The sequence below is a fragment of the Pseudarthrobacter sp. NamB4 genome (genome assembly GCF_005796185.1).
In the GTDB taxonomy this organism is placed as follows: Bacteria; Actinomycetota; Actinomycetes; order Actinomycetales; family Micrococcaceae; genus Arthrobacter.
The window spans coordinates 1-230,686 of sequence record NZ_VAHM01000006.1 but is presented as its reverse complement, the minus strand read 5'-3'; the positions used below and the strand labels follow the sequence as shown (position 1 = coordinate 230,686).

At 64.6% G+C, this 230,686-nt stretch carries 205 protein-coding genes, 3 tRNA genes and 4 pseudogenes (1 of these 212 cut by a window edge); 96 read left to right on the top strand and 116 right to left on the bottom strand.

Features of this window, described 5'->3' with window-relative positions:
* The 4 genes in view from FDW81_RS08165 to FDW81_RS08150 are tightly spaced (at most 23 nt apart) and all read right to left on the bottom strand, a layout consistent with a single transcriptional unit that may run on beyond the window.
* Positions 1-558: the 5' portion of an ABC transporter ATP-binding protein gene (locus tag FDW81_RS08165; protein ID WP_240720061.1), read on the bottom strand. It extends 258 nt beyond the left edge of the window; only the first 558 of its 816 coding nucleotides appear in the window; the start codon lies at positions 556-558; its stop codon lies off the left edge, out of view.
* Position 559: 1 nt separating this feature from the next.
* On the bottom strand, positions 560-1,633 hold the full coding sequence (locus FDW81_RS08160; protein ID WP_138133708.1) for an iron chelate uptake ABC transporter family permease subunit: 1,074 nt from the start codon (positions 1,631-1,633) through the stop codon (positions 560-562).
* 23 nt (positions 1,634-1,656) lie between these two features.
* Positions 1,657-2,745 (bottom strand): iron ABC transporter permease, encoded by a 1,089-nt coding sequence (locus FDW81_RS08155; protein WP_138133684.1) that lies wholly within the window; start codon positions 2,743-2,745, stop codon positions 1,657-1,659.
* A 10-nt stretch (positions 2,746-2,755) separates the two neighbouring features.
* The gene (locus tag FDW81_RS08150) at positions 2,756-3,847 is read right to left on the bottom strand and encodes an iron-siderophore ABC transporter substrate-binding protein (protein ID WP_138133683.1); all 1,092 of its coding nucleotides are present in this window, start codon (positions 3,845-3,847) and stop codon (positions 2,756-2,758) included.
* Between the two features lie 355 nt (positions 3,848-4,202).
* On the opposite strand from FDW81_RS08150, the pseudogene FDW81_RS08145 reads away from it, so the two are divergent.
* Positions 4,203-4,310, top strand: a pseudogene (locus FDW81_RS08145) (FBP domain-containing protein); the annotation flags it as partial.
* An 86-nt stretch (positions 4,311-4,396) separates the two neighbouring features.
* Here the strand turns inward: FDW81_RS08145 and FDW81_RS08140 are convergent.
* The 4 genes from FDW81_RS08140 to FDW81_RS08125 form a co-directional block, all read right to left on the bottom strand.
* Positions 4,397-4,783 carry a hypothetical protein gene (locus FDW81_RS08140; RefSeq protein WP_138133682.1) on the bottom strand — a complete coding sequence of 129 codons (387 nt, stop codon included), beginning with the start codon at positions 4,781-4,783 and terminating at the stop codon, positions 4,397-4,399.
* Between the two features lie 274 nt (positions 4,784-5,057).
* Entirely contained in the window at positions 5,058-8,507 is a 3,450-nt protein-coding gene (locus FDW81_RS08135) for an ATP-binding protein (RefSeq protein ID WP_138133681.1), read from the bottom strand.
* On the bottom strand, positions 8,504-9,358 hold the full coding sequence (locus FDW81_RS08130) for a DUF4194 domain-containing protein (RefSeq protein WP_138133680.1): 855 nt from the start codon (positions 9,356-9,358) through the stop codon (positions 8,504-8,506). Before FDW81_RS08130 ends, FDW81_RS08135 begins: the two co-directional genes overlap by 4 nt.
* Positions 9,359-9,360: 2 nt before the next feature.
* Positions 9,361-10,809 carry a DUF3375 family protein gene (locus tag FDW81_RS08125; RefSeq protein WP_138133679.1) on the bottom strand — a complete coding sequence of 483 codons (1,449 nt, stop codon included), beginning with the start codon at positions 10,807-10,809 and terminating at the stop codon, positions 9,361-9,363.
* A 230-nt stretch (positions 10,810-11,039) separates the two neighbouring features.
* Here FDW81_RS08125 and FDW81_RS08120 point away from each other — a divergent pair, with 230 nt between their 5' ends.
* The 3 genes from FDW81_RS08120 to FDW81_RS08110 all read left to right on the top strand — a co-directional run bounded on the left by FDW81_RS08120 (position 11,040) and on the right by FDW81_RS08110 (position 14,366).
* Positions 11,040-11,342, top strand: a complete 303-nt coding sequence (locus tag FDW81_RS08120; RefSeq protein ID WP_138133707.1) for a hypothetical protein — start codon at positions 11,040-11,042, stop codon at positions 11,340-11,342.
* Between the two features lie 59 nt (positions 11,343-11,401).
* On the top strand, positions 11,402-13,447 hold the full coding sequence (locus FDW81_RS08115) for an acyl-CoA dehydrogenase family protein (RefSeq protein ID WP_240720059.1): 2,046 nt from the start codon (positions 11,402-11,404) through the stop codon (positions 13,445-13,447).
* Positions 13,448-13,511: 64 nt separating this feature from the next.
* Entirely contained in the window at positions 13,512-14,366 is an 855-nt protein-coding gene (locus tag FDW81_RS08110; RefSeq protein WP_138133678.1) for a YrzE family protein, read from the top strand.
* A 67-nt stretch (positions 14,367-14,433) separates the two neighbouring features.
* On the opposite strand, the gene FDW81_RS08105 is transcribed toward FDW81_RS08110, so the two are convergent.
* The gene (locus tag FDW81_RS08105; protein ID WP_240720057.1) at positions 14,434-14,832 is read right to left on the bottom strand and encodes a YchJ family protein; all 399 of its coding nucleotides are present in this window, start codon (positions 14,830-14,832) and stop codon (positions 14,434-14,436) included.
* A gap of 163 nt (positions 14,833-14,995) precedes the next feature.
* Here FDW81_RS08105 and FDW81_RS08100 point away from each other — a divergent pair, with 163 nt between their 5' ends.
* The 4 genes from FDW81_RS08100 (at position 14,996) to FDW81_RS08085 (ending at position 18,522) form a co-directional block, all read left to right on the top strand.
* On the top strand, positions 14,996-15,706 hold the full coding sequence (locus tag FDW81_RS08100) for a hypothetical protein (RefSeq protein ID WP_138133677.1): 711 nt from the start codon (positions 14,996-14,998) through the stop codon (positions 15,704-15,706).
* A gap of 54 nt (positions 15,707-15,760) precedes the next feature.
* Positions 15,761-16,765 carry an aldo/keto reductase family protein gene (locus tag FDW81_RS08095; RefSeq protein WP_138133676.1) on the top strand — a complete coding sequence of 335 codons (1,005 nt, stop codon included), beginning with the start codon at positions 15,761-15,763 and terminating at the stop codon, positions 16,763-16,765.
* Between the two features lie 198 nt (positions 16,766-16,963).
* A complete protein-coding gene (locus FDW81_RS08090) occupies positions 16,964-18,091 on the top strand; it encodes a sulfite oxidase (protein ID WP_138133675.1) in 1,128 nt (375 codons plus the stop codon).
* Positions 18,092-18,138: 47 nt separating this feature from the next.
* Complete coding sequence (locus FDW81_RS08085; RefSeq protein ID WP_138133674.1) at positions 18,139-18,522, top strand: RNA-binding S4 domain-containing protein; 384 nt, start codon at positions 18,139-18,141, stop codon at positions 18,520-18,522.
* A gap of 34 nt (positions 18,523-18,556) precedes the next feature.
* Here the strand turns inward: FDW81_RS08085 and FDW81_RS08080 are convergent, their stop codons facing one another.
* Positions 18,557-19,075, bottom strand: coding sequence for a hypothetical protein (locus FDW81_RS08080; protein WP_138133704.1), 519 nt, complete (start codon positions 19,073-19,075; stop codon positions 18,557-18,559).
* Positions 19,076-19,169: 94 nt separating this feature from the next.
* Here FDW81_RS08080 and FDW81_RS08075 point away from each other — a divergent pair, with 94 nt between their 5' ends.
* The 3 genes from FDW81_RS08075 (at position 19,170) to FDW81_RS08065 (ending at position 22,399) form a co-directional block, all read left to right on the top strand.
* The gene (locus FDW81_RS08075; protein WP_138133673.1) at positions 19,170-20,744 is read left to right on the top strand and encodes a DUF222 domain-containing protein; all 1,575 of its coding nucleotides are present in this window, start codon (positions 19,170-19,172) and stop codon (positions 20,742-20,744) included.
* Positions 20,745-20,808: 64 nt separating this feature from the next.
* On the top strand, positions 20,809-21,426 hold the full coding sequence (locus FDW81_RS08070) for a uracil-DNA glycosylase (RefSeq protein ID WP_138133672.1): 618 nt from the start codon (positions 20,809-20,811) through the stop codon (positions 21,424-21,426).
* A 22-nt stretch (positions 21,427-21,448) separates the two neighbouring features.
* Positions 21,449-22,399: a hypothetical protein gene (locus FDW81_RS08065; protein ID WP_138133671.1), complete on the top strand. Its 951-nt coding sequence runs from the start codon at positions 21,449-21,451 to the stop codon at positions 22,397-22,399.
* Between the two features lie 171 nt (positions 22,400-22,570).
* Here FDW81_RS08065 and FDW81_RS18085 read toward each other — a convergent pair whose 3' ends face one another.
* The gene (locus FDW81_RS18085) at positions 22,571-22,717 is read right to left on the bottom strand and encodes a hypothetical protein (protein WP_171027139.1); all 147 of its coding nucleotides are present in this window, start codon (positions 22,715-22,717) and stop codon (positions 22,571-22,573) included.
* A gap of 109 nt (positions 22,718-22,826) precedes the next feature.
* Here FDW81_RS18085 and FDW81_RS08060 point away from each other — a divergent pair, with 109 nt between their 5' ends.
* The 4 genes from FDW81_RS08060 to FDW81_RS08045 are packed head-to-tail and all read left to right on the top strand — an operon-like array spanning position 22,827 to position 27,619.
* On the top strand, positions 22,827-23,528 hold the full coding sequence (locus FDW81_RS08060) for a FadR/GntR family transcriptional regulator (protein WP_138133670.1): 702 nt from the start codon (positions 22,827-22,829) through the stop codon (positions 23,526-23,528).
* A gap of 34 nt (positions 23,529-23,562) precedes the next feature.
* Positions 23,563-24,645, top strand: coding sequence for an asparaginase (locus FDW81_RS08055; RefSeq protein ID WP_138133669.1), 1,083 nt, complete (start codon positions 23,563-23,565; stop codon positions 24,643-24,645).
* A 6-nt stretch (positions 24,646-24,651) separates the two neighbouring features.
* The gene (aspA, locus tag FDW81_RS08050) at positions 24,652-26,073 is read left to right on the top strand and encodes an aspartate ammonia-lyase (protein ID WP_138133668.1); all 1,422 of its coding nucleotides are present in this window, start codon (positions 24,652-24,654) and stop codon (positions 26,071-26,073) included.
* A gap of 31 nt (positions 26,074-26,104) precedes the next feature.
* The gene (locus FDW81_RS08045) at positions 26,105-27,619 is read left to right on the top strand and encodes an amino acid permease (protein ID WP_138133667.1); all 1,515 of its coding nucleotides are present in this window, start codon (positions 26,105-26,107) and stop codon (positions 27,617-27,619) included.
* Between the two features lie 86 nt (positions 27,620-27,705).
* On the opposite strand, the gene ggt is transcribed toward FDW81_RS08045, so the two are convergent.
* On the bottom strand, positions 27,706-29,544 hold the full coding sequence (gene ggt, locus FDW81_RS08040) for a gamma-glutamyltransferase (RefSeq protein ID WP_138133666.1): 1,839 nt from the start codon (positions 29,542-29,544) through the stop codon (positions 27,706-27,708).
* 195 nt (positions 29,545-29,739) lie between these two features.
* Between ggt and FDW81_RS08035 the strand changes: the two genes are divergently transcribed.
* Positions 29,740-31,056, top strand: a complete 1,317-nt coding sequence (locus FDW81_RS08035) for an ATP-binding protein (RefSeq protein WP_138133665.1) — start codon at positions 29,740-29,742, stop codon at positions 31,054-31,056.
* Between the two features lie 13 nt (positions 31,057-31,069).
* Here FDW81_RS08035 and FDW81_RS08030 read toward each other — a convergent pair whose 3' ends face one another.
* Positions 31,070-31,633: a phosphohydrolase gene (locus FDW81_RS08030; protein ID WP_138133664.1), complete on the bottom strand. Its 564-nt coding sequence runs from the start codon at positions 31,631-31,633 to the stop codon at positions 31,070-31,072.
* Positions 31,626-32,525, bottom strand: coding sequence for a tRNA glutamyl-Q(34) synthetase GluQRS (gluQRS, locus tag FDW81_RS08025; protein WP_138133663.1), 900 nt, complete (start codon positions 32,523-32,525; stop codon positions 31,626-31,628). The genes FDW81_RS08030 and gluQRS overlap by 8 nt, the downstream gene beginning before the upstream one ends.
* 373 nt (positions 32,526-32,898) lie before the next feature.
* On the opposite strand from gluQRS, the gene FDW81_RS08020 reads away from it, so the two are divergent.
* Positions 32,899-33,357 (top strand): Lrp/AsnC family transcriptional regulator, encoded by a 459-nt coding sequence (locus tag FDW81_RS08020; RefSeq protein ID WP_171027140.1) that lies wholly within the window; start codon positions 32,899-32,901, stop codon positions 33,355-33,357.
* On the opposite strand, the gene FDW81_RS08015 is transcribed toward FDW81_RS08020, so the two are convergent.
* Complete coding sequence (locus tag FDW81_RS08015) at positions 33,354-33,809, bottom strand: Lrp/AsnC family transcriptional regulator (RefSeq protein WP_138133661.1); 456 nt, start codon at positions 33,807-33,809, stop codon at positions 33,354-33,356. The two genes, FDW81_RS08020 and FDW81_RS08015, sit on opposite strands and share 4 nt — an antisense overlap.
* 106 nt (positions 33,810-33,915) lie before the next feature.
* On the opposite strand from FDW81_RS08015, the gene FDW81_RS08010 reads away from it, so the two are divergent.
* Entirely contained in the window at positions 33,916-34,554 is a 639-nt protein-coding gene (locus FDW81_RS08010) for a LysE family translocator (RefSeq protein WP_138133660.1), read from the top strand.
* Positions 34,555-34,584: 30 nt separating this feature from the next.
* Here FDW81_RS08010 and FDW81_RS08005 read toward each other — a convergent pair whose 3' ends face one another.
* The 6 genes from FDW81_RS08005 to FDW81_RS07975 all read right to left on the bottom strand — a co-directional run bounded on the left by FDW81_RS08005 (position 34,585) and on the right by FDW81_RS07975 (position 40,243).
* Positions 34,585-35,562, bottom strand: coding sequence for a hypothetical protein (locus FDW81_RS08005; protein WP_138133659.1), 978 nt, complete (start codon positions 35,560-35,562; stop codon positions 34,585-34,587).
* Between the two features lie 158 nt (positions 35,563-35,720).
* Positions 35,721-36,095, bottom strand: a complete 375-nt coding sequence (locus FDW81_RS07995; protein WP_138133657.1) for a nuclear transport factor 2 family protein — start codon at positions 36,093-36,095, stop codon at positions 35,721-35,723.
* A 39-nt stretch (positions 36,096-36,134) separates the two neighbouring features.
* Positions 36,135-36,638 (bottom strand): DUF456 domain-containing protein, encoded by a 504-nt coding sequence (locus FDW81_RS07990; RefSeq protein ID WP_138133656.1) that lies wholly within the window; start codon positions 36,636-36,638, stop codon positions 36,135-36,137.
* A gap of 98 nt (positions 36,639-36,736) precedes the next feature.
* Positions 36,737-37,936, bottom strand: coding sequence for an NADP-dependent malic enzyme (locus tag FDW81_RS07985; RefSeq protein WP_138133655.1), 1,200 nt, complete (start codon positions 37,934-37,936; stop codon positions 36,737-36,739).
* Between the two features lie 277 nt (positions 37,937-38,213).
* Positions 38,214-38,819, bottom strand: a complete 606-nt coding sequence (locus FDW81_RS07980) for a TetR/AcrR family transcriptional regulator (RefSeq protein WP_138133654.1) — start codon at positions 38,817-38,819, stop codon at positions 38,214-38,216.
* Between the two features lie 137 nt (positions 38,820-38,956).
* Positions 38,957-40,243: an MFS transporter gene (locus FDW81_RS07975; protein WP_138133653.1), complete on the bottom strand. Its 1,287-nt coding sequence runs from the start codon at positions 40,241-40,243 to the stop codon at positions 38,957-38,959.
* A gap of 122 nt (positions 40,244-40,365) precedes the next feature.
* Here FDW81_RS07975 and rraA point away from each other — a divergent pair, with 122 nt between their 5' ends.
* Both rraA and FDW81_RS07965 read left to right on the top strand, forming a co-directional pair.
* The gene (rraA, locus tag FDW81_RS07970) at positions 40,366-40,863 is read left to right on the top strand and encodes a ribonuclease E activity regulator RraA (protein ID WP_138133652.1); all 498 of its coding nucleotides are present in this window, start codon (positions 40,366-40,368) and stop codon (positions 40,861-40,863) included.
* Positions 40,864-41,086: 223 nt separating this feature from the next.
* Positions 41,087-42,526, top strand: a complete 1,440-nt coding sequence (locus FDW81_RS07965) for a sugar porter family MFS transporter (RefSeq protein ID WP_138133651.1) — start codon at positions 41,087-41,089, stop codon at positions 42,524-42,526.
* A 139-nt stretch (positions 42,527-42,665) separates the two neighbouring features.
* On the opposite strand, the gene FDW81_RS07960 is transcribed toward FDW81_RS07965, so the two are convergent.
* The 7 genes from FDW81_RS07960 to FDW81_RS07930 form a co-directional block, all read right to left on the bottom strand.
* Complete coding sequence (locus tag FDW81_RS07960; RefSeq protein ID WP_138133650.1) at positions 42,666-43,427, bottom strand: ABC transporter ATP-binding protein; 762 nt, start codon at positions 43,425-43,427, stop codon at positions 42,666-42,668.
* Complete coding sequence (locus tag FDW81_RS07955; protein ID WP_240720055.1) at positions 43,424-44,452, bottom strand: iron chelate uptake ABC transporter family permease subunit; 1,029 nt, start codon at positions 44,450-44,452, stop codon at positions 43,424-43,426. The genes FDW81_RS07960 and FDW81_RS07955 overlap by 4 nt, the downstream gene beginning before the upstream one ends.
* Positions 44,445-45,452 carry an ABC transporter permease gene (locus FDW81_RS07950; RefSeq protein WP_138133649.1) on the bottom strand — a complete coding sequence of 336 codons (1,008 nt, stop codon included), beginning with the start codon at positions 45,450-45,452 and terminating at the stop codon, positions 44,445-44,447. Before FDW81_RS07950 ends, FDW81_RS07955 begins: the two co-directional genes overlap by 8 nt.
* A gap of 22 nt (positions 45,453-45,474) precedes the next feature.
* Positions 45,475-46,425 (bottom strand): siderophore ABC transporter substrate-binding protein, encoded by a 951-nt coding sequence (locus FDW81_RS07945; RefSeq protein ID WP_138133648.1) that lies wholly within the window; start codon positions 46,423-46,425, stop codon positions 45,475-45,477.
* A 254-nt stretch (positions 46,426-46,679) separates the two neighbouring features.
* Complete coding sequence (locus FDW81_RS07940; protein ID WP_138133647.1) at positions 46,680-47,843, bottom strand: mannitol-1-phosphate 5-dehydrogenase; 1,164 nt, start codon at positions 47,841-47,843, stop codon at positions 46,680-46,682.
* Positions 47,843-49,945 (bottom strand): PTS mannitol transporter subunit IICBA, encoded by a 2,103-nt coding sequence (locus FDW81_RS07935; protein WP_138133646.1) that lies wholly within the window; start codon positions 49,943-49,945, stop codon positions 47,843-47,845. The genes FDW81_RS07940 and FDW81_RS07935 overlap by 1 nt, the downstream gene beginning before the upstream one ends.
* A gap of 80 nt (positions 49,946-50,025) precedes the next feature.
* The gene (locus tag FDW81_RS07930; RefSeq protein WP_138133645.1) at positions 50,026-50,754 is read right to left on the bottom strand and encodes a TetR/AcrR family transcriptional regulator; all 729 of its coding nucleotides are present in this window, start codon (positions 50,752-50,754) and stop codon (positions 50,026-50,028) included.
* A gap of 159 nt (positions 50,755-50,913) precedes the next feature.
* On the opposite strand from FDW81_RS07930, the gene ptsP reads away from it, so the two are divergent.
* Positions 50,914-52,599, top strand: coding sequence for a phosphoenolpyruvate--protein phosphotransferase (gene ptsP / locus FDW81_RS07925; protein ID WP_138133644.1), 1,686 nt, complete (start codon positions 50,914-50,916; stop codon positions 52,597-52,599).
* A gap of 6 nt (positions 52,600-52,605) precedes the next feature.
* Here the strand turns inward: ptsP and FDW81_RS07920 are convergent, their stop codons facing one another.
* Positions 52,606-53,406 (bottom strand): alpha/beta fold hydrolase, encoded by an 801-nt coding sequence (locus FDW81_RS07920; RefSeq protein ID WP_138133643.1) that lies wholly within the window; start codon positions 53,404-53,406, stop codon positions 52,606-52,608.
* Positions 53,407-53,456: 50 nt separating this feature from the next.
* On the opposite strand from FDW81_RS07920, the gene FDW81_RS07915 reads away from it, so the two are divergent.
* Positions 53,457-53,864 carry a helix-turn-helix domain-containing protein gene (locus FDW81_RS07915; RefSeq protein WP_138133642.1) on the top strand — a complete coding sequence of 136 codons (408 nt, stop codon included), beginning with the start codon at positions 53,457-53,459 and terminating at the stop codon, positions 53,862-53,864.
* Between the two features lie 28 nt (positions 53,865-53,892).
* Here FDW81_RS07915 and FDW81_RS07910 read toward each other — a convergent pair whose 3' ends face one another.
* Positions 53,893-55,113 carry a CdaR family transcriptional regulator gene (locus tag FDW81_RS07910; RefSeq protein WP_138133641.1) on the bottom strand — a complete coding sequence of 407 codons (1,221 nt, stop codon included), beginning with the start codon at positions 55,111-55,113 and terminating at the stop codon, positions 53,893-53,895.
* A gap of 235 nt (positions 55,114-55,348) precedes the next feature.
* On the opposite strand from FDW81_RS07910, the gene ald reads away from it, so the two are divergent.
* Complete coding sequence (gene ald / locus FDW81_RS07905; protein WP_138133640.1) at positions 55,349-56,467, top strand: alanine dehydrogenase; 1,119 nt, start codon at positions 55,349-55,351, stop codon at positions 56,465-56,467.
* Between the two features lie 19 nt (positions 56,468-56,486).
* Here the strand turns inward: ald and FDW81_RS07900 are convergent, their stop codons facing one another.
* From FDW81_RS07900 to FDW81_RS07875, 6 genes are all read right to left on the bottom strand, one after another.
* Complete coding sequence (locus tag FDW81_RS07900) at positions 56,487-57,551, bottom strand: Gfo/Idh/MocA family oxidoreductase (RefSeq protein ID WP_138133639.1); 1,065 nt, start codon at positions 57,549-57,551, stop codon at positions 56,487-56,489.
* Between the two features lie 209 nt (positions 57,552-57,760).
* Positions 57,761-59,479 carry an ABC transporter family substrate-binding protein gene (locus FDW81_RS07895; protein ID WP_138133702.1) on the bottom strand — a complete coding sequence of 573 codons (1,719 nt, stop codon included), beginning with the start codon at positions 59,477-59,479 and terminating at the stop codon, positions 57,761-57,763.
* Between the two features lie 52 nt (positions 59,480-59,531).
* Entirely contained in the window at positions 59,532-61,766 is a 2,235-nt protein-coding gene (locus tag FDW81_RS07890) for an ABC transporter ATP-binding protein (RefSeq protein WP_138133638.1), read from the bottom strand.
* The gene (locus FDW81_RS07885) at positions 61,763-62,752 is read right to left on the bottom strand and encodes an ABC transporter permease (RefSeq protein WP_171027138.1); all 990 of its coding nucleotides are present in this window, start codon (positions 62,750-62,752) and stop codon (positions 61,763-61,765) included. The genes FDW81_RS07890 and FDW81_RS07885 overlap by 4 nt, the downstream gene beginning before the upstream one ends.
* Positions 62,753-62,754: 2 nt before the next feature.
* A complete protein-coding gene (locus tag FDW81_RS07880; RefSeq protein ID WP_138133637.1) occupies positions 62,755-63,738 on the bottom strand; it encodes an ABC transporter permease in 984 nt (327 codons plus the stop codon).
* Between the two features lie 355 nt (positions 63,739-64,093).
* A complete protein-coding gene (locus FDW81_RS07875; RefSeq protein WP_138133636.1) occupies positions 64,094-64,702 on the bottom strand; it encodes a TetR/AcrR family transcriptional regulator in 609 nt (202 codons plus the stop codon).
* A gap of 125 nt (positions 64,703-64,827) precedes the next feature.
* Between FDW81_RS07875 and FDW81_RS07870 the strand changes: the two genes are divergently transcribed.
* From FDW81_RS07870 to FDW81_RS07845, 6 genes are all read left to right on the top strand, one after another.
* Entirely contained in the window at positions 64,828-65,385 is a 558-nt protein-coding gene (locus FDW81_RS07870; protein ID WP_138133635.1) for an NAD(P)H-dependent oxidoreductase, read from the top strand.
* A 117-nt stretch (positions 65,386-65,502) separates the two neighbouring features.
* A complete protein-coding gene (gene ligD, locus FDW81_RS07865) occupies positions 65,503-66,747 on the top strand; it encodes a non-homologous end-joining DNA ligase (RefSeq protein WP_138133634.1) in 1,245 nt (414 codons plus the stop codon).
* A gap of 571 nt (positions 66,748-67,318) precedes the next feature.
* A complete protein-coding gene (locus FDW81_RS07860; protein ID WP_240720053.1) occupies positions 67,319-67,708 on the top strand; it encodes a hypothetical protein in 390 nt (129 codons plus the stop codon).
* A 90-nt stretch (positions 67,709-67,798) separates the two neighbouring features.
* On the top strand, positions 67,799-69,091 hold the full coding sequence (locus FDW81_RS07855; protein WP_138133633.1) for a PLP-dependent aminotransferase family protein: 1,293 nt from the start codon (positions 67,799-67,801) through the stop codon (positions 69,089-69,091).
* 43 nt (positions 69,092-69,134) lie between these two features.
* Positions 69,135-69,563, top strand: coding sequence for a universal stress protein (locus FDW81_RS07850; RefSeq protein WP_138133632.1), 429 nt, complete (start codon positions 69,135-69,137; stop codon positions 69,561-69,563).
* 156 nt (positions 69,564-69,719) lie between these two features.
* Positions 69,720-70,061 carry a hypothetical protein gene (locus FDW81_RS07845; RefSeq protein ID WP_138133631.1) on the top strand — a complete coding sequence of 114 codons (342 nt, stop codon included), beginning with the start codon at positions 69,720-69,722 and terminating at the stop codon, positions 70,059-70,061.
* A 42-nt stretch (positions 70,062-70,103) separates the two neighbouring features.
* Here the strand turns inward: FDW81_RS07845 and FDW81_RS07840 are convergent, their stop codons facing one another.
* From FDW81_RS07840 to FDW81_RS07810, 7 genes are all read right to left on the bottom strand, one after another.
* Positions 70,104-70,721, bottom strand: coding sequence for a phosphatase PAP2 family protein (locus FDW81_RS07840; protein ID WP_138133630.1), 618 nt, complete (start codon positions 70,719-70,721; stop codon positions 70,104-70,106).
* A gap of 25 nt (positions 70,722-70,746) precedes the next feature.
* Positions 70,747-72,276 (bottom strand): dihydrolipoamide acetyltransferase family protein, encoded by a 1,530-nt coding sequence (locus tag FDW81_RS07835; protein ID WP_138133629.1) that lies wholly within the window; start codon positions 72,274-72,276, stop codon positions 70,747-70,749.
* 22 nt (positions 72,277-72,298) lie between these two features.
* Entirely contained in the window at positions 72,299-73,279 is a 981-nt protein-coding gene (locus tag FDW81_RS07830) for an alpha-ketoacid dehydrogenase subunit beta (protein ID WP_138133628.1), read from the bottom strand.
* Complete coding sequence (gene pdhA / locus FDW81_RS07825; protein ID WP_138133627.1) at positions 73,279-74,523, bottom strand: pyruvate dehydrogenase (acetyl-transferring) E1 component subunit alpha; 1,245 nt, start codon at positions 74,521-74,523, stop codon at positions 73,279-73,281. The genes FDW81_RS07830 and pdhA overlap by 1 nt, the downstream gene beginning before the upstream one ends.
* A gap of 150 nt (positions 74,524-74,673) precedes the next feature.
* Positions 74,674-75,792, bottom strand: a complete 1,119-nt coding sequence (locus FDW81_RS07820) for a histidinol-phosphate transaminase (RefSeq protein ID WP_138133626.1) — start codon at positions 75,790-75,792, stop codon at positions 74,674-74,676.
* A gap of 145 nt (positions 75,793-75,937) precedes the next feature.
* Complete coding sequence (locus tag FDW81_RS07815; protein WP_138133625.1) at positions 75,938-77,851, bottom strand: pectinesterase family protein; 1,914 nt, start codon at positions 77,849-77,851, stop codon at positions 75,938-75,940.
* A complete protein-coding gene (locus tag FDW81_RS07810) occupies positions 77,851-79,218 on the bottom strand; it encodes a polysaccharide lyase family 1 protein (protein WP_138133624.1) in 1,368 nt (455 codons plus the stop codon). The genes FDW81_RS07815 and FDW81_RS07810 overlap by 1 nt, the downstream gene beginning before the upstream one ends.
* Positions 79,219-79,475: 257 nt before the next feature.
* Between FDW81_RS07810 and FDW81_RS07805 the strand changes: the two genes are divergently transcribed.
* Positions 79,476-79,901, top strand: coding sequence for a phage holin family protein (locus FDW81_RS07805; RefSeq protein WP_138133623.1), 426 nt, complete (start codon positions 79,476-79,478; stop codon positions 79,899-79,901).
* Between the two features lie 100 nt (positions 79,902-80,001).
* On the opposite strand, the gene FDW81_RS07800 is transcribed toward FDW81_RS07805, so the two are convergent.
* Entirely contained in the window at positions 80,002-81,378 is a 1,377-nt protein-coding gene (locus FDW81_RS07800) for a hypothetical protein (protein ID WP_138133622.1), read from the bottom strand.
* Complete coding sequence (locus tag FDW81_RS07795) at positions 81,378-81,680, bottom strand: hypothetical protein (RefSeq protein WP_138133621.1); 303 nt, start codon at positions 81,678-81,680, stop codon at positions 81,378-81,380. The genes FDW81_RS07800 and FDW81_RS07795 overlap by 1 nt, the downstream gene beginning before the upstream one ends.
* Positions 81,681-81,864: 184 nt before the next feature.
* Here FDW81_RS07795 and purB point away from each other — a divergent pair, with 184 nt between their 5' ends.
* Together purB and FDW81_RS07785 are read left to right on the top strand one after the other, a co-directional pair.
* Positions 81,865-83,307 carry an adenylosuccinate lyase gene (gene purB / locus FDW81_RS07790; protein WP_138133620.1) on the top strand — a complete coding sequence of 481 codons (1,443 nt, stop codon included), beginning with the start codon at positions 81,865-81,867 and terminating at the stop codon, positions 83,305-83,307.
* Between the two features lie 108 nt (positions 83,308-83,415).
* Complete coding sequence (locus FDW81_RS07785) at positions 83,416-84,093, top strand: histidine phosphatase family protein (protein ID WP_138133619.1); 678 nt, start codon at positions 83,416-83,418, stop codon at positions 84,091-84,093.
* Here FDW81_RS07785 and FDW81_RS07780 read toward each other — a convergent pair.
* The 3 genes from FDW81_RS07780 to FDW81_RS07770 form a co-directional block, all read right to left on the bottom strand.
* Entirely contained in the window at positions 84,090-85,016 is a 927-nt protein-coding gene (locus FDW81_RS07780; protein ID WP_138133618.1) for a serine/threonine-protein kinase, read from the bottom strand. The two genes, FDW81_RS07785 and FDW81_RS07780, sit on opposite strands and share 4 nt — an antisense overlap.
* Positions 85,013-85,339 (bottom strand): hypothetical protein, encoded by a 327-nt coding sequence (locus FDW81_RS18410; RefSeq protein ID WP_240720051.1) that lies wholly within the window; start codon positions 85,337-85,339, stop codon positions 85,013-85,015. The genes FDW81_RS07780 and FDW81_RS18410 overlap by 4 nt, the downstream gene beginning before the upstream one ends.
* A 71-nt stretch (positions 85,340-85,410) precedes the next feature.
* Positions 85,411-85,920, bottom strand: a complete 510-nt coding sequence (locus FDW81_RS07770) for a MarR family winged helix-turn-helix transcriptional regulator (protein WP_138133617.1) — start codon at positions 85,918-85,920, stop codon at positions 85,411-85,413.
* A gap of 150 nt (positions 85,921-86,070) precedes the next feature.
* Between FDW81_RS07770 and FDW81_RS07765 the strand changes: the two genes are divergently transcribed.
* From FDW81_RS07765 to FDW81_RS07745, 5 genes and pseudogenes are all read left to right on the top strand, one after another.
* Positions 86,071-86,574 (top strand): GNAT family N-acetyltransferase, encoded by a 504-nt coding sequence (locus tag FDW81_RS07765; protein WP_138133616.1) that lies wholly within the window; start codon positions 86,071-86,073, stop codon positions 86,572-86,574.
* 38 nt (positions 86,575-86,612) lie between these two features.
* Positions 86,613-86,750, top strand: a pseudogene (locus tag FDW81_RS07760) (acyl-CoA thioesterase); the annotation flags it as partial.
* Between the two features lie 230 nt (positions 86,751-86,980).
* Positions 86,981-88,054: an extracellular solute-binding protein gene (locus tag FDW81_RS07755; protein WP_138133615.1), complete on the top strand. Its 1,074-nt coding sequence runs from the start codon at positions 86,981-86,983 to the stop codon at positions 88,052-88,054.
* Between the two features lie 49 nt (positions 88,055-88,103).
* Entirely contained in the window at positions 88,104-89,171 is a 1,068-nt protein-coding gene (locus FDW81_RS07750; protein ID WP_138133614.1) for an ABC transporter ATP-binding protein, read from the top strand.
* The gene (locus tag FDW81_RS07745) at positions 89,168-90,985 is read left to right on the top strand and encodes an iron ABC transporter permease (RefSeq protein ID WP_138133613.1); all 1,818 of its coding nucleotides are present in this window, start codon (positions 89,168-89,170) and stop codon (positions 90,983-90,985) included. Before FDW81_RS07750 ends, FDW81_RS07745 begins: the two co-directional genes overlap by 4 nt.
* A gap of 12 nt (positions 90,986-90,997) precedes the next feature.
* On the opposite strand, the gene FDW81_RS07740 is transcribed toward FDW81_RS07745, so the two are convergent.
* Positions 90,998-92,062 carry an FUSC family protein gene (locus FDW81_RS07740; RefSeq protein ID WP_138133612.1) on the bottom strand — a complete coding sequence of 355 codons (1,065 nt, stop codon included), beginning with the start codon at positions 92,060-92,062 and terminating at the stop codon, positions 90,998-91,000.
* Between the two features lie 159 nt (positions 92,063-92,221).
* On the opposite strand from FDW81_RS07740, the gene FDW81_RS07735 reads away from it, so the two are divergent.
* A complete protein-coding gene (locus tag FDW81_RS07735) occupies positions 92,222-93,058 on the top strand; it encodes an ACT domain-containing protein (protein WP_138133611.1) in 837 nt (278 codons plus the stop codon).
* Between the two features lie 69 nt (positions 93,059-93,127).
* Here FDW81_RS07735 and FDW81_RS07730 read toward each other — a convergent pair whose 3' ends face one another.
* The 5 genes from FDW81_RS07730 to FDW81_RS07710 form a co-directional block, all read right to left on the bottom strand.
* Positions 93,128-94,048, bottom strand: a complete 921-nt coding sequence (locus FDW81_RS07730; protein ID WP_138133610.1) for a diacylglycerol kinase family protein — start codon at positions 94,046-94,048, stop codon at positions 93,128-93,130.
* Positions 94,049-94,142: 94 nt separating this feature from the next.
* Positions 94,143-95,516, bottom strand: coding sequence for an NAD(P)(+) transhydrogenase (Re/Si-specific) subunit beta (locus FDW81_RS07725; protein WP_138133609.1), 1,374 nt, complete (start codon positions 95,514-95,516; stop codon positions 94,143-94,145).
* Positions 95,513-95,833, bottom strand: coding sequence for an NAD(P) transhydrogenase subunit alpha (locus tag FDW81_RS07720; RefSeq protein ID WP_138133608.1), 321 nt, complete (start codon positions 95,831-95,833; stop codon positions 95,513-95,515). Before FDW81_RS07720 ends, FDW81_RS07725 begins: the two co-directional genes overlap by 4 nt.
* Positions 95,833-97,002, bottom strand: a complete 1,170-nt coding sequence (locus FDW81_RS07715) for a Re/Si-specific NAD(P)(+) transhydrogenase subunit alpha (protein ID WP_138133607.1) — start codon at positions 97,000-97,002, stop codon at positions 95,833-95,835. The genes FDW81_RS07720 and FDW81_RS07715 overlap by 1 nt, the downstream gene beginning before the upstream one ends.
* Before the next feature lie 207 nt (positions 97,003-97,209).
* Positions 97,210-97,524: an MmcQ/YjbR family DNA-binding protein gene (locus FDW81_RS07710; RefSeq protein WP_138133606.1), complete on the bottom strand. Its 315-nt coding sequence runs from the start codon at positions 97,522-97,524 to the stop codon at positions 97,210-97,212.
* Positions 97,525-97,784: 260 nt separating this feature from the next.
* Between FDW81_RS07710 and FDW81_RS07705 the strand changes: the two genes are divergently transcribed.
* The 4 genes from FDW81_RS07705 to nikE are packed head-to-tail and all read left to right on the top strand — an operon-like array spanning position 97,785 to position 102,746.
* Positions 97,785-99,341: an ABC transporter substrate-binding protein gene (locus FDW81_RS07705; protein ID WP_138133605.1), complete on the top strand. Its 1,557-nt coding sequence runs from the start codon at positions 97,785-97,787 to the stop codon at positions 99,339-99,341.
* Between the two features lie 24 nt (positions 99,342-99,365).
* Positions 99,366-100,307, top strand: a complete 942-nt coding sequence (locus FDW81_RS07700; protein WP_138133604.1) for an ABC transporter permease — start codon at positions 99,366-99,368, stop codon at positions 100,305-100,307.
* Positions 100,300-101,130: an ABC transporter permease gene (locus FDW81_RS07695; RefSeq protein ID WP_240720049.1), complete on the top strand. Its 831-nt coding sequence runs from the start codon at positions 100,300-100,302 to the stop codon at positions 101,128-101,130. The genes FDW81_RS07700 and FDW81_RS07695 overlap by 8 nt, the downstream gene beginning before the upstream one ends.
* On the top strand, positions 101,127-102,746 hold the full coding sequence (nikE, locus tag FDW81_RS07690) for a nickel ABC transporter ATP-binding protein NikE (RefSeq protein ID WP_370278845.1): 1,620 nt from the start codon (positions 101,127-101,129) through the stop codon (positions 102,744-102,746). The genes FDW81_RS07695 and nikE overlap by 4 nt, the downstream gene beginning before the upstream one ends.
* Before the next feature lie 23 nt (positions 102,747-102,769).
* Here nikE and FDW81_RS07685 read toward each other — a convergent pair whose 3' ends face one another.
* Positions 102,770-103,846 carry an ATP-dependent DNA ligase gene (locus FDW81_RS07685; protein ID WP_138133603.1) on the bottom strand — a complete coding sequence of 359 codons (1,077 nt, stop codon included), beginning with the start codon at positions 103,844-103,846 and terminating at the stop codon, positions 102,770-102,772.
* Positions 103,847-103,911: 65 nt separating this feature from the next.
* Positions 103,912-104,835 carry an AEC family transporter gene (locus tag FDW81_RS07680; RefSeq protein WP_138133602.1) on the bottom strand — a complete coding sequence of 308 codons (924 nt, stop codon included), beginning with the start codon at positions 104,833-104,835 and terminating at the stop codon, positions 103,912-103,914.
* Between the two features lie 175 nt (positions 104,836-105,010).
* Between FDW81_RS07680 and FDW81_RS07675 the strand changes: the two genes are divergently transcribed.
* The 5 genes and pseudogenes from FDW81_RS07675 to FDW81_RS07655 all read left to right on the top strand — a co-directional run bounded on the left by FDW81_RS07675 (position 105,011) and on the right by FDW81_RS07655 (position 109,813).
* Entirely contained in the window at positions 105,011-106,051 is a 1,041-nt protein-coding gene (locus tag FDW81_RS07675) for a TIGR03885 family FMN-dependent LLM class oxidoreductase (protein WP_138133601.1), read from the top strand.
* Entirely contained in the window at positions 106,048-107,742 is a 1,695-nt protein-coding gene (locus FDW81_RS07670; protein ID WP_138133600.1) for an alpha-amylase family protein, read from the top strand. Before FDW81_RS07675 ends, FDW81_RS07670 begins: the two co-directional genes overlap by 4 nt.
* Before the next feature lie 110 nt (positions 107,743-107,852).
* Positions 107,853-108,103 (top strand): annotated as a pseudogene (locus tag FDW81_RS07665) (helix-turn-helix domain-containing protein).
* 119 nt (positions 108,104-108,222) lie between these two features.
* Positions 108,223-109,452 (top strand): pyridoxal phosphate-dependent aminotransferase, encoded by a 1,230-nt coding sequence (locus FDW81_RS07660; RefSeq protein WP_138133599.1) that lies wholly within the window; start codon positions 108,223-108,225, stop codon positions 109,450-109,452.
* A gap of 124 nt (positions 109,453-109,576) precedes the next feature.
* Positions 109,577-109,813, top strand: a complete 237-nt coding sequence (locus tag FDW81_RS07655; RefSeq protein WP_138133598.1) for a hypothetical protein — start codon at positions 109,577-109,579, stop codon at positions 109,811-109,813.
* Positions 109,814-109,906: 93 nt separating this feature from the next.
* On the opposite strand, the gene FDW81_RS07650 is transcribed toward FDW81_RS07655, so the two are convergent.
* The 3 genes from FDW81_RS07650 to FDW81_RS07640 form a co-directional block, all read right to left on the bottom strand.
* Complete coding sequence (locus tag FDW81_RS07650; protein WP_138133597.1) at positions 109,907-110,194, bottom strand: MoaD/ThiS family protein; 288 nt, start codon at positions 110,192-110,194, stop codon at positions 109,907-109,909.
* Complete coding sequence (locus tag FDW81_RS07645; protein ID WP_138133596.1) at positions 110,187-111,293, bottom strand: exo-alpha-sialidase; 1,107 nt, start codon at positions 111,291-111,293, stop codon at positions 110,187-110,189. Before FDW81_RS07645 ends, FDW81_RS07650 begins: the two co-directional genes overlap by 8 nt.
* 85 nt (positions 111,294-111,378) lie before the next feature.
* The gene (locus FDW81_RS07640) at positions 111,379-111,579 is read right to left on the bottom strand and encodes a hypothetical protein (RefSeq protein ID WP_138133595.1); all 201 of its coding nucleotides are present in this window, start codon (positions 111,577-111,579) and stop codon (positions 111,379-111,381) included.
* A gap of 172 nt (positions 111,580-111,751) precedes the next feature.
* Here FDW81_RS07640 and FDW81_RS07635 point away from each other — a divergent pair, with 172 nt between their 5' ends.
* The 6 genes from FDW81_RS07635 to FDW81_RS07610 all read left to right on the top strand — a co-directional run bounded on the left by FDW81_RS07635 (position 111,752) and on the right by FDW81_RS07610 (position 116,501).
* On the top strand, positions 111,752-111,997 hold the full coding sequence (locus tag FDW81_RS07635) for a hypothetical protein (RefSeq protein WP_138133594.1): 246 nt from the start codon (positions 111,752-111,754) through the stop codon (positions 111,995-111,997).
* Between the two features lie 509 nt (positions 111,998-112,506).
* Positions 112,507-112,689: a hypothetical protein gene (locus tag FDW81_RS18700; RefSeq protein WP_370278840.1), complete on the top strand. Its 183-nt coding sequence runs from the start codon at positions 112,507-112,509 to the stop codon at positions 112,687-112,689.
* A 47-nt stretch (positions 112,690-112,736) separates the two neighbouring features.
* On the top strand, positions 112,737-113,252 hold the full coding sequence (locus FDW81_RS07625) for a universal stress protein (protein ID WP_138133593.1): 516 nt from the start codon (positions 112,737-112,739) through the stop codon (positions 113,250-113,252).
* Positions 113,253-113,537: 285 nt separating this feature from the next.
* Complete coding sequence (locus FDW81_RS07620) at positions 113,538-113,897, top strand: metal-sensitive transcriptional regulator (protein WP_138133592.1); 360 nt, start codon at positions 113,538-113,540, stop codon at positions 113,895-113,897.
* 54 nt (positions 113,898-113,951) lie between these two features.
* A complete protein-coding gene (locus FDW81_RS07615) occupies positions 113,952-114,191 on the top strand; it encodes a heavy-metal-associated domain-containing protein (protein WP_138133591.1) in 240 nt (79 codons plus the stop codon).
* A 27-nt stretch (positions 114,192-114,218) separates the two neighbouring features.
* Positions 114,219-116,501 (top strand): cation-translocating P-type ATPase, encoded by a 2,283-nt coding sequence (locus tag FDW81_RS07610; RefSeq protein ID WP_138133590.1) that lies wholly within the window; start codon positions 114,219-114,221, stop codon positions 116,499-116,501.
* A 9-nt stretch (positions 116,502-116,510) separates the two neighbouring features.
* On the opposite strand, the gene FDW81_RS07605 is transcribed toward FDW81_RS07610, so the two are convergent.
* Together FDW81_RS07605 and FDW81_RS07600 are read right to left on the bottom strand one after the other, a co-directional pair.
* Complete coding sequence (locus FDW81_RS07605) at positions 116,511-116,783, bottom strand: DUF2277 domain-containing protein (protein ID WP_138133589.1); 273 nt, start codon at positions 116,781-116,783, stop codon at positions 116,511-116,513.
* Positions 116,784-116,938: 155 nt separating this feature from the next.
* Positions 116,939-118,015, bottom strand: coding sequence for a DMT family transporter (locus tag FDW81_RS07600; protein WP_138133588.1), 1,077 nt, complete (start codon positions 118,013-118,015; stop codon positions 116,939-116,941).
* A gap of 72 nt (positions 118,016-118,087) precedes the next feature.
* Here FDW81_RS07600 and FDW81_RS07595 point away from each other — a divergent pair, with 72 nt between their 5' ends.
* Entirely contained in the window at positions 118,088-118,633 is a 546-nt protein-coding gene (locus tag FDW81_RS07595; protein ID WP_138133587.1) for an ABATE domain-containing protein, read from the top strand.
* Between the two features lie 32 nt (positions 118,634-118,665).
* On the opposite strand, the gene FDW81_RS07590 is transcribed toward FDW81_RS07595, so the two are convergent.
* The 3 genes from FDW81_RS07590 to FDW81_RS07580 all read right to left on the bottom strand — a co-directional run bounded on the left by FDW81_RS07590 (position 118,666) and on the right by FDW81_RS07580 (position 121,188).
* A complete protein-coding gene (locus FDW81_RS07590; RefSeq protein WP_138133586.1) occupies positions 118,666-119,025 on the bottom strand; it encodes a hypothetical protein in 360 nt (119 codons plus the stop codon).
* A gap of 102 nt (positions 119,026-119,127) precedes the next feature.
* The gene (locus tag FDW81_RS07585) at positions 119,128-119,718 is read right to left on the bottom strand and encodes a hypothetical protein (RefSeq protein WP_138133585.1); all 591 of its coding nucleotides are present in this window, start codon (positions 119,716-119,718) and stop codon (positions 119,128-119,130) included.
* Positions 119,719-119,835: 117 nt separating this feature from the next.
* Positions 119,836-121,188 carry an MATE family efflux transporter gene (locus FDW81_RS07580; RefSeq protein ID WP_370278838.1) on the bottom strand — a complete coding sequence of 451 codons (1,353 nt, stop codon included), beginning with the start codon at positions 121,186-121,188 and terminating at the stop codon, positions 119,836-119,838.
* 108 nt (positions 121,189-121,296) lie between these two features.
* On the opposite strand from FDW81_RS07580, the gene FDW81_RS07575 reads away from it, so the two are divergent.
* The 3 genes and pseudogenes from FDW81_RS07575 to FDW81_RS07565 all read left to right on the top strand — a co-directional run bounded on the left by FDW81_RS07575 (position 121,297) and on the right by FDW81_RS07565 (position 123,664).
* Positions 121,297-121,731: a DoxX family protein gene (locus FDW81_RS07575; protein ID WP_138133583.1), complete on the top strand. Its 435-nt coding sequence runs from the start codon at positions 121,297-121,299 to the stop codon at positions 121,729-121,731.
* A 115-nt stretch (positions 121,732-121,846) separates the two neighbouring features.
* Positions 121,847-122,542: pseudogene (locus tag FDW81_RS07570) on the top strand (hypothetical protein); the annotation flags it as partial.
* A gap of 117 nt (positions 122,543-122,659) precedes the next feature.
* The gene (locus FDW81_RS07565) at positions 122,660-123,664 is read left to right on the top strand and encodes an acyl-CoA thioesterase (RefSeq protein WP_138133582.1); all 1,005 of its coding nucleotides are present in this window, start codon (positions 122,660-122,662) and stop codon (positions 123,662-123,664) included.
* Positions 123,665-123,677: 13 nt separating this feature from the next.
* Here the strand turns inward: FDW81_RS07565 and dnaB are convergent, their stop codons facing one another.
* Positions 123,678-125,060 carry a replicative DNA helicase gene (gene dnaB, locus FDW81_RS07560; protein ID WP_138133581.1) on the bottom strand — a complete coding sequence of 461 codons (1,383 nt, stop codon included), beginning with the start codon at positions 125,058-125,060 and terminating at the stop codon, positions 123,678-123,680.
* Between the two features lie 655 nt (positions 125,061-125,715).
* Between dnaB and FDW81_RS07555 the strand changes: the two genes are divergently transcribed.
* Together FDW81_RS07555 and FDW81_RS07550 are read left to right on the top strand one after the other, a co-directional pair.
* Positions 125,716-125,991 (top strand): hypothetical protein, encoded by a 276-nt coding sequence (locus tag FDW81_RS07555; protein WP_138133580.1) that lies wholly within the window; start codon positions 125,716-125,718, stop codon positions 125,989-125,991.
* Between the two features lie 2 nt (positions 125,992-125,993).
* Positions 125,994-126,563, top strand: coding sequence for a hypothetical protein (locus tag FDW81_RS07550; protein ID WP_138133579.1), 570 nt, complete (start codon positions 125,994-125,996; stop codon positions 126,561-126,563).
* An 11-nt stretch (positions 126,564-126,574) separates the two neighbouring features.
* On the opposite strand, the gene FDW81_RS07545 is transcribed toward FDW81_RS07550, so the two are convergent.
* The 6 genes from FDW81_RS07545 to rpsF all read right to left on the bottom strand — a co-directional run bounded on the left by FDW81_RS07545 (position 126,575) and on the right by rpsF (position 130,041).
* Positions 126,575-127,201, bottom strand: a complete 627-nt coding sequence (locus FDW81_RS07545) for an FMN reductase (protein WP_138133578.1) — start codon at positions 127,199-127,201, stop codon at positions 126,575-126,577.
* Between the two features lie 89 nt (positions 127,202-127,290).
* Positions 127,291-128,142, bottom strand: a complete 852-nt coding sequence (locus FDW81_RS07540) for a PhzF family phenazine biosynthesis protein (RefSeq protein WP_138133577.1) — start codon at positions 128,140-128,142, stop codon at positions 127,291-127,293.
* A gap of 112 nt (positions 128,143-128,254) precedes the next feature.
* The gene (gene rplI / locus FDW81_RS07535) at positions 128,255-128,707 is read right to left on the bottom strand and encodes a 50S ribosomal protein L9 (protein WP_138133576.1); all 453 of its coding nucleotides are present in this window, start codon (positions 128,705-128,707) and stop codon (positions 128,255-128,257) included.
* A 17-nt stretch (positions 128,708-128,724) separates the two neighbouring features.
* The gene (rpsR, locus tag FDW81_RS07530; protein WP_003800144.1) at positions 128,725-128,964 is read right to left on the bottom strand and encodes a 30S ribosomal protein S18; all 240 of its coding nucleotides are present in this window, start codon (positions 128,962-128,964) and stop codon (positions 128,725-128,727) included.
* 125 nt (positions 128,965-129,089) lie between these two features.
* Positions 129,090-129,662, bottom strand: a complete 573-nt coding sequence (locus FDW81_RS07525; protein WP_138133575.1) for a single-stranded DNA-binding protein — start codon at positions 129,660-129,662, stop codon at positions 129,090-129,092.
* A 73-nt stretch (positions 129,663-129,735) separates the two neighbouring features.
* Positions 129,736-130,041, bottom strand: coding sequence for a 30S ribosomal protein S6 (gene rpsF / locus FDW81_RS07520; RefSeq protein ID WP_138133574.1), 306 nt, complete (start codon positions 130,039-130,041; stop codon positions 129,736-129,738).
* Between the two features lie 490 nt (positions 130,042-130,531).
* Here rpsF and FDW81_RS18405 point away from each other — a divergent pair, with 490 nt between their 5' ends.
* The 4 genes from FDW81_RS18405 to FDW81_RS07495 all read left to right on the top strand — a co-directional run bounded on the left by FDW81_RS18405 (position 130,532) and on the right by FDW81_RS07495 (position 137,807).
* On the top strand, positions 130,532-133,534 hold the full coding sequence (locus FDW81_RS18405) for an Ig-like domain-containing protein (protein ID WP_240720047.1): 3,003 nt from the start codon (positions 130,532-130,534) through the stop codon (positions 133,532-133,534).
* A gap of 343 nt (positions 133,535-133,877) precedes the next feature.
* On the top strand, positions 133,878-135,503 hold the full coding sequence (locus FDW81_RS07505; protein WP_171027137.1) for a polysaccharide biosynthesis tyrosine autokinase: 1,626 nt from the start codon (positions 133,878-133,880) through the stop codon (positions 135,501-135,503).
* 94 nt (positions 135,504-135,597) lie between these two features.
* Positions 135,598-136,734, top strand: a complete 1,137-nt coding sequence (locus FDW81_RS07500) for a glycosyltransferase (RefSeq protein WP_138133571.1) — start codon at positions 135,598-135,600, stop codon at positions 136,732-136,734.
* Between the two features lie 23 nt (positions 136,735-136,757).
* Positions 136,758-137,807 carry a glycosyltransferase family 4 protein gene (locus FDW81_RS07495; protein ID WP_138133570.1) on the top strand — a complete coding sequence of 350 codons (1,050 nt, stop codon included), beginning with the start codon at positions 136,758-136,760 and terminating at the stop codon, positions 137,805-137,807.
* A 21-nt stretch (positions 137,808-137,828) separates the two neighbouring features.
* On the opposite strand, the gene FDW81_RS07490 is transcribed toward FDW81_RS07495, so the two are convergent.
* Positions 137,829-139,208, bottom strand: coding sequence for a hypothetical protein (locus FDW81_RS07490; RefSeq protein ID WP_138133569.1), 1,380 nt, complete (start codon positions 139,206-139,208; stop codon positions 137,829-137,831).
* A gap of 263 nt (positions 139,209-139,471) precedes the next feature.
* Complete coding sequence (locus tag FDW81_RS07485) at positions 139,472-140,263, bottom strand: glycosyltransferase family 4 protein (RefSeq protein WP_138133568.1); 792 nt, start codon at positions 140,261-140,263, stop codon at positions 139,472-139,474.
* Between the two features lie 582 nt (positions 140,264-140,845).
* Here FDW81_RS07485 and FDW81_RS07480 point away from each other — a divergent pair.
* Entirely contained in the window at positions 140,846-142,297 is a 1,452-nt protein-coding gene (locus FDW81_RS07480; protein WP_138133567.1) for a lipopolysaccharide biosynthesis protein, read from the top strand.
* 361 nt (positions 142,298-142,658) lie between these two features.
* Here the strand turns inward: FDW81_RS07480 and FDW81_RS07475 are convergent, their stop codons facing one another.
* From FDW81_RS07475 to FDW81_RS07465, 3 genes are read right to left on the bottom strand one after another with little or no spacing between them, the layout of a single operon-like run.
* Positions 142,659-144,179 carry a hypothetical protein gene (locus tag FDW81_RS07475; RefSeq protein WP_138133566.1) on the bottom strand — a complete coding sequence of 507 codons (1,521 nt, stop codon included), beginning with the start codon at positions 144,177-144,179 and terminating at the stop codon, positions 142,659-142,661.
* 46 nt (positions 144,180-144,225) lie between these two features.
* Positions 144,226-145,254 (bottom strand): aminoglycoside phosphotransferase family protein, encoded by a 1,029-nt coding sequence (locus tag FDW81_RS07470; RefSeq protein WP_138133565.1) that lies wholly within the window; start codon positions 145,252-145,254, stop codon positions 144,226-144,228.
* The gene (locus tag FDW81_RS07465) at positions 145,251-146,972 is read right to left on the bottom strand and encodes a hypothetical protein (RefSeq protein WP_138133564.1); all 1,722 of its coding nucleotides are present in this window, start codon (positions 146,970-146,972) and stop codon (positions 145,251-145,253) included. Before FDW81_RS07465 ends, FDW81_RS07470 begins: the two co-directional genes overlap by 4 nt.
* Before the next feature lie 755 nt (positions 146,973-147,727).
* Here FDW81_RS07465 and FDW81_RS07460 point away from each other — a divergent pair.
* The 5 genes from FDW81_RS07460 to FDW81_RS07440 all read left to right on the top strand — a co-directional run bounded on the left by FDW81_RS07460 (position 147,728) and on the right by FDW81_RS07440 (position 155,190).
* Positions 147,728-150,421: a LuxR family transcriptional regulator gene (locus FDW81_RS07460; protein ID WP_138133563.1), complete on the top strand. Its 2,694-nt coding sequence runs from the start codon at positions 147,728-147,730 to the stop codon at positions 150,419-150,421.
* 154 nt (positions 150,422-150,575) lie between these two features.
* Positions 150,576-152,150 (top strand): sugar transferase, encoded by a 1,575-nt coding sequence (locus FDW81_RS07455; RefSeq protein WP_138133562.1) that lies wholly within the window; start codon positions 150,576-150,578, stop codon positions 152,148-152,150.
* 14 nt (positions 152,151-152,164) lie between these two features.
* Complete coding sequence (locus FDW81_RS07450) at positions 152,165-153,313, top strand: Gfo/Idh/MocA family protein (RefSeq protein ID WP_138133561.1); 1,149 nt, start codon at positions 152,165-152,167, stop codon at positions 153,311-153,313.
* An 84-nt stretch (positions 153,314-153,397) separates the two neighbouring features.
* Positions 153,398-154,528 carry a DegT/DnrJ/EryC1/StrS aminotransferase family protein gene (locus FDW81_RS07445; protein WP_138133695.1) on the top strand — a complete coding sequence of 377 codons (1,131 nt, stop codon included), beginning with the start codon at positions 153,398-153,400 and terminating at the stop codon, positions 154,526-154,528.
* Entirely contained in the window at positions 154,525-155,190 is a 666-nt protein-coding gene (locus FDW81_RS07440) for a NeuD/PglB/VioB family sugar acetyltransferase (protein WP_138133560.1), read from the top strand. The genes FDW81_RS07445 and FDW81_RS07440 overlap by 4 nt, the downstream gene beginning before the upstream one ends.
* Here FDW81_RS07440 and FDW81_RS07435 read toward each other — a convergent pair.
* The 12 genes from FDW81_RS07435 to FDW81_RS07375 all read right to left on the bottom strand — a co-directional run bounded on the left by FDW81_RS07435 (position 155,187) and on the right by FDW81_RS07375 (position 171,208).
* Positions 155,187-156,512 carry a M18 family aminopeptidase gene (locus tag FDW81_RS07435; RefSeq protein ID WP_138133559.1) on the bottom strand — a complete coding sequence of 442 codons (1,326 nt, stop codon included), beginning with the start codon at positions 156,510-156,512 and terminating at the stop codon, positions 155,187-155,189. The two genes, FDW81_RS07440 and FDW81_RS07435, sit on opposite strands and share 4 nt — an antisense overlap.
* A gap of 175 nt (positions 156,513-156,687) precedes the next feature.
* Positions 156,688-157,539, bottom strand: a complete 852-nt coding sequence (locus FDW81_RS07425; protein ID WP_138133558.1) for an ABC transporter permease — start codon at positions 157,537-157,539, stop codon at positions 156,688-156,690.
* Complete coding sequence (locus FDW81_RS07420; protein WP_138133557.1) at positions 157,536-158,483, bottom strand: ABC transporter ATP-binding protein; 948 nt, start codon at positions 158,481-158,483, stop codon at positions 157,536-157,538. The genes FDW81_RS07425 and FDW81_RS07420 overlap by 4 nt, the downstream gene beginning before the upstream one ends.
* A gap of 176 nt (positions 158,484-158,659) precedes the next feature.
* The gene (locus FDW81_RS07415) at positions 158,660-160,156 is read right to left on the bottom strand and encodes a bifunctional phosphatase PAP2/diacylglycerol kinase family protein (protein ID WP_138133556.1); all 1,497 of its coding nucleotides are present in this window, start codon (positions 160,154-160,156) and stop codon (positions 158,660-158,662) included.
* A gap of 67 nt (positions 160,157-160,223) precedes the next feature.
* A complete protein-coding gene (locus FDW81_RS07410; RefSeq protein WP_138133555.1) occupies positions 160,224-161,420 on the bottom strand; it encodes an MFS transporter in 1,197 nt (398 codons plus the stop codon).
* Positions 161,417-162,187: a DeoR/GlpR family DNA-binding transcription regulator gene (locus tag FDW81_RS07405; protein ID WP_138133554.1), complete on the bottom strand. Its 771-nt coding sequence runs from the start codon at positions 162,185-162,187 to the stop codon at positions 161,417-161,419. The genes FDW81_RS07410 and FDW81_RS07405 overlap by 4 nt, the downstream gene beginning before the upstream one ends.
* A 140-nt stretch (positions 162,188-162,327) precedes the next feature.
* A complete protein-coding gene (locus FDW81_RS07400; protein WP_138133553.1) occupies positions 162,328-164,010 on the bottom strand; it encodes an ABC-F family ATP-binding cassette domain-containing protein in 1,683 nt (560 codons plus the stop codon).
* 92 nt (positions 164,011-164,102) lie between these two features.
* Positions 164,103-166,091: a penicillin-binding transpeptidase domain-containing protein gene (locus FDW81_RS07395; RefSeq protein WP_138133552.1), complete on the bottom strand. Its 1,989-nt coding sequence runs from the start codon at positions 166,089-166,091 to the stop codon at positions 164,103-164,105.
* A 64-nt stretch (positions 166,092-166,155) separates the two neighbouring features.
* Positions 166,156-167,607 (bottom strand): NAD(P)/FAD-dependent oxidoreductase, encoded by a 1,452-nt coding sequence (locus tag FDW81_RS07390; RefSeq protein WP_138133551.1) that lies wholly within the window; start codon positions 167,605-167,607, stop codon positions 166,156-166,158.
* The gene (locus FDW81_RS07385) at positions 167,600-169,066 is read right to left on the bottom strand and encodes a glycosyltransferase family 87 protein (RefSeq protein ID WP_138133550.1); all 1,467 of its coding nucleotides are present in this window, start codon (positions 169,064-169,066) and stop codon (positions 167,600-167,602) included. Before FDW81_RS07385 ends, FDW81_RS07390 begins: the two co-directional genes overlap by 8 nt.
* A gap of 52 nt (positions 169,067-169,118) precedes the next feature.
* Entirely contained in the window at positions 169,119-169,703 is a 585-nt protein-coding gene (locus tag FDW81_RS07380) for a histidine phosphatase family protein (protein WP_138133549.1), read from the bottom strand.
* Positions 169,700-171,208, bottom strand: a complete 1,509-nt coding sequence (locus FDW81_RS07375; protein ID WP_138133548.1) for a CCA tRNA nucleotidyltransferase — start codon at positions 171,206-171,208, stop codon at positions 169,700-169,702. The genes FDW81_RS07380 and FDW81_RS07375 overlap by 4 nt, the downstream gene beginning before the upstream one ends.
* A gap of 207 nt (positions 171,209-171,415) precedes the next feature.
* Here FDW81_RS07375 and FDW81_RS07370 point away from each other — a divergent pair, with 207 nt between their 5' ends.
* The 5 genes from FDW81_RS07370 (at position 171,416) to trxA (ending at position 177,569) form a co-directional block, all read left to right on the top strand.
* On the top strand, positions 171,416-171,916 hold the full coding sequence (locus tag FDW81_RS07370) for an NUDIX hydrolase (protein WP_050057127.1): 501 nt from the start codon (positions 171,416-171,418) through the stop codon (positions 171,914-171,916).
* A 59-nt stretch (positions 171,917-171,975) separates the two neighbouring features.
* A complete protein-coding gene (gene murJ / locus FDW81_RS07365; RefSeq protein ID WP_138133547.1) occupies positions 171,976-174,201 on the top strand; it encodes a murein biosynthesis integral membrane protein MurJ in 2,226 nt (741 codons plus the stop codon).
* 165 nt (positions 174,202-174,366) lie between these two features.
* Entirely contained in the window at positions 174,367-175,953 is a 1,587-nt protein-coding gene (locus FDW81_RS07360; RefSeq protein WP_138133546.1) for an ABC transporter substrate-binding protein, read from the top strand.
* Between the two features lie 297 nt (positions 175,954-176,250).
* Positions 176,251-177,207 (top strand): thioredoxin-disulfide reductase, encoded by a 957-nt coding sequence (trxB, locus tag FDW81_RS07355; protein WP_138133545.1) that lies wholly within the window; start codon positions 176,251-176,253, stop codon positions 177,205-177,207.
* Between the two features lie 35 nt (positions 177,208-177,242).
* Positions 177,243-177,569, top strand: a complete 327-nt coding sequence (gene trxA, locus FDW81_RS07350; RefSeq protein ID WP_138133544.1) for a thioredoxin — start codon at positions 177,243-177,245, stop codon at positions 177,567-177,569.
* Positions 177,570-182,090: 4,521 nt separating this feature from the next.
* Here the strand turns inward: trxA and FDW81_RS07345 are convergent.
* The 8 genes from FDW81_RS07345 to rpmH all read right to left on the bottom strand — a co-directional run bounded on the left by FDW81_RS07345 (position 182,091) and on the right by rpmH (position 187,796).
* On the bottom strand, positions 182,091-183,374 hold the full coding sequence (locus FDW81_RS07345) for a ParB/RepB/Spo0J family partition protein (RefSeq protein WP_138133543.1): 1,284 nt from the start codon (positions 183,372-183,374) through the stop codon (positions 182,091-182,093).
* Positions 183,375-183,437: 63 nt separating this feature from the next.
* Complete coding sequence (locus tag FDW81_RS07340; RefSeq protein ID WP_240720045.1) at positions 183,438-184,505, bottom strand: ParA family protein; 1,068 nt, start codon at positions 184,503-184,505, stop codon at positions 183,438-183,440.
* Positions 184,506-184,599: 94 nt separating this feature from the next.
* Complete coding sequence (gene rsmG / locus FDW81_RS07335; protein WP_138133542.1) at positions 184,600-185,244, bottom strand: 16S rRNA (guanine(527)-N(7))-methyltransferase RsmG; 645 nt, start codon at positions 185,242-185,244, stop codon at positions 184,600-184,602.
* Between the two features lie 21 nt (positions 185,245-185,265).
* Positions 185,266-185,832 (bottom strand): R3H domain-containing nucleic acid-binding protein, encoded by a 567-nt coding sequence (locus tag FDW81_RS07330; protein ID WP_138133541.1) that lies wholly within the window; start codon positions 185,830-185,832, stop codon positions 185,266-185,268.
* A complete protein-coding gene (gene yidC, locus FDW81_RS07325; RefSeq protein ID WP_138133540.1) occupies positions 185,832-186,803 on the bottom strand; it encodes a membrane protein insertase YidC in 972 nt (323 codons plus the stop codon). Before yidC ends, FDW81_RS07330 begins: the two co-directional genes overlap by 1 nt.
* Positions 186,804-186,819: 16 nt before the next feature.
* Positions 186,820-187,215, bottom strand: coding sequence for a membrane protein insertion efficiency factor YidD (gene yidD / locus FDW81_RS07320; protein ID WP_171027134.1), 396 nt, complete (start codon positions 187,213-187,215; stop codon positions 186,820-186,822).
* Positions 187,208-187,618 carry a ribonuclease P protein component gene (gene rnpA / locus FDW81_RS07315; RefSeq protein ID WP_138133538.1) on the bottom strand — a complete coding sequence of 137 codons (411 nt, stop codon included), beginning with the start codon at positions 187,616-187,618 and terminating at the stop codon, positions 187,208-187,210. Before rnpA ends, yidD begins: the two co-directional genes overlap by 8 nt.
* A gap of 40 nt (positions 187,619-187,658) precedes the next feature.
* Entirely contained in the window at positions 187,659-187,796 is a 138-nt protein-coding gene (rpmH, locus tag FDW81_RS07310) for a 50S ribosomal protein L34 (RefSeq protein WP_003800212.1), read from the bottom strand.
* Positions 187,797-188,264: 468 nt separating this feature from the next.
* Between rpmH and dnaA the strand changes: the two genes are divergently transcribed.
* The 5 genes from dnaA (at position 188,265) to FDW81_RS07285 (ending at position 194,155) form a co-directional block, all read left to right on the top strand.
* On the top strand, positions 188,265-189,689 hold the full coding sequence (dnaA, locus tag FDW81_RS07305; RefSeq protein WP_138133537.1) for a chromosomal replication initiator protein DnaA: 1,425 nt from the start codon (positions 188,265-188,267) through the stop codon (positions 189,687-189,689).
* A gap of 539 nt (positions 189,690-190,228) precedes the next feature.
* A complete protein-coding gene (dnaN, locus tag FDW81_RS07300) occupies positions 190,229-191,353 on the top strand; it encodes a DNA polymerase III subunit beta (protein ID WP_138133536.1) in 1,125 nt (374 codons plus the stop codon).
* A gap of 104 nt (positions 191,354-191,457) precedes the next feature.
* Entirely contained in the window at positions 191,458-192,342 is an 885-nt protein-coding gene (gene gnd / locus FDW81_RS07295) for a phosphogluconate dehydrogenase (NAD(+)-dependent, decarboxylating) (RefSeq protein ID WP_138133535.1), read from the top strand.
* A gap of 57 nt (positions 192,343-192,399) precedes the next feature.
* The gene (recF, locus tag FDW81_RS07290; protein ID WP_138133534.1) at positions 192,400-193,611 is read left to right on the top strand and encodes a DNA replication/repair protein RecF; all 1,212 of its coding nucleotides are present in this window, start codon (positions 192,400-192,402) and stop codon (positions 193,609-193,611) included.
* Positions 193,595-194,155, top strand: coding sequence for a DUF721 domain-containing protein (locus tag FDW81_RS07285; protein WP_138133533.1), 561 nt, complete (start codon positions 193,595-193,597; stop codon positions 194,153-194,155). The genes recF and FDW81_RS07285 overlap by 17 nt, the downstream gene beginning before the upstream one ends.
* Positions 194,156-194,232: 77 nt before the next feature.
* Here FDW81_RS07285 and FDW81_RS07280 read toward each other — a convergent pair whose 3' ends face one another.
* Both FDW81_RS07280 and FDW81_RS07275 read right to left on the bottom strand, forming a co-directional pair.
* A complete protein-coding gene (locus FDW81_RS07280; RefSeq protein WP_138133532.1) occupies positions 194,233-194,907 on the bottom strand; it encodes a hypothetical protein in 675 nt (224 codons plus the stop codon).
* A 146-nt stretch (positions 194,908-195,053) separates the two neighbouring features.
* Positions 195,054-196,196, bottom strand: a complete 1,143-nt coding sequence (locus FDW81_RS07275) for a ThuA domain-containing protein (RefSeq protein ID WP_171027132.1) — start codon at positions 196,194-196,196, stop codon at positions 195,054-195,056.
* 705 nt (positions 196,197-196,901) lie between these two features.
* Here FDW81_RS07275 and gyrB point away from each other — a divergent pair.
* The 7 genes from gyrB to FDW81_RS07245 all read left to right on the top strand — a co-directional run bounded on the left by gyrB (position 196,902) and on the right by FDW81_RS07245 (position 203,987).
* The gene (gene gyrB / locus FDW81_RS07270; RefSeq protein WP_138133530.1) at positions 196,902-198,989 is read left to right on the top strand and encodes a DNA topoisomerase (ATP-hydrolyzing) subunit B; all 2,088 of its coding nucleotides are present in this window, start codon (positions 196,902-196,904) and stop codon (positions 198,987-198,989) included.
* A 56-nt stretch (positions 198,990-199,045) separates the two neighbouring features.
* Positions 199,046-201,724: a DNA gyrase subunit A gene (gyrA, locus tag FDW81_RS07265; RefSeq protein ID WP_138133529.1), complete on the top strand. Its 2,679-nt coding sequence runs from the start codon at positions 199,046-199,048 to the stop codon at positions 201,722-201,724.
* Complete coding sequence (locus tag FDW81_RS07260) at positions 201,717-202,421, top strand: DUF3566 domain-containing protein (RefSeq protein WP_138133528.1); 705 nt, start codon at positions 201,717-201,719, stop codon at positions 202,419-202,421. The genes gyrA and FDW81_RS07260 overlap by 8 nt, the downstream gene beginning before the upstream one ends.
* A 97-nt stretch (positions 202,422-202,518) precedes the next feature.
* Positions 202,519-202,592 (top strand) — tRNA-Ile (locus tag FDW81_RS07255).
* Between the two features lie 69 nt (positions 202,593-202,661).
* Complete coding sequence (locus tag FDW81_RS18400) at positions 202,662-202,778, top strand: DLW-39 family protein (protein WP_240720043.1); 117 nt, start codon at positions 202,662-202,664, stop codon at positions 202,776-202,778.
* A 72-nt stretch (positions 202,779-202,850) separates the two neighbouring features.
* Positions 202,851-202,926, top strand: a tRNA-Ala gene (locus tag FDW81_RS07250).
* A 119-nt stretch (positions 202,927-203,045) separates the two neighbouring features.
* Positions 203,046-203,987, top strand: coding sequence for a DMT family transporter (locus FDW81_RS07245; RefSeq protein WP_138133527.1), 942 nt, complete (start codon positions 203,046-203,048; stop codon positions 203,985-203,987).
* Between the two features lie 3 nt (positions 203,988-203,990).
* Here the strand turns inward: FDW81_RS07245 and FDW81_RS07240 are convergent, their stop codons facing one another.
* Together FDW81_RS07240 and FDW81_RS07235 are read right to left on the bottom strand one after the other, a co-directional pair.
* On the bottom strand, positions 203,991-204,866 hold the full coding sequence (locus tag FDW81_RS07240) for a glycosyltransferase family 2 protein (protein WP_138133526.1): 876 nt from the start codon (positions 204,864-204,866) through the stop codon (positions 203,991-203,993).
* A gap of 170 nt (positions 204,867-205,036) precedes the next feature.
* Positions 205,037-205,975, bottom strand: a complete 939-nt coding sequence (locus FDW81_RS07235; RefSeq protein WP_138133525.1) for a hypothetical protein — start codon at positions 205,973-205,975, stop codon at positions 205,037-205,039.
* Between the two features lie 154 nt (positions 205,976-206,129).
* Between FDW81_RS07235 and FDW81_RS07230 the strand changes: the two genes are divergently transcribed.
* The 3 genes from FDW81_RS07230 (at position 206,130) to FDW81_RS07220 (ending at position 208,558) form a co-directional block, all read left to right on the top strand.
* Positions 206,130-206,675: a peptidylprolyl isomerase gene (locus FDW81_RS07230; protein ID WP_138133524.1), complete on the top strand. Its 546-nt coding sequence runs from the start codon at positions 206,130-206,132 to the stop codon at positions 206,673-206,675.
* A 9-nt stretch (positions 206,676-206,684) separates the two neighbouring features.
* On the top strand, positions 206,685-207,563 hold the full coding sequence (locus FDW81_RS07225) for a rhomboid family intramembrane serine protease (RefSeq protein ID WP_138133523.1): 879 nt from the start codon (positions 206,685-206,687) through the stop codon (positions 207,561-207,563).
* Between the two features lie 527 nt (positions 207,564-208,090).
* Positions 208,091-208,558, top strand: coding sequence for a carboxymuconolactone decarboxylase family protein (locus FDW81_RS07220; protein WP_138133522.1), 468 nt, complete (start codon positions 208,091-208,093; stop codon positions 208,556-208,558).
* A gap of 181 nt (positions 208,559-208,739) precedes the next feature.
* Here FDW81_RS07220 and FDW81_RS07215 read toward each other — a convergent pair whose 3' ends face one another.
* Positions 208,740-209,393, bottom strand: a complete 654-nt coding sequence (locus FDW81_RS07215; protein ID WP_138133521.1) for a DNA-3-methyladenine glycosylase I — start codon at positions 209,391-209,393, stop codon at positions 208,740-208,742.
* Positions 209,394-209,440: 47 nt separating this feature from the next.
* Positions 209,441-209,695 carry a cell division protein CrgA gene (locus tag FDW81_RS07210; RefSeq protein WP_138133520.1) on the bottom strand — a complete coding sequence of 85 codons (255 nt, stop codon included), beginning with the start codon at positions 209,693-209,695 and terminating at the stop codon, positions 209,441-209,443.
* A 174-nt stretch (positions 209,696-209,869) separates the two neighbouring features.
* Between FDW81_RS07210 and FDW81_RS07205 the strand changes: the two genes are divergently transcribed.
* Both FDW81_RS07205 and FDW81_RS07200 read left to right on the top strand, forming a co-directional pair.
* On the top strand, positions 209,870-210,658 hold the full coding sequence (locus tag FDW81_RS07205) for a class E sortase (protein ID WP_138133519.1): 789 nt from the start codon (positions 209,870-209,872) through the stop codon (positions 210,656-210,658).
* Between the two features lie 169 nt (positions 210,659-210,827).
* A complete protein-coding gene (locus tag FDW81_RS07200) occupies positions 210,828-211,469 on the top strand; it encodes an aminodeoxychorismate/anthranilate synthase component II (protein WP_138133518.1) in 642 nt (213 codons plus the stop codon).
* 20 nt (positions 211,470-211,489) lie between these two features.
* On the opposite strand, the gene pknB is transcribed toward FDW81_RS07200, so the two are convergent.
* Genes pknB through FDW81_RS07165 form a run of 7 tightly spaced genes read right to left on the bottom strand, consistent with a single transcriptional unit; the run spans position 211,490 to position 220,994 of the window.
* Positions 211,490-213,439 carry a Stk1 family PASTA domain-containing Ser/Thr kinase gene (pknB, locus tag FDW81_RS07195; RefSeq protein WP_171027131.1) on the bottom strand — a complete coding sequence of 650 codons (1,950 nt, stop codon included), beginning with the start codon at positions 213,437-213,439 and terminating at the stop codon, positions 211,490-211,492.
* A gap of 15 nt (positions 213,440-213,454) precedes the next feature.
* Positions 213,455-215,185: a serine/threonine-protein kinase gene (locus FDW81_RS07190; RefSeq protein WP_138133517.1), complete on the bottom strand. Its 1,731-nt coding sequence runs from the start codon at positions 215,183-215,185 to the stop codon at positions 213,455-213,457.
* Positions 215,182-216,642 carry a penicillin-binding protein 2 gene (locus FDW81_RS07185; RefSeq protein ID WP_138133516.1) on the bottom strand — a complete coding sequence of 487 codons (1,461 nt, stop codon included), beginning with the start codon at positions 216,640-216,642 and terminating at the stop codon, positions 215,182-215,184. Before FDW81_RS07185 ends, FDW81_RS07190 begins: the two co-directional genes overlap by 4 nt.
* Positions 216,639-218,036 carry an FtsW/RodA/SpoVE family cell cycle protein gene (locus tag FDW81_RS07180; protein ID WP_138133515.1) on the bottom strand — a complete coding sequence of 466 codons (1,398 nt, stop codon included), beginning with the start codon at positions 218,034-218,036 and terminating at the stop codon, positions 216,639-216,641. The genes FDW81_RS07185 and FDW81_RS07180 overlap by 4 nt, the downstream gene beginning before the upstream one ends.
* Positions 218,033-219,712: a PP2C family serine/threonine-protein phosphatase gene (locus FDW81_RS07175; RefSeq protein WP_138133692.1), complete on the bottom strand. Its 1,680-nt coding sequence runs from the start codon at positions 219,710-219,712 to the stop codon at positions 218,033-218,035. Before FDW81_RS07175 ends, FDW81_RS07180 begins: the two co-directional genes overlap by 4 nt.
* A gap of 59 nt (positions 219,713-219,771) precedes the next feature.
* On the bottom strand, positions 219,772-220,254 hold the full coding sequence (locus tag FDW81_RS07170) for an FHA domain-containing protein (RefSeq protein WP_138133514.1): 483 nt from the start codon (positions 220,252-220,254) through the stop codon (positions 219,772-219,774).
* Entirely contained in the window at positions 220,251-220,994 is a 744-nt protein-coding gene (locus tag FDW81_RS07165) for a DUF3662 and FHA domain-containing protein (RefSeq protein ID WP_138133513.1), read from the bottom strand. Before FDW81_RS07165 ends, FDW81_RS07170 begins: the two co-directional genes overlap by 4 nt.
* Before the next feature lie 371 nt (positions 220,995-221,365).
* Here FDW81_RS07165 and FDW81_RS07160 point away from each other — a divergent pair.
* Positions 221,366-221,448: transfer RNA gene (locus FDW81_RS07160), tRNA-Leu, on the top strand.
* Between the two features lie 149 nt (positions 221,449-221,597).
* On the opposite strand, the gene FDW81_RS07155 is transcribed toward FDW81_RS07160, so the two are convergent.
* The 3 genes from FDW81_RS07155 to FDW81_RS07145 all read right to left on the bottom strand — a co-directional run bounded on the left by FDW81_RS07155 (position 221,598) and on the right by FDW81_RS07145 (position 224,270).
* A complete protein-coding gene (locus FDW81_RS07155; protein ID WP_138133512.1) occupies positions 221,598-222,296 on the bottom strand; it encodes a FadR/GntR family transcriptional regulator in 699 nt (232 codons plus the stop codon).
* A 10-nt stretch (positions 222,297-222,306) separates the two neighbouring features.
* A complete protein-coding gene (locus FDW81_RS07150; protein WP_138133511.1) occupies positions 222,307-223,434 on the bottom strand; it encodes a mandelate racemase/muconate lactonizing enzyme family protein in 1,128 nt (375 codons plus the stop codon).
* A gap of 122 nt (positions 223,435-223,556) precedes the next feature.
* Positions 223,557-224,270: a TetR/AcrR family transcriptional regulator gene (locus FDW81_RS07145; protein WP_138133510.1), complete on the bottom strand. Its 714-nt coding sequence runs from the start codon at positions 224,268-224,270 to the stop codon at positions 223,557-223,559.
* Positions 224,271-224,409: 139 nt separating this feature from the next.
* Between FDW81_RS07145 and FDW81_RS07140 the strand changes: the two genes are divergently transcribed.
* Positions 224,410-225,801 (top strand): NAD(P)/FAD-dependent oxidoreductase, encoded by a 1,392-nt coding sequence (locus FDW81_RS07140; protein ID WP_138133509.1) that lies wholly within the window; start codon positions 224,410-224,412, stop codon positions 225,799-225,801.
* A 110-nt stretch (positions 225,802-225,911) separates the two neighbouring features.
* Positions 225,912-226,394, top strand: coding sequence for a pyridoxamine 5'-phosphate oxidase family protein (locus FDW81_RS07135; RefSeq protein ID WP_138133508.1), 483 nt, complete (start codon positions 225,912-225,914; stop codon positions 226,392-226,394).
* Positions 226,395-226,462: 68 nt separating this feature from the next.
* On the opposite strand, the gene FDW81_RS07130 is transcribed toward FDW81_RS07135, so the two are convergent.
* The 3 genes from FDW81_RS07130 to FDW81_RS07120 form a co-directional block, all read right to left on the bottom strand.
* Complete coding sequence (locus tag FDW81_RS07130) at positions 226,463-227,077, bottom strand: hypothetical protein (RefSeq protein ID WP_138133506.1); 615 nt, start codon at positions 227,075-227,077, stop codon at positions 226,463-226,465.
* 76 nt (positions 227,078-227,153) lie between these two features.
* Positions 227,154-227,756, bottom strand: a complete 603-nt coding sequence (locus FDW81_RS07125) for a hypothetical protein (RefSeq protein ID WP_138133504.1) — start codon at positions 227,754-227,756, stop codon at positions 227,154-227,156.
* 100 nt (positions 227,757-227,856) lie between these two features.
* A complete protein-coding gene (locus FDW81_RS07120) occupies positions 227,857-228,762 on the bottom strand; it encodes a glycerophosphodiester phosphodiesterase (RefSeq protein WP_205754601.1) in 906 nt (301 codons plus the stop codon).
* Positions 228,763-228,917: 155 nt separating this feature from the next.
* On the opposite strand from FDW81_RS07120, the gene FDW81_RS07115 reads away from it, so the two are divergent.
* Positions 228,918-229,298 carry a VOC family protein gene (locus FDW81_RS07115; protein ID WP_138133502.1) on the top strand — a complete coding sequence of 127 codons (381 nt, stop codon included), beginning with the start codon at positions 228,918-228,920 and terminating at the stop codon, positions 229,296-229,298.
* Between the two features lie 95 nt (positions 229,299-229,393).
* Here the strand turns inward: FDW81_RS07115 and FDW81_RS07110 are convergent, their stop codons facing one another.
* Positions 229,394-229,795, bottom strand: coding sequence for a DUF5997 family protein (locus FDW81_RS07110; protein ID WP_138133500.1), 402 nt, complete (start codon positions 229,793-229,795; stop codon positions 229,394-229,396).
* Here FDW81_RS07110 and FDW81_RS07105 point away from each other — a divergent pair.
* Positions 229,794-230,594, top strand: a complete 801-nt coding sequence (locus FDW81_RS07105; protein WP_138133498.1) for a LysR family substrate-binding domain-containing protein — start codon at positions 229,794-229,796, stop codon at positions 230,592-230,594. The genes FDW81_RS07110 and FDW81_RS07105 overlap by 2 nt on opposite strands.
* Positions 230,595-230,686: the final 92 nt, after the last annotated feature.

The following is a 230,686-nucleotide window of genomic DNA, read 5'->3' as shown; positions in this document are numbered from 1 at the left end:
GTTCAGATCCGTGATGAGGTCCAGGACCTCCACCTGGTGCGCCAAATCCAGGTAGGTGGTGGGCTCATCGAGCAGCAGCACGTCGGTTTCCTGGGCGAGTGCCATGGCAATCCATACCCGCTGCCGCTGCCCGCCGGACAGTTCGTCGACGTTCCGCCCAGCGAGGGCCAGCGTCCCGGTGGCTTCCAGCGCGCGCTGCACGGCGGGGACGTCCTTTTCGCTCACGCCCCGGAAGAAGCCCTGGTGCGGGTAGCGGCCGCGCCCCACGAGGTCACGCACGGTGATGCCGTCCGGGGCGGTGGGATGCTGTGGCAGGAGGCCAAGGGTGCGGGCCAGTTCCCGTGCGGGGCGGGAGTGGATGTCCCTGCCGTCCAGGGTCACGGCACCGGCCGCGGGTTTGAGGAGCCTGGACAGGCCGCGCAGGAGGGTGGACTTTCCGCAGGCATTGGCGCCCACGATCATGGTCACCTTGCCCTCGGGGATCTCGGCGGTGAGCCCGTCCACCACGCAGCGCTGGTCGTATTTCAGCGTCAGGTCCTTGGCGTTCAGAACTGCCACGTCAGGCATCCTTTCGGTTGGCCGTGACCAGGAGCCACAGCAGGAACGGGGCACCGAGCGCGCCGGTGATGACACCAACGGGCAGTACGGTGCCGTCCAGCAGCAGGGGGGCAAGGTTGGTGGCCACATAGTCGGCCGCGAGGACGATGAGGGCACCCACCAGGGCCGACGCCGGGAGGCCGGCTTTGCCGGTGAAGCGGCGGGCGATGGGACCGGCCAGGAAGGCGACGAACGAGACGGGGCCGGCTGCCGCCGTCGCCACCGCTGCAAGCGAGACGGCGACTATCACCAGCGCCAGGCGCGTGGCGTTCACCCGCACGCCCAGCCCGGCCGCGGCGTCGGGGCCGAGCTCGAGGATCCGGAGCGGGCCGGCGATGGCCGCCGCAGCAGGGAGCAGGACCAACAAGGCGAGGGCAAGGACCCCCGCACGGTCCCAGCTGGCGGAGTTCAGGGAGCCGTTCAGCCAGACGAGAGCATCTGCTGCGGTGCGGATATCTGCCCGGGTCATGAGGAAGTTGACCACTGCATGCAGCGCGGCGGCGATACCCACGCCGACCAGGATCAACCGGTTGCCGGCGGCAGCACCCCGGCTGCTTCCGCGCGGGGTGCCGCTGCTGGAGATGGCGTAGATGATGGCCGCCGCCCCGAGTGCGCCGCCCAGGGCTGCACCGGATACGGCCGCGCCCGACGCTCCGAACACCACGATGGCCAGGACTGCCGCGGCGCTGGCACCATAGCTGATGCCGATGACGTCCGGGCTGGCCAGCGGGTTACGGAGCATCGTCTGGAACAACGCGCCGGCCAGGCCGAACGCGAGGCCGATCATGGTGCCGATCACGGCCCGCGGCAGCTTGTTCTCCATCACGATGAAGCTGGCGCCGGGGATCTTCTCACCGCCGGTCAGGTGCGCCACCAGGATTTTGAAGAAGTCCGGGATGGTGACGGTGTAGCTGCCGAGCAGGACAGACACGGCGAACAGGATCACGACGGCGGCCGCCAGGAGTGCGGTCCGGTTCAGGCCGCGGGATGGCGCATAACCCCAAAGTTTCCGTGCGTCATTGCCGTCAAGTGCCATCTCGCGGGGAGGCCGGGCGAGGGTCACAGTCCTGCCCCCTTGCCACGGCGGATCAGCCAGACGAAGACGGGAGCACCCACGAGCGCTGTCATGATGCCGGCCGGAACTTCGCCCGGCAGGAGCACAACGCGGCCGATGATGTCCGCGCCAAGGAGCAGGACCGGCGCCAGGATGAGGGAGAACGGCAGGATCCAGCGGTAGTCGGGGCCGGTGAGGAAGCGGACTGCGTGCGGGATGACCAGGCCAACGAAAGCGATGGGCCCGGCAAGCGCGGTGGCGGAACCGCACAGCAGCACAATGCCGAGGGCTGTGACGCCGCGGGCCAGTCCAACCCGCTGGCCGAGGCCGCGGGCGATGTCGTCACCGAGAGCCAGGCTGTTATGGATGCGGCCGGTCAGGAGCACGATGAGGGCGCCGGCTGCCAGGAACGGAAGTCCGGACAGCACCACCGACCAGTCGCGCCCGGCGATGCCGCCCACCTGCCAGAAGCGGAACCGGTCCAAGGTGTCCTGGCTGGACACCAGGATGACGTTCATGAGGGAGTACAGGCCTGCGTTCAGCGCCGCGCCTGCCAGGGCAAGCTTCACGGGGGTGGCCCCGTCCCTGCCGAGGGAAGCGATGAGGTAGACCACGACGGCGGCTGCTGCGGCGCCAACGAAAGCAAACCAGATGTAGCCGGAGAGTGAGTCAACACCGAAGACATAGATGCCAGTGACCACGGCGAGGGCAGCGCCGGCGTTGACGCCCATGATCCCCGGGTCCGCGAGCGGGTTCCGGGCCACGCCCTGCATGGCTGCGCCCGCCAGGCCCAGCGCACCGCCGCCCAGCAGGCCCAGGACGGTGCGGGGAATGCGGGCGTGGACCACGGCGTGGTCACCGTCGGCGGGATCAAAGGCAGTCAGTGCCTGCCACACCGTGGCCAGCGCAAGTTCCCTCGCCCCAATGGACAGGGAGGCCCCGGCCAGCAAGGCAAGTACGACGACGGCGGCCAGCAGCCAGGCGGCGCGCTTCCCCCCGAAAGCGCGGGCGCGGGCAGGGACATCTCCCTGTCCCGGCACCAACGGGCCGGATCCCGGCTCCTGGCGCGCCGCCGTCGTCGTACTGTGCGTCATGGAATGGTGCTTACTTCACAGCGTCCGCTGCAGTGGCCAGCTGCGGCAGGAACGTGTCCAGCGACCACGGCAGGCTCAGCGGGGAGGAAGCGGAGATGGACAGCGTGAGGGTGTTGTCCGAGTCGGCGACCAGGGCGCCCTTCTTAATGGCGGGGATTTGGCCCAGGAGGGGATTGGATTTGATCGAATCCTTGGTGGCGGCATCCGGCACCCAGGTAATAAAGATGTCCGATTCAAGCTCATTGGCCTTTTCCGCTGACCAAGGGATGAAGAATTTCTGGGAGCCCTTGGAGTTGTCCTCAACCACCGGGGCAAGCGTCATGCCGATCCCGGAGAGGAAGCGGGGTCGGTTGTCGTTGGCCGTGTAGACGTTGACGCCGTCGGCCGAGGCAGGCTCGAGGTTGCCGTAGATGAAGCTCTTGCCGGCGATCTGCGGGTACTCGGCCACCTTTTCCTTGATGGTGGCCTCCGTGTCGGAGATCAGCTTGGCTGCTTCGGTGTCCTTGCCGAGGGCTTTGCCGATGATGGAGGTGGAGTCCTGCCAGGAGGTTCCGTATGCCAGTTCAGGGTGCGCCACCACGGGGGCGATCTCGTTGAGCTTCTTGTAGTCCTCTTCCGTGAGGCCGGAGTAGGCGGCGAGGATGACGTCCGGGGTGAGCTTGGCGATCTCGGTGAAGTTGATGCCGTCGGCCTCTGAGTACTGGACCGGAGCCTTGTCGGAACCGAAGCCGGCACCCAGGTCCTCCAGGGCCGCGTCCTTCCAGGGCGTGGAGCCCTGTTCGTTGCCGCCCCATTCGTTCTTGGGCAGGCCTACCGGCACCACACCCAGGGCTATGGCGACGTCGTCATTGACCCAGGAAACCGTGGCCACGCGGGTGGGCTGCTTCTCAATGGTCGTTTCGCCGTAGACGTGGTCAATGGTGACGGGGAACTGTGAGCTGCTGGAGCTGGAAGCACCGGCCCCGGTGGTGGAGGATGCGGGGCCCGTGGAGCAGGCGGAAAGGGTAAGCGCTGCTGCGGCCAGGACGGCCGTAGCCTTGCCGGCGGATTTAAACGGCGTGCGCCGGGAGGTGTTGCGCCCGGGGAAAAGGGGGGATGTCACGGAACTCCTTAGGTGAATGAAGCAAACCTAAGTAAGGCTAGCCTACCCTCCGTCCCATTACGCAAGGGTTTCATACCTTATTTCCCGTGGTGACGGAGCGGACAGTCGGGATGGCGTGTTGTTGCCTTGGGCAGACATCGCCCCTTTTGGCAGGATGGCACTGCCGGTCCGGTTCGCTGACACCGGAGATCAGAAGAAGAGATGGGGAAACCGGGAACGATGTGCACGCGCAAGGCCTTCCGCGCCGACGCTGGCATGGGGAGCGGGGCGGCCGCTTTGGCCTGCTCCGCGGGAACCTGGTGATTCCGTTCCATGACCGGGGCTCCGGCCCTCCATCTCTTCAGAAAGCTTTGCCATGCAATCACTTACGCCCCAACAGATCCGATCATCCTTCGTCAACGCGAGCCGTTCCGAGGCCGCCAAGCTCAACCTGCCCAAGGATTTCGACTCTCTCGACTGGGATGCGGCGGCTGCAGGAGAAAAACTGACAAGCGTCGCGCCGAACGCATGAAAGTACCTTTCGCGAAAATTTCCTGGGTCATGTGTGGGTCAGCGGTAGGACAAGCTCATCAGCACAGCCTTCAGAGCTTGGCCTTCCGCTCCCCAATACCAGGCTTTCGCCTCCTCATCATTGGCGAACGGCGGATCCGGGAACACCACGTCCGCAGTCAAAACGCGGTCGCCCAGCATTATGGGCCCGTTCTGCACCTCCCCGTCTGGCGAGACGGGCAAACCCGCAGTGAGTCCCATTCGGTAATGGGCGGCTTCATCGCTGCGATCAACAAAAAAGGACGAATGGGGCGTAGGAACAGAATGCCCGCGCAGTCCCGGTACCGGGTCTGTCTCAAGTACGGTCCGGTCGACGGGGCTGGCTACTACATCTGCAAGCTCGCCGGTGTAGATGGTGATTTTCGCCTGGCTTGTGGGATCGGACACCGTTGCTGTGCCTACGAACGGCTATGGGATGCCTGGAAGATCTCCACGTGCCATGCCTTCGGGTGCTGAAACGAAAGCCTGCCATCCGGAAAGGTGACGGTCACCAGGCTGCCGTGGGTGGAACGCAGGCGGAGCCGGCTGGAAAGTGCCGGTTCCCAGGCCCCCGGGGCAACAGCTCCGGTGTCGGCAAGCCCCGCTCCCACGGCCGGATCGCCAGGCCCGACAGCAGCAGGAAAGCAGCCGATTTGTTATACAGCCCGTCCGCGGATAACAGCTAGCGCAGGACGATGTCTACCGGGTTCGCCTCCGACCTCCAGTTCCCTTCCTCCCCGGTCCGCGGCTTGATCACGGGCGCGGTGAGCACGCCGGAGCGGTTGGTGCGCTTGTCACGGAGGATTTCGGTTACCGAGCCAAGGTGCCGGGACAAATCGATGACGTTTTCGGGGGCGGCCAGCAACAGCTGGAACCCGAACTCGTGCAGCGCCTTGATGCCGGCTCCGGCGAACTCCTCGGACGCCAGAACGAAGGCCTCGTCCATCATTACGGTGCCGTACGTAGTGAAGCCCTGCTCGGCAATGCCCAGCTGGTAGCTGAGGGCCGCAGCCATGATGAAGGCTGTGAAGCGCTGCCGCTCACCGCCCGACATGGAGCCGGTATCCGCGTGCATGAACACCTCGGACTTCTTGCCACCGCGGAGCCCGGTCACCTCGCGGTGCTCCTTGCACTGGATGAACAGGTGCCCACGGACGTCCAGTACCTCGGCCCGCCAGCGCCGGTCCTCCGGCGCCTGTGAGCCCAGCCGCCTTACCAGCGTTTCCAGGGACTTGTAGCGGGCGGTGAGCTCGGCGTCGTCGTCCCGTTCCTTCCCGGGCGCCTCTGCTTTGGGCGGGCGGGCATGGCGGGCCTTCAGTGCGTTCTGGATGGCGTCCTTGAACTGCTTGGCCGTGGCCGGCAGGGTCTGCTTGATGTCCAGCTCGAGGTAGCTGCCCTCGTGGAAGTTCACCTGGGACAGGATGCCGTTCAGCGGAAGGATGCGGCTGGTGATGGAGCGGCGTTCCTCGTCGAGCAAGTGCAGCAGCGTGCTGAACGATTCGTGTGTGCGCTGGTTGAAGAACTGCCGGAACTCCGCTTCCTGCGCCGGCAGGCCGTCGCTTACGATGGCGTGGTACCGGGTTTCAAACTCCCCGGCGGCCCCAATGGTGGTGCCGTGGTCCGCGGAGATGGCGCTGCCCCACTCGCGGACAAACCCTTCAAAGATGCGGGTGAGGCGCTCGGCGGTGGCCTGTCCCCGGGATTCCGCAGTGTGCAGCTCCCCCAGCAGTTCGGTCCGCACCCGGTTGGCGAGGTTGTCCAGCTCATGCATTTCGCTGACGTCGCCAAAATCGGCGAAGTAGGGTTCCAGCGCGGTGACGGTAGCGTCCGACGCCGGCGCCTGGGCCAGGCGGTTGCGCGCAGCTTCCAGCAGGGAATCGGCAGCGGTGAGCTGCCGGTCCAGGGACTTGTATTCGCTCTGCAGGACAGCTGCGGCCTCGGTGCTGGACTGGTGCTTCTGCCTGACGTTTTCGATGCTGGCACGCAGCGGCTCCAGGTCAGCCTGGGCAGCCAGGGCGTCTTTGAGCCGCTGCTCAATCCGGGCCAGCTCATCCGCCGCGACTGCTGCCGACACCTGCTCCCACGGCCGGTGGTCCTCCGCGATCCGGCGAAGGGCGTCGATCTGGCGGCTCATGCCTTGGTGCGAATCCTCGCGGCTCTGGGCAAGTTCAGCCGCCTTGGCGACTTCCTGGCGCAGGTCCTCCACCTGGCCGGCTACCAACTCGAGCTTGGCTGCATTGTCATAGCCCAGGACGTAGTCCTGCCGGCTGGTGAAGCGGTCATCCTTCTCCACCGTGTGGCGGTTGCGCTTGACCACACCGCCCAGGCTCAGGCCCTTGTCCAACCTGGCCAGCTCGTCGGGGTGCTCCACGCAGGGATAGGCGAAGTCCAGGGCGATCCGTTCGCGGATCCACTGTCCCGCTTCGGCAGCGCCGCCTGAGGTGAGGATGTCCAGCTTGGTGAGCAGGTCGCCGTCGCGCACGTCCTCCAAGGCCAGCGCGCCGCCGGAGAGCGGCTTGGAAACGTCCACCGCCCGCAGCGCACCGCGGACGTTGTGGTCGTTCAGGTAGCGGGTCACCGCCGCGAAGTGCTCACCGGGGACCAGTAGGGTGGTGGCGAGGTTGCGGAGCGCCCGCTCGGCCGCCGGCCGCCAGCGTTCCTCGCCTTCCACCAGGTCCATCAGCTCGCCGGCGAACGGCATCCGGTCCTCGGAGACCCCGGTGGCAGCGGCGATGGCTGCCCGGTTTTCAATGCTCGACGGAGGCAGCAGCGACTTGCGCGTCTTCAGCGACACGAGCTCCTGCTCAGCCGCGGCCAGTTCGCGCTTCCTGGTGGCGTGGGCATCGAAGGCTTCGAAACGGAGTTCCTGCAGGGCCTCGGAATCGTCCTTTAGCTCGGCGGACCTGGCTGCTGCCTGCTCGTGGGCCTGCTCCCAGCCCTCGGCACTCCACTCAAGCTGCAGACCTGCCTCGGCCAGGGCCTGGCGGGCAGCTTCCTCCACCTGCTGGCGGAGCTTCAGGCCCACCTTCGCATTCTCCAGCGATTGCTCAATGGCGGAGATCGCATTGCCGCCCTGGTTGTTGTAGTCGGCCTCCAGCTCGCGCAGTTCCTTGGCCAGGCTGTCGCGGACCGCACGTTCAGCCCCCAGCTCCTTCGCCTTCGCCTGCGCCAGCTCCTTGAAGCGGACCAGCGTTTTCTGGTGGACCGTCACGGCCAGCTGCTGCTTGTAGGCCTCGAACTCCTCACCGGCAAGGTCACGGAGCCGGTTCGCGTCCAACAGCGCCTGCGCGTATTCCTTATTGAGTCCAGGCACCGGAGCCAGCTGGTCGCGCTGCTGCCGGACATCCTCCAGCCGCTGCCGGATGGACATCAGGTTGCTGAACTCCTCGACCACGTCGTCGGCCGCGGCCAGCGTTGCCGGGGCGTCCAGGACCTGGTCCCGGAAGAAGGTGTTGACGCTGCCGCCCAGCCCCTTGCCGGCCTGGATTACGCGCAGCAGCGGCAGGGCCTGGTCAGAATTGATGCCCAGCAGCCTGCGGAAGCGCTCGGCGAACGCCTTGTGGACGTCGAAGACCTGGGCGTCCGGGAAGATCGTTTCCAGGGCGGCCTTGGTGAAGCGCTTGTCTGCTATCCCTTCCAGCGCCTCGAGGTCCAGCGGCTCATGGTCGATCAGGTAGAACCGGCCCACGCTCGACTCCGTGCCGTTCTTGGGCAGGTCGAACAGCGCCGACACCGTCACCCGGGTGCCTGCCGCGTTGTCGAACGTCAGCGCGACGGCGGACCAGGTGGCACCAGGGCGCTGGAAGGCGCTGGCCGAGCCCTCCCCCACGGCCTTGTCGCCCACCTTGCCGCGCATGTACGTGAAAGTGGTCCGCTTGTCCTCCACGGCACCACCCGAACGCTGGGCGGCTGCTTCGTTTGACCGGGGCCGGGCGTCGAAAACCCGCAGCATCGCATCAAACAAGGTGGATTTGCCCACGCCGGAGTTACCCGTCAGCAGCGTCCCGTCCCGGTCCACGTGCATCGTATGCGCCCCGTGGAATGTTCCCCAGTTAACCACCTGCACCAGCGCCAGCCGCATCTGGCCAGGATTCGTGACGTCGCCCATCGGCAGCATGCTCGCGATACTCACTTGGCTGCCTCCGCTTCTTCTTCCTCGGTTCCGACAGGCTCAGACACCGGATCTGCCTCCAGGTCCAGGAGGGCCTCGGTGCCGGCGGGGTCTGTCGTGGCGGCCACCAGGGCCTCAATGTGGGCGGGAATGTCGCCGATGTTCTCAAACGGGAGGGCCAGGGGCAGGGCGTTGGAGATGGTGTAGGTGTCGTCCAGCCCGGTGGGGAGAAGGAGCTGGCGGGCCAGGAGCTTTGTGATTGCCCGGCTGACCACGTCCGAGTCCCGGAGCGCGTCCTGCTGGCCTGCCGGCTGGTAGTGCGCCACCAGTTCGACGATCTCCTCGCGGGTAATGGTGGGGTCCGTCTGGGCGGCAACGTGCCGGTCCAGCAGCAGGCGCAGGCGGAGCAGCACGATGGTCTCAACCCGGCTGAGCGCACGCTGCTGGCGGAGGATGCTGGAGCGGGCGCTGCCACCGATCGCGTCCGGATCCACCGGACGCAGGACGGCGATCTTCCGCTCGTGGTCCAGCTCCATGGTGAGGAACAGCTCGGACAGCCGGCTGCGGAGGATCACCTGGTGGTCCAATAGGACCGTCCAAAGCTTCTCGTCGCGGCCGCCGTCCACATACGGGCCCTTGAGGAGCTTCACCAGCGCCTGCCGCACCCTCATGGGGAGCACGCCGGTATCGCCCGGGAAGAGAGCGGCGCCGTCAACGAAGGTGTCACGGGGGGAAATTCCGCCTGCGAATCGCCGATCAGCCCCCTCCGGGGTTGCTGCCGGTTCAGCGGCCACGTCGTCTGCCGGCTCAGCCACCGCCGGGTCAACTGTGTCCGCGGCCGGAACCGCCGCCGTCGTCATCTCTTCAGTCATGGTCAGTCCTTTGGAAGCGCAACCAGCGGCAGGTAGGCCCTGCGCTTGGTGCCGTCTATCTGTTCGAAGTCCAGGGTCTCCACAGCCTGCGTGTTGAAGGCCGCGCCGGAGTGCAGGGCGTGCGAGAGGAGCGCGCGGATGGTGTTGATGTGCTGCTCCTCGGGAGGCAGCTGTTGCCACGCCTCGGAAAGGGTGGCAGCGCCTGCCATGGCCTGCCGCACCACTTCAGGCCTGGCTTTGGCGGTCCTCGGCGAGCGCACGCGGTCGGAGTCGCTGAAGGCGATGGGGTCCGCGAGTTTGGGCGGGGCGGCGAACTCGTCGGGATCGAAGAGTCTCACCATGGACAGTGACTCAAAACCAGCATTGAAGAGGACCGGCCCGGGAACCAGGCCCGGGCGTTCCCGCTCGTAGGGAAGGGACCGGATTGCCTGCTCGGCTTCGCGCAGCACCTGGCGGAGCCGGACCGACTGCCGGAAGTCATCGCTCTGGACGTAGGTGTTCAGGCTCTCGCTGAGCTTGCCGTAGATGCGCTGGATCTGGCTGTGCTGCTGGCGCAGCTCCGCCACCAGGTTCTTCAGGGTTTCCCGGTCCTCCGGCGAAAGGTCATCAGCGAACTGCCGGCTGAGCACCTCTCCAATGGCCGACCGAAACCTCAGTTGCTGCTGTGGATCCTCCAAAAACGCGGTGAAGGAACGGAAGGTGCGCCCCTCCGGGCTCTGCCGGAGCCGCTTGTCCGCCTCCAGCACCTGGGCCATGGTGGCGCCCTTGGTCAGGGACTCCTCGATGATCTGGTTGCGCAGCTCGCCCACCAGCTCCTCGATCCGGTCGCGCATCTTCTTGTAGTCGGCGGGAAGGCTGGCGGCGAGGTCCAGAATATTTCCGGCTGCCTCCACTGCCTCCTCGTCGTCCAGCAGGCCGTCAAATTCGCCGCTGCTGATGTCCTGGATCAGCTGCTGGCGTTCCTCGATCTCCTCTTCCAGGGACTCAAGGCGGGCGCTCTGGTCCGGGTTGGTTTCGTTGGCGAGTTTCTCCACGTCACCAAGGAGCGTGCCCAGCCGGGAACCGTTGAGGGTGGACCGCTCACTGGAAAGGCTGTCCAGGAAGGCGAGCACGCGGGCCGCCGGTTCGGTGACCTCATAGACGATCTGGCCGGACTGGTTCCGCCGCGTCAGGAACTGGCGGCGCGTCCATTCATCCCCGAAGGATTTGCCGTTTGCACCGCCGCCAAGCCCGGGATCCAGCCGCCGCAGCTCCTCGAGGAAGGAGTCGACGTCGGCATGGAATTCCTCCAGCGGAAGCTGCGGCCGGGTGCGGGTAAAGGATGCCTGCAACACCGCGATCACCCAGGGAGCCGAGCGCGTCAGGGCCCAGGCAGGTCCCTTGGTGAGGAGTTCGAGGTCCCGGAGCCGGGCGCTGATGGCGTCAGCGGATGACCTGGCGGAGCGGGGCACACACTCTCCTTGGGCTGTTTGCGGGGGCGGGGGCGGCAGCGCTGCACGGAAACTGCCAACTACAAGGTTAACGCAGCCGCCGCGACCGCTCCGTGACCTACCCGGACGTAGTGTTTCGATCCCATATCAACAGCAGCTTCCGGGCCCCGCCGCTCTGGCTGGCACAACAGGTCTCCCCCTACGCTTCTGCTACTGATCTCAGCCACAGCAACGTCGCAGCAGGGGGACCCATGCAGTTCGATCTCAGTTCACTGGAAACAGCCACGCTCGTGTTCATCGGCACACTGGTGTTTGGCGTCATCCTGGCCGCGTTCGTCCTGGCGGCAGGGCTGGTAGCCCTGGTGCTGCTGGGAGCGGGAAAGCTGAGCTGGACCCTGGTTTCCACCACGCTCCTGGCATTGGTCCACGGCATCAATGCCAGCTGGGACAAGCTGGTGCATCGCTCCTCGTCAGCGGACGTTGCCGGCGAGTTCCAGGGACAGGTTTCCCCTAGCACCGGAACTTACCCGCGGGTAATCTTGAGGGACAGCTGAAGGGTCTCCAACCCCGGCGGATCCATGGCTGCACCGGCCATACGGCCTAGGAGATGACCATGAGCTCCGCCACTGACAGCCCCTCCGCCACAAGCCCTGCCACCGGCATCCCGTCGCCAACCGGCCCGGCAACTGACGCCCCGGCCGGGGAAACCCCGGTACCCGCAGGCAAAATCGGTGCCGGCGTCACGGCGGACGAGGCGCGCGCCGTAGCAGAGGCAGCACGCGAATCAGGCTGGGAACGTCCAAGCTTCGCCAAGGGCCTGTACCTGGGCAGCTTCGACCTCAGCCTGGTTCATCCCTGGCCGGCCCCGGACCCCGCCTCCGTGGAGCGCGGCGAAGCCTTCATGGCCCGCCTCAGCGAGTACGCCCGCACCATGGACGGGCGGGTCATTGAGCGCGACGCCAAAATTCCGGATGAGTACATTCGGGGCCTGGCGGACCTGGGCGTTTTCGGGATGAAGATCCCGGAGGAGTACGGCGGGCTGGGCCTTTCCCTGGTGTATTACGGCCGTGCCCTTGCCCTGCTGGGCAGCGTGCACCCGAGCTTGGGCGCGCTCCTGTCGGCGCACCAGTCCATCGGCGTGCCGGAACCGGTCAAGGTTTTCGGGACCCCGGAACAAAAAGGCGAATACCTGCCCCGCTGCGCAGCCGGCGCCGTCACCGCTTTTCTCCTTACGGAACCGGACGTGGGCAGCGATCCTGCCCGGATGGGCAGCACCGCAACGCCCACGGACGACGGCGAGGCGTACCTTCTGGACGGCGTGAAGCTTTGGACAACGAACGGGGTGATTGCTGAACTCGTGGTGGTGATGGCAGTGGTGCCGGCGCACACGGACGCAGACGGCACCCGGCACAAAGGCGGCATCAGCGCTTTCGTCGTGGAGATGGATTCACCCGGCATCACGGTGGAGAACCGGAATGCCTTCATGGGCCTGCGGGGCATTGAGAACGGCGTCACCCGGTTCCACCAGGTCCGGGTGCCGGCAGCCAACCGGCTGGGACGCGAAGGCCAGGGCCTGAAAATCGCCCTGACCACACTGAACACCGGACGCCTTTCCATCCCGGCGCTGTGTGTCGCGTCCGGCCGCTGGAGCCTGAAAATCGCCCGCGAGTGGTCCAACGCCCGCACCCAGTGGGGCCGGCCCGTGGGTGAACACGAGGCCGTGGGGAAGAAGATCGCCTTCATCGCGGCGTCCGCCTTCGCCCTTGACGCCGTGTTCGAACTCTCCGCCGAACTCGCGGACAGCGGCCAAAAGGATGTCCGGATTGAGGCTGCCCTGGCCAAGCTCTGGGCCACCGAGATCAGCTGCCGGATCGCGGACGAACTGGTCCAGATCCGTGGCGGCCGCGGCTTCGAGACGGCCGAGTCCCTGGCGGCACGCGGCGAGCGCGCCGTTCCTGCCGAGCAGCAGCTTAGGGACCTGCGGATCAACCGGATCTTCGAGGGCTCCTCGGAGATTATGCGGCTGCTGATCGCCCGGGAAGCCGTGGACGCCCACCTGGCAGCCGCCGGCGACCTGGCCTCGCTGGACGCAAGCCTGTCAGACAAGGCGAGGGCCGCCGTCGGGGCTTCAGGCTTTTACGCAAAGTGGCTGCCCAAACTGGTGGCAGGCGCCGGCATGGACCCGCGCTCGTACACTGAGTTCGGCCGCCTGGCCAAGCAGCTGCGGTTCGTGGAGCGCTCGTCACGGCGCCTGGCCCGGCAGACGTTCTACGGCATGGGCCGCTGGCAGGCAAAGCTGGAACGGAAGCAAGCATTCCTGGGCAGGGTGGTGGACATTGGCGCAGAACTGTTCGCCATGACGGCCTGCTGCACCCGGGCAGAGATGCTGCTCCGCACCGAGCCGCAGAAAGCTGCCAGCGCCTACGAGCTTGCCGAGGCGTACTGCGAGCAGGCCCGGGTGCGCGTGGATGAGTACTTTGACCAGCTGTGGCGCAACACTGACGACGGCGACCACATCCTGACCCGGAAGGTCCTCGCCGGGGACTACAAGTGGCTGGAGGAAGGCGTGCTGGACCAGTCTGAAGGGACAGGTCCCTGGATTGCCGACGCCTCCCCGGGGCCTTCCCGGAAGGACAACATGCACCGCAAATACCGCTAGAACCGCTGGTCACGAAATAGTAAGCATCCTTGCTATCTCTGCTGGCCGATGGTTGAGTGGATGCATGAGCAGCTCAACAGACCCAGAGAACCTGCCCCCAAGGCGAGCCCGGGAGGACGTTGACCGGAGCGGAAGCCACCGCGACGCGACGGATGCTGATGCCACACGTTCGTACGACCAAGTGCCCGCAGGCGATACCACCCCTACGTCCACGTACGACCGGGCGCCCGCAGACCGCACGCCTGCAGACCGTTCAGGGCCATCCGGTGCGTATGCGGAGCGGGACTACACCCCCACTGCAGCAACACCTGCCGTGGACCCGGGGCTGACTGACCGGCAGACCGCCGTCGCCCGCGAGAAGGAACAGTTCGGCGGAATCAAGGTTGGCTCGGCCTTCTTTGGCTGGCTCACGGCCACGGGCATGGCCGTCCTGCTGACTGCTTTGGTGGCTGCTGCCGGAACGGCGGTGGGATTGGCCACCAACACGGACGTCAATGAGGCTGTCAACCAGGCAGCGTCGAACACCGGAACTGTGGGCCTGGTAGGCATCATTGTCCTGCTGGTGATCCTGTTCCTCTCCTATTACTGCGGCGGCTACGTCGCAGGGCGCATGGCGCGCTTCAACGGCATAAAGCAGGGCGTCATGGTGTGGATCTGGGCGCTGATCGTCGCCGTCCTGGTATCGATCCTGGGGCTCGTGTTCGGGCAGCAATTCAACGTGCTGGCCAACCTGAACAGCTTCCCGCGCATCCCTGTTAATGAGGGGCAGCTGACCACCACCAGCATCGTCGCCGCGATTGTGGTTGCACTGGTCGCCCTGGCGGGCGCGGTCTTGGGCGGTCTTGCCGGCATGCGGTTCCACCGCAAGGTTGACCGGGCCGGATTCACCCCGGACAGCGACTACGACGACGGCCTCTGACGTCCTCCCCACGCCCGATAAGTTGGCGGCTCCGGGCGGGTTGCCGCTGTCAGGTGAGTTGGCGTTGTCAGGCGAAAACTTTGCCGTCCAGGTAGAACCACCGGCGGCCTTCCCGCACGAACCGGCTCACCTCATGCTGGACGCCGCGGTCGGCGCCGTGCCGGAAGTAGGCCTTGAATTCCACCGTGCCCTCGCTGTCCAGGGGGCCACCCCGGGCAGTGGAGACGATCTCCAGGCGGCGCCACTGCAGGTCCGGGTCAAGGCCGAGGTCCGCCGGGACCGTGTCCGGGTGCCAGGTCCGCAGCAGGTAGGGCCCATCCAAAATGACGAACGCGCTGTAGCGGGAGCGCATCAGCTGCTCTGCGGTGGCGGCCTCCGCCTCCCCGGAATGGAACCGCCCGCAGCACAGCAGGTACTGCTCCCCGGACAGGCACATGCAGTTTTCCTGGCCTGCATCTTTTGTCATAGGTGGATGCTGTCATATCCGGTAACGGCTTTGCTACAACCGGGGCATTGCCGCCGACGTACAAGGCACAGGCAGGCAAAAATCCGTATGGTGGAGAAGGAGCCGGCGCTCAGGCAGAGGGGCGTCGGGGCAGCCCACGCTGCCGACAGAGAGGAGAGATGACGTGGAAAATCCGGATACGCTCATCCTCAACCTGACCTTCCTCGGCACGGTGGGAGTCGCCTTCCTGATGTTCCTGGTGCTCTTCCTGCTGGGGGTCATCACCTTGGTCCTGGCCGGAGTGGGCCGGTTGGCAGCGGTAGTGCTGATGGCGCTGTTTGGCAGGGGCTCCGGAAAGGAGTCCCTCCGGCTGGTGCAGCTGTACGGGACGCGGCTCCAGGGCCGGAGAGACACTTCCGACGGTGGTGCTGCCTGGCCGGCGGCACCGGGGAAGAAGCGCCGGGACTGGCGCGCCGCGCTTAAGCCCGGACATATGAAGTCCACGCTGCGTACCGCCGTCGAACACCACCCGGTGCTGACCGCCGCCCGCCACGAGCCGCCGGTACTGACGGAGGACTGGGCCGCTGCCGTCGCGGATGCTGACGCCCGCGCAATGGCCCGGGCCCGCGCTGCCCGGCCGGAGATCAAGCTCTCGGTACGGGACCTTCCCGACCCCCGCGTGCCCGCCGAGAAGGTCGCCGAAGTGGCGCCCCTGGTGGAGTCGGCGCTGGACAACAGCCGCCCTCCCCAGGAGAAGCCGCGGTCCTTCAAGAAACCGCAGGTTCCCCACCCCCTGGCGCCGCTGGACACAGGCTCTCTTGTATCCCTGACAGGGCCCCAGCAACTCAGCCAGGCGGTAGAGGCAGCCAAAGACGCGGAGCACAAGCGCTCCTGACCGCAGGACCAACTGCTCTTACCCTGAGCAACCATCTGGGCTAGCGTGAAGCCCATGGAATTCAGATACCTCGGAAACAGCGGATTTAAAGTCTCGGAAATCACGTTCGGCAACTGGCTGACGCATGGCTCGCAGGTGGAGAACGACGTCGCCGCAGAATGCGTCCGGGCGGCCCTGGATGCCGGCATCAGCACCTTCGATACGGCCGACGTTTACGCCAACACGGCGGCGGAAACGGTTCTGGGCGCTGCGCTGAAGAAAGAGCGCCGCGAATCGCTGGAAATTTTCACCAAGGTCTACGGCCCCACGGGCCCCAAGGGTAAAAACGATCTTGGCCTGTCACGCAAGCACATCATGGAGTCCATCAACGGATCTTTGCGCAGACTGCAGACGGACTACGTTGACCTCTACCAGGCCCACCGCTACGACTTCGACACGCCGCTCGAGGAGACCATGCAGGCGTTCGCGGACATCGTCCGCCAGGGCAAGGCCCTGTACATCGGCGTGAGCGAATGGACGGCGGCACAGCTCCGCGAAGGCCAAGCGTTGTCCAAGGAACTCGGTTTCCAGCTCATCTCCAACCAGCCGCAGTACTCCATGCTGTGGCGGGTCATCGAGGCTGAAGTGGTGCCAACGTCGGAGGAGCTGGGCGTCTCGCAGATCGTCTGGTCCCCCATGGCCCAGGGCGTCCTCAGCGGCAAATACCTTCCCGGCCAACCCGCGCCCGAGGGCAGCCGCGCCACTGACCAGAAGGGCGGTGCCAAGATGATCGAGCGCTGGATGCGCGACGACGTCCTGGCAGGGGTGCAGGAACTGAAGCCAATCGCGGAGGAGGCCGGCCTGTCCATGCCGCAGCTTGCGGTGGCCTGGGTGCTGCAGAATCCCAACGTTGCCTCTGCCATCGTGGGCGCGTCCCGGCCTGAGCAAATCGCGGACAGCGTTGAGGCTGCCGGCGTGAAGCTGGAGGCGGAGGTCCTCAAGAGAATCGACGATGCCATCGGACCCCTCGCCGAGCGGGACCCTGCGCAGACCAAGTCACCGCCCAAGCGGGAAGCATAGGCGGCCCGTGACGTCCGCTGCGGAGCTGCCGGACCTCGCGGTCACGGCAGCTGCCAGCCTGCGACGGCGGAGGAAGCATATGCATCCCCCGTTTAGTTGGTTCCCCGAGAGCGTTGACGGGCCGGCGGCGGGGGCGTAGACCTGAAGCAAAGGCACCACCAGCTCCCGTCGAATCCCGCCGCACAGGATCACGCCGCCATGAAGCAGACCCACGAAAACCGGCAGTCCACCGCTCCTTCCGCAGTCCCGCACCAACAGGCCGCGCTTCCGGCAGCGCCCACCACCGGCCCGCTGACCCGGGAGGAACTCCAGCTAGGCGCCCGGAACCACTCCATGCCGCTGGAAGCGCTCCGCCGGGATGTCACTCCCCCCGGGCTGCACTACGTCCTCACGCACTTCGACATCCCCGAGATCGACGCCTCCTCCTGGCACCTGAGGATCAGCGGTGCGGTGGAGATGGCCTTGGAACTGAGCATGGCCGCCCTGCGCAGGGACCCGGCCATCACGGTCCCGGTCACTTTGGAGTGCGCGGGCAACGGGCGTTCGCTTCTGAACCCGAGGCCGCTAAGCCAGCCTTGGATTATGGAAGGCGTGGGCACCGCGTTCTGGACGGGCGTCCCGCTCGCTTACCTGCTGGGCAAGGCGGGGGTGCTGCAGAAAGCTGTGGAGGTTGTCTTCACCGGCGCCGATGCCGGGGTGCAGGGCGGCGTCCCCCACCATTACGCGCGGAGCCTGCCGATCCGTGAAGCGCTGCGTGCCGACGTCGTACTCGCCTACAAAATGAACGGCACTGAACTGCCGCCCCAGCACGGCTACCCGCTTCGGCTGGTGGTGCCCGGCTGGTACGGCATGACGAGCGTCAAGTGGCTGGAATCGATTGAGGTGGTCACGGCGCCCTTTTCCGGTTACCAGCAGCGGGTGGCCTACCGCTATCAAGATTCGGCGGACGACGACGGCACGCCGGTTTCGCGGATAAGGGTGCGTTCGTTGATGGTTCCCCCGGGCGTTCCGGACTTCTTCACCCGCAGGCGGATCCTGAAGCACGGGCCAGTGCTGCTGCAGGGCAGGGCCTGGTCCGGCGCGGGCGCCGTGACCGGCGTCGAGGTGGGCATCGACGGCACGTGGCTGCAGGCGCAGCTCGAGAAGCCTTTCGGTGGATATGCCTGGCGGAAGTGGACGCTGCCCTGGGTCGCCGAACCGGGTAAGCACGAGCTGTCCTGCCGGGCAACGGACGCCACCGGCGCCACCCAGCCGCTGGAGCAGAACTGGAACTACCAGGGAATGGGCAACAACATGGTGCAGCGGATCGACGTCACCGTGGAGTGAGCCTGCACTGACTCCCGCCTGGCGTGGGACTATACTCGGTGCCAGCCATGACCAGCCTTCCTTCCTCCCCCGCCAGCGTCCGCATTGACGCTTGGCTGTGGGCCATCCGCGCCTACAAGACCCGCTCCGCCGCCACCGCTGCCTGCCGTGCTGGCCATGTCCGCCTGAACGGCAGCCCGGCCAAGGCATCGGCAACACTGGTGTCCGGGGACACTGTGACCGTCCGGATGCCGGGCTATGAGCGCACCCTCGAGGTGCGGCGGCTGATTGCCAAGCGCGTGGGTGCCGAGGCTGCCTCGCACTGCTTCACCGACCACACACCGCCCCGGCCGCTTGCCCCGGCTCTTGGCCTGCCGCAGCGCGACCGGGGCGCGGGCCGGCCCACCAAGAAGGACCGCCGCGAGATGGAACGGCTTCGCGGTCCGGCGTGACTGAACTTGTCCTGGCGAACGTGCGGATTCCGGCTTAGGTCGGCTGGCTCCCTTGCGCCTGTGCCCTCACAAGGTTGGCGAAAGGAAGTTTTCCATACTCCTCAATGAAGGCTGAGTGGTAATTTGCGGCGGTTTGGTTGAGGTACTCCACGGGCAGTTCCTTCCAGGCGATAACCAGGTCTCCCGCCTCCGCGAGCTGCCAGATCAGTCGGCCGTCCCAGTGCCCCGGCGGCTTGCCCTGCCCGAAGTCCAGGAACTCCTGGATCTGCCGCCGGAGGCCGCGGTTGCCCTTACTCCCCGGTCCGGCCTTCCCGATGTAAAGCACGGCGGCTCCGTCCACCCATGCGGCCGCCAGTACCGGTTCCGGCAAAGACGGGTCCTTTTTCTTGAAGACACCGGCGGAACTTTTCCGGAGGAAGCGGGGCTGGAGTCCTTCGGGGGCCAGGACGGCGAAAATTCCTGTACCCTGCGGAATCCGCCCTGACTCGAGGGCATTTATGGAGCGGAATCCTGCAAAACCTGCGAGCTTGAGGCCACTCTTGTCGAACTGCATCCCTTCATTGAACAGTACCGCCGGCTGCCTCGGGTTATCCACATAAGGCGTCTGGGTTCGTGCCTGCGCTGCCCCATGATGAAAGGCTTTCGGTATGAAAGCGGTGGCGACGGGAACGACGGCGGGAGCAGTGGCAGGACGCCTGCCGGGTCCCGGTGTTGCCGGTGTTCGTCGCGCCTTGCTCGCGGTCCCTCCCGCTGCTGATGCGCCGGGGATGATTGACCAGATCCGGGAGCTGGAGGATGCGAAGTCGGCTTTGGCTGCGAAACAGGCCCTGATTGAGGTTGCCTTTGACCTGGCGAGGAGGCGGGAGCAGGCGGAGGCGGGTGTTCCAGCCGATGAGTGCGGCGCCGGGGTTGCGGCAGAGATAGCTCTTGCCCGGCGGGAGTCCCCTGCCCGGGGCGGCAGGCTCCTGGGATTGGCGAAGGCCTTGGTGACCGAGATGCCCCGCACCCTGGCAGCTTTGGAGTCCGGTCAGCTGAGCGAGTGGCGGGCAACGCTGGTGGTGAAGGAAACAGCCTGCCTGCCCGCTGAGGACCGGTGCGCCGTGGACGAAGAACTCGCCGCCGATACCGGCACCTTCGACGGCGCCGGGGACCGGGCCATCATCAGTGCCGTCAGGGCCGCGGCGTACCGGCGGGACCCGCGGTCGGTGGCGAAACGGGCAGCCCATGCCGTGACCGAACGGACTGTATCGCTGCGCCCGGCGCCGGACACCATGACCTACCTGACCGCCCTGCTCCCGGTGGCCCAGGGCGTCGCCGTGTACGCGGCGCTGGCACGGGGCGCCGAGAGTTTGAGGTCCTCGGGTGATGAGCGGTCCAAGGGCCAGGTCATGGCCGACACCCTGGTCGAACGGGTCACCGGCACCCCCGGCGGGATCAACGGGATCGAGGTCCAACTCGTCATGACGGACTGGACCCTCTTCCAGGGCGACAGCGAACCTGCCCGGCTCACCGGGTACGGGATCGTGCCCGCCGGATGGGCCAGGACAGCAGTGCTGGAAGGACGAAGCGCCGCGACCAAGACCAAAGCGTCTGCAACTGCCCCAGGAGCCACAAGCACCGGATCGGCTGACGCCGGCCCGTGCGCCCCCGACATCGCGAACAGCCGGGAGTCTGCCACGTACTTGCGCCGGCTCTACACCGCCCCCGGCACGGGGGAACTCGTCGCGATGGACTCCAAGGCCCGGCTCTTCCCGCCAGGGCTTCGCCGGTTCCTCCAGGTCCGTGACGACACCTGCCGCACCCCCTACTGCGACGCGCCCATCCGGCACCACGACCACATCATCCCCCGGCACAATGACGGCCCAACCACCGCAAGGAACGGCCAAGGCCTCTGCGAAGCGTGCAACCACACCAAAGAAACACCGGGCTGGAATGCACGTCGGGTGCCAGGAACCAGGCATGCGGTCCAGCTCCAGACCCCCACAGGCCACACCTACCGTTCCACCGCCCCACCATTGCCGGGCACGCCCCCGTCGGGTCTCGACTCTGATGCGCCTGCACCTCCCAGTGGAGCGGCTGCCCTTGCAGCAAAGCCGGCAACGCGCCGTCGTCGAAAACACCGCCATCAGACATACGTTGAATACGCACGACGGGCCCCTGATCCGGCTGTGTTCAGTACTAATCAACACAATGGAGAGGAAACTTCGGCTGCCCACCCTTAGTGCCGGAAGCGTAGAGTGGCATGAGACGCCTGATTCTGGACGCCTTGATGCTGAGGGAGAAATCGTGACGATTGATTGGGACGAGAAAAAGGCCCTGCTGCAGGAACCGAACATCGCAAAGGTGACGCAGCTTTGCGATGAATTGATGGAAAAAAAGCCGGGGTCTGTCGTCCCTTACATCGACCCTGTGCACGACGAGGACGAGTGCCGGATTGTCAGCCTTCAGGTAAGCCCCGGCAAGGGCACTGAGTCCGGTTTTGTTTCCCACTACAACGACGACGAGGCCGCCCGTCGCGCCACGCAGATTTACGAGCTTGCTGAGCTTGATCCCCGCTACGTCATGCCATGGAACGCCTACCCTTGGGTCCGCGACCCGGGCTCGCCCTCCGCCCTCAGCGTGCAGGAGAAGACGGACGGGCTCCGGCCGTTCAGGCAATTCCTGAAAATCAACTCGCGCGTCTCGGCCATCATCGCCCACGGCACCGATGCTTCCACCTTCCTCACCCTCTATGAGAAGACCTACCACCAGTCCCTGAAGAACAGTGGCATCAAGATCTACAAGGCCTCAGCCCTTGGTGGCCGTGCCTTCGCCGTGTCCGAAGCCAAACAGGAGGAACTCCTGACCAAGACGGTGGACATTTACAAGGACGCCATGCAGCGGGCAGGCATCCAGCACCTCTAACCCCCATGCCAACCTGATAATCGTGACGAGGGATGTGCTCGGCTGGCTGCTTGACTCCGATCCCGCCGTTCGCTGGCAAGTACTGCGTGATCTCACCGGCGCCGGCGCTGACGAGGTTTCGGCCGAGCGGAACCGCGTTGCCAGCCACGGTTGGGGTGCCCGGCTCCTGGCGCTGCAGGAACCGGGCGGGCAGTGGGACGGCGGCACCTACTGGCCTGCGCAGGACGACGATCCCACCGGCCAACCTTGGACCGCCACCACCTACAGCCTGCTGCTCCTGCGGGACTTTGGTTTCACTCCGCAGAGCCCCCAAGCCCGCCAGGCAATCGCCCTGGTCCGGGAGAACAGCCGCTGGGAGGAAGGCAACCAGCCGTTCTTTGACGGTGAAGTGGAGCCGTGCATCAACGGCATGACCGTGGCACTCGGAGCCTACTATGGCGAGAACGTGGACAGCGTGGTGGAGCGGCTGGTTGGTGAACAGCTTCCGGACGGAGGCTGGAACTGTGAAGCCGAGCGGGGTTCCGCACTTTCCTCCTTCCACACCACCATCTGCGTCCTTGAGGGGCTGCTCGAGTACGAACAGGCAGGCAACGGAACCACGGAGTCAGGGACCGCGCGGAAACGCGGGGAGGAGTACCTGCTGGAGCGCCGCCTGTTGAGGCGGAAATCGACGGGTGAGCTGATCAGTGAAGACTGGCTGCGTTTTTCCTACCCCACCCGCTGGTTCTATGACGTCCTCCGAGGCCTCGACTACTTCCGGGCCGCGGGCGCTCCTCCAGACGGGCGCCTTGTGGAGGCAGTGGAGCTGCTTCGGTCAAAGCAGCAGCCGGACGGTACGTGGTTGCTGGAGAACACCCACCCGGGAAAGGTCCACTTCGACCTTGAGCCGGGCGATGGAAAGCCAAGCCGCTGGAACACCCTCCGCGCCCTCCGGGTGCTGAAGTGGTACGAATCGGACGCAGGCCGGTATTAACTTTGTCGCACTTGATCAGCCTGCGACGAAGCGAGGACCGGCATGGGTCGGATGAGGTAGATGCCGCTAAAACAGCGGGGCCGTGCTTTCCTCAACGAGGGTTCCAAGCGACGGCAACGCGATTAGGCAGCGGTTCCTGTAACCGATTGTCGGGCGGCCGCAACACCTGCCTCAAGCTGACCGCTGCAGGTTCCGTTGGCCCGTCTGCTCACGGATAACAAAGGGCGCCAGATCGGTACCCGACGAGACCACCGAATCAATCGCGTGATCCAAGGCCATGACCGCAAGATTGACCAGTTCCTCCGAGTGTTCATCCATAGCAGGAGGCTAACTGGCTGGGAAGAGGAACAGATACTTCACAGGGCCACGAGTCCTTTTACTGGCCCGCCACATTGACACCACCTGTGACGCCTGCCATATTTAAAGCGTGAACCTGTCAGACAGCCGGACAGCAGGACAGCCTGCTCCCCTCGCGCGGCTCAGTGCTGCCGAGGCGGTATTCAACACTATTCGGCAGGACATCGAGGCCGGTCGTGTGGCAGTGGGCAGCAAACTCAGCTCCGAGGCCACGCTCTCCCAGCAGTACGGCGTGAGCCGGTCGGTGATCCGCGAGGCCCTCCGCTCCTGCACCGCCCTCGGCCTGACCGTCACAAAGACAGGCAAAGGCACCTTCGTGATAGCCGACAAGGTGGCCAATGATCTCACCCTCGGCCAGTACTCCGCCCGCGACCTGACCGAGGCCCGTCCCCACATCGAGGTTCCCGCCGCTGGGCTGGCCGCCGAAAGGCGGAGCGAGGAGGAACTGGGAACCCTTCGCCACCTGGTGGCGGCCATGGCTACCGAAACCGATCCCGAGTCCTGGGTTTCCCTGGACTCCAGCTTCCACGCTGCCATCGCCCGGGCCAGCGGCAACAGAGTGTTCGCCAGCGTGGTGGCGGACATCCGCGGTGCCCTGGCCCACCAGTCCGAAACCCTGAATATGGTGGCCGACCGGCAGCACGCGTCCGACATCGAACACCAGCAGATCCTCGCCGCCATCGATGCCGGCGCCGCGGAGGACGCCCGCGCCGCCATGGCCCACCACCTCCACGCCGTGGGCCTGGCCCTCGAATCCATCCTCAACAACTAGTTCAACGCCCCTTACCGCACACCCCAAGGAATCCATGCCCTCCCCTGCGCTTTCTGCTGCCCACGCCCCTGCCCCGGCAGTGCCGGCCCTTCCGCAGCACACGCCCCTGGTGGCCGCCATCCGCGACGGGCTGGTGGAAAGCGTCCACTACGGCTCAGCCCTTGCCCTGGCAGCAGACGGAACAGCAGTGGCGGCCGCCGGCGATCCCCTGGCACCCTTCTACCCCCGGTCCTCACTCAAGCCGCTCCAGACCGTGGCCATGGTCCGCGCCGGACTTGAACTGCCGGCCGGGCTCCTCGCCCTGGCAGCGGCAAGCCACTCAGGAGCAGCGGAGCACCGCCAGCGAGCACTGCGCATCCTTGAACTGCACGGCCTCAGCGTCAGTGACTTCGAAAACAGCAGCGACCTTCCCTACGGCACGGCTGAGCGGGAGGAGTGGCTGCGCAACGGTGGCGGAGCCACCCAGCTCACACAGAACTGCTCCGGAAAGCACGCCGCCATGGCTGCCACCTGCGTCATTAACGGCTGGCCTGTGAAGGGCTACCTGGACCCGTCCCACCCGCTGCAGAAAATCGTGAAAACGACAGTCACCGAACTGACCGGCGAGGAACCGCTCGCCCTGAGCACCGACGGCTGCGGCACCCCCCTGTTCGCCCTCACCCTGCGCGGCATGGCCCGCGCTTTCGGGCTTATCGCCCAGGCCGCGGGCAGTGCCGGCAAGCACGACGGCGGCGGGCTGGGCGCACCTACTGCGGAAGCCGCCGTCGGGCTCGCCATGCAGCGCCACCCGGAGATGGTGGCCGGGGAGGGAAGGGATGTCACCGAGCTGATGCGCCTGCTTCCCGGCTCCGTCGCAAAGGACGGGTTTGAAGGCGTCCAGCTGGTGGGCCTGGGCGATGGCAGCGCCGTGGCCGTGAAGATTTCCGACGGCGGCGACCGCGCCCGGATGCCCGCCACCATCAGGCTGCTGGAGGCGCTGGCCACTGCCTCCGGAAACGGCATCGATACCGCGCCGCTTGCCGGCATCGGAACAGCCCCCGTCCTGGGTGGCGGCCACCCAGTGGGACTGCTGCAACCCCTTGAATTCCTGTCCACACCCGTCAACGAAGCCCTGTAAGGACACATGACTACCATCGAAACCGCCGCGCCCGCAGGCATCCGGTCCGAGCACGACCTGCTCGGCGACCGCGACGTTCCAGCCGACGCCTACTGGGGGGTGCACACGCTCCGGGCAGTGGAAAACTTCCCCATCACCGGGCAAAAACTGTCCTCCAACGTGCACCTGGTCCGCGGCCTGGCAGCAGTCAAGCTTGCCGCCGCCCGCACCAACAGCGAACTCGGGCTCCTGGACACCGAACGCTCCAACGCCATCGAGCAGGCATGCCAGGACATCCTGGACGGCAAACTCATCGACCAGTTCGTGGTGGACGTCATCCAGGGCGGCGCCGGGACGTCGTCGAACATGAACGCCAATGAGGTCATCGCCAACAGGGCACTGGAAATCCTCGGCCACCCCAAGGGCGACTACGCGCGGTTGCACCCGAACGACCACGTCAACCTTTCCCAGTCCACCAACGACGTGTACCCCACGGCAGTTAAGCTGGGCACCATCTTCGCGGCCCGGGAACTGCTGGACGCCCTGGCCGAACTCGAGGAAGCCTGCGCATCAAAGGCGCTGGAATTCCGCACGGTGGTCAAGATGGGCCGCACCCAGCTGCAGGACGCGGTACCCATGACCCTGGGCCAGGAGTTCGGCACCTACGCCATCACCATCGGCGAAGACCGGCTCCGCCTGGCGGAGGCCGAGCTGCTGATCCACGAAATCAACCTCGGCGCCACCGCCATCGGCACCGGTCTGAACGCCCCCGCCGGTTACGCCGAAACAGCCTGCCGGCACCTGGCCGAGATCACCGGCCTGCCGCTGGTCACCGCCGTCGACCTGATCGAAGCCACCCAGGACGTTGGCGCCTTCGTGCATCTCTCCGGCGTACTGAAGCGCGTGGCCGTGAAGCTCTCCAAGATCTGCAACGACCTCCGCCTGCTCTCCTCCGGTCCGCGGGCCGGCTTCGGCGAGATCAACCTGCCGGCGGTCCAGTCCGGCTCCTCCATCATGCCCGGCAAGATCAACCCGGTGATCCCGGAAGTGGTCTCCCAGGTGGCCTACGAGGTCATCGGCAACGACGTGACCATCACCATGGCCGCCGAAGCCGGGCAGCTCCAGCTCAATGCGTTTGAGCCCGTCATTGTGCACAGCCTCCACAAGAGCATTTCCCACCTGGAGGCAGCATGCCGTACGCTGACAGCGCGCTGCATCCGGGGCATCACCGCCAACACGGAACACCTCCGCCGCACGGTGGAGCAGTCCATCGGCCTGGTCACGGCCCTTAATCCCCACCTGGGCTACGCCACCGCCACCGCCATCGCGAAGGAAGCACTTGCCACCGGCAAGGGCGTGGCGGAACTCGTGCTTGAGCACGGACTCCTCACCAACACCCAACTCCAGGAACTCCTCAGCCCCGAACGCCTGGCGAACCTGAGCGAGTAATCCCCCACCGCTGATCCCCCAAGGACATTCCATGACGAATACACCCCTTCCTGACCACGTGATAGACGGCGGTCATGCCCATGCTTCTGAGTCAGCGCTGCACGCCGAGGACAAGGGCTACCACAAGAACCTCAAACCCCGGCAGATCCAGATGATTGCCATCGGCGGCGCGATCGGCACCGGCCTGTTCCTGGGCGCCGGCGGACGGCTGAACGCAGCCGGCCCGTCCCTGGTGATCGCGTACGCGGTGTGCGGGTTCTTCGCGTTCCTGATCCTGCGCGCCCTGGGCGAACTGGTCCTGCACCGGCCCTCCTCGGGATCGTTCGTCTCCTACGCCCGCGAATTCTTCGGCGAGAAGGCGGCGTTCGTTTCGGGCTGGTTCTACTGGATCAACTGGGCCACCACCACCATCGTGGACATCACCGCCGCGGCCCTGTACATGAACTTCTTCGGCAACTACATCCCCTGGATGGCAGCGGTCCCGCAATGGGCCTGGGCCCTGATCGCCCTGGTGGTGGTCCTGGCCCTGAACCTGGTCTCGGTCAAGGTCTTCGGCGAAATGGAGTTCTGGTTCGCCCTGATCAAGGTCGCCGCCCTGGTCATCTTCCTCATCGTGGGCACCTACTTCGTCATCTTCGGCACCCCCGTGGACGGCCAGCAGGTCGGCATCAGCCTTATCACCGACAACGGCGGAATCTTCCCCAACGGCCTGCTGCCCATGATCATCCTCATGCAGGGCGTCCTGTTCGCCTACGCCTCCATCGAACTGGTCGGCACCGCCGCCGGCGAAACCGAAAACCCCGAAAAAATCATGCCCAAGGCCATCAACTCCGTGGTCTTCCGCATCGCGGTGTTCTACGTCGGCTCCGTGATCCTGCTGGCCCTGCTCCTGCCCTACACCTCCTACGAAAAAGGCGTCAGCCCCTTCGTGACGTTCTTCGGCTCCATCGGCATCCAGGGCGTGGACGTCATCATGAACCTCGTGGTCCTCACCGCCGCCCTGTCCTCCCTGAACGCCGGGCTCTACTCCACCGGCCGGATCCTGCGCTCGATGTCCGTCAACGGCTCCGCCCCGAAGTTCGCCTCCCGCATGAACAAGGCAGGCGTCCCCTACGGCGGCATCGCCATCACCGCCGGCGTGTCCCTCCTGGGTGTCCCGCTGAACTACCTCGTCCCGGCCCAGGCCTTCGAAATCGTCCTCAACGTCGCCTCCGTCGGCATCATCATGACCTGGGCCACAATCGTCCTGTGCCAGATCCAGCTCAAGCGCTGGGCCGACAAAGGCTGGCTGGAGCGCCCCTCCTTCCGCATGTTCGGTGCCCCCTACACCGGCTACCTCTCCCTGCTCTTCCTCATCGGCGTCCTGGTCATGGTCTTCATCGACTCCCCCCTGACCATGCTCGTCACCGCCATCGCCTCGGTCCTGATGGTCTTCGGCTGGTACGCCTGCCGCAAACGCATCCACGAAATCGCCGAAACCCGCGAAGGCCACACCGGCCTCTCCCCCGTGGTGGCGAACCCGCCGGCGACGACCTTCAAGAAATAGCCCCTCCGAGGGCGTACGACGGCGGCACCCAGGTCCTGTAACACAGGACCTGGGTGCCGCCGTCGTTATTTGATCTGAGGTGGGATCTATGGCGAGGGCTTCACCACCATCGCCGAACCTCCGCCCCGGCGCGACGGTTCAGCCACCGCGGTGACAGTCTTGCCGTCCTCGCTGAACTCGATGGCCGTGGCAGCGCCGATTTCGGCTGCCGAGGTGAAGGCATCTCCGGATGGCGTCAGTTTGTGGCCGAACCGTGAGGTGAGGGCGGGTCCATACGCATCAATGAAACCAGGCTCTGCAGTGACGTTGGCGGTGTTCCGCTGCGATGCGCGTGGAGCTGCGAGTGCGTCCTCAATGCTCATGCCAAGATCGATCCGGTTGATCAGAGTCTGCAGCACCGTGGTGATGATGGTGGAGCCGCCGGGCGAGCCCAGCGCCAGGAACGGTTCGTCGTCCTTCAGCACGATGGCGGGCGACATGGACGAGCGCGGCCGCTTGCCCGGCTCGATCCGGTTGGGGTCGGTCTCGCTGTACACGGGCGAGAAGTCCGTGAGCTCGTTGTTCAGGAGGAACCCGCGTCCGGGAACCACAATGCCGGAACCGCCGGTCTGCTCGATGGTGAGCGTGTACTCCACAACGTTGCCCCACTTGTCGGAGACGGTGAGGTTTGTGGTGGAGATGTTCTCGGTGTCCGTCTCATCGGCGAGCGCCGCCGGCGCAACCGGGCAGACGCCGTCGTACGATTCCACGTTCCCCGGGAGAACGGGCTTCGCAGCCGCCTTGAGGGGGTCAAGCTCGCAGGCACGTTCCTTACCGAACACCGGGTCCAGGAGTTCCTCCGTGGGAACTTCCACGAAGGCGGGGTCCCCCACGTATTTGCCCCGGTCCGCGAACGCCAGTGCGCTGGCCTCAAGGTAGTGGTGCAGGACGGCGGGCTCGTCCTTCTTTAGACCGGGAAGGTCGAACACCTCCAGGATGTTCAGCGCTTCCCCCACGGTGGTTCCGCCGCTGCTGGAGGGAGCCATGCCGTAGACGTCATAGCCACGGTAATTCACATGGGTGGGGTCCTGGTTCAGGGCCTCGTAGTCATCCAGGTCTTCGGCGGTCATGACCCCGGCCGGTCCCGGCAGCGTGGATCCGGGAACCATTGGCGGTTCCTGGACGGTGCTGGCGATTTCCTCCGCCAGCGGGCCCTCATAGAAGGCATCCGTGCCCTTGCTGGCCAGGAGCCTGTAGGTGTCCGCCAGTCCGTGGTTCTGGAAGACGGTTCCGACGGCGGGCGCGTCACCGCCGGGGAGGAAGAGTTCCCTCGTGGAGGTGAAGGGCTCGAAGCGGTCCTTGTTGTCCAGGGTTTGCTGGCGGAAGGTCTCGTCCACGACGAAGCCGCGCTTGGCCACCTTGATGGCCGGCTTCAGTGCTTCCGCCAGGCTGACGCTGCCCCAGCGTTGCAGCGCACGTTCCCACGTGGCCGGAGTGCCGGGGACGCCCACTGAAATCCCACTCGTTGCCTGCTTGCGGAACTGGTATGGCTTACCTGTGTCCGGATCGATGAAGGCATCCCTGGGCATTGCCGCAGGGGCAGTTTCACGGCCGTCAATGGTGCCCACCTCCTCGGTCTCGGCGTCGTAGAACACGAAGTAACCACCGCCGCCGATGCCCGCACTGTACGGCTCTGTGACGCCCAAGGTGGCTGCCGCCGCAACCGCGGCATCCGCTGCGTTGCCGCCTTTGCGGAGGACTTCGATGGCAGCCGCGGACGCTTCCGGATCCACGGTACTCACGGCGCCGCCATACCCGGTGGCTGTGGGGGTCTTGTCCGTTTGCCGGGGATCAGCGGAAGCGGCGGGGCTGATGATGGCGCCGGTGGTCACGCTCATCGCCAGCGCGGCAGTGACGGCAGCGAGCCTGCGTCCCCGATGTGGCATGGTTGCTCCTGACAGCGGTGGAAGTGGGATGGAACACACGCTACCCCTCGCACGGGGACCACTCAAGGAGCTGGCGGCGCTGCAGCATTCCGCTGACACACTCCGGAACACGCTGCACACCCTGGGCGTCTGAGCGCTTATGCTCGGCAGAGCAGTCCACGCTGGCTCAACGACGAACCACCAGGAGCAGAATCCATGACCAACTGGCGCATCCGGGATTTCCATTCGGCGGACCTGGACGGGATCCTGCATCTTTGGGAGACACTCAAGGCGAACAACGTGGAACCCGTGTACGCACTCTCGGAGGTGCTTGCGTCGTGTGAAAAGGACCACGCGGTGGTGGCGGTGCAGGGCGAGCAGGTGGTGGGGGCTGCCGTCGGACGCGCCGCGCACGACCAGGGCTGGATCGTATTCCTGGCCACCCTGCCCGAATTCCGCGGCAGGGGCATCGGCACCTCGCTGCTTGCCGCCGTCGAGAACCGCATGTCACCCCACGGACTGAACAAGCTCTCAGCCCTCATGCCCGAATCAGAAACACGGGTGGAGGCTTTCCTGAGCCGCGGTTTCGCCCTAAAGAAGAACCTCCGCTACTTTGAACGCACCATCCCCGTCCAGCGCCAGGAACTCGGCGCACTCGGACAGCTCGGCGGCCGGGTGCTGGCCCGCGACCTCTGGGAAAACGTCGCCGGCATGCGCAGGGAGAAGGAACTGCTCGAGCGCCGGCTGGTCCTTCCCCTGGCCGAGGCGGACCTCGCTGACGAATTCGGCGTTGTCCCGCCGCGCGCCGTCGTCCTCTTCGGTCCGCCCGGCACCGGCAAGACGACCTTCGCCAAAGCAATCGCATCCCGGCTCGAATGGCCCTTCGTGGAGGTTTTCCCTTCCCGCCTCGCCGCCGATCCGCAGGGCCTGGCCGGGGCACTGCGCGAAACGTTCCTGGAAATCGCGGAGCTGGAGCATGCCGTGGTGTTCATCGACGAGGTGGAGGAGATCGCCTCGCAGCGCTCCGGCGAGCCGCCCTCGCCCCTGCAGGGCGTCACCAACGAGCTCCTCAAGATCATCCCTGCGTTTCGGGAACAGCCCGGCCGGCTTTTGGTCTGCGCCACCAACTTCATCCGGGCCCTGGATTCAGCCTTCCTCCGACACGGGCGCTTTGACTACGTCATCCCCATCGGCCTCCCGGACCGGCAGGCCCGCGAAGCCATGTGGCAGCGCTTCATCCCGGCACCCGTGGTGGACGCCGTGGATGTGGAACTGCTGGTGGACCGCACCGAGGGCTTCTCCCCCGCGGATATAGAGTACGCCGCGCGCAGCGCCTCCCAGCGGGCGCTGGAGAAGGCGGTGTACGACGACGGCGGGCTGGCTTCGGGCGGCACGCTTTCCGTCCGCGAGGCGGTGCGGAAGGGGCCCTCCACCCAGGACTACCTGGACGCCATCGGCGACACCCGCACCACGGTGAGCTCAGAGGTGCACCAGGAGTTCCTGGAGGACATCGACGCCCTGGGGCGGGTCTAGGTTCCGGCATCCGCTAGGAGTCGTAGGACAGATTTTCGTAGTCAGTCGTGTCTTCCTCGTCGAGCTGGTCGTCCAGTTCTTCCAGCAACCACGGATTGATGCGGGCCAGGATTTTCCGGATCTCCTCCACCTCGACGGCGGCATAAAGCACCGGGCGGGCGTCACGGTATTTGGTGACCGGCGGCTTGTCCGGCCACTTTTCCGCCAGCGCCTGGATGCGCTCCGGCAGCGAGTTGTGCGCGTTGTCCGCGATCTTGACCAGGGCGGCATCGTGGTCCAGGGCGATCTCGCGGATCACAGCCTGGTAGTCGTCCGGGTTGCTGTGCAGCCGGTTGGTCAGGAGTTCAATGATCTGCACGGCCCGTTCGGAGACGCCCATGTCCAGGAGGGCGTGCAGGTAGCCGGCGATGCGTATGTCGTCGTCAAAGTCCGCCAGTGCATCGCCTACCGCCAGGACGTGGTCCTTGTAGGGGCGCTTCAGTTTGTCCTTCTGGCGGTTGTGCGCCACCTCAGCGAGCACCTTGGCCGTCTCGGGTGTGAAGCTGCTGGCGGGCGGTACGTGAGCGGATTCAACCATGCCTCCAGCCTACGGGCCCGGACCAGACCCACGGCTTCCTCGGCAGCACCGCCGGGTCAAAAACAGCGAGCGCCTGCTCCAGGGGGCCGGGTGGCAGCCCAAGAGATTCCAGCAGGCGGTCCCGCACGGCGTCGGCACTCCTTCCCGCTGCTTCAAGATCCGCAAGCGTGACGGCACCGTCGCGCTTGGCCAGCCGGCGCCCGTCGGCGTTGACGACCAGCGGAACGTGCGCATATTCCGGAAGTGGAATATGCAACAGGGACGCAAGGTATGCCTGGCGCGGGGTGGACGGGAGGAGGTCGTCACCGCGGACCACCTGGTCCACACCTTGCTCGGCGTCGTCCACCACCACGGCGAGGTTGTAGGCTGTCACTCCGTCATTCCGGCGCAGCACGAAGTCGTCTACAATGCCCGTGAACCCCCCATGCACCAGATCATGCACGCTGTATTCGCTGGCCTCAGCGCGAAGCCGGATGGCGGCAGGCCTGGTGGAACGCTTGAACTCAAGCTCAGCGGGGTCGAGGTCCCGGCACGTTCCGGGGTAAGCGCCCTGCGGTGCGTGCGGAGCGGACGGCGCCTCCTGGATTTCCCTCCTGGTGCAGAAGCATTCATAGGTCAGGCCCGCCTCCTGCAGCCGGTTGATCGCTTCGGCATAGAGCGGCCCCCGGGCCGTCTGGCGGACCACGTCACCGTCCCATGTCACACCTACAGCAACAAGGTCGCGCAACTGTCCGGCCTCGGCGCCGGCCCGCGTGCGGTCCAGGTCCTCCACGCGAAGCAGGAACTTCCGGCCGGTTGACCGGGCAAAGAGCCAGGCGAGGATCGCGGTGCGCAGATTCCCTGCATGCAGCTCACCGGAGGGGCTGGGGGCGAAACGGCCGGCGGAAGTCATGGAACCAACCCTATGCCGGTGGGAACACACGCGGGCGCGCCGCCTGCCGTGCCCGTCTGCCTGGGTGAAACAACACAAGAGCCCCTCAGCTACCGCTGACTTCGGTAATCCGAGGCGCCGGTAGTTCAGGGGCTCTTGCCGTGATTGCAGAAAGACCATGGTGTGAACAAGAGTCAATCAAGGCAGCTTCCTTGCGGGAATCAGTGCGCGCCCTCCGGGTGGTGTGCCGGGGAACGGTGGCCTGCAGGAGTCCGCGGTGGCGTTCTCCGTTGCCAACATTTCAGCAGCGGACCTACAGTTGGTGCAACAGGCGGGAACGCCGTTGAGCACTTTGACCAATCCGTACCGCGTACGACGACAGGAAGTGAGCAGATTGCAGGAACTGGATCCCACCGACAAGCGCATCCTCAGGGCCCTGGATGAAGATCCTCGGGTTCCCATCATGGTGCTGGCCCAGCGGCTGGGCCTGGCCCGCGGCACCGTGCAGTCCCGGTTGGAGCGGATGACATTGTCCGGAGCACTCCGGCCGAACAGCAGCAGGGTGCTTCCCGGCGCCCTCGGCCGCGGGGTGGCAGCATCCGTGAGCGCCGAACTGGACCAGAGCCGGTTGAATGAGGCGATTGCAGCGCTTCGGGAGATTCCGGAAGTCCTGGAGTGCCACGCACCGGCCGGAGATACAGACCTCCTCATCCGCGTAGTGGCCACCAGCCCGGACGACCTCTACCGTGTTTCCGAGGAGATCCGGCTCTGCCCGGGGATTGTCCGCACCTCCACCAGCATGTTCCTCCGGGAGGTCATCCCTTACCGCACCACTGGGCTGCTCAGCAGCTAAACCGGCGGCCCGGCGTTGGACTTCAGGTTTTTCATCACCAGCGTGGACGTCAGGCGCTCAACCCCGGGCAAGGACGTGAGTTCGGCGTCATAAAACCGCTGGTATGCGGGCAAGTCCTCGGCGATGACCTTCAGCAGGTAGTCCGGCGAGCCGAACAGCCGTTGCGCCTCCACGATGTTCGGGTTACCCGCCACCCGGCTCTCGAAGACCTCCATCGAAGCCTGGTCCACCTGGCGGAGCGTCACGAAGACAATCGCCTCGAAACCCAGCCCAACGGCGGACGGGTCTATGTCGGCTTTGTAGCCGCGGATGACACCCGACTGCTCCAGGTCACGGAGCCGGCGGTGGCAGGGGGCCACCGTCAGGCCCACCTTGGCTGCGAGCGCGGTAGCCGTCATCCGTCCATCCTCTTTGAGGTGGCGCAAAATGTTCCTGTCGATATGATCAATCACGCAATAATAGTACTGCTTTCATGCGTTGCAGCGCGAAAAAGGGCAAGCACTTCCGGCGTCGAAGTTCCTAGAGTTTCCTCAGAAGAATTGGCAGACGGGAGACCCCTTGAATCCGGAGCTGTTCCTGGCCTTCGTAGTGGTGGCCGCCGCCCTGGCCTGTACCCCCGGCGTGGACTGGGCCTACTCCATTGCTGCAGGGCTCAGGCAGCGCAGCTTCGTGCCGGCGGTGGCGGGTCTGTGCGGCGGCTACATCCTTCATACGGTCCTGCTGGTGGCGGGGCTGGCCGCAGTCCTCACAGGAATGCCCGGCGTCCTGGGGTGGATCACCCTCGTCGGCGCGGCATACCTGATGTGGCTGGGCGCGAGCACACTGCGTTCCTGGCGCGCGGCAAGCTTCACGGCCGGGGCAGGAAGCGAGGGCGCCAGCGGGCTGCGCGCGTTCCTGCAGGGCATGGGCACCAGCGGCATCAATCCCAAGGGCCTGCTCTTCTATGTGGCACTGGTTCCACAGTTCGTCAGCCCCGAAGCGCCCCTGCCCGTCCCGGTGCAGTCGGGCCTGCTGGGCATGACGTTCGTGCTGTTCGCAGGGCTCGTTTACACCGCCGTCGCCCTCTTGTCCCGCACGCTGCTGCAGAGCCGGCCGGGCGCCGCCCGCGCTGTAACCCTTGCCAGCGGACTCATCATGGTGGGACTGGGGGCGGTATTGCTCGGGGATCAGCTCATGCCGCTGCTCAGCGCCGCTTAGGCGCCGTGCAGCGGGACTGGCCGCCTGCGCCTAGTCGTCACTGAGCTTCTTCCAGTCCTGTTCCCAGATCCGGCGCATTTCCTCGTCCTTGCGGATGGGGACCGGCGCAGCGATCTCCTTCTGCGGCTCGGGGTCTACACGGCGCCGACCCCAGTCCCTGGGGTTCAGCGAGCGCCGGCTTGAGTCGAGAAGCAGCAGCGCGCGGTCGGTCAGGGCGTCATTGCGCAGCGTCATATGTGTTTTGCGCCGGCGCAGGACCTCAGCCAGGGCCTGATTGGCCGCTTCGAGGCGCCCCTCCCGGCGCAGTGCCCGTGCCCGGACCAGAAGCAGGGCAGCGGAGAGGTCGTCGGCGTTGAGCAGGCCGTCCGTCCAGTCGATTACAGTCCTGCTCCTGCCCAGGGTCAGCGCGAGGGAACACCTCGCGAGCGCCATGGGGAGCGACGGCGGCAGGCCGGAAAGTGCGTCCAGTGCCGCCTCGGTGCGGCCTGTTTCCCGCAGTGAGTGCGCCAGGGCCAGGAACACCGACTCCTCACTGAAGAGGACCGGGATCTCCACCCTCTCGGCAAGTTCGATCCTGGTGACAATGCGCGTCAGGTAGGTGGACGAGTAGCGGTTCGCTTCCTCGTCGTTTCTGGTGGCCAGCCCGCGCTGCAGGAGTTCGGAAGCCCGGAGGTAGCCGCCATGCTTGTAGGCGAGCAGCCCGGACATCAGGTAGCAGAGCCCCGCCCAGCCGGGGTAGGCCCGGGCCAGGGTGATCAGCCGTTCCGGCTCACGGCTGGTGAACACCGCTTCGTGGACCACCTTCGCCGGCCTGGGCAGCATCCGTTTTAGCCGGGGGATCTCCCCGTCGATGGACAACAGGGCAGGGTGCCGGCCTCCAAGCACACCCGTCAACAGCCCACCGACTCCCCCGGCCACGTCGTGGACCGGCGTGCGCAGTTGCGGCTGGCCGAAGGGGGTGAGGTCCCGGCTGTCCCAATAGATCGGTGCAGTATCCCCGGCGGTCATCTTTCCATGTTAACCGGGATACCGAACAGCATGCCGGGCTCCTGTCCAAACTGGGCATCAACCCCGCAAACCTGCTCGGCAAGCTTCCCGGCGGCCTCGGTGGCAAGCTGGGAGGGCTGGGCCTCTACCGCAACGGAAGGTCCGTGCCTTGCCAAGGGTTATGTCCGCTCCATGAACCATTCGGTGAAGGAGGAGGCGCGGCCGTCCCCGTTTAACCGGATGACCCACAGGTTGTCATAGGTAGGGCGGTCCCCCAAGTAGGTGGTGACGCCCTGCACGAACGCCGTGTCCGCGTCCGTTCCCAGCAGCTCCCAGGTGAAGGTCCAGTTGGCGGGTTCATCCCGGGCCTCCAACCAGCCCTCGACGATGCCGTCATGACCCAGCCAGGGGTTGGGATCATTGGGCCGCGTTTCGTAGCGCGCTTCCGGGGTGAAAAGGGCCCGGATATCCTCGGGCCGGTTGCTGGTCCAGGCAGCCTGGTATTTTTCCATCCACGCCCCGACGTTTTCCCTTGCCTCGCTGTGCTCCGTCATGCTGCCGTTTTACGCCTCCGGCATCAGGGCTGCAAGTGCTCAACCGCCGGCAGCGGCGATCCAGACCCCGACCACCCAGGTGCTGGCTGCCAGGCAGGCCAGGCCGAATTCAGCGAGCATCCCCAGTCCGGTGGCCTTAAGTGCCGCCCAGCTGGAGGTCGCCGCGCTTCCGATGTTCCGGGTACGGAGGAACTCGCTTAGCAGCAGGCCGGCGGCGAACCCGACGAACAGGCCCACGACGGGGATGATGAACATACCCACCACACCGGCCACCAGTGCGGCAGCGATGCTCCGGCTGGGAATGGCATGCTGCTTGAGCTTCCTCCCCGTGAGCACGGCGCTGGCAGCCATTCCCGCCACCACGAACACCATGGCAATGGCGAAGACCACCCATCCTGCCGTGCCGGCTCCACCCCAAATGGCCCAGGCGAGGAGGCCTGATCCGATGAGGATGCTGCCCGGAAGTACCGGGATGACCGTACCCGCCACGCCCACTAAAATTGCCAGGCCGCACAGGATGGTCACCACTGTTTCCGAGTTCATGACCCCCAGTCTATGGTTGGGGACCGCTTAACCCCCGACGGCGGCGCCTCCAGAGCAGGGGAGGCGCCGCCGTCGTACCTAGTGGCGCTGGGGAGGCCCTACTCCGCTTCCACCGCAGCGGCGACGGCGGCGGTAACCGCCGGGGCAACGCGGGGATCCAGGGGGCTGGGCACGATGTAGTCCGCCGAAAGGTCCTCCGCGGCCAGTTCCGCGATGGCATAGGCGGCGGCAAGCTTCATCGCGGGGGTGATGCGGCGGGCGCCGGCGTCCAGGGCGCCGCGGAAGATGCCCGGGAAGGCCAGGACGTTGTTGATCTGGTTGGGGAAGTCGCTGCGGCCGGTGGCCACCACGGCGGCGTACTTGACGGCGACTTCTGGCAGCACCTCCGGGTCTGGGTTGGAGAGGGCGAACACGATGGCGTCCTGGTTCATCAGCTTCAGGTGCTCCTCGTCCAGCTTGGAGGAGGAGACACCGATGAAGACATCGGCACCGGCAAGGGCCTCGGCAGGGCCGCCCTCGACACCGCGGGGGTTGCTGCGGCCGGCGATGTCAGCCTTCTTGCTGGCGGCGTCCGCGGCCAGGTCGGCGCGGCTGCTGTTGATGACGCCGCGGGAGTCCAGCAGGACGACGTCGCTGATGCCGGCAGCCAGAAGGATTTCGGCGACGGCGATGCCCGCCGCACCCGCACCGGAAACCACGACGCGCAGCCCCTGCAGGGCACGGCCGGTCACCTTGGCCGCGTTGGTGAGTGCCGCAAGGGCCACGACGGCGGTGCCGTGCTGGTCATCGTGCATCACCGGGCAGTCCAGGGCTTCTATGAGTTTTTCCTCGAGCTCGAAGCAGCGCGGGGCAGAGATGTCCTCAAGGTTGACCGCACCGAAGCTGGGGCGCAGGCGGACCAGGGTTTCCACGATCTCGTCCACGTCGATGGTGTTGAGCACCAGCGGAATGGAGTCCAGGTCGCCGAAAGTCTTGAACAGGGCCGACTTGCCTTCCATGACGGGGAGGGAAGCACTGGGTCCGATGTTGCCCAGGCCGAGCACTGCAGTGCCGTCGCTGACCACCACCACGAGGCGCTCGGCCCAGGTCAGGGTTCGCGCAAGCTCGGGCCTGGCATGGATGGCCCGGCTGACATCAGCCACTCCCGGGGTGTACGCGATGGAGAGGTCACGCTTGTTGGCGAGCGGGACGGTAGTGCCGACGGAGAGCTTCCCGCCCTGGTGGGCTCCGAAAATCTCTTCTTCCGTCAGGGCAGTCGCTGCAGAATTGTCGATGGCTGAGATTGCGTCAATGGACACGTCGTTGTCTCCTGTGCTCGCCGTGGACACACGGCTTATGGTGCTCAGCCGGCAGGCTGAGGCGGGGGGCAATGGTGCGGCAGGAAACCCAGGGGTGGCGGGCCCGGCGGAGCATGGAGGATTGTTCCTGCTGCTCGCTGAACAATGCTAGGTGGCCGAAACCGGCTGACGTGGCAATTTGACAGGCGCAAATGCGTGCCACAACGTTTTAGCACCGGTCTTTGTGAGCTACGCCACCGCTATATGCCTGATTTAACCGGGTATTGGACTAGACCGGTTACGCACTTTGATGCAGTGTGTAACCGGAACCTGAAGCGGGAGAGAGGCGGGCGCAGGCTTTTTTGAGGTCCTCTTCGGCTTCGAAGAGGGACAACCTGCGGTTCCGTACGGACTGGACCAGACCAGTGACTGCCAGCAGGAGAACCCGGGCCGCTGGGGCGTCACCGCACGCCGCAGCCACGGCCTTTTCACTCAGCGCGTCGATCTCGCGCAGGAGCGCAGTGATGTCCCTGTCCGGGAGGTAGACCACGCGGCTGAGGCACTGCTCCACTGCCGGCTGCATGACGCGCATGTGGAAGATCTCCATCACCAGGCCGGCCAACGCCCTGCCCCGGAACCGGGATGCGGCCCGTCCGGCCCCCTGCAGCTCCTCCAGCTGGTGCCGGTACAACGCCAGCATCAGGTGGGTGGGTGAGGGGAAGTAGCGGTAGAGGGTGCCCAGCGGCACGTCAGCCTTGGCCGCCACTTCGGAAAGTTCCACCGAGTCCAGGCCTTTGCGCGCAAACGTTCCTGCCGCTTCCAGGATCTTTGTATAGCGGTGCCGCTGGCGTGGTGCCGAAGGCCTGGGGGCCATGGGCGGATGGTCTGAAATGGTGTCGGGCATCAGCATTCCGGGGTTGTGTTCCTATGGTGAAGCAGCCACGATCGCCCCCATAGCGGACCGCCGGCAGTCCGCTTCAACTATACGGCACAGCATCGTGACGTAATTGGTCAGAGGCTTACTTCCTGGCCGCAAATGCGTCAGCGGACCCCCTTGATCTTCACCACGAAGACAGCCCCGAGCAGGCCTATGACCGCTGCAGTAAGGAACAACGACCGGTAGCCGCCCCAATGGGTGACCGCCATGAAAGCCAGGAAAGGCGCCACCACCTGGGGCAGGGAGTTGGCCACGTTGATAACCCCCATGTCCTTTCCCCGGTCAACAGCCTGGGGCAGGACCTGCGTCAGCAGCGCGAAGTCCACTGCCAGATAGGCGCCGAAACCGATACCGAGGACGGCGGCACCGGCCAGGGCTCCCGGCCAGACGGGGAAGAACGCCATGATCATCCCTGCCATGGCAATGATGGCGGACGAGCCGATGACGAACGGCTTGCGCTTGCCAGCCCTGTCGCTCCAGGGCCCCGCTACCACCGCGGTAATCATGACCATCACGGCGTAAATGCCTGTCAGGACGAGCACACCCGCCGCCGGGTCCTCATGTTTCAGGATGTCGCGGAGGAAAAACAGGAGGTAGACGATGGTCAGCTGGTTGCCCACGTTGACCAGGAAGCGCGTCAGCCATGCCCAGGCAAAGTCCGGGTACAGCCGCGGGCTGATCCAGAATCCACGCAGGAAGGCCAGCAGCTTGAAACGGTTTAGGGCCCCTTTAGGAAGCACCGGGTCGTTGCGGTGGAACAGGTACGGGAGCACGGACAGCATCAGGGCTGCGGCACAGAGCCAGTAGCCCACCACGAAGTTTCCGGACACCACTGCGCCGAAGACAGCCCCGGTGAGGATTCCAAGCGTCTGGCCCATGGCAGCCAGTCCGCCCACTTTCCCACGCTGCGGCACCGGGACCCGGTCCGGAACGGCAGCTGTGATGGCGGCGTAGGCGGCATTGGCGCCGAGCTGGACCAAGGACCAGAACAGCACCATCAGGGCCACGGTGGTGGCTCCGGACATGGCCAGGAGGGCTGCCGTCGCTAAAACGGCCCCGGCCAGCACCCATGGCGACCGGCGGCCCAAGCGGGAGGTGGTGCGGTCCGAAAGGGCGCCAAAGAGTGGGTTGGCCACCAGCGAAACTGCCGCTCCGCAGGCCGTGGCCAGGGAAAGGATTGCTTCCTTGCTGGGCTCGTCGATGCTGATCGCCTGCTGGCCGATAAAAACGTTGATAGGGCCGAAAAACGCGGCGTTGATGCCCACATTGACCAGGACCAGTCCGGTGACCCAGCGTGCCGTGACCTTCCGCGTCGGCTCAGCGAGCGCTGCCGTCGGATCATCCGGTCCGGCCCCGCGCTCCAAGGGTGCGGGAGTTTCGGACAGGCTCATGAGTTACTCCCCCTGATACAGGCTGACGGCGATGAAAATCAGACTATCGTGGGCGTAACCGTGCCGCCCTGCCATGCCGGCAGGCCAGTTAGCCAAACCGCCCAAGAATCAAGGAGAACCACATGAGCGCAGCGTCCACGCCAACGGAGGGCACCGCCGTCAGCACTGCCGACCTTTACGACGAGCGGGGCGACGAACTGGCCTCCGTGTCCCTGCAGTTCCAATCCCTCGGCGGGCGCTCGCACTTCAGCGGGAAGGCCAGGACCATCCGCTGCTTCCAGGACAACGCCCTGGTGAAGTCCACGCTGGCGACGCCTGGAAACGGCGACGTGCTGGTGGTGGATGGCGGCGGTTCCCTGGGAACTGCCCTCATGGGGGACATGATCGCCGAAAGCGCGGTGGCGAACGGCTGGTCCGGCGTCGTGATTAATGGCGCCATCCGCGACCGTGAAGCCATTGCCGGGCTGGATCTGGGCGTCAAGGCACTGGGCAGCAATCCGCGCAAAAGTGCCAAGGCAGGCGCGGGCGAGGTGGACGTGGATGTGGAGATCGACGGCGTGACCATCAGGAACGGAGCCATGATCTGGTGCGACCCGGACGGGATCCTCGTGGAGCGTTGATCCGGAAGTCTCCTGGGCGAGGACGACGGCGGCACGTCCCGCCGTCGTCGGCTCTTCCGCATCCTCTCTCTCCCCGGCAATGGCGGGCTGGCCGCGCGTCTCAACTGGAACACGGCGCGGTGGCGTGGAACACTGTTAGGCGCGTGTGCGCCGGCCTGGGGGCCGGTTCCGCAGCCGACGACGTCCGCACCGCATCCACCCAAACCCAGACCAAGGGAGAACCATGCCCACTGCCCAGGAGCAGACAACCACCCAGGTGCCGCGGCGGGTGATCTGGCTGGCGCTCGCAGGGGCGGTGGGCGGATTCCTCTTCGGCTTCGATTCGTCCGTGGTCAACGGAGCCGTGGATGCGATGAAGGACGAGTTCGCGCTGTCCGAAGCCGTGACCGGCTTTGCCGTGGCCGTCGCCCTGCTGGGTTGCGCAGCCGGCGCCTACCTGGCCGGGAAGGTGGCAGACCACTACGGGCGCATCCCTGCCATGAAGCTGGGCGCCGTGCTGTTCCTGGTCAGCGCCCTGGGCACCGGCTTCGCCTTAAGCGTGTGGGACCTGATCTTCTGGCGCGTGGTGGGAGGACTGGGCATCGGCCTCGCCTCGGTCATCGCCCCTGCCTACATCTCGGAAATCTCCCCGCGCCAGGTCCGTGGCCGGCTGGCGTCGCTGCAGCAGCTGGCCATCACTACCGGCATCTTCGCCGCATTGCTGTCCGATGCGCTGCTGGCCACCAGCGCCGGCGGCGCCGATCAGGCGTACTGGCTCGGGATCGAGGCCTGGCGCTGGATGTTCCTGGCCGCAGCCCTGCCCGCCGTGGTTTACGGCTGGATCGCCTTCACCCTTCCCGAGTCCCCGCGCTTCCTGGTGTTCCTTGGCAAGGAAGACGAAGCCCGGAAGGTCTTCGATTCGATCGTCCCCGCGGAGGAAACCGAGCGGCACATCCGCGAAATCCGGGACGCCATCGAGGAAGACAAACTGGCCGGCCAGAAGGGGTCCCTGCGCGGCAAGACCTTCGGCCTGCAGGCAGTGGTCTGGGTGGGCATCATCCTCTCCGTCCTGCAGCAGTTCGTGGGCATCAACGTGATCTTCTACTACTCCACCACCCTGTGGAAGGCCGTTGGCTTCCAGGAGAAGGACTCACTCACCATCTCCGTTGCCACCTCCGTCACCAACATCCTGGTGACCCTGGTGGCCATCGCCCTGGTGGACCGCATCGGGCGCCGCCCCATCCTGCTGGCCGGTTCCGTGGGCATGGCGGTGTCCCTGGGTGCCATGGCCCTGGCGTTTTCCTCCGCTGTGGGGACCGGCTCCGAGATTTCCCTGCCGGGCATCTGGGGCCCGGTGGCACTGGTGGCGGCCAACGTGTTCGTGGTCAGCTTCGGTGCTTCCTGGGGGCCGCTGGTGTGGGTTCTGCTGGGTGAGATCTTCCCATCCCGGATCCGTGCCCGGGCGTTGGGCCTTGCGGCGGCCGCCCAGTGGGTGGCGAACTTCGTGATCACGCTCAGCTTCCCGGTGATGGCGGCCGGCTCGCTGCCGCTGACCTACGCCATGTATGCGCTCTTCGCGGCGGCGTCCTTCATCTTCGTCATGTTCAGGGTGCCGGAGACCAACGGAATGTCCCTGGAGCAGGCGGAGACGCTGTTCGTGGCAAAGGGCTCAGCCAAGGCCTAGGACGCTCCCTCACTTAACGCCGCTTCAGGGCAAACCCTCCCTCAGATGTTCCCGTGAGGGAGGGTTTACCTGTCAACCAGCCGTCGACTTGACCCGCCGTCGACGCCGGAGTCACCAAAGGTGACAGAGCGTCCGCGGGTCAGGCGAAGTAGACGCCGATCCGGTTGCCATCAATGTCCTCGATCCGGATGTCGATGTCGTAGACATCCCGCAGCATGGCCTGCCGCATGATCTGCCGCGGGCTGCCCTGGTGGACCAGCCGGCCGTCCTTCATGGCGAGTATGGTGTCCGAGTAGCAGGACGCAAAGTTGATGTCGTGGACCACCAGGACGATGGTCTTGCCCAGCTCGTCGGCCAGCCGGCGCAGGAGCCGCATCATTTCCACCGAGTGCTTCATGTCCAGGTTGTTCAGCGGCTCGTCGAGGAGCAGGTACTGCGTGTCCTGAGCCAGCACCATGGCGATGAAGGCCCGCTGGCGCTGCCCGCCGGAGAGCTCATCAACGAACTTGTCCGCCAGGGGCGTCAGGTCCAGGTGGGCGATGGCTTCCTCCACCTTGGCGAGATCCTCCACCGTGGGCCACCCGCCGGAGTGGGGAAAACGGCCGAAGGCCACCAGGTCCCGCACACTCAGCCGCATGGTCAGGTGGTTTTCCTGCCGCAGGATGGCCATGGTCCTGGCCAGTTCGCGGCTGTCCGTGGAGGCGACATCCAGCCCGGCCACCGACACCTCCCCCGACTCCAGGGGCTGCAGCCTGCTGATCAGCGAAAGCAGCGTGGACTTCCCTGCCCCGTTGGGCCCGATGATCGAGGTGATGCCGCCCTGCGGGATGACGCAACTGACGTCGTCGAGGACGGCCTGGCCGCCGTAGCTCTTGGAGACGTTGCGGACCGCGATGGTCATTTCAGGGAGCCTTTCAGCAGGAGGTAGAGGAAGAGGATGCCCCCGGTGAATTCGATGACCACGCTGAGGGCCGTGCCGAAGCCGAAGACCTGCTCAAGCACCAACTGGCCGCCCACCAGGGCGATGGCACCGATCAGCACAACCATGGGCAGCAGCCAGGCATGGCTGAATCCTCGGCACAGCTGGTAGCCCAGGCTCACCACCAGCAGCCCGAAAAACGTCACCGGTCCCACCAGCGCGGTGGACACGGCCACCAGCAGTGAACACGCCAGCAGCACGCGCATCACCACTTTCCGGTGGTCCACACCCACGTTAATGGCCACCTCGCGTCCCAGCGCCAGGACATCAAGGGTGTGCCGCGCCCGCCACACCGCTGCACAGACAACGGCGATGATGACGGCGGCCACCCCCAGCAGCGCCGGGTCCACATTGTTGAAGCTGGCAAAGAACAGGTCCTGAAGAATGATGAATTCACTGGGTTCCATGAGGCGCTGCAGCAGGGATGACAGCCCGCGGAACAGGCTGCCCAGGACGACGCCCACCAGCAGCAACAGATGCAGGGAACGGGCCGCCCCGGTGAACATCCAGCGGTAGAGCAGCGCGCTGAACGCCACCATCAGTACCACTTCGACGGCGAACTGCAGCGTGGGCGGGGCGGCCACCACCGAGGTGGCCCCCAGGGTAAACGCCAGGACCGTCTGCACCAGGATGTAGAGCGAGTCGAAGCCCATGATGGACGGCGTGAGGATGCGGTTGGCCGTGACCGTCTGGAACAGCAGTGTGGACACCCCCACGGCCACGGCTACCAGCAGCATCGCCGCCACTTTGGTGGCGCGGCGCGGCAGGATGTACCCCACGTTGCCCTTGAGTTCGTAGAACAGGAAGAGGCAGACGACGGCGGCAGCCACCGAAAGCAGGATGCCAAGCACAAGGCGCGGCGAGGCTTTGCTGACGCGGGTGCACAGGGGTATACCGCTGGGGCGGGCTTTAGGCGGGCGCGGTTTCGCGGCGAGCACTTCAGGCATTGCGCTTCCTCAGGATCAGGACGAGGAAGAGGATGGCGCCCAGCACGGACATCACCATTCCCACGGGGACTTCATAGGGGTAGCGGATGGTGCGGCCGATGATGTCGCAGACCAGCACGAACGCGGCTCCGAAAACGGCGGTCCAGGGCACGGCGCGGCGGAGGTTGTCGCCGAAGATGAGGGACACGATGTTGGGCACCACCAGCCCCAGGAACGGCACGGCGCCCACGGTGGTGACCACCACGGCAGAGATCAGGGAGACGATGACCAGTCCCAGGCGCATTGTCCGGGCGTAGTTCAGTCCCAGGTTGGTGGTGAAGTCCTGGCCCATGCCCGCCACCGTGAACCGGTCAGCGGCCAGCAGGCCCACCAGCATCAGGGCTGCAACAATCCACAGAAGCTCGTACCGGCCCCGGAGGACGCCGGAAAAGTCGCCGATCATCCAGTTGCTGAGGGTCTGCAGCAGGTCGAACCGGTAGGCGAAAAACGTGGTGACGGCGGCGATGATGCCGCCCAGCATGATGCCCACCAGCGGGATGAGCAGGGTGTTGCGGGCGGGCAACCGGCGCAGGATGGCCAGGAAGAGCGCCGTTCCCAGCAGGGCGAAGACACTCGCTGTCAGCATCTTGACCAGCACCGGTGCCTGCGGGGCGAAGACGGTGACCGCCAGGATGCCGAGGGTGGCGGATTCGACAGTTCCCACCGTGGATGGCTCCACGAAGCGGTTCCGGGCCATCAGCTGCATGATCAGGCCGGCAACAGCCACCGCCATCCCGGCCAGGAGCACCGCGAGCGTCCTGGGTACCCGGGAGATCCAGAAGACCTCCACGGTGGCTTGGTCCCGTGCCAGCAGCGCGGGCAGCGACACGTCGCTGACACCGACGAACATGCTGCCGGCGGCAAGGACAAGAACGGCCACTGCGGCCGCAGTCAGGCCTGCACTGTGGCGGGCCTGGCTGAGGGTTGCCGGCGCAAGCGGGCGCACGGCGGTGGCGGTCATGGTGGTGGGACCGTGGGTGCGGTTAGGCCACGGAGGCGGCGACGGCGTCCAGCATTGCCTGGACGTTGTTGAGTCCGTAGCCCACGATGTACCAGCCGGCGGGGTCAAGGTTGATCACCTTGTTGTTCTTAGCGGCGCTGGTGGACTGGACCAGCTCGTTGTCCAGGATGGGGTTTGCAGCGGAGCCTTCGGTGCCGACTGCGGTGTCACGGTTGATCACGTAGAGGATGTCCGGGTTGGCCTGCTTGATGTATTCGAAGGAGATCGCTTCACCGTGGCTGCCCTCCACCTCGACGTCTGCCGCAGTGGGGACGCCCAGGACGTCGTGGATGATTCCGAACCGTGAGCCGGCGCCGTATGCGGTCAGTTCGCCGCCCGAGGTCAGGACGATCAGGCCCTTGCCGGCGCCGGCCGCCTTGGCCTTGGTCTCGTTGACTGTGGCGTCAACAGCAGCGAGCTTTTCTTCCACCTCCGCCGACTTGTCGAAGATGGTGCCAAGCTTTTCAGTCTGGGACTTGAAGCTTTCCATCGGGCTGGCCGCGTCGATGGACAGGTCGATGGTGGGGGCGATCTTGCTCAGCTCCTCGTAGGCTCCGGCGGTGCGGCCCGAAATGATGATGAGGTCGGGGTCGCCGGCGCTGACGGCTTCGAAGTCCGGCTCCTTCAGGGACCCGATCTTGGCGTACTTGTCGTTGCCGTACTTGCTGAGGGCCTCCGGGTATGCGGCTTCCGGAACGCCGGCAGGCTCAACGCCCAAAGCGTCCAGGGTGTCCAAAACGCCAAGGTCAAAGGTGTAAACCTTTTCCGGATTGACCGGGATGTTCCCGGTGGTGCCTTGCGCGTGCTCCACGGCGATGGTTCTGGCTTCGTCGGCGGCAGTCGTTGCCGTCGCGCCTCCTCCGCACGCCGTCACGGTTAAAAGCGCTGCTCCCGCAGCCAGTGCCCCCAGGTAGCTCGAAAGCTTTCTCTTCACGTTATTACTCCAGTCGGCTAATACATCACAACTTCGTTGCCTAATAGCCCAGAGCCTATAAGTAAGGGAAGGCTAACTTCAAAACGGGAAGGCTCCATCTGTGCCCTAAGTGGCGGACATTACAAAAGGACGACGCCGGCACTCGGGTCAGTGCCGGCGTCGTGATTGCAGGAGCGTTGGCGTAAAGGCCGCGTGAACTGCGAGAGAGTTGCCGTGAAAGCCGCAGGAAGTGAGAGAGCGTCGCTCCCGGCCGATCAGACGGGGGTGCGTGCCACCTCCGCCTGACGCTCCTCCACAAGTGTGGCCACGGCGTTGAACAGCGGATGGCCCTCCTCCAGTCCAGTGATCCGGGCCGTGGCCTCTGCCGGGCTGCTGGCAGCCAGGATGGAGGCCAGCTCCGTTGCTTCGGCATCTGCCGGATCGTCGAAACGCAGGGCCGCGGCGATTGCGCCCAGGAGGGCCTCCGGCACCACGCCGCGCTCGGCGAGCTCCGCCGCGGGGCCGATGAAACGCTCGTGCCGGCTCAGCTTCCGCAGCGGAGCCCGCCCCACGCGGTTGACGGTATCCGGCAGGTGCGGGTTGGAAAACCGGGCAAGGATCTTCTGGACGTAAGCTTCCTGCTCGTCGTTGCTGAATCCGTGCTTGGCCACCAGGAGCTGCTTGGTCTCCTCCAATACCGCCCGGACGTCCTCGGCAACGTCCTGGTCAGCCATGGCATCCGGAATCTTTTCCAGGCCGGCCTCGTACCCGAAGTAGGCGGCGGAGGCATGGCCGGTGTTCACCGTGAACAGCTTCCGCTCAATGTACGGCGAAAGGTCGTCCACGAAGGTGGCACCGGGGATGGCGGGGGCCGCACCGGCAAAGGCGGTCCGGTCGATGACCCACTCATAAAACGTCTCCACCGTAACGTCCAGCCCCTGCCCCGGTTCCTGGTTAGGGACAATCCGGTCCACCGCCGTGTTGGCGAACACCACTTTGCCGTCCAGCTCACCGGCGGCGGCCCCCGGCTGGGCTGCCACCTCCTTGGCCAGGATGTCGGTGGCATTGATCGCATTTTCGCAGGCCATGACCTGCAGGGGTGCCAGCCCCGGTTCCCGCGCAATGATGCCCTTGGCGATCACCGGAGCCACGAACTTGAGGATGTGCGGGCCCACGGCGGTGGTGACGATGTCCGCCGTCGCGATTTCCGCAATGAGTTCGGCTTCCTGGGTGTTGGAGTTCAAGGCCCGAAAGTTGCCCACCAGCCGTTCCGTTGCCTCCTCACCTACCTCGTGGACGCGGTAGCTGTCCGCTGCGGCCAACTGTGCGATCAGCTCCTCGGCGACGTCGGCGAACACCACCTCATATCCGGCATCGTGCAGGAGCAGGCCCACGAAACCCCGGCCGATGTTGCCGGCCCCAAAATGTACAGCCTTCACTATGCATTGACCTTTCCGAAGAGTTCCAGGACTTCGTCCACCGAGGTGGCAGCCTCCAGCCGCGCAACCTGCTGCTTGTCCGTAAAGACCTTCGCGATGGAGGACAGGATGTGCAGGTGCTCATTGTTGACGCCGGCGACGCCCACCACGAACTTGACCTGCTTTCCGTTCCAGTCGATGCCCTCCGGGTAGCGGATCACCGAAACCGCTGACTTGCGGATGTGGTCCTTGGCCGCATTGGTGCCGTGCGGGATGGCCAGGTAGCTGCCCATATACGTGGACACGGACTGCTCGCGCTCGTGCATGGCAGCGATGTAGCCCTCGTCCACCGCGCCGCGGGCAAGCAGCAGCCGGCCGGCTTCGTCGATGGCGGCGTCGCGGGTGGTGGCTGCGCCGTTCAGCACCACGCTCTCGCGGGCGAGCACCTCGGAAGTGCCGGTGCCTGCTGCCGCCGTGGCCGTTCCGCCGCCGGGCGCAGTGTCCACGGGAGCGTCAGCAGCGTGAGCGCCCCGGGTCCCGGCGCCGGCTGATGCCGCTGCCGCAGTTCCTGCCCCGGATGCCCCGCCCGGGGTTCCCTCTCCGGGCTCTGTGCCCGGCACGGTGCCGCCTTCGGTATTGCTTTCGCGGACCAGCTCAACGATTTCGTCGTAGCGCGGGCTGCTCATGAAGTTGTCCACGGAGTAGTGGACGGCACTGGACGTGGCCGGCTTGGCGCGTTCGGTCAGGTCCTGGTGCGTGATCACCACGTCGTAGTCGTCGCGGAGGTTGGCGATGGACGCGTTCGTGACCTTCACGTCCGGGAAGCCGGCCGCCTTGATCTTGTTGCGCAGCACGGAGGCGCCCATGGCGCTGGAGCCCATGCCGGCGTCGCACGCAAACACGATGTTGCGCACCGGCCCGGCGAGGACACCCACCCCGCCGCCCGTGGCGGCACCGGCACCTGTCAGGGTGGAGGCCACAGAGCTCTTCTTGCCCTTCATCTGCTCCATCCGGGCCGTGGCGTTGCCGAGGTCCGTCTCGTCACTGTGCTTCGTGGTCTTCATGATGACCGAGGCCACCAGGAAGGAGACCGTGGTGGCCAGGAGAACGGCCAGGATCACTCCTACATAGCTGTCCCGGGAGGTCTGGGCCAGTACGGCAAAGATGGAACCAGGGGCGGCCGGGGCCACCAGGCCCGAACCGGTCACTGCCAGCGTGGCTACACCCGTCATCCCGCCGGCGATGGCAGCCAGGATGAGCAGCGGGCGCATCAGTACGTACGGGAAGTAGATCTCGTGGATGCCGCCGAGGAAGTGGATGATGGCGGCACCCGGAGCGGAGGCCTTGGCAGCTCCGCGGCCGAAGAACATGTACGCGAGCAGGATGCCCAGGCCGGGGCCGGGGTTGGCCTCGAGCAGGAAGAGGATGGACTTGCCCTGCTCCAGGGACTGCTGCACGCCCAGCGGGGTGAGCACGCCGTGGTTGATGGCGTTGTTCAGGAAGAGCACCTTGGCCGGCTCGATGAAGATGCTGGTCAGCGGCAGCAGCCCGTTGTCAACGAGGAACTGCACCACATTGCCGGCCCCTGTGCTGAAGGCCTGCACCACCGGAGCGATGGCGTAAAAGCCAAGCATGGCAAGCAGCGCGCCCCAGATGCCGGCGGAGAAGTTGTTGACCAGCATCTCGAAGCCGGGGCGGATCTTGCCGTCCCAGATCGAGTCGATCTTCTTCATGGTCCAACCGCCCAGCGGGCCCATGATCATGGCGCCGATGAACATGGGGATGCCGGCACCCACGATCACGCCCATGGTGCCGATGGCGCCAACCACGCCGCCGCGGACGTCGTAGACCATCTTGCCGCCGGTGTAGCCGATGAGCAGCGGCAGCAGGTAGGTGATCATCGGCCCCACGAGGCCGGTGTTCGTTTCACCCTCGGCGTTGGTGCCGAAGCCACCCAGTTCCGGCACCGGCAGCCAGCCCTTTTCGATGAAGAGGGCTGTGATGATGCCCCAGGCGATGAACGCGCCGATGTTGGGCATGATCATTCCGGACAGGAAGGTCCCGAACTTTTGGACGTGCACGCGCGCGCTGGTGCGGGGTTTTGCAACTGTCTCTGTTGCCATGAGATTTCCTAACCGTCTGTCCTGCTGCTTTGCAGGATGGTCCGATGATTACGACGACGTACTGCTGGGTGGCCTGGGGTTCAGCCGGCCGGGCTGGCGGAGATCCGGTGGAGCCATTCGAGGAAGAGCTTGAGTTCCGAGCTTGAGAGCTGGTCAGAGTGCGAGGCCTGAAGTGCGGCGTTCAGGGCGATCGCTGCCACCACTACCGAGGATTTTCCGGCACCACCCGGGGCCGGCCCGCTGGCGGGCTCGGCGGACACCGCAAAGATCATGGCGTCCCGGGTCATGGTGGACAGTTCGAGGTTCCGTTCGGAGGCGGGTTCCGCAATCAGCATCAGCGTCACGCCCACGTTGGCCGCCAGAATGGACCTGGCCGCTTCCCGGGGCTGGACGTTCAGCTGGCCCGCCGCCGCTGCCTTGTTCAGCATCTCCTCCATCAGCGCCTCGGCATCTGCGACGATGGCCGGCCGACTTTCCGGGCGGATATTGCCGAACATCACCAGGTACAGTTCCGGCTGGTTGAGCCCGAACTGGACATGGTTGTCCCACATTCTCCGGATGTCCTCGAGCGGGTGTCCGGAGGGGGCGAAATCCCTTTCGCCCGCTACATACTCTTCGAACCCTGCGGCGACGACGGCGTCGAACAGACCTTCCTTGTCACCGAAGTGGTGGTACAGGGTGGGCGCCGAAACCCCTGCCAGCTGCGTGATCTGGCGGGTGGAAACGGGTGCTCCCCCGGATTTTGCCAACAGCTCCGCGGCAGCACGGAGCAGCCGCATTTTGGGGGGAAGCTGGCCATCCAAACTCATAACCGCTACCCTAGCACCTATAGCAATGCTATATGAACTGAATCACATACAATTTTTTCAGGCACGTTTCCGCCTCCGGACTCCGCGGTCCTTCGGCGGACCGGCATGGCGCCGGACAGATCGGCGGGCCTGGCAACCGGCAGAGAATGAGGACCTTCAGTGCAGAACTTCCCAGGAGTAGGCGTCAGTCCAGGCCGCGTCATCGGCACCGTCAAGCAGATGCCCAAACCGATCAGCGAACCTCCGGCCGGCGAGCAGTTGGCAGCAGGCACCACCGCAGAGGAAGCAACAGCAGCACTGAAGGCAGCAAGTCAGGCAGTCCACGACGACCTGAAGGCGCGGGCCGCGCATGCAACGGGTGACGGCAAGGCCGTCCTGGAGGCCACGGCGCTGATGGCCAAGGACACCATGCTGATCAAGGGGGCGGCGAAGCTGGTGGCGCGCGGCACGTCAGCAGAGCGTGCCATCTGGGAGTCCGGATCTTCGGTTTCGGAGATGCTTCACAACCTGGGCGGCTACATGGCCGAACGCGCCACCGATGTGCTGGATGTGCGGGCCCGGATCGTCGCCGAGCTCCGGGGCGTGCCCGCGCCCGGGATCCCCGCGTCCAACACGCCCTTCGTCCTGGTGGCCGAGGACCTGGCCCCCGCGGACACCGCCACCCTTGATCCCAACAAGGTGCTGGCCCTGGTCACAGCAGGGGGCGGCCCGCAGTCCCACACAGCGATCATCGCCCGCTCCCTTGGCCTTCCCGCCGTCGTTGCGGCCGTCGGCGTGGACGAACTCCCGGACGGCACCGAGGTGTACGTGGACGGGGCCGCCGGCAACATCACCTCCGACCCTGATGAATCGCTCCGCGCCGCAGCAGAGGCGTGGGCCGCCACCGCCTCCCTGCTGGCCGACTTCAGCGGCACGGGCGCGACGGCGGACGGCCACCTGGTGCCGCTGCTTGCCAATGTGGGCGGCGGCAAGGACGCCGAGGCTGCCGCAGCCCTGGGCGCCCAGGGCGTAGGCCTGTTCCGCACCGAATTCTGCTTCCTCGAACGGGACACCGAACCCAGCGTTGAAGAGCAGGCCGCCGCGTACAAGAGCGTCTTTGACGCCTTCCCGGGCAAGAAGGTGGTCCTGCGCACGCTCGACGCCGGAGCGGACAAGCCACTGCCGTTCCTGACCGATTCCACCGAGCCCAATCCTGCCCTGGGTGTCCGCGGCTACCGCACCGACTTCACCACCCCGGGCGTCCTGGACCGCCAGCTGGAAGCCATCGCGCTGGCTGAAAAGCAGTCCGAGGCTGATGTATGGGTAATGGCCCCTATGATCTCGACGGCGGAAGAGGCCGCCCGCTTCGCCTCCATGTGCGCCGATGCCGGCATCAAGACTCCCGGTGTGATGGTGGAGGTTCCCTCCGCAGCCCTAACCGCCGAAGCAATCCTCCGCGAAGTCAGCTTTGCGAGCCTGGGCACCAACGACCTCACCCAGTACGCCATGGCCGCCGACCGCCAGCTGGGCCCGCTCGCCAACCTGAACACCCCGTGGCAGCCGGCAGTCCTGCGCCTGGTGGGCCTGACCGTTGAAGGATCCCGCGCCGAAGGAAACAACAAGCCGGTGGGCGTCTGCGGCGAGGCCGCTGCGGACCCTGCGCTCGCCGTCGTACTGACCGGACTTGGGGTGAGCACGCTGTCCATGACGGCGCGTTCCCTCGCTGCCGTGGCAGCTGTCCTGAAGACGGTGACGCTGGAGGAGGCCCAGCAGCTGGCCAAGCTCGCCCTTTCCGCACCCAGCGCCACCGAAGCGCGAGCATGGGTGCGGGAGAAGCTGCCGGTCCTGGAAGAACTGGGGCTCTGATTCAGCCTAGGCGGTGACGCCGAAACCGGTCACTGCACGGACCCAGCTGGTGATGGTTTCGGCAGCCATGCCGGGGGCGGTGTACTGGAAGACATGGCCCTGGCCCGGAATCTCGGCCACGGTGCCCTGTGGCGCGACGGCGGCAAGGTGTTCGCACCAAGGCCTGCGTGCGATGGGATCCTTCGTGCCGCGGAGCACCAGGGCAGGCTGGGTAACTGCTGACAGCCGTTCCGCCATGGGATATTCCATCATCACGGACAGCTCCGTGAGGTACCAGCGGGGTCCGGCGCGGAAGTAATCGCTGAACACCACCACATTGCAGGACAGCGACTCACTGAACATGGCGTCGCGGGTCAAAGCCATGGCCTGCCGGGGAACAGACTTTTTACCGGCATCCACTACGGGGCCCATCAGTACGATTCCGGCCACCTGTTCCGGCTGCTGCAGCGCCAGTTCCGCGGCGAACTGGGTGCCCATTGAGTGCCCCACCGCAATGTAGCCACTCACGCCTGCATCCGATAGGACAGCTGCGATAAACGCCGCGTAGTCCTCCACCTGAAGCTGGCGGGAAGGGCGGGAAGTAGGGCCAAAGCCGGGCAGGTCGAAGCTGTAGACATCCGCCCCCTCGGCCAGTTCAAGGTGCAGCCGGGCCAGGTACCGGTGGGAAACCCCGATGCCGTGGAGCAGGACGTAGGCGGGACGGGCAGGGTGTTCGGGCCCGCCAGGGGCGCCTTCCGGGCGGACTGAGGCGTAGAGCTTGCCCCGTAATCCGCCTGCTTCCACATCTATTCCGCCGCTAAGTGCCATCTGCCGAGCATACCGCCCGGGAGCGCTGGGCCGCCGGTAGGCTGGGGGGCATGGCACTGATAGCTCCCCGGATCACCGGCGCCCTTCCTGCCGAGGATGCGGAAAAACTGCACCGGGCACTGGCCGGCAGCGATGACATCACCGTCTTCGTGGACGGCACCGTCCACCGCCTGCCCCCCGTGGCGAGGGACGCCGTCGTTGACCTCCTGCACCGCTTTAGCCGCGGCGAGGCCGTGACCGTCAGCAGCGTGGAGGACATGCTAACCACCTCGAAGGCAGCGGAGCTGGCGGGCATCTCGCACACCTATCTGCGCAACATGACGGACCGCGGCGAAATCCCCGTGGAGTACCGCGGGAGCCACCGGCGGATTCCGCGGGCGGCTATCATGGCATGGCTGGAGGGGCAGAAGAAGGCCGCACAGCGGGACCCGGAGAATACCGGGGAAAAGGACGGCTGACCCTTCCCCCTGCAGGCTTCCCGTGGCGCTAGATCCTGGGCCGGCCCGCCCAGCGCCGCATCTTCAGGGCTGCGTGGAGTTCCAGCCGGGCCATCCCCTTCAGGGGATCCACGCCCAGCAGCTGGCGGATCCGGCCAAGCCTGTTGTAGATGCTGCTGCGGTGCAGGTGGAGCTTGGTGGCCACATCCTGGACTGAGCCGTCGTTGTCATACAGGAGTTCCAGGACCGGGATGAGCTCGCCGTTGCGGTCATGGTCCTCCAGCAGACGGAAGTACACCGAACCCGAGTCAGCCCAGGCGCTGGCCCCTCCGCCCGCCGAAGCCAGGAGCTGGTAGACGCCGGTATTCCTGCAATCCACGAGTTCGCCAAGCTGCGGGTCTACGGCCGCGGCCTGGGCCGCCAGCTTGGATTGCCGGTAGGCCGCCGCGAGCCCCCGCGGCCGGCTGAAGCCCTCGCTGATACCCAGAATGATCCGTTGCACCGGGCGCCCCGAACGCTTCGCGAGCTCCAGCTGGTAGTGGACCAGCACCTGGGCGTGGTTCGCCCTGCCCGATAATTCACGGAACAGGACTACCGAATGCGTGTCCGTTCCGGCGCTGAACAAGGCGGCGTCGACGCCGATGGTTGCCTGGAGCGCGGCAGAGCGGTGGATGAGGGTGGAAGCGATGGGGTCCGGCCCGCCTGCCCAGCCCTCGGCGTCGAGCACCGTCACCACCTGCCAGGGGCCCCGGCCCTGGATCTCCTTCCAGCCTGCGATGGCAGCAACGGCGTTGGGTTCCCCGGCGCATGCCGACAGGAACTCCCGCTCCCGCACGCGCCGGAATTCGGACTCCGCCGTATTCGAATCCAGCAGGAGGCCGGACAGCATCTCAAGTTCGTGGCTCACGGCGGGCAGTTGGGTGAGGATCGCTGTCGGGCTTTCGTCTTCCGAGTCCTGCTGGACCCAGAGATAGCCAACGCGGAAGCCCCGGACCATCAGCGGAACGCACACGCGTCCCAGCATGCCCAGGCCCGGGTTCGCCGGAACCACCACGGGGCGGACAGCGGTGGCGATGCCGTGCGAAAGCTGCCACGCGCTCACATCCGCCGGGACTTTCTTGCTCAGCAGGAAGTTCACACGCACACGGTCCGCATGCGACTGGTTGGAGCTGTACGCGAGCAGCACTCCGTCCAGGTCCTCCAGGGACAGGCCGCGGCCCAGCTTCTGTGCCACCTGCTCCACCAGCTGTTCAACACCCTGCTGCTGCATGCGCCAACAGTACTGCTTGGATGGGCTCCCGGACGAACGGACAGGAGGCGACACTTGCCGCTTCGAGACTCGACAAATGTTTAGGCCGCGACGAGGAAAACCGCGGAATGATGCGGTTGCTTCAGTAAGGCCAGCTGCCTTTCCTGTCAGCTGGCTCACAAACCGGATCTATCGTTGAAACACGAAATCCGTCCGCACTTTCCGGCTTCACCAAGCCGAGAACCTGGAGCCCACGATGATCATCGGTGTCCCCAAAGAAATCAAGAACAACGAATTCCGGGTGGCCATCACCGCCGCCGGCGTCCACGAGTTCCGCACCCACGGACACACTGTGCTGGTGGAGCGAGGCGCAGGACTGGGTTCCGGCATCACCGATGAGGAATACTCAATTGCCGGTGCCGAGATCGTCAACGAGGCGGACGACGTCTGGGCCCGCGCCGACATGGTGATGAAGGTCAAGGAACCCATCAAGGCCGAATACCACCGCTTCCGCAAGGGCCTGATCCTCTTCACCTACCTGCACCTAGCGGCCGAACCCGAACTCACCCGGGAGCTCATCAACTCCGGCGTCACCGCGATCGCCTACGAGACCGTCCAGGAGGGCCGGTCCCTGCCGCTGCTCGCCCCGATGTCCGAGGTGGCCGGCCGGCTTTCCGTCCAGGTGGGCGCGTCCTCCCTCATGGCGCCCGCCGGCGGCAAGGGAATCCTGCTCGGCGGCGTGCCCGGCGTGCGCCCGGCCAAGGTCGTGGTGCTGGGTGGCGGTGTGGCGGGCACCAACGCCGCAGCCATGGCGCTGGGCCTCGGCGCAGACGTCACAATCATGGACATCAACATCAACCGCCTGCGTGAACTGGACGCCCAGTACCAGGGCCGGCTGAAGACCGTGGCCTCCAACAAGTACGAAATCGAGAAGTCCGTGGTGGACGCCGACCTGGTGATCGGCTCGGTCCTGATCCCCGGTGCCAAGGCCCCCAAGCTGGTCACCAACGACCTCGTGGCCCGGATGAAACCCGGCTCGGTCCTGGTGGACATCGCCGTGGACCAGGGCGGCTGCTTCGAGGACACCCACCCCACCACGCACCAGGAACCCACATACAAGGTGCACAACACCATCTTCTACTGCGTAGCCAACATGCCCGGCGCTGTGCCCAACACGTCCACCTACGCACTGACCAACGTGACCCTGCGCTACGCCGTGGCGCTGGCCAACCTTGGCGTCAAGGCCGCCTTCGACCGCGACCCCGCCCTGGCAGCCGGCCTCAACATCGCCGCGGGCCATGTGGCGCATCACTCCGTGTCCGAGGCGCACAACCTGCCACTCGTGGCGGACTGGCACGAACTGGTTACTGCTTAGCGCAAACGCCCGGTCCAGATTAGTGCGCCCACTTCCGGGCCGCTTCGATGAGCTTCAGGGTTTCGACGGCGTCTTCCGGGTCAACCGGAAGCGGCGCTGCTGAGGTGGCGCCGCCGTCGAGGATCTTCGCCGCGAGAATGCGGTAGAACTCGGGATACGCGCCACGTTCGGTGGGCAGGGCGTCCAGGTGGCCGTCGCGGCCCAGGAGACCTGCCCACTCCGGAGCCTCTTCGCCGTAGTCAGCGTCGAGGGGGCTCCCGCCCGCGGCCATGTACGGCTCCTGCGGATCCACGCCCTTCTTAGTGAATCCTCCCACGGAGCCCAGCACGCGGAACCGGGGGCCCTGCTGGGCGCACAGCATATTCATGGTGAGGTGGCTGAAAACGCCCGACTCATGCCGCAGGACCACGAAAACGTCATCGTCCGCCCGCTCGTCAGACCGGCGCGCCTTCAGCTCGGCATGGACCACGGCGGCGGGGCCAAAAAGCTGGAGCGCCTGGTCGATCAGGTGGCTGCCGAGATCGAATAGGGTGCCGCCGCCGTCGGCCGCCGTGGCGCGTGCCTTCCAGGCCTTTGCGATCGCCGGCGACCACCGCTCGAAACGGGACTCAAACCGGGTGACCTTCCCCAGGGCTTCGGCCGCGATGAGCTTCCTCAGTGTCAGGAAGTCGCCGTCCCACCGCCGGTTCTGGAAAACCGTCAGCACCCGGCCCAGTTCCCCGGCCAGCGCAATGAGTTCCTGGCCCTCCCCGCTGGTCACGGTGAAAGGCTTGTCCACCACCACGTCCAGCCCGGCCTCCAACGCTGCCTTGGCCAAGGGGTAGTGGGTTGCCGGCGGTGTTCCCAGCACCACCAGGTCCAACTCGTGGGCATGGGCAAGGACCGCCTGGCCGTCCGGCACCGTCTTTACGCCCTCGTACCGTTCGGTGGCAGCGGACTCCCTTCCGGCGTCGGAGGTAGCTATGACGTTCAGCGAGTAGCTCGGATCCGCTGCTATCAGGGGAGCATGGAACACGCTCCCGGACAGTCCGAAGCCCACAACTGCGGTTCGGATGGTGCGCTGCGAAGCTTCAGTTCCGGTCATGTTCCTACGCTACTCCGGCCCGGTGAACCCGGCAGTGGGCCGGAGTGTGCGGCACGTGCGGGAGGGTTGGCCGAAAGGGCGCATTGGCTGAGAGAGCGTCGGGCGAAAAGCCGCGTTAAGTGCGACAGCGTCGGCGGGGTTGGGCAGACGGCGAAGGCCGGCATCCCCTCCCCAGGGGATACCGGCCTTCACCAACAGAGCAGCGAGTGCTACTTCTTTTCCCAGCCGATGGTGGTCCAGTCCGGAACCTGGGACAGGCTCTGGAACAGGGACGGGCCGTAGTTGGCCAGGCCGGTGCGGACGAAGGAGATCTGCGGGCCGTTCATGACCACGCCCATGGAGAAGTACTTTGCCATGTGCTCCTTCTCGACCTCCATGGCCGCCTTGTTGCGCTCGGCGTTGTCCTCGATGGAGGCGAGGTCAGCGATCTTCTTGTCCAGCTCGGCGTCGCCCAGCTGGTTCTCGTTGGTCTTGGAGTCGTAGTACTGCTTCACGGCCGAGGTGGCGTCCGGACCCACTGTGTAGCCCGAAACGCTCATGTCGAATTCACGCGAGCCCAGGACCTTGCCGAAGTCTGCCGAAGCGCGCTGGTCGATGCCAACATCCATGCCGCCGGCCTGCAGCTGCTTCTGCAGGGTCTGGGTGAAGGCAAGGGTGGTGGGGTCGTCACCGAAGTTGCTGATCTTGAAGGCTGCGGGCTTGCCGTCCTTCTCCATGATGCCGTTGGCGTTCTCGGTGTAACCCGCGTCCGTCAGCACCTTCTTGGCGGCTTCCGGACCGGTTTCCTTCACGGGGTAGTTGTCTTGGTAGTACTCGGAGAAGGGCATGAGCATCATGGAGCCGGAGCTGGGCTCCTCCCAGTTCAGGCCGTTGAAGCGGACCTTGCGGAGGGCTTCGCGGTCCACGGCTGCGAAGATGGCCTTGCGGACCGCCACGTCGGTGATGCGCTGGGCGTTGAGGTTCATGCCGCCCGCGAAGAGCCGCTGGCCGCGGCGGACCTCGGAGTCCTTGGTGCCCTCGAGCTGCTTGTAGAGGGAGATGGTGTTGGCAGACATCGCGTCGATCTCGCCGTTCTTGAAGGCGGCGATCTGGGCGCTGGTTTCAAGCTGGCGGAACACCACGTTCTCCAGCACCGGCTTGTTGCCCCACCACTTCTCGTTGGGCACCAGGGTTACGGTCTTGGCCGCCTGGTCATACTGGTCCAGCTTGAAGGGGCCGGCCATCCATTCCGGGTGCAGTTCACCGTTGAAGCCCTCGTTGAAAATCTGGGGGCTGTTCACGGCCGGGTGGATGAGGCCGAAGAAGAGATCCTCCAGCGGATACACCGGCTGGGAGGTCTTGACGATGACTTCCTTGTCGCTGCTGCCGGCCTCCACGGACTCCACGAACTCGTAAGCGCCGGAGGTGACAATGTCGTAGCCGGCGTCCGGGCTCTTCAGGATGTTCCAGGTGTTCTGGAAAGCCTTAACGTCAATGGGGGTGCCGTCGTTGTAGGTGGCCTTTTCGTTGACCTTGATGGTAATGGTCTGCTTGCCGTCTTCTACTTTGTTCTCCACAGACTCGCAGAAGTCCTGGTTGGGGGACGCCTTGCCCAGGAAGTCGAGCTTCCAGCAGCCGCCGATGCCGCCGCTGTTGACCGCCACAGGGTTCATGGGGATCTGCAGGGCGGAGTTGTCTGCGCTGTTGCCGTTGTTCGAGAATCCATTGAAGTCCGGGCCGATGTTGCCCAGCGGAAGGGTGACCTTGCCGCCCTGCTCAAGATCGGCGGCGGGCTTCTCGTTGATGCTGATGAGCTTCGACAGGTCGCTGCCTGCCTCCTGCCCCTTGGCCGTTTCCGGGCCGGTGGAACCGCCACCGCCGCCGCAGGCCGTCAGCGCCAGAGCTGCGGCAACCGCCGCTGCTCCGCCGATCCTGTTCAGATTCCTCATGGTGTTCCCTTCGTTGGTGCGGGTGGTGGTGCTGGTGATGGGTCGGAAAAGCCTAGGGTGCATGGTGGTCTGCCTGTTCGTGCACCACCAGCATGTCCTCGTCCATCTCTCCGTCGGGGAAAAAACAGGCGAAGCGCTGGTCGGGGGCGGGCAGCGGATGCGCCGCCAGTGCCTGGGCGGGCGCGGAGGGCGCCACAGGCTCCAGCGGCGGTTCGAGGGTCAGGCACTTCTCCTGCTTCACCGGCGGGAGTGCCGCGAAAACCGGGCAGCGGGTGGCAAAGTTGCAGCCCTTGGGTGCATCCAGGGGAGAGGGCAGGTCCCCTTGAAGGATAATGCGTTCGCGGGTCCGTTCCAGTTGCGGGTCCGGAACGGGGATGGCGGAGAGCAGGGCGCGGGTGTACGGGTGGCGGGGGTTGTCGAACACCCGGTCAACCTCGCCGATCTCCACGATCTTGCCCAGGTACATGACGGCCACCCGGTTGGAAATGTGCCGGACCACTGAGAGATCGTGGGCCACCAGGAGATAGCTGAGGCCCAGTTCGGCCCGGAGCCTGTCCAGTAGGTTGATGACCCCTGCCTGGACTGAAACATCCAGTGCGGACACGGGTTCGTCGAGGACCACCAGCTTGGGGTTCACGGCCAGGGCGCGGGCTATGCCGATCCGCTGGCGCTGTCCCCCCGAGAACTGGTTGGGGAAGCGGTTGACATGGTCCGGCTGCAGTCCCACCAGCTTCATCAGTTCCAGGATGCGCTTCTTGATGGCCTGCCGGTCCATGCCAGCGTTCTGAAGTGGCTCGGCGAGGACTTCGTAAACAGTGAAGCGGGGGTCCAGGGCGCCGGTGGGGTCCTGGAAGACCATCTGCAGTTCCCGGCGCATGGCGCTCTTCGTCCGCGAATCAGTGGCCTGCTTGTTGCTGATCCCGCCAATCAGCACTTCGCCGTCCTGGTCCTTGTGGAACTCCATAATTTCCAGGAGCGTGGTGGTCTTGCCGGAGCCCGATTCCCCCACGATGGAGAAGCACTCCCCCTCGCGGATGTCGAAGCTCAGGCCGTCCACGGCCTTGACGGTGCCGATGCGGCGCTTGAGCAAAGCACCCCTGGTGAGCGGGAAGTGCTTGCGGACGTCCTTGAGCTGCAGGACAGTGGAACGCTTCTCCCGCGGAACGGCATCAAAGCGGGATACCGGTACGGGCGGAGCGGCGAAAACGTCGTGGACATCCACGTCGCCGCCGAGGGAGCCGGACTTGATGCACGCGGCCCGGTGGAGGGCGCTCCCCGGCACCGGAGCCAGCGCCGGCTCGCCCGCCAGGCACGCGTCGGACACCAGCGGGCAGCGGGGCGCGAACGAGCAGCCCGTGGGAGTGCGGATCAGGTTGGGCGGCATGCCCTCAATGGGGACCAGCGAGGATTTCTCTGCAACGTCAACCCGGGGAACGGCGCCGAGGAGGCCCATGGTGTAGGGCATTCGGGGGTTGTAGTAGATATCGTCCACCGCGCCCGTCTCCACAGGCTTGCCGGCGTACATGACCATGATGTCGTCCGCCACGCCCGCAACCACGCCGAGGTCGTGCGTGATCATCACGACGGCGGCACCCGTCTCCTCCTGCGCGGTATGCAGCACCTCCAGCACCTGGGCCTGGATGGTGACGTCCAGCGCCGTCGTCGGCTCATCCGCGATCAGGACCCGCGGATTGTTGGCGATGGCGATGGCGATCATCACGCGCTGGCGCATGCCGCCGGAGAATTCGTGCGGAAAGGCCTTGAGGCGTTCCCTGGGGCTGGGGATCCCCACCATGGCCAGGAGTTCGACGGCGCGGGCTTCTTTGGCCTGCCTGCTCATGGTGGGGTTGTGGATGGTGAGCGCCTCCACGATCTGCGCTCCCACCGTGTACACCGGCGTCAGGGAGGACAGCGGGTCCTGGAAGACCATGGCCAGTTCATTGCCGCGGTATTCACACATGGCTTTATCGCTGAGGCCCAGCAGTTCCCTGCCCTTGAGCATCACAGAACCGGATACCTCGGCCGTGGACGGCAAAAGGCCCATGATGGCCAGCGAGGTGACGGATTTCCCTGACCCGGACTCACCCACAATGCCCAGCGTCTTTCCCGGCAGCAGGTCAAAGTCGACTCCGCGCACGGCGTGGACCACGCCGTTCTCGGTGCTGAAGCGGACGCTCAGGTCCCGGACGGACAGGACAGCATCCGATGGGGCGTGCAGGCCTGCCACGTGCAACCGCTCCACGTCCGGCTGGGTGTGGCCGGGCCCCGTGGTTATTTCGCTGCTCATGACGCGTTCCTCTTCACACGGGTTTTGAGGGCTTTGCGTTTTGTGGCGCTGCCGCTTGAGCTCGAGCTGGGGTCGAAGGCGTCGCGCAGTCCGTCATTCATCATGGCCAGGGAGCCGGTGAGGAGCAACATGACGGCCAACGGTACCCAGAACATCCACGGGAAGGTCTGCACCTGGGACGTGGCGCCGCCGATGAGAACCCCGAGACTGACATCCGGCACCTTGATGCCGATGCCGATGAAGGAAAAGGCCACCTCTGCGAGGATGGCGCCGGTGACGCCGCGGGTGATGTCCAGGACCAGGAGGGATCCGATATTGGGGACCAGGTGCCTCCAGACGATCCTGCGGGCCGGGATGCCCATGTACTGGGCTGCCTTGACGAAGTCCCGCTGCATCAGGGACATGGACAGTGAACGGATCAGCCTGGCCGTGCCCATCCAGCTGAAGACCAGCAGCACGATGATCAGCAGCAGCCAGGAGGGCAGGTCCCGCTTGAGCCCTTCCCCTCCGCCGCTGGTGGCCACAGCAACCACCAGGAGGGCCGGCATCATGATGAGCGCTTCAAGGATAAAGAGCATCACCTTGTCCACTTTGCCGCCGAAGTAGGCCATGGTGCACCCGTAGACAGCGGCCACGAGGACCGAAACCAGCCCCACGATCAGTCCGATCAGGATGGAGATCCTGGTGCCCTCCACCGTCATTGCGTAGAGGTCAATGCCCGCCTGGGACGTGCCGAGGTAATGCTCGGCCGACGGCGGCATGCCGATGTTGAAGGGGTCGATGGTTTCCTTGTCCCACGGCGTGAGATACCCGCCGATGAAGGAGAAAACGGTCAAGGCAAGGAAGATGGCCAGGCCCGCTACGGCCGTCCTGTTCCGCATGAAGCGGCGGAAAATGATGGTGTTCTTGCCGATGACGACGTCAGCACCCTCCAGGTGTGCGTCCTGGGCGACGGCGGCAGGGTCGACGGCGTTGAGGTTGGTCACGGTTACTGCACCCGCACTCTCGGGTCAACAAGGGTTGTGGCGAAGTCCGCCAGGATGGCGCCGAGGGCAAAAATGACCGAACCGTAGGCCAGCGTGGCGGTGGCGGCGTTGACGTCCTGCAGCGAGATGGCGTCGATGCTCCACGACCCCACGCCGGGCCACGCGAAGATCTTCTCCGCGAAGAAACCGCCGGCGAAGATGGCCGGGATAGTGAAGGCGATGCTCTGGGCCACCGGAATGAACGAGACACGCAGTGCATGCCGGGAAATTGCCTGGTTCCGGGTAAGCCCTTTTGCCCTGGCCGTCCGGACAAAATCGGCATTGACGTTGTCGAGGAGGTACTGGCGCTGGGCGATTTGGTATGAGCCCCAACCCACGAGGGTGATCGCGACGGTGGGAACCGCGTAATGCGCCAGCATGTCCACGAACTGGGCCCAGCCCGGTTGGATACCCGGTGTGGAGATGCCGGTGACGAAGAAGATCCGCTCCCCCACGGTCTCGTTGATGCTGATGGCGCCCAACTGCACCAGGAAGTAGGCGATCGGCGCCGGCACGATGTAGGCGAGGTAGCTGTACGAAGTGATGGCCCGGTCCTGGAACTTGTACTGGCGTGCGGCGGAGTAGACGCCCAGTGCAACCCCGATGACGAGGGTCAGGATGATCGAGGCAAGGAAGAGCCTGGTGGAAATCCAGACGCGGTCGCCGAATTCAGCGTTGATGTAGGCACCGTTGGGGCTGCGGCCCCAGTCCCAGCGCGTGACGATCGCGGTAAGCCATTCGACATACCGTTCCCAGGGGCTGAGGTCCGGGTCGAGGCCCTTCAGGCGCATGGAGTTGGCCACCTGCTCCGGAGTGGGGCGGGGAATCCGCTCCTGTTCCAGCAGAGCCGGCTTCAGGGAGCTGACAGCCAGAAAGTATCCGGCCGAGGTGGTCAGGAAAATCATGAAAATATATGTAATGCCGCGCTTGGCGAGATACCTGAGCATGGAGGGTTATTTCCGTTTCGCCGCCACATGCCGGGGGGAGGGAAACTGCGCGCTGCATTGGTGCGTCGGGGTGTTGCGCATATCAACGATCAACGTGCTGGATCCTTCCGTTATCCCCGGATCAGCGGGGGTTGGGCCGCTTCACCGGGTCCTCTGCCAGCGGATGGCTGGCTTCCCACGGCCTTGGCAGGCGATCCGGGTGAACTATGTCGGGGGTCACACTCCCGAGGAAACTATCACAAGGAGCACCTGAATCTGCGGGTGAATGCCCGGAAAACCCGGCGGCCGTATCAGATCGTTATGAATAGTTCTGTGAAGTTGATTTGACTGGACGTACGGTAGCGGCTGCCGTAACCTACGCGCCGCGGACAACCCGCGTGACAAGATCCGTCCAGGACGCAACCAGCCGGTCAACCGTCACGCCGTAAACCCGGACCAGCCTCAACAGCCGCGCCGGGTCCAGGGTGGATGCCAGGGAGCCGGCCATGAGCCAGGGCTCCGGCTCGAAACCCTCCTCCCGCAGCAGGACCTCAATGTGCCGTTGCCAGAGAGCAGCAGCGGGAACTTCGGCCAGCCCACGGGAAGCACTGTCAGCGGCAAGGGCGAGGTCCCCATACTCCATCACATAGCCGATGCGACCGGCGCCGAAGGCAATGAGGCGCTCCAGGCCCGGTGCGCCTGGCCCGAGAGGCGGCGGTCCGAACATGAAGCGGGCCTGGAACTCAGCTTCCGATTCGCTAAGGAGCGTCTGCATCAGCCCTGCGCGGCTGCCAAAACGGCGGAAGACGGTGCCCTTGCCCACTCCCGCCTGCTCGGCCAACCGATCCATCGTCAGGCCTTCTGCCCCACATTCACTGATCAGTTCACGGGCGGCGGACAGCAGGCGCTCACGGTTCCGCAGGGCGTCACGGCGTTCCGCCCCAAGCCGCTGCGCCGATCCCGGCCCCGGTGGGATTAAGCTCACATCCCCCAGTCTAGCCCTCGGGAATAAGAAGCGGACCACAGTCCGTTTACACTGGTGAAGGCAGCAGTTGCCTCAGCTTTCGAACCCGCCGCGGCTCCTGCCCCGGACCAACACAAGGAGTTCCCATGACCAAGAGCACTGTCCTCACCCTCGTCGGCAGCCTCCGGGCAGAATCCACCAACCAAAAGCTGGCCGAAGCAATCCAGCTCAATGCACCCGATCAGGTGGACGTGGTCATCCACGAAAGCCTCGGCAGCATTCCCTTCTACAACGAGGACATCGACGTCGAAGGCCAGGTTCCGCCCGCCGCCGCCGCCCTGCGCGCCGCGGCAAGTGAGGCTGATACCGTCCTGCTGGTCACCCCGGAGCACAACGGCACCGTCCCCGCAGCACTGAAGAATGCCATCGACTGGCTGTCCCGCCCCTTCGGCGCCGGAGCCCTCGCCGGAAAGCCGACGGCCGTCGTCGGAACCGCTTTTGGCCAGTACGGCGGCGTCTGGGCGCAGGACGAGGCCCGCAAGGCCGCAGGTATCGCCGGCGCCCAGGTCCTGGAGGACGTCAAGCTGGCCGTTCCGGGCTCCATGGTGCGCTTTGCCGAAATCCACCCCAAGGACGACGCTGAGGTCGTGGAGCAGATCAAGGACGTGTTCGACGCCCTCGCCGCCTCCCAGCCGGCGGCATAGCCACCGCAGTCCCTGGCGTCAGTGCCCCGGCGCCCAAGGTGCGTCGGGGCACTGCCGTCTGTCCGGCCGCCCCCCTTGGTTCTGGCTGCGCGGTCCGATCGTTGCTAGCGTGACGGAATGAACCCCTCGAAGGCGCCGGCAGAGATCCTGGACATATCGGGAGCAGAGGTACGCATCTCCAGTCCGGACAAGGTGCTGTTCCCGGGGCCGGGGATTACGAAGCTGGACCTGGTGCGCTACTACCTGTCGGTGGCGGACGGCGCGCTGCGCGGCGCGGGCGGCCGGCCTATGGTGCTCAAGCGTTTTCCGAAAGGCATCGACGCCGAACCGTTCTTCCAGAAACGGGTCCCGGAGAACCATCCGGAGTTCATCGATACGGCCACTCTCCACTATGCGTCCGGGACTTCTGCTGAAGAGGCGGTGATCCGGAATGCCGCAGGACTTGCATGGGTTGTGAACCTCGGCTGCCTGGACCTCAACCCCCACCCAGTACGTGCGGAGGACCTTGAGCACCCGGACGAGCTTCGGGTTGACCTTGATCCGATGCCGGGGGTGGACTGGTCCCAGATCGTGGACGTCGCCTATGTTGCACGGGAAGTCCTGGATGAGGTGGGGCTGATGGGCTGGGCGAAGACCAGCGGCTCACGGGGACTCCACATCCTGGTGCGCATCGCACCCCGGTGGTCCTTCCGTGATGTGCGGCTCGCGGCCGAAACCCTTGCCCGGGAGGTGGAAAACCGCGCTCCGGGTCTGGCCACAGCACGGTGGTGGAAGGAGGAACGCGGCGAAAGCGTGTTTGTCGACTTCAACCAGAACGCCAAGGACCGCACAGTGGCGTCCGCGTACTCGGTCCGCCCCCTTCCCGATGCCCGCGTGTCCACACCGCTCACGTGGGACGAGGTGCGTTCTGCCCGCCCGGAGGAGTTCACCGTGCGCACTGTGCCCGGGCGGTTCGCTGACATGGGCGACCCCCACGAGGGGATTGACGACGCGGCCGGCACCTTGGAAGGGCTGCTGGCGCTGGCAGCCGAACTCGGCCCCGCCGAGAAAGCTCCCCGCGGGGGCGATGGGTCGGGCCGCCGCCAGTCCGTGATGCCGCTAATCGAGGTGGCCCGCACCAAGACCAAACCCGAGGCGCTGGCCGCCCTGGATGAATGGAAGTCCCGGCACGCGGACCTCGTCCCGGCCCTGCACCCCGCCGACGTCCTGGTGGACGGAATGCGCGGATCAAGCTCGCTCTGGTACCGGGTCCGCGTGAACCTGCAGCACGTCCCGGAGCCGGACCGCCCGCCGCAGGAGGAACTGATCGCCGACTATGACCCGTGGGCTGGCAGGGAGTGGCCGGGGCAACCGGCGTCCTGACGTCCCCCGCGCACGGGTCCCCGCCGTGACCAACTCTTGTCCCAACCGGTATTGTCCCGGCATTCCCGCCCAGTGGCGTCGGCCGTAACGTTAATCCACCGGACCGGAACAGAATTGCGGTGCAGGCATGCGCGCAGGGTTGAGTTCAGAAAGAGGCAGTGCAGCGCTGCGGACGGCGGTGGCAGCCAGCCTGGTGCTTCCGTTGTGCCTGGGCGGGTGTTCGATCCAGGACCTCCGCGGATCAGCACCGGCTTCTTCCGCTCCCATGGCCATCACGGGAAGTACGCCGGCCGCCGTGCCGCCGTCCCCGACCCCGATACCGCAGCCTCAGGACGCAGCCCCGCCTGGAACCTCTGCTCCACCGCCCCCGCCCACGGGAGCGGGAAATCGCGGTAACCCCGACGATGCGGACGCTCACGGCACAAGCACTCCCGCCCCAAGCGGGGAAGGGGGCTCCCTCCCGGCTACCGGGCCGTCCCCCTCCGGCCCGGCGCCACAGCCGCCAGCAGCTGGCAGCCCCGGCACCGGAACCGGCGACAGGATCGCGGCGGCCTCGGTAACGGCCTACTACGTGTTGGTGGACGACGGCGGCATGCACGGTGTGCGGTTTGGCTGCAATGACAGCCTGGTGGGATTCGCCCAGGAGAGCAGGGCGGGTGAAGAGCCACTTGCGGCAGCCATGGCGGCACTGCTCGACGCACCACAGGAAGCGGTTCTCTCATCAGGCGGTGCCGCTGCCTACAACGCCTTGTCCGGTTCACGGCTGAAGTTCCTCTCCGGGAGCTTCGACGGCACCACGGTGACGGTATACCTGGCTGGCGTCATGAGGCCCGGAGGCACGTGCGATATTCCCCGGATGGAAGCCCAGCTGACCCAGACAGCCCTGGCTGCAGTCGGCGCCATCCGCGCAGAAATCTACGTCAACGGGCGCACCCTGACAGAAGCGATGACGCTGGGGTAGTTAGAGGCAAAAGGCACTTCCGCCGGCCTTTGTACCTCGAAGATAAACAGCTGTTGCTTTAAAGACAACTCTTCGCTGTATCCTGATGATGTGAGCCACGAGACACTCGACGCCGCAGCAGGGACGCTGCCGGCCGAAGCCATTGACGCCATCGAGCGGGCGGCTACTTCCGCCCACCGCCACGACGAGCTGTTCTCGGAACGCGCCGCGAACATCCGCCAATCAGCGGTGCGGGATGTCTTTGACATCTCCATGCGCCCGGGGCTCGTCTCGCTGGCGGGCGGAAGCCCCTACCTGCAGTCCCTCCCGCTGGACCGGCTTGCCGCCACCGCGGCCAGGATCATCACCGAGGACGGGCTCACTGCGCTGCAGTACAGCAGCGGCCAAGGCTCGGAAGAGCTGCGGAAGCAGATCTGTGAAGTGATGGCCGCGGAAGGCATCCAGGATGCCCTGCCCCAGAACGTGGTGATCACCGCCGGTTCGCAGTCCGCCCAGGACGTGGCCACCAAGGTCTTCTGCAACCCGGGCGATGTGGTGCTGGTCGAAGATCCAACCTACGTAGGGGCGCTGAACACGTTCGAGGCCTACCAGGTGCAGGTTGAAACTGTTGAGATGGACCAGTCGGGTCTGGTTCCCGAGCTCCTGGAGGCAAAGATCGCAGCCCTCCAGCTGGCCGGCAAAAGCATCAAGTTTCTGTACACGATTCCCAACTTCAACAACCCCTCCGGAATAACCCTCGCCAAGGACCGGCGCCAGCAGGTGGTGGAGATATGCCGCAAGGCGAATATCCTGGTGGTCGAGGACAACCCTTATGGACTGCTCCGGTACAGCGGGGAGCCCCTTCAGCCGCTTCGGGCCGACAACCCCGGCGACGTGATCTACATGGGATCCTTTTCCAAGATCTTTGCGCCAGGGCTGCGCATCGGCTGGGCCCTGGTCCCGGAACACCTGCAGCGCCGCTACTACCTGGCAGCGGAATCCGTTACCCTGTGTCCGCCGGCGTTCAACCAGATGCTCATCTCTGCATATCTGCGTGAGTACGACTGGAAAGGCCAGATCGAGACGTACCGCGGCCTGTACGCCGAGCGGTGTAAGGCCATGCTGACAGCCCTGGCGGAACATATGCCGGCTGGGACCACGTGGACCAGCCCGGAAGGCGGCTTTTTCGTCTGGGTGACGCTCCCGGAAGGTGTGGACACGTATCCCCTTCTGCACAAGGCGATTGAGGCCGGTGTGGTGTTTATTCCGGGAGCCGCCTTCACGCCGTCGGACGAGCCGTCCAACAAGCTGCGCCTTGCCTTCAGCGCGGTGCCGCCCGAGGCCATCGCCGAAGGGGTCCGCCGCCTGGCGCCGGTGCTTCAGGAAGCCATCGCCGCACTGTAGCCTAAGCCTGACCAGCGCCATAAAACCAAGCAAAGGAGTACGCATGAGCGGAACGGTACTTGTCGGCGTGGACGGCAGCGCAACGGCGAAGAAGGCAGCCGAGGCGGCGCGGGACCTCGCGGCCGCCCTGGGCGCTTCCCTCCACGTGGTGTCGGCCTTCGACAGCGACCGCACGGAAGTCTTCGGCAGCGGCAGCGATCAGTGGATCGTGTCCGACGCCGATGCCGCCGAGCATGTCGCCAAGACGGTTGCGGAATCGCTGGGCAGGGACATCAAAATCACCTATTCCGCCGCCCGCGGCAGGCCGGCGGACGCGCTGATCAAGGAAGCGCTGCGGACGGAAGCCCGGATCATCGTGGTGGGAAACCGCAGGATGCACGGCATCGGCAAGGTGCTTGGCAGCGTCGCCAACAGTGTTGCCCACAATGCTCCTTGCGACGTTTACATCGCGAACACCTACGACGCCGACTAGCAGTTACCGCGGACAGTCCGCCTGGTGGCGCACGTCGCTGCGGGGGGTGTCTCTTCTCACGGCCTTACCAGGGTTCCCGCCGTGCGCACGAAGATAAAATCGAATACGGCCCCAACGGCGCGGACACTCAGCATCCACCACCATCAAGGGGCCCCGTTGATTACTCTCCAGCGCCGCCAGCTCGCAGGCCACGACATCCTCCTGGCCCGCCACGGCAACCATATCTGCTCCATGCGGGTTGATCGCGACAATAACCGGGTAGTGGCCCTGCTGGACGATGGGAGCGTCGACAGCGCGCCCAACCTCATCGCACCCGGCATCAAGCTTCCCGAGACCGTGGGAAGCGTACTGCGGGAGGACTGGAAGCTCCTGACGGCCTGGGCCGGCATGGCAACGGCGATGGGCGTGCTTATGGCGGGGGCCGCAGTGGTTTTGGGCACTACCGCTGACCCGGCCATCCTGGAGATGCTGACAGCCAACCCGTACGCAGCGTTCTAGAGCGGGAAGACGCAGCTTTACAGCGGCCCGGGCGCCTCCGGCCTAAACCACCATCCAGCCCTGCAGCACCCACCAGATCCCCGCCATGACGGTGCCGCCAAAGAGCGAGCCCGCGACCACCTGGGCTACCGAATGCGCACGCAGCACCACGCGTGACCAGCCAACAGCGGGTATCAGCAGCAGTAACGGAAACCAGGCCGGCCCGAGCATGAGGACAGTGATTGCCGTTGATGAGGACATCGCGGCAGCATGCCCGCTGATCTTCCAGAACGGGCTCACCCCCGCTACGACCACCACTCCCGCCACCACGGCAAGCACCATGGCCACCACACTCTCCGGCGCTCCCGCCGCCCCTAGCACCACGAGGCCGGCCAGGATGGAGGCAAGCGCCATCAGCAGCACGGGAGCGCGTTGTCCCTTGTTGCTGACATGGTGGTCAGTCACTCTTCCGAGCCGCACCAGCACGAGCAGCAGGAACAGCGGAAGCACGCACACGAACAGGGCCGCCAGCGCACCGTAGCCCATGGTTCCCGGGAAGCCCGGCTGCGTCAGGGGGCTGATCAGCAGCTGGATGCTTACCACCACAGGAGGCTGGAACACTTCAGTCAGCCACCTGGCGGTCCTGTTCTTCACCCTGATGCTGCTGCTGTTGGTCGTCACATCCAGTCCACCCCGAGCCCCCGTCCTAGTCGAGGAGGAGCGCAGGCTCCTCTAGGATGGCCGCGACGTCGGCCATGAAGCGGGCGGACAGGTCACCGTCCACCACGCGGTGGTCGAAGGAGCCGCCGAGGGTGGTGATCCACCGCGGGATTACTTCCCCGTCCAGGACCCACGGCTTCTGCTTGATGGTGCCGAATGCAACGATGGCAACCTCACCGGGATTGATGATGGGGGTGCCGGTATCAATGCCCAAGGCACCGATATTGGTGATGGTCAGCGTGCCGCCCTGCATTTCAGCCGGCTGGGTCTTGCCGGCGCGGGCGGTTACGGCCAGGTTGTTGAGGGCCTGGGCCAGCTCCTTCAGCGACAGGTCCTGGGCGTTCTTGATGTTGGGCACCATCAGGCCACGCGGCGTAGCTGCGGCGATACCAAGGTTCATGTAGTGCTTGACATGGATCTCCGCGCCGTCGGTTCCGTCCGCATTGTCCACCCACGTGGCATTGACGCTGGGGTTCCGGGCAGCGGCCCAAATCACGGCCTTGGCCAGGATGAGCAGCGGTGACACCTTGATGCCTTCAAAGTCACGCGACGCCTTAAGCCGCTTGACAAACTCCATGGTGCGGCTGGCATCCACATCCACGAAGATGCTCACGTGCGGCGCTGAAAACGCGGACTCCACCATCGCCTTCGCCGTGGCCCTGCGGACACCCTTGACGGGAATCCGCTCAATCCGCTGGTCCTGCGGCTTGCCCGCCTTGCCCCAGAAGCCGTCCGCCTTGTCCAGTTCCGCGTCCCGCTGCGCCTGGTAGCTGACCAGGTCCTCCCGCGTTACCTCACCGCGGAGTCCGGTGGCCACCACGTCCGCTAGGTCGATGCCCAGGTCCCGGGCAATCTTGCGGACCGGAGGCTTGGCCAGGACGCGGTTTACCAGCCCTGTGATGGTGCCGCCAAAGGTGGGGCGGTTGTCCAGCGGGGCCGCGCTTGCGGTTTGCGCGGGGGTCTCGTCGCCCGCCGGCATCCCCGGTGCTGCAGACACTTCCGCCGGCGTCCGGGGCTGGACAGGCTCCACCTCGGGGGCGTTGACGGACAGGTTGCCCGCAGCGCCGCCGGTGGTTGATTCCCTCGAAATCCGCGGCCGCCGCTTAACGGCGTCTGCCTTGGGACCCGAGCCCACCAGCGGGCCGCCGGGTAGGGAACTTTCCGTAGCCGAGGCACCGTCTGTTGTGTCGCCGTCGGCCGCCGGAAGCCTTCCGTACAGCGGCTGCACGGGAGTCTCAGGAGCGCGGGCGTCCGGCGGCGTGGTGTCGCCGGCTACGTCATCGCTCACGCTGATGATGGCGGTCCCGACGTCGATGGTCACCCCTTCCGGCACCAGAAGTTCCACGACGGTCCCCGCGAACGGGGAAGGCAGTTCCACGAGGGATTTGGCCGTTTCGATCTCGCACAGGACATCATTGACGGCGACGGCGTCGCCGGGCTTGACCTTCCAGGAGATAATTTCCGCCTCGGTCAGGCCCTCGCCCACATCGGGCAGGTTGAACTTGTTCAGAGTCATGGTGTCCTCGGTTGGGAAAGCCTCAGTAGGAAAGGGAGCGGTCCAGGGCCTCAAGGATGCGGTCAATGTCCGGAAGGTAGTCTTCCTCCACCTTGGCCACCGGGTAAGGCATATGGAATCCGCCCACGCGGATCACCGGCGCTTCGAGGGAATGGAAGGCCCGCTCGCTGATCCGGGCCGCAATCTCGCCGCCGATCCCGCCAAACGTCGGGGCCTCGTGGGCCACGATTAAACGTCCTGTCTTCTGTACAGAGGCGGTGACGGTGTCGAAGTCCAGGGGCGAGATGGACCGCAGGTCGATGACTTCCACGCTGCGGCCGTCCTCTTCCGCGGCGTTGGCGGCCGCCAGGGCAACGGGGACCAGGGGGCCGTAGGCCACAACGGTTGCGTCGGTTCCGCTGCGAAGGATATGGGCCTTAAAGGGATCATCTGCGACGCCCGGGGCAGTGACATCCACTTCACCCTTGAGCCAGTAGCGGCGCTTGGGTTCGAAGATGATCACCGGGTCCTGGCAGTCCACGGCCTGCTGCACCATCCAGTAGGCGTCGTGGGCGTTGGACGGGGTGATGATGCGGAGTCCCGCAGTGTGGGCGAAGAGTGCCTCAGGTGATTCCGAGTGGTGCTCCACGGAACCGATGCCGCCACCGTAGGGGATGCGGATGACCACCGGGACCGTCAGGTTGCCGTTGCTGCGGGCGTGCATTTTTGCCAACTGCGTCGTGATCTGGTTGAAGCCGGGGAAGACAAACCCGTCGAACTGGATTTCGCAGACCGGGCGGTATCCGCGCAGCGCCAGGCCAATGGCGGTGCCGATGATCCCCGATTCCGCCAGCGGCGTGTCCACCACCCTGTCCGGGCCGAACTCCCCGATCAGCCCGTCCGTCACCCGGTAGACGCCCCCCAGCGGACCGATGTCCTCACCCATCAGGAGGGATTTTGGGTTGCGGCCAAGCGTGGCCCGGAGGCCTTCGTTGATGGCCTTGGCAATGGTCATGGTAGTCATCAGTGGCCCGCCTTTCCTGCCTGGCCAGCCGGCTCTTCGCCGCCGGCGAATCCTGCGCTGTACTCCTCGAACCACGCCAGCTCCTCGGCAACCAGCGGGTGCGCTTCCGCGTAGGTGTTGGCGAAGGCTGAGCGGATGTCCGGGGTCTCGAGGTCATGCGTGGTGCGCCGGACGTAGGCGGCGAGTTCATCGCCGTCGGACTTCACCTTCGCGAAGAACCCGTCGTCTGCCAGGCCTTCGGAGCGCAGGTACTTCTCGAGGCGCAGCAGCGGGTCTTTGGCCCGCCAGGCGTCCTCTTCCGCTGACTGGCGGTACTTGGTGGGATCGTCCGCGGTGGTGTGGGCACCAACGCGGTAGGTGAAGGCCTCGATCAGGACCGGGCCCTTGCCCTGGCGGGCGTGTTCCAGCGCCCATTCGGTAACGGCATGCACGGCAATGACATCATTGCCGTCAACGCGGATACCGGGGAAGCCGTACCCCTTGGCCCGGTTGGACAGCGGTACGCGGGTCTGGACGTTGGTGGGCACCGAAATGGCCCAGTGGTTGTTCTGGCAGAAGAACACCACCGGGGCGTTGTAGGAGGAGGCGAACACCATGGACTCGTGGACGTCGCCCTCGGAGCTGGCGCCGTCACCAAAGTATGCGATGACGGCGGCTTCCTTGCCTGCGCTTTCCTTGCCTTGCCCGGGCGCTTCCGCGGCTGCCAGCTTCTGGTCACGCTGGATGCCCATGGCGTAGCCGACAGCGTGGAGCGTCTGGGCAGCGAGGACCAGGGTGTAAAGGTGGAAGTTGGTGTCCTGGGGGTTCCAGCCCCCGTTCGACACTCCGCGGAACTGGCGGAGGAGTTCGGCAAGGTCCACGTTGCGGGTCAATGCGACGCCGTGCTCGCGGTAGGTGGGGAAGATGTAGTCCTGCGGCTGGCTTGCCCGGCCGGAGCCGATCTGCGCGGCTTCCTGGCCGGTCAGCGGCACCCAGAGCGCGAGCTGGCCCTGGCGCTGCAGTGCCGTGGCTTCGATATCAAACCGGCGGATTGCGGCCATATCCGCGTACAGGCCGCGGAGCGCTTCCGCTGTAAGTTTCTCCGCATACTCGGTAAAAACGGGATCAAAACCGAGCTTCCCGTCCGGGCCCAGGAGTTGGACCATCTGCGCCGGGGGCTGGCCCATGACCGCCTCGGCATCAGCCTCGCGCTGGTCGTCTACCGCTGTTCCGTCGAACTCGGTGGAAGGCAGATGTGTACCCATACCGTCTCCTTGCTTGCCGCATGCGGATGCAGTGCAAATGTCGCTGGGATATATGCCCTAAAAGGAATGGATTCCCGGCGCGGCATATATATTGCTGTACTGATCCTAACTTTATCTTCAGTAGGTAGCGGGCGAGCTACTTGTTAAGCGCTAGGAACGGCGTGGCGCCTTTGTATAGTCCGCACAGAGCTGCAGAAATCTGGTGTTCGCCTGCTCCTCGCCGATGCTCACCCTGACGCCTTCCCCGGTGAACGCCCTGACAGACAGGCCCCTAGCCCCTGCCAGCGCTGCAAAATCGGAGCTCTCCGCTTCCAGGTCCAGCCACACGAAGTTCCCCTGGGCGTCGGGAACGGCCCATCCAAGGCTGCGTAGCCCCGCCGTAACCCGATCGCGCTCGTCCACCAGTCTTTGTACTCTTTCTACAACCTGGGGGTAGTTCTGCAGCGAAACGATTGCGGCCTTTTCGGCAATCTGGGACACGGCAAACGGTGTTGCCGCGACCCGGAGATGCTGCGTGAGCCCAGGATTGGACACGCTGTAGCCCACCCGGAGACCGGCAAGGCCGTGTGCCTTGGAGAAGGTCCGAAGCACCACCACATTGGGATACTTCCGGTACATGGCGATGCCGTCCACTGCGCCTTCCGCCCGCACGAACTCCTGGTAGGCCTCGTCGATCACCACCACCACATCCGGCGGGACGAGCCGGATGAACTCCTCGGTTTCGGCCGTTCCAAGGACCGGGCCGGTGGGATTGTTGGGTGTGCAGAGGAGGATCATCCTGGTACGTGGAGTTACGGCGGCGGCCATCGCCGGAAGGTCATGCCGCCCATCCGCGGTGACGGGTATCCTGACGCTTTCGGCACCGGCGAGGCCAACACTGATGGGGTAGGCCTCAAAGGAGCGCCAGGCGTAGATCACCTCGTCGGCCGTGCCGTCGTCGTTTCGCCCGGCAAACGTTGCCAGGAGTTGGTTCAGCGCACCCAGACTGCCTGCCCCGGTGACAATGTCGTCCGCGGGAACGCCCAGGAACCCTGACAGCTCGGCGCGGAGCCCGCTGCTGAGCGGGTCCGGGTAGCGGTTGAAATCGGTTTGCTGGGCAATGGCCTCGACGACTGCAGGAAGCGGAGGTAACGGATTCTCGTTGGAAGAAAGCTTGTAACTGGTCAGGCCATCAACGGCGGCGGGCGGCTTCCCGGCGGCATAGCGCGGTAAACGGGCCACCACAGGGCGGGGCTCGATACCCCCCGTTACGGTCTCGGATGAGGTCATGCAGACCAGCCTACTTCCCCCGCTGTGGGAGGGAAGATCGGGCCTTCCCGGGGGTGCTCCGCGGGATTGGGGCGGCCGGCACGTCCTGCCCGGCACAGATCCGGCCAGGACGCGTCCGGCAGGCCGCCCCAACTTCAAGCAGGGGTCAGCGGGTGACTGTTCCTGCCGCCGCGGCCGTCCCCGCCATCTCCTGCGTGCTGTCCGCCCTGGTACCCGCCAACTGCGGAGCCCAGCCGTCCGCGCCACGCAGGTATTCCTCCAGCGTGAACTCCCTGGCCAGCGCGGGATCCAGCTGCGGCCGGGTAGCGGTGATGCGGGATCCCGGACCGTTGTTGTTCAACTCGTGGAAGCGCGCTTCCTGCCAGGAGAAGCCGCTCATGTCAGTCCAGGGAGCGCTGGAAATGTGGGCACCCAGCCATGAGTCCCGGACCAGCACCTGGGCAATGGCATCAACATCGCCGCTGGGGTGCCATGGGCGGCCCAGGTGCACGGAGCCGGACGCGGCATCCGAAACGAACCGGCATCCCGTAAACAGGTAGCCGTGTTTGAGCTGGGTGTTCAGGCTGCCCGCGGAAACGTAGCCGTTGTTCGTGTCCGAGCCGCGGTCCAGGGACCTGATCTCGCAGCCGGAAAAGACTGCCGTTCCCCGGCCGAAGATGAAGTCCACGTCCCCCTCCACATAGCAGTCACTGAAGAAGAAGCGTGACTGCACCCCGCGGGTCGGGGAGTCGACCAGCAGGGTGTCCTGATTGCCGAGGCAGCGGATGTTGCGCAGGACGGCGCGGTCCCCGGTGAGGAAGAGAGCCACTGCCTGCCGGTTCCTCATGTCCTGGTTCGCACCCTCGTCGAAGTCATTGCTGAAGGTGAGGTTGGAGGCCGTGAAGTCCGGCCCGTCAATCCTTACGCTGGCACTTCCGCCCGTGCCGAAGGTTCCGGTGCCGTCCGGCTTGGCTGTACCCGAGGCGTTGTTGTAGACCAGCACGACGTCCTGGGGCTTTTCCCCCAGCCCAATAAAGGAGATCCTCGGCTTGTTTGCCGGCACCCTGACGGTTCCCCGGTAAGTTCCGGGGGCTATGCGTATCTGCGTGCGGCGGGTGCTCCCGGCCGGCACGGCATCCACTGCCGCCTGCACCGTAGCGAACGCCGAGCCTGCCCCGACTTCCAGGACCAGGGGCTTGTCCACTGGCCGTTCGCTGGGCCAGTGAATCCCGTTGAGCGCATCCAGCCCGGCATCGAGGTACTGGAAGTATCCCGGCGGCACTGTCTGGTGGGCCTGCAGTTCGCGGGCCACCAGCCGCGCGACTGCCAGGGCACCTTCGGCCTGGAAATGGGTGTTGTCGGCAACCCCTTCCGGGTACTGCGGGTACTGCCCCGGCGCTGCGTAGAGGAAGTGGGATTTGGTTCCTTCCGCACCAAGCTGTTGCCAGAGGTCCTTGGAGGACGCGGTGAGATCCACCAGCGGCGTTCCCGTGGCTGCTGCCAGTGCACGGACGGCTTCCGGGTAGGGGCCGTGGGAATCCTGGGCAACACCCAGGGCGCTGAACCGGCGGCGCTCCACGGGCGTCACCAGCACGGGCTGCGCACCGCGCTCTGCAGCGCCGCCGATGTACTTTTGCAGATACTCCTTGAAGGTGGTCTGCGGATCGGTGCCCCTTGCCGGATCCTGGACTTTCTCATCATTGTGCCCAAAGGAGATGAGCAGGTAATCGCCGGGCCGCAGCATTTCCAGCACCTCATGCAGCAGGCCGGCGTCGGCAAAGCTCTTGGAAGAGGCGCCGGACCAGGCGTAGTCGAACACAGCGGCCTGCGGCCCCAGCAGCAGGGGCAGTGCCTGCCCCCAGCCGGTGCGGGGACGTTCCGAGTGCTGGTAGGCGGAGGACGTGGAATCGCCCACGACGAATATCACCGGCTTGGGACGGCCCGGGGGTGGGGCAACAACGGGACGGGCCGCCGCGTGCGAAGCAGCTGCTCCCGGGCCCGCGAGTCCAGCGGCGGCTGTGACTGCTCCAGCGGCCACCGCCGTGAGGAGGGAACGGCGGCTGGGTTTGAAACGGCGCATCAGCGGGCCTCCCCAGACGTAAAGACGGGTCCGACGGCGTCCGCCAGGAGGGCCGGAACGGCCTGGGCGGCGTTCACATGGGTCCGCAGCGCGGGCGTCCAGGTGTTGTCCGGCGCCAATTGCCGGTCAGCGGGAGCCGCTGCGTTGTACTCCGCCCTGAGATCCGTAATCTTGCCGTTGACCGCGTTCCCGGTGGTGGTGATGACCTTGCCCTTGAAATAGGCGATCAGCGATGACACGGGGACTTCGGCGGGGATCGTGAAGGCGTTGGCCTCCGCGTGCAGGTGCGATTCCACGCCTGCGCCAAAGGTGTAGCCGTAAGGCACCTTTGAGTCGGCAGCGGCCTTGAAGTGGTTGTTGTAGACGTCCACCTGGCCGTAGCGGACCCGGGGTGCCCGCTGCCCCACGTTCTCGAACACATTGTGGTGGATGGTCACCCGCAGATTCCCCACGTCACCCCGGCTGGTGGAATCGGTGGATCCGATCAGGAGCAGCTTGTCGTGCTCGGAGAAGCGGTTGTAGGACATGGTGACCAGGTCCGAGCCGTTCGTGACGTCGACGGCGCCGTCATGGACCTGGTAGGGCCGGCCGAAGTAGCTGGGCTGTGCGCTGTCCAGGTTGGGGGCATCTGTGAATTGGGAGTGGGCCACCCAGACGTTGGTGGAGCCGTTGATAATCTGCAGCAGATCGTACTCGCTGTTCCAGTTGCCGGTGGCGCCGTCGGTGGGGTCCCAGGACGGGAAGCAGTCGGCAGCGTCGCGCACGGTCAGGTTCCGGAGTATCACGTTCTGCGCCCGGTTGATCCGCAGAGCTGCTCCCGTGATGCTGCTGTCCGGGCCAGCCCCCACGATGGTGGTGTTGCTGGGAATGTCCCAGCGGATGGTGGAAGCCTGTTTCGCGGCCGCAAGCCGCCGCGCACTTTCCTGGGGACCCTCGGGCTCCCTGGTTGTCCCAAAACGGGCGGGATCGAAATCGTGCAGGTAGTGTGCCAGGGAATATCCGGTACCGCTGGCGTAGTCCTCACAGCTCAGGGGAGCGCCAGCTGCGCCGACGTTGGCCTGGATGTCGCCGTGGACCCGGATGATTTTCGGCTCTGAGCCTCCGCTTGCAAACGCTGCCAGCAGTTCTCCGCGGTTTGAAACGTCGTAAACGCGGTCAGGAGTTGCGCCTGCTCCACCCGTGGTTCCCGTCCCGGCGGCTGCCCAGCCGTCGTTGGCGGGGAGCACCTGGCGTTCGAGCGGCTGGCGGACCGTTTGGGCTGTGGGATCGGCCTGCCGTGCCGGCGAGGCGAACGACGGGGCAGGTGCCGCGAGCAGCAGTGCAACACCCGCTGCGACCGATACCGTTAGTGGCGTTGTGTTACGCATGATCTCTCTTCCTCCATTGGAATGAACCACGCTCGGTGCCGCTGGCACGGCACGTAAGAAAGCGATTTCTCTACTATTCAGAAAAAGCTTTCCCGTCGTCAAGACTTTCGTGTATCTTGACAAGTGCGTTGTGCCGCCTGTCACGCTGCCGTGACCGCGCCGTCATCAGCTGTTTGGGCCGGCGCAGGCCCTGAAGAATCCTGCTGACTGACGGTTCTGCCACGCGGCCCAAACGTGGGGTGTGCAAACATAGGCGCATGCGCTCATTCATTGGCCGGGTCCTCATCAGTGGACTGGCCCTGTGGATTGCCAGCTGGATACTGCCAGGCCTGGAGATCTCCACTGCGGCAGCGACAGATGCGGTTGCACAGACCGGCCTCTCGCAGGGAACAGATGTAGCAGGGAGCATTTTGGCCTATCTGTTCGTCGGCCTGATCTTCGGGTTGGTCAATGCCTTTATCCGCCCCTTGGTCAGCCTCCTCTCACTGCCGATCACCATCCTCACACTGGGCCTCTTCACTATCGTCATCAGCGCCGCCATGCTGTACCTGACATCGTGGATCAGCACGTTCACTCCGGTGCACTTCACCATCGATTCCTTCTTCTGGACGGCGGTGCTCGGGGCCATCATCATCACCCTGATCTCATTGGTGGCCGGCCGGCTCACCGGAGTCCGGCGGTAGCTGCGCTTCAATGCCCGGCCGGTGCCGTCCTATCGGCGCTTCCCAGCGGTGCCTCCCTATCGGCGCCCCAACGAAACTGCCCTCCCCTGACGCCGTACTCCTACCGCCCCGCATGTCCCCGCTCGAGCCTGCGTGGACCAGATGGCGCGGGGGCCGGGGCGGGAGGCTGTGTCCGGGCCAGGGAAAACCTCGTAGCCGTCGCGGTGCCTCCTGCCCCCAGCACGGCGGCCAGCGTCCCGGTGGATGCCACCAGGGATGGATCGCCGCTGGCTGACACCAGCCGTGCGGCGTCCTGGTAGTTGCTGAGCCCGTGGCCCATTCCAAGCCCTCCCTCCCCCTCCACCCTCTTCAGGGCGTTGGTGGTGGAGACTGTTATCCGGTCCCTGGTCTCCGGATTGGGGGCACCGTCACCGCCGGGCACCCAGTCTGCCTGATGCTCCAGGTGCAGCAGCTGGACTCCCGGGGCTGGGTCGATCCCGGCCACCGGCGAACCGGCTGTGAGGACGTACCGCAGGTCGTACTCGGACAGCAGGCGCTGGTCTGCAGCCAGGTTCGCGGCATGGATGCCGCCTTGGCTGTAACCCACGGCCACCACCGGGTCTCCCTGCTCCGCGCCGGCTTCCCGGAGCGCCTGCAGGACAGCCGGAGTCAGTTCCCTTGACCCGTTGAACATCGCTTCCGCTATCCCCACCTCATCAAATGGGTTTTCCCCGCCGGCACCGAGGAGGGCAGGCTGGGTACCCGGAATGACGACAACAAACGCGTTGTCCTCCGCCCCGTTGCGCACCTCGATGACCTCAATGAAACCGGCACCGCGTGCATCTATCCGGCGGATGCGCTCCAACAGTCCGGCAGGGGACGCATCAAGGTCCACCCGTATTGTCTCCTCGCGGCGCAGTGTCAGGGGACGTGGCCCGGACGCTCCTGCCTCGTCCGGCCCTTCCGCACCCCAGCCTTTCCGCTGTGTCAGCCGCCTGATATCCGACGCTTCCATGCCCAACCGGGCAATCAGCGTTTCCGCCATCTTTTCGTCGGGACTGCGGGTAGTGCTGAAGTTGGACCAGGAGTTGCGGATATCTTCAGGACTGACCAGCCCCATGGACCTTGCGGCCCCGGCCAGAAACTCGGCCCTCTCATACTCCTGCCTGCAGGCCCGGACCCGGCTGCTGATCCCCTCCAGCTCGGTCCGCACCGCCTTGAGGCTCCGCTCCGACTCGCCCACCGCGCTCAGTGCAAGGGACCCCGTCCACCTGGGCAGATCATGGAAAGGAATGAGGTCCTCCCAGATTCGACGGACCTCAACCTCAACAGTTGCGAGTTTTCCTGCCAGCTGGTCCAGCTTCTCGCCGCCGCCCGTCAGCTCCTCCAGCTGGAAGCTGATGCCGCCCACGCCGCCCCGGACCATGAGCGGCCCATCCTGTGCCGGGCCGGAGAGCCTCAGCGGACCTCCGCTGCCGGACGGCGTAACCTCGGCCATCAGGACATGCCGTTGTGGGAGCAGCCCGCCACCAGGGTCTCCTGGCTGTGCCGTTCCACGGCAGCCCTTGCTGCGCCCAGCGATTCAAGGCAGCGCCCAAGGGCGGCAGCCTGCAGTGACACAGCATCCCGATAAGCCCTCCCAGCCGGCGATTCCCACCGAAGCAGCTGTATGTCTGTGAAGCCTGCCAGGACCTCCTCGGCACTGGCCAGGCATCCGACGACCCGGGCGGCCAACTGGTCCACTCGGGCAGCGCGCAGCATGTCGCTGCGCAGATCCGGGCCTGCAAGCTCGACGCTCATAGCCGCTTCCACCCTGCCTTTACCGTTCCCACTGCACCCTTTCCCTTCGCCTGCTGCCGCATACCCTTCCCACGACGGTACGGAGGGGCACCCCCGGGCTGCAGGACCGCCGTCGGCTATGTGGACAAGTAACCTGCCCGGCCGCCGCTTAAGGGCGTGGTGGAGTTCGTGAAAGAATCAGCACATGCCTGAAACCGCCGCCACAGCTGACACCCGTACGCCCTCAGGACGCCTGGCCCTTGCCGCGTCCCCGGATAAAATCGCGCTGGGACCGCTGGACGGCCGTTACCAGTCGGCCGTGGCACCCCTGGTGGACTACCTGTCCGAAGCGGCGCTCAACCGGGACCGGGTGGCGGTGGAAGTTGAATGGCTCATCCACCTGACCAGCAACAACGTGCTTCCGGGCGCCCGTACGCTGACGCAGGAGCAGCAGGACCAGCTCCGCGCAATCGTCACCGAATTTGACGCCGGTTCAGTGGCCGAGCTGGCCGACATCGAAGCCGTCACGGTCCACGACGTCAAAGCCGTTGAGTACTACATCGGCCGCCGCCTTCCTGCCATCGGCATCGAAAACCTCACCGCCATGGTCCACTTCGGCTGCACCTCCGAAGACATCAACAACCTGTCCTACGCGCTGGGCATCAAGGGTGCTGTGGAGGACGTGTGGCTGCCCGCAGCCCGCAGCCTGGTGGCCCAGATCAGCACGATGGCCAACGAAAACCGGGCAGTCCCCATGCTGTCCCGAACGCACGGCCAGCCCGCCACGCCCACCACGCTCGGCAAAGAGCTTGCGGTGATCGCGCACCGCCTGACCCGCCAACTGGACCGGATCGAAAAGACCGAGTACCTGGGGAAGATCAACGGAGCCACCGGCACCTATGCCGCACACGTTGCTTCCGTTCCCGGCGTCGACTGGCAGCAGGTCTCCAAGTCCTTCGTGGAAGGGCTGGGACTGACCTGGAACCCCCTGACCACGCAGATCGAGAGCCACGACTGGCAGGGGGAGCTGTACGCCGACGTCGCCCGGTTCAACCGCATCCTGCACAACGTCTGCACGGACATCTGGAGCTACATTTCCATCGGCTACTTCGCGCAGATCCCTGTTGCCGGTGCCACCGGCTCCTCCACCATGCCGCACAAGGTCAACCCGATCCGCTTCGAGAACGCGGAGGCAAACCTGGAGATCTCCAACGGCCTGCTGGACACCCTGGGCGCCACCCTTGTCACCTCACGCTGGCAGCGGGACCTCACGGACTCCTCCAGCCAGCGCAACATCGGCGTGGCGTTCGGCCACTCACTGCTGGCGATTTCCAATGTTTCCAAGGGCCTGGAGCGCCTTGACGTCGCGGTGGACGTCCTGGCCGGAGACCTGGACACCAACTGGGAGGTCCTGGGCGAAGCGATCCAGATGGTCATGCGCGCCGAGGCGATCGCCGGCGTCGAAGGCATGGAAAATCCCTACGAACGCCTCAAGGACCTCACCCGCGGCCAGCGCGTGGATGCGGCCCGCATGCAGGAGTTCGTGCAGAGCCTCGGCCTTTCGCGGGAGGCCGAGGCACGGCTGCTCGCGCTGACACCCGGCAAGTACACGGGCATCGCGGACCAGCTGGTGGACCACCTCAAGTAGTCCCCGCGGTACAGGGAAATTACGACGGCGGCGCCGGGCCCGGGCGGGTCGGGCGCCTTCGTCTTTCCCCGGCGTCACCCTTGGTTGATGGGGTGGGAAACTGGAAGCATGAAGTTGCTGCTCATCCGCCACGGACAGACCCCCGGTAACGTGCTCGGCCAGCTGGATACGGCGCACCCGGGGCCGGGACTCACGGAGCTGGGTGAACGGCAGGCAGAGGCGATGGCCAGGTCGCTTGCCAACGAGCCCATCGGCGCCCTGTACGCGTCAACGCTGATCAGGACCCAAATCACGGCGGCGCCGCTGGCCCGGGTGCACGGGCTGGAAGTGGAGGTGCTTGATGGCCTGCACGAGATCGAAGCCGGGTCGCTGGAAAAACTGACCGACCACGAAGCCCACAAGCGGTACATGGGCACGGTTTTCTCCTGGGCCGCAGGGGACCTGGACCAGAGAATGCCGGCAGGTCCGGACGGGCATACCTTCTTTGAACGCTTTGACGCTGCGATCCGCCGGATCGTGGACCGTGCGCCCGGCGGGCAGCACGAGACGGCCGCGGTGGTCAGCCATGGTGCGGCCATCCGTACCTGGGCCGGACGCCGCGCTGAGGACGCTGACCATGAATTCGCCGCGCGCCATGTGCTGGCGAATACCGGAATCGTGGCCTTGGAAGGCGATCCGGACAACGGGTGGAAACTAATTCACTGGGACGGCAGCCCTGTGGGCGGGCTCGCTCTTGCCGATCCAACAGCGGAAGACCCCACCGGCCGGGACGTCAAAGGGGCCTAGGTAAGCTGCCGGATCCGGCGGGCCGGAAAAAACGCCATCCTCCGGCAGGGACTGAACGCCTCTTCTGCCGGTGCGGGGACAAGCTGCGCGGCCATGCCCGCGGCCTCCGCCGCAGTCGGGCGCGCTGCACTGTCCATCGCCGTTAATGAGTGGAGGAAGGAACACCAGCCGGACCCCAGGGAGTCCGGAACCTGCGGGCTTCGAAGGGTCCGGGCCACGAGTGACTCTATTGCGGTCCCGGGGAAGGCCTTCGTTCCTGTGAGGAGTTCCAGGAGGACCAAACCCATGGCATACACGTCCCACGACGGACGGGCCGGTCCCCCAGATGCCTGTTCCGGACTCATGTAGTGCACCGTCCCGGACGACATGCCGGGCTCTGGAGCTGCACCGGCAGGGGCCACAATGCCGAAATCGATAATGCGCACAGGGCTCCGGCGCAGGCCGCTCAGCATCAGGTTGGCCGGCTTGATGTCGCGGTGGACAAGCCCCTGCCGGTGAAGGTGGGCCAGTGCGTCAAAGAGCCCCTGGGCCCAGCCGGCCACGACGCCAGGCTGGTATGCGGTGGTGCGGACGGCCTCGGAGAGGGTTCCCCCAAGGGCCATCTCCTCAACCAGGAAGGGACGCCCTGAGAGCGGGGTACCGCCCGGCACAACGCCCTCGCCGATGAACCTGACGATGGAAGGGTGCCGCAGGGCCGCCAGGACAGCGGCCTCGCTGCTTATGCGCCTGAAGTGCTTCGCGGAGCCGCCCACAGCCACTTTTACGGCCACATCGGGTCCCCCATTGAGGTCCACGGCGCGGAAAACCTCGGCAAATGAGCCGCGGCCCAGGCGGTCCCTAAGCTGGTACCGGCCAGCCACGACGGTCTTGGGCTGAGTGAGGTCGGCAGGCCTTTGCAGGGTCGCCGCGTTGGAGGAGGTCATGCGGAGAGCGCCATTAGATGTCGGGCGCCCTGCTCAGCCGCTCCACCCTGCGGCCCGAGAGCGTAGGGGGACTGGATCCAGGCGTCGAGCTGGAAGCCGCATCCGCAGCGCCATACATGCGGAAGCTGGACGGTGGTTTCCTCGGGCCCGAAGGTGTAGCGGACGGCGGCAGGGCCAACAGCGGGAGTGACCAGTTCCATGGCGGTTCCGCAGTGGACAGCCGGGCCGCTAACGGTGCCGGTGGCGCGCCGGGGGCTGTTGATAGTGGCACCCTCCGGCGAACCGGAAGGAGCAAGCTCAGTAAAGGTCATCAACGTGCTCACGACTCCGAAGGTCAGGAAATTACGGGATTAGTCGTAAGCATACATATTGCTAGTGCGTCTAGCTAGTCGGGCTAGTTACTTTTTTCGGGATGGCCGCGCTGAAGCGCTTCCGTCATCCGTTCAAGGAATTCGATGACAACCCGGGCCTCATCCGCGGTAAGGGACTCGGCCACTGCCATCATCTGGCGGTGCATTGCCCCCAGCGTTACGCGGACCTCCCGGTCCGACTCAACAGTGGGCACCACCACCACTGAGCGCCGGTCAGTGGGATGGGCCTCCCGGCGGACGTGGCCGCTTGCCACCAAGCGGTCAATGAGTGAGGTGGTGGAAGCGCTGGTAATACCCAGGAAATGACTGATGTCCTTGGGTACCACGGTCTTGCCGGACGCCTGGACCCGCAGAAGATAGCGCAGGGCGAGGATGTCCGTCTCACCCATTCCCATGGAGTCACGGGTGGACCGCCGCACCGCCGTCTCTGCAGCCCGGTAGTCGCGCAGTGATTTCAGCACCGCAGCGCTGTAATCCAGTTGACCGTCCGGCCCGTACCAATAGCCGGAGCCTTCATTACCCGTAGAACCCATACGATCATCCTAGACCAGCTGATAACTAGCCAGACAAGTGAGTTGCAAAGCCACTCCTTGACGTCTCGAGGCCCTAACCGGCCGGAAACACCGGCGTAATCGCTTCCCCTTAGCCTAAGTCTGCATAACCCTTCGGCGAATCGAGGCAATATGCAGACCAACCCGCGGCTGAACATCCGGCAAGTGCCCTGGTCCCACCCTGTTGGCGCGGATTTGCGCCGCGCCCAACAGGCCGAGCTCGACGCCCGCTTCGGAACGCCGGACCACGAACCCGGCCCGCCGCCGTCGGGCGCTGACTGCGCGGTGTTCCTGGTGGCCTATGACAAGGGATCGGGCCAGCCCGTGGGATGCGGCGGCCTGCGGATGCTCGACGCCACCACCGCAGAAATCAAGCGGCTGTACGTCCTTCCATACACCCGCGGTTCAGGGGTGGCGAGTTCGATCCTGGCCGCCCTGGAGGCCGAAGCCTTCAAGCAGGGCATCACGCGGATCAAGGCGGAGGCAGGATCAGCCCAGCCGGACGGACGGAACTTTTACCAGAACTCCGGCTTTGAGGCGGTGCCGAATTTCGGGCCCTACATCGGGGTTGAGCACTCCCACTGCTACGCCAAGAGCATCAATGCCCGAAGCGCCGCCCACACCGCAATGGCGTAGGTGCCCTGTCACACTGGGAAGCCCGGCCCCCGGTTCGGATCCTCACCATCGCGGAGATCGTCTTCGTGAACCTGAACGCTTCCGGCAAGCCCGGGCCGCACGGCTACACAAAGATCACCTACGACAGGGACAGGATCCCAACGCACCACCTCACGGAGACGGTCAGCCAGGATTGACGACGGCGGCGCCCGGGCTTCCAGAAGCACGTGCCGCCCATGCCGCCAGCAACGCCTGCAAACTTTAACTGGACGTTCACTTGGACGCCCCACGCTGTTCCTGCAACTGGACCAGAGTAAACTGCCGGGCTGTTTATCGAATCGATAGAAATAACAGCCCGCCATTCCGCATGTCCCGCTATAGGCTGTGCGGACATGCTCCGGTTCCAGTCCAGAAATGAGTCCTGATCGTGCGTAAATTGCAGACTTTGGTTGCCGCCGCCGTCGCCGTCACCCTTCTTGCCGGCTGCGGCGGTGGTACTTCCGTGCCCGCAGCGTCGGGAGAAGCTTCCTCGGCTCCGGCGACCAGTGGCGACACCCTTGTTGTCTACACCAATTCCAACGGCGAAGGCCGCGGCGAATGGGTCACCGCCAAGGCCGCCGAAGCCGGCTTCAAGATTGAGATCGTCGGTGCCGGTGGTGCTGATGCCACCAACAAACTGATCGCCGAGAAGAACAACCCGATTGCCGACGTCGCCTTCGGCCTGAACAACATGTACTTCTCGCAGATCAAGGCCGAGGATGCGCTCGAGCCGTATGAGCCATCCTGGGCAGGTGAGGTGGAGGAGGATCTTGGCGACGGTGAAACCTACTGGCCGCTGGTGAAGCAGGCCATCCTCCTGGGCTACAACTCGGACAAAATCTCCGAGGACAAGGCGCCGCAGGACTGGACCGATCTGTGGACGAAGGACGAGTTTAAGGCCCGTTACGAGCGGGTCACCGGCCTGGGCACCGCCACTGCACAGCTCGTGTTCGCGGGCATCCTAAGCCGGTATCGGGACGACTCCGGCGATCTTGGCATCTCGGATGAAGGCTGGAAGCAGGTGGAGCAGTACTTCCAGAACGGTAGCCCGGCAGTGGCAAAAACGGACCTCTTCGCCCGGATCGCATCCGGTGAGGTGGACATGGGCCAGATGCCGTCCTCGATCATTGCCGAACGTGAGAAGTCCTTCAACGTGAACGTCGAAACTGTGATCCCGTCTGTGGGTGTCCCGCTGGCCGTAGAACAGATTGCCTTGGTGAAGGGAACGGAGAAGAAGGAGCAGGCCCAGAAGTTCATCGACTGGTTCGGCAGTGCAGAGACCCAGGGTGAGTTTGCGAAGCAGTTCAACTCGATGCCGGTCAACAAGGAGGCCGGAACCCAGGCCAACCCCGAGGTGGTGGACTTCTTCGCCGACCTTAAGCAGCAGGACATCGACTGGGATTTCGTTCAGGAAAACATGGGCGCCTGGGTGGAGAAGATCGAACTTGAGTACATGACATAGTCCGCTCCCCCCGCCCGCTTCCGCTCCCGTTCCACCAGACAGGATTGCCATGATCCGCTTGGACAACATCGAAGTTACCTTTGGCGATTTCACTGCCATTCCTCAGCTGGACCTGCATGTCCGGCCAGGTGAATTCTTCACCCTGCTGGGGCCTTCCGGCTGCGGAAAGACGACGGCGTTGCGCACCTTGGCCGGCTTCATCCAGCCGGCCAAGGGCACCGTTTGGGTGGACGGGCAGGACGTCACCCGACTTCCCAGCGACAGGAGGAAGGTGGGCATGGTGTTCCAAAACTATGCCCTGTTCCCCAGCATGAGCGTGTGGGAGAACATCGCCTTCGGGCTGCGGGTGCGGAAAGAGAAGCCGGCAGAAAGCGACCGCCTGGTGCGGGACATTGCCCGCCGGGTGGAACTCAGCGATGAACAGCTGCCCAAAAACGTGGCGGAGCTGTCCGGCGGGCAGCAGCAGCGGGTGGCGGTGGCCCGGGCCCTGGTACTGAAGCCCAAGATCCTCCTGCTGGATGAACCGCTGTCCAACCTTGACGCCAAGCTCCGCCATCAGCTCCGGCAGCAGCTCAAGGACCTGCAAAGCGAATTTGGGATCACCACGGTGTACGTCACCCATGACCAGGACGAGGCCCTGGCAATGAGCGACCGCGTTGCCGTGTTCAACAAGGGCGTGGTGGAGCAGGTGGGGACGCCGCAGGACATCTATGACCACTCTGCCACCGAATTCGTGTGCAATTTCATCGGGGACAGCTCGGCGTTGACGCCGGAATTCGTGGCTGAAGTTAACAGGGTTTCCGGGGCCGGGCTCAGCACAGGCGCCAACTCCTACCTGCGGGTGGAAAAGGCGTCCGTTGACGCCCCCGCCCACGGAGGCGTCGCCGTCGGACTTTCCGGCAGGGTCCTGTCCCGCACATACCATGGCCTGCACAGCCGGTATGTGGTGCGCAGCCACGGCGCGGATATCCGCCTGCTGGTGAAGGAGGACGGGGGCAGCCACCCCGAACCCGGGACGGAAACCACCGTCTACCTTCAGCCGGACCACATTCTGCAGTATCACCAGGACACCGGCGCCGCCCTGCGGCAGCAGGACCCAGCGGCAGCCCTCCCATGAGCAGCACCCCGGTCCGCAGGATGGCCCGCTCCCCGTTCGTGCTGGTGGTGGGGGTGGTGCTCACCTGGTTCATCGCGGCATTCCTGGTGTGGCCCAACATCAACGTCCTGATGGCCACATTCTTTCCGGACGGCAGTTTTTCCGGGCGGGCTGCCGAGAAGCTCTTCTCCTCGCAGCGCGCTATGAAGGCCCTGGGCAACAGCTTCCTCCTGGCGGTGGCTCTGTCCATCACCGTCAACGTGGTGGGCATCTTCATTGTGCTGGTGACATACTACTTCCGGATCCGCGGCTCCAGAATCCTTTTCCTGGGCTACGCCTCCACCTTCATTTACGGCGGCATCGTACTGGCTGCCGGATACAAGTTCATTTACGGGGACAAGGGAATTGTCACCTCGCTGCTGGTGCTGGTGTTTCCCGGCATGGATCCGGCCTGGTTCTCCGGATTCTTCGCGGTCCTGGTGGTCATGACGTTCGCCACCACCACCAACCACATGCTGTTCGTGGCGAACGCTCTGAAGGGCATTGATTACCAGACCGTTGAGGCGGCGAAGAACCTGGGCGCCTCCACCTGGACCATCCTGCGGCGCGTCGTGCTTCCCATGCTCAAGCCCACGCTGTTCGCAGTGACCATCCTGTCCTTCCTCACGGGGCTTGGCGCCCTGAGCGCCCCGCAGGTGCTGGGCGGCCGTGATTTCCAGACCATCACCCCGATGATCCTGACGTTCACCAACAGCCCCACCTCGCGCGACCTGGCTGCCCTGCTGGCCGTGATCCTGGGCCTCGCCACCGTGTTGATGCTCGCCGTAATGACCCGGTTGGAGAAAGGCGGGACGTATTTCTCGGTGTCCAAGGTGTCCTCTGAGCTGCAGAAGCAGGACATAACCAACCCCGTGGCCAACATCGCCGTTCATGCCGCGGCGTACCTGCTGTTTGCGGTGTATACGCTGCCGGTGGTGCTCATCGTGCTGTATTCGTTCGCGGACGGCGCGGCCATTCAGACCGGACAGCTTTCGCTGAGCAGCCTGACCCTGGATAACTATGTGCGGGTACTGACCCAGCAGTCCGGGCTGCGACCGTTCCTGGTCAGCGTGGTCTACAGCGCCCTTGCCGCGCTCATCGCTGTGGGCGGCCTATTGTTCGTGGCCCGTCTGCTGCAGAAATACAGGAATTGGGTGGCGTCCCTCTTCGAATACCTGCTGCACATCCCCTGGATTCTGCCCTCCGCGCTGCTGGCCCTTGGCCTCATCATCAGCTACGACCGTCCCAACCCCATCGTGGGCGGAGCCGTGCTCACCGGAACCACGGTGATCCTGCTGATCGCGTTCGTCACGGTAAAGATTCCGTTCACGCTCCGGATGCTCAAGGCATCCTTTGCCTCTGTGAATGCGTCGCTGGAGGAAGCCGCCGCCATCATGGGTGCCAGGACCCTGTATGTATTCCGGCGGATCCTGCTCCCGCTGGTGCTGCCCGCGGCCGCCGCCATCACCGCACTGAACTTCAACAGCCTGCTGGATGACTACGACACCGCCATCTTCCTGGCCCACCCGCTGGTCCAGCCGCTGGGCCTGGTGATCAAGGCCAACACCGACGGGGCGGAAGGCGTGGACGGCGTGGCCAACACCTTCGTCTACACGGTGCTCCTGATGGTGATCACCGGGATAACCATGTACCTCGTCTACGGGCGGGCTGGCCGGCGCGGTTCCCGGAAGCGCCGTGCGGCTGTTCCACCCGTGGCCGCTGCCGCGGCTCCCCCGCCCGCCGGCGCTTCCATATCCGGCGAGGACAGCAAGTTGCCTGCTGCCCCGGTGCGCTGACTCCGGCACTGATCAGGCCGGCGTCGTACGTGCACGGAAACGGCGCCATGCCTCCGGTGCCAGCACTACGGCAATGCCGACGGCGGCCCCGATCACCGTCTCGATGATGCGGTCCCGAAGCAGGATTCCGGGAGAAGAGGGGACCACTAGGAGCGTGGAGATCAACGCCAGGGGCGTGACGAAGACCTGAGCCAACAGGTACTGCCTGATGATGAACAGCTCGGCGCCGAACTGGCACAGCGCCATGACCAGCACGGTCTGCCAGGGCTGCAGGTCCAGCAGCAGGATCCCCGCCATGACCACCAGGCCAAGGATGGTGCCAATGATCCTCTGCATGCCGCGGTGGACGCGGTGCCGGGTGGTGCGGCCTACCAGGGGCACAACGGCCGCCACCATGGCCCAGTAGTTGTGGCCGAATCCCAGCAGCTCCCCCGCCCACGTAGCCAGGGCCCCTGCCAGCCCGGCGGCCACCAAGTAACCGGCGCCCTCAAGCCACGCGGCCCGCTTTTCCGCCAGGGTGCGCCTGATGTGGCGGGGCAGGACCCACGGTGTCCGGCGGCCGGGAAGAGCCCGCGAGGAGAACCCGACCAGGAGACTGAAAGCCGTGGTGAGGACGGCCACCAGCATGGCCTCCCACAACGGCGGCTGGTTGGGAATGGAGGCGATGGCCGCGAAGGCGAAGATATGGAACAGGGATCCCGCCGGCCGCAGGCGGAACCATGAAATGGCCACCGAACAGCCGCCCGCCACGAGCGTGGTGGCCAGGACCAGGAGCCAGGTGCTGCCGGGTGAGTCCAGCCCCCAAGCGAAGCCGGCGCGGGCTGCGAGCGCGGCGACGAACATGACCAGCAGCATCAGCAGGCCGGCCCGCAACTGCAGGGCGAAGCGGACGCCGTGCGTTTCGCCGCGACCATAGATCCCGGTGAATGCGCCGAAGGACGCAAAGATGGCAAGGTCCAGCCGGCCCAGCAGCACCAGGGTGAAGAGCGGCACGAACACACCCACCGCGCATCTCAAGGCCGGATGGTGGTCCTTGTTGGCCGGGGCCATGCTGAACATCTCAGCGAGCATCTTCACGGGGCGCCTTCCTGGGGCGGGTGGACTTCTGGGGGGGGGCGGCCGCGCTGACGTTCCTGCTAAATCCTATGTTGCAGGCTTCCGAAGCCTGCCGGGACGTTCCCATGAATGGAACCGGCAGGCAATACTGCCGAAACAGCTGCGCCTGATGCTTGAGCCATGAAGCACACCGCAGCGAACACGCCCGGGGCTGATCTGAGCTGCGAAGTCTGCGGCCTGATGCCCGAACCTCCGAAGACCCGGCTGACCTTGGCCAACGTGGCCGTGATGCTTCCGATCGAACTCCTGGTGCACGCCCTGGTGGTGGAGACTGCCCTGCCCTATGCAGCCAAGGTCCTGGTGCTCACCCTTGCTGCCACGGTCCTGGTGATCTGGGTTGCCGAGCCGTCGGCTGCCCGGCTCCTGCGCACCTGGCTCCACGCACCGGCCCTGCACCAGCGGAGCCGCCTCGCCGCAGCCCCAACGCTGTGGCGGGCCCGCACAGTGCTGCGCGACGAGCCGGGTTCCCTGCAGAAGCTCACCCGGGCCCTGGCCCGCACGGAGATCAACATCCTGAGCATCCACGTCCATCCGGTAGCGGGCGGGGTGCTGGACGAGTTCGTCCTTTCGGCCCCGGGCGACATTGGCGAGCGCGGGCTTCTGGATGCCCTGCACGACGGCGGCGGCACCAGTCCGCACGTCTGGCCCACCACAGCACTGGCCATGGCCGACGGCCAGACGAAGGCCCTCAGCCTGGCCGCGCGCGTCGCCGAAGCGCCGGGCGAGCTTCCGCTGGCGGTGGCTGAGCTTCTGCGGGCGGGGATCCTTACTCCCGACGAGGCTCTGCTTGAGGCGGACGACGACGGCGCCCGCCTCAAGATTCCCACCGCGTGGCACGGCCCCATCACCTTTGCCCGCCCCGGCGAGCCGTTCACCCCCGCGGAATCAGCGCGCGCCCACCGGTTGGCTGAGCTCGCCGAGATCCTGGCGCATAGGCCTACGGCTTCTTGTCATTAGGCGCCCGCCTGAAGCTGGCCGGCGCACCGCTGCTGGACGGGCAGTGGGGCCGGCTGCTGGCGCAGTGAGCTACATCCGCAGCGTGAGCGCCGACGGGTCCAGGGTCATCAGCACGTGCTTGCCCTGGCCCTCGTGATCCCCGTCCAGCTGGTAGTCGTCCTTGTGCTCCAGGATGATCTCCACGGTCTTGCCCTGGAAGAACTCGACGGCGGTGTCCTTGCCCCGGCCCTTGCCGATCATCCCGGCAAGCACGGAGAGCCAGCCAAGCCTGCCGTGATGGGGGGCAAGGACGGCCACATCCAGCAGCCCGTCGTCCATCTTGGCCTCGGGGAAGATCTCCAGGCCACCCTGCACCTTGCCGCAGTTCCCCACCATCACGCTGCGGACCCCGCGCTGCACGGCCGTCCTGCCGTCGATCACCACGGTGGCCTTGACCGGTTTGCCCGGCAGGTTGCGGATGCCGGCGTCCACGTACGCCAGCCAGCCCACCTTGTGCTTCAGCTCCTCGTCCGTGTCGGCCATGATCGTGGCGTCATACCCGACGCCGGCCATGACCAGGAACAGCTGCTCCAGGTCCGGATCACTCCGGCGTGCACGGACCACGTCGATCTTCCGCTCGGTCCCTGCCAGGGCTCCGGCCATGGCACCGTCGTAGTCCGTGATGTCCATTCCCAGGTTGCGTGCCAGCAGGTTGCCCGTACCCAGGGGCAGCAAGCCCATGGGCACGTCCCCGCCGCACAGCACTTCCGCCACGCACCGCACCGTTCCGTCACCGCCGGCGGCGATCACGATATCGGCTCCCTGGGCAAGGGCTTCCTTGGCCTGGCCGACGCCGGGGTCCTCCTTGGTGGTCTCAAACCAGAGCGTCTCGCCCCAGCCGTTCTCCTCCGCGTGCCGGGCTGCAAGCTCCCGCACGTCAATCTCCACCGTCTTTGCCGGATTGATGATGATGGCTGCGCGCTGGGGGGCAGTAAAGCTGTTGGCAGTCATGGCGTCCTTCAGTGGCGGATAGAAAGGCTACTTCTGAAAAAGACTAGCCTGCCGCCGGCATTGTTCGAAGCAGGGCGGGGGGCGTGCACGGGGATCACAGCGCCTTGACCGCCCCCAGCACCTGGGCCAGGGAGTCCTTGGCGTCACCGAACAGCAGGGACGTCTGCGGCTCGTACAGCAGGTCGTTCTCGATCCCGGCGAACCCCGGACGCATCGAACGCTTCAGGAAGACCACCTGCCGCGCCTCCGCCACCTCCAGGATGGGCATCCCATAGATGGGGGACCCGGAGGATGTCTTGGCCGCCGGGTTCACGACGTCGTTCGCGCCTACCACCAGCGCTACATCGGCTGTCTTAAACTCCGGGTTGATCTCCCCCATTTCCTTAAGCGACTCATAGGGCACGTTGGCCTCGGCCAGGAGCACGTTCATGTGCCCGGGCATCCGGCCGGCGACGGGATGGATGGCGAAGTCCACCTCGATGCCGCGGCTTTCCAGGGCCTGCGCGAGTTCCGCGGCAGTGTGCTGGCCCTGCGCCACGGCCAGGCCGTAGCCGGGGACAATGATCACGCGCTGGGCGTAACCAAGGAGCACGGCAACGTCCTCGGGGCTGGAGGAACGCACCGGACGCTCGCTCACCGCGGTGGATCCCGCCGTCGAACCTCCCCTGAAGGCGCCGAAAAGGATGCCGGTGACGCTGCGGCCCATGGCGGCCGCCATGGCACGGGTGAGGATGGTGCCGGAGGCGCCCACCAGGGTGCCGGCCACCACCAGCAGCACGTTGCCGAGCACCACGCCGGAGGCTGCCACGGCCAGGCCGGTGAAGGCGTTCAGCAGCGAGATCACGATGGGAACATCGGCCCCTCCCACCGGCAGCACCAACAGGATGCCTGCGGCCAGGCCGAGGAGGAGCAGCACCACCGCCAGCGGCGGGGACCCGGTGGCAATGACGACGCCGGCAGCCGCCACCGCGGCCAGCAGCACCGCCGCCATCACCGCGGGAAGGCCGGGGAACAGCACCGGGCGCGTGGTCATCAGTTCCTGGAGTTTGGCGAACGTGACCCCGGAACCGGCGAACGAGACGGCACCCACCAGGAGCGTGAACACGATGGCCAGCCGCACCCAGGGATTGTCCGCATGGCTGAGTTCCAGGAGCGCCACCAGCGCAGCGGCGCCGCCGCCCACGCCATTGAAGAGGGCCACCAGCTGCGGCATCTGGGTCATTCTGACCCGCCGCGCCACGGGGGCAGCCACGGCTGACCCCAGGGCAATGGCACCAAGGATCCACGGGATATTTTCGAGCCGGGCGGACAGGAAGACCGTGACGACGGCGATCAGCGCGCCGAGTGCGCCGATGAGGTTGCCCCTTCGGGCGGTCCGCGGGGAGCTGAGGCCGCGCAGCGCAAGGATGAAGCAGACGGCGGCAACGAGATACAGGAGCGCGGTCCAGACGGGGTCCAGGAGGGTCATGGTCCTTCCACCTTCCCTGCAGACGGATTGCGCCCTACCTCTTTCCGGGCGTGGAACATGTGCAGCATCCGGTCCGTCACCACGAAGCCACCCACCAGGTTTGCGGTGGCGAGGACGACGGCGAGGAGGGCCACCGCGAGCACCCACGGGTCGGCTGCCTGGCCGGCCACAATGATGGCCCCCACCAGGATGATCCCGTGGATGGCGTTCGCGCCGGACATCAGCGGCGTGTGCAGGGTGCTGGAGACCTTGGACACCACCTCGAAGCCGACAAACACCGCCAGGACCGTGATGGTCAGCAGGCTCATCCCGTCCATCAGAGCACTCCTTCCCGCCGGCTGCCGGCCCGCTCGGCCAGCAGCTCCGCCGTCGGTTGGTGCCGTACCGTGCCGTCGTGTGTCAGGCACGCGCCCGCGAGAACTTCGTCGTCGAAATCAGGTGCCAGGGTGCCGTCCCGGATCACCAGGGCCAACAGGTTGGCGACGTTCTTGGCGTACAGGCGGGAAGCGTCGGACGCCATGGTGGAGGGGGCGTCCTTCAGGCCCACAAGGGTGACGAAACCGGAGCCATCCGCTGTCGGAACGGGAATGTCCTGGCCGGGAACCACTGCCTCCACGTTGCCGCCGGACTCTGCGGCGAGGTCCACCACGACAGACCCTGGCCGCATGCCCTGCACCATCTCCGTGGTTACCAGGAGCGGGGCACGCCTGCCGGGGACGGCCGCCGTCGTAATCAAAACGTCCGCCTGGGCCACGTGCGGTGCGAGCAGTTGGCGCTGGCGGGTGCCGGCGTCGGAACTTAGCTGGCGGGCATAGCCGCCGACCGCTTCCGCTGTTTCGAGGTCCAGCCGGATGAAGGTGCCGCCCATGGACGCCACCTCGTCAGCGGAGGCGGGACGGATGTCGTTGGCGAAGACGCGCGCACCCAGGCGCTTGGCGGTGCCGATGGCCTGCAGGCCCGCCACGCCCGCGCCCAGCACCAGGACCCGCGCGGGCGGCACCGTCCCCGCGGCGGTCATGTACAGCGGGAAGAACCGGGGCAGGCGGATGGCCGCCTCAAGGACGCAGCGGTAACCGGCCACGAGCGCCTGGGAACTGAGCGCGTCCATGGACTGGGCACGGGAGATGCGGGGCACCAGTTCGAGGGCGAAGGCAGTGACGCCGGCGTCGGCCAGCGCCTGCACGGTTGGCAGTTCGGACGACGGCGACGCCAGGCCTGCCGAGACGGCGCCCCTTTTCAGGGACGTGGCGGTGTCCGGGTTGAGGGGCCGGACGTGGGCGAGGACGTCAAGCTGCGCCAGGTCCAGTTCCTCAACGATGTGCGCTCCGGCCTGGCGGTAGGCGGAGTCCGGGTGGCCCGTGGCCGCACCAGCGCCTGCCTCGAGGAGCACCTCCAGACCAAGCGCCGCCAGTTGCTTCACCGTTTCCGGGGTTGCGGCAACCCGCCGTTCACCCTCCCGGCGTTCCCGCGGAATGCCCAGTTTCACCCGCCGACTCCCCTCGCAGCACGGGTGCGGCAGCGCCGCCCCCGGCAGGGCCTGGATCTGTTGGATCAGGGAGCGCGGAGCGTCACTGCTGCACGTAATTGGCTAGAGTCTATGGCCCACACCGTTGCTGCGGGAGTAGGGCGGCCTGCTTGGATGCAGAACGGTGATGTTGGGGTTATGCCGACGAAGGCTTCCAGCACCCTGGCACTATGACCTGCCCGATCGGCCGCCGGCGATCACATAAGAATCCTGCAGCAGTTCCGCCAGCAGCCTTTCGTCGATCCGGTCCAGCCGGACCAGCACCAATTGGGGTGAACGTTCGTGGTGCGGGGTCCAGAAGTAGACATCCGGTTCGGTTCCGGCCAGTGCCTCCCGCTCCTGAGTTTTGACGGTGAGGACTCCGGGTTCCCAGATCCGGGCCATCAATGTCCTGGCGAACCAGGCGGGCTGGCCCCAGCTGGGCCGTTCGGTGACGCCGGGCAGCGCGAATGCGATCCTGCGGACGTCCTCGACTGTGGCCATGGGCCACAGTCTGCGCGCCTTGTACCGGGGTGCGCAATGACCTTCCGGCTATTCCGCAGAAGCTGTCCCTGCGCAGGGACAGTCCTGGGGCGTGCACTCCGGCCGCAGGCGTCCCGGTCCGGCCGGGGTGCCACGGACCGGGCTCCGGGGCCTGAGCAGGCGCTTCATCAATTCACTGTTTGCAGCAAGGGAAGGCTATCCTAAGTCGTTCCCTTCTTTTGTTCCTGCCTTCCCCGAGGCAGCCCTGCAAGGTGGTTTTTGTGCGCTCGTTCCTCCGGCCCCGCGTCCTTGTGGCAGCACTGGCCACCCTTACCCTGACCGGCTGCGGCTTCAGCGGCACCCAGACCCAGGCCGTGCAGCCCACTGCCACGGCCGACACCAGCCAGCGGATCGTGGTGGATAACTTCCGGGCGCCGGTGGCAAACTGGGCCGTCGAGTCCGATGCCGCCTACATCCTTTCCCTGTCCGGGTGCCTGGAGACGCTGACCACCTTCAACCAGGCCGAGGGCAAGGTCCTGCCCTCACTCGCCACCGAGTGGAAGCAGACCTCGCCCCTGGACTGGGATTTCAGCATCCGCCAAGGCGTCAAATTCCAGGACGGCACTGACCTCACCGCGGAGTCAGTCGTGTCAGCCCTGAACCACGTCCTGGACGCCAAGGTCCCCGCCCGGGCCTTCAACCGCACCATGGTCAGCAGCGTCACCGCCGTGGACGCCCAGACCGTCCGCGTCAGCACTCCGGCTGAAAACCCGTTGGTTCCGTACCGCCTGGCCAGCGTCAACACCGGCATCCTGGCGCCGGCCGCCTACAAGCCCGAAGGCCTGGACCCGTTCGGGCACTGCACCGGGCCCTTCACTCCCGTCTCGGAGAAGGCAAAGCAGTCCCTGACCCTGGACCGCAACGAGAACTACTGGGGCGGAGACGTCCAGCTCGCAGGCGCAGAAATCCGCTTCATCACCAACGGCGCCACCCGGGCCGCCCAGGTGCAGACCGGCGAAGCCGACATCTCGCTGTCCATCCCGGTTGCCAGCCTCGCGGCACTTAAAGCGGACGACGGCGTCAGCGTCCTGGGTGCCGATTCCCCCCGCACTGCCACCATGTACATGAACAACGGCCGCGCCCCGCTGGACAACATTGACGTCCGCAAGGCGGTCCGGGAGGCCCTCGACCTCGACGCCCTGGCTGCCAGTGTCTATGAAGGCGCAGCGCTGCCGGCAACCGGGCCGTTCGCGCCGTCCGAGCCCTGGGCCGGGGACAAGCAGGACCAGCAGGTGCAGGACCTCGAGGAAGCCCGCAAGCTGCTCGCCGGCGCCGGCTACACCGCGGACCGCCCGTTGGAGATCATCGCCATCGTGGAGCGCGCGGAGTTCGCGGACGTCGCCGCCGTTGTGCAGGAAAACCTGAAGAACATCGGAATTCCCGTCACCATCACGTCCAAGGAATACGCCTCCGCGGAACCCGACGTCCTGGCCGGAAACTACGACATGCTGCTCAGCCAGCGCAACCGGCTGATCGACATCGCCGACCCCATCGGATTCCTCACCGCCGACTACACCTGCAAGGGCACCTACAACCTGAGCCACTTCTGCGACCCGGAATACGACGGGATCATCGCCGAAGCGGCCAAGACCGTGGACACCGGCGAGCGCTACAAGCTGTACGGCGCCGCAGGCCAGATCCTGCAGGACCAAGCGGTCAACGCCTGGCTGGTGAACGAACAGGCCACGGATGCCATCCGCACGAATGTCCTCGGCTACGTCCAGGACCCGCTGTCCCGCTACGTCCTGACAGCAAAGACGGCCAAGGCCGCCTCCTAGCCGGCGCCGCAAAACCAGCCGCGTATGCTGCAGTTCATCACCAAACGTACGGTCACCCTGGTGGCCGCCGTTGTGGTGTCCTCCTTTGCGGTCTTCCTGATCCCATACTTCACGCCGGGCGACCCCGTCCGGAAGATCATCCGCTCCCGGGTGGCTGGTGACGCCATCGACGATTCAGCAGTGCAGGGCCTCAGCGAAAGCCTGGGCCTGCACGATCCCCTGGCGGTGCAGTACTTCCGGTGGCTCGCGGACTTTTTCAGCGGCGACATGGGTCTGTCCTTCGTCAGCCGCACCCCGGTGGCGGAGCAGGTGCTGCCTGCCCTTTCGGTCACGCTCAGCCTGGTCCTCATGTCCCTGGGGCTGGCTGCGGCACTATCGCTCCCCCTCGGAATCCTCTCGGGGCTGCGGCCCGGAACCGCAGCCGACAGAGCCATCACAGCCGTAACCCAGGCCCTGATTGCCATGCCGGAATACTGGGTGGCACCCTTGCTGGTGCTGGTTTTCGCACTGAAGCTCTCCATCCTGCCAACAGCGGGCTGGAATGACCTCTCCTCCGCTGTGCTGCCGGCCCTGACCCTGGCCCTGCGGCCCATCAGCTTCTTCACGTCGGCTGTGCGGGCGGGGATCATTGACGCGGCAGCCGCCGACCACGTCCCGGCCGCCCGGGCCAGGGGGCTCAGACAGGGCCAGGCCGTCCTCCGGCACGTGGTGCCGAACGGCCTGGTGCCGCTGTCCACCCTGTTTGCCGTGTGGTTCGCGGGGCTGCTGGGCGGATCGGTCATCGTGGAAGTCATCTTCGCCGTTCCCGGCATGGGCAGGCTCATGTTCGACGCCGTCGTCAACAGCGATATTCCGCTGGCGCAGGGCGGGGTGGTGGTTGTGGTGGCACTCGCCGTCGGCGTGACCACGCTGGCTGACTTCGTCCACCAGTTCCTCAGCAGGACAGTAGGAGGAACCCTTGCCTAAGCGCTTCACAATGACCACCCTGGCCGCCGCTGTCCTTGCCCTGATGGTGCTGGGTGTGCTGCTGGCCCCATGGATCTCGCCTTATCCGCCGGCCGAGCAGAATCTGGCCGATCGGTTGGCCCCGCCCTCGGCAGAGCACTGGCTGGGCACGGACAACCTGGGCCGGGACACCCTGAGCCGGATCCTCGAAGGCGGCCGGTTCTCCATGTCCGTAGCCGCGCTGGCCACCCTCCTGACCTGTCTTTTGGGTGTGGCCATCGGCATCCTCAGCGCCAGGCGGCGCGGGTGGGTGGATGAATTCCTGACCCGCAGCAACGACGTCCTGCTGGCGCTGCCGGAAATGGTGGTGGCCCTGTTCATTGTCGCGGCGCTGGGCACCGGCTTCGGCCCGCTGCTGCTCGCCCTCGTGGTCACCGGCTGGACACCTTTCGCCCGGCTGGCCCGGACCCTCGCCTATGACGTCTCCGCCCGGGGCTTCGTGGACGCGGCGCGGGTGGTGGGCTGCCCGCCGTCATTCATTGTGTTCCGGCACGTCCTGCCGCACCTTGCCGCGCCCATCCTGGGCCAGGCAACGCTGCGCTTCGGGCACCTGCTCATCAGTGTGGGCGCCCTCTCGTACCTGGGCCTGGGTGTCCAGCCGCCGCAGTCCGACTGGGGCTCCATGCTGGCGGCGGCGCAGCCCTATGCGGACCGCGCACCGATGGGAATCCTCGCCCCCGGCCTGGTGATTTTCACCGTGGCCCTCTGCGTCACCCTGATCGGCCAGCGCGCAGCCCACATGGCTGCGGCGCCGCTTCTGATGCCCCAGGCGACGGACAAGTGAGCCCAGTGGGCACGCGGCTGGTTTTGGAAGGGCTGGAGGTGCGGCAGGCAAGTGCAGGTACTGGAGCCCCCGGGAAGCGCCTGCTCTCCGGCGTCTCCCTGTCCGTCGAACCGGGTGAGTTTCTTGCGCTGGTGGGCAGTTCCGGCTCCGGCAAGACGCTGACCGCAATGTCCTGCCTTCGCCTGCTGCCGCCCGGCCTGCACATTACTGGAGGCTCCATAACCTTGGACGGCCAGGACCTGGCCCAGGCCCCCGAGCACCAGCTAAACTCCATCCGCGGTGGCAGGCTGGGGATGCTGTTCCAGCAGCCCAAGCGGATGTTCAATCCGAACCGGACCATCGAACAGCACCTGAAGGAGCCCCTGCGCCTCCACGCCGGCCTGCGGGGCGCCAAGGCGCGCACCAAGGCCCTGGAGCTCCTTGAGGAGGTGGGCTTCGCCGATCCGGGCAAGGGAATCCGCGCCTACCCGCACCAGCTGTCCGGCGGTATGGCCCAGCGCGCCATGACGGCCGTGGCACTGGCCGGGCAGCCCGGGATGCTGCTGGCTGATGAACCGACGTCGGCCCTGGACAAGGTGCTGGAACGCCAGATCCTGCAACTGCTGGACAGGGAACGCCGGGAACGCGGGCTGGGCATCCTCTACATCACCCACAACATTGCCTCCGTCGCGGCCTACGCGGACCGGGTGCTGGTGATGAACTCGGGTTCCATCGTGGAGGCCGCCCCGGCGGGTGAGCTGCTCACCCGGCCAAAGACGGACTACACCCGCCAGCTGCTGGCTGCCGCGCGCCTGGCACCGGAGTCCCGCCGCCGTCCCCCTTCCAGGGAACGCGACATCCTGGTGCTGGACCGCGTGGGCAAGCACTTCGGCCCGCGGCGGAAACTGGGGCATGCTGCACTGCACGACGTTTCACTGGCCCTGCGGCGGGGTGAAATCCTGGGGGTGCTGGGCCAGTCCGGCTCCGGCAAGAGCACCCTCGCCAAGGCCATTGTCGGTTTGGAAACTGCAAGCACCGGTTCCATTGCCCGGCAGCTCGATGCCGCTGCGCCGCGTGAAGCCACCGCCGTGCAGCTGGTATTCCAGGAACCGCACAGCGCCTTCGACCCGAGGATGACACTCCGCACCAGCCTGCAGGCGCCGCTGCGCCCGCACCGGGAACTTTCGCCTGAGGAGCGCGACGCAAGGATCGCGGCAGCCATGCAGGAGGTGGAGCTGGACCCGTCGCTGCTGGATAAAAGGCCCGGCCAATGCTCCGGGGGCCAGCTGCAGCGGGCGACGATTGCCCGCGCCCTGCTGCTGGAACCCCAGGTCCTGATCTGCGACGAAGCAACCTCGGCACTGGATGCCCTCACGCAGCGCACCATCCTGAACCTGCTGCTGCGGCTGCAGCGCGAACGCAACCTGTCCCTGATCGTCATCTCCCATGACATGGACGTGGTCAGGTACATGTGCGACAGGGTGGCCGTCCTGCTCGAAGGGCAGGTGGTCGAGGTGGCGGAGACCAAAGACTTCTTCGCGGCACCGCAGCACGAGCACAGTCGGGCGCTGGTGTCGGCTTCGATCCCCTGCCGCGCGGACGGGCAGTGGACGGTGCTGGAAGCGGTGAAAACCTAAGCTCCACAGGCAGCACCTCCCGGCTACGGCCGGCCGGTCTCCAGCACTGACGCCAAGTCGAAGTTGACCGGTTCCTCAAGCTGGGCGTAGGTGCATGACTCGGGATCCCGGTCCGGCCGCCAGCGGTTGAATTGGGCGGTATGCCGGAACCTGTCCCCCTCCATATGGTCGTAGCGGACCTCCACCACGAGTTCCGGTCGCAGCGGCACAAAGGACAGGTCCTTGCCGGCGCTCCAGCGGCTGCCCTCGGCATTGCGGGGTGTCCGTTCGCCTTCCTCCTGCTTGGCCCACGCCCACGGGTGGTCGTCGAAATCGGTGACCAAGGGCTGGAGCTGTTCGAACAGTTCCAGCCGCCGCTTCATGGGAAAGGCACCGATGACGCCCACGCTGGCCAGGCCGCCGTCGTCCTTGTACAGGCCCAGCAGCAGCGAACCGATGGCGTCCGGCCCGCTCTTGTGCAGCCGATAGCCGGCCACCACGCAGTCGGCCGTCCGCTCGTGCTTGGTCTTGAACATCACCCGCTTGTCCGGCTCATACCTGCCCTCCAGGCGTTTGGCCACAATGCCGTCCAGGCCCGCGCCCTCGAACTGCTGGAACCACTGTTCGGCCGTGTCCTTGTCCGTGGTGGCGGCGGTGAGATGCACCGGGGCCGTGCTGGCCGCGAGCGCCTTCTCCAGCGCAGCCCGCCGCTCGGTAAAAGGCCTGCCCGTGTAGTCGTCGTCGCCCAGGGCGAGCAGGTCGAAGGCCACAAATGAAGCCGGCGTCTGCGCCGCGAGCAGCTTCACCCGGCTCGCGGCCGGGTGGATGCGCTGCTGGAGGGCGTCGAAGTCGAGCCGGTCCCCGGAAGCACCGATCAGGATGATCTCGCCGTCCACCACGCACCGCGGCGGCAGGTTTTCCTTCAGTGCCTCGACGAGCTCGGGAAAGTAGCGGGTCATCGGCTTTTCATTGCGGCTGCCGATCTCAACCTCGTCGCCGTCACGGAAGATGATGGACCGGAACCCGTCCCATTTCGGTTCGTAGCTGAGGTCGCCTTCCGGGATGCCGCTGACGGCCTTGGCGAGCATGGGCGGGACGGGAGGCATCACGGGAAGTCTCATGCTGCCCATTCTTGCCCGGCCACGGCCCCGGCGGTAGACCGGCGCGGTCAGCGCGGCACAAGGCCTCAGCCCGCCAGCAGCCAGACGATCAGGATCAGCGCCGGGGCAGCCGCCGCCGTCGACAGCATGATGGTTTCCCGGGCCACCGCAACACCCCGCCCGTACTTGCCGGCGAACAGAAACACGTTCTGGGCCGACGGAAGGGCTGCCATGAGCACCACCCCCAGGAGCATGTGCTGGTCCAGGTTGAAGAGAAAGCGGCCGACGACGAACGCCACCGCCGGCATCACCGCTGACTTGAGGGCGGTGGCGGTAAGGATTTCGGCGGTGTGCCCGCCGCTTTGCAGCATCCGCGTTCCGTGCAGGGACATGCCGAAGGCCAGCAGCACCACCGGGACGGCGGCTCCGCCCAGGAGTGCCAGCGGCGCCATCACCGGATCCGGAAGTTCCACATTGAACGCTGCGAGGATCACGCCCAGCAGGGAAGCGATGATCATGGGGTTCCGGAACGGCTGCGTGACCAGCAGCCGGGGGGAGAACTTCCTGGTCCCGGACAGGTCCAGCAGGGTGAGGACCAGCGGGGCGAACAGCAGGAGCTGGACCAGCAGTACCGGGGCCACGGGGGTCGCATCGCCCAAGGCGTAGAGCGTGATGGGGATGCCGATGTTGTTGGCATTGACGTAGGAGCTGGCCATGGCCCCGATGGCGGTTTCAGCCAGGGGCCGCCGGAACCAGAGCCTGCTGGCCAGCACATACACCATGGCGGTGGCGGCCGCTGTGATCAGGGCAAGCGGCACGTAGGCGGAAAACACCACGCTGAGGTCTGACTCCAGCACCACCGTGAACAGCAGCACGGGGTTGGTGATGAAGAACGCCGTGCGGGTCAGCGCGGAGACCGTCGGCTCCCCGCCCAGTCCGCACCGTGCGGCGATGTATCCCACCGCAATGACGACGCCGATCACTGCCAGCCCGATCAGCACACCGCCCACAAGTGGTACTTCCTTCCCTTCCGCCGCCTGCGCAGGAGCAAGAAGTTCCGGAAGCGCAGTATTACAAGTCTCAAACTTATCTGACAAGTTGCTGGCTCGCTGCACGGCTGCCTGCCTTGCCGCCTTCAAGACAAACCCCTCGACACCGCACCACCCGGGACGGTAGAGGTTAACGATGGTTACCGTCGGCTTTCACGCCTCTCACGAACAGATCAGTCCCGCCCAACTGCTCAAGGACGTCCAGCACGCGGAACAGGCAGGGTTTGATGCCGCCATGTGCTCGGACCATATAGAGCCCTGGTCCGCCCGGCAGGGCCACTCCGGATTCGCCTGGTCCTGGCTTGGGGCCGCGCTGGCCACCACCAACCTCCGGTTCGGCGTGGTCACGGCGCCAGGCCAGCGCTACCACCCGGCGATCATCGCCCACGCCTCCGCCACACTCGCGAGCATGTTCCCGGACCGCTTCTGGTTCGCGCCGGGCAGCGGCGAGAACATGAACGAGCACATCACGGGTGACGGGTGGCCCGCCAAGGACATCCGCCAGCGCCGGCTGGAGGAATGCGTGGAGGTGATCCGCCGGCTGCACCGCGGCGAGGAGGTCACCCATCGCGGCCTGGTCACGGTGGAGCAGGCGCGGATCTGGGACGTTCCGGACAGCCCGCCGCCGCTGATTGCCCCCGCGGTGAGCGTGGATACCGCCCGCCGCGCGGCCGCCTGGGCGGACGGCCTGGTGACCGTTAACCAGCCGCCGGAAAAGCTGCGGGACATGCTCTCGGCCTACCGGGACAACGGCGGCAGGGGCAAGGCCGTGCTGCAGGTCCACCTGTCATGGGCCGGCAGCGAGCAGGAAGCGGTTGCAGTTGCCTTGGACCAGTGGCGGACCAACACTTACCAGCCTCCCATTCCCTGGGATCTTCCCACCGCCGGACACTTCGACCTCGTGGGCGAGCACGTAACCGAAGAGCAGGTCCGCACAACGGTCAACATCTCGGCCAGCCTCGAACAGCACGCGGAGTGGCTGTCAGGGTATGCGGACCTGGGCTTTGACGAACTCTACCTGCATTTCGTGGGGCAGGAGCAGGCTCCCTTTATCGACGCGTTCGCCGCGGAGGTCCTCCCGCAGCTCCGCGCTCCCGGCACCACCTCCGCCGGTACCACCGCCGAACCGCAACTTGTCGCATCCGCTGCCGAGCCGGCGTCGGGCGCCTCCGCATGAGGCTCGCCGAGACGTCCGACCTGTGGTGGAAGAATGCGGTGATCTACTGCCTGGACGTGGAGACTTTCTTTGACGACGACGGCGACGGCACCGGTGACTTCGCCGGCCTGACCCAGCGCGTGGACTACCTCGCTGCGCTCGGCGTCACCTGCATCTGGCTGATGCCGTTCTATCCCTCCCCGGACCGGGACGACGGCTACGACGTGACCGACTTCTTCACCGTGGACCCCCGGCTGGGCACCCTGGGAGACCTGGTGGAGTTCATCCGGGCGGCCAGGGACCGCGGCATGCGGGTGATCGCGGACTTCGTGGTGAATCACACCTCGGACAGGCACCCCTGGTTTGTGGAAGCCCGAAAATCCACGGACAACAAGTACCGGGACTATTACGTGTGGCGGAACGACACTCCCCCGGACACGTCGTCTCAGGTGGTGTTCCCCGGCGAGGAGGACTCGCTGTGGACCCAGGACGATGCCACGGGCGAGTGGTACCTGCACATGTTCGCCAAGCACCAGCCGGACCTGAACGTCACCAACCCGCAGGTCCGCGACCAGATTGCCAAGGCCATGGGACTGTGGCTGGAGCTGGGCCTGGACGGGTTCCGGCTGGACGCGGTGCCGTTCTTCCTTGAGACCCGGGGCCAGCCCAAGGACGAGGCCGCCAACCTGGATCCGCATGCCTACCTCTGCGCGCTGCGCCGCTTCGTCAGCCGGCGCAACGGCAGCGCGGTGCTGCTGGGCGAGGTGAACCTGCCGTACAAGGAGCAGCTGGAGTATTTCGGCGGGCCGGAAGGCAACGAGCTGAACATGCAGTTCGATTTTATGTCGATGCAGCACATCTACCTGTCGCTGGCCCGCCACGATGCCCGGCCGCTGGTGGAGACGCTGAAGAGCCGGCCGCCGATCCACCCGGACAACCAGTGGGCCATGTTCGTGCGCAACCACGACGAGCTCACGCTTGACAAGCTCACCGACGGCGAGCGCCAGGAGGTGTTCGCCGCGTTCGGCCCGGAGAAGAACATGCAGATCTACGGCCGGGGCTTGCGCCGGCGCCTGCCGCCAATGCTCGGCGGCGACCCGGAGCACCTCCGGATGGTGTACTCCCTGATGTTCTCCCTTCCCGGGACACCTGTGCTCTTTTATGGGGAGGAGATCGGCATGGGCGAGGACCTCCGGCAAAAAAGCCGGGCCGCGGTCCGCACGCCCATGCAGTGGAACACCGAAAAGAACGGTGGGTTCTCCAGTGCGCATGCCGCAGAGCTGGTGGCGCCGCTGGTGCGCGGCGAGTACGGGCCCGAGCACGTCAACGCTGCGGCCGGGAAGCGCGATCCCGAATCCCTGTTTGCCTTCATGGCCGCGCTGATCGCGCGTTACCGGGAGGCACCTGAGCTGGGCTGGGGTGAATTCGCGGTGATCGCCCAGCCCGAGCCCGCCGTGCTAGCCCACACCTGCAGTTCCGACGGCGGCACGATGGTTTTGCTGCACAACTTCGGCGAGGACACGGTGAAGGTCAGCACCAAGGTGTGCGGGGAGGACGACCCGCCGCAGGCCTACAGGGATGCCCTGCTGCTGGACCTGTTCGACGGCGACAACGTCGCCCTGGATCCCGACGGCAGCTTCACCCTCGAGCTGGGGCGGTACGGGCACCGCTGGTTCCGCCTGCACCGGAAAGGCGACCGGCTGGCCCCTTGAAACTGGCGGCGCGGTCATTTCCCGGGGAGTTTCTCTTCACCACCGAGGAAGGGGTGCGGGATCTGCTGCGGCAGGCGACGTCCCTGCAGAGCGACATGGAAGGCGTGCTGATGCCGATCGTGGTGCACATCGACGTGGAACTCGCCAAGCGCAAGATGAGCGTGGGGGAGTTCGCCGAGCGTGTCGGGATCACCCCCGCCAACGTGGCGGTGCTGAAAAACGGCAGGGCAAGGCGATCCGCTTCAGCACCCTGGACGCAATGTGCCGGGTGCTGGACTGCCAGGCGGGCGACCTGCTCGAGTGGGTCCCCGACGGCGCTGCCGCCGAAAGCGCTGGCGCCGAAGGGACGGAGAAGCCGTGAAGTGGTTGATCACACTCCCCGTTGTGGCGCTGGGGGCGGTTGTTTTCGTGCTTGGTGGCGCCGATGATTCCCCGGCCTCCAAGGCGTCGGGGCGGCAGCCTTTTGTGAAAAAATTAACCATGCGCCCGATGCAGCACTCCAGCAAACTCCAGAACGTGCGGTACGAACTCCGCGGACCCATACTCCAGGCCGCCAAGAACATGGAGGCGGAGGGGCACCGGATCCTCAAGATGAACCTGGGGGACACCGCACCGTTCGGGCTGGAAGCGCCGGAGTCCGTGGTGGTGGACATGATCCACCACCTGCGCGGGGCGCAGGGCTACAGCGACTCGAAAGGCATCTTCACTGCCCGCACCGCCATCTCGCAGTACTACCAGACGCGCGGCCTGATGCAGATCGGCGTGGAGGACATCTTCATCGGCAACGGCGTCAGCGAACTCATCTCGATGTGCCTGCAGGCGTTCATGGAGAACGGCGACGAGATCCTGGTGCCGGCACCCGATTACCCGCTCTGGACGGCCGCCATCACCTTGACCGGCGGCAAACCCGTGCACTATCTCTGCGACGAGGCGGAGAACTGGTGGCCGGACATGGCCGATGTTGAGGCCAGGATCACCAACCGCACCAAGGGGATTGTGATCATCAACCCCAACAACCCCACCGGGGCGGTGTACCCACGCCATATCCTGGAGCAGTTTGCCGCGCTGGCACGCAAGCACCACCTGGTGCTGTTCTCGGACGAGATCTACGAGAAGGTGCTCTACGAGGATGCCCGGCACTTCCACACGGCCTCCGTGGCGGAGGACGTGTGCTGCCTGACGTTCAGCGGCCTGTCCAAGGCCTACCGGATGCCGGGCTACCGGGCCGGCTGGGTGGCAGTCACCGGCCCGCTCGCCGCCACCGCCGCGTACCGGGAGGGGCTGGAACTGCTCGCCTCCCTGCGCCTCTGTGCCAACGTCCCCGCCCAGCACGCCATCCAGACGTGCCTCGGCGGGTACCAGAGCATCGACGCGCTGGTGCGGCCCGGCGGCAGGCTCCGGGAACAGCGGGACCTTGCCCACCAACTGCTCACAGCGATTCCCGGCGTAACGTGCGTGCCCGCGGCCGGAGCCATGTACCTGTTTCCCCGGCTGGATCCGGAGATCTACCCCATCAGCAGCGACGAGCAGTTTGTCCTTGACCTGCTGCAGGACCAGAAAATCCTCGTCTCACACGGTTCGGCCTTCAACTGGCCGGCGCCGGACCACTTCCGGTTCGTCATCCTTCCAACAGTGCTGGACATCCGTGAGGCAGTGCGGAGGATCTCCACGTTCCTGGCGTCCTACCGGGCAAGCCTGGAACTGCCCTAGGAAACAGCTCCGGCGCGAAGAACTAACCGACGCCTAACCGTCAGGAAACCCCTGCGCAACATTGCGTCGGCACACTTGATTCTGCAGGCAAGAGCCGGCACCAGCCCCAGCCAGGAGCCCCGCCATGAAGCAGAAAGCGACACCTCATGTAACCCGAGTCCGCGCCCTGGACCAGCTCCACCGCGGCGATGAGATAGAAGCCCGCCTCTCCGTCGGGCCATCCTACGACGACGTGGTCATCCGCCGCGGCAGCGTCCAGGAAACAGCCCCGGGCATCGGCGTGGTGTGGATCCTGGACCGGCTCACCGGCCTGCGCAAAGCGATCAATACGGACGAATGCAGCGTCTGGCGGGTTGCCTGAACGCTGCCTGACCCGTGCCAGGAAGCGGGTATTGCGGGTGTAGCCAGTAAGGGCTGCCCGCAGTGCCGGAGCTTCCGCCCCTGCCGTCCAGTCTCAACCTCCCGCCACCGACTGGATGACCAGCACCTCCTGGCCCGGGGCAACCTCGGTGTCCAGCCCCTGCAGCCGGCGCACTTCGTCCCCGTCCACGTAGACGTTCACGAAGCGCCGCAGGGCACCTGTCTCGTCACGGAGCCGCCGGGCGAGCACTGCGAAGTCCGAGGTCACTGAATCCAGCAGCTTTCCCACGGTTACCGGCCCGTCGGCGGGCGCAGTCAGGACGGACTGCCCGCCGGCCAAGGGCTGCAGGACACTGGGAAGCACCACCGTGATGTCAGGCACCGGTGACCACTGCTGCCCGCACACAGAGCACATCCGGAAGGTGGGACACCACCTCCTGGAAGGTCTCACCCTCATCCGCGCTTGCGTAGACGGTGCCGCCGCGCGTCCCGAAATACACTCCTGCCGGCTCCGCAGTGTCCACGGAGGCAGCATCGCGCAGCACGCTGTTGTACTCCCCCGCCGGCAGGCCGGAGTCGAGCCTCTTCCAGGTCGAGCCGGCGTCGTCAGTGCGATGGACGGCGAGCTCACCATCCGGCGGGATGCGTTCTCCGTCAGCCTTCAGCGGGATCACCCAGGCCCTACCCTCCCGGCGGGGGTGGGTCAGCATAACGAAACCGAAGTCGGCCGGCAGGCCCTCGGCGATGGAGTTCCATGTGTCCGCGTTGTCATCCGTGCGGTAGACGCCATGGTGGTTCTGGGCATAGAGGCGACCTTCGACGGCGGCGTCCGCCGCAATCTTGTGCACGCACTGGCCGAACTCGGGGTTGGGGTCCGGCATGAAATATGCGGAAATGCCGCGGTTGCGCGGCTCCCAGGAGGTCCCGCCGTCGAGCGACCGATAAACCCCCCCGGTGCTCATGGCCACGTGGACCGTTTCCCCCGCCGGATGGACAACAATCGAGTGCGCTGCTGCGCCGCCGTAGCCGGCGCCCCATTCGCTGCGGTGCGGATGGTCCCAGAGCCCGCGGTTCAGCTCGAAGTGCTCACCGCCGTCGGTGGATTTCCAGACTGAAATGGGTTGCGCCCCCGCCCACACCACTCCGGGCCGGGACTCCGCGTCCGGGTGAATCTGCCAGAGTCGCTCCACGGCCGCTCCGGTGTCCTCGGGGAACCGGATGGCACCCTGCTCGGGCTCGGACCAAGTGGCGCCCAAATCATCGGTATGGGCAACGGTAGGCCCCCAATGCTCGCTGCGGACCCCCGCCATGATCCGGGTGCGGCCGTCTCTGGTGTCGATCCCGATGCTGGGGATCTCGCTCATGAGGAAGTGGGGGCCGGTGAAGGACCATTGGCGCCTGTCCGGGCTGGTGGCCAGCCACAGGCCTTTTTTGGTGCCGATCGCCAAGACAAAACTCTCTGCGGTTGCCATGGCCACCATGCAACCACCGGCCCGGGCTGCCCGCAACGGTTTTTTCAACAATGTGGGGAACGCCGGAGTGGGGGAAACAGGCCCCGAAGGTGCGTCAGTCGACGAACTCGGATTGGGTTTCGATGAAATCCCAGTCCTCGTCGGTCAGGATCCCTGTGGGCTTGCCCGGATGCGGTCCTCCCGCTTCCGCAATTCCCTGGAGCACAAAAAGGGGCAACTCCTCGGCGCGGAGATTCTCCCGCAGCCATTCCTTGCTGGCCAGGTCCAGGTCCAGCCACCACATGAAAATTTCCATGGCTTCCACGCACCTTTCGTTTGCTCCCACGTTAGGCCGGGCCGGGTCAGCGGACAAGATACATTGCCCGCCCCGCAAGTAGCCAGTGCAGGTAGTCCCTCCACAATGTGGGTACCCGCAAGTAACCCGCACAGTCGGGAACGGGGAAAGACGAACACCTGCTGTCACCCCGGTGGTTGAGGAACAGGCAGAAGTTCCCACCGCCGTCGTCCCGCCTGCCAAGCTCCCCGAAGCCGGCGCCCCCGCAAGCAAGGCACCGACCGCTGCTCCTGCACCACGGACTACCGCGAAGCAGCAGGCACCGGCGCGTTCCTCCGCTGCCCCGCCAGCCACAAGCCGGGGTACCAACCAGGTTTACAACGCCCAGACCGCCGTCGATGGTTCTGGAAGCGCCCCGTCCTGGCTGGCGGGCCTGTAAGCACTGACGGCTGCCGGGGCCGCAGTGGCAGTCCGCCCGGCCGTCCATCAAGCCTGGCTCGTGGCCCTTGCCCCTAGGCACCAACCACAGCCCTTTGACGCGCAGCCGGCATGCGGCAGAAGCTAAACATTCCCGGCGGCGCTGGAACCGGGGAGACGTGGCCATTCTCCTCTGTGGCGTACTGGCCTTCCTGTCCATCACCTTCGGGCGCCCCTGTTCCACCAACCGCGCTCCGCTGCTGTCGGGTCAGCCGTGGAATCAGCGCGCACTGCTGAGCCCGCTGCCCCTGCAGTTCCGCCGGCGCAGCCCGTTCCCTTGGCGAAAACGGACACGGCCGAGGCCGCTGCCGCAACTGCCGGTCCTCCTACCGGTGCTTTGCCGGAACCTGCCTTCGGCACCCCCGGCCATTGCTCAGCCAACACCACCTACGTAATCGGCCACAGCTGGGATGGAGTGGAGGCACCGTTCAACCACTTGAGTCAGCGGCCGCAGTGGGTGGGCGGTTTGAGGTGGAGACCACGGCCGGCACCATCACGTACCAGGTGGACAGCGTCACCACCTACCTGAAGTCGAGCCTGAAGGAGAGCCCCATCTGGGAGATGGTGCCCAACCGGCTGGTCCTGATGAGCTGCTACACGGAGGATCCATGGGGAAAAAATGTGGTTGTGACGGCCTCATCTGCGGTTTCCTAGCGCCGCTGGGCCTGTCCAATGGACTTTCCGGAAGAGGACAATGAGCTATGACGTCAGAAGGATTCAGTGGCACGCCCCCGCTGCTGGTGGGCGTCACCCCCAAGCAGCACCCTGAAGTCCTGCAGACCGCAGCAACCCTCGCCGCGCGCATGGGAGCACCCTTGCTCTGCGCCTATGTGGACGAGGCGAGTTACCTCGTGGATTGGGATCCGGCCCGGTCCGCCCACCGGCTCTCCCTGCACCCGGATGATGATAAGGAGATCCGCGCACTGACAGCGGAGCTTAGTGCAGTCATAGAAGCTGCCGTGGTGGAAGTGCCGGCAGGACCAGCCGGCGTGGAATGGACGCTGCGGACGCTTGCGGGAGACCCGGCACGGGCCCTTGCGCAGCTCGCTGGAGAAACCAACGCGCCCATGATCATTGTGGGCACCTCCGAGCGGGGGTTCTCCCACCGGTTGGCGGAGGTGCTGAATGGGTCGATGGCGGGCTGGCTGACCCATCACCAGAGCCGCCCGGTCCTGGTGGTCCCTTACCGGAGGCCCGCCCATGAGGACCGGGCGTGATCCTTGCCGCCGGGCTGTGTAGCCCTTAGATATGGCCGGGGAAAGTAAAGCGAAAGTAGTTATTCCCCAGGGTGGCGGACGGCTTTGCCAGCCACTAAGCTGATTCAAGCAGGCCGGTTCCAGCAGATGGAAGTCGGAACTGCCTAAGAGCTGCTCCGGAGTGCGTATCCCCCAATAACGCACTCCGGAGCTTTTTTGTGTCCCTGAAACGCTCTGGAGTGCCACCGGAATCAATACCCCCAGGGGGTAGTTGCGATATACCCTTGGGGGGTATAGTCTCGGTGTATGAGTACGACAGAAGAAGCGGCTGGTCCCGCCCCGCACGCGGTGCCAGAGGTGCCTGAACTGGTGCAGCACGGTTACACCGGCAACAAGGAGGCTTACCTACGCCGGCTCAAGCGCATCGAGGGCCAGGTCCGCGGAATCGCGCGCATGGTGGACGAGGACAAATACTGCATCGACATCCTCACCCAGGTATCGGCCGTCACGAAGGCCCTGCACGCGGTAAGCCTCGGCCTGGTGGAAGAGCACATCGGCCACTGCGTCGTGGGTGCCGCCTCTGAACCTGACCCTGCGGTCCGTGCCGAAACAATCGACGCGAAGGTGAAAGAAGCAGCCGACGCCATCGGCCGCCTGCTCCGCTGAACCGCCGTCCACCCACCATCCGGCCACCGCCGGCAAAGCCAAAAGGAGCAAGCCATGAGCACCACCTCCCCCACCACCACCACGGTCAGCGTTTCCGGGATGACCTGCGGACACTGCGTATCGGCCGTCACCGAAGAACTCGAGGCCCTGACGGGGGTCGAAGCAGTGGACGTGGATCTGAACGCCGGAGGCATCTCCACCGTGACCATCACTTCCAGCAAGGAACTGTCACCCCCGGAAATCGGCGAGGCCGTGGCCGAGGCCGGCTACCTGGTCGTCGCCAACGAGGCCTAGCATCGCGGCATTGGATTCGGGGAGCCCATGAGCAAACAGGAACTTCTCCACGATCCGGGAATCCGGGTGGTGGAACTCGATATCGAAGGCATGACCTGTGCCTCCTGCGTCAGCAGGGTGGAGAAAAAACTCGGCAAGCTCGACGGCGTCCACGCTTCGGTGAACCTTCCAATGGAGTCAGCCTCCGTGACAGTTCCCGCCGGCATCACAGACCAGCAGCTGGTGGCTACCGTCAACGCTGCGGGCTACAAGGCTGCGGTCCGCACTCCGGAGCCGCCAGCCAGTGCCGGATCCGCTGAAGAGGCAGATGCCCATGGAGCAGCGCAGCTCCGCCCCCGGCTGATCCTGGCGGCACTACTGACCGTGCCCGTCTTCCTCATCTCCATGGTCCCCGCAGCACAGTTCCCGCACTGGGGCTGGGCGGCGGCACTACTGGCACTGCCGGTGGTCACCTGGGCCGCCTGGCCGTTCCACCGCGCAGCCGCCATCAACGCCCGGCACCTGGCATCCACCATGGACACCCTGGTATCCATTGGTGTTGCTGCCGCGTACCTGTTCTCCGGCTGGCAACTGCTCGCAGATCCCCGCATGACGGAGCACCCCGGCATGGAAGGCATGGAGACGGGCGGCCTTTACTTTGAGGTGGCCGCCGTCGTCACTACTTTCCTGCTCCTGGGCCGCTACCTGGAAGCCAACGCCAAGCAGAAAGCCGGCGATGCCCTGCAGGCCTTGCTCCACCTGGGCGCCAAGGATGCCACCATACTGCGGCACGGCAGCGAACAGCGGATCCCCGCCGGCCAGCTCCAGGTGGGCGACGTCCTGGTGGTGCGCCCCGGGGAGAAGATCGCCACCGACGGCGTGGTGACGGGCGGCAACTCCGCGGTGGACGCCTCCCTGGTAACAGGCGAATCGGTGCCGGTGGAAGTAGGCCCGGGCAGCCACGTCACCGGCGCCACTATCAACACCTCGGGCCGCCTCCTGGTGCGCGCTACCCGGGTGGGTTCCGAAACAACCCTGGCCCAGATGGCACGGCTGGTGTCCCAGGCCCAGACCGGTAAAGCACCCATCGCCCGGCTGGCGGACCGCATCAGCGCTGTCTTCGTTCCGGTGGTCCTCGCCATCGCAGCGCTCACGTTCGTGCTGTGGCTTCTTTTCACGGGAGCGGACCTGGGCAGCGGTGACCTGCGGTCGGCGTTTACGGCCGCCGTGGCCGTCCTGGTCATTGCCTGCCCCTGCGCGCTCGGACTCGCCACCCCGGTTGGCCTGCTGACGGGAACCGGACGCGGTGCCCAGCTGGGCATCCTCATCAAGGGACCGCAGGTCCTGGAGGACACCCGGACCGTTGACACCATCCTCCTGGACAAGACAGGTACGGTAACCGCCGGCATCCTCGCGGTTGACGCGACAATTGCCTTCAATGGCTTCCGGGAGCGGGAGGTGCTGCGGCTGGCAGGTGCCGTGGAAGCGGCATCGGAGCATCCGGTGGCGCACGCCATCGCTGCTGCGGCAGCGGATGACATGGACGACGACGGCCCGCTTCCGGCCGTGCAGGGCTTTCGGTCGGCGCCGGGCGGCGGTGTCTCGGGGACCGTCGAGGGCAGGCACGTCACGGCCGGGCGCACGGGCTGGCTGCAGGAGAACGGGATCGTGCTGACGGACGGGCAACAGCAGGAGCTCTCCGGGGCGGAAGCCACTGGAGCCACTGCCATCTGGGTTGCCGTGGACGGCGCCGTTGCAGGCATCATCGGCCTCCGCGACACCGTTAAGGAAGGTTCCGCCGCCGCCGTCGAACGCCTGAAGCGGCTGGGCCTGCGCCCCGTCCTGCTCACGGGCGACAACGCTGCCGTGGCAGCGCAGGTGGCGGCCGCCGTCGGCATTGCCAAGGAGGACGTCTACGCCGGGGTCCTGCCGGAGGGGAAGGTCGAGGCCGTGCGGAGGCTGCAGGCCGGCGGAGCCATCGTGGCCATGGCGGGCGACGGTGTGAACGACGCTGCCGCCTTGGCCCAGGCGGATCTGGGTATTGCCATGGGTTCCGGTACGGATGTTGCCATCGAAGCGGCTGACCTGACCGTGATGGGCAACGACCTCGCCCAGGTTGCGCAGGCCATCGAACTGTCCCGCCGGACCTTGGCCACCATCAAAACAAACCTCTTCTGGGCGTTCTTCTACAACGCCGTGGGTATCCCGGTGGCCGCCCTCGGCCTGCTCAACCCGATGATCGCCGGCGCCGCCATGGCCGCCAGCTCGGTCCTGGTGGTTGCCAACTCGCTGAGGCTGCGGACCTTCGGGAAACAGCCCGCCGGCAGGTAGGCGGAGGCGTCAGGCTGCGCCGTACCGCACGGCTGCCCGCGTCTTGGCCTTGGCCGCCTCGGCTTCCCGGTCCTTGGGCGGGGCCTGTGAGACCAGGGAATCCAGGAGATGCTGGGTGATGTGGGCAATCTCGTGGACTGCTTCATCAAAGGCTTCCTGGTTCGCCTTGGACGGCTTGGTGCTGCCACTGATCTTTCGCACGTACTGCAGTGCGGCGGCGTGCACTTCCTCGGAGGTGGCGTGCGGTTCGAAGTTGTGGAGGGTTCGGATGTTCCGGCACATAGTGCCATGCTAGGCTCTGGACCGCCTGGGATCGACCCCCTCCTGCAGCGTGTGGGCAGCCCTGGTCCGGCAACTCTGTCCAGAGGGGCGGTGTCCGGGCCACTCGCATTTTTCCTCTGCCCTCCCTGCTGCGGCACCAAGGCCAGGCGGCCCGCTTAAGGGACGGGTTCGACGTCGTTCGCGTGCTCCAGCGGTGACGCCGCCGGAAGTGCCGTCCCCTTGCCCGCCCTCGGCGGCTTGGCCGCGTCTGCAGCGGCGCCCTCTTCAGTCGCGGCCGACGTCCCCCGCAGCTCGTCGAGGCGGACCAGGACCACTCCGCCGACGATCAGGGCGCCCCCGAGGAGCTGGATGGCCTTTGGCAGCTCACCGAGCAGAAGCCATGCCCAGATCACGGCAAACAGGACCTCGGTCAATGACACAAAGGATGCCACCTTGGAACCCAGCGCCCGGGCGGCCATGATCCCGGACACGTAGGCCAGTACCGTTGCCAGGACCACCAGCCCGGCCAGGGAAACCCACCATGGTGTAACCCAGGGCCCCAGCCTGGTGTCCCCGGTGCTGAACGCCATGGGCACAAGCCCCGTGGCTGCGGCGAGCCACATCACTGCGGCACCCACCAGCAGCCCGCCGGAGGCAAGCACGATGGGCGGCAGGGTGTCGTTCTCCTTGGCGGTGATAAAGAAGTACATGGCGAGGCACACCGCGGCGGCAACACCCCACAGGACCCCCACGGGATCCACAGTGACGGCGCCGGTAAGGTCCAGGACCAGGACCAGGCCGCCCAGCGAGAGCAGCGTTCCACCGAAAGTCAGCGCCCGGGGCCTTTTCCGGCTCGCAGCCCACAGCCACAGCACGATGATCACGGGGGCGAGGTACTCAAGGAGGAGTGCCACGCCAACGGAGAGCCTGGCCACGGCGTTGAAGTAGAACAACTGGCAGGCTGCCACCCCTATCAGGCCGAACAGCACGATGGTCATCCAGTTGTCCCGGAGCTGGTGCCAGCGCCCCCTCAAAGCGGGTAGCGCCGGAACGGCGAGAATCAGGGCAGCACCGGTGAGCCGGGCAGTGACCGCCGCTCCCGGCGACCAGCCTGTTTCAAGCAGCGCCTTGGCGAATGATCCGGACAGGCCGAAGACAGCGGAGGAGAACAGCGCCACCCCCAGGCCGGAGGCGGCGAAACTGCTCCTGCGCGCGGGCGTCTGGCTGGACGTGCGGTTGCCGGCAGCGGACATTGATCGCCTCCTGTCAGGAGTAAAGTGGGATTATGGTCATGACAGTACGCGATGGAACTGTAAGGAGTCAAGATGGTTTTTGCCCCTGACACCGAGGTGGCGCTGCGCACTGTGGTGAATCTGATCAATTCAGCGGCGAACGGAAGCGAAGCGCTGGCCACCCCGGAAGACCTGGACAGGTTCCTGGCGGCCGAGGGCTTCAGCGGTTCCCGCACCCGGGACGGGCAGGAGCTGGCAAGCGTGCGTCAGCTGCGCCAACAGCTCGCAGAACTATGGACGGCGGATGAAGATGCCGCGGTCCAGACGGTGAACCGCCTGCTGCGCGAGGCGCGGGCGCTGCCGCAGCTGGTCAAGCACGACCAGTGGGACTGGCACCTCCACGCCACCACACCGGAAGCTCCCCTGGTCCACAGGATGAGCACGGAAGCTGCGATGGCACTGGCCGATGTAATCCGTGGCAAGGAGATGGACCGGATGCGCAGCTGTGAGGCAGAGGACTGCAACGCAGCGGTGCTGGACCTCAGCCGGAACCGGTCGAAGCGGTACTGCGACACCGGCAACTGCGCCAACCGGGCGCACGTCGCTGCTTACCGGGCACGCCAGGCGGCCGCCGGGTAGGGCTGTCAGTTCCGGCGCGTGAAGCGACGGGGCTAGTGGCCGCTCCGGGCATCCGGACCGTCGGCCGGGGAAGGCGGATCCTGCGGCCGTGCAGGCCCAAACCCGCGAGTGGGTTTCCGTGCCGAACTGAGGTTTACGCCGGATCCTTTGCCCAGGTGCTCAGCGTTGTCCTTGTAGCTCATGGACAGCATCGCGGCAATCACGAGGGTGACGATGAACGCGATGCCGGCGGAGGTGAAGGCCAGGTCGAAACGGGGCGCACGTGCACTGCCACCGGAGGCGAAGATCAGGACGGCCACGAAGGCGATCACGGCAAAGAACGCGGAGAACATCAGCGGGCCCTTCACCGAGGCCCGCAGATCGCGCGGTTTTCCTGGATGCTGGTCTGCCACGGTAATTCCTCCCTGCAGGCGGCACGGGGCCGGCCTGGTTTACGTGTTGCGGTGTTTGCCCGGCCAAATTTTCTACAAGGAGTAGAACCGCGCTCTCCTAGTTTACGGGGTTTGCGCGGTCCTGCGGGCATCGTGCCGAAGCGTCAGTCCGGAGAGGACCCACAGGACACCGGAGATAATCGCTCCTCCGCCAACCACTCCCAGCAGGGCGTGCGCCCCCAGGTGGATGAAGAACGGCAGGATGGCAGCGGTGCCAAGGCCTATGGCGCCGGAGGTGATCCAGTCCCGCGCCAGCACATGGCGGCCCCGCAGCGTCAGTCCACAGAAAAGCTCCAGCGCCCCCGCAACACCCAGGCCCACAGCCGCAACCACGCCGAACAGCAGGTCCCCGTGGAGCAGCACCGCAGACAGCCCGGCCCCGGCAAGCACGGCGCCCGCCGCGGACAGCATCTTGCCCGGCGCGGCGTCCCGCTGGAATCCAGTTGCCGGAATGCCGCGGAGCAGGAGCACGCCGGTGGACAGCAGGTAGAGCCCCCCGGCCCAGCCCATGACCTCTACGGATGGAGCAGCCCAGAAGATGGTTACGGCGCCGAACAGCAGGGCTGCCACGGCGCGCAGCAGGACGGGCTTCCAGAGGTCAGGCCGGGGCCGGGAATCGGAAGCAGTTCCTGCTGGTGTCCTTGGTTGCGTCACCAAACCAGTTTAGTGGCGGTGGGTGCCGCGAAGAACTTCGCTCCTGCCCCGCCGCTCCTGCTCGGCCCCGGCTTGCATGTGGTGCACGGCTGAGGCGGTGGGCCTGGTCTGCTGGCCCTACGCCGAACCGAGCACCATCCATCGGTCGGACCTGGCGCGGAGGCCAAGGGTTACGGCGCGGGCGGCCATGTAGCCCAAGGCAAAGACCGCCCACAGCCCCCCGAGTCCGGGCCCGCCTGAGGCATTCGAGAGCGCCACCGCTGCCAACAACGGCAGATAGGCAGCGAGGTTGACCACTCCGGCCAGGGCCAGGTACTTTGCGTCCCCGGCACCGATCAAGACGCCGTCCAGCACGAAGACATAGCCGGCTATGGGCTGGCCTGCGGCGAGGATCCACAGGGCAAGGGTCAGGACGCGCTGCACCTCGGGATCGGAGGTGAAAATCGCGCCGGCCCAGGGGGCGGCCACAGCCAGGAGGGCCCCCGTCACAACGCCGAAGCCAGCTCCCCACCGGATCATGGTCCGGGTCAGAACCCGGGCCTTGACAGGGTTCGAGGCCCCCAACTCCCTGCCGATCAGCGCCTGGGCCGCGATGGCCAAGGCATCCAGGGCAAAGGCCAGGAAGGAAAAAATGGTCATGGCCAGCTGGTGGGCGGCAAGGTTGACGGCCCCTTGCGCGGTGGCCACCAGCACTGTGGCCAGGATCGCAACACGGAGACTGAGGGTGCGCAGCATTAGCCATGAGCCCACCCTGGCCATGCTGCGCATGCCCCGCCAGCTGGGAAGCACGCCCACTCCATATCCGGCAGCGTTGCGCCTCACGATGACCAGGTAGACGCCAGCCATGGCCCACTGGGCCAAACTGGTGCCCACCGCCGAACCGGTGACGGACCATCCGAGCCCGTAGACCAGCCACAGGTTCAGGACGATGTTCAGGCCAAAGCCGGCCGTGGCCACCACCAGTGGAGTGCGGGTGTCCTGGAGGCCGCGGAGGAGGCCGGTGCCGGCGAAAATGAGGAGCATGGCCACCAGCCCGGGCATGGACCAGCGGAGATAGTCGGCGGCGAAGGTGCGGACCTCACCCTCCGCTCCCAAAAGGCCGATGAGGGGGTCGGCAGCTACGAAGCCGGCCACCGCCAGGACCATGCCGAGCAGCAGAGCCAGCCACACGCCGTCGCGCCCCGCCGCCAGGGCCTTGCCCAGCTGGCCGTTACCGACAGCGCGGGCAACGGCAGGTGTTGTGGAGTACGCCAGGAAGACCATCAGTCCGACGGCGGTGTGCAGCACGGCGGACGCCAGGCCGACGCCGGCCAGTTGCGCAACGCCAAGGTGGCCCACAATGGCCGAGTCGGCGAGGAGGAACAGCGGTTCAGCCACCAGCGCACCTAAGGCAGGGATGGCCAGCCGGAGGATTTCGCGGCCATGTCCCTTGGCGGGCGCAGCAGCAGCGGGGGCAGGCAAGTGGGGCACGATGCCCAGCCTAACCGCCCTCATGCCGGCAGCCGCCTGCGCATGACAAGGAACACATTATGACGCTATTGGTTGACACTTCAACTATTTATCCGCGAGACTTGAACCATGAACCAGTCACGACTTACCACCACCGCCATCACCGCCCTCCGGATTGTCCTGGGCTTCCTCTTCGCAGCCCACGGCTGGCAGAAGTTCAACGAATGGACCATCGCGGGCACCCAGGCGTCGTTCGCCAAGATGGGTGTGCCGGCAGCAGAAATAGCGGCGCCTGCGGTTGCCGTACTGGAACTGGCAGGGGGCGTCGCCCTGATCCTGGGGATCCTGACCCGGGTAGTCGCCGCCCTCCTGGCCGTGGACATGCTGGGAGCCCTGTTCCTGGTGCACGCCTCCGCCGGCGTCTTCGCCGCCAATGGCGGCTACGAGCTGGTGCTGCTTTTCGCCGCCGCGGCCTTCGCCCTGGCCCTTACCGGCGCCGGCCGCCTGTCCGTGGACTACACTCTCTTCGGCCGCCGCAACTCCAAGCTTGCGGCGCTGGCCTAGCCAACTACTGCTTAACGGCGGCCTGGCCCCTCGATGCCCGGCCGCCGTCGGCGTTTCAACTGACCCCCCAGCCGCCCGCCGGTACCTCCATACATGAAATCGCCGTGACGCCACCCGTCTGGACCGCTTCCTGGCGGCCGTGGCATACCTGGACGGCGAACCCCCGTCCATGATGTTCAGCCGAGGCTGTTACACACGGACCGTGCTGGCCACGTACGAGATGGTGGGCGGCAAGATCACCAAGCGCTAAATCTCGGTTCCGATGCTGCCGGCGCCCAGTACCGGGGCCAGGGCAACCACAACCTGTCAGTAGCGGATGTGGATGCGGACGGCAAGGACGAGTTGGTCTTCGGCTCCTTGAGCATCGATGACAACGGCAAGCCGCTGTACGACACCGGTCTTGGCCATGGCGACGCCATCCACACGAGCGACCTGGATCCTTCCCGCCCCGGGCTGGAAGACCTTCGCCGCCCACGAGGACATGGGATCGAGCGGCAACAGGGGTGCAACTTTCCGCGACTCACGGACCGGTAAAGCAATCTGGAGCATCCCGGCCGCCAAGGACACGGGACGCGCAGCTGCCGCCGACAACGACTCCCGCCATGCGGGCGCGCTGCGGATCTACACAACCACCGCGGGCACGGAGCTCCGGCTGCGGACACTGATGCATGATCCCGTGTACCGCCTCTCGGTTGCACGTGAGAACATCTCGTACAACCAGCCGCCGCACCCCGGCTTCCATATCTGGGAAGGAATGGAGCTGCCGGCCCAGCCGCACATCGTTTACACCACCGCCGACCAACACCGCTGACGGTTCCACTGCCCCGTCCGCCGCCCGGTGGGCGGGGCAGTGTCCTGGGCAGGAACGGTGCTGCCAGTCTTGACTCTCCAACCCGCCGGTAACACTGCGCCTCAGTATGATCGCAGCATGACCGAGACCCATACCCCCAATTCCGTCACCCTTCGCTTCCTGGCCGCCCCCATGGACGTGGGCCACAGCGGCTCCGTGGATGCCGGAACCGTGCTGGAGTGGGTGGACAAGGCCGCATATGCGGCAGCAGTCGGCTGGGCCAAGTCATACTGCGTCACGGCCTACGTGGGCAACATCCATTTCGCGGATCCCGTCAACAGCGGCGACATGGTGGAGGTAGAGGCCACCATCGTCTACACAGGACGCTCCTCAATGCATATCCGCACCGTGGTTTCCTCCGGGGACCCCAAGGGGGGCCCCGCAACCATGCGGAGCCAGTGCATGGTCATTTTCGTGGCGGTTGGCGACGACGGGAAGCCGATCCCGGTCAAGCAGTTCGAGCCGGTGACGGTGGGGGAGATTGAGGAGCGGGACCATGCACTGGCGCGGATCAGGGTCCGCGAGCAGATCGTCGAAGCTATGAACCGGCAGGAATACACTGACGCCGGCACGGCCGAGCGGGTGACGCTGCGCTTCATGGCTGCGCCCACTGACGTGAATTGGGGCGGTAAAGTGCACGGCGGAATCGTCATGAAGTGGATCGACGAGGCCGCCTACGTGTGCGCCTCGCGCTACTGCGGCATGGATACCGTGGCAGTGTTCTCCGGCGGAGTCCGGTTCTACCGGCCGCTGCTGATCGGCCACGTGGTTGAGGTGGAAGCGCGCTTGGTCTACACCGGGACCAAGGGGATGCACATTGCCGTCCATGTCCGCTCGGGGGACCCCAAGAGCCGGGAGATGGACCTCACCACCTACTGCCTCACGGTCATGGTGGCGCGCGACGACGAGGGCAACTCCGTGCCCGTCCCCGCCTGGGTGCCGGTCAGCGAGGAGGACAAGCGGCTGCACGCCCATGCCCGGGAGCTTCTGGAGATCCGGGGGACCGCTCCCGGCAACCGCCTGCCGAACCATCTGCTCACGCAGGCTTCAGCAGGCCGCGCGCCTGGATCGGCCGGAGACTGAGCGCCAGACGCCCCTAGAAACCGCCCCCGCCGGCGTCGGCCGCCATGTTGGCAAACCGGGAGTAGTGGCCCTGGAAGGCCACCACGATGTCCTTGGTGGGGCCGTTACGGTGCTTGGCCACCAGGATGTCGGCTTCACCCGCCCGCGGTGACTCCTTGTCGTAGACGTCCTCGCGGTGGAGCAGGATGACCATATCGGCGTCCTGCTCGATGGAACCGGATTCACGAAGGTCCGAGACCATGGGGCGCTTGTCCTGGCGCTGTTCCGAGCCACGGTTCAGCTGCGACAGCGCAATAACGGGAACCTGCAGCTCCTTTGCCAGCAGTTTCAGCGCACGCGAAAACTCGGAGACTTCCTGCTGGCGCGACTCCACCTTCTTGCCCGAGCTCATCAGCTGAAGGTAGTCGAGGATAACGAGCTTGAGGTCATGCTGCTGCTTCAGGCGGCGGCACTTGGCTCGGATTTCCATCAGCGACATGTTGGGACTGTCGTCGATGAACAGCGGGGCATCGTTCATGCGGCCCATGGTGGTGGCAATCTTGGACCACTGCTCGTCCTTGATAGTTCCCTTGCGGAGGTCCTGCAGGCCGATGGTCGCCTCTGCGGACAGAAGGCGCATGGCAATTTCATTGCGGCCCATTTCCAGCGAGAACATCACCGTGGACAGGTTGTTCTTGATGGCCGCGGAGCGGGCAAAGTCCAGGGCGAACGTGGACTTACCTACAGCGGGACGGGCCGCAATGACAATCATCTGGCCCGGGTGGAGACCGTGAGTCAGCTCGTCAAGCTCGTAAAAGCCCGTGGGAACGCCGGTCATGCCCTCACCCCGGTGGCCGGACGCCTCGATCTCGTCCACCGTGGACTCCATGACGTCCTTGAGGACCACATAATCCTCGGCGGTCCGCCGCTCCGCCACGGCATAGACCTCGGCCTGGGCCTGGTTCACCAGGTCCTCCACCTCGCCGTCAGAGCCGTATCCCAGCTGGACGATTTTGGTGCCCGCATTGACCAGGCGGCGCAGGACGGCGCGCTCAGCCACGATCTCGGCGTAATATCCGGCGTTGGCCGCCGTGGGAACGGTCTGGATCAGCTCGTGCAGATACGCAGGTCCGCCAATCCTGTTGATCTCGGCGCGTTTAGTCAGCTCATCGGAGACTGTAACGGCGTCAGCCGGCTCGCCCCGGCCGTAGAGGTCGATGATGGCTTCGTAAATGGTCTCGTGGGCGGGGCGGTAGAAGTCCTGGCCACGGAGGATCTCAACCACGTCCGCGATTGCGTCCTTTGACAACATCATGCCGCCCAGCACGGACTGCTCCGCGGCGATGTCCTGCGGAGGCTTCCGGCTCGCGTCCGATCCTCGGGTTGCTTCGACCGGGTCCAGATGCGCGATTGACAAAGCTGCCGTCCTCCATGTGATCCGGGACCTGCCCGGTACTTAACCATCCTGCTGTGGCGTTGCCCGCAAGCCGTGCCCAGCCGCCTCTACAGGTGTACCAGCAGGGCCTGACAATGCAGGGCGCCCACCGTGACCAGCCGGAACACCGGGAGTTATCCCCAGCATCCACAGGTTTTCCACAACAGGCCTTTCTTCGGGTTCCCGTGGTGCCGTGAGAGTGCTGTTTCAGCACTGGTCCGGAACTTTAGGGGCCCTGAATAACAGGCACCCCGCTACGCTAGCCCCCCTCGCTCCAGCCACCAAGCCAGCAAGCAGGCCTGCCTGTGGAGAACCTGTGCAGTAAGCGGCTTAGCTTGTGCACAGCCTGTGGGAAAGGCTGTGGAAAGAAACAAAGTTTGCCGCTCTACAGCCGCTTGACCTGCAAAAACACTGACCCAAGCATGTGGAGCAAATATTTCTTCCACAGAATTTCATCCACAGGCCATGCTGGCGCCAAGTCACGTGGTGCCGCCCCAAGGGGCCGTGACCCAGTTCATTCACAGGTGGGTCCCGACCGGAATATGCCGGGAGGGAACCCCACTGGCCGCGAACCATGCCGCTATGCAGAGGCAGGCATATTGCTGTGGATAAACGGGATCTGGCATAAGCTCTATACATGAGCGAACTGCTGCTGGTGCTGCTGCCGGCATTCGTTTTGGTGGCGCTCATCTGGGGGCTGGCCACCGCCCTCAGCCCGCGCAGTTCAGGCATTTCGGATGCCGAAAAATACCAGCGTGACCTGGCCGAGCGCTCGGCCCGGCACTATGCCGCCCAGGTCCAGGCTGCTACGGCTGCACGGGCCCGCCTGGAGGCCGCGACGCGGCCAAGCCAGAACGCCCAGGCGATGCAATCAGACCTGGCCGCGGCCAGGAAGTACAGAGAACGGCTTTGAAAATGGAATCGCTTGTGGTCCCTGTGCTCATCCTCCTGGCCGTGGCCGCGGGAGTCATCCTGGCGGCACGGGCACTGACCCGGCGAAAGGCAGTTGCTGACTCGGTGCCCCCGGCGCCGGCAGCTAATCGAGCCGACCTCGCCCGTGCGGCGGCTGCGAAGCTCTCGGAAGACGAACACCGCCGTCTGTATGCACTCATCGCTCAAGGCCAGGCTATGGCCGCCATCAAGCTGTATTACGAAGTCACCGGCGACGGGCTGCGCGCCTCACGTGACGCCGTCGGAGCCCTGGCAGCACACCCCCAGCCCTACCGGGGCCCGGAGGCTCCCCCCGCAGAAGCCGATGACGAGGACGATGTCCCTCAGCGGTTCCCATACCGCTACCGCGCCATCGCCAGCAAAGGCGATGTGACCCGTGAGGTAAGCAGCAACATGCTGAACGACGAAATTTACGGCAGGATCCGCACCCTGGCGCGCAATGGGGACATGGAGGCTGCCGCCACGGCGCTCACCAGGCATTCAGATATTTCAATGAAGCAGGCCAGGGAGTTCATCGAGCTGCTGGACGATTAGGCGCGAAACCGTCAGCCGTTCCCGGAAATGCCCGCCAGCAGCTGCTCGAACGGCAGGGATTCCATGGGGGCGGGCTTGCGACCCGGCTGAGGGCCTTCGAGGAGGCGCGCGAACTCCCCGGCGGCCCGGTCGATCCGCTCGGAAAGCGACGAACCGCCGTCGTCCGTGGTCCCCCAGTCCTGGGGACCGGCAAAGACGCCCGTGGCAGCCATCCTGGTGCGCAGGTAGCTGAACAGCGGGCGCATGGCGTAGTCCAGGACCATTTGGTGCCGGTCGGTGCCGCCAGTGGCGCCCAGCAGGACGGCCTTCCCCTCCAGGGACTTGGGTTCAAGCACGTCGATGAAGGACTTAAACAGCCCGCTGTAGGACGCGCTGAAGACGGGCGAAACAGCGATGATACCGTCCGAGGCCCCCAGGTTGGCAATCACCTCGGCCAGGCGGGGTGCAGCGTAGCCGGTCACGAAATTGTTCGCGATGTCCACGGCCAGGTCGCGAAGTTCCACCACGTCCACGCTCACGCTGAAGCCGGCATCGCGCAACTGCCGCTCGGCCGAGGCAGCCAGCTGGTCAGCCAGCAGGCGGCTTGACGACGGTAAGCCGAGTCCGGCGGATAGGACGGTGATGCGGCGGGTTTCCATAGCATTCTCCTGGGCTCGTTCATTCCATGCTACATGCATATGCATGTAATAGCTGAACTGCGGGGAGGCCGCGGGTATTCCCGGCCCGCCTATACCAGCACCAACCCGCGGATGCAGGTGGTCGAGTCACCGCCTATCCAGATCTCCCCGCCCTCGGCGCTCACGTGTACCCGGCCCGCCCTGCCCAGCATGGTCCCCTGGGCAGCAACATACTGTTTGGGCGCTCTTCCGCTGCCGATAAGCCATTGCGCTGCACCGGCGTTGAAACTTCCGGTGACAGGATCTTCCACGGAGGCGTCGCCGGGGATGAAGGTGCGGACTTCGAAATCGGTGCCGCTGGACCCTCGCTCGGGGCCTATGACACCAAGCTTCAAGCTCCCCATGGCAACGAAGTCGGGCTTGAGCGCCCTGACCTGCTCGGCGGAACGAAGCAGCACACCGATCCATTCGGGGCCATTCATCAACCATGAGGCGTCCAGCAGCTCGGCAGCGGGCAGCCCGAGGGATGCGCAAATTTGATGCCTTACGCTTCCATCCACGGGACCAAAGCGCGTCAGCGGCGGGGCCGCGAAGGCCAGCCGGCCGTCGTCGCACTTCACCCGGACGAGGCCGGCAGCGCACTCCTGCACCAGGAAGCCACTGGACTGCGGCATGCCGCCGGACTCGAGCCACGCGTGCGCCGATCCCAGCGTAGGGTGGCCCGCGAAGGGAAACTCTTCACTGCCGGTGAAGATCCTGACCCGGTAGTCGGCGCGGGGATCCGCCGGGGGCAGAAGAAAGGTGGTTTCGGACAGATTGGTCCAGTTGGCGAACTGCTGCATCTGCTCAGCAGACATCCCCTCGCCATCGATGACGACGGCAAGCGGGTTGCCGCGGTACGGCTCACTGGAGAAGACATCGACTTGATGGAAGGGGCGGCGGCGGGGCGCTTCGAAAGTCACCGGTGCAGGCTATCACCAGCTGAACCGCCAGCACGCGGCACGCAAAAGACCCCCGCGGCCGGAATGCGGCAGCGGGGGTCTCTCGTGCAGTCAGGACTGTTGGCCCTAAAGACTACTTGCTTGCTACCACGTCGAGTTCGATGACAGCAGCAACATCCTCGTGCAGACGGACGTTGGCCTGGTACGAACCAACCGACTTGATGTGCACGGGCAGTTCAACCTTGCGCTTGTCGATGCTGCCGAGGCCAGCGGCCTCAACGGCAGCAGCAACGTCGCCCTGCTTGACGGTGCCGAACAGGCGTCCGGTTTCGCCGGCCTTGACAACGAGCTTGACGGGCTTGGACTGCAGTGCAGCAGCCTGCTTCTGAGCATCTTCCAGGGAAGCGTGCTCGCGGGCAGCGCGGGCAGCCTTGATGGACTCAACCTGCTTTTCGCCGCCCTTCGTCCAGGTCAGGGCGAAGTTGCGGGGCAGCAGGTAGTTACGTGCGTAACCGTCCTTGACCTCAACTACGTCGCCAGCAGCACCGAGACCGGTTACTTCGTGGGTCAGAATGAGCTTTGCCATGTTAGTTAATCCCTTCCTTAACCGCGGCCAGCGCCGGAGTAAGGCAGCAGGGCAACTTCGCGGGCGTTCTTGATTGCCTGGGCGATTTTGCGCTGTTCCTGCACCGTAACGCCAGTAACGCGACGGGCGCGGATCTTTCCGCGGTCGGAGATGAACTTGCGCAGCAATGCTACGTCCTTGTAGTCGATGACAGTGATGTCAGCGGCCTTCAAGGGGTTGGACTTTGGTTTGGGCTTACGGAGTTCAGCCTTAGCCATCGTGGAGCTCCTATTCTAGGGAGCCCGTGGATCATGATCCACGGGATGGTGGTGGTCCGGCGGCGGCATCCGCACAAGTGCCATAGGCACCCGCTGCGGTCCCGGCGTCGGACCTTAATTAGTGTTTAGAAGGGAGGTTCGGAATCCGGACCGTTGCCCCAGCCGCCTGCGTTGGAGACTCCGGGCGTTGCCCATGGATCGTCCTGTGCAGCCTGCTGGTTGCCGCCGCCCCATCCTCCGCCGGAGTTGCCGCCCTGGTTTCCACCAGGGTTGCCTCCTCCGAAGCCGCCGCCGCTGTTGCCGCCGCCGAAGCCGCCCTGACCCCCGCCGGAGCGCTGGGTGCGGTTGACCTTGGCGTTGGCATAGCGCAGGCTGGGGCCGATTTCGTCGACCTCAAGCTCGATAACGGTGCGCTTTTCGCCTTCTTTGGTTTCGTAGGAACGGCTCTTCAGGCGGCCGGTGACAATCACGCGCATGCCCTTGGTGAGGGATTCGGCGACATTCTCGGCTGCTTCACGCCAAACGGCAGCGCGGAGGAACAGGGTTTCCCCGTCCTTCCACTCATTCGACTGACGGTCAAAGGTGCGCGGGGTGGAAGCGATGGTGAAGTTCGCTACTGCCGAACCGGACGGTGTGAACCGCAATTCCGGGTCATTGGTGAGATTACCGATGACCGTAATGGTGGTTTCGCCTGCCATCTACTGCCTCCTTGTTCGAGCCTTTGGGTGAAGAGTGCGTTTCCTGCGGGGTAAATGAAGTTCGGTGCTGAAATTACTCAGCAACAACCTTCTGCTCTTCAGGGCGGATGATCTTGGTGCGCATGATGGTCTCGTTAAGAGACAGCTGGCGGTCAAGTTCCTTCGCGGTTTCCGGCTTGGCGGTGAAGTTCACCACGGCGTAGATACCTTCGGACTTCTTCTTGATGTCGTAAGCCAGACGGCGACGGCCCCAGATGTCAACCTTTTCGATGGTTCCACCATCGTGGGTGATGACGTTCAGGAACTTCTGAAGCGACGGCTCAACGGTACGCTCTTCGACCTCGGGGTCGATGATTACCATCAATTCGTAAGGACGCATATGTGAACCCACCTCCTTTGGGCTAAGCGGTTACGGCATTTCCGTAACAGGAGGTTCATTTGCGATACCGTGCGAAGCCCCACCGCCGGAACGGAGGCAGGACGCAGCACAGACTTCAATATCTTAGTGCATTTGTACCGGATAGGCGATTCGCCCTTGACTTCGAGCCTAACCGCCGCCGTTGCGGGCGGGTAGGACATGTGGCCGTATGTGGAAAACCGCCCGCCGGAAAGCATGCAACTTCCGGACGGGGGCCTGCGAAGTACCCGAGGTGATCAGCCCCAGGAACCGCCGATTATTGGGTGCAACTACCAAGTTTGGACGAAATGCTCCCCTTTCCCCCAACTCCCTATTGACTGTGGGCCCCAAAAACCCTATTGCCCCCGGAGAGAAGCGCGGACTAACTTGTCCTTCATCTTCACGTTCACCAATGCAATTCCGGCACGGTTGGGGTGCCGCGAAAGCGCGTTCTTCCAGCAAGGATTCCGAGATGCGACGACCCAAACCTGCCACCGCAACGGCCCAGGCACTCGCCCTTGCGATGGCATTCCTCGCTGGCCTGATTGCTGCTGTCAGCCCTGCGCAGGCCGCCGAAAACTACGGCTATCAGAGCATCAGTTACTCCGGGTTGGAAAATCCCCCGACCGCGGATAAGCCGCAAAGTAAGCTGTGGTGGAACGACGGGTCGTGGTGGGCGCAGATGTGGACCACGGGAACTGGTTGGCAGATCTACCGGCTGGACAGGGCCACCAAGACGTGGGTGAACACCGGGGTGTTGAATGACACCCGGAGCAGTGCCTCGTCGGATACGTTGTGGGATGGCAACAAGCTCTACATTGCATCTCATGTGGTGACGGTGTCCGGGGACTCCAGCACAAAGGTTTCAGTGTCAGGGCAGCCCGCGAAGCTGTACAGGTACAGCTACGCGTCCGGCAAGTACACGCTTGACACTGGCTTCCCCACCAACATCAACAACAACAGCAGCGAGTCCTTGACCATCGACAAGGACACCACCGGTGCCATCTGGGCGACGTGGACGCAGGTTTCCGGCAGCTCGACCAGTGGCTACACCAGCAGCGTGTACGTGAACGCATCCGCTCCTGGCGGTACGAGCTGGGGCTCACCGTTCGTCCTGCCTGTTGCGGATCCAAACCCTGCGCCGGATGACATTTCGGCTGTTGTTGCCTTTGGCAGCAAAAAGATCGGAGTGATGTGGAGCGACCAACCAGCGGGAACCGTCTATTGGGCCACCCGTACCGATGGAACCTCCCCAACTGCGGCATCGTCGTGGAATGTGCAGCCTGCTATCCAAGGCAAAGGCCAGGCAGATGACCACTTGAATCTGAAAGCGCTCTTGGCTGATTCGGCAGGACGCGTATACGCCGCAACAAAGACCAGCCTCGACACCACCTCCTCGGACAAGACCCTGCCCCAGTTGCAGCTCCTGGTCTTTAAACCCGGAACAGGTTCATTCACGAAATCGACCATCGCCACCATCGCTGACTGTGTTTCCCGCCCACAGATACTGCTGGACACGGCGAACAACCAGGTAAGGGCGTTCTATACCGCGCCGTCCACCTCAGTATCCGGCTGCGAGTATTCGGGTATGTCCGGCAGTATCTACGAAAAGACCGCTTCCATGGACAGCCCTGTCTTTGGCACGGGGCGGGGAACGCCGGTGATCCAGGACGGCGCGTCCGCCAACATGAACAATGTCACCACGACAAAACAGGAGGTCAACGCCACCACTGGTGTTGTGGTCATGGCCAGCAACAAGGCCACCTCGCGTTACTGGTACTCGGACCGGCCACTCGGAACGGCGCCCGCTGATACGACGGCTCCGACGGTGACGGGTACGTCTCCTGCTGGTGGTGCCACTGGTGTGGCGGTAAGCGTGAATGTCACCGGGTCGTTCTCGGAGGCGATGAACGCCTCGACCATCACGTCGACCACGTTCACGCTGACGGCGGGCACGACGACGGTGCCGGCCGCAGTGACGTACAACAGCACAGGCAGCATCGCGACGCTGGACCCGAGTGCGGACCTGACGGCAGGAACGATCTACACGGCAACGATCAAGGGCGGCACCAGCGGCGTGAAGGATGTTGCCGGCAACGCGCTGGCCTCGGACAAGAGCTGGACGTTCACCACCGCCTCCGCGTCCACCGGCACGTCCGAGACCGTGACGCTCACGGCCACCGCCGACAGCTACGTCTCGGCCGGGGCCACGGGGACCAACTACGGCACATCCACCATCCTGGGTGTAGACGCCAACACAGAGGAAATCACGTACCTGAAGTTCGACCTGTCACCCTACGCAGGCAGGACACTCGAAACGGCCACGCTGCAACTGCGCAGCGCCGGAAGCGGGTCCACAGGCAAACAGAACATCAAGCTCGTCACTGATGACAGCTGGACCGAGGGCGGCATCACCCACAGCAACCGCCCGGCCCTCGGCACCGGCATCGGCACCCTCGGCCCAACAACAACCAACACCAACTACAGCATCACACTCACCGCCAGCGCCCTGGCCGGGGAACTCGGACAACAACTAAGCCTCGGCCTGGATTCCAGCAGCACCGACGGCCTGGACCTCAACTCCAAGGAAGCCGGCAGCACCGCCGCACCCAAACTCATCCTTACCCTCGCCGGCAGCGGTGGGAGTGCTGATACGACGGCTCCGACGGTGACAGGTACGTCTCCTGCTGGTGGTGCCACTGGTGTGGCGGTAAGCGTGAATGTGACCGGGTCGTTCTCGGAGGCGATGAACGCCTCGACCATCACGTCGACCACGTTCACGCTGACGGCGGGCACGACGACGGTGCCGGCCGCTGTGACGTACAACAGCACAGGCAGCATCGCGACGCTGGACCCGAGTGCGGACTTGGCGGCAGGAACGATCTACACGGCGACGATCAAGGGCGGCACCAGCGGCGTGAAGGATGTTGCCGGTAACGCGCTGGCCTCGGACAAGAGCTGGACGTTCACCACCGCTTCGGCGTCCACCGGCACGTCCGAGACCGTGACGCTCACGGTCACCGCCGACAGCTATGTATCGGCCGGGGCGACGGGCACGAACTATGGCACGAGCACCATTATGGGTGTGGACGCCAGCCCGGTGGAGATCTCGTATTTGAAGTTCGACCTGTCAGCGTACGCGGGTAGGACGCTGGAGAGTGCCACGCTGCAGCTGCGCAGCGCCGGAAGCGGGTCCACGGGCAAGCAGAACATCCAGCTGGTGACCGATGACAGCTGGACCGAAGGCGGGATCACCTACGACAACCGCCCGGCCCTGGGCACCGGCATCGGCACCTTCGGCCCAACAACAACCAACACCAACTACAGCATCACGTTGACCGCCAGCGCCCTGGCCGGGGAACTCGGACAACAACTAAGCCTCGGCATGGATTCCAGCAGCACCGACGGCCTGGACCTCAACTCCAAGGAAGCCGGCAGCACCGCCGCACCCAAACTCATCCTTACCCTGCGCTAGGCGAGGCAGGAGGACCAAAGGCAGTGCTGGAGTTGCATCCGTATGGATGGGGCCCCGGCACTGCCTTATTAACCGGGAGCCGGGCAGGCGGGTGGCCTGCTGCAGATATCCGCAGTTTCCACATTCTTCCCCCCGGGCACCCACAAGCTCCCGGCTATATCAAACTTCGACGTTTGGCCGCGTACTAGCTTGGCAACACGCCGAAGCAGCACCAGACACAGGAAACCACGAAAAAGGGGAAGTCATGGCAGAAGAAGAGTTCTTTCGCACCGGCCCGGTCGCACCCGGGCCCTTCGCCATGCCTGCCCATTCGGCACGTCAACCTGCAGGAGGGATCGGATCCTTGAGTAATCCGGAGATTGGCGGCAGCGAAGCATCCGCTGCCGGAATGGGCGTGAGCGACTATGCCCGGGTCGCCAGGACCTACTGGAAGCACATCACCGTTATCACCCTGATCGTCACTGTGTTGGCTACGGCGTGGAGCGCCTTCCGGCCTCGGGTGTTTGCCGCGGAAGCCACCGCAATAGTGCTCGCGGTCGGGACGGATAACGTGAGCAGCCTCCTGGCCGGGGATACCCTCGCCAAGGCCAAGGCCAAGACCTACAAGTCCTTGGCCGAATCACGGCTTGTGGCGGACAAGGTAAGCGCGTCCACAGGAGTGAACATGACAGGTGAGTCCCTTTTGGGGGCCGTCACCGTCACAGTTCCGCGTGACACCGCCGAAATGAGGATCAAAGCTGAATCGCCGAATCCGACGACTGCGCAAAGGGTTGCAGATGCCTGGATTGTGGAACTGGCCAGGCAGGTCGAGGAGCGGGAACGTGCGGCGGCAGCAGCAGGGCAGCCGGCAGCTCCGGCAGGACAGCCCGCGCCCGTCGTGACACCTCCCATTTCCCTGGTTCCCCTGGATCCGGCAACAGTTCCCACCCATCCTGTTTCCCCCGGAATGGGGCTTACGGCCCTCTATGGGGCGGCAGTAGGACTCCTTTTGGCTTATGCTTCCGCTCTCCTTCGGGACCGCTTGGACCGACGCCTCCGTACCGCGGCAGAGGTTGAGAACCTCTTTTCGGTACCGGTGGTCGGTACGCTTCCCGTCGATCTCAGACTGACCGGGGAAAACAAAGTGCTGGGGGGCCTGCCTGCAGCTCCCGCCCCGGGTTCACGCCCGCAAAGTCCCGCGTTCTCAGAAGCGCTCCGCGAGTTGCGTACCAACCTGACCTTTCTTGATGTCGACAATCCGCCCCGCATCATCGTCGTTACGAGCTCGGTCAGCGGGGAAGGAAAATCAACGATTGCCGCCAACCTGGCATCGGCGATGGCAGCCGCCGGGGATCCTGTCATCGTGGTCGACGGAGACCTTAGGCACCCGAGCGTGGCTAAAATCTTCGATGTTGTCCCTGGGATCGGGATAACTGACGTCCTGACAGGAAAAGCGGAGGTGGATGATGTCCTCCAGCAGCGGGGCGATCTGCCAAACCTGTCAATCCTGGGCGCCGGCCGCACTCCCCCAAACCCCAGCGAGCTTCTCAGTTCGCATGCCATGAAGCAGCTTTTGAACTCACTGGCAGAAAGGGGCATCGTGATCATTGACGCTCCTCCCCTGCTCCCGGTGACGGACGCCGTACTCCTTGCCAAAATCGCAGACGGCGCGATTGTGGTTGTCAGGGCCGGCCAAACGACAAAGGAGCAGCTCACAAAGTCGCTTGGAAACATCCGAAAAGTGAACGCCACCATTCTCGGGACATTGCTGAACTGCGTCCCGGCGAAGGAGTTTGAAGGCTACTCGTATTACTCGCCCGAGCCGGATTCGCTGGACAGCACCTCTTCCCCGGAGAAGGCTGCTGCCCGGGACAAGACTGCTTCTCCGGACAAGGCTGCGCGCCCACAGCCGGCCAACAGTCGGGAGACCCGTAGCCCGGTGTCTGAGGTTGGCAGGGACAAGTTTTCGAAGAGCTCCACCTCGTTCTAGGTCAAGTCCAGCGCCGATACCCCGGCGCGTCATTTTCCGAGGGCCCCTGTACGGGGCCCTCGGGCACCCTTGCCACACTTACAGAGGAGAAGGAATGTCTAGGTCTGTCGTCGTCGTCGGAACACGCGGTTATCCCAGCTACTATGGCGGTTTTGAGACTGCCGTGCGGCGGCTGGCTCCATTCCTCGCCGACGCCGGCTGGGATGTCAACGTCTACTGCCGGGCCGGCCAGACCAAAGACGACGACGAGGCACGCGACCCCCGCATCCGGACCACAAATACCTTTGGGCTCGAGAACAAGACGCTGAGCACCCTTTCCTTCGGCCTGTCCTCTGTCCTCCATGCCATGTGGCACAGGCCAGACGTCGCCTTGGTGATGAACGTTGCCAACGGCTTCTTCCTGCCGCTGCTGAAGCTTAGGGGGATACCGAGTGTGGTAAATGTGGACGGCATTGAGTGGGAACGGGCGAAGTGGAACTGGCTTGCCAAGCGGATATTCCGGCTGGGCGCCCGGCTTACGGCACGCTACGGCACGGTCCTCATCAGCGACTCCCTTGAGATCCAACGACGCTGGAAACAGGACTTCGGACGGGACAGCGTCTTCATACCGTACGGCGCCAACCTGATGTCCGGTCCCAATGAAGTTGTTCCTGGCCTCAAGGACGAGTCCTACGTACTCATGGTTGCCCGCTTTGTCCCCGAAAATACGGTACGGGAGTTCTTCCAGGCAGCTGAGCGCCTGGCTGAGCAGCATCCGGTGGTGATCGTAGGATCCACCGGTTACGGCGGGGAACTGGACGAAGCCGCCCAGCGCCTTGGTGAACATCCAAACGTCCAGTGGCTAGGGCACCTCAGCGATGATAAAAAACTTCTGTCCCTTTGGCACCACGCCGGGGCCTACTTCCACGGCCACAGCGTAGGCGGAACGAACCCGGCATTGGTACAGGCGATGGCTTGCGGGGCACCCGTGGTGGCACGGAAAACGCCCTACAACGCTGAGGTTCTGGCAACGGAGGAGCACCTTGTCCCACCCGAACCTGGAGCGATCGAGAGCGCGCTCCGCCGGATGTTGACGGACCACGGCCTCAGAGCCAAGGCGCGCGCCGCGAACAGGAAACGGGCAGCGTCCCACTACAACTGGGAAGATGTGTGCCGGAAATACGAACTGACCCTGGAAGAGGCAATGTCCGGCGAAAAGCGCATGGAAGTAAGCAGCGGGCAAATGCGATGACATCTGGATTGCGCCCAAGCGAAATGCCCACTGCAAATGCTCGCAATGGAAACTCCGGGATATTGGTTGTAAACCCGCTCGGAGTGGCATTGCATCATTACACCGAAGCGCTGATGCAGCAATTGGCCGACGCCGGAATATCCGTGGAATTATTTTCTATTGTCGAGCCTTCCCAATCCGGTAAAGGCCGCCTGAAATGGCTCACAGACTACTCCGCTTTGCTTTATTCTGCCGGCCGGCGGACGCGGAAGCAGGACTCCCCGGGAAAGGTTCTGGTTACTTGGCCCGTACTGGGCTTTTTGGATCTTCTCCTGGTCAAGCTTTTCTGTGGCAACTCCGGCGTCATCGTTTACCACGATCCGCGGCCCCTCGTCCGCTCCGTCGGCAGCAGCGGAGCAATAGCGGCTCTAATACGGCTACTGCGGCAGCGTCCAGGAACCCTGGTGCACAGTATGGACGCTGGCCGGGCCATGGACGCCGTCGGACTGTCAGAGGACCTGGCGGTGGTACCTCATCCCATGCTGCGCCCCGCCGATTCCGGGTATGAACCCGCTCGCACACGGCGGGACGGTGCCAGGCCGCGCGTTCGTGTACTTGGACAATATAAGGCCGACCGGGATCTCGACCTCCTCAAATTGCTGGCGGGCAGGCTCGGCCCCACATACGACCTGGATATCGTCGGCCGCGGTTGGCCCGCCATCCCTGGCTGGAAGGTAGATGCACGCTTTGTTCCTGAGGATGAGCTTGACGAATTGATTGCAACAAGCGACGCCATTGTTATCCCTTACAAGCGCTTCTATCAGAGCGGTATTGCTATCCGCGCTCTTGAGCAGGCCGTTCCGGTTGTCGGACGCGTCCAAACCAGTCTTAGCGACCTGTACGGACCTGAATCACGCCTTTTGGTCGCGGCTGGGGACGAGTCGCCCATAGTGGAGGTTGAAGCCTGGGCCTCCGCAATCGAGTATGCGCTGGGTGAAGGAAGGGCCGAGACGATCCAGGCTGCCAGGCAATTCCATACCGAGTCGTCCAAGAGTTGGGCCTCGCTGGGCCGCATGCTGCTGTCGAAAGAATGACCCCAGCACCCCAGTCGCCAATCAGTGGATCCAAAACGAACCAGTCGTGCCGCCGCGGGAGATTTCGTCGGCATGACTGTTTTGCCTCCTCAGCGGCGGGGATGCGACAAGCGCCAGCCGGGCCTGCATGTGCCCGCTCAAGGCCTTGCGACTCGCCAGCGGTCCCCGCTTTGGCGGTACCCGCATGGCGAGCACGGCGCCCGCCAACAGCCAGAGCGTTGGCGTGGAAGCGACTGAAGAGGCGGACTCGGAGGAGGCAACAGCAATCAGGAAGGCGACAGCGAGCCACACAGGGAGGCTATGAATTTTCGGCACCCGCCGGAGTAGATTCAAGAGGCGTAACAGGATCAGAACCACGGCAATAATCATGGGCCAGCCCATCCAGGCGAAGTACAGTCCCAACAGGCTCTCGCTGCCCACGCCCGTGGATGCACCCTCAAGCGCTGCTTGGTACCCCGTGGTGCCAAAGCCCAGGCCGAGGGGTGACTGCAGCCCGAGCATGAAGCCGGAAAAGAGCCCATCGGAGTGGCTTGCAGTGTTGCCCTGCTCCACGAACGTTATAAAGAGGTATCCGGCCAGCGCCAAGCCAGTAACCAGGCCGGCATGCTTGCCAACCTTAAGCCAGATGAAGTAAACCGCAGTCACGACAAGGAAGATCAGGATTCCTGCCCGGGCGTACGCGAAGAGCAGTGCGACGGCAATTGCCGCAAGCATCCCGAGGCGTACAAGGCCGCGCAGTCTTGCGACGGCGGCAAAAGCTCCCGCTCCGAGCAGGAAACCCATGACAGGCGGGTTCATGAAGGGGCCACCGGGGCGGAAGGCGAGCTCTCCGCCGGACACCCCGTCGGCGTAGTAGGCGGGGGGCAGGCCCTCCCGCATACTACGTGGATTACCGCCCACAACGTTGACGTGATACCAGACCGGGTCCAACAGCGGTGCCTGTCTGATTTCCTCAGTCATAACCCATGCCACGGTCAGTCCGACGAACAGCAGCAGATACTTGAAGACCTTCGACCAGGCGATGTCGTCCCTGTAGACGAAGCCGGCAAATATCAGGCCAAGTGGCATAAGTACCTGCCGTGCCTGGGCAATACCGATCTCCGTGTCCGGTGAACGAAGGAAGCCAAAACCTGCCAAGAAGACCAGCGCCAGCATTAGCAGAAGCGCCCTGTTCAAGCGCCTGTCCGGCACGTTGAACGCCCTTACGGCCGCAGCCACAACGAGGACAGCCGCCGGGACGTCATCAAGATACTGGAAGGCGTCCGAACGGGTGAGACTAATGAGCGGAGCCTGTGACCAGCCAGCAGCTATAACGAACAGGATCAGTACATGGTATGCACGTCCCAGGATCAGCACCAGGCTGATCACTGCGGAAGCGGTAACAACGAAAGGCAGCAGCACGAGTTGATCGTCCCTCTCCAGAATCGCTGCAACGCCTCCAGTTTCGCTGCAATGCCGGGTCCAGCGCCGGACTCTTCCGTGCTGGTTCCAACCCCCGCGACATTGCGGGTATTCGGGTAACGACGGGCATCCCGTCCTCCCCCACGCTAGATGGACCCGCACACCCCCTCAAGGGCAGCGGCACGAGTATGTGGAAACCCGCATTCGCCACTGCGGCGGGTGCGGGAGGCCGCGTATTGGACCGGGCGGACTCGAAATCCTCCTTATGCAGACGAGCTGATTGCGTCATTCCAGTGCGCCACGAATGGTCCAGCCGCCTGGCGGACTTCCCGTTCCTTCTGCAAATCCCTGATCTGGTCTTCGAGGCGTTCAAGTTCCGCTTCATCCGTGATGGTTCTGTAGGCGACGTCGGCGAGGGCCTTTACGGAAGCAGGTACTGCGATCAGGCCGCCGGCTCTTGAGGCTTCACCAAGGGTGCCGGAATCAAAGCCGATCACGGGGGTGCGGTAAGCGAAAGCGCGCGATGCGACACCCGAGGCAGGCAGGATGCTTCCGTAAAAACGGCTCGTCTTGTTGTAGGGCAGGAGGATGGCCCGCACGGATTCGAAAAATGCGTCCTCCTTGGGTCCCTCGACGGCACCGAGGATAGTGACTCCGGGCACCGGCGGAAGCTTTTCCGTTCCCCGCCCGGCCACGCAGATTTCGACTTCCGGCGGCAGCTCGCGGCGGAGCTCAAGGAGCCTGTCGAAGCCTTTGCCCTTGGTGGCGTGCCCATAAAGCCCTACCGCGAGTGGCCGCTCGAAGGTCGGCTTCAAAGCGATCCTGGCCGGGACAAAATGATGTGCGCTCACTACGCGGCACTGCGGAAAGGCCTCCCGCAGAGCTGCCGCTCCCACATCGCTGAGGGCGAACAGGGTTGTATCCCTCAGCAGCCGTCGCTCGAGCCTTGCCGTCAGGGGACGAAGCGGGAGATGGATCCCGTGGTGGATCACCTTGCTCCTGGCTACTGATTTGGTCAGGAAGGGCCACCAGACGGCCCGTGGGGGATCATGCACAGTTGCCGTTGTGACTATGCCGCGCGGGCGGCCAGCCAGTAGCCAGAAGGGCGCCAACGATGCTGCCGATAACTCGAAATGGACCACCGCCGGGCCAGCCGCGAGTGCTTCCTTGATCTGTTTTGCAAGTTTCATTCGGTCCCGGACCAGATCCCTCAGGCCGACGTGGCCCGGTCCCCCCGTTCTGATCTCCCGAAATGAAGAAAAGAGGGGAACAGCCGCGGAAATGAACTCCTCCGCATAATCGCCTACTCCGCCTGAACTGGCACGGGGTGCAACAAGTATGAGCGTCGCAGGAATTGTTGAATTACCTGACGCAGGCACTGCAGCTGATTCGCTCACGATACTCCGCTTTCTACGTCGAAAAGGACGATAGATTCAGAAGACAAGATCCCTCAAATCAGGGAAGAGAGAGATTTATCCAGTATGCACCAAAACGCCCTGGATGGAACTCTTTCCTATTGATAAGAGCCCTCCTGGGACCCCAACCTCAATAACAGCTCAAATAACACAGACTTCTCCTCATCCCACCGCGGGAAGACAGTAAACTTCTGCAATGAGGCCACAGAAAGGCTCAAAACCATGACGAATGTTGCGGGTGGACTGGCGCGGGTCGGCTTCCGGGGAGCGGTCTGGCAAGGACTGGCCCTTGTGGGTGGCAAGGCCATCGTGCTTGTGACGACGATCGTGCTGGCACGCCTCCTGTCCCCCGAACAGTACGGCCTCGTCGCTGCGGCACTGGTCCTCATGCTCTATATCGAAACCATTGCCGATGCCGGCGTCGCACAGGCCCTCGTCTATTTGCCGCCCTCCGGTGTGGCAGCCCGGTCAGCTTTGCTGATGTCCGTAGTGCTTGGCGGGACTCTTGGACTTGTGACGTTCCTGGCAGCACCGTGGATTGCCGGACTGTTCCAGCTGCCGGACGTTGCCCCCTTGGTGCAGGTCCTGGTTATTGCGTTGCTCGCCACGTCGTTGGGCGCGGTTCCGGAAGCCCTGCTGCGCCGCGATCTTCTGTTCAAGAAACTCGCGGTTGCCCCAATTGTGAGGGCGCTCGTCACTGGCGCGCTAAGCCTCGCCCTTGCTTTTGCAGGCTACGGTGCGTTCTCCCTTGCGGCCGGCACCGCCGCCGGAGCCGTTGCCTACGCTGCCACTTGCTGGTGGCTCGTCCGCCGGGACGCCCCATGGCAGATCTGGCGGGTGGGCAAGGACGCCCTGCGGGCCAACTTCAAATTTGGCGTCCCAGTAGCCGGAAGTAATCTGCTGGCGCGTCTGATCTTCGACGTCGATTACTTGATCATCGGTGTGGTTCTCGGGGCGCAGGCCCTGGGTTATTACACCCTGGCCTTCCGCCTTCCGGAAGCTCTCATCATCAATGTGTTCTTCGTGCTGTCCACCGTTCTGTTCCCGCTCTACACGCAGGTTCAAAAACAGCCGGAACGGTTACGTGAGGGATACCTGAAGGGCGTGCGGATCCAGTCCTTGTACGGAATGACAGCGGGCGTTGGCCTGGCAGTGCTTGCCCCCCTCATTGTCCCGCTTGTTTTTGGCGGGCAGTGGGCAGAATCGGTCATGCCACTTGTTTTCCTGTCGTTGTACGCGGCCGCACGCTCCCTGGGTGCAGGAGCAAACGACGTCTACAAGGCGATTGGCCGCCCTGGCATTTCGATCGCCTTCTCGATCGTACGGCTCGCCGTGCTGGTGCCCATCCTGCTGGTGGCGGCCCAGTGGGGAATCACGGCAGTCGCCTGCGCGCAAATGGCAACGGCATTGCTCTTCGCCGCTGGAATGCAGACTGTGGCCGCAAAAGTGCTGAAGATCCGGCCGAAGGCTTTCCTGCTCTCCATCCTGCCGGCCCTGGCATGCAGTCTGGCGGTGGCGGCGGCCGGATCGGTGATCTTCCTGCTCCCCTATCTCGGCCCTGTGCCGACCACAGCATCGGTGGTGGTTGTCGCGCTGGCCGCGGTATACGGCGTTCTCCGGCTCGGCTTCCCCCGCCTGCACGATGAGCTGCTTCACCTTCTTCGTCGCAGCTAGCACTGTCGGCTTAGCCAACGGCCCCTGGGCTTCGAGAAACCGACTTGGAGTAGTCGATACCCAAGGGCCGAAAGTCTTTCGTCATGGCCGCGTAGGGACGTGCGGAACCGTGCACGTCGAAGGCCAGGACCACCCAAAGCGCCACAGCTGACAGGCCCAAAGCACCCCATCGTCCAAGGCATTACGTTGACAGTCTGTGCCTGGTTGAGGGATGCCACGAGCGGCACGGATACAAACGCCACTGCAAACAGGATCATGTAGGCGACGAGGCACCCTTGAGACCGGTTGCGGCTGTCTCATCATTGACCGCCAGAAACTTATTGGTCCTCAATCCAAGCTTTCCAGTGGGACTTCCGGCGGTCTACGCCTGCTCAACCCGCAGGGACTCCGGCTGCCCGAAGTCCCGTGATGATGCAGGACCGTAACTCGTCCGGTCAGCAGGGTCCAGGCTCTGTTCGCCCCGTCCGGCAAGGTCTGAACCGATGACCAGACCCAGGATGATGAAGTAGGGCGCGGCCGAATTGGGACTGAGTGCAACCTCGTTGAATGCGGCGTTCAGCATGAACCCGCCCAACAGGCCTGCAGCCAGCGTCCTGTCGCGTACGTCCTTGATCCTCAGGACGTATTTCGATACCTGGACAAAGAACGCAACGTAGACAATCAGCCCCACAATTCCAAGTTGCCCGATGACCATGCCCAGGCCGCTTTCTGTCACGGCGGATCCGGACTCAGACCCTTCTGAAAACAGGCCGGCGAGGACGCCGGAGCTCCCCAGGCCCCGCCCGAGGGGGTGGTGCGGGAACTCGATGAAGGCGGCAGTGAACCCGTCGATGTGGGCCGTCGTGCTGCCCGTTGAACTGGTAATGGTGAACAGATAAAAGTTGTAGGCACCAGCAGCCAGGAGCAGCAAAGCTATCAAGTGGCTCATTCTCGACGCGTAGTAGCGGGTCCAGAACGCGAAGAACACGATCAGTCCAAGGAGCGCGCCCTTGCTGACGGCCAGCACGATGGCCACCGCGGCGCCAATCCTGGAGAGCCACCCCTTGAGGTACCAAGAGGCCATGAACACCGCAAAGAGGAACGTCCCGAAATTGACCGGGTCAGCGAAAGGACCCGCCATGCGCCTCAAGAATTCGCCGGGGACTATCTGTTCCGAAGCAAAAAAATTCTTGGGCAGGCCCGAGTCCTGTTGTACCGAAATGCCCTTTTTTTCCCACAGGCTGCGAAGGTCGAGGGATTGCCAGAACTCAGGGGTGTTCGCTTCGATGAACCCAAAGATGATTGCCGCACCGCCCAGCATCACGAGATAGCGAAGATATACCGTGTGCTTCGCCCAGGCGCTGGCGTACAGGCCAATCAGGAGGAACAGGAACGGTGCCATGATGTTCCTTGAAGACGCGGCCGCTGCTGCCAGTTCATGCTGGAACAGGGCCACGGTGGCAACACCGTAGAAGACAAGGACGGCCAGCGAGGCTGTTACCGTTCTGATCAGCTTCCGGAGGGCCGGATTGAATCCCGGCTTCGTGCCTGCCGACGCCAGGACCGCATACAGGGCTACGGAAAACATGAAGTTGAGGATGATCGCAAATTGAAGCCGGCCACTGTCCAAAGCGTCTGCGACAGAGGTCAGGTAGACGTTTTGCGTGGCTGACATGATCGTCGGAATGATGAGGAAAAAGGAAATCTCGGCTTTGGGAGCGGCTAAGCGGCGAATCAGCAGCACTGTGACGGCAAAGAAGACTACCCCCGCTGCCGCATAAAGCATGGGGCCGGAGCCGAAGCCGGCCGTGATGGTGATGAGCACCAACCCGGCGGCGAACAACAGAAATGGAACGGTGTCCAGCTTGGGCGAGAACCCTGAGGCCGTTTCTGTAGTATGCAAGTTATCCCCATCCTGTCGGCGTGCAGGCAACGCACTCGTAGCCAAACTAAGCAGTCAGCGGTGGCGTCCAGTCGGTCACCGCATGCCGCCAGAGCCAGTAATCCCGGTCCGACGTAACGGCGGTCCGAAGGTTGCCTGCTTCCCCCTCGTGTTCCGCCTGGCCCGCGAGCCGGTAGGTCATAGAGGCTGTTGAACGCGCCCACGTCGCAATCACGAGGTAGGGGAGCAGGTCCCTTTCCACGTTCCGCAACCGGAGGTGTTCCGCCACAGGCCCCACGGCCCAGCCGCCTGGACTGAAGGCATTTTCGAAGGCACGGAGCTGAAGCCGACGGGACGCCAGGGCGTTTTCCTGCGACTGACCGATGTACTGCAGGTAGAAAATCAGGTCATGGGCCGGCAGGCCGTCAAGCCGCGAGCGTTCCCAGTCCACCACCTGGAGCCGGCCGTTCGGCTGCAGGAAGAGGTTGTGGTAGCTAAGGTCTCCATGTTCCACAACTGCCGGCAGCTGTTTGGAACGCAATGGCTCCAACACTTCGTGGGTGCGGTCGATGAGTTCTGCTACTTCCGCATCCCTGGGCAGCAACGAGGCGAGTTCACTGAGGGGACCGGCTATCGTCCGCTCATACCAATCCGTGTTTTCGGGCACCGTTCTGGTGCAGGGCATGGCAGCAACGAACTTCATCCCCGCTGCCACTGCGAGGGGGAAGTTTTCGACGACACGTTGAGGTTCCAGAAGGTTGCCCACCACGGCGGTTTCGACCAGGACGGTCTGCCCACCGACATTTAGCACTCCTACGACCTCCGGAGCGCCCTGCTCAGAGCCGACACCCAGGGCCTTGAGCTGAAGCAGAACGTCAGCTTCCTTGCGCACGCTTTCGTTGTCCCCCGGTTGGCGGGGGATTTTCACCACGAGAGCGGGAACCTGGGCGCCGCGCGCAAAGATGAGGGCTACCACGTGCCGCGACGTAACAAACTGCGGCGTTAGCAGGAGTATGTCCCACCGGCCCTTAAGGCCAACCTGCTCAAGGTCCAGGTCACGAAAGTTTTCGCGGAGAATCTGATCAATGTATTTCACGCCGACTCCTCGTAGTCAGCTTCCGGCGCCCGGCGGCCAACCACCGTGCCCTCTGCAGCGGCAATGTTGAACAGGCCCAGGTTCAACGCCAGCCTTCCGGCCGCAGCTTTGGCTTTTCCAAAGCGTACGCTCGAATAATGGGCGAGGGTATCGCGGACTGCGCTCGACGACGAGGTCGGGACAAAGCGCGCGGGCCGCTCCAGCGACGGCACATGCCAATAAACAGCAACGTCTTCAAAGCCGGACCGCGCCAGTGCCTGCTTCCACCCGGCAAGGGTGTTCGGTCCCGGACCGGGACGGAATGTCCGCCGCACCTGTATGCACATCCAGCCCCCGGGCCTAAGGGATGCCACTGCATCCCGGAAGACGCCCGTATCGGGTTCTGAGAGTAGTACGACGTCAAATTCATCAGGACGGTCCCCTGCACGGATCCGGCGGGCGGCCGGATCCAGCAGATTCAAAGCGGCAACTGCATCGCTGCTGATCCTGCCTCCATAACCGAGCCTCTCGGGTTTAGCCACCGGGAGCAGGAAACGCCAGTCCAGCAGCATCCACAAATGCAGGGGAAGCGGGTCACCGCCGGCCACCCGTTCCGGTCCGCTGCGCGAAATGATGTCCCACAGGAGCGCAGATGCCTTCCGCCGTACGGCGGACGCCGGCTGCCCTGCGTCAAGGATGGACGACGTGGGGATCTGCTCAGCCAACTCCAGGTAGGCATTCCTCCACTCCTCCAGTTTTTGGGGACTGTGTTCCCCTTTCCTGGCGAACATCAGGTCACCCGGTGCGTCGAGTATCAACACAAGGTCAGGCCGCGGCTGGAAACGCCGGGCAAGAGCATCGGTGGCAGCTCCCCAGGGGCTGGCTGACTGCGAGCCCGGCAGCAAGGTATCCAGGGCCAGCCTGTCCAGCAGCACCACCCTGCCCCGCACGGATTGGTATCTGGCGAGCAGGCCGCTGCGGAATATCCGGATCACCTTCCTAGTGAGGAAGCCGCCAGGTATCTTTTGAAGCCAACGGTCATGGGGGCTGCTGGACCATAACCCCATGTAGACATAGGCCGACGGCAAGGGGCAGTGGGAGCGGAGGCCGTTGAGCAAGGTGGTCTTGCCGGCGCCATCAGGCGCAAGCACACCGACCACCGGACCGCGACCTTTGAGACGTGGGCCGACACGCCTCAGCGCGCTGTTCACCATGCGGATCAGCCGGGGCGGAAGCGCCGGGTCCGTCCATTGCGTTCGAATCCTCGCCGCCGCAGCGGGGACGTCACTAAAATTCCCGGAATTCAGCATATCCAAAAGATTCTGTGCAGTCCCTTCGCCCAGCTTCCCGTCCAGGTAAGTTGCTACCGGGTCTCCGGCTGAGGCCACTGTGGCTGCGCTGCGGGCAGCCGGGATCCTGTCAGCAGCAATTTCACCTTTATCCAGCACCAGGTGCAGGAGCTGAAGCCACGCCTGGTCCCGGGCTTCCGGCAACCACAAGGGACCTAGGGCTACCCGCCGCCGCAGGCAGCCAGCGGCGAGGGGGGTCCTCAGCTCCTGGAACTTACCGAACCTGATGTCCGACACTATGTCGAGTTTGATCCAGAGGTCCTCATCGGGGACGTAGCGGAAGTAGAAGCGATGGCTCCCATGACCCAGTGCTGCGACGCGCTGGAAGCCCACTCCGGCAAGAAGGTGATCCAGGCCCGCCAGCAGTTCAGGCGCAACAAGCAGGTCCACGTCCCCCGCCGGGCGGACCAGATCCCGTTCACCCCGCAGGAGCACCCACGGCGAACCAGTTTTGTCCAGTGCCCTAAGTACCGTGGCCAGGCTTGTATTAACCTCCGGAAATACCCCTGCATTAGTTCCGGCTGAATACTGACCGGCCAATTCCGTACCAGAATTCGGAACTGGAACTTGGGGAGATATCGACAATTAGCTCACCATTTCCTGACTGGTTGGACATTTATACGGACGGAGGGTCTTTGGTTCTGCACGTGCTTTTGGTTTTTATTCTTGACAAATCTACTGGCCACCAGCAGCCACGGCCCACCCCTGGGTCGTCCCGAGAGCGTACGCCCTACCTAATGGCGCCGCACGAGTAGTGGGTACTCGGATTTTCCGGCATGGACTCCCTGCAGTACGTAGGTAGAGGGCTCCTCTCCAGGCCAGTTCGATTGATACAGGGTTCCTGGGCGGATCAAGAGCGTTAGGTAGGGGAGTGCACCCTCGGCCGCGATTAGGTAGGTAGGGCATCAGCTCCTCTCTTGAGGAAAAGCAGGGGTGATCTTGAGCGAATACTAAGTGAACAAAACATAGCGCCCTGTGCAAATTCAGGGCTATATTCGCTTAACGGCTGGGAACCGCGCTGGAGGCGATGAGCTGACAGCCTGCCGACCGAACGGGTTATCTTCGCATAACCGGGACGGCGGTGAAATATTGGAACTATCTGCTAACGAAAGAATCTGGTCTCCTTCTTCGAGAATTGGGGACCCATGTCATTGTTAGGACGGAACAAGGAGCTGGATCGGCTTCTTTCGGTGATCCGCGGTCCCAAGGACACGGCCCTTGCGGTGATCGGTGGTCGCGGCATCGGAAAGTCGGCTTTACTTTCTGAAATTCCCACGCTCTCGGACTACAAAACCGTTTTCCTCGGTGCCACCGCGTTTGAGTCGGACTGGCCGATGTCGGGCCTGACTGCCCTCCTGAACACCATGGATGATCCCGTCCTCAACAGAATTGCAGACGAGCTCCTGCGGGATACCGCAGGAGCCCTGGATGTGCCGGCAATCTCCTCCATGCTTCTGAACGGTTTGCACCAGCGTTCATCATCAAGGACCGTCATCGTCATCGACGACGCTGACCAGTTGGACCCCAGCAGCCAGGCAGTGATCGGTTTCCTGGCCCGCCGCCTGGCCGGAACGGACATCGCCCTGTTCGTCTGCCTTCGCGACGACACCCCCGAGAGCCCGTTCAGCGGCCTGCCCGTCCTGCGTCTTCAACCGCTGAGCTACAGCGATACCGTCAGGATGCTCGAAGCAATTCCCGCACGGCAAACCACGACGGCGGCTGCGCACGCGGTTGCCGCGGCCAGCCGGGGAAACCCTCTCGCCGCCGTCGAACTCTACGGCCGGCTGCTGGAACGGCATGCCGAAGGAAAGTTCGCCCTTCCCATTCCCCTGCCTTGCAGGGGAAGCTTCGAGGCGGAATTTGCCTTGGTTGTAGGCGGCCTCACGGCGCCCGCACGCACTGTACTGGACCTCCTGTCGCTCTCGTGCCGAAGCGATATCACCACGCTCGAGAAGATCACCCCGGACGTGTGGGCTGGCGTGGACGAACTGCTGGCGTGTGGAATAGTGCAGCGGCGGGGACCGCACATCGGAATCCACGACCAACTGCTGCGCGGTTATGTCTTTGCCGCCATGACACCGGCTGTCCGCACCGCCAGTCACCGCGAACTGGCAGAAGCGTCCGAGGACACTGATCCTTACGCCCGTAGGTGGCATCTCAGCTTCACGGCACTGGAGCGGCAGACGCCGTTCGGGTTGCTTCGCCATGCTGTGGACCTGATTCGGGGCGGTGAAGTGCCGTTCGCGATCGAATACGTTGAACGCGCCTTGACGATCAATCCCTGGGAAGCTGAAACGGCTGCCCGCTTGGCCACAGTCGCGGAACTGCTGTTCAACAGGGGTGAGTTCGTTTTCGCCAAGCGCTACCTTGAATGGGCCCAGCGGGTGACCCGCAATCCCGCCCTGATCCTGCGGCTGACGGGCCTTTCCTTCGAAATCGAATTCATTCAGGGCGGCGCGGTCCGCTCCGGCATGGTGCTGCGCCTGGTAAAGGAATTCGGCCAGCACGACCCTGCCTTCGCCGCCACCCTTCTCGCCGCGGCCGCCGTCTACTATGCGGAACGCTGGGAACTGAAGGATGCCACTGCCCTCCTTGAATATGCCGGGAATTTCCAGGACGCCGCGTCAGCTGAATGCCGGGAAATGACAGAACACGCACGCCTGCTGATGGAGTCGATCAAGGGGGATGCGCTGCAGCCTGCGCGAAAGCACACTCCGGAGGGTGACGCCGCAGTGCCAGGGCTTCTGGTCCAGGGCCGCGTGCTGACCTACCTGGAGCGCTACGACCAGGCGCAGGAAATGTTTGCCATGGTGCGCAGTTCTGCAGAGGACACACATGCCAACTGGCGGGAAACTGCCCTGTTCCTGGCGGTTGACAATGAAATAAGGGCCGGCAACGTCCGCACGGCGGCCAGGCTCATAGACGACCTTGAGCTCCGTGAACCTGAGCTGAAGTACCACCGGGGCATGCGCCACGTCTTTCGCCTGTGGCGGGCCCTTGCTGCCGGGGATGATGCACAGGCGCAGACCTGTGCCACAGAGGCACACCGGTTCGCCGGTGCCGAAAGCCACCCTGGCATTACTGCCCAGCTTGCCGCATGGCAGGGCCACTTCGCGCTGCTTCGGGGTGATCTGGCGGAATCCCTCGCCCAGTTGTCGCGTGCCGCCGAGATTGGCGCTTATTTCACGAATCCCACCCTGCTGCGGTGCGATTCGGACCTCGTGGAGGTGCTGGTCCGGCTGGGGCGGCACCGCGAAGCCACGCAGGCGCTCCTCAACCTTGAAAGCCGCGCCGTCGGGTTGCGTTCACCGTGGCTGATGATGGCAGTTGCGCGGAGCCGGGCCATTCTGGCCGATGGTGAGCAGTCACTGCAATTGTTCTGCCAGGCGCTGGACAGCAGGAACGCCCGTGATTCGTTGCTGGAACGGGCAAGGACCATGCTGTGCTACTCGGAACGGCTGAAGGCACTTGGCCGGCTGCGGGACGCGAGGGATGGGCTGTTGCGTGCCAAGGTCATGTTCGACGAGGTTGGGGCAGATGCCTGGATACAACACGTGGATGCCCTCCTGCTGGACGAGAGGGTGGAGCCTCCGGGCCAACAGGGAAACCCTGCCATGCAGCTGCTCGCCGACCATGAACGGGTACTGGCGAAAATGGTGGCCCGTGGGATGCGCAACAAGGAAATCGCGGCCACGCTTTTCGTCTCCGTGAGGACCGTGGAAGTGCGTCTAACCGCCATCTACCGCAAGCTCGGGGTGGAGTCGCGCGCCCAGCTGACTGCCCTTGCAGCCAGCAAGGAGAGGGCCGCTGCGGAACCCTATGTCCTGCCCGTTCTTTAGGCCCGCATCCACACTGCTGCAGCTATCCGCATTAACCACATTATTCATTGGCGTGAGCCACAAACGGCCCGCCTGAACCCTCCGCACCTGACCTCCCGCGGCTAGTTTTGCTTCACAGCCCGGAGCAGGAGCGGACATACCGGAAGGGGTCACCATGGCAGAAGCACCCATCACCGGACCACGGCGTCCACTGCTGTACGGGACGGCACGTCCTGCGCTTGCCGGCAGCCTGGCAGGCGAACATCCTGTCCCGTCAGTTTCCCCCGGCCCGCGCGGGACGTTCCGTCTTGTGCCACCGCCGGCGGGCCGCAAAGCGTCAGCGGACTGGATTGCCGTCCACATCAACCTCTTGCGTGCCGCGGACTCGGTTCTCATCGCCGGAGCCGTCGCCCTCGGCTACCACTTTGCCAGTCCGGGACTTCTGAGCAGGACATCGACGGCTGCGGGAATCATGGCCAGCATGGGGCTGGCACTGGCCTGGATGGCAGCACTGGAAATTTACAAGACACGCGATCCCAAGGTCCTGGGTGTCGGTGCGGACGAGTACAAGCGGGTCGTTACGGCCACCTTCCGCCTCTTCGGACTGATCGCCATTGCTTCCGTCGTTTTCTCGATTCAGAGCGGCGCCACGATGTTCGCGGTTTCTCTCCCCGTGGGTATCGTGTCGCTCACCGCAAACCGCTGGTTCTTCCGTCGCCGGCTTGCGGCGGAAAAAGCCAAAGGACGGCATCTGTCACGCGCAATCGTTGTGGGTGAGCCTGAGGACGTCCGCTACGTTGTGCACCAGATCGAGAAAAAGTCCGGACCCGTCTACAAGATCCTTGGCGTCTGCCTCCCTGGTTCACGCCGTGGTGCGAGGCTGCGGGTGGACGAGCAGCTGGTGCCCGTGCTTTCTTCCACGGACGACATTGCCCGGACTGCCCGCCTCGCCGAAGCGGATGCCGTGATAGTTGCCGGGCCCCTCCCGGGCGGAAACAAGTTCATCCGGGAACTGGGGTGGAAGCTGGAGGAGTGCTCTGCCGAAATGGTGCTGGCCGCGACCCTCACGAACGTCGCGGGCCCCCGTATCCATTGGCGCCCCGTCGAAGGGCTTCCACTCATGCACGTGGATATCCCCCAATACTCGGGTGGAAAACACGTGCTCAAGCGGGTGATGGACGTGGCACTTGCGGGTACCGCGATCATCGCACTGTCGCCACTGCTGTTGCTCCTTGCCGTCATCGTCCGGCTGGACAGCCCGGGTCCCATCCTGTTCCGCCAGGACCGCGTCGGCAAGGGCGGGCAGACGTTCGGCATGTACAAATTCCGCTCCATGGTGGTGGATGCCGAGGCGCGCCAGACCGTACTGCACGAAACCAATGAAGGTGCAGGGGTCCTGTTCAAGATGCGCAATGATCCCAGGGTTACGCGCTGCGGCCGCTGGATGCGCAAGTACTCTCTCGACGAACTGCCGCAGCTCTGGAATGTGGTTCTCGGCGATATGAGCATGGTGGGCCCGCGGCCTCCCCTCGCACGGGAAGTGAGCGGATACGAGCGGCACACCCACCGGCGCCTCCTCATAAAGCCCGGCCTCACCGGCCTCTGGCAGATTAACGGGCGATCCGACCTGTCCTGGGACGAGGCCGTGCGCCTGGACCTGTATTACGTCGAAAACTGGTCAATTCCAGGTGACCTGCTAATCCTGTGGCGGACTTTCCGTGCCGTCATTCAGCCTTCAGGCGCCTACTGACAAAGAGGAAGAGAATGGAACCTTTCGCTACGGACAACAGCCATGGCAGGGAACACGTGAGCGCCGACAGGTTGCGGATTGCAGTGGTGGGCGCAGGTTCCCGGGGAGCGGGCATGGCCGAAACTCTCCAGGCCAGCCCCGACTGGGACCTGGCGGCCATCTGTGACGTGGACTCCCGCCGGGCGGGCAACGTCTCGGAGAGGCTCGGCGGCACGCCTTGGTTCGAGGCCATTGATGAGTTGCTGGACAGCGTGGAGGTGGACGCGGTGGCGATCGCCACCCCCCTCCGTGCCCTGTTTGGAACCGGGATGACTGCACTGCGCGCAGGCAAGCATGTCCTGGTGGAGCAGCCGCTGGCGGACAGCCTGGAGCGCGGGCAGGAGATGGCTGCCGAGGCCGATGCCAGGGGCGTGGTCCTGATGGCCAACAAAGCCCAGTGCTTCGAACCTGCTGTGCAAAAAATGCAGAAGCTGGTGGGCAGCGGATCCTTGGGCGACATCCTCTTTGTCGAAGCGGTGCGGACCGAAAGCAACCTGGCCCGGACTGACCGGGACGTCTTTTGGGACCTTGCCCCCGATAGTCTTGCCCTCCTTGACTACGTCTTCACCGGGCGCCTCAACCCCCAAGGAGTTTCGGCACTTGGCGGTGACCCGCTGGGAACCGGGCGGGATTGCGTTGGCCACGTGAATTTCCGGCTTCCCAACGACGCCACGGTGCACCTGCACGTCAACAATCTGAGCCGCGTGAAAAGCCATCAACTGGTCATCGCAGGTTCGCAGCTTGTCCTGGTCTGGGATGCCATGCTTCAGGACGAACAACTGGGCATCTTCGATGCTGATTCATCCGTGCAGCAGCGGCGCCGGTCCCCCTACTGGGCAGAGCCTGGCGCGCTTCAGGTCGCGGCGGAAGATGGGCCGGTGCCCCCGTTCGGGCAGGAGGCGCGGGGGCGAGTGGCTGCTGAGTTTGCCCGCCGGGCCGGGGCGCAGCAGAAAATGCCGTCCACCAATACCTCCGGCCTGCGCGTGCTTGGGATGTTGGAGGCTGTTGCCCGCAGCAGGAGCCTTGAAGGCCAGGCGTCAAGCATCCATGTACCAGGACCGGAGGACGACGATGGTCAGCACACTCCGGACCGATGGCTTGAAAGTGTTTTGTGGTCCAGGTGACACAACAGCCGGTCTTCGTCCTGCTCCTCCTAGGAAAGATGGTGCCCCGTGGCCACTGAATCAGCCGTTGCCCGCATCGACGTCATGAAGCCCTGGCTGGGACAGGAGGAAGCACGCGCCCTTGCCGAAGTCGTCTTCTCCGGCTGTGTAACCCAAGGCCCGAAGGTCAAGGAATTCGAGGACAAGTTCGCTGCGGCCCAGGGCGCCCGTTTCGCGGTGGCGACGTCGAGCTGCACCACGGCGCTGCATCTGGCACTGGTAGTGGCAGGAATCGGCCCGGGCGACGACGTTATTGTGCCTTCACTGTCCTTCATTGCCACAGCGAATGCCGTCACCTACGTCGGTGCACGGCCGGTTTTTTGCGACATCGACCCCATTACCGGGAACTTAACAGCGGAAACCATCCACGCTGCCCTGACCCTGGACACCCGTGCAGTGATAGCAGTGGATCAGGGCGGAGTCCCGGTTGACCTGGACCCCATCCGCAGACTTTGCGACCGGCACGGCATTACGGTCATTGAAGACGCGGCCTGTGCGGTGGGCTCGCAGTACAAGGGCAAGCCGGTGGCTGCCGGAGCACACATAGCCGTCTGGTCCTTCCACCCAAGCCAGATACTGACCACCGGTGAAGGCGGGATGCTGACGACTGACCGCGCGGACTGGGCCGCCCGTGCCAGGGCCCTGCGGGGGCACTCAAGCAACCTGACAGCCCTCAGCCGGGAAGAACTGTTCCTCTCACCCCGGGAGGTCTGCCTCGAAATCGGCTTCGACTACCGCATGACTGACCTGCAGGCAGCGGTGGGAATTATCCAATTGCGGCGCCTCCCGGAAATGGTGGAACGACGGCGGAAGATAGCGTCCACCTACATGGAAGCCCTGTGTGGCATCAAAGGACTGAGGATCGTGGCCGACCCCCCGTACGGCTCATCCAATTTCCAGTCACTCTGGCTCGAAGTCCTACCGGGGTTCGGGAGCACCTGCGAAACATTGCTGGAAAGGCTTGCTGACGCAGGCATAACGGCCCGCCGGGGATCGTACGCGGCCCACCGCCAGCCCGCCTACCGCTGGCGGGACAGCGGCAACGCCAGCCTTCAGAATACGGAACGGCTGAGCGACCGTACCTTGGTCCTGCCCGTGTTCCACGAGATTGACTCGGCCAGCATCAACCGCGTCATTAACGTCATTCGAAACGCAGCGCATCCGGTGGGCGTATGAGCGAGCTGATCCTCATTTCGGTGAGCGGACTTGCCCGCGAAGTCCTGGCCATGGTGCGAAGCAGCGGCCAGTACGACGTGGTTGGACTGCTGGACGATGACCAGGAGCTGGCGGGCGTCATTGTGGACGGGGCGCCGGTCCTGGGAAGCATTGATGACGCGGCCAACTACCCGCACGCCTTCCTCTTGGTTTGCCTGGCGTCCGGGAAGGCACGGGAGGCCGTGGTGGAGCGCCTCACCTCCCTGGGGATCCATGAATCGCGGTATGCCACAGCGATAGATCCTTCCGTACAGTACCCAGAGGGGTGCCGCATTGGCCGTGGAAGTATCCTGCTGCGCAATGTGACCCTCACCACGGCCGTGACCCTGGGATCACACGTGGTGGCAATGCCTTCCGTAACGCTCGCTTATGACGACGACGTCGCCGACTTTGCGACGTTTGCCGCGGGCGTTTCACTGGGCGGCGGCGTCCGGATAGGAAAGGCGGCATCCCTGGGAATGAACTCCAGCGTCCGTGAAAGAACATCGGTGGGCGACTACGCCACCGTAGGCATGGGCGCAGCGGTACTCAGCAACGTTCCGGACGAAGAGACCTGGGTTGGCGTTCCTGCGCACGAGATTGAGCCCTCAATTTTCACCTTCACAAAGGAGCCCAAGCCCTAGGAACCCGTCCGGTAAAACACCTCCGTCACGGCGGCGAGACGCCGCGGGTCCTCCACCCCGCACAGCTCCCGGGCCGAGTGCATGGAGAGCAGCGGAATGCCGACGTCCACTGTGCGGATTCCCAGCCGGGTTGCCGTCAGGGGACCGATCGTGGAGCCGCACGGGATTGCGTTGTTGGAGACGAACTCCTGGTACGGCACCCCAACCTCGCCGCAGAGCCGCCCCCAGAATGCCGCACCAGTGGCGTCCGTGGCGTAGCGCTGGTTTGCATTGATTTTCAGCAACGGGCCGCCGTTCAGTACAGGATGGTTGGCGGGGTCGTGCCGCTCGGCGTAGTTCGGGTGAACGGCGTGGCCGGCGTCTGCGGATACACAGAATGACGCCGCCAGGGCCTGCCGCCGCTGGCCCACCGAGGCCCCAAGTCCGTCCGAGATGCGCATCAGGACATCTTCGAGGATTGGGCCGCAGGCACCCGAGCGGGAGTTGGAGCCGATTTCCTCATGGTCAAAGGCTGCCAGGACAGCAATGGGCCCACCCGGAGCAGCGTCCGAGGCACTGGAGGATGACAACGCCCCGGCGTGCGCAACCAGCGCCACCAGCCCTGCATGCGTGGATGAAAGGTTGTCCAGCCGCCCTGCTGCAAAGAACTCCCCCTTGCCCCCGAAAACCGCGGGGGCCTGCGTGTCTGCAATGACGACGTCGTACCCGCCCACGGCAGAAGGATCTACGCCGCCATCAGGCACGCGGGACGCCAGGAGCTCCAGCAGGTCAAAGTCCGCAGGGTTGCCCAGCCCCCACACGGGATTCATGTGGCGCTGCTTGTCCAGGGTGAGCCCCTCGTTGACCGTGCGGTCCAGATGGATGGCCAGCTGGGGGAACCGGAGCAGGGGGCCGGTGGCGGTGAGGTGCTCAGTGCCGTCCTTCATCACCAGCCGGCCCGCGAGCTGCAGTTCCCGGTCCAGCCACGAGTTCAGCAGGGGCCCGCCGTACACCTCCACGCCGGCCTGGAGCCAGCCGTGCACGCCCGTGGTCGGCTTGGGCTTCAGCTTGAAGCCGGGCGAGTCGGTGTGGGCACCCAGGATGTTGAAGCCGGTTGTCGGCCCCGAACCTTCCGGAACCGCCCAGGCAATCAGCGCACCGTCCCGGATGATGAAGAACAGCCCCGGCCCGCCCTCCCACGGCTCCATCTCGTCCAGGCGGGTGAAGCCCGCTTCCTCCAGCCGCCGCCCCGCCTCATGGACGGCGTGGAAGCTCGACGGGGATGCGCTGACGAATGCGCCAAGGTCCTGGACGTGGTCTGCGGCGGAAGCTGGGAAAGGCATGGTCCCGAGTCTAGTGTCCACCACCGTCGGCGCCACCAGCAGGCTGTAGCTTCCAGCCACCACGCTGTCCATGACCACCGGGTGCCGGTGCAGCTAGCGGCGGAGCCGCCCCCTGCGCCGTGCCGTGAGTTCGGCGAAGGACGCGTCGGCCTGCCCGGCCGGCGCGTCCGCCCTGCTAGACGTCCCGCTGCTTCAGCGCGGCCATCGCCGCGACCAGGGGCACCACGACCCAAACTCCGAGCCAAGTTGACGCTTGCCATACCTCGAGCGCACCTTCCGCGGGCGCCGACGCGATAATCCGCTGGAAAAGATTGTCCGGCAGGTACTTCCGCGCCTCCTCGAAGAATTCGCCCGGGATGAGCTGGAAGGCGATGGGGACTACGAAGAAGAGCCCCACCAGGGACATGATTCCGCCTGCGGAATTGCGCAGCAGGGTTCCCAGGGACATGCCGATCGCCGCTACCGCCGCCACATAGATCCCGCTGACCAGCAGCAGGCGCCGGGAGTGCTCGGTGCCAAGGTCGATGTCAAAGCCGTAGTTCTCCAGGATGGGACTGGCTGCCAGATAGGCGAGGAAGGAGGACGCCACGGTCACCACAAAGGCGCACACCGTTACCACCAGCAGCTTGGCAACAAAGGCGGGCGTGCGTTTCGGAACAGCCGAGAAGGTTGACCTGGCCATGCCCGTGGTGAACTCCGAACTCATGAGCAGAACCGCCAAGGACCCCATGATGAGCTGGGCAAAGGCGATACCCGACGTCGGAATACCGGACGTCAGGTCTGCCCCCTGGGCAGCAAAGGCCGCGGCAGCCTGCCGATCGCTCTTCGAAGCTTCGGAGAACTGCCCGACGCCCCACGCGTTGAGGGCTGCGAAGCCAACCATTACCAGCACCGTTGATGCCACCAGGATCAGGGTGGAGAGAAGGGTCCTGAACTTGATGAATTCAGAGTGGAGTACACGCGGGAAGCCTGGGCCGGGACCAACCTTGTCCTCCGGGCGGCGGGATTGCAGGGCTGCCGTGCTCATCGGTTTCCTCCAGTCCGGGCAGGCGCCGAAGCACCCGTGGTGATGAGGGAGTGGTACTCCACCTCATCCTTTGTCAGTTCCATGTACGCCTCCTCGAGGCTGGCCTGCAGGGGTGTGAGTTCGTAGACCATGATCCGGTTGTCCAGTGCTGTCCTGGCGATCTCCCGCGGTGGCAGGCCGGTGACCTCAAGAAGTTCGTGGTCCTGGACCTCCACCGAGACGCCGTCAGCCGCCAGCAGGCGCATCAGCTGCTGCGGCTGGTCTGTCCGTACCCGCGCCCGCGACTGGCCCTTGCCCGTGATGATCTCCCCGATAGGGGCATCAGCGATGATCCTGCCGCGGCCGATAACAATCAGGTGGTCCGCCGTCAGCGCCATCTCGCTCATCAGGTGGCTGGACAGGAAGACCGTCCGCCCTTCTGATGCAAGGTACTTGACCAGGTTCCGGACCCACACCACGCCCTCGGGGTCAAGGCCGTTGACGGGTTCATCCAGGATGATGGTCTGCGGATCGCCCAGCAGGGCAGCTGCTATGCCCAGCCGCTGTCCCATGCCGAGCGAAAATCCCTTCACCTTCTTTTTGGAAACCTCACCCAGGCCGGTCATGTCGATGACCTCCTGGACCCGCTTTCTGGGGATCCTGTGTGTCGCAGCCATGACCAGGAGGTGGTTGTACGCGGTCCGGCCGGTGTGGACGGCCTTGGCGTCAAGGAGCGAACCGATCTCACGCAGCGGGGCGGCGTGCTGGGCGAAGGGCACCCCGTTGACCGTCACCGAACCGGAGGTGGGCCGGTCCAGCCCCATGATCATCCTCATGGTGGTGGACTTACCGGCTCCGTTCGGTCCCAGGAAGCCGGTGACGTGCCCGGCCTGGACGGTGAAGCTGACCCCGTCCACCGCGGTTTTATCGCCATAGACCTTGGTCAGTCCTGTTGCCTCAATCATGGGTTGTTCCTTCTGACGGCAGCTGTGCACTGCGGGATGCCTTTCGGAGGATTGGTAAGCACCACGCTACCCACGGCAGGCGAAGATTCGCGCCGGTCTCAGGGATGATTCAGGGGAGGTCAGGTACTCCCCTTGAATGACGGGCCCGGCGACCGGCCACCGGGCGCTGTAAACCGTCAGGAATGGGGAGAGTAATAGGTGAGGGCGCGGGGCCGCAGGGTGTATTCAACGCTGCGCACGCCGGCCAGCGCTTCGCCGTCAACCGCCAAGGCCATTGGTGATCCGCCGGCATCGATGCGCACCCTTGTTGCCTCTGACAGGTGGGTAATGCGGGAAGTTGCCACCGTCCCGGTCAGCACTGACCACAGCAGCCGGACCCGCGCAAAGGATTCATCGGCCGTGATCATGCGGATGTCCAGCACGCCGTCGTCCATGACCGGCCGCAGCAAGGGGGCATGGTCGCGTGGGTAGTAGCGGCCGCGGCCGACGTAGGCGATCCATACTTTGTGCTGCCTGCCGTCCACGGTCAGTGTGGTGGGGGTGCCCGCAGAGAAGGTGCGGAGCATCGCCACCACACCGGCAAGTGGCTTTCCCAAGGCTGGCTTCAGCTGCTCCCGCCGGCGAACGAAGTTGGGGTAGAGGCCCACGCTGGAGGTGTTCAACATGGTCAACCGGGCCCTTTCCGGTTTGCCGGGCAGCCCCCGCTCGACGGTGACGATGCCGATGTCAGCCAGTGCCGCTCCCCCTTTCGACGCGGCGGCCACCGCCCCCTTGAGGCTCCCGGTTCCGGCGTCGCGGGCAAAATGGTTAAGCGTGCCGCCCGGCAGGACCAGCAACGGAAGGGACCGTTCGACGGCGGCAGCCGCCGCAGCCCCGACGGTCCCGTCCCCGCCGTAGACGCCAAGGGCACGGGTTCCAGGGTGGTCGGCTGTCCTCCTGATCTCCTGGAGCAGATCCTCCTCAGGGCGGACGGTATTGATATACGCCTTTGAGAATACTTCTTGGAGCGCGGCGGCGGTTTCTTCCGTGAAGGACCCACCGAGGGTGTTGACGACGATACTCAAGCCCTCGCCGCCCGGCAGTTCGGGCGCAGGCGTCCAGGTCCGCGTTACCTGCGGAAAAGCCGGCCGGACCGGCCACCAGCGGCGCGTCAGCAAAGCTGCGCCGGCACCGAGGGCTGAACCGAAGAGGACATCGGAGGGCCAGTGGGCGCCGGTGTGGACGCGGGAATATGCCACGCCCAAAGCTGCCGGGGCCAACAGGGCACCGAGGGCCGGCTGCACCAGCCCCACGCCCGTAGCGAAGGCTACGGCAGACGCGGAGTGGCCGGATGGCATGGAAGAGCTGGTGGGCTGGGGGTGGACAAACCGGAACACCGGGAGGTGCTCCGGAAGCGGTCGGGCCCGGGGGAGCAGCGTCTTGAAAATGCCATTGGTCACCGCGGAAGCGAATGCCTGGGCTATGAGTCCGTGCAGGGCGGCGCGGCGGGTCCGTCCCGGAAACGCAGCCATGGCAGCAGCGGCCGCCATCCAGAGTTTCCCGTGGTTGGCGGACGCGGAGAGCTTCCGGAAAAAGTCGTCATGGTTCCCGCCGGGCAGATCCGATACATGCCGGACCAGGTATCGATCTGCCCGGCTGATCCAACGATGGCTTCCCCGCCATTTGCTCTGCATTCCCTCACCCTACCGCCGGAGCAGGAGCAGGATTGCGGTTGGGCTGGGAGGGCCCACAACTGCGGCGCTACTCCGCCTTAAGGGGCTTGGCCGCACCGGCCAGCAGCAGGGCAAGGAGGATTGGCGCGAGAATGGCCAACAGCGCAAGGTGGATTCCGGTGAGGTCACCCAGGTATCCCAGCAGGGGAGGTCCAGCCAGGAAGGAGATATAGCCCAGGGTTGATACCACCGACACCCTTGCGGCCGCATGCTTTGGATCATCTGCTGCGGCGGACATGCCCATGGGGAAGGCAAGCGCTGCTCCAATGCCCCAGAGGGCTGCCCCGGCGGCAGCAAGCCATACATTTCCGGCGAGCACAAAAAGGCACAACCCTGCAGCCGCTGCCGCCATGCTTGCCCGCAGGACGGCAACCCGCCCGTACTTGTCGATCACCCGGCCACCGAGGAACCGCATGGCGGTCATGGCCAGGACAAAGAGGGCAAACATCAGGGCACCGGTGGACTCCGAGGTCCCGAGCCCATCCACGGAGGCTTTCGCGATCCAGTCGTTGCCTGCGCCCTCGGTCAGGGTGGCACCCAGGACCACGACGCCGATGAGCAGGGTCCTGCTGTCACGCCAGGCGGAGGGTCCCTTGGCCGGCTTGGCCTCGCCGTCTGCGCGAACGGGTGCCGCAATGTGTGGAAGGAAGTAGCGGGGCGCAACCATGGTCACCAGCAGCACTATGCCCACGATGACCAGCAGGTGCAGCGGCAGGCCAACCCCCAGGGTTGAAAGCCCGGCGCCCACGAGTGCCCCGATGAAGGCGCCGCCACTGAAGGCAGCGTGGAACTGCGGCATAATGGTGCGCCGCAGCTTATGTTCCACATCGGCCCCCTCAATGTTCTGGGACACGTCCCACAGACCAATCGCTATGCCAAAAAAGAACAGGGCAACTGCCGTGCCTGCAATCGATGTGGCCTGGAGCGAGAGTGCGATACCGACGCCCGCCAGGGCGGCCAGGAGCCCGCCAAATCGGACCGTGTTGGCGGTTCCAATCCTGCCCACCACCAGTCCTGCCGTGGGCAGTGCCAGCAGCGAACCGATGGCCGTGCACAGCAACAGTGTTCCCATCTGCCCTGACGTGATCTGGAGGGTCTCGGTGACCGCGGGGATCCTTGCGGCCCAACTGGCAAACACCAGTCCGTTGATTCCGAAGACCACAAAAGTGGCTGCCGCGGCCGCTTTCAGCCCCGCCTGCTGTTCCGTACCGGTATTGATGCTCATACACTCACTACTTCCACAGAGTATTCGTCCAGATGCACGCGCTCTTCCGCGCTGAAAACCTTGTCCGTCACCAGGACATCCACCCGTTCAAGGCCGGATACCAGTACCCGGGCCTGCGCATGCCACTTGGAAGCGGCAGCGGCCACCACCACCCTCCCGGCTGACTCCAGTCCCGCCTTTTTCACCGCGGCGTCCTCCAGGTCATGGGCCAGCAACCCGTCCTTGGAGTCCACGGCGCAGGGGGTGACCACTGCGGTGTCGAAGCGGAGGGACCGGATGTTCGATTCGGCGAGGGGCCCCCGGAGACAGAGCTCGCCCGGTATGAGGCCCCCTCCTGGCAGCAGGAGAGCCGGCCTGGTCCCCGCTGTTTCCCCGGCCACCGCGGCATTGAGGGCCTGCAGGGACATGGGCATCAGCGTCAGTTCCCGGCCAGCCAGCTGCCGGGCCACCTCGGTGGCGGTGCTGCCGCTGTCCAGCCAGACATGTTCGCGGGGCCTGAGCAGCGCCGCCACCGCGGCGGCGATCCGCTTCTTAACGTCCTGGTCCTCCAGCTCGCGCTGGCCGTAGCCTGGATTCTCTCCCCGTCCAATCAGGCTCTGGGCCCCGCCATGGATGCGGCGCAGGACGCCGTGGCCTGCGAGTACCTCAAGGTCGCGGCGAATGGTGGCGCCAGAGGCTTGGCACGCCTCGGTCAACTCGTCCACCGTCACTTGGGACCGTTGGCGGAGAATCTCCGCAATTGCCCTCTGGCGTTCTTCCGTCCTCATGATCAAATGATAGCAACCCTTGATCATTTGCCGATAAACTGATCAGACGCTCTCTCCCTTAATGTGTCTTTTACCCGAACGTTCCTGCACGGGTGAGAGAGGGTTGGCCGAAAACGCGCATCAACTGGGAGAGCGTTGGGTCAGCGGGTGCGCTCGACTCGCTTCTCATCCCACACCGGCTCGCTGGACTCGTACACCTTGCCGTCTGCGCCGAACACCAGGAAGCGGTCGAACGTCCGGGCAAACCAGCGGTCGTGCGTCACGGCGAGGACGGTTCCCTCGAAGTGGTCAATGGCCCGCTCCAGCGCCTCCGCGGAGTGCAGGTCCAGGTTGTCCGTGGGCTCGTCGAGGAGCAGCAGGGTGGCCCCGCTCAACTGCAGGAGGAGGATCTGGAACCGGGCCTGTTGGCCGCCGGAGAGGGATTCGTACTTTTGCTCCGACTGGCCTGCCAGTCCGTAACCGTCCAACGCTCCGGCTGCCGCCTCGCGGCCCAGGCCGGACCGGTGTTCATCACCGCGGTGCAGGATTTCCAGCAGCGTCTTGCCCAGGAGGTCGGGCCTAACGTGCGTCTGGGCGAAGAAACCGGGCCGGATCCTGGCGCCCAGCTTCACCGTCCCCTCGTGCGGGACTTCGGCGATCTCGACATCAGACACGGGGAGGTGCTCCCGCTCAGGATCGGTTCCCCCGGTGGCCAGCAGCCGCAGGAAGTGCGATTTTCCGGACCCGTTGGAGCCGAGCACGCCCACCCTGTCGCCGAACCACACTTCGGTGGAAAAGGGCTTCATGAGCCCGGTAAGTTCCAGATTCTCCGCAACGATGGCCCGCTTGGCGGTGCGCCCGCCGCGGAGCCGCATCTGCACGTTCTGTTCGATCGGCAGCGCCTCGGGCGGGCCAATTTCCAGGAACTTCGCAAGGCGGGTCTGGGCAGCGTGGTAACGGTTGGCCATGTCAGAACGGAACGCGGCCTTGTTCTTGTACATGTTGACGAGTTCCTTGAGCTTCACGTGCTCCTCGTCCCACCGCTTGCGCAGCTCCTCGAACCGGGCATTACGGTCCGCGCGCGCCTCAACATAGGAACCGAATCCGCCGCCGTGAACCCAGGCCCCTGCGCCGTTGATTCCCGGTTCGAGCGTTACGATGCGTCCAGCCGCATTGTTGAGCAGCTCCCGGTCGTGGCTGATAAAGAAGACCGTCTTCCTGGATTCGTTCAACTTGTCCTCAAGCCAGCGCTTGCCCGGGACGTCCAGGTAGTTGTCCGGTTCATCCAGCAGCAGCAGGTCGTCGGGCCCGGCGAACAGCGCCTCGAGCACCAGCCGCTTCTGCTCACCTCCGGAAAGGCTCGACGCCGGGCGGTGCTGTGCGCGGTCAAAGGGAAGTCCCAGCGCGGCCATGCACACCTCGTCCCAGACGGTCTCGACGTCGTAGCCGCCTGCATCCCCCCAGTCAACGATCGCCTGGGCGTAGCGCATCTGGCTGGGTTCGTCGTCGTGCTCCACCATTGCCAGCTCAGCCTCGTCCACCTCGCGAGCCGCGGCGGCCAGTGCGGGCGGCGCAGCGGAAACCAGCAGGTCCCGGACGGTGGAACCGTCGCGGACCCGGCCCACGAACTGGCGCATAATGCCCATGTTCCCGGAGCGCCCGATGACCCCTTCGTCGGAAACCAGGTCTCCGGCGATGATCCGGAACAGCGTGGTTTTTCCTGTGCCGTTGGGTCCGATCAGGGCCGTTTTGCTGCCGTCCGGGACCTTGAAGGTCACCCCGTTGAGCAGCTGGGTGCCGTCGGAGAGGAAGTAATCGATGCCGGAAACGTCAATATGGGCCACACGTTCCATCTTCCCACGGCCACCCTTGGAGTTTTTGTCCAGATATGCAGGGCTTGAATGCCCACAGAAGCCTGCATATCTGGACAAAAACACTAGCCTGCGGCGGTGAGGAACTCCTTCAGCAGCGGACCGGACGTAGTAGCCCCCAAGCCGCCATCCTCCACAAAGACGGCAACGGCCAGGTCGCCCTGGACGGCCACGATCCAGGCGTGCGTCTTCGGGGGGTTTTCCTTGCCGAATTCCGCTGTCCCTGTCTTGGCTCCCACAGGCGCGCCGGGCACGGTGGAAAGGAATCCGGCATGGCCCGACGTAACTACGGCCCGCATCATGTCGGCCAAAGAGGCAGCCTCGGCGGCAGTAATCGGCTCGTCGGAGGCAGTGGTCGGCGCTTCTGCCGTAGCGGTGGCGGACGGCTGGGCGGCCGGCGCCGCGGAACCGCTCGTAGTGCCGGCAACTGCAGCACCGCCGTCGGGATTTGTCACCAGCTGGGGTGAGACAGGCGCTCCCTTGGCCACGGAGCCGGCCATCATCGCTGCCGCCAGCGGTGAGAGCAGCACCTTACCCTGGCCGATCATGGAAGCGGCATGCTCCGTCCCGGTCGCCTCGCCGGGAACGGAGCCAAGGAACGCTTCGGCTCCCAATGAGGGCGCTTCGACGGCGATTCCCATGGCCAGTGCCGCAGCCTCAAGTTGCCCCTGTGACACAGTGTCCCGTGCCGCGATGAATGCCGTATTGCAGGAATGGGCGAAGGCATCGCGCAGGCTCACCGAGCCGAGGGAGGTGGCAGGGTATCCCTCGGCGTTCTTGAAGGTGCGCCCGTCCACCGTCAGGGTGGGCGTGCATTGCACCTTCGACTCAGGGGTCAGCCCGTTGCGGAACATGGCCAGCGAGTCCACCATTTTGAAGATTGACCCCGGTGCATACTGGCCCAGCATGGCCGTGTTGTAGCCGTTGCTGCCCGGACCGGACGCTACCGCAAGGACCGCTCCACTGGACGGACGCAGAGCAACGATCGCGGACGCCGGGCCCACGTCCTCCAGGGTGGATTCCGCCAGTGACTGGAACCGTGGATCGATGGTTGTTTTCAGCGGGGTTCCAGGCGTGGGCGCCACTTCAAACAGCACCCGCCGGGGGTCCGTTGCCGCAGTTTCGATCTGCTCCCGTGTGAGGTCAGCGCGCTGGGCGCGGATGACGACGGCGTCAGTCCCCCGGAGCTGGTCATCATACTGCTGCTGCAGACCGCCAATGCCGGTCACGTCGCCGGCGGTCAGGGCGCCTTCGGATGCTTCGATCTGCTCAGCGGTGGCCTCACCCACGGTACCGAGCACGGCGCGCGCGAAGGTGCGGCTGGGCGCCAGCGGAATGGAGCCGGGAATGGCGCGGGCCCCCGGAATGGCTGCTATCTGCTCGTTCGTGACGGTCCGCCCTTCTTCCCGCAGGGTGATCGCGGAAACGAAAGCTTCCGCTCCCGAGGCCTGCACCCGCTGGACGTAGCCGGCCGGGTCAACCCCGACGAGGGCGGCGAGTTTGGTGGCGGAATCGGCCGGATCGGCCCCGCCCAGCTGAGGCTTGTCAATACCGACGTTCACGACGGGCCGGTAGGTGACAAGGGGGACATCGCCCGCTCCGAGGATGTCCGCGCGCGGCGGGGACTGGGCGCCTTTGGTGAGGATTTCGCTGTCCGCCAGCCCTGGAGCCAGTGTGGCGGGATCCCACACGGCGAGCCACTTGTCTCCGGACTTCCTGAAATTCGCGGGGACCGTGTACTTCCACTCTGCGTCGCCGAATTTCCACGTGTAATTCAAGGGTGCGGAGGCGTTGTCCCCGTCAAGGGCCACCTCACCTGCCTGGACCTCCGGCTTTTGTGGCTCCAGAGCAGCGAAGACGCTCCGCAGCTGGTCAGTGGCGGCTGCGGCGTCTTTGCCGTCGAAGGCTACCGGTTTCAGGTCCACCGCGGCCACGGCCGCCGCGTACTGCTGCACGGCTGTTTCCGCGCCGCTCCTCCCGTCGTCGCAAGCCACCAGCGACGTCCCCAAAACAATCACAGCTACGGCAACCGAAATTTTTGTGTTTTTCCCCATGGGGGCCATTATCCCCGGCTTTTGCCCGCCTCTTACCATTCCCGTAACCAAGGGGTGCGCGGATTTACTCGGCTGTGGCCATACCCAGTGCAGGAACAGGCAACTGGAATATGTCCTTCAAGGCATATCTCGCCGCATGGAAGCCGGGCATGCCGGTAACCCCGGGCCCCGGCGGAGTAGAGGAGGAACAGAGGTAGACGCCGGGCAGGGGAGTCCGCCAGGGAACCCGCGACACCACCGGCCGCTGCAGCAGGCCGCGCAGGTCCATGGTTCCGACGCTGAAGTCTCCGCCGATGTAGTTGCGGTTGTACTCGGCCAGCCCGGCAGCGGTGACGGCGCGGGACTGCACCACGAGGTCCCGGAAACCCGGTGCGAAGCGTTCCAGCTGGGCGGTAACGACTTCCGTCATGTCCTCGGTGGAATTGGCAGGGACGTGGCAGTAGGTCCACAACGTCTGCCGCCCGGCGGGTGCCCGGCCGGGATCAAAGCGTGACGGCTGCGCCACCAGGACGTAGGGCTTCTCCGGGTGCCGGCCTGCGCTCACTTCGTTTTCCGAGTGGGCCAGTTCCTTCCGCGTGCCGCCCAGGTGCACTGTTCCGGCATCAGCCAGCCCCGGGGCCTGCCATGGAACAGGTCCTGACACGATGAAGTCCACCTTGCAGGAGCCGTTGCCGTACCTGAAAGCCTCCAGCGACGAGCGGTAGCGGGCGGGCAGGGCATCCCCGGCCATGCGGACCAGTCCACGGGGCGAAACGTTCAGCAGGGTGGCCCGCGCGGCGGGAAGATCCTTGAGCCGCTCAATCGGGGCAGCGGTGTGGATCTGCCCCCCATGGGCACGGATGTCGTCAGCGAGTGCTGCGGAGATGGCAGCAGAGCCGCCGATGGGGATGGGCCAGCCCTGTGCGTGCCCGAGTGCGCCGAGCATCAGTCCGGCCCCGGACGCAGCCAGCGAAGGCTGGTGGGAGATGGCATGCGAGGCGACGCCTGCCAGAAGGGCGGGGGCCAGGTCCTCACGAAACCTGGCGTTCCAGGCCCGGGAACCCTGTTCCATTGTCCGCAGCCCGAAAATTCCGGCTACCAGCGGATTGCGGGGAATCCTTAACAGCTGGTTTTGTGTGAAGTCCATGACGTCGTCGATGTTTCTGACCAGGGGTGCCATCAAGCGCCGGTATGCAGCACCGTCCCTGCCAAGTTCCGCAGCGGTCCTGTCCAATGAGCGGTATGCGATGGCGGCCCGTCCACCGTCCAGGGGTGACGCATAGGAGATGTCAGGGCTGACGAGTTCCACCCTGTTCGCCAGTTCGAACGCCCGGAAGAAGGGCGAGGCCAGGGCCATGGGATGCACGGCGGAGCAGATGTCGTGGAAGTGCCCTGGCTGCATCAGTTCCGAGGTCCGCGTTCCGCCGCCCATGGAGGAAGAAGCTTCGAACACTTCCACCGAAAGCCCGGCACGGGCGATTATCGCCGCTGCTGCCAGCCCGTTCGGTCCTGCTCCGACAACTACTGCATCAGGCATGGGGTGGGGCCTTCCGGAAGAGTAGGGAGTTCTTCGGGTGGAGGAGGTCCAGCCGAAAGCGGTCCGGGGCACCGGCAAAAGGTCCGCCGTGGGGATCGTCCAGGTGGTGCCGCCGAATGGGGTCGTAATTGGGGTCGTAGATGTCCCACGTCACGCGCGCCATCAGGTAGGCCACTGCGGTCATGTGCGCCGCCACCGCCAGCACGTAGTAGGGCATGTCCAGGTTGTGCTGGGAAGAGCCTGCGCTGGTCACCTGTCCAAGGTACATCCAGACAGCGGCCCAGTGCAGGCCTTCGATGCCCTGCCAGACTAGGAAGTCCCGCCACCGGGGCCTCGCCAAGGCCAACAGTGGAATCAGCCACACCACGAACTGGGGGGAGTAGACCTTGTTCGTCAGGATGAAAGCCGCCACGATCAGGAAAGCCAGTTGGGCCAGGCGCGGGCGGGTGGGCGCCGTGAGCGCAACCAGCGCGATGAGGACGCAGGCAAGAACAAAAAAGCCGGACGACAGCACGTCCACCGTCGCAGCGCTCAACTCCTGTCCCCTGGTCCTTTGCAGCAGCAGGTTGACGGCGAACCACGGGGAGCTGTAGCCGGCGTCGCGGTCGGCCGAATACTGGAAGTAGTAGGCCCAGCCCGCAGGGTTCGCGAGGGCGAACGGCAGGTTCACGGCGAACCAGCAGAGGGCCGCCGAACCTGCTGTTTTCAACAGCGGCTGGAAGCGCCCGGTGCGCAAGGAAAGCAGGAGGATGGCGACCAGGATGAGCGGTGGATACACCTGCGCGGCGGTTGCGAGCCCTATGAAGACGCCGGCCAGTACCAGCCGTTCGCGGGAGAAGAGATACATGCCCACTGCAACCAGGGCTAACGCCCAGAGGTCCCAGTTGATGGTCCCGGCAAGCACGATGCCCGGAGCCAGTGCCACCATGGCTGCATCCCACGGCCGCCGGCCTGCCGTCCTCGCGGTGGCCAGGACAGCCACCACGGTGGCGGCCGCCAGAAGCACAGCGTTGATATCGAAATATGCCAGTACCCGCACATCCGAGAGCCCCGCACCGGGGACCAGCCAGGCGGTTATTCCGGCGATCAGGGCGATCAGGGCCGGGTACTCAAACGCGGTGCCGCCGCCCAGGATGGGAAACTGTCCCTCCGCCAGCCCGCGGTTACGGAAAAGCTCGGGAAAGTCGGAATAGCACGTGGCGTAGAACTGGGTGGGGGACTCCCAGCCGTTGGCACGGCAGTACCCCTTCACGAGGATGCCGGCCAGCGCAGCCACTACGGTCAGGATGACCAGTACCCGCTCCACTGTGAAGGCCCCGGGCGACACCATCCCAGGAGCAGCCTTCGACCCAAGAGGTCCGCCCACCAGCTCCGTGAAGTTCCTGAGCAACACGTCGCTCCTGGAGGGAACCACCAGCCGTAACCGTCCTCGGCGCTCCGGCGGTTGGGTCTCCTGCATGCGTTTGAGCTTACCGCCGCCTGGCAGGACCGGCAGATTTCGGCAATGTCCCTTAAAGCCCCCAGCGGACAATAGCGGGAGTCTTTTTGTCCCAGCCGAGGGTGCAGACTTTAGCGGTTCCCAGGATGAAGTGACGGCCCTCTGTGGGTGGCAGTTCCAGCCAGCGGGCGGTGAGGATCCGCGAGAAATGGCCATGCGCCACGATCAACACGTTATCCATCCCGGACTCCAGCACCCGTCCGATGATCTTGTCCGCCCGGGCGGCAACCTCGTCCAGGGTTTCCCCGTTGGGCACGCCATGCGTCCAGATCAGGTAGTCGGGATTGTCCTTGCGGATCAGGTCGGAGCTGATCCCCTCGTAGTCCCCGTAGTTCCATTCGACGGCCAGGGGTTCGTGCTGGGCGTCCGGGAAACCGGCAAGCTCCGCGGTGCGCCTTGCACGCCTTAGGGGGGAGGTCAGGACCAGGTCGAACTCCACCGGGTCCAGAACCTTCCTGGCCTCCACGGCCTGCTGTTCCCCCTCGACGGTAAGCGGGAGGTCGGTGAGTCCGGTGTACTGGCCGCTCTTGGACCATTCCGTCTCGCCGTGGCGGAGGATCCAGAGCTGGGGGCGCGGGGCAAGGGCAGGTACGGTCACTTGGACTCCTCAGAAGGGGAAGGCTCGACGCCGGCCGGAGACTGTCCGGCCACGGGAGCGGCAGGCGTTGATTCAGGCTGTTCCTCCCACCAGCGGAGGAGCCGCGCCTCCGCTTCCTCCACGGGAAGGGGCCCGTTTTCCATGCGCTCGTTGAGCAGGAACTTGTAAGCGCGCCCCACCATAGGTCCGGGCTTGAGGTTCAGGAGTGCCATGATCCGGGCGCCGTCGAGGTCTGGCCGCACAGCGTCCAGGGATTCCTGCTCGCGCAGCGCCGCAATGCGGTCTTCCAGATCGTCGTAGGCGAAGGATAGCCGCTCCGCTTTTCGCTGGTTGCGTGTGGTGACGTCCGAGCGGGTCAACCGGTGCAGCCTTTCCAGCAGGGGACCGGCGTCCGTCACGTAGCGGCGGACTGCCGAGTCGCTCCAGCCGGCATCCCCGTAGCCGTAGAAGCGCATATGCAGCTCCACCAGGCGGGCCACCGCTTTGGTGGAGTCGTTGTCGAAACGCAGCGCCTTCATTCGTTTGGCGGTGAGCTTGGCACCCACCATGTCGTGATGGCGGAAGCTTACCGCTCCGCCCGGTTCGAACCGTCGCGTAGCCGGCTTGCCGACGTCGTGCATCAATGCCGCAAAGCGCAGCACAAAGTCCGGCCCGGGCACGGGGCCTTCGGCGTCCGTCTCCAGCTCCGCTGCCTGCTCCAGAACCTGCAGGGAGTGCTGGTACACGTCCTTGTGCCGGTGGTGCTCGTCGGACTCAAGCCGCAGCGCGGAAACCTCGGGCAGCACATGCTCGGCCAGCCCGGTATCCACCAGCAGGTCCACCCCCACGCGCGGGCGCGCTCCGCAGATGAGCTTGACCAGTTCGTCACGCACCCGTTCCGCCGAAATGATGCTGATGCGGTCGGCCATCCGGGTCATGGCCTGCCGGACGTCGTCGCGGACGGAGACTCCCAGCTGGGCAGCGAACCGCGCCGCGCGCATCATCCGCAGCGGGTCGTCCGAGAAGGAAAGCTCGGGCGCGCCGGGTGTGGCCAGGACCGAGGCGTGGAGGTCGCGGACGCCGCCGAAGGGATCCACCAGCTCCAGCGACGGCAGCTTCAGCGCCATCGCGTTGATGGTGAAGTCCCGCCGGAGCAGGTCATCGGTCAGGGAGGAGCCGAATGCCACCACAGGCTTGCGTGAGTCAGGATCGTAGGCCTCGGCCCGGTAGGTGGTGATCTCGATCTGGAAGCCCGCTTTGCGCATGCCGATGGTACCGAAGGCCCGGCCGATCTCCCAGTAGTTGTCCGCCCACTTCTTGATAAGACCCACGGTCTGGTCCGGCGTTGCGTCCGTGGTGAAATCCAGGTCAGGGGAAGTCCTGCCCAGGAACAGGTCCCGCACCGGGCCACCCACCAGCGACAGCTCATGACCGGCGTCCACGAAGCGCTGGCCGAGCTCCAGGACCACCGGGTCCACCTGGAAATCGACGGTCTGGGAGTCAGTCTTGTGATGTGCGTGCGCCATAGTTACTTAAGCTTGTCAGAAACCAGCGCCGCGGCAGGCCAAAATAGGGTCAAGATCGGGTTGAATCACTCCACCCGCCGCAAACTGCGTCACATGCCGTCCATGTTGGTGTCATGTTCCGGTCATCACGAACGGGGAACAGTCGTTAGAGTGGACTGCATGGCCCATCCAGTACCGAGCGCTCCAGGCAGGAGGACAAACGCACCATTGCCGTCGGCGATCGGTGCGCACGTTGCCCCTGCCCAGCATTCGGCACCGGCCTCACTGCCCACTGTTGAGGAAGTTTCCGCCGGGGGCGTTGTGGTGGACACGTCCGACGCCGAGTTGAGGGTTGCGATCATCGCCCGCCTTAACCGCGGCGGACGTTTGGAGTGGTGCCTCCCCAAGGGCCATCCGGAGGGCAAGGAAAACAACGAGCAGGCCGCTGTCCGGGAAATTGCCGAGGAAACCGGTATCGAGGGCGACATCCTGGCACCGCTGGGAAGCATCGACTACTGGTTCACCGTCAGCGGCCACCGGGTGCACAAGACCGTGCACCACTACCTCCTGCGGGCCACCGGCGGCGAACTAACCATCGAAAACGATCCGGACCAGGAGGCCGTGGACGTGGCATGGGTTCCCATCCAGGAGCTGGCCCGGAAGCTGTCCTTCCCCAATGAACGCCGGATCGCCGATCTCGCCCGCGAAGTCCTGCCCGAGCACCTTTAGCGCGGCCACTGCCCCCGGCATTGCGGTGTTAGGCGCCTGCGGGTGAGACGATGAACTCGATGTCAGCTTCCAATTTTCCTTCCGATCAAGCCGGGCGGCCCGGCGGCACGCCAGATGGCGTGCCCGGCGACGGTGTTCCCCTGGACGGTCCCGCAATGGAGGGCGCAGCCCAGCCCGGTGCGGCTGCGGCCAACGCAGCAGCGGACAGCGCAGAAACCGGCGCTGTCCAAGCCAGCGAAACCCGGTCCAGTGCCATCATGGCGGCCGGAACCCTGGTGTCGCGGTTCCTGGGCTTCGGCAAGACCTGGATGCTCGGTACCGCCCTGGGCCTGGGCTCCACGGTCAATGACACGTTCATCAACGCCAACAACCTGCCAAACCTTATCTTCCTGCTGGTGGCGGGTGGGGTATTCAATGCAGTCCTGGTGCCGCAGATCATCAAGGCCAGCAAGGCTCCGGACAAGGGGGCGGACTATATCAGCCGGCTGCTGACGCTGGCTGTCCTGCTGCTGCTGGGGCTGACGGCACTGGTAACGCTGGCGGCCCCATGGGTCATTGAACTGACCACTCAGGGATACTCGCCGCCGCAAAAGGCGCTGGCCGTGACCTTTGCCTTCTGGTGCCTGCCGCAAATCTTCTTCTACGGCCTGTACGCCCTCCTCACCCAGGTCCTGAACGCCAACGGCGCGTTTGGCCCTGCCATGTGGGCGCCCATCCTTAATAACCTGGTGGCCATTGCCGGGCTGGGCATGTTTATCTGGATCTTCGGCGCCAACGAATTCAATGCCCACACCCTGGACAACTGGGGAAGCACCCAGACTTTGCTGGTTGCCGGATTCTCCACCATCGGGGTGGTGTCGCAGACCGCCATCCTGATGATCCCGGTGCTGAAGCTGAAGCTGGGGCTCCGGCCGCGGTTCGGCTGGCGCGGGGTGGGGCTGGGCAAGGCAGCCAAACTGAGCGTGTGGACCTTGCTGACTGCCGCCGTCGGGCAACTCGCCTTCCTGTACGTCATGCGCATTGCCACCATCCCCGGCGCGGAACGCCTCCGGCTGCAGCAGGCGGGGGACCCCGCGGCGTACATGCTGCCGGGAAACGCCGTCCTGGAGGTGGCCAGCCAGCTCTATCTCCTGCCGCACTCCATCATCGCGCTGTCCCTTGCCACGGTGCTGTTCAACCGGATGACGCGGGCCTCCCAGGACGGTAACCGCGACGAGCTCCGCGATGCCCTCTCGCACGGTCTGCGGACCATGGCCGTGGCCACGGTGTTTGGCGCGCTGGCCCTCTTTGCCCTTGCGGGTCCGCTGGGAATGTTCTTCTCGGGCGGCCTCCGGCAGGACGGCGTCATGCTGGCCCAGACGCTCACCATCCTGGCGCTGAGTACACCGTTCATGAGCGCCAATTTCATGATGTCCCGGGTGTTCTACGCGAATGAGGATGCGCGCACCCCCTTCTACGTCCAGCTGCAGCTGGCAGTTGTCTACGTGGCCGGTGCGTTCGCCATCCAGTTCCTCCCGGTCACCCAGATCATCTACGCCATCGCCGTCCTTTACATGGTGGGAAATATCCTCTCCGTTGTTATCAGTGCGTTCTTCCTGCGGCGTCTCCTGGGCCATCTGGACGGGGCACGGATCGCCAACTCCTACATCCGCATGGGCTGGGCGGCGCTGGGTTCCGCCATCGCAGGTGCCGGGGCATTGTGGCTGATGGGCAGCTACAGCCCCGACGGCTTCGCCTGGCGCGACCGGCTGAGTGCCCTCATCACGGTCATCGTGGTGGGCCCGGTCATGCTGGTGGCCTACTTCTTCCTGCTCAAACTCTTCCGCGTGGCCGAACTCCACGACCTGCTCCGCCCCCTCCTTGGCCGCCTGGGCCGCGGCAATGGCGGCCCACCTGCCCCTGCCGCGGAAGGCGGGACCCCGCCGTCGGACGTTCCCCCTGGTGACCCGTCCGGTGAGCATAGGCGGGCGGCTCCGGAGCGCGCCACCACGTCCGTGGACACGGGGCTTATTCCGCGGATTTCGGGCGAGTTCGACGCTGTTTCCTTCCGCGCCGGGCCGGCTCCGGAGCAGGAAGGCCACCACCACGGGACGCGGCGGAGCCAGCGCACCGACGACGACGGGCAGGATTCTTCCGACCTCGGCTACCTTCCGGGGGAGGACCAGCCCAGCACTGCCCGGGGAGGTTTCCTGCGCGAGCAAATCCCGTTGCCTGGCCGCCGCACCTTCCAGGGGAAGGCCGGAGAGAACCCTTATTTCAAGCCGCGGCGTCCGCGAAAAAAGTGACTTTCCCGCGGCTTCCGGACGTCTTTGTTCCGGGGGGAAGGGGCACAATCGGCTAGGATCGTGAAGGTACAGGGGTAGTTGCATTCAGGGTCAGCCGCCGGGCGGGCTGCTGAACGGCGGTTGCATCATCCAAGCCGGCAATCCCGGACAGTCTAGGAGGAACACGTGTCCAACCCGATCGATGTCGGATCAGTACTGGGCGGCCGCTACAAGGTCACAGCCACTGTATTGGCCTCTCACGACCACGATCTGGTGCTGGACGGCGTCGACCAGGTCCTGAACCGTCCCGTCAGCATCCTGGTGGCCGGGCCCGGAAATACGGAACAGGTGGCGCAGAGCGCCCGTGAAGTTGCCACCGGTGAACGCCCAGGCACTGTCCAGGTCCTTGACCTTGGCATGACCGAGGCAGCCACCTACCTCATCACCAACCACACATCGGCCGCGGACCTGCTGGACCTTGTGGTGGCTTCGAACCCTCCGTATGTGGAGCCGTTCTTCACTGACACCCTGGGAAGCGAAATTTTCGGGCAGCCGAGGTCCCACGAGCCGGAACCCTACGACGAGGAAGACCACGTCGAGGCCGGATACATCAACTACGCGGATAGGCATCCCAACCCGGTTGATCCTTACCGTGCTGCACCCGTTGTGCCGCCCAAGCCGTCAGTCCGTCCGGCCACCGCGCCTTCCTCCGGCCGCAGGCCCGCCGGGGCTTCCACTGTTGGCGGGGCAGCGGCTGTTGGCGGCGCCCTTGGGGGAGCAGGTGCTGCTGGCAGTGGGTCCGGACGTGGGACTGCCGCGGCTGACCGTTCCCCGCTGCGGGGCGGGGAACAGGCAGAGCGCAATGCGGCTTCAGGTTCAGGAGCGGCGGAGGGCACCCCGGAGCCAAAGCCCAAGGTGTCACTCTGGTCGGATGACGACTACGACTACAGGGACGAGCAGCCTTCGGAGACAGCGCCTGCGGACAATGAACCGCAGACGGCGCAGAAGAAGTCATCACTGTTTGCACGGTCGGCTTCTCCGGCTGGTGCCGGCGCTACGGGTGCTTCCGGGGCTTTGCTGGCTGACCAGGACCGCTACGACAATAACGACCCTGAACCTGGCCGCGAACCACGCTCCATGCGGTGGCTGGTGGGCGGACTGCTTGCGGTGGTCCTCATCGTGGGGCTGGTCTTCGCCGTGACAAACCTGGGCAGCTTCATCTCCCCTGACCCGGAGGCTGCGCCTACCGGACCCGCCACCAACAGTGCCCCGGCGAACACTTCGGCTGCAACCCAGGCTCCTACGTCTGCTGCTCCGCCCACCGTGCCTCCGGCTATTGAAAGCATTTCGAGGCAGGGGACCTTCGACTTCGCCGCCACCTTCGACCGTGACTTGGTCAGGGCGTACGACGGTAACGCCGCCAGTTACTGGTCCGACATGGAGTTTGCGACGGAGAACTGGGGCGGACTGGCACCCGAGGGCGTCCCGCTGGTGGTCAAGCTTGAAAACCCGGCGAAGATTTCCTCCATCACGCTTTCACAGCTGGGCGGTTCGGGCGGCAACATCACGGTGTACACCAACGACAGGCCTGCACTCGATGGAGCCAAGTCTGTTGGGACCAACAGTTTCACGTCCACAGAGCTGACCATGCCCTTGGCAGAGCCCGTGCAGGCGCAGTACGTAATTGTCGCCATCAACTCGCTACCACGGCTTGCTGCCCCGAAGACACGTTACGGGTATGGCATCCGGCTCGCTGAGGTCACGGTCAAGTAAAACCAGCCAACAGACGCGGGCGCACGGCGTCGGGCCAATCAGTGCGCGCTGCGTGCGTTGGTGTCGGCTACGTCGGGGGAGCGGCGAGGACCCCAACAGCGGCACGGTTGAATAACTGATGCCTGGGTGCGGCCATCCGGACTGTAACCTTGTCAGGGCGCCTACCCAGGCGCAGGCTGTCTCTCCGGCGCTGTTCACCCGATATTCGCGCCGGAATATTCGGCGTCAAGTAACAGTTGTGCCATGTGGCCGGCCTCCACCGGGAGGCGCGTCAAAAAGGAAGAGGTTCACCGTTCAGTGACCACCGCAGAAAATAGGGCGTCAGAAGTACGTGATGTCATCATTGTCGGCTCCGGCCCGGCTGGTTACACGGCAGCTGTCTACACTGCCCGCGCCAACCTCAAGCCGCTCTTGCTGGCTGGTTCCGTCACTGCCGGAGGTGAGCTGATGAACACCACGGAGGTCGAGAACTATCCGGGATTCCCGGAAGGGATCATGGGTCCGGATTTGATGGAGAACTTCGAAAAGCAGGCGGCGCGGTTCGGCACGGAGATTCAGTTCGAGGATGTGACGGCACTGAATCTGGCCGGTCCTGTGAAAACCGTGACCATCGCCACCGGCGAGAGCTTCCAGGCGAAAGCAGTCATCCTCTCAACAGGTTCCGCTTACCGGGAGCTCGGGCTGCCGAATGAGAAACGCCTTTCAGGCCACGGTGTCAGCTGGTGCGCAACCTGTGACGGTTTCTTCTTCAAGGATCAGGACATCGCTGTCATCGGCGGCGGTGACTCTGCCATGGAAGAGGCGCTGTTCCTGACGAAGTTCGCAAGGTCGGTTACGGTGGTTCACCGCCGCGACTCGCTCAAGGCGTCCAAGATCATGGCCGAGCGCGCCTTGGCACACGAGAAAATTAACTTCCTCTGGAACAGTACTGTGGAAGATGTTTTGGGGGATGACAAGGTCTCCGGCCTGAAATTGAGGAACATTCTCGATGGCATGATTTCTGAACTGCCGGTCACGGGCGTCTTTGTAGCGATTGGCAATGATCCCAGGACCGACCTGGTCAAGGACCTCCTCGAGCTGACGCCTGAGGGAACCATTGCCGTCGAAGGGCGCAGCTCCAAGACCAGCCTCCGCGGTGTATTCGCTGCCGGCGATGTGGTTGACCCCACCTACCGACAGGCTATTACTGCATCCGGCTCCGGATGCGTGGCCGCCATTGACGTAGAGCACTACCTCGCAGACCTCCCCGCATAATTTCCGATCCGCTATCCGAAGAGAGAGAAAAGGTTATGAGCAACGCCAAAAATGTAACTGACGCAAGTTTCGGCACGGACGTTCTGTCCTCCGATAAGCCGGTAATTGTTGATTTCTGGGCAGAGTGGTGCGGCCCCTGCCGCAAACTCGGCCCGATCCTGGATGAGATCTCCGTCGAGTACAGCGAGAAAGTCGACGTTGTCAAGGTTAACGTCGATGACAACCCCGCTATCGCTGCCGAATACGGCATTACCTCGATTCCCGCTGTCTACCTGTTCCAGGGTGGGGAAGTGAAGAACACCGTCATCGGTGCCAAGCCCAAGCAGTTCTTCGAAAAGGAATTCTCCGACGTTCTTTCCTAGTCTTTAGGCGTCACCGCCAATAGACCTCAGCGTCACAACGAAATGACCACCGCCTGCGGCGGTGGTCATTTCTCGTTTAAGGTGACAGTTGCCGGGTGGGCGGATGTGCCGGTTGCATCTCGTGGCTTCGTACGTTGCCGCTGCTAGTAGAAGGCAGACGGAGCTCATATGGTGTTTCACGTGAAACAGATGCTCCAGCCATCGTTGCATGCCCAGCGTCGCTGACTCACCTGCTCGCGGTGCAGCGCTGCCTAGTAGTCCTCACGGTAAGCAGTCGCTTGACGTGCCCAGTCAAAGATTCTTCAGACGCCAAGCCATGACGCATATGGTGCTCGTATCCGAGGACAACGCTTCCGTTGCGGAACTAACAGTGCACAGTTTGCGCCCGATGCTTTGCCAGAACGGTACCGGACCCGAATGATCGATCTTTGATCTTGATAGGCGGCTAGGCTCTGAATCACGTCGCACGTCCGAGTGCGCCTCTATTGACTGCGAGACGGCGCTTCCTCTAATCGCCGTCAGCGGGCGCGAGCCCCGCTACCTGTTGAAGCGCCACGTTGTCGGGTGCAGAGCGCCGTATCCAGCCTTCGTGCTGATGCAGCTCCTCCCCTCGTTTCACGTGAACCGAGGGGAGGTGCACCGATTCCCAGACGCCTACCAGCTGGAGGCATTCTCAGCAGCAGGACTTCTGCTAGGGCAACTCTTGCGAACGCGGGCTCCGGTTACACGAGGGCCCAAGGCCCAGGTACTGGCGATAGCTTAAAAGGATAGAGATGCCGATTTCGCATCGATGCTTCTTTTGCAAGGTCGCTAGCGCGCAGAAGCACTTGCCCGGAAGAACCAGGTGGTCGAGCTGCTCAGACCAATGGTTCGTCATCCTCGTGGGGAGGGCGGCCGCACTCGGTATTGCCACCTTGACGCCCACCCATCGTTTGTCTTGCCAAGGCCGTATCCTGCATGCGCCGCCCGCACTCGAGGGCCCGGCCGCGTGTTTCACGTGAAACAAGCGACCGGAGGGCCCACTCGCTCCAGCGGCCCGTCTTTGTCGTGCACTGCCCCAGACGGCAGCCGACCTGCAGGGCGATATGCTGTGCTTCTAGCCACAGCCAAGCGGGTGGGGGCGGTTTGGTGGCCCCGGTCAGCTCCGCTATGCCTCAAACGAAGCTTCCAGAATCCGCTGGTCCAGCGTACGGTATTGAGCGTCTCATGCAGTCCGTTCAGAACGTGCAGAGCTGCCCAAGGCAGCACGTCGCTACCATCCGGCGCGTACTCCCTTGCAATAGGCCGGCCGTGCTACCACCGTTACCGGCAGAAGAGTTGTAGCTAATAGGCAGGCCCGGTCTTTCCTGCCCGAAGGCCACCTGAAAGCCCAGCTACATTGGTGCGCAGTGCACGACTAAGACGGGCCGCTGGGGCGAGTGGTCCTCCGGTCGCTTGTTTCACTCGAAACAAGCGACCAGGTTCTTCCCTTCAGGAGCGACTGTACGGTCGCTTGTCGTTCCTAATCATGCGCGACTGTAATGCGGAAGTAGCTAAGGGCACCAGTGGCACGTCCAGCAAACCCTTCCAGCGCATGTCTTTACCTGGCCCAACGTACCCCACGGATGCGACAATGCGCGGAACCGTGGGTGTTCGTAGAGAAAGCGCCGGGCTGCACCCAAGTGTTACTGAGCGATCGCGAGTACTTATGGCCTTACGATAACGTCAATATACACAGACGGCTCCTCGGTTCCGCCTTCGCACCCCCTGGCGGGCGGGCCGATAGGACTTGCGCGCGACACTGGGTAACAAACTCAGCCACCCGCCCTGCTGGATCTTGTCCGTCCATGCCGCTCCAGCTTCGACCTCTCGCAAACAACCCCGCATTGAATGCCCAGCAAAACACCCTGCGGGATTCGCAGATACTGGATGGCCACCCGATGCTTGCCAACCTGAGGGCGACCCGTCTTCGGCCATAGGAGCAGCATGAACCCGTGATCGTCCCGGTTCAGATCAGGGCGGAAACAGCGCCGGACCGGCATCTCTGAGACCTCACGGATGCTTTTATCCACAGCCGGTCCACAGGGCACACGGCAGCTTCTCCACATATTTATCCACAGGGCAAGAGAGAACGAATTCGAGAGCACAAGTCCCGGACGGCGTGGCACACCCCCATCGTTGAAGCGGGCACAAAAAGATGGGCGGGTAGACCTCCTCGCCAAACGGAGGATAGACCCCGTTTGGCGGGACCGGAACAGCCATATCAGGGTGAAAAAGGGCCCTCCTGAGTCTTGCATGCGCCTGAGGATGGGCGTTTCACGTGAAACGCCCACCGGGCAGGCGTTCCGGCAACAAGAGCAGAACTAATCCGTGGCGGTCGGGTGCAGGCAGGATAGCAACGAACGCCGTCCTGAGTGGGTAGAGGCAGTTACACCGTCCACACAGTTATCCACAGCTATATCCACCGGAGCACCGCACCATTTCGAGGGTGCCGCCTTGCGACGGGCACACCCGCGCTATCCAAATTCGCAGGCATATGACCGTCGACGCGGCCCCGGCCGTATGTCGTCTGCATTGGATGCGTCCGTCGTCTTGACGGAGCCCGTCAAATTTTCCGGCAGCTAGCACGAAACCTGAACGATCGTTCCATTGATGCGACTTTCGCGTGCCTCGCAGAACCTCCTCATGACCTAGTTACGCCGCATGCCAAAGGTGCGCTCTTACCGCTGCCTGATTCCTCCCTGGTTGGACCTCCATTCTGCACCGTTAGCCGTAGACAATGACATCCGGTTATGCCATAGGGGACGGCTTATCGGGGGAGCGCGGACAGGTGGTCGCACGCCTGCGTGCAGTAGGCCCTCCCGTGGTTCCGAGCAATTCGCAGCCATCCGCTGCGAGCGACACTGCGGAAGAGAGAGCGAGTACTTATGGATCTGAAAGGCGCGTGTTCAAGAAGGCGGCGTGTAGCCCCTAGAACACGCTAGAAGAATCGCCTGTTGGGTAATGACGATGAGCGGCGCCTCTTGGTACCCAATGGTCGTCGTACTTCGAGTAGGCTTCGAATCTCCGGTAGTCCTCTAACGCCCTGATTCGCAGCCCTATGACAGCCTGCAGGGTCGGCTGCGGTCTCTCGGGAAGTATCTCGGCCCATGGTGCGCTTATTCCTGTGGCCGTAGACGCGACCCCGTGGCCGAGTATCTTCTTATTATGTCCTGGAAGGCAGAGAACGCTGTTTCACGTGAAACAGCGGCCGTTCAGCTATCCGCTTATTTTGCCACGGAGCCGCTGCGCGCGGAGCGGGGATAACGCACCGCGAGTAGGAGAGTAGGGCCTCGACCGTCTCACTAAGCGCCACAGACCCATCGTCGGTGGGTCGAAGCGCTAGCCGTATACGAGTAGCCCCAGAACTCACGTAAGTAGTCCCAAGCCTGAAGAGGGGACTCGCTTTGAGCAAAAGACTAGCCAGCCCGGGACGCTGTGAAGCCCGCTGCCCGGTTTCAGCATGATCGCCCTGAAGGCTAGTAGGGAATCCCTTCCGCGGAGCATTTTCATGCCCAGTGAAGGCGCCCAATCAGAGGCGGACTCGCCCTCCTCCACGCCCGGCTACTTCGGCTGCTCGGTCCCGCCGCCGCGCTGCTGGGTGCCATGTTCCTCGGACTCTGTGCATGCACTAGTCGCGGCCAGTCGTGCGACTTGGGTCGTTTACTTTGCTCGTCGCCTTTTATCGCCCGCAGCGCCTAGATTATGTGTCAGCAGGTAGGCCTGATGTTCCACGTGACACATCCATGTTGGCCGCGATTAGGGCGGCCCTGGTTCTCCAGACCGGGCAACAGGGATCATTTCAAGGCGACTTCGATCGAGGACCCGACGACAATGCGGATGATCGCGGGACCGGGCATGTGTCCCGAGCAGCAGGCCCAAGTATCGGCTTCCAGGAAGATCTGCGCTGTAAGGGGGCGGTGGTAGCAGAACGTGCAGTGTATGAAGCTGCACAGAACCTTCGAGAGAGCAGGATGATACTGTGAGGCCTTGGGGATGTTCCTGTACCTTGAGCTTCCACACCGTAGCAGTCGCAACACCAGGAAAAGCTCTGCAACTCGCAAGATACGGAGAGAGGGCACGATCAGTCGGGGGGCTTACACGCTAGAGGTGGTGGCCCGAACAGGGCTTTGCCCGGGCGTCACAATATCGATCAAAGTCGTGAAGGCCTCGCAGCGTTTCACGTGAAACGCGGCGCTCGTTACGAGGGCCCCGCCGTTCAGCTACCTTCTCATACTCCGATAGAACCAGATGCGCAACTTCAAAGTTTCATCAATGGGTCATGGGTCGATTCGCCCGAAGGGGATGGAAGCTACGCCTGCCGCAAAGAACGACCGTGGACAGTTATACTCCGTGGCGCTATCAGCAATAGCGGAACTGCTTCGCCCAAAGCTGCTGGAGCTAGGAAGGTTAGAAAAATCGGGAGCTCTCCCTCGTACCGAAGCGTGCGGGCAAAGACAAGGGCCCGATCCGGTTGGATCAGGCCCTTCAAAGAACTCTACTCTAGTTGTTTGCCCCTGGAGCCAGAACCTCCATAATGCGGTTCAAATCCTCAACGCTGGCGAACTCGATACTGACCTTTCCCTTACGAACCCCAAGGGATATCTTGACGTTCGTGTCCAGCCGGTCAGAGAGCGAGGATGCAAGGTAATCCAGGCGCTCATGGCGGGCACCGGGGCGGGGAATGTTGTTCTTTGCCGGCTTCGAGGGGTCCTGGTACAGCGCCACCGCTTCCTCGGTTGCGCGGACCGACATGCCTTCAGCAACGATTCTCTGCGCCAGACGCTCCATGGCAGCGGCGTCAGGAAGGGCCAGGAGGGCCCGTGCATGTCCAGCGGAGAGTACGCCTGCTGCCACTCGTCGCTGGACCAGCGGCGGCAGTTTGAGGAGTCGCAGGGTGTTTGACACCTGCGGACGGGAACGGCCGATACGGTCAGCGAGTTGCTCGTGGGTGGTTCCGAAATCTTCCAGGAGCTGCTGGTACGCCGCTGCTTCTTCCAGCGGATTCAGCTGGCTGCGGTGCAGGTTCTCCAGCAGCGCATCCCGCAGCAGGTCGTCGTCAGTGGTATCCCTGACGATTGCCGGAATGGTGTCGAGGCCAGCCGCCTGGACCGCCCGCCACCGGCGCTCACCCATAACCAACTCGAAGGGTTCGACACCCTCTTCGGTTGACTTCCGCACCACAATTGGTTGGAGGACGCCAATTTCGCGGACGGAGTGGACGAGCTCCGCCATGTCGTCTTCATCGAAGACGGACCGCGGCTGTTTGCGGTTAGGGTGGATGTCCGCCACAGGGATTTCGGCGAAGTGGGCACCCGGAACCTCCACCAGCTCCACACCGGCGCTGGACACTGCCGGTGGTACCTCAGCTGGTTCAGCTGAGGCGTCGTGAGGGGCTGCATCAGTCACATCAGCGAGGGATTCCTCAGCCTGTGAAGCCTCCGTCGGCTGGGCGGGAGCATCCTTTTCAGTATCAGAGCCAAGCGCCGGGTTGCTTGATGTGGGGGGCTTCGACGAGGTGCCCTTCGAAGCATGAGTCCCGCTGGCCGGGGACTTGTCAGAGGCTGGTTTGCCGGCGGCAGAAGAAGGACGCTTGTTCGCTGCATTCCCCGTTGCCTGCCTGGGTTCGCTGCTTTCCGAGCCAGAGTCCGTTTTCTTACGTCCCTCTGGGAAAAAGAGATCAACCGGACGTGACGCTGCCGTCGCATTGCCCGACCCGTTGGCGGCGGCGGAACTTGGAATCAGCGCGCCAAGACCGCGGCCCAGGCCACGTCGCTTCTCGCTCATTGGTAATCCCTCCAGTGGTAGAGCCAGGCCTTGCCGTGCTCCGGTCGTTGCAGTTTGAAGATTTTAGCGTTCTGCTATTTCAGCAGCCGCTTCCAGGTAAGACAGGGCTCCACTGGAGGAAGGGTCGTACGTCATGACCGTCTGTTGGTAGCTGGGGGCCTCGGAGATACGCACTGAACGCGGGACAACAGCAGACAGGACCTGATCCGGGAAGTGTTGCCGCACTTCAGCGGCCACCTGGGCTGCCAGATTGGTCCGGCCGTCGTACATAGTGAGGAGGATCGTGGAAACCACCAAGTCTGCATTGAGGTGCTTTTGGATCATCTCAATGTTCTTCAGGAGCTGGCTCAGGCCCTCAAGTGCGTAGTACTCGCACTGGATGGGGATAAGCACCTCGTTGGCCGCGCAGAAGGCGTTGACTGTCAATAGTCCCAGGCTTGGCGGGCAGTCGATAAAGATGTAGTCGAGGCGCTGTTCGCCGTTTTTCTCGCGGATCTTGGCATAAACGTCAATCGCCCGCCGCAGCCGCTGCTCGCGTGCCACCAACGAGACGAGTTCTATTTCTGCTCCTGCCAAATGGATGGTGGCAGGAGCGCAGATCAGGTTGCTGATGTCCGGGCATTGGGCAACTACATCGGCGAGGGGAACATCATTGATCAGGACATCGTAGATGCTGTCCACGTCGGCATGGTGCTCGATCCCCAAAGCCGTTGAGGCATTGCCTTGAGGGTCGATGTCGATCACCAGGACGTTGAGGCCAGCCGCAGCAAGAGCGGCCGCAATGTTAACCGTGGTGGTGGTTTTCCCGACCCCACCCTTCTGGTTCGAGACGGTGAACACGCGGGTATTTTCCGGCCGCGGCAGTTTACGTCCCACCAACCGTTCCCGACGTTTTGTCTCGTGCGCCAGTTCGCGGGCTATGGGACTTGAGTCATCAATGGAGTCGATAATGTTGGCTCTACCAACAGTGGTTGTTTCACGTGAAACCTCGACAGTTTTAGAGCGGTCTGAAACCTTCTCCGGGTGCATTCCGCCCCTTCCCGGGGCTCCACCTAGACCAGCGACGGAAGGCGCTGACCCCAAGGACACGAACGGCGGTATCCGTTGCGTGGAGGCTTCGCTACTGGTCACTGGGGCACACTCACTCTCATTCAGCCAAAATGCTGCCGTTCTCTAGCCTAACTGCTGGACCCGGCAGAGTTTGGTCACCGGGCCTGAACCAGGCCTACTTTTGGGACTTGTTTACAACGATGCGGACTACGGTAGTGGGTTCCTCAAGCAGGTTCTCGCCCACGGCGACAACGGTGGTTTCGACGCCGCCAAGCTTGCGGATGGTCTTTGCCGCCTTCTCGATCTCCTCGCCCGCGCTTCGGCCCTTGATGGCCACCACTTCTCCCTTGCCGGCAAGCAGGGGGATCGTCAGGCCGGCGAGGTTGGTCAAGGCTGACACCGCCCGCGCAGTCACCACATCCGCCTCAATCTGTCCCACCGCCAGCTCAGCCCGGGTCCTCATCACCGTCACGTTGTCCAGCCCCAGATCGTCCACTACTTCCTGGAGCCAGATCACCCGGCGCTCCAAGGGTTCGATCAGGGTCAGTTCCAGGTCCGGACGTGCAATGGCGAGGCACAGGCCGGGCAGTCCGGCGCCGCTGCCGACGTCAGCCACATGGCTTCCCTCCGCGATCTCGCTTTCAACGACAGCGCAATTCAGGACATGCCGGCTCCAAAGCCTCGGTATCTCCCGCGGCCCGATGAGGCCGCGTTCCGTACCGGAGGTGGCCAGGTGCTCCACATAGCGTTTTGCCAGGTCCAGCCGGTCGCCGAAAATCTTCTCAGCGGCGGCCAGCTCAGTTGCCGTGATGTCAACCATGGTTAGCGGATCAGCAATTCTCTAGTCTGCGGATACAACAATGTGGCGTCCGGCGCCTTCGCCCTCGGACTCGCTGACCAGTCCAAGGTCAGCCACGGCATCATGGACAATCTTGCGCTCATAGGCGCTCATCGGTTCCAGTGCGACCGGCTTGCCGCTTTCCTTCACGGAAGCTGCCGCATCTTCAGCGATCTTCTGCAAGTGGCCGCTACGCTCCTGGCGGTACCCGTTGATGTCCAGCACCAGCCGTGAGCGGTTGTCCGTTGCGGACAACACCGAGAGCCTGGTGAGTTCCTGGAGCGCCTCGAGGACCTCGCCGTCCTCACCTACCAAGCTGTCCAGCGCATCGGATTCTTCGTCGGTGACGATCGAAATGTAGGTGCGTCCGTTGCGTACCTCGATATCGATGTCGCCATCGATGTCAGCAATGTCGAGCAGCTCTTCAAGATAGTCTGCTGCGACGTCCCCTTCTTCCTCAAGACGGCTGGCCAAGGAGACCTGGGGGGCGGAAGTTCCCTCGTTGGCGGTGGCGTCCTGGTCGTCCGTGATCTCCTCGGACAGGGCGGGTTCAGTGCTCTCGGCTGACATTACTTCTTCTTCCTGTTCTTGCGTTGTGGCTGGATGCGCTGGCCCTTAGCCTGTGCCACGGCCGCAGCCGCGGCAGCATCGCCAGCTTCTTCCTTCTTGCCGCCCAGGATGGGGAGGGCCGGCAGACCCTTGGCGGCGCGTCGCTCGGCGAGGGCCTTCGCTGCGGGGGATCCCGGGGTCGGCATGCGGCGGATCACGAAGAACTGCTGGCCCATGGTCCACAGGTTGGTGGTGGTCCAGTAGATCAGGACACCGATGGGGAAGTTGATGCCGCCAACGCCGAAGACGATCGGCAGGATGTAGAGCATCATCTTCTGCTGGCGCATGAACGGGCTCGCCATGGCTTCTTCGGACATGTTCTTTGCCATGATCTGCTTCTGGGTGATGAACTGCGAAGCGGTCATGGCCAGGATCATGATGATCGAGAGAATCCAGACAGCAGTGAGGTTTCCCTCGCCGCCATGCAGCAGGGACGCCGACAGCGTGGCCCCGAAAATAGTGGAGTCATCGAACTGGGTGACCTGCTGGTGGCTCATGGCGCCAATGCCTTCGCCCGCGTCACGCGCAGTCGAAATACCGGCCAGCACCGTGAACAGTGCAAAGAAGAACGGCATCTGGATCAGCATGGGCAGGCAGGCCGAGAACGGGTTGGTCCCGTGCTTCTTGTACATGGCCATCTGTTCCTGCGCCATTGCCTGGCGGGACAGCTGGTCCGTCTTGCCCTTGTACTTGTCCTGAAGCTTCTTCAGGTCCGGCTGCAGCAGCTGCATGCCGCGCTGTGCTTTGATCTGCTTGACGAACACGGGAATCAGCGCCGCACGGATCACCAACACCAGGCCAATGATGGACAGGGTCCACGTCCAGCCGGAGGCTTCCGGCATGCCAATGGCGCTTAGGCCCTCATGGAATCCCACCATGATGACGGACACAAGCCATTTGAACGGAAACATGATTGTTTCAAAGAAGTCCATTACTTATCCCTATTCGTCAGGCCGCCCTGCGGCCTTCTCCATCAGTCCGAGCAGCCAGGTACTTGTCCGGGTTGTTCAGCACAACAATTGTGGGGGTCTGGTGCTCAGGCCATTCCCGATGACCGGCGGGGACGTGGTCCACACCGCCGGCGTTCCATGGATGGCAGCGGCCGAGGCGCCGGACAGCAAGCCAGCTTCCTTTGACGGCACCATGGACTGTAATCGCTTCAAGGGCATAGGCCGAGCATGAAGGAAAAAAGCGGCACACCTGCCCGTACAAGGGAGAAATCACCTTGCGGTAGGCCATCAGCAGCAAAATAAGGATGTTCCGGGGCAGGTTCCAGAGGAACAGACCGGTAGCGGCGGCACCGCGTTGAAGACAGGTAACGACGACGGCGGTGGCGTTACGCACGCGGTGTCCCCTCCTGTGTTGTACCGGCCGAACGGTTGGCCGCATTCCTGGCAGGGCGGCCGGCCAGACGGGTCATCGTCGATTCCAAGGCTGCGTTGTAATCCGACAGCAGCTGGTCCCAGCTGGCAGTAGCTGACGCAGGAAGCGCGCGGACCACTATGGCAAAACCGGTGCCGTACTCACGCAGTGAGGCAGCACCTGCTTCCCTCAGTCTCCTCTTAACGAGGTTCCTGACCACAGCGTTCCCTACACTCTTGGAAACGATGAACCCGATCCGGCTGGGTTCGTCAGCAGCAATGGCTGCCGTATATAACACTACGTTCCGGCGTCCATTGCGGACACCGGAACGTACAGTTGTTGAAAAATCGGCTGCAGTCCTCAAACGGTTACGGGTGGCCAGCACCTTAAACTCGCAAAGAAATGTCTACCGACGAGTCATTTATTTACGCCGACAGCTCGGTGCGGCCCTTGCCACGGCGGGCTGCCAGGATGGCGCGGCCGGCACGGGTACGCATACGAAGGCGGAAGCCGTGCTTTTTGGCTCGACGGCGGTTATTCGGCTGAAAAGTCCGCTTGCTCACGTTAGTTACTCCAGTGGATCAAAGGTGCGCCCACCCGATCAGTATGGGGAAGAACTGGCCGACGCTAAGTTTTGTATATGCACGCTTCCCCCGGCTGCCCAGACGCACTGCGCCTGGAAGATTCAGATGGGGCCAAAAAGCGGACACAAAGGACTTCACAACGTTAGGGCAATTTGCAGCCTTGAGTCAAACCGGAGTGGCTTGCGGAAGCTATCCCCAGCTGTGCCTAACATGCCCCGAAAGCCTGTGGATGAAGTGGCTCACAACCCCTTTTTCAGAACGACATCGGTGTAATTATCCACAAGCTAGTTGCCAGCTATCTTCTAGGCTTTTGATCCCCTAGAGTGGCCCAGTAGCCGATTATCCACGTGCTGTGCATAACCCTGTGGATGAAGCTGAACCAGATCCTGGTTCCGTGCTTGCGGCTGCAGGCAATGCAGGCAAAGCAAGTTTTGAGGGAACCCATTGATGACGGTAGACGAAGCCAACCAAGCCAATACTGTCGGAAGTTCCTGGCGGCGGGTGGTCAGCCTGATGGAGCAGGATCACCGCGTTTCACCGCGGCAGCGGGGTTTTGTCATCCTTGCCCAGGCCCAGGGCCTCATCGGCTCCACGCTCCTGGTGGCTGTTCCCAACGAACTCACCCGCGAAGTCCTGCAGACCCAGGTGAAGGAAGCCCTGGACGACGCCCTGCACAACGTCTTCTCGGAGGACATCCGCTGCGCCATCGACGTGGACACCGACCTGGTTCCCATCCATCAGGAAGCTGAACCCGCCGTCGTCGAACCCTCCTTCTCCCCGGACCAGCTCGTCGAACAGAAGCCGCAGCCCATGCTGCCCAGCACGTCCCATGAATTCGGCCGGCTCAACCCCAAGTACGTGTTCGACACCTTTGTGATCGGTTCCTCCAACCGCTTTGCCCACGCTGCCGCCGTCGCAGTGGCCGAAGCGCCGGCGAAGGCCTACAACCCGCTGTTCATCTACGGGGACTCCGGCCTCGGCAAGACACACCTGCTGCACGCCATCGGCCACTACGCACGCCGCCTCTACAGCGGAATCCGCGTCAGGTACGTCAACTCTGAAGAATTCACCAACGACTTCATCAACTCCATCCGTGACGACGAAGGTGCCAGCTTCAAGACCACCTACCGGAACGTGGACGTCCTGCTGATTGATGACATCCAGTTCCTGGCTGGCAAGGACCGGACGCTGGAGGAGTTCTTCCACACTTTCAATTCCCTGCATAACAACAACAAGCAGGTGGTCATCACCTCCGACCAGCCGCCCAAGTTGCTGGCTGGGTTCGAAGACCGCATGAAGTCGCGGTTCGAGTGGGGCCTGCTGACGGACATCCAGCCCCCGGAACTCGAAACCCGTATAGCCATCCTTCGCAAGAAAGCGCTGAGCGAAGGGCTGTCCGCCCCGGATGACGCCCTGGAGTACATAGCGTCCAAGATCTCCAGCAACATCCGCGAACTTGAAGGCGCCCTCATCCGGGTCACCGCGTTCGCCAGCCTGAACCGCCAGCCCGTTGACGTGGCCCTTGCCGAGATGGTCCTCAAGGACCTCATCACGGACGACGGAGCCCAGGAAATCACCTCTGCTCAGATCCTGCAGCAGACGGCCGACTACTTCAAGCTCAGCATGGAGGAGCTCTGCAGCAAGTCCCGGACCCGGACCCTCGTCACCGCCCGGCAGATCGCCATGTACCTCTGCCGGGAACTGACGGACATGTCACTGCCCAAGATCGGCCAGGAACTCGGCGGCCGCGACCACACCACGGTGATCCATGCGGACAGGAAGATCCGGGAACTGATGGCGGAGCGCCGTGTGATTTACAACCAGGTGACCGAGCTGACCAACCGGATCAAACAGCAGCAGCGGGACTCCTGAATCCACATCGCGTCACGCACTCCGTACCTTATTAACAGGTGCATGTGGATAAGCCTGTGGATAGTTAAGGGGACAAGCGCGGTTAATGGGCTTAAAACCCTTAAGGCATCTGTGGATCGTCAAAAACTGCCCTTTACGTTGTCCCCATCCACACCCTGTTTAAAACCCAGGTAACGCACAGTCCGTGAACAGGGCTTAACCGCGGATACAAGCCTCAAAAGCCGGTTATCCACAGAATCCACAGCAGTTATTAACACTACGAATCCCAAAAAATTGAAATCCCTCAAACAACAAGATCGATCCGTCCGTCCGGTGCGGGGCCTGCCGGCCCGCTGGAGAGGCGGGGCTGGGGCCTGGGGGATGGGTTAATCCCGGATCTTCGGGCTAAGCTGTCAGCAAGCGCTCCCATCCTTGGGTTTTTGTGTGGTTTCCATCTGCGCGGACCATGCACCGGCCGGAGCGCCGGAAACATCTTCCGGAGTTTCCCTGCGGAATTCCCGGGCTCACATGGCAACAGCAATGAAAGGCGGCACCCTTCCGTGAAGTTCAGAGTCGATCGGGACGTCCTGGCAGAAGCCGTCACCTGGACCGCCCGGTCGTTGTCTCCGCGGCCGCCTGTGCCTGTTCTTTCCGGCCTCCTGCTGAAGGCTGAAGCCGGGACCGTCAGCCTTTCCAGCTTCGACTATGAGACGTCCGCACGTCTTGAGATCGCGGCGGACATACGCGATGAAGGCACCATTCTGGTTTCGGGCCGGCTTCTCGCTGACATCTGCCGCAGCCTGCCCTCAGCTCCTGTGGACGTGGAAACCGACGGGAATAAAGTCACCCTCACCTGCCGTCGAAGCAGCTTCCACCTCGCCACGATGCCTGAGGCTGAATACCCGCCCCTTCCTGCACTCCCGGCCATCAGCGGAACAGTTCCCGGTGACTCCTTCGCGCAGGCGGTGTCCCAAGTGATCATCGCGGCGAGCAAGGATGACACCCTGCCCATCCTCACTGGTGTGCGGATGGAAATCGAGGACGACCTCATCACGCTCCTGGCCACTGACCGCTACCGTCTTGCCATGCGCGAAGTGCCGTGGAAGCCTGTCACTCCCGGAATTTCCACCAGTGCCCTGGTCAAGGCGAAAACGCTCAACGAGGTGGCCAAGACACTTGGCAACAGCGGCGACATCAGCCTGGCCCTCTCCGATGACGACAGCCGCCTCATCGGCTTCGAAAGCGGCGGGCGGACCACCACGTCCCTGTTGGTCGACGGCGATTACCCCAAGATCCGGTCACTGTTCCCGGATTCAACACCTATCCATGCCACAGTCCAGACCCAGGAGCTGGTGGAAGCCGTGCGCCGTGTCTCGCTCGTGGCTGAGCGCAACACCCCGGTGCGGCTGGCCTTCACGCAGGGCCAACTGAATTTGGATGCCGGTACAGGCGAAGACGCCCAGGCTTCTGAAGAACTTGAGGCGCAGCTTTCCGGTGATGACATCACCGTGGCCTTCAACCCGCATTATCTGGTGGAAGGCCTCAGCGTAATCGAGACCAAGTTCGTCCGCTTTTCGTTCACCACTGCCCCGAAGCCCGCCATGATCACAGCCCAGGCGGACGCTGACGGCGAGGACCAGGACGACTACCGTTACCTGGTGATGCCCGTCCGCCTTCCCAACTAGGCAGCGCCAGGGTGTCATTCCGGACCACAAAACGACACCCCTTGCTGCCCAGATGGGGTGCCCGCGACCTGTCCCTGCTCCCTAGCGCAGAAAAGAGTTCCACAATGCACATCGGACTGATCGGCCTTGGCAAAATGGGATTCAACATGCGGGAACGCATTCGCAAGGGCGGTGTTGACGTCACCGGGTACGACCGCAACCCCGACGCCTCTGACGTTGGTTCCGTCGACGAACTCCTGGCCACAGTTCCGGCACCCCGGCTTATTTGGGTCATGGTTCCCGCCGGCGCCATCACCGACGCCGTTATCAGCGAACTGGGCGAGAAGCTCGACAAAGGTGACCTGGTGATCGACGGCGGCAACTCTCGGTTCACGGAGGACCAGAAGCACGGCGAGCTTCTCGCCGCCAAGGGGATCCGTTTCGTCGACTGCGGCGTCTCCGGAGGCGTCTGGGGCCTGCAGAACGGATACGGCCTGATGGCCGGCGGCGATGCCGCGGATATCCAGCGCGCGCTTCCCGTCTTTGACGCGCTGCGTCCTGAAGGCGAACGTGAGGACAGCTTCGTCCACGTGGGCGGAATCGGCGCTGGCCACTACGCCAAGATGGTGCACAACGGAATTGAGTACGGCCTCATGCAGGCCTATGCCGAGGGCTACCAGCTCCTTGCCTCCAAGGACATCATCAGTGATCTGCCCGGCACCTTCCGGGCCTGGCAGAAAGGCACGGTGGTCCGGTCGTGGCTGCTGGACCTGCTGGTCAAGGCGCTCGATGAGGATCCGGGCCTGCAGAACATCGACGACTACGTCGAGGATTCCGGTGAAGGCAGGTGGACCGTGGAAGAGGCCATTGCCAACGCCATTCCGGCGCCTGCCATCACGGCGGCACTGTTCGCCCGCTTCGAGTCCCGGGAGGACAGCTCACCGGCCATGAAGATGGTGTCCGCACTGCGCCACCAGTTTGGCGGGCATGCCACCCGTCCCGCCAAGTAGCCGCAAAACAGCATCCACCGGGAGCCCGATAAGGTTCCCAGAATTGTCGAATTCCGCGTGTACCTGGAACACCTTTCCCTCACTGACTTCCGCAGCTATGCCCAAGTGGACCTTGCCCTGGGCCCGGGTGTCACCGTCCTGGTGGGATCCAACGGCATCGGCAAGACCAACCTGATGGAGGCCATCGGCTACCTGGCCACCCTCAGCTCCCACCGGGTGAGCTCCGATGCGCCACTCCTGCGGTTCGGGACTGACCGGGCCCTGGTCCGGGCACGGCTGGTCCGGGGCGGGCAGACTACCGTCCTGGAACTCGAGATCAATGCCGGCCGGGCCAACCGCGGCCGCATTAACCGCAGCAACCCGGTGCGCGCGCGTGACCTGCTGGGCATCTGCCAGATGGTGCTTTTCGCACCCGAGGACCTGGCACTGGTGAAGGGGGATCCGTCCAACCGCCGCCGCTTCCTGGATGAACTGCTGGCCAGCCTCGTTCCGCACCACGCCGCCACGCGCAGCGATTACGACCGCGTCCTGAAACAACGCAATGCCCTGCTCAAGTCCGGCCGGGCCGGCAAGTTCACTGCCGCCCATGAGTCAACCCTGGATGTTTGGGACCAGCACATGGCCAGGGCGGGTGCCGAGCTGCTGCACGCCCGCCTCGAGCTGGTGGAACGTCTCCGCCCGCACCTCGCGAGGGCGTACGCAGAGCTGACTGACGGGTCAAAGCCCGCTGATGCCGTCTACCGTTCAACCCTCCAAAACCAGATGGACGACGACGGCGCTCCGCTGGCAGGCGCTACCGTCAGCGGAGCTGGAGGTGCTTCATCGGGCGGGGAGGACCTGCGCCAGTTCACCGTGGAGCAGCTCACCGAACGCTACGTCCGGGCTTTCGCTGAATCCCGCCGCAAGGAACTCGAGCGGGGCATCTCACTGGTGGGTCCGCACCGCGACGAACTGGACCTTGTCCTGGGGCAGGCACCCGCGAAGGGATATGCCTCCCACGGCGAAACCTGGTCCATGTGCCTCTCCCTACGGCTTGCCTCCTACTACGTGATGCTGGATGACACCCGCACTGGAGGTTCGGCCCCCATCCTGATCCTCGATGACGTTTTTGCCGAGCTGGACGTCCAGCGGCGGCGTAAACTGGCCGCAACGGTCTCCGGCGCGGAACAGGTCCTGGTGACCGCCGCCGTCGACGCCGATATCCCGGAAGAGCTGTCCGGACGGCGGGTGAAGGTTATCCCGGGAGGTATTGATGAGCAGGGACAATGAAAAAGGCGGCGGACTTCAGCCCGGCCGCGATCCCGACGCCATCGATGCTCCGCAGGTTGCCCTGAACCGCATGCGCGAGGCCGCTGCGGCGCGTGGGGAAATCCGGCGCACGGCACCCCGCCCGGGATCGGCGAAAGCTAAAAAAGGCCTCCGCGATACCCGCGGTTTCAGCCAGTTCCACTCCACCGGCCGCGACCCCCTTGGCCTGGGAAAGGTGGTTGGCCGCCTGGTGGCCGAACGCGGCTGGACTTCCCCGGTGGCAGTGGGGTCGGTGATGGCGGAGTGGGACACACTGGTGGGGCCTGAAATTTCGGCGCACTGCACCCCGGAGAGTTTTACGGACACCACCCTTCACGTCCGCTGTGATTCAACGGCATGGGCCACGCAGTTGCGGCTCCTCAGCACCAGCCTGCTGGACAGGTTCCGGGTTGAACTGGGCGAAGGCGTGGTTACCAGTATCCAGGTACTTGGCCCTGCTGCACCGAGCTGGCGCAAGGGCGGACGGTCCGTGAATGGCCGGGGACCGCGGGACACTTACGGGTAGTCCGGCAAAGCCCTCGAGGACCCGCTGACGGAGCAAATAGCCTTATGTCACCTCACTATCGGGACGCGGCCGCCGGATCACTTGTGGCTGTCCGGCTCCTGGAACTCCTGTGGGACAGCATCAGGATCACCGTCCGGAGCAAGGAACAGGTGTACATGCCCTCCACCTGATCCCACGGTCAGGCTGTCCAGCTGTGCTGCCCCGGCCTGCCAGAGGCGCACGGCTGCGTCGCGTCGCTCTGCCACGGTTGCAGCGAGTAGTTCACGTTCGGCGGCAGGCGCATTTAGAAGTTGCCCATAGCCGCCTGCTGCTGACTGGAGCAGATGAGCGGCGCCGATGAAAGCCTCCCGCGTAACCGCCTGTTCGCTTGCGCCTTCTTCAACTGCTTCCAGCACTGACACCGCCAGGGCCAAGTCCTGATTCCATTCCTCCACATCACCGATGCTGGCTGGACGCGGACTAACAGGGCCCTCCACGGGTACAGCGGAGGCGAGTCCCTGCAGGACGTGGGCCATATGATCATGGGCGGCGCCGGCAGCTTTCGTCAGATGCACGTTATGTTCTGCCCTTTCACGGGCTTGGTCGGCAGCCAGTCTCTCAGCAACAGCCTCGATTGAACTGGCTTGGCGGGCATCGCCGCCAGGCTGGGTTTGCCCGGCGGCAAGTGCACCGGTCACCCCCACCAAGCCGGCGGCCAGGGCGGCTGTGGCAAGAATCCGCTTTGTGCGGGACGGATGTGGAGAGCGGTTCACGAGCATCAATTTCCTTTGCAGACCAAGCGGTTTGTTCCTCTGCCGGCTTTGCCGACAAAGCGGGGTGGACGGGCATTCGTGGGTCCAGTGGTCAGTGCCTGCCGCACTGGCTGGTCACACGAGTGCCAGCGCGGCAGGCCCTTCGGTTACTGCAGTTCGTTTTGCCAGGTCTGCAGGTCGCGTACCTTTCCGAGCAGCAGCCCGTGGGCCTCGGAATGGTTGTCGACATGGGCACGGACCTGGGCCGCAGCCGCGTTCAATTTCTCTGCAGACTCGGCATGCAGGCCTGCTTCTGCCAGGTCCTGGGCTTTCTCCAGCTGTTTTGCCAGCTGGATAGCGACCTTCGCGGAGATCTGTCCTTCGGTGACCAGTGCGTCGGTCAGTGATGCAACCTCTGCCCAGGTCACGCAGTTCCCGCCGCCGCTTGCCGCGCCGGCCGACCATGCGATGCCGCCGAGGAGGTGCTCAAGGAAGGCTGGATCCACGTACGATGCTTCCGTATGGCCACCGCCGGTGTACCAGGAGCGGGCGGATTCGAAGTTCTGGCACCAGGACAGCGGGTGGTCGGCACCCATGGCGCCACCGCGCGCGTTGTAGGTGGTTTCATCGAGGTTTGTGAGGACGCGGACGGAATCACGGGGGCTTTGCGAGAAGTTGTACCACTCGTCAAAGCGCGTCCAGGTTCCTCCAAGGTGACTCGTGGAAGGATGAGTGCTGTCTTCAACGATCTGGACGGCGTTCTGCTGCTCGGGATGGCTGACGAACCGTGCGCCGCCGCCGGTGAGCTGGCTGTACCAAGGGACAGTGTGCATTGAATCGGTGGCAGCATGGACTCCGGCGAACCCGCCGCCGTCGCGGATATAGCCCTGGAATGCTGCAAGCTCGGCCTGATCGAGCAGTGTCGGCTTTGCGGGATCCAGGTTGTTTGTGCCGTCGACCGTGGAAACGAAAACAATCGTCTCGTACTTGGAAAGGTTCGAGGCGCTGGTAAAGGGCGTGCTTGGCAGCGTCCGCTCGGGCTGACCCTGGTTCCGCGTGGAGGTCGGGGGGTCCCACACATCGACGGTGAACCCGTTTGACTCACCGAGGGCCATGATCGCTGTGGTTGCCTCGTCAATGCTGCTGTGGCGGAAGCCGGTGGTTTTTCCAACCACGAGGACGTCATAGTTTTGGGTTACCTCCGTTTTAGCCTGAACGGGCTCGGCCTGGGCTGGAGTTATCGCCAGGGCAGGAACAACCAGTGCCGTTCCGATGATGCTGAAAGTTGCCTTACTGATGTATCGCTTCATTGCGCTCCTCTTGTATGCAGCGAGCCGGCCGGACGGGGCCGGGCCGGGTACTGGGTTTGAGTTAATCGCTCCAGCAAACCCGCCGTCTGCAGCCGGAAAGATCGTTGTTCGACAACTCTCCATCAGTTAACACGGGAAGCTTGTCGATTTCTATCGTTTTAAACCCTCTTTTCTTTCGAAATACTTCGGAAGGGCGGGGGAAAAACGCCGACTTTCGTCGGCGATCGTCTTTTCACTTCCCGCTGCGCAGCAAAAGTGGGAATTGAGGGTCTCCGCCCGCGTCGCCGAACTTCCCACTGCCATGGTTCCCGGGAGGAATGTCCCGGCCCGGATTCGCCGGCGTGCTTCCAAGGGGGAATAGAGCCCCGTGGAGGCCGGAGGGCGTATGGTCACCCAGAGGTAGTACTGCCAGCGCGCCCTAGGCGTGGCCAATGGCCTCTAACAGCCACGCAAGTGCCCGCCGACGGTCCTGGAATGCGGGGAAAAGCCGCGATCCGCGGTAGAATCGTCGTAGATAACTGGGCGCCGGTGAAACGTTGACTGAGTCCGTTTTCCGTGCGCTGTCAGCACGCGGAGTGCGGATCCCTCCGCCAACATGCCACCTGCGCTACACGTTCGTGCCTGTTGGCGGATGAATTTCCTGAAGGAAACCCAGGGAGAGGACTCGGCCGGCCACCATTGAGAACAGAGGAGTCGACAGCGCCTGTGGCTAACGACAATACAGATATTCTGGCAGCTGAACCCGCAGTCGAGGATGCCCCTAAGCCTGACACCCCCGCCGCCGAGGCGACCCCCCGCGAATACGGTGCCAGCGATATTACTGTCCTCGAAGGGCTGGAAGCGGTGCGGAAGCGCCCGGGCATGTATATCGGCTCCACAGGCCCCCGCGGGCTCCACCACTTGGTCTATGAGGTTGTGGACAACTCTGTGGACGAGGCCCTGGCCGGGTACTGCACCCACATCGAGGTTGTCCTGCAGGCCGACGGCGGCGTGAAGGTGGTTGACGACGGCCGCGGCATCCCCGTTGACATGCACCCCACAGAGCACAAACCCACGGTTGAAGTGGTCATGACCATCCTGCACGCGGGCGGCAAGTTCGGCGGCGGCGGCTATGCGGTGTCTGGCGGCTTGCACGGCGTGGGCATCTCGGTGGTGAACGCGCTGTCCAGCCGGGTAGACACCGAGGTACGGCGCCAGGGCCATGTCTGGCGGATGTCCTTTGCAGATGGCGGCAAGCCCCAGGGCAGCCTGGTTAAGGGCGAAGAGACGGACGTCACTGGTACCAGCCAGACGTTCTACCCCGATCCCGCGATCTTCGAAACCACCGAGTTCGACTTCGAAACGCTCCGCGCACGCTTCCAGCAGATGGCCTTCCTGAACAAGGGCTTGCGCATCACGCTCACGGACGAGCGCACCTCCACCAGTGAAGATCCCGACGCTGACCTCGACCTGGACGGCGTCGTCACCGAAGGTGAAGTCAGGGCCGAACATCGCACCGTTGTGTATCAGTACGACGAAGGCCTGCTGGACTACGTCAAGCACCTGAACTCGAGCAAGAAGGTGGAGGTGGTCCACGAGGACGTGATTGCCTTCGAAACCGAGGACAAGGACCGCCGGGTTGCCCTGGAAATGGCAATGCAGTGGACCAACGCATACTCTGAAAGCGTCCACACCTACGCCAACACCATCAACACCCATGAGGGCGGCACCCATGAAGAGGGTTTCCGCGCCGCGCTGACGTCCCTGGTCAACCGCTATGCGCGGGAAAAGGGCATCATCAAGGAAAAAGAGGACAATCTCACCGGTGACGACATCCGGGAAGGCCTCACCGCCGTCATCTCCGTCAAACTCTCCGAACCGCAGTTTGAGGGCCAGACCAAAACCAAACTCGGCAACTCCGAGGTCAAGGGCTTCGTCCAGCGTGTGGTCACCGACGGACTGGGAGACTGGCTGGAACGCAACCCGGGCCCTGCCCGCGACGTTATCCGGAAGGCGATCTCGGCAGCGCAGGCCCGCATGGCTGCCCGCAAGGCACGCGACAATGCCCGCCGCAAGAGCCCCCTGGAATCGTTCGGCATGCCCGGGAAACTCTCCGACTGCTCCTCCAAGGATCCGGAGAAGTGCGAGGTCTACATCGTGGAGGGTGACTCTGCGGGCGGCTCCGCCAAGCGCGGACGCAACCCCGAAACCCAGGCCATCCTGCCCCTGCGCGGCAAAATTCTGAACGTAGAGCGGGCACGCCTGGACAAGGCCCTGGGCAATGCTGAAGTCCAGTCCATGATCACTGCTTTCGGTACCGGCATCGGCGAAGACTTCGATCTCTCGAAGCTGCGGTACCACAAGATCGTCCTGATGGCAGATGCCGACGTGGACGGCCAGCACATCACCACCCTGCTGATGACACTGCTGTTCCGGTACATGCGTCCGCTCATCGAGCATGGCTACGTCTACCTGGCGCAGCCGCCGCTCTACCGCATCAAGTGGTCCAATGCCGCCCACGACTACGTGTACAGCGACCGCGAACGCGATGCGAAGCTCGTGGCAGGCCAGGCTGCCGGACGCCGGATCCCCAAGGACAACGGCATCCAGCGCTACAAGGGCCTCGGCGAAATGGACTACACGGAACTGTGGGACACCACCATGGATCCGGACAACCGCACGCTGCTGCAGGTAACCATGGACGATGCCCTGGCTGCGGACCAGCTCTTCTCGGTCCTCATGGGCGAGGACGTCGAATCCCGCCGTAACTTCATCCAGCAGAACGCGAAGGACGTCAGGTTCCTCGATATCTAGAAAGCACTTCCTCAGATATTCGAATACCGACATATACCTGAAACGGAAATAAATATATGAGCGACGAAACACCCGAGACACCGGTACCCGATGCCGGTACTCCGGAGACCGTTCTTGAAGGCGACGTGCTGATCGACCGCGTGGAACAGGTGGACCTGCAGACCGAAATGCAGCGGTCCTACCTGGACTACGCGATGGCTGTGATTGTAGGCCGAGCCCTCCCCGATGTGCGGGACGGCCTCAAGCCAGTGCACCGCAGGGTCCTCTACGCAATGTTCGACGGCGGCTACCGGCCGGACCGTTCCTTCAACAAGTGCGCCCGCGTGGTGGGCGAGGTCATGGGCCAGTACCACCCGCATGGCGATACCGCGATCTACGACGCCCTGGTCCGCCTTATCCAGGACTGGACCATGCGCTACCCGCTGGCCCTAGGCCAGGGCAACTTCGGTTCACCGGGCAACGACGGAGCTGCGGCACCCCGTTACACCGAAACCAAGATGGCGCCCCTGGCAATGGAAATGGTCCGCGACATCGACGAGGAAACTGTCGACTTCCAGGACAACTACGACGGCAAAAACCAGGAACCCACCATCCTGCCGGCACGGTTCCCCAACCTGCTGGTCAACGGATCCTCGGGCATCGCCGTCGGCATGGCCACCAACATCCCGCCGCACAACCTGCGTGAAGTAGCCGATGGCGTGCAGTGGTACCTGGCCAATCCCGGGGCCAGCCGCGAGGAGCTGCTCGAGGAGCTCCTACTGCGGGTCAAGGGACCCGACTTCCCCACCGGCGCAACCATCCTGGGCCACAAAGGCATCGAAGACGCCTACCGTACAGGGCGCGGCTCCGTCACCATGCGTGCCGTGGTGAATGTTGAGGAACTCCAGGGACGCACCTGCCTTGTGGTGACCGAGCTGCCGTACCAGGCGAACCCGGACAACCTTGCAATCAAGATCGCCGAGTTGGTCAAGGACGGAAAGATCCAGGGCATCGCCGACCTGCGCGATGAGACCTCGGGCCGCACGGGTCAACGCCTGGTCATCGTGCTCAAGCGCGACGCCGTGCCCAAGGTGGTGTTGAACAACCTCTACAAGCACACCGAACTTCAAAGCAACTTTTCTGCCAATATGCTGGCCATCGTGGACGGCGTTCCCCGGACCCTGAGCCTGGACGCGTTCATCCGGCACTGGGTCACCCACCAGATGGATGTCATCGCCCGGCGCACCCGGTACCGGCTGCGCAAGGCCGAGGAAGAAGCCCACATCCTGCGGGCGCTCCTGAAGGCGCTGGACATGCTTGACGAAGTCATCGCGCTCATCCGCGCGTCCAACACCACCGAAGCCGCGCGCGATGGGCTGATGGAACTGCTGGACATCGATGAACTGCAGGCCCGCGCCATCCTGGACATGCAGCTGCGCCGCCTTGCCGCCCTGGAACGGCAAAAGATCCAGGACAGGCACGCGGAACTCGAAGCACTCATTGCCGAATACAACGAAATCCTTGGCTCTGAGCAGCGCCAGCGTGAGATCATCAGCACCGAACTCGGTGAGATCGTGGACAAGCACGGCGATGACCGCCGTACGAAGATCCTGATGGGATTCGACGGCGACATGTCCATGGAGGACCTCATCCCCGAAGAGGAGATGGTGGTCACCATTACCCGTGGCGGTTACGTGAAGCGGACCCGCAGCGACCACTACCGCTCCCAGCAGCGCGGCGGCAAGGGAATCAAGGGCGCGCAGCTCAGGGGTGACGATGTGGTGGAGCACTTCTTCGTCACCACCACCCACCATTGGCTGCTTTTCTTCACCAACCTGGGCCGCGTCTACCGCGCCAAGGCATACGAGCTGATGGAAGCGGGCCGCGACGCGAAGGGCCAGCACGTGGCCAACCTGATGGCGTTCCAGCCGGACGAACACATCGCCCAGGTACTGGACCTGAAGGACTATCAGCAGGCGCCGTACCTGGTGCTCGCCACCAAGCGCGGGTTGGTTAAGAAGACCCGGCTGGAGGATTACGACACCAACCGCTCCGCCGGTGTGATTGCCATCAACCTGCGTGACGGCGATGAACTGGTGTCCGCGCAGCTGGTTTCCGAGACCGACGACCTGCTCCTGGTGTCCCGGAAGGGACAGTCCATCCGCTTTACCGCCACCGAAGACGCACTGCGGCCCATGGGCCGGGCCACCTCCGGCGTTACCGGGATGAAGTTCCGCGAGGACGACGAACTGCTCGCGGCCAACGTGGTGACTGACGGTTCCTATGTGTTCATCGTGACCGAGGGCGGCTATGCCAAGCGCACCGCAGTGGAGGAGTACCGCCTCCAGGGGCGCGGCGGGCTGGGCATCAAGGTGGCCAAGCTCGCGGAGGAACGCGGTGACCTGGTGGGAGCGCTCATCGTCCAGGAGGAAGATGAGGTTCTGGTGGTCATGGAGGGCGGCAAAGTGGTCCGTTCCTCCGTTGCCGGAGTGCCTGCAAAGGGACGCGACACTATGGGCGTGATCTTTGCCAAGCCGGATAAGAACGACCGGATCATCGAAGTGGCACGCAACAGTGAACGCGGTCTTGTGGGCGAGGAATCGCCGGAGGATGACGTAACGTTGGCTGAAGATGGCGGAACCCCCGGGGAATCTGCCAACCCAGCACTGGCAGAAGGATCACCGGCCGTTGAGTCAGAGGACGCCTCGGGCGACGCTGAGCCGAACGAAGACTACACGGAGGCAACGAGTGAGTAATCCCGACTCATTTCCCAAGTCGAACAGCACTGTTCCCGACGGTAACCGGCCCTCGGCCGCACCACGCGTGAACACCCCCGTCCGTCCGCAGCAGCGGCCCTCGGCGCCTGCGGCTGCCCCGGGCCAGCGTGCCCCAATTCCCGGCCAGCGGCCCCTCCAGGGTGACCGTCCCAGCGGCCAGCCGGGCCAGCCAGGACAGCAAGGGCAGCAGGGCCAGGGTCCGGTTCCCGGCCAACCCGGGCAGCGTCCCGCAGGACAGCCCGGCCAGCGACCTGCCCCCGGCGCGCAGGTGCAGGGCACTCCCGGTTTGGTCAAGCCTGCTCCCAAGGCGAAAGTCCGGCGTGCCCGCCTGCTGATCAGCAAGGTGGACCCGTGGTCCGTCCTGAAGATGGCATTCCTGCTGTCCGTCGCCTTGGGCATTGTCACGGTGGTTGCTGCCATCGTTCTGTGGACCGTTCTGGACCTCACAGGAATCTTCGACCAGGTGGACAGCCTGCTGGGCACCCTGGCCGGCACCGAAGGCGGCGGCTTTGAACTGAAGAAGGTGGCTTCCCTGGGACAGGTGGCATCCTTCGCCACCATCATCGCTGTGGTCAACGTGGTTCTGCTGACCGCACTGTCCATGCTCTCCGCTGTGCTTTACAACATCTCCGCCACCCTGGTGGGCGGCGTTGGCGTCACCCTCACAGACGACTAAGGTCCCGGTTTTACCGGCGTTGTGCCGGTGAAACTGCCCGATTTGAGATCGGGCCGGGATGTGCTGTAAAGTCATGTCTCGGCCCGATGAGGCATCGGGGCGTATAGCTCAGGCGGTTAGAGCGCTTCGCTGATAACGAAGAGGTCCCAGGTTCAAGTCCTGGTACGCCCACGGAACCTGTGCAGGTTCAAGTGGAGGTTTGGTTCGCACAATGTGCAGCCGGACCGGAACGGGGAGCATGTGAAGAAGTTGCTTGTACTGGCAGCAGCGATCGCAGGCGTCCTGGTCTACCGGAAAGCACAGGAGTCTGAGGCCCAGAAAGATGTCTGGAGCAAGTCAACCGACACGGTGGACTAGCGCAGGCGCCCTGGACCGGAGCCGGTCAGAGGCTCCCGGGTTCTAGGGTATGATGGACGGGTTGCTTCTTATGGGGGCATGGCGCAATTGGTAGCGCACCTGCTTTGCAAGCAGGGGGTTCGGGGTTCGAGTCCCCGTGCCTCCACCATAGGAAAGTCCCGGTCAGCGGAAACGCTGGCCGGGACTTTTGCTTTCCTCCAGCAACCGTACGGACGGGTCTGCAGAGCGCGGCAGGCAACCCGGCAGAGCGCCCATTAGGGTTGTCCAGTGACTTTCTTTCTTGCAGCCATCGGCGTCCTGGGTGTGGCCTCCTCCGGACCACTGATTGCTGCCACCCTCGGCGCCACAACCGTGAGTGCACTCGCCATAGCCTTCTGGCGTAACGCCATCGGTGCCGTTGTCATGGCCTCTCCCACCTTGGTCCGGGAGCCGCGGCAGTTCGGCAGGATCACGCAAGGCGAGTTCCGCTGGTGCCTGCTGGCCGGCGTCGCACTGGCGCTGCATTTCGCCTGCTTCATCACGTCGCTGCAGCTGACCTCGGTGGCAGCGGCAACCGCCCTGGTGTGCCTGCAGTCGGCATGGATCGCTGTGTTCCAGCTCTTCCGGGGGACGCGCCACCGCTGGCAGGTGCTGGCCGGCCTCGGCATCGCTTTTGGCGGCGTCGTTGCCATCACCGGGTTCGACATGGGTTCCTCACCGCAGGCACTGCTGGGCGACCTGCTGGCACTGGCTGGCGGAGTGCTGGCTGGCCTCTACACGTTGGCGGGAGGAAAGGCACGGCAAAGTATGACGACCGGAACGTACACTGCGCTCTGCTACGGGATGTGCGCGGCGGCTGTCGCCGTCATGGCGGTGCTGGGCGGCCAACCGCTCGCGGGATTTGAGGCGGCGGGGTGGCTGGGCATCCTGGCCATTACCGTCTGTGCGCAGCTGGTGGGGCACACGGCGTTCAATCACCTGCTGGCCACCATGAGTCCGCTCCTGGTGTCCATGATCATCCTCCTGGAAATCCCTGGAGCGGCAATTCTTGCTGCTGTCTTCCTGCAGGAGACTCTCCCTGCCGGCACCTACGCCGGGCTGGCCCTGATCCTGGCGGGACTCGCCGTCGTCGTTACGGGTCAAAGGCCAGGCAGGGCCGGAAGGCGGGGAAAGGTTCCCGGGCAGGAACCGCCGTCGGACCGGCCGCTTGCAGAGCTGGGGACGGACTAGCCTTTACTGGCCGCCGCGGCGTACCGGCTGTGCTGTATTGACTGTGTGGATGGCCCGCAGGAGCTTGGCGGGGAAATACACCGAGAAGAAGACCACCATCGGAGCCTTCAACGCCATCTTCTTGACGTTGTGCGCCTTGTAGGTGCGGTCAAACCGGGTGACGTAATAGCGGTAGTCCCGGGGTGAGTCCTCAAGCCGCCTTGCCGACATGCCCGAGACCATCTGCGGGCAGTACTGGATCTTCAGGTCGTGCTCGGCCAGGTGCAGGGACAGGTCGATGTCCTCGTGCATCTCGTCCTTTTCGTCCCGGCACGTCTCGGTCCTGATGATGTCCCACGCGGACGATCGCAGGGCCATGTTGGAGCCGAAAAGGAAATGGTACTGGTGCTTGGCAAGCTTGAGCATGAGCTGGCGCATCTTGTCATCAGCTTTGAGGCCGAAACGGCGCATTGGCATGTCGTAATAGACCACGGGCCCGGTGGCCGCCTGCACGGACTGGTCGAGAAAAGCCCGCTGGACCTGTTCCACCCAGTCCGGCTCCACAACGGAGTCAGCATCGATCCTGCCCAGTATGTCCCCCGTGGCATGGTCCAGGCCGAAGTTCCGGGTAGGGATAAGCCCCTGCTCCTTGTCCTGGCTGAGCAGGACCAGGGGGCTTTCGGGGTACTCGAGCTGCATCTGGCGCACGATCTGGGCGGTTCGGTCCTTGGACAGATTGTCCACCACCACGATCTCGTGGGCGGGCACGGACTGGTAGATGGCGGCAATGAGGCACTGCCGGATGACGCTCTCCTCGTTGTAGGCCGGGATAACAATGGACACGCGGGGCAGGTCTGCTGCGTCGTTCAAGGCATCCCCAGAGAATCGTTCGGCTGACATCAGTTCAAATCTAGCATCCAACAGCTTTCGCCCCCGGACGCCGGACCGGCTGCAGAGGAGCGGACAGAGAAGGCCGGGAAAAGAAATGGCCCCGTCCAAGGACGGAGCCACTTCCTGCCGGTGTTGCCCGCCCAGCAGGACGGGAAACACCAGGACCGTTTACCTCTGCATCAGGACTGGGCAGTACCCTTGTCGCCGCTGCCGATGTTTGAAGCGACGTTCCGGCTGGCTGTCTTTGCTTCCTCGCCGGCCGATGCCGTGCTGTCCGAAACATTCTCAGCCACGTGCTTTGCCTTGTCGCCGGACTCCTCCACCTTGCCGGCGGCGGCGTCGGCAACAGAAGCGGCACCTGCTCCTGCCTTTTCCACAGCCTCGGCCGTTGCTTCCTGCACGTCGTTTACGGTGGTGGCCGGGACAGGGGCGGGGGTTACCGGAGATGGCGTCTTCCACGGGTCTTCAACCGGCTTGGAGGCTTTCCAGGCGGCAACACCTGCAGCCACAGCCGCGGCGACGACGCCGAAAATTAACCATCCCCGCTGCTTCTTCGGCGGTTCGGGCTGAACGAGCTGGATGCCCACGGTGCGTCCGGCCTCGGAGGCAGCTGCCTTCAGCTGGGTGCCGGTTGCCTGCGCCTGCTCCTGGATGGCGTGGATGATGCCCGCATCGCCAAGCTTCTGGGCGACGGCATCCACGCGGGCCGGAGTGCTTTCAAGCGTGCGGTGGACTGCATCCGACGCGAGGCCGATCTGGTCAGACAGCCGCGGCAGGTACTCAACCACCACGCGGTCACGGGCATTGAGGACAACGGGCGTGGCCTTGTCCAGCGCCTCGTGCAGGCGCGGGGAGGCCCCTTCCATAACATCGTTGATCTTCGGGGCAAGCTGCGCCAGGCCGTCCTGGATTCGGGGAGTCACAGTGGCCACGCCGTCAGCCAGGTTGTGTGCAGCGGTCTTAAGGCCCTCCTGGATCTTGGGGGATGCCGTGTCCAGGCTGTGCTGCAGAAGGTCCACGGCTGCTTCCACACGGGGGGCAGCCCAATCCTTGGCGTTTCCTACGGCGCCGATTACAGACAACTCAAGGTCACGGGCAATACGATCCGATTTCTTCACAACTACCTCCCGATTAATGTGACGGTTTTGTGGTTAGCCTACGTGGCTTGCTGTTCACCGGCTATTCTCTCTGCGGATTTTAGGGAGATTTCACCGAACGCGGAACTCTCGCCGGAGCCCTTTCTGCCTGTGGGCGCCGTGAAAGAATGACGTTATGACTGCCATCGCAACTGCAAAAGCAACCATCCACACAAGCCTCGGCGACATCGTCGTCAACCTCTTTGGCAACCACGCGCCGAAGACCGTCAAGAACTTTGTTGGCCTTGCCACGGGCGAGCAGGCGTGGACGCACCCGGAAACGGGCGAGGACAAGACCGGCACCCCGCTGTACAACGGGACCATCTTCCACCGGATCATCAAGGACTTCATGATCCAGGCCGGCGATCCGCTGGGCCGCGGAACGGGGGGGCCCGGCTACCGCTTCGACGACGAAATCCACCCGGAACTGAGCTTCAACCAGCCCTACAAGCTGGCCATGGCCAACGCCGGCATCCAGATGGGCAAGGGAACCAACGGCTCCCAGTTCTTCATCACCACCATCCCCACTGACTGGCTCCAGGGAAAGCACACCATCTTCGGTGAGGTGGCTGACGAGGACTCCAAGAAGGTTGTGGACGCGATTGAGGGCGTGCGCACCGGCATGGGTGACCGCCCCGTGGAGGACGTCACCATCAACAGCATCGACATTGAACAGCTGTAACACCCGTCCATGAGTTACGGAATTCCGTCGGCTGAGCCGTCCGCGCAGGTTCCGGTCTGCCCGCGGCACCCGGACCGGCCCTCCTATGTGCGCTGCCAGCGTTGCGGACGTCCCGCGTGCCCCGACTGCCAGCGGGCGGCCGCCGTCGGATTCCAATGCGTTGACTGTGTCAACGAAACAAAACGTACGACGCCGGAAGTCCGGACGGTCTACGGCGGCGCCGTAGCCAGCGGCAAACCTATGGTGACGTTCGGGATCATCGCTGCCTGCGTGGTGGTATACGCGCTGCAGTGGCTGGTTCCGGGCCAGGCCGTGTACGAACAGTTCGCCTACAACAACATCTTCGCTACGCCGCAGTACGGCGTTTTCGAACCCTGGCGCATGCTCACGGCAGCCTTCCTGCACTCGCCGGATTCCCTGCTGCACATCCTGCTGAATATGTACACGCTGTGGATTTTCGGCCAGGCCCTCGAGCCGCTCCTCGGCAGGGTCCGCTTCCTGGCGCTGTACCTGCTGTCCGCCGTGGGCGGCTCTGTGGGCTACCTGCTCCTGAACCCCGTGCTGGTGCCCGGCCAGGGACTGGTGGGAGTGGTGGGTGCCTCCGGAGCTATCTTCGGGCTCTTTGGTGCCATGCTGCTGGTCCAGCGCCAACGCGGCGGCGAAACCCGGCAGTTGTGGGTCCTGATCGTGATCAACGGGGTCATCGGTTTCCTCATTCCCCAAATCGCCTGGCAGGCCCATCTGGGCGGACTCGTCACCGGCGGGCTGTGCGCAGCAGTCCTCGCCTACACCCCCCGTAGCCCACGCCAGGGGCTCCTGCAGGCCGCCGGCCTGCTGGCCGTGCTGGCGCTGCTGATCGCCGTGAGCTGGGTACGGGTCTCCATCTAACTCCAGCTTCAGGGCTCCGGACCGGCGCCTGCAGAGGGAAACACCGTTGTCCTCGGGACAGCGGTGTTTTTCTTTATCCACAACCCTTATCCACAATGTTGGTAACTTACACGCCTGTAGTTCTTCTCCTGGTCAGTCAACAACCGCCAAGTCCCGGGCAAATTTCCCCAAATGCGCCCATTTTTCTCCACACCTGTGGATAAGTTCTGGGGATAGCCTTGTTCTTAAGTGGACAAACCATGGATAAAACGTGCCGGTGTGGATAACTGAAGGCTGCTCAGGCAATAAAGCACCTTCCGCCCGGCAGCCGCGCGCCCTTTCAACAGGGTTATACACACTGTTAATAAGAACAGCCATGTAGTTTTCTGCATACCGGGAGCCCGCATCACAGTGCGCTGGCCGTTCCTGCCGTCCTCAACCTGTCGTGTTTCCACAGCTGTGGATAAGTTGTGGGTATTGCCATGTTGGTAAGTGGATAAGCTTCAGGTGCCGACCCTTGTGTATTAGCGTCCGTCCCAGGAGAGCCCATGACAGCTACCACCAAGCACATCTTCCTTGATAAGCAGCATCCGGTCCTGTGGCGGTCCCTGAATGGCCTGGGACTCAAGGTCAAGGAAGCGGCCAGGGACGCAGGCATCGACCGGAGGACGATGGAACTCCTTAACGTACGAATTTCCCAGTTAAACGGCTGCGCCTACTGCCTGGACCTCCACATGCAGGAAGCCCTCCAGGAGGGAGAGACCCAGCAACGGCTGGCTGTCCTGCCCGCCTGGCGTGACACGGCGCTGTTCACGGAGAAAGAGCGCGCTGCCTTGGCCTTGGCGGAGAGCATCACGGAACTGCCGGGCCACCTGTCCCAGGAGCAAGAGGAGGCGTACGCGCGGCAACACCTGTCGGAGGAGGAGTTTTCAGTGGTCAGCTGGCTCGTCATCACCATGAACGCCTTCAATCGGATTTCGATAACCAGCCACCACCCGGTTCGCCAACAACGTTAGATCGGCAACCTCCGCCGGAGGATTATCCACAGGTATTCCACAGTGTTAATAACTGCATGCGGCGCGCAAATGTAGACTCCAGTGCCCGGTGCCCCGCGCTGGTGCTGCGCCGCGAACAGGTATCCGCAGCTTATCCACACTGTGGATAACTTTCCCAACAGCTGGGGAAAAGCGGATCAGCCTACCGGGCAGTAGCTGGTGGCTGGCCGGTATTCGATGATGGCTGGGCGGCGTCCGGCCAGATGCCGGAGGACCCCCGGCGGTGGCTTCCCAACAGATGGGTGTCCACCATTCCTATGGCTTCCATCAGGGCAAACATGGTGGTAGGGCCGACGAAGGAGAAGCCCTTCTTCCTGAGGGCCTTGGAAAGTGCAATGGATTCAACCGATTGCGTGGGGATGTCCGCATGGACCATCGGCCGCGGGGTAGCAACGGGCTGGAACTGCCACACAAAATCCACCAGCCCTCCCTCTGCCCGCAGCGCGAGTGTGGCTCGGGCATTCTTGATGGTGGCCAGGATCTTGGCGCGGTTCCGCACGATGCCCGGGTCCTGCATCAGCCGCTCCACGTCGGCGTCCGTGAACGCCGCCACCGCCTCGGGGTTGAAGCCAGAAAACGCCTGGCGGAAAGCGGGGCGTTTACGCAGGATTGTTGCCCAGGAAAGCCCGGCCTGGAAACCCTCCAGGCAGATGCGCTCGTAAAGCCCCTGCTCGTCTCGGACCGGGAGGCCCCACTCCTGGTCGTAGTAGTCCCGCATCAAGGGATCGAAGGCAGCCCACGCCGGACGGGCCAGGCCGTCCTCGCCCAGCATGACATCTGCGGTGTCGGGAGCCATGCGATCGCTCCTTCGTGACGTACCTGCCGGGCTCCGGCGGAAAGATGCTAGGAGCGCCAGCGGGTGGTCATCAGGAAGCCCACAATGGCGATCCCGAAGCCGGCAACAATGTTCCACGATTCCCATGCCTGGACGGGAAAGCGGCCCTCACTGATGTAGAACGTGATGATCCAGAAAAGGCCGATGAGCATCAGGCCGAACATAACCGGCTTGAACCATACCGGGTTGGGTTTGTAAGTCTGGGAAGAAGAGGCCGGCTGTACGGTGCTGGCAGTCTTCTTGCGTGGCTTTGACTCGGGCACTGGCTCTCCTTGGCTGACTGAGGCAAGCTCGGCGTTCCGGGCTTGGTATCCTGCAAGAAGGAAATTGCCAGCGGTCTGCACGATCTTGGTCAAATCTTGATTCTTACTAGCAGCCAATTCTAGCCGCAGTTCAGGGGCCGCCGGTGCCCGCCCGAACCGCCCGGAGGAGAACGCGTGGTATTGCAGGAGAAGGCAAGGCCAGCCGGTGCGCCGCCTGCGGGCGTCGTGATTCTCCGCGGGACGGTCCAGGTGGTGGGCGAACTGCTCATCACGGCGGGCATCATCCTCCTGCTCTTCGTCGCCTGGCAGCTGTGGTGGACCAACGTCGAATCCGACGCCCGGCAGAGCGAGGTCATCAAGGAGTTCGCCCAGGACCTTGGTGCTGCTCCTCCGGCGGCGCCGGATACTTCCGCTCCGCCCGCCGGCGAAGAGGACTTCGGTGAGCCGGTGGTGGCGTCAGCCCCCGCCCATGCCGGCACCATCGGCATCATGTACATCCCGAGGTTCGGCGCGAACTACACCCGGCCCATCGTGCAGGGAACCACCAGTGACGTGCTGGACACCCTGGGGCTGGGGCACTACGACACCACCGCCATGCCCGGAGCGGTGGGCAACTTTGCCGTCGCCGGGCACCGCCAGACCCACGGCGCGGTCCTGGACAATATCCACACGTTGGTTCCCGGGGACAAGATCTACGTCCAGACCAGGGACGGCTACTACGTTTACGTCTTCCGGAACAATCAGGTCGTGATGCCCTCCCGCACCGATGTGCTGGAGCCGGTGCCCACGCTCCCGGGCGCCGCCCCCACCGAAAGATTCCTGACGATGACAAGCTGCAACCCGCGTTTCGGGGCAGAAGAACGCATCATCGCGTACGCCCTGCTGGACAGCTGGCGCCCCGCCTCCGCCGGACCGCCGGCAGAGATTGCGGACCGGGTGGCCGCAGCGACCGGAAAGGCCTGAACATGTACGGCTGGATCTTCCGACACCTTCCCGGGCCACTTTGGCTCCGGATCGTCACCTCATTGGTGCTCATTGCCGCCGCACTGGTATTGATGGTTCAGTTCCTTTTCCCCTGGATGTCCGAATACACCGCATTCACCGACTCAACGATTGGTTCAGCAAGCCAGCCATGACCACAAAAAAGATCCTCGTGGTGGATAACTACGACAGCTTCGTCTACACCCTCGTGGGGTACCTGCAGGAGCTCGGTGCCGAGACCACCGTTGTCCGCAATGACGACGTAACGCTCGCTGAAGCCATTGAACTGGCAAGGACGCGGGACGGTGTGCTGATCTCACCCGGTCCCGGCAATCCCGCTGAAGCCGGCGTCTGCATTGAACTGATCAGATGGTGCGGCGAGAACAGCGTTCCCATGTTCGGCGTCTGCCTGGGGCACCAGGCCCTCGCGGAAGCTTTCGGCGGGAAAGTAACGCACGCTCCCGAACTCATGCACGGCAAGACGTCACTGGTCCAGCACATCGGCACCAGCGTCTTTGCCGGGCTTCCCTCCCCCGTTACCGCAACCCGCTACCACTCCCTGGCAGCCGTCAGGGAATCCATCCCCGACGTCCTTGAGGTCACGGCAGAGACTGCCTCAGGCGTAGTGATGGGGCTGCAGCACCGGACAGCACCCTTGTGCGGCGTGCAGTTCCACCCCGAATCGGTGCTGACCGAGGGCGGCTACCAGATGCTGGGCAACTGGCTGGAGTCGCTGGGGATGAAAGGCGCGGCTGACCGGGCAGCAAAACTGAGCCCGCTCATCCAGCACTGACCGTACCGCGCCGGGAACGGTCAGTCATCATCGTCGTCCTTGCTGGGGGTCGGCTTGGGGGTCGGCGTAGGCGTGGGGCTTGGCGGCGGGGGCGGCGGGGCCGTGGCTACTACGATGGTGACGGTCTTGCCCTGTTCCACCGCGGCATTGGCCGGATCACTCTGATCCGTTACCCTGCCGGGTTCCACCTGCGGGTTTTCGGCCTCGGCGACAACCGGCACCAGCCCCAGTTCCTTGAGAGCTGCCTCTGCTTCTTCACGGGTGCGCCCGCGCAACTCGGGGACGATCACCTTTCCGGTGGACACCACCAGTTCAACAGTGCTGTCCAGGGCCACTCTTTGTCCGGGGGCCGGGCTGGTGGTAATGACAATGCCTGCCGGGACCGTGGCGCTGTTGGCCATCGTGGTGGAAGGGGCTCCCACCAGGCCGCTTTGGCGCAGGATATCCCTGGCCGCGGCTTCGGTCTTGCCCGGCAGGTCCTGCGGGATCATAACGGCGCTTGGGCCCTCTGAGATGTTCAGGACGACCTCTGCCCCCGGGTCCAGGGAGGCACCGGAAGCAGGATCTGTTCCGATGGCAATCCCCTTGGGCACCGTCTCATGCTGCGACCGCACTATTCTGGGTTCGAGATCGGCACCGTACAATTCCTGCAGCGCCGCCGACTCTGTCATGGCAGCCACCACCGGGACCTGGACTTTAGGAATCACGGGAGCGGGGCGGTTGATAATGCTGGTGAGCCACAGGGCGCCGCCGGCAAGGACCAGCAGGGTGAAGACAACCAGCGTGGCAATCCACGCACGACGGCGCGACTTCTGCCGTGCGCTCCGCTCACGTTCGGGAGGGAGGCCAAGGGGAAGGGCATCGGCAGCGGAACCATCCGCGTCGGGCGTGAAGGGCACGGCCGGCCGGTGGCCGGCGGCATGGGTTGCAGCCAGGCGGCCCGTGGGTGCGTCGTCAAGGAAAGCGGCGCCCGTGACCGCGAGGGCTCCGGTGGCCGGAGCCGACGGCGCCGGGACATGGTCGTTGGGGTCGGTGGGAGCTTCCGAGGCCGGCACGGCGGGAACCGGGACCCCCGACCTCGCCGCACGGAGCGCACGGCGGAAGGCAGCGGCATCCTGGAACCGGTCATCACGGTTCTTCTGCAGCGCCTTCGCCAGCACGCTGTCCAAGGCAGGACCCACCTGGGGGTTCAGGCTGCTGGCAGGCTCGGGGATCTCCCGGACATGCTGGTACGCCACCGAAACAGGGCTGTCGCCAATGAACGGCGGCCGGGATGTCAGCATTTCGTAGAGCAGGCAGGCAGCCGAGTAAAGGTCGCTGCGCGCGTCCACGGATTCGCCCCGGGCCTGCTCGGGCGAAAGGTACTGGGCCGTGCCCACCACGGCCTGCGTCTGGGTCATGGTGGCAGAGGAATCGGCGATGGCGCGGGCAATCCCGAAGTCCATCACCTTGACCGAGTTTGTGCCTTCGCAGTACATCACGTTGGCTGGCTTGATGTCCCGGTGGACGATCCCGGCCTTGTGGCTGTACTCCAGGGCACTGAGTACGCCGAGGCAGTAGTCGATTGCCTGGTCGATGGTGACATCGCGGGCACGGATGAGCTCGCGGATGGTCTTACCCTCCACGAACTCCATCACGATGTAGGGCACCCGGACGTTCTCCTCCGAGCCGTCGTGGACCAGGTGCTCACCTGTGTCGTAGATGGCAACGATGGATGAATGGTTGAGGGCAGCCACTGCCTGCGCCTCCCGCTTGAACCGGGCCTGGAACTGGGGATCGCGTGCCAGGTCCGGGCGCAGGAGCTTGATGGCTACAGTCCGCCCCAGCCGGGTATCGATTCCACGGTAGACGTCGGCCATGCCGCCGCGGCCGATCAGGCCGCCCAGCTCGTAGCGGGCGCTCAAGACGCGACGGTTATCCACCGGGAGGCTGTCTTCCCGGTGCAACGGTGTGCGCGGTGACTCATTCACGGGCTGTCCTGGCGGCTACGGCTTGCAGGTTGGCGGGGCACCCGGCAGTTCGCCGTCGGTGCAGTCGGGCAGGGGGGACTCCAGGGTGGGCGCTGCCACCGAGGAAGTGGTAGGTGACGGGGTGGGAGCCGGAGCGGAACTGGTGGTAGGTGCGGGCTCGGGAGCTACGGCATAAATAACGGTGATGGGGGTCCCTTCAGGCACTGCGCCGGATGGGTTCAGCTCCAGGACCCTGCCCGGTACGGCTGCAGTGCTTTCCTGTGGAACAACCGTGACGGCGAGCCCCAGCGCGGCCAGTTCGGCCTGGACCTGCCGGTAGTCCTTGCCGAGGTAGGCGGCCGGTATCACGTTCACCAGTTCCTGGGTGGGAGTGGGGGCCTGCGTCGGTGTGTTCCGGGTGGGAGTGGGTGTAGGAGCCTGCGATGTCCGGGTGGGGGCGGCACTGGTGGTCTGGGGGCTGCTCGTCGTGGCCGCACTGGTGGGGTCGTTGGACGGGAAAAGGATTCCCCGCTGGCTGAGGAAGAAACCCACCAGCGCAAACAGGAGCAACAGGATCAGGGCGATCAGCGGCCAGGTCCATGGACTGCGCCCCTTGCGCTGCGGCTCATCGGCGGGCTCGTCGTCGTATGTTGTTTCTTCCGGAACCCAATTGCGCTCGGCAGCGAGGGCATTGGCCCGGGCCAGGGCGCCTTGGGGGGCGTCGCCGTCCGCGGCAGATGCCCCGGCAGCGCCGGCTGCTGCCCCGGCGGCGGCACCTGCCGCACCCGCGCCGAGCACCGGCAGGGCCGACGTCGGCGTGGGGGAAGTGTCCCGCTGGGCACCAATGACGCCGGTGGGGGCAGTCGTTGTGTCCACGGGAGCGGTGATGGGGCCGGTGTCAGCGTCAAAGAGGAGCATGCCTGGGACCGCGGCGCGCGCGGCGCTGATGTCGCCGTTGCGGATGGCCTCGGCGGCCTCTGCCAGCTTGATGGCATTCTCGGGACGGTTCTTGGGGTCCTTAGCCAGCATCGACATCAGGAGTGCACGGACCGGGGCGGGGAGCGTTTCCGGAAGCGGCGGCGGAGCATCGTTGACCTGCGCCAGGGCGATGGCGATCTGGGATTCCCCCGAGAAGGGGCGGTGGCCGCTCAGGCACTCGTATCCAATGACGCCGAGTGAGTAGATGTCCGAGGATCCGGTGGCAGTCTGTCCGGTGGCCTGCTCCGGTGCCAGGTATTGCGCGGTGCCCATAACCTGCCCGGTCTGGGTGAGCGGCACCTGGTCGGCGAGGCGGGCGATCCCGAAATCGGTGACCTTAACCCGACCGTCGGGAGTGATCAGGAGGTTGCCGGGCTTAACATCCCGGTGCACCAGCCCCTGGGCGTGCGCAACAGCCAATGCACGGGCGGTCTGCGCAATGATGGACAGGGTGCGGTCCGGCGACAGGACCTGCTCGTGCTCGATGATGCTGCTGAGCGGCTGGCCCGGGACCAGTTCCATGACCAGATAGGCAGAGCCCTCCTCCTCGCCGTAATCGAAGACGTTGGCAATGCCAACATGGTTCAGCAGTGCGGTGTGGCGGGCCTCGGCACGGAAACGCTGGAGGAACCCGGGGTCACCGGTGTATTCCTCCTTCAACACCTTGATGGCGACGATGCGGCCCAGGACGAGGTCCTTCGCTTTCCAGACTTCCCCCATGCCACCAATCGCGATCCGCGTTGTCAGCTGGAACCTGCCGCCGAGGGTGATTCCGGTTGTAGGCCTCACTTATTCAACACCGCCTCAAAAATTCTCTTCGCGTTCGGACTGGTTAGCTGGGCTCCGGTGGTGATGTCCACGCCCTCCATGACGATCGTGACACCCACCTGCGGGTTGTTCGCTGGGGCAAAACCGGTAAACCAGGAGTTGTTGCTGCCGTTTCCCAGCTCAGCAGTTCCTGTCTTGCCCGCCACCTGGACACCGGGGACGGCGGCCCGGTTGGCGATGCCTTCGCTGACCGCGCTGACCATCCACTCCGTGATCTGGTTGGCGATCTCCGGCGTGGTGGAGGTGCGCAGCTGCTCCGGCTGCGGTTCGTCAATGATCCTCAGGTCCGGGGACCGCAGGGCCTTGATCAGGTTCGGCCTCATCTGCACACCGTCGTTGGCGATCGCCGCGGTCATCAGCGCCACCTGGAGCGGGGTCGCCCGGACATCCTTCTGGCCGATGGCCGACTGTGCCAGCCCCGGAGCATCAAGGTCGTCCGGGAAACTGTTGTCCTGGGCGTAGCCGAGCTTGAGCTGGTCTCCCATGTCCTCGCCGAACCCGAACTTTGCAGCCTGTTCCGCGATGGCATCCCTGCCGAGGTCCAGCGCAATGCTCGCGAACGGCGTATTGCAGGACTGCTGCAGGGCGAACGCGAATCCGGCGGTGTCACGGGTATAGCAGTTGCCGCCGGCATAGTTGGGCAGCGTGTATTGAATGCCCGGGAACGGCATTTCTGCCGGGTTGGGGAGAACACTGTCCTTGTTGTACTTCCCGGATGCGAGGGCTGCGGCTGTGTCCACCAGTTTGTAGACGGACCCGGGTGCCAGGAGTTCGCCGGTCGGACCGCTGACGTTCTGGTTCAGGTTGATGCCGGGGACCTTGAGCAGTTCATTGATGTTCGCGCTCTCGGCGGTGGGGTCCTGGGTGGCGATCCGGTTGGGATCGTAGGACGGCTTGGAAACCATGGCCAGGATCGCCCCGGTCTTCGGGTTGGTTACCACGATGGACCCGCGCTGCCCGTCCGGGATCAGGCTGTAGGCGAGCTGCTGGATCTCGGGGTCGATGGTGAGCTCCACCGAGGCGCCCTTCGGCTGGTTCCCCAGGAAAAGCTGGCCCACCCGGTCCAGGAACAACTGGTCCGAGTTGCCGGTCAGCACCTCGCCCATGGACTGCTCCAGGCCGGTGGCACCAAAGTTCTGCGAGAAGTACCCGGTGATTCCGGCATAGAGTTCGGGCTGCGGATAGGTCCGCTGGAACTTGCAGGTCTCGGAGGTACCCTCCACTGACTCGGCTACCGGGGAACCGCCCACGATGATTGCCCCGCGGTCGTTGCAGTAGTTCTGCAGGATGGCACGCTGGTTCCACGGATTGGCCTTGAGCTCATCGGCCCCCACCACCTGGACGTAGCTGATGGCGCCGAAAATCAGGGCGAACATGGCGATGGCTGCCACCCATGAGTGCCGTATTGCCTGGTTCACGCCTGCTTCACCGCCTCGGTTGGAGTATCAATGCCCATGGATTCCGCAGCCTCACCGGGCCTCAGCGGGGTGGTGTCCACCGGACCACGCGCCGTGTGCGAAATCATCAGCAGCAGGCCCACGATGATCCAGTTGGCCAGCAGGGATGAACCGCCGGCGGCCAGGAAGGGCGTGGTCAGTCCGGTCAGCGGGATAAGGCGGGTGACACCGCCGATGACTACGAAGCACTGCAGCGCTACGGCAAAGGACAGCCCGCAGGCCAGGAGCTTTCCGAAGGCATCCCGGGTGCCCAGGGCGGCGCGGAAGCCGCGGGTAAAGAGCAGCAGGTACATCATGACGACGGCGAAGAGGCCCACCAGGCCAAGTTCCTCGCCGAGGGAGGCGATGATCATGTCGCTGTTGGCAAACGGCACCAGGTCCGGGCGCCCCTGGCCCAGGCCGGTTCCCACCAGTCCGCCGTTGGCCATGCCGAAGAGTCCCTGGACAATTTGGCCGCTGCCGCCGGGCGAACGGTCGTAAACCTCGGGCGTGAAGGCGTTCAGCCAGCCGTCGATGCGGAGTTGCACGTGGGAGAAGACGCGGGATGCCGCAAACCCGCCGCCGAGGATCAGGGCAAGGCCGATTACTACCCAGCTGATGCGGCTGGTGGCCACGTAGATCATCACGATGAACAGGCCGAAGAACAGTACCGATGAACCAAGGTCGCGCTGGAAGATGAGCACGCCAATGCTGACCAGCCAGGCGGTGATCATCGGTCCCATATCCTTGAACCGTGGGAACTGCAGCGGCCCGATCTTCCGGCCGGCGAGCAGGATGAGGTCGCGGTTTGAGGAAAGATACCCGGCAAAGAATATAGCCAAGGTGATCTTGGCGACTTCACCGGGCTGGAAGGTCATGGGTCCGAGCCGGATCCACACCCGGGCGCCGAGGATCTCTCCCGCACTGATTCCGGGGATCAGGGGCAGGATGAGCAGCAAGGCACTGGCCGCCAGTGAAATGAACGTGAATCGGCGCAGGATCCGGTGGTCCTTGAGGAACCAGATGACCGCGATGGCCACAGCCATGGCTATCAGCGTCCATCGGAGCTGATTGTTGCCCGTGTCGTCACCCGGGGCGTCGAGGCGGTGGATCATGGCAAGCCCGAGACCGTTCAGCGCCACGACGAGCGGAAGTATTACCGGATCAGCATATTTAGCGCGGAAGCGGAGGACCCCGTGGAACACCAGGGCCGCGACGGCCAGAAGGCTGGACTGAAACCAGAAATCCGAGTCGAATGCCTTTTCCTGGTCGACGCCGACCAGCATGTTGGCGCCGATGCCGACCGCCAGGGCCAGCAGGAGCAGCGCGAGTTCAACGTTGCGCCGCGGTTTGGGGGTGGTGCTGAGTTGGCTCATCGGGCCGCCTCACAGGTGACGGTGGGACTAGGTGACGGGGAGGAGCCTGCCGGGGCGGCAGAGGCATCCGGCGAGGGTGCGGGAGAAGCGGGCTCCGTGGGCGCAGGTGTGGATGCACCCGGGGATGGTGACGGCGTCGCGCACTCCTCCTCCGGGGAGGTGGTCCCCGTGAGTTCGAGGTTTTTCACGATCCGCTGGGCGTCGTAGAGGTCGTTGGCGGGGACGGTTTGGCGGACCCGCTGCTGGGAGAAGGGCGGCAGGGAGTCCATCCGGATGTCGGTAACGGCTTCGAGGCTGGAAAGCTGGATTGGTCCAAGGCGCTGCGAGACGCCGTTGTAGATGGCAACGCGGGAATCGAACTCGCCGACGTAGTAGCGGGTCTGGGTCCAGGCGTAGCCCAACCACAGGCCAACCGTCAGGACCGCCAGAACTGCTGCTGCAATGGACCAGGTCACCCAGCGGCGCGGCTTGAGCGGCACCAAGGTGTCCTCGGTGTCGGTGCCCGGCTGCTCGGCCTTGTGGGTCAGGAGCGTGGCGGCCCTTCTGGCAACCGTGCGGCCGGCGACGGTGGGAATGGAACCGGATTCTGCTGCCGCTGCTGCAGCACCCACCAGTTCATGCGGCCGGGAGGCCAGCTCTTCACGCAGGACTTCCGCGGAAAGGTGCTCACCCAGGTGGGGATCTGTTGATCCCGGTTCGACTGAGCCGGAGTCCTCATTCTCCTTCGGCTCATTGCCCTGCGAAGCAGCACCCGGCGGATTACCGCCAACGGAGGCCTCTTCCTTGGCAAGACTGTCCTTGGGGGAACCGGAGCCCGTTGCGTCTTTGGCCCGGGCATTTCGGACCGCGGCCTCCAGCGTCGCGGATTCCTTTTGCGACATGCTTATTGACGCCCCCCGGGCAGCGGCTGAGGCGGCGCCTGTGGAAGGAATGACGTCGACGGCGGCCGTACTGACGTCGTCGGGCGTTTCTTCCACGATTTCGACCATCACAACGGTGACGTTGTCCGGGGAGCCTGCCTCCAGGGTGAGGTCCACCAGTGTTTCGACGCACTCGTGGAGGTCCTTGGTCTCCTTGATCGTGCGTTCCACGGCATGGCCGGCGACATAGTTGAGTCCGTCGGAGCACAGGAGCCAGCGGTCTCCGGGCCGGACGTCCAAGGTGTCGAGGTCGAGCTCAGGGCTGGCATCAACGTCGCCGAGCACGCGCATCAGGACGTTCTTGTGCGGGTGGCTTTCCGCCTCCTCGGGCTTGAGCCGGCCTTCATCGATCAGCCGCTGCACGAAGGTGTGGTCCACGCTGACCTGTTTGAACTCGCCGTCACGCAGGCGGTAGGCCCGGGAATCGCCGATGTGCGCGAAGTGCAGCTTTCCCTCGGCCAGCAGGAGCGCCGTGACCGTGGTGCCCATCCCTGCCAGCTTGGGGTTCTGGTGCACGAGTTCGGAGAGCAGGGAATTCGCGGTCTGGATTTCGTCGGCCAGGACTGTGGCGGCATCGCCGTCATAGTCTCCACGGTCCAGGTGGATCATGTCCAGGACAGTGGCGGCGGAGGCAACGTCGCCGCCGGCATGGCCGCCCATGCCGTCCGCAACAATGGCCAGGTGCCGGCCTGCGTAGGCGGAGTCGTCGTTCTTCGAGCGGATCCGGCCTACATCCGAGCGCGCGGCAAAGCGCATGATGAGGGGCCGCTGCGCGGGCCGGGGCCCGTTGGCGGGGTCTTGCGGAAGGGCCACGGTTATGGCCTCAATTCGATGACCGTCTTGCCGATTCTCACGGGTACCCCTGGCTCAACCGGCAGGGCACGGGTAAGTTGCTGGTCCCCCAAGTAGGTTCCGTTCGTGGAACCGAGGTCCTCAATGAACCAGCGGCTGCCCTGGGGGAACAGCCTGGCGTGGCGGCCCGAGGCGTAGTCGTCCTCCAGGACCAGGGTTGCTTCCTGTGCGCGTCCGAGCAGGATAGGGCTGGCAGCCAGCGGAAGGGAGGTTCCCTTGAGCGGGCCCTCGATGACCACGAGTTGGCGGGCCTGCTGCTTAACCGGCTGTGGCGCGGCATCGGCAAGTCCGGGGTTCCTGCGGACCTCGCGCATGGAGGGAGCACCGGAGGCGGCTTTGCGCCCCACCATCAGGTCCCGGCGCATGGCCGAAACGATGCTGAAGATCAGCACCCAGAGGAGCAGGAGGAAGCCAAACCTGAGGGCCGTGATGGTCAGGTCACTCATGTGCGGCCACCAGGGCTGGAGGGCAGAAGGCGGAAAATGATTTTTGTCCGTCCCATCGTGATGGTGGAGCCGTCAGTCAGTTCAGTGCTCCCTGACACCTTCTGGCCGTTGACGTAGCTGCCGTTGGTGGAACCCATGTCCACTGCGCTGGTTACTCCATTGGCCGTACGGATTTCCAGGTGGCGCCGTGACACGCCCGTGTCTTCAACATGGATATCAGCGTCGGAGGACCTGCCAAGGACTATGGACGGCGCGTTGAGGGAGTAGCGCTGCCCGTCGATGTCCAGTACCGGCTGGAGCCTGACCGGCTGCCGGTTGGGCGCCGCCGGTAAGTTGGGACGCGGTGCCCGGGCACCTGCTGCGCCGCTGGATTTCTCCGTGGAAGAGACTATTTCAAAGTCGCCGGGCCGAAGGTCCGGGTCCCTGCGGAAAGAGATCCGCACCGAACCCTGAAGGGTGTAGCCCTGGCTTCGGACATGGTTGATGACCACATCACAGAGTTCTTCGGCCAGCGGGGTGCCCCAGTCCTGGGCGCGCTTGAAGTCGTCATCGCTGAGCTGGACGTCGAAAACGTTCGGCGCCAGGGTTCTGCCGGCCGTGACCGTCAGGGATTTGTGGTCCACTTCGCGGCGCAGCCTGCTGGCAATTTCCACAGGTTCAACCTGCGCACGGGAGCCGGTGGAGAAGACGCCCCGTACGGCCTTTTCAATGCCGCGTTCAACTTTGTCCAGCAGACCCATGGTTCTTCTCCTTTCCCCCGGCTGCGGTGCAGTTTCAGTTCAGGAGCCGCACAGTCAGTGCAGCTCACAAGTCAGCGGTGTGCCCGCCTTCGGCAGTCACTCCTACATCAGATACTACTGGGCAGGCCTGTGAATGACCTTAATCGGCAACGCCCGGGCACCTGCAAAAGTTCGCGTTGCGGTGCTGGCAGGCCCCTTTCCCGGGGTGGCTTGATGCAGAAACCAGGCCCGGCCCGGGAAGCCTTCCTGCCCTTCCGGTGGAGCAGGAGATGCTCAATTGGTGTTTTCCCTACAGTGTCCGTTATGCTTGATCTCGCTGCTTTTACAAGGCTTCGGATTAGGGAAACCTGCCGGACTTGTGGAGGAGTTGCGCGCGAGTGGCGGAACGGCAGACGCGCTGGCTTCAGGTGCCAGTGTCCGAAAGGGCGTGGGGGTTCAAATCCCCCCTCGCGCACGCAGATGAAAGAGCCCCGGTCTTAGGACCGGGGCTCTTTTTCGTTGTACGTGGACCGCATGCCCCGGCTTGTTCGCGGGTCCTGGCCTTCAAGGTTCCGTTTGCGAACAAGCCTGGTTCTTTGGGCGGTGGCCGGGACCCGTTCCGGGTCAGGGGCGCGCCGAAGCCTTGAAACGGCGTCGGGAATTCGCCAGGTGGCTGCGCATGGCGGCCGCCGCGGCAGCCTCGTCCCCGTCCGCGATGGCATCCGAGATGGACCGGTGCTCCTGGACCACCTGGTCGAAGTGGTCCCGGGCGTAATGCTCGACGCCGGTCATCAGCCGGGTGCGCGGCATTGCGATCATCGTCTGGCCCAGTGCGCCGAGGCAGTCTGAGTAGTAAGGGTTGCCGGAGGCTGCGGCGACGGCGCGGTGGAACTCGAAGTCGGACTTCATGGCGTGCGCCGGGTGCCCGGCACTGGCAGTGAACTCCTCCAGAGCCGCCTTGACAGCCCGCAGTTGACGTTCGGTGTGGTTCCGCGCGGCAAGGGCGGCGGCTTCCGTTTCCACGCCCATGCGGAACTCAAGGAGGTGGAGGCGGTCCTCCATGGTTGCCACGGGACGGGCCCCGGGTGCTGCCTGGGGCCCGTCCGACGGCGGGGTGAGGGCGAAGCTGCCGCGTCCGCGTTCGGTTTCAACAAGTCCCTCGGCCTGGAGCCTCGTCAGCGCCGCGCGCACCACGGTCCGGCTGACGCCGAAGTCACTGATGAGCGTGTTTTCGCTCGGCAGTTTCTCGCCCGGCTGGATGACCCCGTCCACGATGCGGTTGCGAAGGTCTGCGGCGAGGTCCGCGGTGAGGTTCCGGCTCATGGCAACAAGGTTACTTGCCGAACTCCACTGAGTCGGTGGTCCAGGCGCGCGCCTGGTCGCTGAGGGTGACGCCAAGGCCCGGGCGGTCCGGAACGATCATGCGGCCGTCCTTGGTCTCGAGGCGTTCATTAAACAGCGGGTCAAGCCAGTCGAAGTGCTCCACCCAGGGCTCGCGCGGGTAGGCGGCGGCGAGGTGCAGGTGGATCTCCATGGCGAAGTGCGGTGCCAGGCCGAGTCCCCGCTCGTCCGCCAGGGCGGCCAGGCGGAGGAATTGGGTGATGCCGCCCACCCGGGGGGCGTCCGGCTGGATGATGTCGCAGCCGTTGGCGTCAATAAGGCCCTTGTGCTCGGCCACGGACGCGAGCATCTCGCCGGTGGCGATGGGGGTGTCCAGGACGTTGGCCAGGTGGGCGTGTCCCCCGAAATCATAGGCGTCCAGGGGTTCCTCGATCCAGATGAGGTTGAACTCCTCCAGCTGGCGGCCCATGCGCAGTGCCGTGGCACGGTCCCACTGCTGGTTGGCGTCAACCATGAGCGGAACGTCCCCACCGATGTGTTCACGGATGCCCGCCACGCGGTGCAGGTCTTCCTTGCTGTCCGGGAGGCCGACCTTGATCTTGATGCCGCCGATGCCCTCTTCAAGGGACTGGGTGGCGCGTGCCTTCACCTCGTCCAAGGTGGCGTTGAGGAAGCCGCCGGAGGTGTTGTAGGTCTGGACGGAGTCGCGGTAGGAGCCGAGGAACTTGGCCAGGGGCAGGCCGGCGCGCTTGGCCTTGAGGTCGTAGAGCGCGATGTCGATGGCGGCGAGTGCTTGCGTGGCGACGCCGGAGCGGCCCACAGAGGCGCCGGCCCACAGGAGCTTGGTGTAGATCTTGGCGATGTCGTTGGGGTCCTCGCCGATGATGCCTTCGGCCACTTCCTTTGCGTGCACGTACTGAGCGGGTCCGCCGGCCCGCTTGGAGTAGCTGAAGCCGACGCCGGTGTGGCCCAGTTCCGTGGCGATTTCGGCGAAGAGGAAGACAACCTCGGTCATGGGTTTCTGCCGGCCGGTGAAGACTTTTGCGTCGCTGATGGGAACTGCAAGGGGGAGGCGGGCGGTAGACAGCTTTACGTGCCGGATCAGGTCGACGGTGCTCATGAGTTCTCCTAGAGGCGGGACTGGGCTCCTTCGCCCACCTTCTTAGGATACAAGTTAAAAACTTGTATTACAAGCAGTGAGTGGTCGCGATCGCGAGAGGAGGCTCTGTTGCACTTTGGCTGTCAGCCCCGCAATGCCCCCAGCCCCGAGATCAGCAGCTCAAGCCCCAGCTTGAAGGCGGTATCGGCAGGCCGGCCCCGCTCCCCGCCGGCACTGGCCCAGCCGGCGGCACTGGCGGAGCTGCGGACGGCGGCAGTGAAGTGCGGGGTGGACTCAGCAAGGGAGCCGGACTCGAAGATGTCCTCCGGCGCCGTGACGTCGTACGCTGACCCGAAAATGAAGGACTCGAGCGCCACAATGGCGGGCACCACCTGCTCCTGCGGGAAGCCTGCCTCGATGAAGCCCTTGCTCACGGTTTCGTACATGGCCAGGGTCTGCGGCGCGTCAGTGACAGGCAGCACTGCGATCACCGGAATCAACGGGGTGTGCTCGGCGAACACGTTCCGGTAGCTCCAGGCCCAAGTCCGTACGGCGTCCTCCCAGGCTGCAGCGCCGAAGCCTGAAACGTCCACCAGTGACGTGAGGTGGTCTTCCAGGAGCAGCAGGACGTCACGCTTGGCCGCCACATGGTTGTACAGGGCGGACGGCGCGACCTCGAGCTGTTTCGCCAGTGCGGCCATGGTAAGGCCGTCGTAGCCCTTCCGGCTGATGAGCTCCAAGGCGGCAGCGGTGATTCCGGCCTTGTCCAGCACGGCGGCGGAGGGGCGGCCGGCCCGCCGTCGTCGGACGCCCACATCTCCGGTGGAGCGTCCCTGTGCGGCTGATGCTGCCGGCATTCCTGCCCTTTCTGTTGTGGTCTCCTGCATTATTCCATCCGGCACTTCCGGTCCCCGGCGCAACCGGCTATAGTTCTGGTAAATGAATGCTATTCATTTAGTGCTTCCGGTTATTTCGCCGGGAGGCAGAGAGGACATCATGCTGAACCTGAACCGCGACGTCGTGGTCGTCGGAGCCGGCCCCTCCGGACTGACGGCAGCCCGCGAACTGAAGAAGGCCGGACTTACCGTTGCTGTACTTGAGGCGCGTGACCGGGTTGGCGGCCGCACCTGGACCGGCACTGTAGACGGCGCAATGCTGGAAATTGGCGGCCAGTGGGTCTCGCCGGACCAGGCCGTCCTCCTTGAACTCCTCGACGAACTCGGCCTGCAGACCTACCCCCGCTACCGGCAGGGCGAGTCAGTGTACCTCGGCGCGGACGGCATCCCCGTCCGGTACACCGGCGACACTTTCCCAGTGGAGCCCGCCACCGCCGTCGAAATGGACCGCCTGGTGTCCCTGCTGGACGGACTCGCCGCAGAAATCGGCGCCACCGAACCCTGGGCGCACCCGAAGGCCCGCGAGCTGGACACCATCTCGTTCCACCATTGGCTGCGGCAGAACTCGGCCAATGAAGAAGCCTGCAAGAACATCGGCCTGTTCGTTGCCGGGGGCATGCTCACCAAGCCGGCCCACGCGTTCTCCGCCCTGCAGGCAGTCCTAATGGCAGCTTCCGCCGGTTCCTTCACCCACCTGACGGACGAGGACTTCATCCTGGACCGGCGCGTGGTGGGCGGCATGCAGCAGGTGTCCCAGCTGCTGGCGCAGGAACTGGGTGACGATGTCGTCCTTAATACCCCGGTGCGCACCGTGACGTGGGAGCCGGACGACGAGGGCGGCCACCGGGTCACGGTCCAGTCGGACCGCGCTACCGTCAATGCCAGGTTCGTCATCATGGCCGTGCCGCCCAACCTCTATTCCCGCGTCTCGTTCGACCCGCCCCTGCCGCGCCGCCAGCACCAGATGCACCAGCATCAATCCCTTGGCTTGGTCATCAAGGTGCACGCGGTCTACAGCAAGCCGTTCTGGCGGGACGCCGGGCTCTCCGGCACCTGCTTCGGCGCCGACGCCCTGGTGCAGGAGGTCTACGACAACACCAACCACGGCGACTCCCGGGGCACCCTGGTGGGCTTTGTCTCCGATGAAAAGGCCGACGATGTCTTCGAGTTGAGTGCCGAAGACCGGAAGAAGGCGATCCTGGCCTCCATCGCCGGCTACCTCGGTGACGCCGCTTTGACGCCGGAGGTTTACTACGAGTCCGACTGGGGGTCCGAGGAATGGACCCGCGGCGCGTACGCCGCCAGCTACGACCTGGGCGGCCTGCACCGCGACGGCAAGTACCAGCACGCTGCCGTTGGCCCTATCTATTGGTCCTCCTCCGATCTTGCGGCCGAGGGTTACCAGCATGTGGACGGTGCCATCCGCACGGGCCGGCAGACGGCTGCCCGCATCGCCGAAGTGGCAAGGGTGGCTGTTCCTGCGGGCGCTTGAGCGCCGCGGTTACCCGCGGTCGGGGCGACACGTCCGCTGGTAAATAAGCATGCTTACTAATAGGCTGGCCGGATGGGGAGCGTCCCCGACTGCAGACGAAGAGGTGAGGCATGTCTGACGCCCAGGGCATCGGCAAGGTTACGGAAATCATCAACGATTCCAAGATCGGAATGTTGACCACCATCAACGAAGAAGGTGCCCTCGTCAGCCGTCCGCTGGCCATCCAGGAAGTCAAGGACGACGGCGACATGTGGTTCTTCACCGGCCTTGGCACATCGCAGGTTGCGCATGTCCGGGCTGACCCGCGCGTGAACGTCGCCTTCGGCAAAAACACCGAGTGGGTGTCCGTGGCGGGAACCGCGGAAGTGGTAACGGACCGAACCAAGATCCGCGAGATGTGGAACCAGGCCGTTGAAGCCTGGTTCCCGGACGGGCCGGACACTCCCGAAGTGTGCCTGCTGCGCATCGACTCGGATTCGGCAGAGTACTGGACCAGCCCCGGTGGGACAGCAGCGACTGTGTTCCAGTGGGTAAAGTCTAAAGTCACCAACAGCCGGATGAGCGTCGGGGAAAGCGGCACGGTGGAGCTTTAAGGCCGCTCGAAACAAGGCGGGGCAGCCTGGGGGTGCCCCGGCCTTCGTCGTGTTTGGGGCCGAAGCTGTTAGGTGGCTGTCCTAAGCTTGCCGGTCAGTGACTCAAGGACCGCAGGCAGCAGGACATCATTGCGGCCCCATACCGGGTCCAGGATTTCCACGTACCAGGAGTCAGCCAGCAGCAGCGCCAGGGAATCGTTGGTTTCCTCCGCCCAGTCCCGGATCTGGTCCCCAGTCACCGGGTTCTCACTGGAGCCCAGCACCGTGGTCACTTCCGTCTCCGCCAGCGTGACCGGAACGGCAGCGCTGCTCGACTCACCGGGGGCATGGGCTATGGTCACCAACTCGGTCCGGGTGGAGAGCGACAGCAGTTCGCCGGCCACAGCCGCGCTGCAGAAGCCTGTCACGTACTCCCGCTGCGCCGCTGTCTCCGACTTCAGGCCGGGCTGCGACTCCTTGGTAAACAGTCCGTTCCGGTTCAGTTTCGCCAACTCCGCTGCGATAGGGGAGGTTTCCTCGTCAAAGCCGGCAGCCAAGTGTCCTGGCTGGTAGGAGCTGCCGCCCTCCAGCCAGCGGGCGGTGAGCTCGCCGGCCGCTTCCAGGGTGGTGGCCTGCCGCCACACGCCGCGGTCCTCCAGCAGCCGGCCGAACTGGTCACGATCACGTATTTCGTCTGGCTTCATCTTGGGATGCTATCCCCGGCATTACCGCCTGCTCCAGCGCCGCCGACACACCCCTTAATGTCTGGCGCTCCCCCTGCTACGCCTGCTCCGCCGGAAGCCCGGCCGCCCTCTCAGCGGCGGCGAGGCTGGCACCCAGGCTGCTGACGGCGTCGGGATAGTTTCGGTGGGCGACCAGACGCAGGGCCTCCGCATGGCGCATGGCCTTAATAAGGGCGGACGTTTCCGGCGTGCGCACATCCGTCAGCGCCGGAAAATCGATGCTGCACGCCGGGTCCAGTTCGTAGCGGCGCCACCGCGCGATCAGCTCGTCATGCTGCGCCTGCGCCGCCACCTGCGCGGTTCCAAGCGCCTGGTTTTCCCTCTTGGCGTTGCGCCTTGCCAGGTACTTTGGCGTCCCGCGGTAGGCAGCGATACCGGCCGCCACCCCCGCCCCTCCCAGGAACAGGCCTGTCCACGGCGAGAGCAGGGTGGGAATCAACAGCGCAGGAACAGCAACAGCTGCGCCCAGGAACAAGTCCCAGAACAGCTGGTCCGAGCGCTCAACCTGGCTGTCGTCTCCGGCAAGGGCACGGCGCCGGACCACGAAGACTGTCGCAGCCACACTGGCAACCAGCACGGAGGCGCAGAGCATCAGGGCCCAGGCTCCCTGCAACATTCCCTCGAACAATGCTTCCCCCATGGCCGCCACCTGACCTCCAGCGCACGCCCGGGCCTCGGAATCCCGGGCTGGTTACTCCATTGCACCGTGTTCAGGAGGCAGGGTCAACGGTTGAGGAAGGTCAGCCTGAACAGTCCTGTGGAATCCGGTGCAGCCTGTCCCGCGGAGGCGCTTCGCCGTTCATGTCCAGCCCGTCAAAGTCCGGGCCTGCCATCGAATCCAGCCATCCACGCGCCCGGCCGGGGTCATCGGCGGTTCCGCCGCATGCCCCAAGCCTTGTTGCCCGGCAAAGATCCTCAAAACCCGAAAGCGGCCAGGCATGGACGTCGATGTCCCTGCAGCGGAGGCGTTCCACCTCCCGCCGGGTGAGGTTCCGGAATCCGGAATAGAGCGTGGTGGCGCCGGCACCTGCCAGCAAGGCCGACAATGCCTCCTGCCGCCGGATAGTGGCCGGATATTCTCCAACAATCAGGCCCCTCGGAACGTCAGGCAGGTGCTGCTGCAGCCATGCCAAGGCCTCAGGCAGGAAGCTGCTGAACCTGAGGCGGGGCAGCCTGGCGGTGCGGCTGCCGAGCAGGCGGGCCACGGCGGTCACGGCAGCCGGATCCTTGATCTCGATCTGCAGCGGGACCTCCGCGATATCAAGCGCTTCAGCGAGCGTGAGAACGGGATGTCCCGACTCGAGCGTCACCGACCGGACCTGCGCCAGGGACAGTTGCGCCACGGGAACGTCCAGAAGGGGACCATCACCTGCTGCTACGCGGCGAAGCGTCGCATCGTGCAGGACTATGGGAACTCCGTCGGCCGTAAACCGGACGTCCAACTCAATCTCGTCGGCGCCACCGGCGGCGGCAAGCCTGAAGGAAAGGCCGGAGTTCTCGGGGGCCAAAGCCATGGCCCCCCGGTGGGCGGTGATGAGGAACCGGCGGGGCAGGAAACTACTGCTGGTGCTGCTGATGGAACCGGCCGCAGGTCTCCGAAGAACAGCGTGCTCCTGCGAGGTGGGGAAAACATGGATGCTGGTCACGACCCGAAGCTAAGGCGGCAAAGCCAACATGGGGCCGGCGCTGCATTAACCGGAAGACAACTCCGGCCTAAGTCCTTCCGTATGGGAGCGCCTTCAGGCTGCAGGTCCGGTGGCTGGCCTTTCCGGTGTCAGTGCCTCCGCCTATGTTGGGGACCATGCGAATCAAAATGTGCAGTATTCACGTCAAGGACCCTGCCGCCGCCCACCGGTTCTACACCGAGACGCTGGGTTTCGACACACTGATGGCCATGCCCGAGCACAACGTGTTCATCATCAAGGACCCGGGCGCGGCCGCAGGCTCCGTGGGCTTGCTGCTGGAACCCAGCGACAACCCGATCGGTGCCACGTACATGAATGCCGTGCACGACGCGGGCCTCCCGGCCATTGTTTTCGGCGTTCCCGATGTGCGGGCGGAGTACGAGCGGCTGGTGAAGGCGGGGGTTACCTTCAAGAGCGAACCGGCCGAGGATCCCTCCGGCATCAGCGCCGTGTTCGACGACGGCTGCGGAAACTACATCCAGCTGCACCAGGACTGACGCGCAGCCGCCGCGCCCAACAGAAGCTTGTTCGCAGAACCGGTCCATTGAGGTTTGGATCTTCGAACAGGCTCCTGAGTTGCCGGGCGGAGCCCTTATTTTGCGGCGCGGGCTTTCTTGGCTGCCTTCTTAGCCGCCTCTTCCTTGACGCGCTGGGCTTCGGCCCTGACGGCGGCATGTGTGGCCCGTTCGGTGACCAGCCACTGCGGGGGAGCCTGGAGCAGCGCGGTGATTTCCGCCGTCGTCAGCGGTTCCTCGACACCACCGCGGGACAGGCCGCCGATGGAGATGTTCAGCTTCTGGGCCACTACCGGGCGGGGGTGCGGGCCGTTGCGGCGGAGTTCGGCAAGCCATTCCGGCGGGTTGGCCTGGAGCTCCGCAAACTCGGCACGGGTGATGGTCGAATCCTGGAACTCCTGCGGTGTGGCGGGCAGGTAGATGCCAAGTTTCTTGGCAACGGTGGCCGGCTTCATGGACTGGGAGTTAGCAGAGCTCATGCTTCAAGGGTATCCGGGTGGACGGTACTGTGAAGACGTGCCCTCCTCCAATAGCTCCCCGCCGGATGCAGATCCAGCTGGTCCCACCGGTCCTGTTGAACAGGACGCACCGCGCGAGCTCCGAATCGCCTATGTCGCCGGCGTAACGCCGGGCAAGTGGATCCGTCGCTGGGAAGAGCGCATGCCGGACGTTCCGCTGCGTTCCTTCATGCACGACGGCGGCCCGCAGGTCGAGGCGGTCCGCGCCGGTTCGGCGGATATGGCCTTTGTCCGCCTTCCTATTGAGCGCGAGGGCCTGAGCGTTATCCCGCTGTACGAGGAGCAGGCCGTCGTGGTCGCTCCGAAGGGGCATGAAATCTCGGTCTTTGAGGAAGTGGCGCTTGCCGATCTGGAGCAGGAATCCTTCATGGATGTCACAGCACTCGGAGGACCGGAAGCTGCCCTGCAGGTGGTCGCCGCCGGTGCCGGTATGGTGATCCTGCCTATGTCCGTGGCCCGGCACTTCAATGTCAAGGACACCGTGGCCAGGCCGCTCAGCGGTGCGCCGGGAACTGAAATCGCCCTGGTCTGGCCAACAGACTCAACGGACGAAGTCCTCGAGGAATTCATTGGCATCGTCCGCGGACGAACAGCTCAGAGTTCCCGGCAGCCCTCCGCCCAGCCGGCCAAGGTCAAGAAGGAACCCAAACCGGACCGCCGGGGCACTGGCACTAAAAAAGCACCGAAGGTTGCGCAGCGGTATGCGCCCAATCCGGACAAAGGGCGGGGCAAAGGATCACGGAAAAAGGGCAAGCGTTAGGGCAGGCACGAAGCACTCCTTGTTAAACACCGCGAAACGCCGGAAAGGCCGGCTCCGTATGGAGCCGGCCTTTCCTTGCCTGGAGCTGCTGC

Coding starts and splice junctions, on each gene's coding strand:
- FDW81_RS07950 (WP_138133649.1), bottom strand. CDS start 45,452: ATGACCGCCACCGCCGTGCGCCCGCTTGCGCCGGCAACCCTCAGCCAG.
- FDW81_RS07545 (WP_138133578.1), bottom strand. CDS start 127,201: ATGGAAACCCGCCGCATCACCGTCCTATCCGCCGGACTCGGCTTACCG.
- FDW81_RS07720 (WP_138133608.1), bottom strand. CDS start 95,833: ATGGACGGGATGAGCCTGCTGACCATCACGGTCCTGGCGGTGTTTGTC.
- FDW81_RS07830 (WP_138133628.1), bottom strand. CDS start 73,279: ATGACTACCATGACCATTGCCAAGGCCATCAACGAAGGCCTCCGGGCC.
- FDW81_RS07750 (WP_138133614.1), top strand. CDS start 88,104: ATGATCCGCTTGGACAACATCGAAGTTACCTTTGGCGATTTCACTGCC.
- FDW81_RS08130 (WP_138133680.1), bottom strand. CDS start 9,358: ATGACTGAAGAGATGACGACGGCGGCGGTTCCGGCCGCGGACACAGTT.
- FDW81_RS07440 (WP_138133560.1), top strand. CDS start 154,525: ATGAGCGAGCTGATCCTCATTTCGGTGAGCGGACTTGCCCGCGAAGTC.
- FDW81_RS07655 (WP_138133598.1), top strand. CDS start 109,577: ATGAAGCAGAAAGCGACACCTCATGTAACCCGAGTCCGCGCCCTGGAC.
- FDW81_RS07500 (WP_138133571.1), top strand. CDS start 135,598: ATGTCTAGGTCTGTCGTCGTCGTCGGAACACGCGGTTATCCCAGCTAC.
- FDW81_RS07660 (WP_138133599.1), top strand. CDS start 108,223: ATGCGCCCGATGCAGCACTCCAGCAAACTCCAGAACGTGCGGTACGAA.
- yidC (WP_138133540.1), bottom strand. CDS start 186,803: ATGGACTTCTTTGAAACAATCATGTTTCCGTTCAAATGGCTTGTGTCC.
- FDW81_RS07935 (WP_138133646.1), bottom strand. CDS start 49,945: ATGGCAACAGAGACAGTTGCAAAACCCCGCACCAGCGCGCGCGTGCAC.
- FDW81_RS07225 (WP_138133523.1), top strand. CDS start 206,685: ATGAGTTACGGAATTCCGTCGGCTGAGCCGTCCGCGCAGGTTCCGGTC.
- FDW81_RS07820 (WP_138133626.1), bottom strand. CDS start 75,792: ATGACCTCATCCGAGACCGTAACGGGGGGTATCGAGCCCCGCCCTGTG.
- FDW81_RS07140 (WP_138133509.1), top strand. CDS start 224,410: ATGCTGAACCTGAACCGCGACGTCGTGGTCGTCGGAGCCGGCCCCTCC.
- FDW81_RS08035 (WP_138133665.1), top strand. CDS start 29,740: ATGACCAACTGGCGCATCCGGGATTTCCATTCGGCGGACCTGGACGGG.
- murJ (WP_138133547.1), top strand. CDS start 171,976: ATGTCAGCTTCCAATTTTCCTTCCGATCAAGCCGGGCGGCCCGGCGGC.
- FDW81_RS07640 (WP_138133595.1), bottom strand. CDS start 111,579: ATGGAAATTTTCATGTGGTGGCTGGACCTGGACCTGGCCAGCAAGGAA.
- FDW81_RS07330 (WP_138133541.1), bottom strand. CDS start 185,832: ATGTCAGCCGAGAGCACTGAACCCGCCCTGTCCGAGGAGATCACGGAC.
- FDW81_RS07900 (WP_138133639.1), bottom strand. CDS start 57,551: ATGACCGGAACTGAAGCTTCGCAGCGCACCATCCGAACCGCAGTTGTG.
- FDW81_RS07130 (WP_138133506.1), bottom strand. CDS start 227,077: ATGAAGCCAGACGAAATACGTGATCGTGACCAGTTCGGCCGGCTGCTG.
- FDW81_RS07495 (WP_138133570.1), top strand. CDS start 136,758: ATGCCCACTGCAAATGCTCGCAATGGAAACTCCGGGATATTGGTTGTA.
- FDW81_RS07150 (WP_138133511.1), bottom strand. CDS start 223,434: ATGAGCACCGTCGACCTGATCCGGCACGTAAAGCTGTCTACCGCCCGC.
- FDW81_RS07420 (WP_138133557.1), bottom strand. CDS start 158,483: ATGATTGAGGCAACAGGACTGACCAAGGTCTATGGCGATAAAACCGCG.
- FDW81_RS07555 (WP_138133580.1), top strand. CDS start 125,716: ATGAGCGAACTGCTGCTGGTGCTGCTGCCGGCATTCGTTTTGGTGGCG.
- FDW81_RS07525 (WP_138133575.1), bottom strand. CDS start 129,662: ATGGCAGGCGAAACCACCATTACGGTCATCGGTAATCTCACCAATGAC.
- FDW81_RS07200 (WP_138133518.1), top strand. CDS start 210,828: ATGACCACAAAAAAGATCCTCGTGGTGGATAACTACGACAGCTTCGTC.
- FDW81_RS07230 (WP_138133524.1), top strand. CDS start 206,130: ATGACTGCCATCGCAACTGCAAAAGCAACCATCCACACAAGCCTCGGC.
- FDW81_RS07785 (WP_138133619.1), top strand. CDS start 83,416: ATGAAGTTGCTGCTCATCCGCCACGGACAGACCCCCGGTAACGTGCTC.
- FDW81_RS07730 (WP_138133610.1), bottom strand. CDS start 94,048: ATGACTGCCAACAGCTTTACTGCCCCCCAGCGCGCAGCCATCATCATC.
- FDW81_RS07675 (WP_138133601.1), top strand. CDS start 105,011: ATGGTTACCGTCGGCTTTCACGCCTCTCACGAACAGATCAGTCCCGCC.
- FDW81_RS07105 (WP_138133498.1), top strand. CDS start 229,794: ATGCTTCAAGGGTATCCGGGTGGACGGTACTGTGAAGACGTGCCCTCC.
- FDW81_RS07345 (WP_138133543.1), bottom strand. CDS start 183,374: ATGAGCGAGAAGCGACGTGGCCTGGGCCGCGGTCTTGGCGCGCTGATT.
- FDW81_RS08120 (WP_138133707.1), top strand. CDS start 11,040: ATGCAGTTCGATCTCAGTTCACTGGAAACAGCCACGCTCGTGTTCATC.
- FDW81_RS07685 (WP_138133603.1), bottom strand. CDS start 103,846: ATGAGACTTCCCGTGATGCCTCCCGTCCCGCCCATGCTCGCCAAGGCC.
- dnaA (WP_138133537.1), top strand. CDS start 188,265: ATGACGGTAGACGAAGCCAACCAAGCCAATACTGTCGGAAGTTCCTGG.
- FDW81_RS07980 (WP_138133654.1), bottom strand. CDS start 38,819: ATGCCCGACACCATTTCAGACCATCCGCCCATGGCCCCCAGGCCTTCG.
- FDW81_RS07960 (WP_138133650.1), bottom strand. CDS start 43,427: ATGACCATCGCGGTCCGCAACGTCTCCAAGAGCTACGGCGGCCAGGCC.
- FDW81_RS07180 (WP_138133515.1), bottom strand. CDS start 218,036: ATGAGCCAACTCAGCACCACCCCCAAACCGCGGCGCAACGTTGAACTC.
- FDW81_RS07240 (WP_138133526.1), bottom strand. CDS start 204,866: ATGTCAGCCGAACGATTCTCTGGGGATGCCTTGAACGACGCAGCAGAC.
- FDW81_RS18085 (WP_171027139.1), bottom strand. CDS start 22,717: ATGGATGAACACTCGGAGGAACTGGTCAATCTTGCGGTCATGGCCTTG.
- FDW81_RS08055 (WP_138133669.1), top strand. CDS start 23,563: ATGCCCTCCCCTGCGCTTTCTGCTGCCCACGCCCCTGCCCCGGCAGTG.
- FDW81_RS07165 (WP_138133513.1), bottom strand. CDS start 220,994: ATGGGTCTGCTGGACAAAGTTGAACGCGGCATTGAAAAGGCCGTACGG.
- FDW81_RS07220 (WP_138133522.1), top strand. CDS start 208,091: ATGACAGCTACCACCAAGCACATCTTCCTTGATAAGCAGCATCCGGTC.
- FDW81_RS07625 (WP_138133593.1), top strand. CDS start 112,737: ATGACGTCAGAAGGATTCAGTGGCACGCCCCCGCTGCTGGTGGGCGTC.
- FDW81_RS07450 (WP_138133561.1), top strand. CDS start 152,165: ATGGAACCTTTCGCTACGGACAACAGCCATGGCAGGGAACACGTGAGC.
- FDW81_RS07175 (WP_138133692.1), bottom strand. CDS start 219,712: ATGCGCTTTGCCGCGCGCTCGGATGTAGGCCGGATCCGCTCGAAGAAC.
- FDW81_RS07805 (WP_138133623.1), top strand. CDS start 79,476: ATGCGCTCATTCATTGGCCGGGTCCTCATCAGTGGACTGGCCCTGTGG.
- FDW81_RS07810 (WP_138133624.1), bottom strand. CDS start 79,218: ATGCGTAACACAACGCCACTAACGGTATCGGTCGCAGCGGGTGTTGCA.
- FDW81_RS07445 (WP_138133695.1), top strand. CDS start 153,398: ATGAAGCCCTGGCTGGGACAGGAGGAAGCACGCGCCCTTGCCGAAGTC.
- gluQRS (WP_138133663.1), bottom strand. CDS start 32,525: ATGACTTCCGCCGGCCGTTTCGCCCCCAGCCCCTCCGGTGAGCTGCAT.
- FDW81_RS07915 (WP_138133642.1), top strand. CDS start 53,457: ATGGCACTGATAGCTCCCCGGATCACCGGCGCCCTTCCTGCCGAGGAT.
- FDW81_RS07835 (WP_138133629.1), bottom strand. CDS start 72,276: ATGACTCTGAACAAGTTCAACCTGCCCGATGTGGGCGAGGGCCTGACC.
- FDW81_RS07910 (WP_138133641.1), bottom strand. CDS start 55,113: ATGCAGCAGCAGGGTGTTGAACAGCTGGTGGAGCAGGTGGCACAGAAG.
- gnd (WP_138133535.1), top strand. CDS start 191,458: ATGCACATCGGACTGATCGGCCTTGGCAAAATGGGATTCAACATGCGG.
- trxA (WP_138133544.1), top strand. CDS start 177,243: ATGAGCAACGCCAAAAATGTAACTGACGCAAGTTTCGGCACGGACGTT.
- FDW81_RS07990 (WP_138133656.1), bottom strand. CDS start 36,638: ATGAACTCGGAAACAGTGGTGACCATCCTGTGCGGCCTGGCAATTTTA.
- FDW81_RS07955 (WP_240720055.1), bottom strand. CDS start 44,452: ATGCCTGAAGTGCTCGCCGCGAAACCGCGCCCGCCTAAAGCCCGCCCC.
- FDW81_RS07480 (WP_138133567.1), top strand. CDS start 140,846: ATGACGAATGTTGCGGGTGGACTGGCGCGGGTCGGCTTCCGGGGAGCG.
- rraA (WP_138133652.1), top strand. CDS start 40,366: ATGAGCGCAGCGTCCACGCCAACGGAGGGCACCGCCGTCAGCACTGCC.
- FDW81_RS07435 (WP_138133559.1), bottom strand. CDS start 156,512: ATGCCTTTCCCAGCTTCCGCCGCAGACCACGTCCAGGACCTTGGCGCA.
- FDW81_RS08080 (WP_138133704.1), bottom strand. CDS start 19,075: ATGCAGTTCGACAAGAGTGGCCTCAAGCTCGCAGGTTTTGCAGGATTC.
- FDW81_RS07890 (WP_138133638.1), bottom strand. CDS start 61,766: ATGAGCAGCGAAATAACCACGGGGCCCGGCCACACCCAGCCGGACGTG.
- FDW81_RS07415 (WP_138133556.1), bottom strand. CDS start 160,156: ATGCAGAGCAAATGGCGGGGAAGCCATCGTTGGATCAGCCGGGCAGAT.
- FDW81_RS07615 (WP_138133591.1), top strand. CDS start 113,952: ATGAGCACCACCTCCCCCACCACCACCACGGTCAGCGTTTCCGGGATG.
- FDW81_RS07700 (WP_138133604.1), top strand. CDS start 99,366: ATGCTGCAGTTCATCACCAAACGTACGGTCACCCTGGTGGCCGCCGTT.
- FDW81_RS08005 (WP_138133659.1), bottom strand. CDS start 35,562: ATGACCGCCGGGGATACTGCACCGATCTATTGGGACAGCCGGGACCTC.
- FDW81_RS07395 (WP_138133552.1), bottom strand. CDS start 166,091: ATGGGGAAAAACACAAAAATTTCGGTTGCCGTAGCTGTGATTGTTTTG.
- FDW81_RS08095 (WP_138133676.1), top strand. CDS start 15,761: ATGGAATTCAGATACCTCGGAAACAGCGGATTTAAAGTCTCGGAAATC.
- FDW81_RS07460 (WP_138133563.1), top strand. CDS start 147,728: ATGTCATTGTTAGGACGGAACAAGGAGCTGGATCGGCTTCTTTCGGTG.
- FDW81_RS07405 (WP_138133554.1), bottom strand. CDS start 162,187: ATGAGGACGGAAGAACGCCAGAGGGCAATTGCGGAGATTCTCCGCCAA.
- FDW81_RS08105 (WP_240720057.1), bottom strand. CDS start 14,832: ATGACAAAAGATGCAGGCCAGGAAAACTGCATGTGCCTGTCCGGGGAG.
- FDW81_RS07170 (WP_138133514.1), bottom strand. CDS start 220,254: ATGAGTGACCTGACCATCACGGCCCTCAGGTTTGGCTTCCTCCTGCTC.
- FDW81_RS07605 (WP_138133589.1), bottom strand. CDS start 116,783: ATGTGCCGGAACATCCGAACCCTCCACAACTTCGAACCGCACGCCACC.
- ald (WP_138133640.1), top strand. CDS start 55,349: ATGATCATCGGTGTCCCCAAAGAAATCAAGAACAACGAATTCCGGGTG.
- FDW81_RS07385 (WP_138133550.1), bottom strand. CDS start 169,066: ATGCAGGAGACCCAACCGCCGGAGCGCCGAGGACGGTTACGGCTGGTG.
- FDW81_RS07565 (WP_138133582.1), top strand. CDS start 122,660: ATGACCGAGACCCATACCCCCAATTCCGTCACCCTTCGCTTCCTGGCC.
- FDW81_RS07870 (WP_138133635.1), top strand. CDS start 64,828: ATGACCAAGAGCACTGTCCTCACCCTCGTCGGCAGCCTCCGGGCAGAA.
- FDW81_RS08160 (WP_138133708.1), bottom strand. CDS start 1,633: ATGGCACTTGACGGCAATGACGCACGGAAACTTTGGGGTTATGCGCCA.
- FDW81_RS07135 (WP_138133508.1), top strand. CDS start 225,912: ATGTCTGACGCCCAGGGCATCGGCAAGGTTACGGAAATCATCAACGAT.
- ligD (WP_138133634.1), top strand. CDS start 65,503: ATGAACCCCTCGAAGGCGCCGGCAGAGATCCTGGACATATCGGGAGCA.
- rsmG (WP_138133542.1), bottom strand. CDS start 185,244: ATGGTTGACATCACGGCAACTGAGCTGGCCGCCGCTGAGAAGATTTTC.
- FDW81_RS07145 (WP_138133510.1), bottom strand. CDS start 224,270: ATGCCGGCAGCATCAGCCGCACAGGGACGCTCCACCGGAGATGTGGGC.
- FDW81_RS07620 (WP_138133592.1), top strand. CDS start 113,538: ATGAGTACGACAGAAGAAGCGGCTGGTCCCGCCCCGCACGCGGTGCCA.
- FDW81_RS07880 (WP_138133637.1), bottom strand. CDS start 63,738: ATGCTCAGGTATCTCGCCAAGCGCGGCATTACATATATTTTCATGATT.
- FDW81_RS08085 (WP_138133674.1), top strand. CDS start 18,139: ATGACCAGCCTTCCTTCCTCCCCCGCCAGCGTCCGCATTGACGCTTGG.
- FDW81_RS07795 (WP_138133621.1), bottom strand. CDS start 81,680: ATGAGCGTCGAGCTTGCAGGCCCGGATCTGCGCAGCGACATGCTGCGC.
- FDW81_RS07745 (WP_138133613.1), top strand. CDS start 89,168: ATGAGCAGCACCCCGGTCCGCAGGATGGCCCGCTCCCCGTTCGTGCTG.
- FDW81_RS07765 (WP_138133616.1), top strand. CDS start 86,071: ATGCAGACCAACCCGCGGCTGAACATCCGGCAAGTGCCCTGGTCCCAC.
- FDW81_RS07390 (WP_138133551.1), bottom strand. CDS start 167,607: ATGCCTGATGCAGTAGTTGTCGGAGCAGGACCGAACGGGCTGGCAGCA.
- FDW81_RS07815 (WP_138133625.1), bottom strand. CDS start 77,851: ATGCGCCGTTTCAAACCCAGCCGCCGTTCCCTCCTCACGGCGGTGGCC.
- FDW81_RS07410 (WP_138133555.1), bottom strand. CDS start 161,420: ATGAGCATCAATACCGGTACGGAACAGCAGGCGGGGCTGAAAGCGGCC.
- pdhA (WP_138133627.1), bottom strand. CDS start 74,523: ATGGGTACACATCTGCCTTCCACCGAGTTCGACGGAACAGCGGTAGAC.
- rpsR (WP_003800144.1), bottom strand. CDS start 128,964: ATGGCTAAGGCTGAACTCCGTAAGCCCAAACCAAAGTCCAACCCCTTG.
- FDW81_RS08075 (WP_138133673.1), top strand. CDS start 19,170: ATGAAAGCGGTGGCGACGGGAACGACGGCGGGAGCAGTGGCAGGACGC.
- FDW81_RS08110 (WP_138133678.1), top strand. CDS start 13,512: ATGAGCAGCTCAACAGACCCAGAGAACCTGCCCCCAAGGCGAGCCCGG.
- FDW81_RS07995 (WP_138133657.1), bottom strand. CDS start 36,095: ATGACGGAGCACAGCGAGGCAAGGGAAAACGTCGGGGCGTGGATGGAA.
- aspA (WP_138133668.1), top strand. CDS start 24,652: ATGACTACCATCGAAACCGCCGCGCCCGCAGGCATCCGGTCCGAGCAC.
- FDW81_RS07125 (WP_138133504.1), bottom strand. CDS start 227,756: ATGGGGGAAGCATTGTTCGAGGGAATGTTGCAGGGAGCCTGGGCCCTG.
- FDW81_RS07735 (WP_138133611.1), top strand. CDS start 92,222: ATGAAGCACACCGCAGCGAACACGCCCGGGGCTGATCTGAGCTGCGAA.
- FDW81_RS07645 (WP_138133596.1), bottom strand. CDS start 111,293: ATGGTGGCCATGGCAACCGCAGAGAGTTTTGTCTTGGCGATCGGCACC.
- FDW81_RS07780 (WP_138133618.1), bottom strand. CDS start 85,016: ATGACCTCCTCCAACGCGGCGACCCTGCAAAGGCCTGCCGACCTCACT.
- FDW81_RS07965 (WP_138133651.1), top strand. CDS start 41,087: ATGCCCACTGCCCAGGAGCAGACAACCACCCAGGTGCCGCGGCGGGTG.
- rpsF (WP_138133574.1), bottom strand. CDS start 130,041: ATGCGTCCTTACGAATTGATGGTAATCATCGACCCCGAGGTCGAAGAG.
- FDW81_RS07725 (WP_138133609.1), bottom strand. CDS start 95,516: ATGACCCTCCTGGACCCCGTCTGGACCGCGCTCCTGTATCTCGTTGCC.
- FDW81_RS07575 (WP_138133583.1), top strand. CDS start 121,297: ATGAACCAGTCACGACTTACCACCACCGCCATCACCGCCCTCCGGATT.
- FDW81_RS08090 (WP_138133675.1), top strand. CDS start 16,964: ATGAAGCAGACCCACGAAAACCGGCAGTCCACCGCTCCTTCCGCAGTC.
- FDW81_RS07425 (WP_138133558.1), bottom strand. CDS start 157,539: ATGAGCACGGCAGCCCTGCAATCCCGCCGCCCGGAGGACAAGGTTGGT.
- FDW81_RS07375 (WP_138133548.1), bottom strand. CDS start 171,208: ATGGCGCACGCACATCACAAGACTGACTCCCAGACCGTCGATTTCCAG.
- FDW81_RS07115 (WP_138133502.1), top strand. CDS start 228,918: ATGCGAATCAAAATGTGCAGTATTCACGTCAAGGACCCTGCCGCCGCC.
- FDW81_RS07670 (WP_138133600.1), top strand. CDS start 106,048: ATGAGGCTCGCCGAGACGTCCGACCTGTGGTGGAAGAATGCGGTGATC.
- FDW81_RS07455 (WP_138133562.1), top strand. CDS start 150,576: ATGGCAGAAGCACCCATCACCGGACCACGGCGTCCACTGCTGTACGGG.
- FDW81_RS07975 (WP_138133653.1), bottom strand. CDS start 40,243: ATGAGCCTGTCCGAAACTCCCGCACCCTTGGAGCGCGGGGCCGGACCG.
- FDW81_RS07285 (WP_138133533.1), top strand. CDS start 193,595: ATGAGCAGGGACAATGAAAAAGGCGGCGGACTTCAGCCCGGCCGCGAT.
- FDW81_RS07155 (WP_138133512.1), bottom strand. CDS start 222,296: ATGAGCCGGAACCTCACCGCGGACCTCGCCGCAGACCTTCGCAACCGC.
- FDW81_RS07275 (WP_171027132.1), bottom strand. CDS start 196,196: ATGAAGCGATACATCAGTAAGGCAACTTTCAGCATCATCGGAACGGCA.
- FDW81_RS07920 (WP_138133643.1), bottom strand. CDS start 53,406: ATGGCACTTAGCGGCGGAATAGATGTGGAAGCAGGCGGATTACGGGGC.
- ggt (WP_138133666.1), bottom strand. CDS start 29,544: ATGCCACATCGGGGACGCAGGCTCGCTGCCGTCACTGCCGCGCTGGCG.
- FDW81_RS07770 (WP_138133617.1), bottom strand. CDS start 85,920: ATGGGTTCTACGGGTAATGAAGGCTCCGGCTATTGGTACGGGCCGGAC.
- FDW81_RS07895 (WP_138133702.1), bottom strand. CDS start 59,479: ATGAGGAATCTGAACAGGATCGGCGGAGCAGCGGCGGTTGCCGCAGCT.
- FDW81_RS07710 (WP_138133606.1), bottom strand. CDS start 97,524: ATGGCCACAGTCGAGGACGTCCGCAGGATCGCATTCGCGCTGCCCGGC.
- FDW81_RS07850 (WP_138133632.1), top strand. CDS start 69,135: ATGAGCGGAACGGTACTTGTCGGCGTGGACGGCAGCGCAACGGCGAAG.
- FDW81_RS18405 (WP_240720047.1), top strand. CDS start 130,532: ATGCGACGACCCAAACCTGCCACCGCAACGGCCCAGGCACTCGCCCTT.
- FDW81_RS07110 (WP_138133500.1), bottom strand. CDS start 229,795: ATGAGCTCTGCTAACTCCCAGTCCATGAAGCCGGCCACCGTTGCCAAG.
- FDW81_RS08155 (WP_138133684.1), bottom strand. CDS start 2,745: ATGACGCACAGTACGACGACGGCGGCGCGCCAGGAGCCGGGATCCGGC.
- rplI (WP_138133576.1), bottom strand. CDS start 128,707: ATGGCAAAGCTCATTCTGACCCACGAAGTAACCGGTCTCGGTGCTGCT.
- purB (WP_138133620.1), top strand. CDS start 81,865: ATGCCTGAAACCGCCGCCACAGCTGACACCCGTACGCCCTCAGGACGC.
- FDW81_RS08045 (WP_138133667.1), top strand. CDS start 26,105: ATGACGAATACACCCCTTCCTGACCACGTGATAGACGGCGGTCATGCC.
- FDW81_RS08030 (WP_138133664.1), bottom strand. CDS start 31,633: ATGGTTGAATCCGCTCACGTACCGCCCGCCAGCAGCTTCACACCCGAG.
- FDW81_RS07930 (WP_138133645.1), bottom strand. CDS start 50,754: ATGAGTTTGGATGGCCAGCTTCCCCCCAAAATGCGGCTGCTCCGTGCT.
- FDW81_RS07550 (WP_138133579.1), top strand. CDS start 125,994: ATGGAATCGCTTGTGGTCCCTGTGCTCATCCTCCTGGCCGTGGCCGCG.
- FDW81_RS07600 (WP_138133588.1), bottom strand. CDS start 118,015: ATGTCCGCTGCCGGCAACCGCACGTCCAGCCAGACGCCCGCGCGCAGG.
- FDW81_RS07215 (WP_138133521.1), bottom strand. CDS start 209,393: ATGGCTCCCGACACCGCAGATGTCATGCTGGGCGAGGACGGCCTGGCC.
- FDW81_RS07610 (WP_138133590.1), top strand. CDS start 114,219: ATGAGCAAACAGGAACTTCTCCACGATCCGGGAATCCGGGTGGTGGAA.
- gyrA (WP_138133529.1), top strand. CDS start 199,046: ATGAGCGACGAAACACCCGAGACACCGGTACCCGATGCCGGTACTCCG.
- FDW81_RS07800 (WP_138133622.1), bottom strand. CDS start 81,378: ATGGCCGAGGTTACGCCGTCCGGCAGCGGAGGTCCGCTGAGGCTCTCC.
- FDW81_RS08115 (WP_240720059.1), top strand. CDS start 11,402: ATGAGCTCCGCCACTGACAGCCCCTCCGCCACAAGCCCTGCCACCGGC.
- FDW81_RS07595 (WP_138133587.1), top strand. CDS start 118,088: ATGGTTTTTGCCCCTGACACCGAGGTGGCGCTGCGCACTGTGGTGAAT.